Source organism: Aliarcobacter skirrowii CCUG 10374 (assembly GCF_003544835.1).
Classification (GTDB): domain Bacteria; phylum Campylobacterota; class Campylobacteria; order Campylobacterales; family Arcobacteraceae; genus Aliarcobacter; species Aliarcobacter skirrowii.
Genome location: NZ_CP032099.1, coordinates 1,152,294 through 1,382,979, shown reverse-complemented (window position 1 = coordinate 1,382,979; position 230,686 = coordinate 1,152,294). Strand labels below are relative to the sequence as shown.

The window sequence follows — 230,686 nt, the reverse complement described above, 5'->3', positions numbered from 1 at the left end:
TATAAAAGATGAACCATATCAAGAGAGTGCATTTTTCAAATCTCATTTAAGCTCTGCAAAAGGAGCTATATCTTTATCAAAAAATATCTCTGACAATATTACTTTAATAGCATCTGTAAGACTTTATGAAAAAGAGTTAGGACGAACTCCATTTTTAATAATATCAAATGCAGAGACTAGAAATGAAAAAATAAGACTTCAAAAACTTGGAGCTGATAAGGTTGTAGCAACACCTTCCTTAATGGCAAAAAGGGTAAGTGCGATTGCTATGAGTCCTGATATGGAAAATATTTTGGATGAGTTTTTATATAAAAAAGATAGCCCAATTACTATGGAAGAGATTTTCATAAAAGAGGATGCTTGGAGTATAGGAAAAGAGCTAAAAGAGCTTGATTTAAGAGAAAAGTTAAGTATATCTGTCATTGGAATAACTGAAGAGAGTGGTGCTTTTATACAACTTCCAAAAGGAAATAAAGTAATAAATAAAAACTCAAAACTACTTCTTGTTGGTTCACAAAAAGGTATTACTAGAGCAAAAAGAGTATTAAATTTAATTAATCAACCAAAGGAGTTATAAAAATGTTTACTATTTTACCGATTAAGGGTTTTATTGACCAAATAGAGGGTTTTTATTGTGATGGAATTCATATTGGTCTTAAACCAAATGGTAATAATGATTTAGGTTTTATTTATACAAAAGAGCCTTGTACAGTTGCTGCAATTTTTACTAATAATAAATTTCAAGCAGCACCTTTAAAACATTTTTTGGCTTATGAAAAAGGTTTTAAAACAAACTTTGTACTTATAAATTCAAAAAATGCAAATGCATTAACAGGTAAAAAAGGTATTGAAGATATAAATACTCTTTTCTCTCAATTAAATTTTGGTGATGATAAGTTGATTAATCCAGTTATGAGTAGCACAGGTGTTATTGGAAATAGATTACCAATTGAAAAATTGGTTAATGGTGCAAAAAAATTTAATTTAAAATCTAAAAATGGTGAAAATTTAAGCAAAGCAATTATGACAACAGATGCATACCCTAAATCTTGTTTTTATGAAGTTAAACTTGAAAGTGGAAAATCGTTTAAAATAGGTGCTGTTGCAAAAGGTGCTGGAATGATAAATCCAAATTTAGCAACAATGCTTTGTTTTATCTGCACAGATGCTGCAGCTCCTTATGAAGATATACAAGAGGCATTAAAAAGAAACTCTCACACAACATTTAATGCAATCTCTGTAGATGGTGATACATCTACAAATGATACTGTTATGGTTTTAGCAAATAGTAAGTCAAATGCTTATGATAAAGATGCTTTTAGTGAAGCTTTAAGATTGGTTATGCATGATATGGCTATGTTAATGGTTGCAGATGGTGAGGGTGCAAAAAAAGTTGCAGCTTTTGAGGTTGTAAATGCTGCAAATGATAAAGAGGCTGAAATAGCTGCAAAAGCTTTATCAAATTCACTACTAGTAAAAACAGCTCTATTTGGAGAAGATCCAAATTTTGGAAGAATAGCTTCAACAATTGGAGCTTCACAAGTAACTTGCGATGATGAAAAACTTGTAATTTCATATAATGATGTAGTTGTATTTAATAAAGGTGAAATCTGTTTTGATTCTATAATTGAAGCAAAAGCAGCAGATGTTTTAAAAAAAGATAAATATAAAATAATTTGCGACTTAGGAGTTGGTAGTGGAAAATTCACAGCTTATGGTTGTGATTTGGGCTATAAATATGTAGAGATAAACGCGGATTATAGAAGTTAATTTTAAGAACTCTTTTTATATAATCCCTTTTAAAATTTTTAACAAGGATAGAGAATGCTTCACGAACATAGAGATGCAATTGCTGAATTAAGACAAAAAGATGCTCACTTTTTAAGAGTGTTTGAAAAACACAATGAGTTAGATCATGAAATTATTAACCTTGAAAATGCTCACGCAGATCAATTTTTAATAGATACAAAGAAAAAAGAGAAGCTTAAACTTAAAGATGAAATTTACGCAATGATCGTAAAATATAAAGCTGAGAAATAGTTTCTATTTTATTTTGCTAAAAGGGAAGATAGATTGTCTATCTTCCCTTTTTTAATGATAATAAAGCAAAGCTAAGTGAAACTTAGATACAATCAAATCAATTTTTTAGTGTAAAGGCCTTAGTTTATGGAAAACCTTTTTGAAAATCAAGATATTATAGATATCAATATTGAAGATAGTGTAAAAACTTCATATTTAGACTACTCTATGAGTGTTATTATTGGTCGGGCATTACCCGATGCAAAAGATGGTTTAAAACCTGTTCATAGAAGAATACTCTATGCAATGCATGATTTAAATCTTACATCAAAAGTTGCTTATAAAAAATCAGCAAGAATTGTTGGAGATGTAATTGGTAAGTACCATCCACACGGAGATACTTCTGTTTATGATGCACTTGTAAGAATGGCTCAAAACTTCTCTATGAGAGCACCACTTGTTGATGGTCAAGGAAACTTTGGTTCTGTTGATGGCGATAGTGCAGCTGCTATGAGATATACAGAAGCTAGAATGACAAGAATTGCTGAAGAGGTTTTACGAGATTTAGATAAAGATACAGTAAATTTTGTACCAAATTATGATGATACAATGAGAGAACCAGCAGTTCTTCCTACTCGTGTTCCAACACTTTTATTAAATGGAAGCGAAGGTATTGCTGTTGGAATGGCAACAAAAATTCCACCTCACAATCTAGGTGAACTTTTAGATGCAATTTTACATTTAATTGATAATCCAACTGCTGAAGCAATAGATTTAATGGAGTTTATTCAAGGTCCAGATTTCCCAACAGGTGGAACTATATTTGGAAGACGTGGAATAATTGATGCTTATACAACAGGTCGTGGAAGAGTAAAAATTAGAGCAAAACATCATATAGAGTCAAAATCAAAAAAAGATGTTATTGTAATTGATGAGTTACCATATCAAGTAAATAAAGCTAGATTAATTGAGCAAATTGCTGATTTAGCAAAAGATAAGCAAATTGAAGGAATTTCAGAAGTTAGAGATGAGTCTGATAGAGAAGGTATTAGAGTTGTAATTGAACTTAAAAAAGATGCAATGGCTGAAATTGTATTAAATAATCTTTATAAATCAACTCCAATGGAGACAACTTTTGGAATTATTCTATTAGCTGTTTATAACAAAGAGCCAAAAGTATTTAATCTTCCAGAAATTTTAAATATTTTCCTATCACATAGAAAAACTGTAATTATTAGAAGAACAATTTTTGATTTAGAAAAAGCAAAAGCAAGAGCACATATTTTAGAAGGTCTAAAAATTGCTGTTGATAATATTGATGAAGTTGTAAGAATTATTAGAGCTAGTGCAAACGATCAAGAAGCAAAAGATAATCTATCTTCAAGATTTGGTCTAAGTGCGATTCAAGCTCAAGCAATTTTAGATATGAGACTTGGAAGATTAACAGGTCTTCAAAGAGATAAATTAGAGGCTGAATATCAAGAGCTAATGATTTTAATCGATCAATTAGAGCTTATTTTAAGAAGTGAAGATAGATTAAATGAGATTATAAAAGAAGAGCTAAATGAGATTAAAGAGAAGTTCTCAAATCCTAGACGTACTGAGATTGAAGACTCTTATGATGAGATTGATGTAGAGGATTTAATTCCAAATGAACCAATGGTAGTTACTATTACTCACAATGGTTATGTAAAAAGAGTTCCTATAAAATCTTACGAGCGACAAAAAAGAGGTGGAAAAGGTAAAGTTGCAGTTACAACTCACGATGATGACTTTATTGAAAGATTCTTTGTAAGCAATACTCACGATACACTAATGTTTGTTACAAACATGGGGCAACTTTATTGGTTAAAAGTTTATAGAATTCCAGAAGGAAGCAGAACTGCAAAAGGTAAAGCAGTTGTAAACTTAATTAACTTAAGAGCTGATGAGAAGATTATGGCAATTATTCCAACAAGTGATTTTGATGAAGCTAAATCTTTAACATTCTTTACAAAAAATGGTATTGTAAAAAGAACTAGTTTATCTGAGTTTAGTAATATTAGAAGCAATGGGGTTAGAGCTATCGTTTTAGATGATGATGATGAGATAGTAACAGCAAAAATTGCAACAGTTGATACAAAATATTTAATGGTATTTACAAGTCTTGGTCAATGTATTAGATTTGAAGTTGATAAAGCAAGAGAGCAAGGAAGAAGTACAAGAGGAGTTAGAGCTATTAAATTTAAAATAGATAGTGATATTGTTGTTGATGCTGAGATTATTGATAGTGAAGATCAAGAGATTTTAACTGTTTCTGAAAAAGGAATAGGAAAACGAACTACAGTTGAAGAGTATAGACTTACAAACAGAGCTGGAAGTGGAGTTATTGCGATGAAATTATCACCAAAAACAGGAAATGTTATAGGTGAAGTTTTAGTTGATGATACTCAAGATTTAATGCTTTTAACTTCTATTGGAAAAATGATTAGAGTTGATATGCAAACAATTAGAAAAGCTGGAAGAAATACAAGTGGTGTAATAATTGTAAATATGGATAAAGATGATAAAGTTGTATCTATTGCAAAATGTCCAAAAGAGGATGAAGAGATTGAACTTGATGAGTTTGGAAATGTAATTAGATACAATGAAGATGGTGATATTATAGATAATCAAACACAACTACAAAGTGAATCAAATAATATTTTTGGAAATGATTTAGAAGAGAAAGAGGAAGAGTAAAATGAGAAAGTTTAATGTTGCAGTTGTAGGAGCAACGGGAGCTGTTGGAGAAGAAGTATTTAGAGTTATGGAAGAGTTAAATTTTCCAGTTAATAAATTAATTCCAATAGCAAGTGCTAGAAGTGCTGGTTCAACAATTGAGTTTTTAAACAAAGAATTTACAGTTTTAGAGTTAACTGAAACTGTTTTTGAAGAACAAGAGGTTGAGATTGCGTTTTTTTGTGCAGGTGGAAGTATCTCTGAGAAATTTGCAAAATTTGCAGTAGAAGCAGGTGCTGTTGTAATTGATAATACAAGTCACTTTAGAATGGATCCAAAAGTTCCACTTGTTGTTCCAGAGGTTAATCCAGATGATATTGGTCTTTGGAGAGAGACTGGAATTATTGCAAATCCAAATTGTTCAACAATTCAAATGGTTCAGAGCTTAAAACCACTTGATGATTTATATGGTATAAAAAGAGTTGATGTATCAACTTATCAAGCAGTTTCAGGTGCTGGAAAATCTGGTATGGAAGAGTTGGTTAAACAGATGCAAGATTTCTTTGCATTTAGATTGGACGAAACAGAGATAAAAGCATTTGCACACCAAATTGCACTTAATGTAATTCCTCAAATTGATGTTGCAATGGAGAATGGATTTACTAAAGAAGAGATGAAAATGGTAAATGAGACTCAAAAAATTATGCACAAAAACTTTGAAGTTGCAGCAACATGTGTGAGAGTTCCAGTTTTAAGATCTCATAGTGAATCACTAACAGTTACATTTAAAGATGGTGTTGATGTTGATGTAAATGAAGTTAGAAATGCATTAGAGAATTTTGAAAATCTAAAAGTAATAGATGATTTACCAAATAAAAAATATCCAATGCCAATAATTTCAACAGATACAGATTTTACATATGTTGGAAGAATTAGAAAAGATGTTTATGCATCAAACATTGTTCACTACTTTAATGTTGCTGACCAAGTAAGAGTTGGAGCTGCTACAAATGCAGTTAGAATTGGTTTAAAATGGATAGAAATGGAAAGTGATATCTAAAATGTTAGAAAAATTGATTGAAAATGCCCTTTGGAAAAGTAGATTTATAGTAATTCTTGCTGTAATTTTTGGTTTTATGGGTTCTGTGATTTTATTTATTGTTGCAAGCGTTGATGTAATAAATGTAGCAAAATTTATTTTTACAACATTTATGAATGGAACTCATCCAGAGCATTTTCATGAGGATATTGTTGCTGGTATTATTGGAGCAGTTGATCTATATTTGATAGCAGTTGTTTTGTTAATATTCTCTTTTGGAATTTATGAACTATTCATTTCAAAAATAGATGCAGCTTGTACACCTGAAGATTGTAACTCTATTTTAAATATTAGCTCACTAGATCAGTTAAAAGATAAAATAGCAAAAGTTATTATTATGGTTTTAGTTGTAAATTATTTTCAAAGAGTTTTACATACAAAGTATGAAACACCACTTGAGTTACTATATTTTTCACTAGCAATAGTAGCTCTTGCAGTTGGACTTTACTTTACAGGTAAAGTTGGAAAAAAATAAAAAAGGAATTAAATTATGTCAAAAATTTTTGTAGAAGCATGTTTTAGAAGACCAACTCCTTATACTCCTGTTTGGATGATGAGACAAGCTGGAAGATATTTAAAAGAGTATATGGAAGTTAGATCAAAAGCTGGAAACTTTTTAAATCTTTGCCATAATCCAAAACTTGCAGCTGAAGTTACTATTCAGCCACTTGATATTGTGGGAGTTGATGCTGCAATTTTATTTAGTGATATTTTAGTAATTCCAAATGAGATGGGAATGCATCTTGATTTTTTACAAGGAGAAGGGCCTGTTTTTAAAGATCCAATTAAAACTGAAGCTGATTTGGATAAGTTAATTGGAGGAGAAGAAGCTGCTAATAAATTAACTTATGTTTATGAAACTATAAAACTTTTAAAACAACAACTGCCTGAAGATAAAGCACTTATTGGATTTACAGGAGCACCTTGGACCTTAGCAACTTATATGATTGAAGGACAAGGAACAAAAACTTATAATCTTTGTAAAAAAATAATGTACTCAAATCCAGAGTTTTTACATAAAATTTTAAGAAAAGTAACAGATGTTGTTAAATTTTATTTAGAAAAGCAAATAGAAGCAGGGGCAGATGTTGTTCAAATCTTTGATTCTTGGGCATCTGCAATTGAACCTGGTCGTTATGATGAGTTCTCTTGGAAATATATGGTTGAAATTGCAGAGTATATAAAAGAGAGATATCCACATATTCCAGTTATTATGTTTCCAAAAGGAGTTGCTGCATTTATTGAAAGAGGACTTGTTTATGGAAACTTTGATGTATTTGGAGTAGATTGGGGAACACCAATGGCTCTTGCTAAAGAGAAACTTGGAAGTAAATATGTACTTCAAGGAAATATGGAACCATGTAGATTGTACTCAAAAGAAGAGACTACAAAATGTGTTGAAGCAATTCAAAATGTTATGAAAGGTGAGGGGCATATATTTAACTTAGGTCATGGAATACTTCCAGATGTTCCAGTTGAAAATGCAATTCACTTTATAAAAGAGTGTCAAAGAGTTAGTAAAAAGTAGATAAACAGTATGTATTATATGTTTTTTCACAAATTTTTAAATTTGTTGAAAAAACTCTTGACATATCTTTTTATTTTTACTATAATTCCACCCCATTAACGGATAAAGAAAGATTCCGGCATAGCTCAGCGGTAGAGTAGATGACTGTTAATCATTTGGTCCCTGGTTCGATCCCAGGTGCCGGAGCCACTTCTTTTGTTTAATGTTTAATGTTTAATTTCCGGCATAGCTCAGCGGTAGAGTAGATGACTGTTAATCATTTGGTCCCTGGTTCGATCCCAGGTGCCGGAGCCATTTTTTATAATTTTTTAAAAAAATTAAGATCTTTAAAATTATGATTAGACGGTTTAAGAAGAATGTAATCTTTATAAACTGAATATGAGAAATGTTAAAAAAATATTATGAAGAAACAAGTATAAGTAAAATTATAACTTGTCTATAACTTGAGTGATAATTTTGTAATTAAGTAATTAAAAACAAAAAAGTCAGATTCAAATAAACTATAACAAATATATATTTATGAAAATAGATATAAAAAAAATTATGGAGAGTTTGATCCTGGCTCAGAGTGAACGCTGGCGGCGTGCTTAACACATGCAAGTCGAACGAGAACGGGCTATAGCTTGCTATAGTTGTCAGCTAAGTGGCGCACGGGTGAGTAATGTATAGGTAATATGCCTCTTACTAAGGGATAACAAATGGAAACGTTTGCTAATACCTTATACTCCTTTTAAACAAAAGTTTAAAAGGGAAAGATTTATTGGTAAGAGATTAGCCTGTATTGTATCAGTTAGTTGGTGGGGTAATGGCTTACCAAGACTATGACACATAACTGGTTTGAGAGGATGATCAGTCACACTGGAACTGAGACACGGTCCAGACTCCTACGGGAGGCAGCAGTGGGGAATATTGCACAATGGACGAAAGTCTGATGCAGCAACGCCGCGTGGAGGATGACACATTTCGGTGCGTAAACTCCTTTTATATAAGAAGATAATGACGGTATTATATGAATAAGCACCGGCTAACTCCGTGCCAGCAGCCGCGGTAATACGGGGGGTGCAAGCGTTACTCGGAATCACTGGGCGTAAAGAGCATGTAGGCGGATTAATAAGTTTGAAGTGAAATCCTATAGCTTAACTATAGAACTGCTTTGAAAACTGTTGATCTAGAATGTGGGAGAGGTAGATGGAATTTCTGGTGTAGGGGTAAAATCCGTAGAGATCAGAAGGAATACCGATTGCGAAGGCGATTTACTGGAACACAATTGACGCTGAGATGCGAAAGCGTGGGGAGCAAACAGGATTAGATACCCTGGTAGTCCACGCCCTAAACGATGTACACTAGTTGTTGTGAGACTAGATCTTGCAGTAATGCAGTTAACACATTAAGTGTACCGCCTGGGGAGTACGGTCGCAAGATTAAAACTCAAAGGAATAGACGGGGACCCGCACAAGCGGTGGAGCATGTGGTTTAATTCGACGATACACGAAGAACCTTACCTGGACTTGACATAGTAAGAACTTTCTAGAGATAGATTGGTGTCTGCTTGCAGAAACTTATATACAGGTGCTGCACGGCTGTCGTCAGCTCGTGTCGTGAGATGTTGGGTTAAGTCCCGCAACGAGCGCAACCCTCGTGTTTAGTTGCTAACAGTTCGGCTGAGAACTCTAAACAGACTGCCTACGCAAGTAGGAGGAAGGTGAGGACGACGTCAAGTCATCATGGCCCTTACGTCCAGGGCTACACACGTGCTACAATGGGATATACAAAGAGCGGCAATACGGTGACGTGGAGCAAATCTTATAAAATATCTCCCAGTTCGGATTGTAGTCTGCAACTCGACTACATGAAGTTGGAATCGCTAGTAATCGTAGATCAGCTATGCTACGGTGAATACGTTCCCGGGTCTTGTACTCACCGCCCGTCACACCATGGGAGTCGAACTCATTCGAAGCGGGGATGCTAAAGTAGCTACCTTCCACAGTGGATTTGGCGACTGGGGTGAAGTCGTAACAAGGTAACCGTAGGAGAACCTGCGGTTGGATCACCTCCTTTCAAAGAAATATTATTAAGATTTGGTTCTTAATATATAAATAAAGAAAAACAATATTTTTTAACAACTCATATTTGGTTTATAAAGATTATTTAACCGAAAAGTATAGGTGAATGGGCCTATAGCTCAGCTGGCTAGAGCGCTCGACTGATAATCGTGAGGTCTCAGGTTCAAGTCCTGATAGGCCCACCATTAAATAATCTTTAAAGATTGTTGGTTTGGGGAATTAGCTCAGCTGGGAGAGCGCCTGCTTTGCACGCAGGAGGTCAGCGGTTCGATCCCGCTATTCTCCACCATACTTAAGTTTTAATATAAGTTTTATAAGAGATTATAAGATTTATATTAGAGCTTTGTAAAAGAAGTTACTAAATGATATTTAAAAATATAATGTTAAAGTCTTTAAAATTTTTTCGTAAAATTAAATAGTAATGTTTAATTTTAAATAAAAAAATTTCATATCTAAAAAAGATAATTATTTGAAAAGATAATTATAAAACTATAGATAACACAACTAACTTATTATAGTATGTACTTGTATATATGTTTAATAAGATAGTAGCCAAAGAATATTATCAAATTTAAAAGTTCTAGTTAAACTAAAACTTTTAGGCAAGAAAAGAGGACCCTAAATAAAATCGTAAGATTTTTTTAGGTTCCGATTATAAGCTATTAAGGGCTAATGGTGGATGCCTTGACTGTAAGAGGCGAAGAAGGACGTATTAGGCTGCGATAAGCCTCGGGGAGCTGCCAAAGAGCTTTGATCCGAGGATTTCCGAATGGGGCAACCCAGCATATAGAGATATATGTTACCCTGCGGGGAGCGAACCTGGTGAAGTGAAACATCTCAGTAGCCAGAGGAAGAGAAATCAAATGAGATTCCCATAGTAGCGGCGAGCGAACTGGGATTAGGACAAACCCAATGCTTGCATTGGGGGTTGTAGGACCATAATATAAGATTAAAGATGATAGATGAATTAGTTGGAAAGCTAAAGCATAGAAGGTGATACTCCTGTAATTAAAATCATCAATAACTTTAATGGTATCCTGAGTAGGTCGGAACACGTGATATTTTGACTGAAGCTGGGGGGACCACCCTCCAATCCTAAATACTACTTACAGATCGATAGTGAACAAGTACCGTGAGGGAAAGGTGAAAAGAACTGCAGCGAGCAGAGTGAAATAGAACCTGAAACCATTAGCTTACAATCATTCAGAGCCCTATGATTTATCAGGGTGATGGACTGCCTTTTGCATAATGAGCCTGCGAGTTGTGGTGTCTGGCAAGGTTAAGCCAAGTGCGAAGCCGTAGCGAAAGCGAGTCTTAATAGGGCGAAATAGTCAGATGCTGCAGACCCGAAACGAAGTGATCTATCCATGAGCAGGTTGAAGCTGGTGTAAGAGCCAGTGGAGGACCGAACCCGCTGACGTTGAAAAGTCTTGGGATGACTTGTGGATAGGGGTGAAAGGCCAATCAAACTTCGTGATAGCTGGTTCTCTCCGAAATATATTTAGGTATAGCCTTGTGTTGTAGCATATAGGGGTAGAGCACTGAATGGGCTAGGGCTGCTTACCGCGGTACCAAACCCTATCAAACTATGAATACTATATGTGGAATCACAGGAGTCAGGCGGTGGGTGATAAAATCCGTCGTCGAGAGGGGAACAACCCAGACTAACAGCTAAGGTCCCTAAGTTACATCTAAGTGGAAAACGATGTGGAGTTACTGTGACAACCAGGAGGTTGGCTTAGAAGCAGCCATCCTTTAAAGAAAGCGTAACAGCTCACTGGTCTAGTGATTCTGCGCGGAAAATATAACGGGGCTAAGATGTACACCGAAGCTTTAGATTCAATTTTTAATTGAGTGGTAGGAGAGCGTTCTATTCAGCGTTGAAGGTATACCGGTAAGGAGTGCTGGAGCGGATAGAAGTGAGCATGCAGGCATGAGTAGCGATAATTAAGGTGAGAATCCTTAACGCCGAAAACCCAAGGTTTCCTACGCGATGCTCGTCATCGTAGGGTTAGTCGGGTCCTAAGTCGAGACTGAAAAGTGTAGACGATGGCAAATTGGTTAATATTCCAATACCAACATATAAGCGCGATGTGGGGACGCATAGAGTTAATCGAGGTCACGGATGGAAGTGTGGCTCGAAGGATGTAGGTTGTTAAGTAGGCAAATCCGCTTAACACTAGACCGAGATCTTACAGGCTCTTGACACTCTTCGGAGGAGATGGAGAATCGATGATACTGTCGTGCCAAGAAAAGCCACTAAGTTTATTATATGTTGCCCGTACCGTAAACCGACACAGGTGGGTGGGATGAGTATTCTAAGGCGCGTGGAAGAACCCTCTTTAAGGAACTCTGCAAAATAGCACCGTATCTTCGGTATAAGGTGTGCCTACTTTGGTATATGAACTTGCTTCAAAAAGCTAAAGAGGTTGCAACAAAGAGTCCCTCCCGACTGTTTACCAAAAACACAGCACTTTGCTAACACGTAAGTGGATGTATAAGGTGTGACGCCTGCCCGGTGCTCGAAGGTTAATTGATGATGTCAGCGCAAGCGAAGCATTTGATCGAAGCCCGAGTAAACGGCGGCCGTAACTATAACGGTCCTAAGGTAGCGAAATTCCTTGTCAGTTAAATACTGACCTGCATGAATGGCGTAACGAGATGGGAGCTGTCTCAAAGAGGGATCCAGTGAAATTGTAGTGGAGGTGAAAATTCCTCCTACCCGCGGAAAGACGGAAAGACCCCGTGCACCTTTACTACAGCTTGACACTGTAGCTTGGATATTCATGTGCAGGATAGGTGGGAGGCTATGATGACTAGACGCAAGTAGAGTCGGAGCCATCCTTGAGATACCACCCTTGAATATTTGAGTTACTAACTGCGATGAGTTATCCTCATTCAGGACAATGTCTGGTGGGTAGTTTGACTGGGGCGGTCGCCTCCTAAATAGTAACGGAGGCTTACAAAGGTTAGTTCAAAGCGGATGGAAATCGCTTGTTGAGTATAATGGCATAAACTAGCTTGACTGTGAGACCTACAAGTCGAACAGAGACGAAAGTCGGTCATAGTGATCCGGTGGTTCTGCGTGGAAGGGCCATCGCTCAAAGGATAAAAGGTACGCCGGGGATAACAGGCTGATCTCCCCCAAGAGCTCACATCGACGGGGAGGTTTGGCACCTCGATGTCGGCTCATCGCATCCTGGGGCTGTAGTCGGTCCCAAGGGTATGGCTGTTCGCCATTTAAAGCGGTACGCGAGCTGGGTTCAGAACGTCGTGAGACAGTTCGGTCCCTATCTTCCGTGGGCGTAGGAAAGTTGAAGAGATTTGTCCCTAGTACGAGAGGACCGGGATGAACCAACCACTGGTGTACCAATTGTTCTGCCAAGAGCATCGTTGGGTAGCCACGTTGGGATGTGATAAGAGCTGAAAGCATCTAAGCTCGAAGCCAACTCTAAGATGAACTTTCCCTGAAGTTCCCAGCAAGACTAGCTGGTTGATAGGCTGGATGTGTAATGGGTGTAAGCCCTTTAGCTGACCAGTACTAATAGAACGTTTGGCTTATTTTTAACAATTTTCTTTGGTTTACTATCTTATTAAGCATATCTTTTTATGTTTAATAGACAATTGTGTTTATTTTTTTAGAAAGAAAAAAAGGCGTTTACTTGAAAAAATGCAAATTTTTTTAAGAGCCAAGACTTTAGCATTATTTTTTCTTAACTCTAATTGAGTTGAGTGCAAAGAGTATTTATTATTTACTTTTTTCACTCAACTTGTTGGTGGCTAAAGAGAAGTGGAAATACCCAGTCCCATTCCGAACCTGGTAGTCAAGCACTTCATCGCCGATAATACTGCTGGGTCCCCCGGTGGAAACGTAGGTCGCTGCCAGCTCTTGAGTATTTATTCAAGCCTTTATCTATTCACTTACCTCCAAGTGTTTAGGTGAAGGCTTTTTTTATCTATCTTTATTGATTTTTATATTTATTTTAACTATTTTTTATGTTATACTCTTTTACATTTTATTAAAAGGGGGTTAATATGAAAAAACTTGTTGCTATTTTAGCTTTATTCTTTACTATTTTTTTAGGTGCAATTGATCTTCAAACTGCTTCTAAAATGGAGTTAATGAATCTTAAAGGTGTTGGTGATAAAAAAGCTGATGCTATTATTGAGTATAGAAAAAACAACACTATCTCTAATCCTGATGATCTAAAAAATGTTAAAGGATTTGGTGAAACTTTAATTAACAACATTAAAGCTCAAATTGAATCTAACAAAAAAAAAGATAAATCGAATAAGCCTTCTTATTCTAAATCCAACAACACTAACTCTATAAAAGATAAAAATACAAATAACTCTTCTAAGTGATATATCTCTTATCATCTTACAGTGTTATCTTTTTATTTTTTAGAGGAAAGGAGAGTTTTTAAAACTCTCCTTTCTTTGTCTGTCAAGTGCAATCCAAAAGTGCACCACTTGTTAATACCTATTTATTAGAAATATCTAACAAACCAGCTTCTTTTTTTTTTGTTTTAATCTATAGCTTTCACCAGTAACATTTATTAAATGAGATTTAAGATATCTTCATTATCTTTTTTCCACTCATTCCACTCTACAAAAAATTTTTTCCAAAGCTCTAATTCTTCTTTTGATTAAGGAAGAGCTTCACTAATTATTTGCAGTGATAAAATAGATGGTAATCTTACTAATGAAACTTCTGTAAAATCAATTAAAGAGATACCTATAACTGTATAATTAGATTTTTTCTAATATCTCAATTGAGATGATTTTATCACCTTGTTTTATAGCATCTAAAGTTTTAAAACTATTTTCACTATTTTCTACAATCTCTCCAAAAACTGTGTGATTTTTATCTAGATGTGGACATGGAACAAAACAGATAAAAAATTGACTTCCTCCTGTATCTCTTCCTGCATGTGCCATTGATAGGCTTCCTCTTTTGTGAACTTGTTTAGCTGCATCTACTTCACACTTAATTGCCCAAGAAGGGCCTCCTGCACCAGTTCCATCTGGACATCCACCTTGTGCCATAAAACCAGCCATTACTCTATGAAAATTTAAACCATTATAAAAACCATCATTTACCAAAGTAGCAAAATTTGCAACTGTATTTGGAGTCTCTTGATTGAAAAGTTTTATTAAAATTTCTCCATTTTTTGTAGTAAATTTAGCATAATTAAATTTTGCAAGCTCCTCTTTTGTATAGTTATACTCTTTTAGTTCTTGACCAAATCTATTTGTACTCATTAAAATCCTTTATAAATTAATTTTTTGAAATTATATCTTTTTTAGGTGACAAGTAGTTTAATTTTACTAAGTTTTGAATTGTTTCTTTGAATATTGGAACAGCTGCTTGGGAAGCATAATAAGATGATGAATCTGTTGTTGGGTTAATAACAGTTACTCCAATTGTATAAGAGTTTCCTTTATCATCATTAACAAAACCAATAAAAGATGATATATATTTTTTTATGTAAGTTCCTCCACCTGCAATTTGTGCAGTTCCAGTTTTTCCACCAATTTCTAGACCATCTATTTTTGCACCTCTTCCAGTTCCTTCTTCAACAGTTCTAATTAGTAATTTTCTCATAAAATTTGTTGTATCTTTTGATAATACTTGAACTGGCTCTTTTTTAAAAGGCTCTTTTATAACTCTATTTGCTTTTATAAGTTCATCAACAATATAAGGTGTTAACATAAAACCATCATTACTAAATACTGTAAATGCTTTTACAAGTTGCATAAATGTAGCAGTCATTCCTTGACCGTAAGATACTGTTGCTTTAAATATATTATCTCTATTCTCTTTTTCTCCAGCTGCAAATCTAATTAAAGGAGGCATTGCACCAGTTTTTTCATAAGATAGATCAATTCCTGTTTTTTGTGTAAAACCAAAACTTTTCATACCTTCATAGAACTCATAAGCTGGAATTCTTTGAGCAATTTGAATTGTAGCTATGTTTGAAGAGTATATAATTGTATCTTCTAAAGATACAATATCATCAAATCTATGGCTATCTCTTATTGTATAGTTTCCAATAGCATATTGTCTTTTTCTATTTGGTATGTTTGAACTAGGAAATGATTCATTTTTTTTAACTCTATTTTTATCAAGAGCCAAAGATATTGAAAGTGGTTTTATAACAGAACCTGGTTCAAATTGGTATTCAACAGCATTTACATTTAAAATAGGTATCTCATTTGGTTTTATATTATCTGGTATAAACCTATTTGATGAAGCCATTGATAAGATTTTCCCACTTCTATTTTCTACAATTGCAAGCATAATCTCATCACTTTGTGTTCTTATTTTATGTTTATCTAAAGTTGCTTCATTGTTTTTTTGAAGTTTTAAAGGAATATTTAGTTTTAAACTATATCCATCTATTGCATGAGTTGTAGTTGAATTTTTATCAAAATATAGATAACCTGAAATATCTCTATATCCTTGTAAAATACCATTATTTAAATCATTTAGATTTTCATTATAAAAATTTTCTAAACCTTTTATTCCTAAAGATCTAGTTTTACCATGCTCATCTTCCTCTTTTTGAACATATCCTAAAATTGGAGATAGAGTATCTTTATATCTAAAATCTCTTTTCTCACCACTTTCACTAATTTCTAATCTTCTAATAATTGAACTATTATCACCTTTTATTGGAACAAAAACTTTTAAAGAGTTAAGTTTTAAATCCAACTCTTCTAAATTTTTTGCAGCTTTTGAATCAATACTATATGATAAAACTAAATTTCCAGGTCTTTTTTTTGAATCAAGCAACTTTTTTTTTAATTCATTATAATCTAAACCACTATAAATAGAGAACAGACTTAAAAAAAGCTCCTCTTTTTTAAAATCTAAATATCTAGTATCAATTACAGCCTTATATAGCTTTTTTGATGATACTAAATTAAAACCATCTTGGCTAATAATATTTCCTCTAACTGCTAATTCATTTTTAGTTTGAGCGATTCTTGGAATTTTTCTATTATCTTTTATAGTGTTAAAAATAGAGAAAGCTACAATAAATAGTGGAATTGTGAGTAAAAAAATAAGAATACTAAATTTTTTTGATTTCTTTTTTAGTTCAGATATTTTATAAGTATTAAAATCTATATTTGAAGTCATTTTTATCCATAATATTATATAATCAAAGTATGAATTTTATCCAAAAACATATTAAAACCCCAATTAACAATCTAATTTCTAGTAATGGTCTAATAGATGCTGATTATATACTGTTTATCTTAGTATCAATTTTGATTACTATAGGAGTTCTGTTCTCTTACTCTTTATCTGCTTATACCGTAGAGATTTACTCTTACAATGAGTTTCATTTTGCACTAAGACAAGGAGTAGTTGCTATATTGGCAATATTTATAATGTGGATATTCTCAAAATTAAATCCAAATTTTTTAGTTGGATATTTTGGAATGAGTCTATTTTTTATAGGTTTTATTTTAATGTTTTTAATGCCTTTTTTGCCAGCATCTTTAGTAACAGCTTCAGGTGGTGCAAATAGATGGATTAGGCTTCCAGGATTCTCTTTATCTCCTGTTGAATTTTTCAAAGTAGGGTTTATATATTTTTTATCTTGGTCATTTTATAGAAAGGTAATTGATAAACCAAAAACCACTTTAGTAAGTGAGTTTATGCTTTTGTTTCCATATTTTATGATCTTCTTTTTGGTTGTTGTGTTTGTAGCATTTTTTCAAAAAGATTTAGGTCAAGTTGTACTTTTGGCAGCTGTTATGGGAGTTTTAATTGTTTTTGCTAATAGATCTTTGAAGTTATTGCTTATTTTAGTTTTAGCAGGATTTATTGGGTTTATAGGTTTAATAATAAGTGCTCCACATAGGGTAAATAGATTTCACTCTTGGTGGGCGATGGTTCAAGACACTTTTTTATCAATTGTTCCAGCATCTGCTGAAAAATATTTTAGAGTAGAGAATCTTCCTGAACCTTATCAAGTTATGCAATCTTTAAATGCAATTCACAATGGTGGTTTTTTTGGCAAAGGTATTGGTTTTGGCGAGATAAAAATGGGATTTTTAAGTGAAGTTCATACGGACTTTGTACTTGCTGGAATTACTGAAGAGCTTGGATATTTTGGTTTTATTTTAGTTTTAATAATATTTTTCGCGATTATTTATAGAATTTTTAAAATAGCTAAAAATGTAGATAATAAAATTTTTTATCTATTTTCAACAGGAATTGCTTTGATGTTGATATTCTCTTTTTTAATCAACTCTTTTGGAATTTCAGGATTAATTCCAATAAAAGGAATAGCAGTTCCAATGTTATCTTATGGTGGTTCATCACTTCTTGCAACATCTTTTGCAATAGGTTTGGTTTTGTCAATAAGCAGATGTGCAAAAAAAGAGAGTCTTGAGTCTAAAATAAAGGAAGATAGTTTTGAGTAAAGTTGTTGTAATAACAGGTGGAGGAACTGGAGGTCATCTAAAAATTGCTGATGTTTTTATATCTGAATTCAAAAAAAGAGGTTTTGAAGTTGTTTTTATAGGTTCAAGCTATGGACAAGATAAGTTTTGGTTTGAAAATGATGATAGATTAAAAGAGAAGATTTTTTTAAATACAAGTGGAGTTGTAAATAAAAGAGGAATATTTAAGATTTTTTCACTTTTAAATATATTTTACAAAGCTATCTTTTGTCTTAAAATTTTAAAAAAATATAGAGTACAAAAGCTTGTATCTGTTGGTGGATTTAGTGCAGCAGCAGCTTCACTTGCAACTATATTTAAAAAAGATTGCAATTTATATTTGCATGAACAAAACTCAAAAATTGGTGCTTTAAATAAAATCACTCTAAAATATACAAAAAAAGCCTACTCATCTTTTCATGATTTTTCACCAATAAAAGATTATCCAGTTGATAGCAAATTCTTTGAAAACTCAAGAGTGAGAAAAGAGATAAAAACTGTTGCATTTTTTGGTGGCTCTCAAGGAGCAGTTGCAATTAATAACTTTGCTTTAAAAGTCGCACCAAAATTAAACGAAATGGGTATAAAAATAGTTCATCAAGCTGGAAAAAATGACTTTTTAAGAGTAAAAAGTGAGTATGAGAAACTTGGAATAAATGCAGATGTTTTTGATTTTTCAAAAGATATTTTAACAAAAATGAGTGAAGCAGATTTTTGTGTAAGCCGTGCTGGTGCTTCAACACTTTTTGAACTTTGCGCAAACAATCTTCCAACTTTTTTTATACCATTTAAATATGCAGCGCAAAATCATCAATACTACAATGCAAAAGCTTTGTTTGAAAAAAACTTATGTTTTTTGCAAAGTGAAGATGAGCTAGATGAGAACTACTTTTTTGAGTGTTTAAATAGCAATATAGAGAAAATTAGCACTGGTTTAAAAGAGTTTATTAAACCAAATGCTATAGAAAAAATTGTAGATGATATTTTAAATAATTAACTCTTTGATAAATTTTAAATTGAATTTGAAAGATTAAACATACAATAAGTTTATAAATTGTAGGATATAACATACAATTTATAAGGAAATCACATGGAAAAACTTGAAATATTAGAAGTTTTAAATGATTGGAACTATTGGAATAGAGATTTACCAAAAACTATTTCAAGAGATTATTATGATAAAAAGATTAATTCCTTTATTAAAAATGATGAGATAGTAGTCTTGAAAGGAATAAGAAGATGTGGTAAATCAACACTTCTTGTAAATCAGATAAAAATTTTGTGTGATGAAGGCATAGATAAAAATGATATTTTATTTGTAAATCTTGAAGATCCAAGATTTACAAACTGTTTAAATGTTGAACTTCTTTCTAAAATAAAAGATGTATATTTGGAATATTTAAATCCAAGTAAAAAACCATATATATTTTTAGATGAGATACAAAATATCCAAGATTGGGAAAAATGGGTTAATAAAGAGTATGAATTAAAGTTATCAAATATCGTAATAACAGGCTCAAACTCATCAATGCTAAGCAAAGAGATAGCAACAAGTTTAAGCGGAAGATATTTAAGTGTTGAAGTTTTTCCACTTAGCTTTAAAGAGTTTTTATACTTTAAAGATATAAAAATATCTTCAAAACTGGATTTTGTAGATAAAAAGATAGAGCTTAATAGGGCTTTTGAAGAGTATTTAGAATTTGGCTCATTTCCAAAGATTTTAGATTATGATAAAAATAGTAAAAAAGAACTACTAAATACATACAAAGAGAGCATACTTTTAAATGATATTGTTGCAAGATATAAATTAAATAACTTTACAATTTTAGAAGAGATATCTGCATTTTTATTAAGCAATAGTGGAATTATTCAAAGTATTACAAAAATAAAGAATAGTTTTAAAATATCTTTTGATATGGCAAGAGATTATATAGAATATTTAAAAAATGCCTATATGATTTTTGAGATAAAAAAGTTTGATTACTCCTTGAGGAAACAAAATTTAAATGATAAAAAATATTATAGTGCAGATTTAGGTTTATCAAATCTTTATAGAGTTGCAAATTTAAAATTTAAAGGTTCAAATCTTGAAACTATTGTTGCTTTAGAACTTTTAAGAAGAGGATTTGAAATATATTATTATAAAACACAAAATGGTTTAGAAATCGATTTTGTAGTAGCAAAAAACAATAAAATAGAAAAACTAATTCAAGTTTCAAAATCTTTGGAAAATGATAAAACAAAAAAAAGAGAGCTTGAAGTTTTCAGCAAAACTGTAGATGAATTAAATCTTATAGATGTAAAATCTATTATTATTAGTGAAGATAAAAGTAGTAAATTTTTATATAACAAACAAGAGATTGAAGTAAAAAATATATTAGAGTGGTTAAATTTTGATTAAATTTAACTCATTTTCTGTTTTTTAATATTTTATATAGCATAGTGGTAAAAATATTAACCCTATGGTGGTAAAAATGAAAAAAAGAAGTTTAGAAAATATCTTAAATCTAGCACTTGATACTTTTCCCGTTGTTTTATTATATGGTTCAAGACAAGTTGGAAAATCTACATTAGCAATAGAAAAATTTAAAAACTATATAACTTTTGATGATGGAGAATTAAGACTTTATGCAAAAGAGAATCCAAAAGCTTTTTTAAAAAATCTTGAACTTCCAATTTGTATTGATGAAATACAAAAAGTTCCTACAATTTTGGAATATATAAAAATTCAAATTGATCCAAATAGAAAAAAATGGAAGTTTTCTATTAACTGGAAGTAGCAATGTTTTAGACCATAAAGATAGTAAGGATAGTCTTGCAGGAAGACTTTGTGAACTGAAACTTTTACCTCTTAGTTCAAAAGAAAAAAACGATAAACCAAATGAAAATATCTATTTAGCTATTGAAGTAAAGCAAAGTAGTAGTGTAAAAAAAGATGATTTTAAACATATTATAGATTTTCAAAATAGATATGAAAAAGAGTGCTTAGGTATTGTTTTTTACAATGGTGATATGATTATGGAGTTTAGAGAAAATCTTATCGCTATTCCTTTTGGATTTTTTCTTTAAAGATTTACTTTGTAAACTTCAAAGTTAAATCTTTGTAGTTTTTTAAAGTATTTTTATTTAATTTTATTAAACAAAATGAAAACAGAACAGATTATTAAATTTTAGTCTATCAATATTTATTATAAAAACCTAAGTTATCATAACAATGGTTTTATAATAAATAAATTTTTTAAAACAACAAAAGTATCAAAACTCCAAAAACAATTCTATAAATCCCAAAAGCTACAAAGGTAAATCTCTCTAAAAACTTCAAAAACAGTTTTATTACCAAATAAGCAACAACAAAAGATGTCACAAAACCAACAGCTAGATTTATAAAATTTCCATCTTGAAGTATTTGCGCGTGGTGCTTATAAACATCATAAAAAGTTGTTGCACACATAACAGGAACAGCAAGTAAAAAAGAGAATTCAGCACTTGCTTTTCTATTAAATCCTACAATCATGGCTCCAATTATACTAGCTCCTGCTCTGCTAGTACCAGGTATTAGTGCAGCTATTTGAGCAATACCAATAAATAAAGCTTGTTTGTAACTCACATCTTCAACATCTGTTATATGTTTTTTATTCTCATCATAAAACTTCTCAACTATTAAAAATATAACTCCACCAAGAATAAACATCCAAGCTACAATCTCTATAGAAAATAGCTCTTTTATTTGGTTTGAAAACAAAAATCCAACTACTCCTATAGGCAAAAATGCTAGTGCAATTTTCATCCATAAATTTATATGTTTAAATGTAAATTTAGATGGATATACAAAAACCAAAGCCATAATAGCAGCAAATTGAATAATAATCTCAAAAGCTTTATTTACACTGTTTTGTTCAATTCCCAAAAACTCACTTAAAACTATTAAGTGTCCCGTTGATGATACTGGTATAAACTCAGTAACTCCCTCTATAATTCCTAACCAAATTGCATCAAATATATTCAAATAATCCCCTTTTGTTTTGTAAGTTTTAAAAATAGTTTTAAAGCGCGTTTCTCTTTATACCCAATATCATAATCAATTTTTGTAAGATAATCCAAAATATTTTTCTTTGAAATACCACTTCTTTTTGAGTAATGCTCTAAAATATATTGAGGAATTTTGATTTTTCTTTTATCAAAATTTTTTGTAAGTTTTTTTAATCTACTCTCATATTTGTTGTAGCATAAAACTGAAAATACAAAAGGAAGATTGTATCTATTTTGCCACTGTTTAGCTAAATCTATAAACTCTTCATCTTTGTTGTCATGATAAAACTTTAAAGCCTTATCTCCAATGATTACTTCGCCATCTAGCTCTAAAACTTTTGCTAGTGCATTTGAAGTTTTTGATTGAAAATCATCTTTATTTTTTCTATTTGGTAAGATTAAAACAGAATCCACATAATCTCTTGCAACTATTCCAAAATCAAGAAATTTCTCATTTCTTGAACCAATTGAAGAGATAAAAGCACTGTGAGTTTTTCTTTTTTTAAAACTATTTGTAATTTTTGATGGATAAGATTTTTTGTACTCAATACTTGATTTAAGTTGATTTGATTTTATATTTTTTTTGATATAAATGTGAAAAGGTAATAGGTTTATAAAATCAATCTTTGAGAATATCATAGCTTTGTTGCCTTAATTGTTTTAATTTAAAGTGGCTATAATAGTACAAAAATGATTATAAAAAGGTGTTGAGATGATAAAAATTGAATTTTTAGGTCCAATAAATAAAGAGGATATGAATTTAGATATAAAAAATTTAAAAGAGTTATCAGATATTTTAAAAAATGATGAGAAAGTATCTTCTTGGCTTGAGACTTGTGCAGTTGCTATAAATGATTGTTTAGTTAGCTCAAAAGATGTTGAATTGAAAAGTGGAGATAAAGTAAGTTTACTTCCTCCTGTTTGTGGTGGTTGATTATGTTTAAACAAGATTTACAGCTTCACAAAGGAAGCTTAAATATAGAGAAAATTCATAACTCTTGGTATGAAAAATATAAAAATCTAAATTATGGTGCGTTTATAACTTTTGTTGGCATTGTAAGAGATGAAAATGGAATAGATGGTTTATCTTTTGATATTTATGAACCTATTTTAAAAAAATGGTTTGCTTCATGGCAAGAAAAAGCAAAAACTAAAGATGCAATAGTTTTTCTAGCTCACAGCCTTGGAGATGTAAAAAATCATGAAAGCTCATACATAGCTGGTGTTTGTAGCCCTCAAAGAAGAGTTGCTTTAGAGCTAATAGATGAGTTTGTAGAAGATTTTAAAAAAAATGCTCCTATTTGGAAATATGATTTAAGAGATAATAAAAGAATTTATGCAAAAGATAGAAGCCAAAAAATAGATGGTGCTGGGATTTTATCATGAGTAAAAAAACAAGAGTAGATCTACACAATCACACAACACTTTGTAACCACGCAACTGGAACTGTTGAAGAGTATGTAAAAAGAGCAATAGAACTAGGAATAAATGAGTATGGATTTGCATGTCATGCTCCTATGAATTTTGATCCAAAATATAGAATGAAACTTGAAGAGCGAAATATTTACGAAAAATGGGTAAATGAAGCAAAAGAGAAGTATAAAGATAAAATCAAAGTTTTATTAGCCTATGAAGTTGATTTTTTAAATGGCTTTATGCTTGATGAGATTTTAAATGCCAATGTTGATTATCTAATAGGTTCAGTTCACTTTTTACAAAATAAAAACGAAATGTGGGGATTTGATAATCCTGAATTTATTGGTGTTTATAAAAGTGTTGATATAGATAAAATTTGGGAAGATTACTTTGAAGCAATAGAAGCTATGGCAAAAACAAACTATTTTCAAATAGTTGGGCATTTGGATTTGATAAAAGTTTTCAAATTTTTACCAAAAAAAGATATAAGATTAATTGCAAAAGATAGTTTAAAACAGATAAAAAAATCAAATATGGTTTTAGAGATAAATCCAGCAGGACTTAGAAAACCAATAAATGAACTATATCCATCAAAACAGCTTTTAGAAGAGGCTTTTGATTTAGGAATAAACATAACATTTGGTTCAGATGCACATAGTGTTGAGCATGTTGGTTTTGGTTATGATGAAGCTGTAAAAATAGTAAAAGATATTGGCTATAAAAAGTGTGTTACTTTTTATAAAAAAGAGATGAATTTAATCGAGTTTTAGATAAAATTGCACCTTAAAATTTTATGGAGTTAAAAATGGGAAAATTTGTAAATAGTATAGAAGAGTTTTTTAGTTTTTGTAGTGAACACGAAGTTAAATTTGTAGATTTTAGATTTACTGATCTTAAAGGTACTTGGCATCACGTAACTTATAATATTAAAGCTGTAAACAAAGATTTACTAGCAAATGGAATGCCTTTTGATGGTTCATCAATCGATGCTTGGCAACCAATTCATAGATCAGATATGATTTTAAAACCAGATGTTCCAACTGCATTTTTAGACCCATTTACAGCTGATAGTACAATAATTGTTATTTGTGATGTTTATGATATTTATAAAGATAAAATGTATGAAAAATGCCCAAGATCTATTGCAAAAAAAGCAGTAGAGTATTTAGCAGAGGCAAATATTGGTGATGTTGCATATTTTGGACCTGAAAATGAGTTTTTTATATTTGAAGATGTAAAAATAAAAGATAGCGTAAATGAATCATCTTTCAAAGTAGATAGTGAAGATGGAGAATGGAATAGTGCAAGAGATTATGAGGGTGGAAATATAGGTCATAGAGCAGGTCTTAAAGGTGGATATTTCCCAGTAGCTCCTATTGATAATGGAGTTGATTTAAGAGCTGAAATGATGCAAGTTTTAGAGCAAGTTGGTCTTGAAGTTACTTTAGGACACCATGAAGTTGCTCAAGGACAACACGAAATAGGTATAGTTTATGCAGATTTAATTGAAGCTAGTGATAATGTTCAAAAACTTAAATATGTGATTAAAATGGTAGCTCATCTAAATGGAAAATCTGCTACATTTATGCCAAAACCTCTTTATGGAGACAATGGAAGTGGAATGCATGTTCATCAAAGTATTTGGAAAAATGGAAAAAATCTATTCTACAAGCAGGGTGAATATGGAAATCTAAGTGATATTGCAAGATGGTATATTGGTGGAGTATTTAAACACGCAAGAGCAGTTGCTGCTTTTACAAATCCATCTACAAACTCATACAAAAGGTTAATTCCAGGGTTTGAAGCACCATCAATTTTGACTTATTCATCTCAAAATAGAAGTGCATCTTGTAGAATTCCTTATGGAGCAGGTGAAAAATCAACAAGAGTTGAGATGAGATTTCCAGATTCAACAGCTTGTCCATATTTGGCATTTTCTGCTATGTTAATGGCGGGACTTGATGGAATTAAAAATAAATATGAACCAATTGGTCCTATGGATGATGATCTATTTGAATTATCATTAGATGAGATTAGAGAAAGAGATATTCCTCAAATGCCTCATACATTAAGAGGATCTTTAGAAGCACTTATAAGACACAATGAGTTTTTAAGACCTGTATTTACTAAAGAGATGATTGATACTTATCAACACTATAAGTTTTCAACTCAAGTTTGGCCTTATGAAGCAAGACCTACACCATTTGAATTTAAAACAATGTACTCTTGCTAATAAAAACGGATTTTTCCGTTTTTATTAATAAAACTCTAACTCCCTAAAAGCATCAAAAACATTTCTACTATTTAACTCATCAAACATTGGCATATTTTTAAACTCATCCATAGTTACAACTTCTGTAATTTCACCAGCTTCAACACCATTTTCAATAGCTTCCAAAACTCTATTCTTTAAAAGAGTAAAATATTCTTTAGTATGATTTAATGCATCTTTTCCAGTTTTGTCTCCATGCCCAGCAACTAAAGTATTCCATGATAAAGACTCAATAAAATCAATAGCTTCTAAAGTTCCAATAACAGACCCATCTCTATTTGAAGTAATTCTATCATTCATTATAATATCACCAACAAAAATAGCTTTTTGTTTTGGAAGATAAACTATTAAATCATTGTTTGTATGAGCTTTTTGTTTTAGTGCATATATTTCAAACTCTTTATTTCCAACTTTAAAAGTTGTTTTATCTTCAACAATTTTATCGGCTTTTATAACTTTTGTATTTTTCATCTCATCTTTATCTAAAATCTCAAAAATTCTAGGTTTTGAACCCTCATCATAGTTTTCATTTATTGATTTTGGAGCATAAATTGTGCTATTAAATCTCTCTTTATAAAAACTATTTCCCATCCAATGGTCATCGTGTTCATGAGTGATTATAATTGTACTAACTTCTAAATTATCTATTTTTTGCATAGCTTCGTATGCTTGTTTTGCAAAGTTATAGTTTGCACCTGTATCAATTAAAACATAACTATTTTCTGCTTTTATGTAACAAGAGTTTGCCATAAAACCACCATTTTGTTTTGATGGAACTTCAGTTTTTCCAAAAAAACACCAAGTATCATCTGCAACTTTTTTTGGCTCTAACTTATAATCAAAACCAAAACTAAATGTACAAATAAGTGCTAAAAAAGCAATCTTTTTAAACATATAAATTCCTTTATAATATAATCAAAGGTAATATTGTATTATTATTTTTATATAAGTAATTTTAATTTAGGAAAATTTATGGATAAAAAACGGCAAATGGTATTTAATTTAAACAACTTTTTATTAGCTTTTAGTGAAATTTTAAATAGTAAAAAAGTGGCTTACATAGCTTTGAATTTAGCTTTAAAATATGATTTTTCATCAGAGAAACTATCAGATTTATGCTCTTACTCTTTGATTTGTGATTTAAAAAAAGATGATATAAAAGAGTTTGGTTTTTTAAACTCTTCGCATTTAGAAGATAAAATTTTTTTAGATATTGTAAATCTATCTTCAACAATTTGTAAAAATTTTGATTTTTCAGATGATATTTTAAATCAAAAACTATCTTGCTTAGAGTTTGTAAAAAATTTGAATATAGAAGATAAATTGAAGGACTCTTTTTTTGATATTTCAAAAAAACTATCTTTTTGGCTTGATTTACAAAATGATAGTGAGATTTTAATCTTTATTTACTCAAATCTAGCAGATTTTACAAAAGCTTTAGATTTTGAAGATATTTTAAAGATGACAACAATATTTCATAAACTTCAAAATCCAAATTCACAAATTTTAAAATACTCTTTTGCTCTTGCAGATTATTTTAATTTTGAGCATAAAGATAAACAGATATTTTTAATAGCTTCAAGTTTATATAATATTGGAAAACTATATAAATATGAAAGTATAGAAGAGATCTATTCATACCATACTAAAAGAGTTTTAAATCAGATTATGGGATTTAATGATATTTGCTTACTTTGCTTTAAAGTAGAAGAAAACCTTGATGGAACTGGAGTTTTTGGTTTAGTAGCAAAAGATTTAAGCTTTAAAGATAGGTTACTTATCTGTTTAGTTAAATATAATAACTTAAAAGAGTCTAATAGTCACAAAGAGAGTATAAATATATTAAAAAAAGAGTCAAAAGATGGAAAAATTGATAAAAGTATAGTTGAAGTTTTTGAGGAAATTTTAGCTTAAAGCTTGGATTAAATCCAAGCTTTAATTATGGTTTTATTGTTGTAAGTCCAAGACTTAACCAAGATTGCATTCCACCTCTATACCATTTCATTTTCTCTTCTGGGTAACCAATAGAAATTAGCTCTTTCATGGCTTCAGGACTTTGTCCACACCAAGCAGCATTACAAAACATTAATAGAGTTTTTGCATTTGTAAAATCATATTTTCCATTTTTTATTTCAACTGCAAAAATCTCTAAAGCCTCTTTAAACTCATCTGGATATTGAGATTTTTTAGTGTAAATATATGGAACATTTACAGCTGTTGGGATTGTCTCATGATAAAACCAGTTTTCAGTTCTTGAATCAATTAATAAAAGATTATCATCTTTTTTTGCTTTTTCTATGAACTCTAAAACCTCTAATTCACCGTAAGTTTCAATATTTTTTGATGCTTTCATAGGTGCAATTTTTCCAAAATATGTTACAAAACTTCTTTTACAGTTTTGTGGAACACTATTTGATGCTTCATGCATACCACCAAAGACATCTTTTGGATCAAAAGCCACTTTTTCACACTCTTTTGGTCTATCTTCTCTTTTTATAACCACTTTTTTTCCATTAGCAAGTTTTACTTCAACACCAACTTTTTGTAAATCTACACTAAATAAAGATGTTGCAAAAACAAGACTTCCTACAAATATTTTAAACATTTACTCTCCTTAAATAAATAATAGTTTTGATTTTATCAAAAAGCTTTTGAAATCGCAAGTTATCGCTCTATTAAGCAAAAATTAGATAAAATTTATGCCATTTTAGTAACACAATTAGGATTATTTATGAGTGAAAAGTACGAACCATCAAAGATAGAAGATAGTTTTTATAAAATTTGGGAAGATAGAGGTTATTTTGAGATTGATGGAAACAGATCAATTCAAGAGCCAAATAAAAATTTTGCAATTATGATGCCACCTCCAAATGTAACGGGAAGCTTACATATTGGACATGCGCTTACATTTACATTGCAAGATATTATTACAAGATATAAAAGAATGGATGGGTATAAAACTCTTTGGCAACCAGGAACTGACCATGCTGGAATTGCAACTCAAAATGTTGTTGAAAAACAACTTTTAAAAGAGGGCACTACAAAAGAGGCTTTAGGAAGAGAAAAATTCTTAGAAAGAGTTTGGAAGTGGAAAGAGTTTAGTGGTGGAACAATAGTTCATCAAATGAGAAAACTAGGAGTAAGTCCTGCTTGGTCAAGAGAGCGATTTACTATGGATGAGGGTTTAAAAGAGGCTGTAAAAGAGGCTTTTGTTAAACTTTATGATGAGGGTATGATTACTCAAAATAACTATATGGTAAATTGGTGTACACATGATGGAGCTTTAAGTGATATTGAGGTTGAACACGAAGAGGTAAATGGTAAGTTCTATCATATGAACTATCACTTTGCAGATGGAAGTGGCTTTTTAACAGTTGCAACAACAAGACCTGAAACATACTTTGGTGATACTGCAATTATGGTTCATCCAGATGATGAGAGATACACAAATATTGTAGGACGTGAGGTAGTTTTACCTTTAACAAATAGAAAAATAAAAGTAATTACAGACTCTCATGTTGATATGAGTTTTGGAACAGGTGTTGTAAAAGTAACTCCAGCTCATGATACAAATGACTATGAAGTAGGTCTTAGACACAATTTAGAGTTTATAAAATGCTTTGATGAAAAAGGTATTTTAAATGATTATTGTGGAGAGTTTGCAAACCTTGAAAGATTAGAAGCAAGACAAATAATTGTTAAAAAACTTCAAGATGAAGGATTTATTGTAAAAATAGAGGAGCATATTCATCAAGTAGGGCATTGTTATAGATGTAAAAACATAGTTGAACCATATATTTCAAAACAGTGGTTTGTAAAAAAAGAGGTTGCTAAAAAATCAATTGAAAAAACTTATGCAGGTGAAGCAAAATTTCATCCAAGTCACTGGTTAAACTCATATAGAGCTTGGATGGATGAGTTAAGAGATTGGTGTATTTCAAGACAACTTTGGTGGGGGCATAGAATTCCAGTGTTCTATTGCGATAGCTGTAATCACCAATGGGCTACAAAAGAGGATGAGCCAAAAGCGTGTCCAAAATGTGGAAAAGAGCATATTCATCAAGACCCAGATGTTTTAGATACTTGGTTTAGTAGTGCTTTATGGGCATTTTCACCACTTGGTTGGGGAAATAATGGTCAAATGGAAAAAACATTTGGTGAAAACGATTTAAAAGATTTTTATCCAAACTCACTTTTAATTACTGGATTTGATATTATGTTCTTCTGGGTTGCTAGAATGATGATGATGGGTGAACACTTCATGGGGCAACTTCCATTTAAAGATATCTATATGCACGCATTAGTTCGAGATGAGCATGGTGCAAAAATGAGTAAATCTAAAGGAAATGTAATTGATCCTCTTGATATGGTTGAAACACATAGTGCTGATATTATTAGATTTACTTTAGCATATTTAGCAATTCAAGGAAGAGATATAAAACTTGGTGAAAAAAATCTTGAGCAGTTTAGAAACTTTACAAATAAACTTTACAATGCTTCAAACTTTTTAACACTAAATGTAGATACATTCCCTGATTTAAAAGATATTGAAATCAAAACACCACTTGGACTTTATATGCAAAGCAAACTTAGCCATGCTGTTGATGAGGTAAGAAATTCACTTGATAGTTATAAATTTAACGAAGCAGCAAGTACCCTTTATAGATTTGTTTGGATGGAGTTTTGTGATTGGGGAATTGAGTACTCAAAAGCTAGCAAAGAGTCTATTGTAGAACTAGGTAGCTTATTTAAAGAGACATTAAAAATGGTTAGTCCATTTATGCCTTTTATTTCAGACTATTTATATCACAAATTAAGTGGAACAACACTTGAAAATGGTGATTCATTAATGATTATGAACTTCCCAAAAGAGATTAAAAAAGATGAAAAAATTGAAAATATGTTCTCTATTATTGAAGAGGCGATTATAAGTATAAGAAGAGCTAAAACTCTAATTGATATGGGTAACTCTAAAATCGAAAAAGCATATCTAAAACTTGATGTTAAAATTGATGAAGATGTTGCAAAACCATTTATTGAAAAATTAGCAAAAGTTGAAAATATTGAGTTTGTAAATTCAAAAGTTGAAAACTCTATAACAGATGTTTCAAACAATCTTGAGGTTTATATTCCAACAAGTGCAATTGATATGAAACCAATTATTGAAAAACTTGAGAAACAACAAGAGAAAGCTCAAAAAGAGTTTGATAAGTTAAATAGTATGTTATCAAATGAAAGATTTGTTGCAAATGCACCTGCAAATGTAATAGAAGAGAATAAAAAAGCTCTTGATGAGGTAAAAACAAGGTTAGAAAAAATAGAAGCAGAACTTAAAAGTTTGAGTTAAACTCAAACTTTTAATACCAAATAAAAACTAAATTTGGTACAATATGTCAAATATTTAAAGGATTTCAAATGAATTTAAGTAGTGATATAAAACCAATCTCTTATCTAAAATCAAAAACAGCAGAAGTTATAAATGAAGCAAACGAAAATAAAAGAGCGATAATCATAACTCAAAATGGTGAAGCAAAAGTTGTAATTCAAGATATTAAGACTTATGAAAATATGCAAAACTCAATAAATCTATTAAAACTTATTGTTCAAAGTGAAAATGATATAGAAAATGGTGATGTTTTAAACCAAGAAGAGATATTTTCAAATTTAGAAAAAAAACTTTTTGAGTAAATTTATGAAAAAATTTGAAGTTTTATGGACAAAAAGTGCCGAATATGATTTGGAATTGATTATACAGTATTTAAAACTTGATAGTGTCTCTATTGCAAAAGAGATTTTTATTGATATAAAAAAAGAGTGTGAAAATTTGTACTATTTTCCCCAAAGAAAAAGAGTTGTACCAGAGCTTCAACAAATAGGAATTTTTAAATATAGAGAAATTATCTATAAAAGATGGAGAGTTATATTTAAAATTGAAAAAGAAAAAGTTTATATTCTTTTAGTTGCTGATAGTAGTAGAAATTTGGAAGATATTTTGTTTCAAAGATTAATGAGATAAATCTTCCAAAAAGAAGATTTATCTATCTTAAAATATTTTTTATCTCATCTTCACTAATCTTATCATCACTATATTTTACTACTAAAATATTCTCACTATTGTTTATATACCACTCAATAATATTCTCATTTTCATTTAATCTTTGACTATTTTCAAGTTTGTACTCATCTAAACTTAGATAAACATTTTTTGTTTTTGATGGATTTTTCATCAAAATTATTAATAAAGCCCATAAAACACATACAACTGCAACAATCAATGAGAAGTTTTCAAGCTCATAAGAACTAAACTTATCAAGCATAATACCACCAAAAACTCCACCAAAGAATGTTCCTAAATATCCAAAAGAGTTAAAAACTCCAAGCACACTACCTCTTTGATGAACTTTTGCAAATTTTGTTGTAAGTGATTGCATAATTGGTTCATGCATATTAAACCCAATAAAGAATATTACAACCCCAACACTAAAAACAAAAGCACTTGAACTAAAACCAATAACTAAATAAGAGATTATAAAAAACAAAATTCCTATTAATAAAACTTCTTTGTATTTACCTTTTTTCTCAGCCAAAACTGCAGCTGGTCCCATAGCAAGAAGTCCCAAAATCATAGATGGAATATATACTTGCCACAAATCTTTAATCTCCCAACTATAAACTTTTGTAAGAATAATTGGAATAACTAAAAATGCAAAAGTCATTAAAGCTTTTTGTAAAAAGTTTGTAAGGTGCATTTTGTTTATATTTGCATTTCCTAAAACATCTTTTAATTTTAGTTTTTCATTATAAGAGTGAGTTATTTTTGGAGGATTTGGTACTTTTTTCACTAATATATAAATAGCAATTAAAGATAAAACCATAGTTATATAAAATAGTGCAGGAACTCCAGCCATTCCACTAATAAGTGGGCTTAAACCCATAGCAAGAGCAAAAGATATACCAATAAATCCACCCATAATAGCCATTGCTTTTGATCTTTGCTCCTCTTTTACAACATCACTAATCATGGCAGTCACAACTGCCCCAATAGCTCCAGCTCCTTGCAAAAGTCGTCCAAGCATTAAAGTGAAAATATCAACAGCAATTGCACAAATAAAAGAACCAATAGCAAATAGTAAAAGTCCAGTTACGATTGTGCCTTTTCTTCCTAGTTTATCACTCATAATTCCAAAAGGAGTTTGAAAAATAACTTGAGTTAAGGCATAACCACCAACAACAATTCCAACTAATGTAGCATTTGCACCTTGAAGAGTAAAAGCATATACAGATATAACTGGAAGAACAATAAAAAGCCCAAAAAATCTAAGAGCAATAATAAAACTTAATGGCATAACCGATTTAAACATACATAATCCTAAATATATTATAATTAAAACCTTGATTATATACTAAGATAGCTTTTAATATGGAAGTTAATAAAAAGGATAGATAGTGAAGATAGTATTAGCAAGTGCAAATAAGGGAAAAATAGAGGAGTTTAAAAAACTTCTTCCAAAGAGTGAAGTTGTTGCATATAGTGATATTTTAGGAAAATTTGATATTCCTGAAACTGGAACTACTTTTAAAGAGAATGCAATTATAAAAGCAAGTGCTATAAATGAGAAATTAAAAGAAAAAGGTGAAAAAGATTTTGTGGTTATCTCTGATGATTCAGGAATATCACTTCCTATTTTAAATCAAGCACCTGGAGTTTATAGTGCAAGATTTGCTGGTTTAAATGCAAGTGATAAAGAGAATAATGCAAAATTAATCTCAAAATTAAATGAACTAAACTTAGAAAAAACAGCTGCTTTTTATACAGCTTGTATAGCAATAATTTATAAAGATTTCACATATACAGTTCATGGATTTATGCATGGAGTGGCAACAAATAAAGAGATGGGATCAAATGGTTTTGGGTATGATCCACTATTTATTCCAAAAAACTTTTCAAAAACTTTAGGAGAGTTGGATTTTGAAGTTAAGCAAAAATTTTCTCATAGAAGCAAAGCTTTAGATTTGGCAAAAAAAGTTTTAGATGTGATTTTATAGGTATATAGTTTTTGTAACTCTTACACCAAATTTAGAAGATGATACTACTAGAAAATATTTTTTAGTAGTATCATCATATTTTTTAATAGTTAGTAAAAAATCATTATCAACTATCTCTAAATTCAAAAAGCTGTCTAACTCATCTTCGTTTATACTTAAAAGATAGTTTTCCAAAAATATAAGATGAGATTTTGCTTGAATAAAATGTAATTTTTCATTTACAACTCTACTTTTTAGTGCATTTGCCTCTAAAATATTTTTTGCAACAAAACTAAATATTACAACAATAACTAAAGTTGAAAATAGAATATATGATTTTTTCATAACTCTTTTATATACCAAATAATATTTTCATTTTCATGAGTTTTTAAGTTTATAATAAAAAATCCACTCTCTTTTTTTATAGAAAAACTATCTAAATTTAAAAATAGTGGCTCATTTTTAAAGTATAAATTACTATTTTTAAACTCTAATTCAAATAAAGATTCTCTGTTTTTTTCCAAAAAAGCTCTTAAACTATTCAAAGATAACTCTTTTATAGCTAACTCTTGATTGTTTTTATTGAAAGTAACAACACTTTTATAAACATAAGATGAAAGAATCAATAAAGTAGAGCTTAAAATCAAAGCAATTAAAAATTCAAATAAAGCAAAACTATTTTTCATAAAAAACAACCTTTAAATCACTATGTTTATACTCATAAAGAGTTACATTTATCTCTTCAAAGCTATCATTTTTTCTTACTTCAAGAGTTTTGTTTGATTTTTTAAATTTAGATAAATCTTTTTTTTCTAAACTATTTTCAATCTCCAAAAGTGTGGAAAAATAGTTTTTATTTGATATATTAGTTGTAGTTTTAAAAAGAGCTGAAGAAATAACAGTCAAAAGCACAATAGAGATTAAAACCTCTATTAGTGCAAAACTACTTTTCAGATATCTTTTGTGATTTGTTAAACGAACCTTCAACTGCTTGTATAAAAGCATTTCTAACTCCTGCTTCTTCAAGTTTTGCATATCCAGCAGCTGTTGTTCCAGCTGGACTCATAACACTATCTTTTATAATTGCAGCGTGAGAGTGTTGTAAAAGTGAAGATGTACTAGAGAAAAGTCCTTGAACTAAATGTTGAGCCATATGTCTATCAAGACCAACTTTAACAGCACCATCACAAATTGCCTCAGCAACCAAAGCTAAAAATGCAGGTCCACTTGCACTAATAGCACTTGCTATATCAAGATGAGTTTCACTATTTACCCAAATAGCCTCTCCAATAGAGTTGAAAATATCAATTGCCATCTCTTTTATCTCAATATCTCCTGTTAATGTTGTCATTGAGTTTTGAACACTAGCTGCAATATTTGGCATAGATCTTACATAATGTTTTGCGCTTATTTGTTTTTTTAAATACTCAAGTTTAGTTCCAGCTAAAATAGATATAAAAGAGTTAGCAGTTCCATTTAGTCGAATAGAAACACTCTCCAAAGCATAAGGTTTTACACAAAATATAATATTTTTTTCACTAATATCTTCTACATCGCTTAACTCTTTGATTTCAAGTTGTGGGATTTTTTGTTTTATCTGTTGTAATTTATTAATCTCTCTTCCAATCATCTCTACTTCATACTTTTTTACAAGTCCAATAGCAAGTGATTGAGCCATAATTCCATTTCCAATTAAAGTTAGTTTCATAATCATACCTTAAAATTTTTGGCTACATTATAACCAAAAAAATGCTCTATATATAGTTTAAACCATTTTTGGCTAATATAATTGCTTTAAAATTAAGGAATTATAGATGCTAAAAGAATTAAAGATAAAAAATATCTTATTTGTTTTTTCACTAATATTTATCTTAAATGCTTGTTCATCAAAGAGCGAAAAAGAGTATAACAAGCCAGATACTTATTGGTACAATCAGCTATTAAAAGATATCTCAATGGGCGATTTAGAAGCTGCTGATGATACTTTTATATCACTTGAAAGTGAGCATAGAAATTCACTTTTAATTCAACCATCAATTCTAATTTTGGTAAATGCTCATATGCAAGAAGAGCAATATATCCTTGCAAACTTCTATTTAGATGAGTATTTAAAAAGATTTACTTTAAGTCGTGATGTTGATTATATTAGATATTTAAAGATAAAATCAAACTTCATGGGATTTAAGATGCCAAATAGAGATCAACAACTAATAGATGATACTTTAGCTTTAGTTGATGAGTTTAAATTAAGATATAAAAACTCACAATACTTGCCTTTGGTAAATAGTATAAACTCAAGACTTCTTATGGCAAGAGCTTTAATGGACAAAGAGATTTCAGAGCTTTATACAAGAAGAGATAAACCTGAGGCTTCACAGTTTTATTTAGAAAAATCAAAACAATCTTGGCACTATATAGATGATATAGAAAAGCCAAAAACACCTTTTATTAGAAGTTTATTTGAATAAAAATATAGAATATAGAAATTTTAAGGAGAGATAAAAATATGTTATCAAATTATGATAATTTCCCACAAACAGTACCTTTGGTTATAGAAGATGAGATTTTTTTATATCCATTTATGATAACACCACTTTTTTTAAGTACAGAAGATAATATAAAGGCAGTAGAACACGCTATTGAGTTTAATAAACCAATTATGATAGTTGTTTCAAAACCTTCAAAAGAGGGAACTAGGCAAGAGGATAGTTTTTATAGCATTGGAGTTGTTGGTAATGTTATGAGAAAAGTATCACTACCTGAGGGTAAAATAAAAGTATTATTTCAAGGAATATCAAAAGCAAAAGTTGTTAATTTTTCACTTGATTCAAAAATTTTTGCAACTATTGATTTAGTACAAGATAGTTTTAAAAATGATATAGAGTTAAAATCATTGGTAAATATTCTGCTTGATAGTGTAAAAAAACTTGCAAAACTAAACAATAAATTCCCAACAGATTTAATAAAAGCAATAGAAGAAAATGAAGATGCTTCAAGAGTTGCTGATTTAATCTCATCTGTTTTAAAACTAAAAAAAGAGGAAGCCTATAAAATCTACTCAAATGATAGTTTAGAGCAAAGAGTTATAGATATTATTGAGTATGTAAAAAACGAAATAGAGTCATATAAAATTCAAAAAGAGATAACTCAAAAGGTAAACTCAAAAATAGAGAAAACTCATAAAGATTACTTCTTAAAAGAGCAGATAAAAGCTATTCAAAAAGAGCTTGGAACTGACAATCAAAAAGAAGAAGAGATAAAATCTTTCAAAAAGAAACTAAAAGCAAAAAAAGAGTTTATGAGTAAAGAGGCTTATAAAGAGACAAAAAAACAAATAGATAAATTAAGTCGCCTAAATCCAGACTCTCCAGATGCTTCACTTCTTCAAACTTATGTAGAGATGGTTTTAGATATACCTTTTGGAGAGTATTCAAATAGTAAAATCTCAGTTGCAAGTGTTGAAAAACAGTTAAATAAAGACCACTACTCACTAGAAAAACCAAAACAAAGAATTGCAGAGTATTTTGCAGTAAAACAGTTATTGGAACTTAGAAATATAAAAGATTTAGAGTCAAAAGGGACAGTTTTATGTTTTGTAGGACCTCCAGGTGTTGGTAAAACTTCACTAGCAAACTCTATTTCAAAAGCCCTTGATAGACCACTTGTAAGAGTTGCTCTTGGTGGAATGGAAGATGTAAATGAGCTAAGAGGTCATAGAAGAACTTATGTAGGAGCAATGCCAGGGCGTCTTGTAAAAGGCTTAATTGATGCAAAGAAGATGAATCCAGTTATTGTTTTAGATGAGATTGATAAATTAGGAGCTAACCACAGAGGTGATCCAGCTGCTGTGATGCTTGAGATTTTAGACCCTGAACAAAATCATGAGTTTAGAGATTTGTATCTAAACTTTCCTATTGATTTATCGCAAGTAATATTTGTATCAACAGCAAATGATATAAGAAAAATCCCAGCACCACTTAGAGATAGAATGGAGTTTATAGAGTTAAACTCATACACTCCAAATGAAAAATACCATATTGCAAAAGATTATTTAATCCCTCAAGAGCTTGAAAAGCATGGACTTAAAAAAGAGGAAGTATCTTTAAGTAAGGCTACTATTGATTTGATTATCTCAAAATATACAAGAGAAGCAGGGGTGCGAAATCTGCGAAGAGTATTTTCAAAACTATTTAGAAAAGTTGTAAAACAGATTTTAAACGATCAATCAATTCAAAAAGTAACAATAGGTACAAAAGATTTAAAAGAGTATTTAGACAATCCAATTTTTGAGATTGAACCAGCTGATAAAGTAGATGTTGTAGGTGTTGCAAATGGACTTGCATGGACAGCAGTTGGTGGAGATATTTTAAAAATTGAGACAATCAAGCTAAAAGGAAAGGGTGATTTAAAAGTTACTGGAAACCTAGGTGATGTTATGAAAGAGTCTTCATTTATCTCTTATGCAGTTGTAAAACATCTAATAGACAACAACATTTTAAAAATAGATGAAAACCAAATTCCAAAAACAGCAAAAGAGAAAGAAGAGAATATAAAACTAGATTCAAGTGAGATATACAAAAGATATGATATTCATCTTCATATTCCTGAGGGTGCAACACCAAAAGATGGACCAAGTGCTGGTATAACAATGGCATTAGCAATAGCTTCAGTATTAAGTAACAAAAAAATAAAAGCAGATGTTGCAATGACAGGAGAGCTTACACTTTTAGGAAAAGTTTTACCAATTGGTGGATTAAAAGAGAAGCTAATAGCTGCTTATAAAGCAAAAATAAAAAAAGTTCTAATTCCTAAAAAGAATTATGAAAGAGATTTAGAAGATATTCCAGATGAGGTAAAACAAGCCTTAGAGATAAAAGTTGTAAATAGTATTGAAGATGTTTTAAAAGAGGCTTTGGTTTAAATGCAGTTTGTAGAGCAAAAAAAACTTACAGCCACAAATTTTTTAATAGCAATAACAATAATAGCCTATATTATTCAAACAACTATTCAAAGTGGTTCTATTTTGATGGGTTTAAATATCTATTTTCTAATAGGTGAATTTTATTGGCAACCACTATCAAGTATCTTTGCTCATGGTGGAATTGCTCATTTAGCTATGAATATGTTTGTTTTATGGCAGTTTGGAAATATGATAGAGAGATTTATTGGAAGCAAAAATTTCTTAGCTCTATATTTTATCACAGGTATTTTAACCTCTCTTTTATCATTTTTATATATTTTTTATTTAGATATTGGTGTAAATTTAGTAGGTGCAAGTGGTGCTATATGTGCAATTTTAGGCTTTTATGCATATTTTGTAAAAGATGAGAGAAAAGCTATTGTTACTTGGATTTTATTAATCTCAGTTGCACCACTACTTATTGGACTTCCAATAGCTTGGTATGCTCACTTTATAGGTCTTGCTATTGGATTTATTTATGCAATTATCTATAAAATAGTAGTTTTAAAAAGAAGATAGTGCTTAAATTAATTAAGCACTTTTAATTTTTCAATCAACTCATTAGAGATTTCAATCAACTCATTAGAGCTTTTTTGAGTAGTTTTTGCCTCTTTGTCTGTATTGCTTGTACTTGAAGATACTCTTACCATATTTTGTGATATTTGATTTAGAGTTTGACTTGTTTGCGAAGCATTTGATGCAAGCTCATTTGATATAACTTGTTGCTCTCTTACAGAACTTGAGATAGTTGAAGATATATTGCTTATATTTTCTATCTTATCATCAATTTTATGAATAGAATCCAAAGAGTTTTTAACTAAGTTTTGAATTAATCCTATAGCTTCATTTATATTTTTAGCAGCCTCATTTGATCTAGTTGCTAAATTTCGCACCTCTTGTGCAACAACTGCAAAACCTTTTCCAGCCTCTCCAGCAGTAGCAGCTTCAACAGCAGCATTTAGACTTAAAATATTTGTTTGAAATGCAATTTGAGAAATCACCTCAATAGTATCTCCAATTTTTATAGACTCTTCATTTAGTTTTAACATAGCATTTGAACTCTCTTTTGATTGCTCTTTTGCTTCAAGAACTATTTTTTCACTTTCAGATGTTGTATTTGAGATATTTGTAATTGAACTTAGCATATTCTCTATTTTATTTGAAAGCTCTAAAACAGCAGCATCAAGTTCTTCAATAGATACACTAACTTCTTGAGAGCCTTTCATACTTACATCTGCTTCTTTTACCATTGTTGTTGAAGCATTTTGTAAATCTTGTAAAGATTTTGTCAAATCTTCAATCTTTTTACCAACTTCAAACATAGAAAATTTTTTCAAACTTATATCTGTAGCATATTTTATAACCTTAAAAGGTTTTCCATCTAAATCAAAAATAGGGTTGTATGTAGCTTGTATCCAAACCTCTTTTCCATTTTTCCCAATTCTAAGATACTCAGCACTATCAAACTCGCCACTATTTAGTTTTTTCCAAAACTCTTTATACTCATTTGAATTTTTATAAGACTCTTCACAAAAAATTGAGTGATGTTTCCCAACAATCTCATCTTTTGTGTACCCAATAGTATCTAAGAAGTTTTTATTTGCATTTAAAATATTACCTTGCATATCAAACTCAATAACTGCTTGTGACTTATTTATAGCATCAACTTGACCTCTAAAGTATAAATCATTTAATCTATTTTTTGTAATATCCTGCGCAAGTAAAACAACCTCCACAACACTTTTTTGACTATTTTTAATAGGCATATAAGTAGCTTTAAAAAATACAAATTTTCCATCTCTTTTTACTCTTTTAACATCAGCACTTATAGATACTCCTCTATTTACAGCATCCCAAGCCTGTTTGTATTCAGCACTATTTACAAAGCTATCTTCACAAAATATTTTGTGATTTTCCCCTCTTATCTCTTCCAAAGAGTAGCCCATAATATTTAAGAAATTTTTATTTGCTTTTAAGATAGTTCCATTTGGTTTAAAATGCACAACAGCAAAAGCCTCATCAATTGCATCCAACTGAAATCTATCAAATTTGTTTGTTAAAAACATAAGCCTATATCCTTGTATTAAATTAATCAAAGATTTTAGCACTACAAAATTAAAATAAATTGAAGATTACTTATCTAGTCTGCCACTTAAAAATGTCAAGGATAACAATAACATCTAAATCTTCATCTATTAAATAAGGAATTGTATAACCTTTGAAAATTAAATCTCTTACAAAAATATCATTAAAATGTATAGATTGTCTTGCTTTAAAAGGCATATTAGGGATATTTTTTATTTTCTTATCAAGTTGATTTTTAAAGTTTTTAGCTCTTGATATAGAATCTTTTGAAATATATTTTAAAATTGATAAAAGATTATCATCAAAAGATATATTTTTTATAATTTTCATTTAATAGATTTAAGCCAATTATCTATTTTATCCATACCATCTTCATAAGCTACAGTTTTTAGCTCACCTTTTTTATATTTTAAAACAGCATCACTAACTCTTTTATCAGCATCTTCTTTTGATATAGAACTATAACCATCATCAACCAAATCATAAAGCAACTCTTCAAAAGCAGACTCTATATCTATCTTTTTATTTGCCAATTTTGTATATAAACTATCTGAAATATTCAATTTTATAGTGTGCATATAGACTCCTAAAAGTTCTAATTAAAAAACTATAGTATTAATTTTGTTCTAAAATATAGATTAAAAATCTAATACATATAAAAATACAAAACCAAAGGTATATAAAATAGCGATACAATAGTTGAAACAAAAACAGCCATAGACATTTTCTCAGGCTTCACATTTAAAATAGTTGCCACAGTTACAGTATTTCCAGCCAAAGGAACAATACTAAATAAAAACATAATCATATAAAAATCACTATCTAAAAAGTGAATAAAATTTTTATCCAAATATATAAAAATCAAAGTTGCAACTGGCCAAAGCACAAACTTAATAAGCAAGGTAAATGATATAAATTTTGCATCAAAAGCTTTAGTTGATTTAAAATTTTCCATTCCCATTCCAATTAGCATCATTCCTAAAATTGCATACGCTCCTTTTAAAAACTCACTATAAGAAAGTAGCATTTCAGGGATTTTTATACCATTTAAGTTTAAAAAAATTCCCAAAATAAATGCATATACAACAGGAAGTTTTAAAACCTTTTTTAAACTCTCACTAGCACTAAAATTTCCCTTAGCAGTAATATAATACCCAACAGAATTTTGATACAAAATAGAGGCCAAAATAGAGAAAATAAAAATATCAACCAATCTTGGCTCTAAAAACAAAATAGCCAAAGGTATTCCAATATTTCCAGTATTTCCTGTGCTTGTACTAAATGCTAATAAATTTGCCGTATTATCACTATATATTTTTTTAAAAATAAAAAGCAAAAAAAATGCCAAAACCGTACTAAAAACAAAAAAAGATAGTGGCAAAAACAGAACTTGCATATCAAGTTTCACACTAATTGTTGCATTTAAAACTATCAAAGGAGCCAAAATATATAGCAAAATCTTTGCAACACTCTCTTTGTCGCATTTGAGTTTATAAGTTGTTAAAAAACCCAGAAAAACACTAAAATACAAAGGTATGATTTTTCCAAGTAAAGTTAGAAATATTGACACAATAAAGCCTTAAATTTTTTTTGGAATTCTACTATTATGAAGCTTTAATTAACAAAATATCATTGACAAAACACACATTGTGTGTTAAAATTTCAAAAAAAGGAGATAAAATGACTACAACTTCAAATAAAATACGAACAAATGTATATCTTGACTCAACAACAAAAGAAAAAGCTCAAGAGATTTTTAAGCAGTATGGTTTAGGGTTAAGTGAAGCTTTTAATATATTTTTGACTCAAAGTGTTTTACAAAGAGGAATACCTTTTGAAATAAAGATTCCAAATGATGAAACTTTAGAAGCGATAAAAGATGCAAGAGCAAATAAAAATATGAAAAAAATTAGTTTAGATGATTTAAAAAAAGAGTTATAGATGCTTGAGTTAGAAGTTCACAAAACATTTACAAAAGATTTAAAAAAAGCCCAATTAAACTCAACAAACTCATCAAAACTATTTTTATATATATCACTACTTTTAAATAAAAAAGATTTACCAAAAGAGGCAAAAAATCACTCTTTATCAGGTGAATGGGAAGATACAAAAGAGTTTCATATAAGTGGAGATTTACTTGTAATTTATATTATAAATGATACTAGCTTACAACTTTTAAGAATAGGAACTCACTCCCAACTTTTTAAAAAGTTTTAAAAAAAGAGCCTTAAAGCTCTTTTTTCTAGTGTCTTGTAGTGATATTTTTAGAGTTAATCGTAGAAATCAGTTTTTTAAGATTCTCAACCTTTGCCTCTTCTTCTTTGATATTATCTTCACTATGAAGTGTAAAAATATCCATTTTTGTATCTAAATAGTTAGTTGTAAATCTTCCAGCTTTGAAATCCTCATCTCTAACAATCTCTCTGTGAAGTGGAATATTTGTAGGGAAACCTTCAATATAGAACTCATCTAAGGCTCTTTTTGCTTTTTTTACACAACCTTCCCAATCAAGCGCCCAAACAATAAGTTTTCCAACCATTGAGTCATAGTTTGCAGGAATTTTATATCCAGTGTAAAGTGCAGAGTCAAGTCTAACTCCTGGACCATTTGGAGTAAGATACTTCTCAACAGTTCCAACAGATGGCATAAATCCTTTTAGTGGATTTTCAGCATTTATTCTAAACTCTATAGAGTAACCTCTAAAGTTAATCTCCTCTTGTAAGAAAATCATCTTATCGCCCTCAGCAATTTGAATCATTCTTTGAATAATATCAACTCCTGTAATAGTCTCAGTAACAGGATGCTCAACTTGAACTCTAGTATTCATCTCAATAAAATAGATATTATCATCAGGATCAAGCAAGAACTCAACAGTTCCAACACTCTCATATCCAAGTTTGAACATAGCTTTTGTAGCAATTCTATAAAGCTCTCTTCTAGCACTATCACTTAAAAGTGGCGATGGAGCAATCTCAATAACTTTTTGATGTCTTCTTTGAATACTACAATCTCTCTCTCCTAAATGCAACACATTTCCATATTTATCAGCAATAATTTGAATCTCAATATGTCTTGGATTTTCAACATATTTTTCAATAAATGTCTCACCTCGTCCAAAATACTTTTTAGCCTCATTTGTAGCAGCTTCATAAAGCTCTTTAAACTCTTCCTCTTTTTTTACAATTCTCATTCCTCTTCCACCACCACCAAAAGCAGCTTTGATAATTACAGGAAATCCAATCTGTTTTGCTATTTTAGAAGCTTCTGCTATATCGCTTATTGGCTCATCAGTACCCTCAAGCACAGGAACTCCAACTTTTTTCATAGCAACTTTAGAAGCCATCTTATCTCCAAAAAGCTCAATATGCTCAGGCTTAGGACCAATAAAGATAATTCCATTCTCTTCACAAGCTCTTGCAAAATCTGCATTTTCACTTAAAAAACCATATCCAGGATGAATTGCATCACACTCAGATTTTTTTGCAATAGATATGATTTTGTCATAGTCTAAATATGCTTGAACTACATCTCCTAGTATTGGATAGCACTCATCAGCTTTTCTTACCCAAACACCCTCAACATCAACCTCTGAAAAAATTGCAACACTTTTTATCTCAAGCTCTTTACAAGCTCTTATAATTCGAAGAGCTATCTCTCCTCTATTTGCTATTAAAACCTTATTTATCTTTTTCATCTTTTGCCTTTTTTGAAAAATTTTCCAACATATTAGACTATTTTATTCAAAATTTCTTCTTTTTTATTGATAGAAAAATTGTTTGATATTGCTAAAAACCCTCAATAAATTAAAAAATTATTAAAAACACTCAAAATATTGTAACTATACGGTAACTTTAAGAAAACTTTAAATTTAACTCATATAAAATGGTCGCCACGGTAAACAATAAGTTAATAACTTCTTGTAAATCGACTTTAATTTCGAGATTTTAGGAGAAAAACGATGAAAAAATTCACAAAACTAAGTTTAGTTGCAGCTGTTGCAGTTGCAGGTCTATCAAGTGCAAACGCGAAACCACTTGAAGAAGCTATTAAAGATGTAGATGTATCAGGAACAGTTACATATAGATATGATAACTTTGGAAATGATAAATCAGGTGAAACTACTAATGCAAATAAATATAAAATTAACTTAAATTTATCATCAAAAGTAAATGACTATGTTAAATTTAATACAAGATTTAATGTTGCAAACAATGCAAATGATTTTGGTACTTTAGATAAAGCTAATGGTACTCCTGATATTAATGTTGGTGCGCAGGATGGTGTAAATACAGGTGTTGGATTAGCACATGCTTATTTTGGTCTTTCAGTTATTCCAAATACAACTGTTAATGTTGGTAAACAAGGTTTAGCTACTCCATGGACTGTTGCAACTGACAATGACGGTGGTGAGCAAACAGGTACAGGAATTTTCTCTGTAACTGCAGTTGATAAATTTGTTTTAGGATTAGCTTATTTCAATCAAACAAATATTAATACAACAGCTCCTGCAGGAGGTCTTTTAAGTGGTTCAGAAGATATTTATGCTGCAACTCTACAAGCTAACTATGGTATTGTAAATGCAGAAGCTTGGTATTTAAATGCTGTTGATCAATTCGATACTTATACAGCTGCAATTCACGGTAAAGCTGATTTAGCTGATAATGCAAAAGTTGGATATGAAGTAAGATATGTTGCTTTAAAATTAGATGATAAAATTGTTCCAAATGCAGAAACAGATACTCTTTTAAGAGTTGCTGTTGATGGTAAAGTTGGAATTGTAAACGCAAGACTTGCATATACAACAACAGATAAAGATGGTGGTTTAACAGCTCTTGATTCAGATGCACAAAATGCTTCTTTAGGGTGGAGATTAAACTCTTTAGGAAAAGCAGATGCTAAATATTTACAAGCAACTTTAGGTGCAGATATTTTAGATAATTTAAACTTCTCTGTTCACTATGGAAAATTAGAGTTTGATGCAGCTACTTCGTTGGCTACACAAACAGATAAAACTACTGGTACAATTAAACAAGATGAGGTTTTTGGTCAATTAACATATAAAATGTCTAAAAACTTAGATGGATATATTAGATATGGACAACAAGATCTTGATAAAACTAATGGTTCAAAAGAAAATTCTGGAAGATTACAAGTTAACTATAAATTCTAAGAATTTAAGAAATAAGGCTTAGCCTTATTCTTTTTCAAAGCTTGAGCTTTTTGCTCAAGCTTTTTTTTTGCCTTTTTACTTCTAAATTTGATATAATCTTTTTTAAAATATTTATAAAGGAAAATATATGCACACAATTAAGCTAAAAATAAATGATGATATTTATAACCATATAATGTTTTTCCTAAAAAGTCTTGATAACAATAAAATAAAGATTTTAGAAGACAAAGAACAAAAAATAGTATCAAAAGATGATATAGAAGATACAAAACTATTTTCAAACCATTCTGCAAATCTTATAGAAGATTGGCAAGACTTAAAAGAGGATGATATATGGAAATAAATAGCTTTGATATTGTACTTTGTGAGTTCTATTTTAGCAATTTAAATCAATCAAAAAAAAGACCAGTACTTGTATTTAAAGACAATTTACCTTTTGATGATTTTATAGCCATTCCAATTAGTAGCAAAATAGAAAGAATGACAGATGATGAGATATTAATAGAGTTAAAAAATTTTAAAAATGGTTCTATTCCAGTAAAATCTAAATTAATTTTAAGAAAAACTTTTGTTGTTTCAAAATCTGCTGTCATAAAAAAATATGGAACAGTAAAAGAAGATTTTTTCAAATATACAAAAAAGCAATTTTGTAAATATTTTGAGTGTTAAATTTCAAACTAAGTAACTAGAAACTTTTTGGTTGGGTGTAATAGTTGGTGTTTTTACTGCTGTTTTTGGTTGGATAGTCACAACTTATAAAACGCAAGATACAATTTTATTAATAATAGCTAGTTTATTTCTTTTAGGTTTATTAATTGCTTTTTTTAAATTAAATAAGAATATTGAAAAAAAGCTAAAAGAGATTAGAGAAGCAAAAAAATAAAAGGAGACAAGATGATAGGTTATATCGCACTTAGCATAGGTATTATTGGAATGGCTTATATAATTTATACTGCATATAAATCAGCTTCATCTGAATAATAAATTTATAAAATAAAAATTGTATAGATTTTTTAATTTATTATTTTTAGCTTTGGTTTGAAACAAAGAGTTTCAAACCTACCAAGAAATAGCAGCTCCACTAGCACCCATAATCTCTTTTGCATCTTCACTCATCATATGAGGTTCCCAAACAGGCTCAAACACTAAGTTTACTTTTGCCTCATCAACTTCATCAACAGCCATAGCCACATATCGAACCTGCTCAAGCAAACTATCAGCAACAGGACAAGCTGGACTTGTAAGAGTCATATCTATCTCACAAAACAGATAGTTTTCTCTCTCTTCAAGTTCAATATTGTAAATCAACCCAAGATTATAGATATCCACAGGAATCTCAGGGTCATAAACTTTTTTTAAATTCTCTATAATTTTCTCTTTTATCTTCTCTTTATCAAAAATTCCACTCATTTTTTATCCTTTATATAGGCTTTTATGCCTTTAGAGCATACTCTTTTATTTTTTTAATCATTCCTATAACTCCACTTTGTCTATTTGGAGTTATCACTTCACTAAGTCCTAGCTCTCTTACAATATCCATATCAACCTCTTTTAACTCTTCAATTGTAGAGTTAGAGAAAATCTCTAAAATAATATAAACTAAACCTTTAACTATTATTGCATCACTAGTGCCTTTGAAAAATAGTTTGTTCTCTTTTTTCTCACAAATCAACCAAACCTGCGATGTACAACCGTGAACTAAATTTTCAGGAGTTTTATTCTCTTCATCAAAAGTAGGAAGCTTCTTTCCTAAATCAATAATATATTCATATTTAGCCAACTCTTCATCAAAAAAATCCAAATCCTCTTTTATATTTTCAACTCTTTGTTTAATACTCATAATTTTTTAATCCTTTAACATACTTAATGCTCTTTTTAAAGCACTAATTAGTTTATCAATATCTTCAAAATCATTATAAAAAGCCAAACTAGCTCTAATAGTTCCTTTTATTTTTAGTTTTTTCATAATTGGTTGTGCACAGTGATGACCAACTCGAACAGATATTTTTAGTTTATCAAGTAAAATTGAGATATCATCGTGCATAATACCTTTGAAATTAAAACTTCTACTTCCACTACAATCTTTTAAATCGTTGTAAAAAATTATATCAGGAAGCTTTTTTAGTTCACTATTTAGATACTCTAAAAGCTCTTTTTTTCTATTTTGTATTGTTTCATAGCCAATATTTTCAATATATTTTAAAGCCTCTTTAAATGCAATTACCCCAGTTATATTTTGAGTTCCAGCTTCAAACTTATAAGGAGCGTTTAAAAAAGTGCTTCCTTTTTCAAAATCAACCGTGTTTATAGCTGCTCCACCTGTAATATAAGGCTCTACATCATCAAAAAATTTCTCTTTTATATAAATAGCTCCAACTCCTGTTGGTCCAAATGTTTTATGAGCTGATATTGCAAAGAAGTCACAATTTAGCTCTTGAACATCAATTTTAAAACTACTTAAACTTTGAGCACCATCTATTAAAACAGGTGCATTGTAAGAGTGAGCTATAGAGATAACTCTTTTTATATCATGAACTTTTCCAAAAGCATTTGTAACATGCGCAACACTTACAAAAGAGTTTGGATTTGCCTTTAAAAGCTCTTCAAAATGCTCAAAATCAAAATCCAAATTATCATTACAATTTACAACTTCAAGACCATTTCCCAAAGTTCTTCCTTGTAGATGCCATGGCACAATATTTGCATGATGTTCAAGGCTTGATATAATAATATTTTTAAACTTTTTTCCAAAAGAAGAGGCTATGAAATTTATACTTTGTGTAACTCCACTTGTAAAAATTATCTCCTCTTTTTTATTTGCATTGATAAACTTTTGTAGATACTCTCTTGTATTTTCAAACTCTGTAGTGGCTCTGTTTGCATCACCAAAACTACTTCTGTGAGTATTTGAGCAATATTTTGTGTAGTATTCAATAGTTGAGTCAATCACACTTTGTGGTTTTTGTGTTGTTGAACCATTGTCCAAATATACGCTATTTGAGTTTGCAAAATATGGAAAATCTTTTTTATACATCTTATTTTAAATACTCTTCTATTAAATTTTTAAGCTCTTCATCTTTAATACTATCTTTAATTGAACTCTCAAAAGCAACTAAAAGCATATCATAGGCTTCATCTTTGCTTATACCTCTACTTTGTAGATAGTAAAGTTGGTCTTTATTTAAAGTTCCTGTTGTAGTTCCGTGACTAGCCTCTAACTCATCTATATATATCTCTAAGTGAGGTTGAGCAAAAACAACAGCATCATCACTTAATAAAATTGAGTTACAGTTTTGAAAAGCTTTTGAATATGGTGCTTTTTCGTTTACTATTGAAGTGATTTTTACAACAGCTCTTGAGTTATCTTTTAAACTATTTTTATAGTTTATGCTACTTGTTGAGTTTTTGTTGTTGTGAATTGTTTTTACCAAAGTTGAACTGTTTGAGCTATTTTTTAACTTATTTAATCCATTTAAACTATAGTTTATATTTTGTGCATCTAAACTATTTTCATAGTTGTTTAGACAAAATCCAAGACCTATATTAAAGTTATAAATATCTAAATTTGAATCATCTTCACACTTTGCATTTGTTGAAAAAATCATTGATGAATCTTTGTTTAGATTATCGATTTTTGCATACTCTAAAGATGAATTCTCTTTTAATACAAGCTCTCTATTTGCTATGAAATTTACACTATTTTCTAGTGAAAAAATCTCAATAACAGAAGCTTTTACACCACTTTCAACTTCAATTTTAAGTGAACTTATATTTAAAGAGTCCAACTCTTTATTTGTGTGGTCTATTATTATTGGTTTTTGAGTCGATTTTGTTATTTTTAAAACTTTTTGATTATTTGAAAAACTTTTTGCAATATCAAATAAAATTGAATTATAAGAGTTCTTATCTTCACCTGAAGATAAATTTTCTAGTTCAAACTCATTTATTTTTATATTCTCAAAGTTTTTTGAGAAAAAAGTTTCAAAATCTATCTTTAAAAACTCTTCATCTTTTTTTGAAGGAAGTTTTAGATTTTTTATACTATTTATCTGCATTTTTTATTCCTAATGCTTCAAAACCTTTCTTATCTAGTTCTAAAGCTAAACTATAATCTCCAGTTTTAGCAATCTTTCCATCACTTAAAATATGTACAAAATCAGGTTTTATAAGCTCTAAAAGTCTATCATAGTGAGTAATCATAAGAATAGATTTTTTCCCATCAAGCATAGAGTTTATAACATTTGCAACAATTTTAATAGCATCAACATCAAGTCCACTATCAATCTCATCTAGCATTATTAAATCAGGACTTAGCATTAAAAGTTGAACAAGCTCGTTTCTTTTTTTCTCTCCACCACTAAATCCATCATTTAAATCTCTTTGTAATAGTTTTCTATCAATATCAAACTTATTTGTCTCTTCTTTTACAAGCTTTAAAAACTGCATTGCATCTAGCTCATCTTTTCCTTCATAAGCTCTTTTTGCATTCATAGCTGTTCTTAAAAAGTAGCTATTATTTACTCCAGGAACTTCAACAGGAGTTTGAAAACTCATAAAAATTCCCTCATTTGCTCTTTGTGAAGCATCCATCTCTAATAAATCTTTATTTTTGAATGTAACTTTACCACCTACAACTTCACAGTCATAGTGAGCTGCTAAAGTTTTAACTAAAGTTGATTTTCCAGCTCCATTTACACCCATAAGTGCATGAACCTCACCTGGTTTTATCTCAAGATTTAATCCTTTTAAAATTTCATTACTATTTATACTTACTTTTAAATCTTCAATTTTTAACAATGTATCTTTTTTACTCATAATTTAACCCACACTTCCTTCTAATGAAATACTTAATAACTCTTTTGCTTCAGCAGCAAACTCCATTGGTAACTCTTTTAAAACCTCTTTACAAAAACCATTTACAATCATAGCAATAGCATCTTCCTCATCTATTCCTCTTTGGTTTAGATAAAATAGTTGTTCATCTGAAATTTTTGATGTTGTTGCTTCATGCTCAATATTTGCACTACTATTTCTAATCTCATGATATGGATAAGTGTGAGCTTGACACTTATTTCCAATTAAAAGTGAGTCACACTCAGAGATATTTCTTGCATTTTGTGCATTTTTTCCAACTCGCACCAAACCTCTATAGATATTTACACCTTTAAGTGCTGATATTCCTTTTGAAATAATAGTTGATTTAGTATTTTTTCCTAAATGAATCATCTTTGTACCAGTATCAGCTTGTTGAGCTCTTGATGTAATTGCAACAGAGTAGAACTCCCCAACGCTATTATCTCCTTGAAGTACACAAGATGGATATTTCCAAGTTATACTTGAACCTGTTTCAACTTGAGTCCAAGATACTTTTGAGTTATCACCTTTGCATAAGGCTCTTTTTGTAACAAAGTTTAAAATTCCACCTTTACCCTCATCATCACCTGGATACCAGTTTTGAATAGTTGAATATTTTATATGACTATCTTTAAGAGCAACTAACTCAACAACTGCTGCGTGAAGTTGTCTATCATCTCTTGAAGGAGCAGAACACCCTTCGTTGTATGAAACATAGCTTCCCTCATCACAGATAATCAAAGTTCTTTCAAACTGTCCTGTATTTAAAGCATTTATTCTAAAATAAGTTGATAACTCCATTGGGCATCTTGTATTTTTTGGAATATAAACAAAACTTCCATCTGTAAAAACAGCACTATTTAAACAGGCAAAATAGTTATCAGTTACAGGAACAACGCTTGCTAAATAAGTCTTTACAAGTTCTGGAAATCTATGTGCTGCTTCACTAATTGAGCAAAATATAATTCCTAATTTTTCAAGCTCATCTTGATATGTAGTTTTTATTGAAACTGAGTCAAAAACAGCATCAACAGCAACACCTGCAAGCATTTTTTGCTCTTCAAGTGGAATTCCAAGCTTCTCATAAGTTTTTAAGATTTCAGGATCAACTTCATCTAGTGAGTTTAAAGCTTTTTTTGGTGCTGAATAATATGCATAATCTTGATAATCTATCTTTGGATAGTTTAATTTAGCCCAAGTAGGCTCTTCCATTTTTAGCCACTTCTCATAAGCTTTTAATCTAAATTCTAATAAAAACTCAGGCTCTTCTTTTTTTGCACTAATAGCTCTTATAACATCTTCATTTAAACCTTTTGCAAAAGTATCACTTTGAACTAAAGTTTCAAATCCAAGTTTATAATCACTGTTTATAATGTCATGTATTTGTTGGTTTTCACTCATGACTTCTCCGTAAAATTTATTTGATTTTAAATAGGACAGTTTTTATCCTAATTGGAATAATATCGAAATAAGTATATAATGTAAAGGCATAAATCCTAATAAAGTAAAAAAATAAGCATTTTTTTTGCTTAAAAATACGATAAAATGGCGATTTTAAATTAAGATAAATCTTATCCTAATTTAAATAAAATACAAAAAAACTTTAAATAACTAAAAATAATGGAAAATATATGAAAAATTACTCAAAAAAAATAGAAGATAGAATTAATAGTCCAAAGCATTTTGGTGAGATTACAAAAGAGGATGCAATAAAATTTGGATGCAAGTTAGTTGTTGCTGATTTTGAATCAAATGGAAGCGATGCTTTAAGAGTATATTTTGCAATTACAAAAGATAAAACAGTATTTGACGCAAAATTTAAATCATTTGCAACTGGAGTTATAGTTGCTTTAAATGATATGATGATAGAGCTTTGTATTGGAAAAACTCTTGAAAAAGTTGCAAATATGTTTAAAACAGATGTTGAGTTTGCACTAAGAGATGAACCACAAATTCCAGCAATTGATATTCAAGAGCTACACAACGGTTTTTTAAATTTTGTTGTCTTAAAAAAAGTTGTTTTAAATGCAAATATTAGAAATATTGATGATTTTAGCTCTGATTATATAGTTTGTGACTGTGCAAGAACAACTTTGGGTGAAGTTGTAAATTTAATAAAAGAGCATGATATAAAAACTATTGAAGAGTTACAAAAATATACACACGCTGGAATTTTTTGTAAATCATGTGCAAAAGAGGGTGGTCTTGAAGAAAAAGAGATATATTTAAGTGATATTTTAGAACAAACAAGAAAAAAAATTGAAGAAGATAAAACAAACGAACCTAGCTATTTGAATAAAAGTTTCATTGAAATGTCAAAAGATGAGAGAATTAAATTAATAGAAGATGTTTTAGATGATGATGTAAGACCAATGCTTATTATGGATGGTGGAAATATGGAGGTTTTAGAGTTGGTTGAATCAGCACCTCACTACGATTTATACATAAGATACTTAGGTGCTTGTAGTGGATGTAGTGCTGGAAGTATGGGAACACTTTATGCAATTGAGTCAATTTTACAAAGTAAAATAGATGAAAATATTAGAGTTTTACCTGTTTGATAACAAATTTATAATAATCTGTTACAATATAAGAAAACTTTTTTTGGGGGTCTAAATGTTTGCAATATACAACAATGGAACGGTAGGATTTAGAAGTACAAGTGACAATTTGTACAATCTTAAAACTATTGAAGAGATTGAACCAATTAGGTTTGAACCAAAAGAGGGATTAATTCAAGATTTTTCTAGTCAATTAAGCCAAGAGCAGAAAAAAGAGTTTATAAACTCTTATAAAAAAATAGCTCAATTAGATACTTTGGAACCTGTTTATAAAATAAGTGATATTATGACACAAGATGTTTTTAATGTTACAAAAGATTCAACAATAGAGGAGATATACTATTTTTTAAAAGAGAAAAAAGTATCTCAAGTTCCAGTTACAGATTTTGGTAAAAAGATTATTGGAATTGTAAATAAAAAGATAATTTTAACTCTTTTAATGAATAATTTAGATGATACAAATAGTGTTTTAAATAGAAAAATAGATGATGTATATTTGCCTGAAGTTATAACAGCAGATCCTCAATCTGATGTTAGACATGTGGTAAAAATTATGATTGATTTAAAATTAGATGCTATTCCAATAGTTGATGAGAGTGATACTTTAGTTGGGATTGTTTCAAAAACAGATATTTTAAAAGCAGTTGCAAACTTACCAAAGCTTCAGCTTTGGTCATAATAAAACTTAAATAACAGTTCCATTATCAAAAATAACTCTATCTCTACCTTGATGTTTTGCTTCATAAAGTAGACTATCAGCTTTTTCTTGAGCTTGAGCAATAGATTCATAGTTGTTTCTAAAAGTAACTCCAGCTGAGAAAGTTATGTTGATTTTATTATCTTTATAAACAAAAACTCTGTTTAAAAAAGCATTTTTAACTCTTTTTATATATCTAGTTACTTCAATTTTATCTCTAAAATTTATAAGTGCAACAAACTCTTCTCCACCAAATCTAGCAATAATATCCTCTTTTCTTGTAAGATTTTTTAGAATTTGTGCAAATGATTTTAATATCTCATCTCCACATGAGTGACCAAAAGCATCATTTATCTTTTTGAAGTGGTCAATATCAAAAAATACAATTGCAAAATTTGTCTCAAATACAAAAAACTGTTTCTCCATCTTTTTTGCTTCATTTTCATAAGCTCTTCTGTTTAAAACATTTGTTAAAAAGTCATATAAATACTCCTCTTTCGCAACTTGAAGCTCTTTTTCAAGATCATTTATTTGTGCTTGAAGAAGTTTAACTTTATCTATATTTGTCGATAAAATTCGATTGTTTTCTAAAAGTGAATTTTCAAGCTTATAAATTGTCTCTATTAATCTTTTTTGAACAGAGATTAACTCTCTTTTTGAAAAATCAGATATATCTAAAGATACTAAATCCTCTTTTATCTTTTTAATATCTTCATTTGAGCTATTACTATCATTTAAAGCTTTGTCATAGTATCTACTCATTAAAGAGGTTAATTTTATAATATCATTTGTTTTCTCTTTTAATACTCTTCTATCAGCATTTATTCGCTCTTTTGCAAACTCTTTGATTTTTAGTATTGACTCTTTTGAAGTCACATTTTTTGGGTTTTTTAAAGACTCTAAGATAAAATCTTCAATCTCCTCTTTTAGCTCAAAATTAACAGCAGGAGTTAAAAGATCATTAAATGTTGCAATAAGCAATCTTAACTCATCGCTTGTAACTCTTGAAGATAGTATTGATACAACTTTAAAAATAGATTCATCTACTAATTTTTTCTTCTCATCTTTTGTTAGACTTTTTAAACTATTTTCATATATAGCTATCTCTTCAGTGTGACCATTTAGAATTTTTGATTGATGTTTAAACTCTAAAAAGTAGTTTTCAGGAGTCACTTGAAGTTTCTTCTCTCTTAGTGCTTCTAGAGTATTTTTTGTAATCTCTTTGATATTGTTCATATAGGATGCCCTTGAATTTTCGTAAGTAAAATTATATCAGTTATGATATAATAAACCCCTAATAAAAAGTAGGATTAATCAATATGACAGAACAAAACAATCAGATATTAAAAAATACAAATGCAAAACTATTAGATGAGTTTAATGCTTCAATTATGTTTGACAAAGAGTTATACTCTCAAGATATAAAAGGTTCTATTGCACACTCTAAAATGTTGGCTTTACAAAATATTATCTCAAGTGATGAACAAAAACAGATAGAGAGTGGACTTTTACAAGTTTTAAAAGAGATTGAAAATGGTGAATTTAAATTCTCTTTAGAGTATGAAGATATTCATATGGCTGTTGAAAATAGACTTACTCAAATTATTGGAGATGCTGGTAAAAGACTTCACACAGCAAGAAGTAGAAATGATCAAGTTTGTACAGATTTTACGCTTTATGTTCAAGAAAAAACTAAGTCAATTCAGGTTCAAATTAAAGAGTTAATCTCTACATTTGTAGATGTAGCTTCAAAGCATACAACTACACTTATGCCAGGAATGACTCACTTACAACATGCACAACCTATAAATTTTGGATACCATATGATGGCATATGCAAATATGTTTAAAAGAGATTTTGAAAGATTTGCATCATCTTATGAAAGAAACAACTACTCACCACTTGGAAGTGCAGCACTTGCAGGAACTCCACACAATATTGATAGATTTAAAACAGCAGAGCTTTTAGGTTTTTATGCTCCAACACAAAATGCTATGGATAGTGTTTCAAATAGAGATTTTGCTTTAGAGTTATTGTTTAATATAAGCACAACAATGATGCATATAAGTAGAATTTCTGAAGAGTTAATTCTTTGGTCATCTTATGAGTTTAGATTTGTTCAAATGAGTGATATGTATGCAACTACAAGCTCTATTATGCCTCAAAAGAAAAATCCTGATGTACCTGAGTTATTAAGAGGAAAAACTGGAAGAGTTTATGGAAATTTAATCTCTCTTTTAACAGTTATGAAATCTCTTCCTTTGGCATACAACAAAGATACACAAGAGGATAAAGAGGGAGTTTTTGATTCAGTTGCTACTATTGAAATATCATTAAATATTTTAAATGAAGTAATTAAAACTATGAAGGTAAATGTAGATATTATGGAAAATGCTTGTAAAATAGGGCATTTAACAGCAACTGATTTGGCAGATTATTTAGTTTTAAAACAAAATATGCCTTTTAGAACAGCTTACTATATTACAAAAGAGCTTGTACAAGAAGCAAATAGATTAAACAAAGATATTAGTGAATTAAATATAAATGAGATTAGAAACAGTACAAAAGAGCTTGAAAATATTGATGAAGAGATAATTTCATATTTAAATTTAAAAAACTCTATGAATAGTAGAGACTCTTTTGGTGGAACTTCTACAAAGCAGACTAAAATTCAAATTGATAATTTTAAAGATTGGTTAAAAGATAACTAAGATAAAAAAAGCCAAAGATTAAAATCTTTGGCTTTAGAGTAAAAGATATAAAAACTATCTTAATAAGAGTCTATTTGTAAGATTATATAAAGCATTTATATCAGTTTTTCCTACAAATCCATCAATTCCAATTCTCTCCATTTTACCTCTTACAGCATCTGTTGTCATAGATGAGTTTACAACTACAGGTATATGTTCATATTTTTGATTATTTTTAATAAATGATGCAACTTGATAACCATCAGTTCCAGGCATCTCAATATCTGTTACGATTAATCCTATTTTTGAAGGATCTAAATCTTCAATTCTATCAAGTAGCTCTCCACCATTTGAGTAGATTTCATAATCAACCTCTATTTGAGAAAAGAATTTATGTAAAACCTCTCTTGCAACTGCTGAATCCTCTGCTGCAAGTATTTTTTTAGATGATTGAATTTTGCCTTCAACATATTTTTTGATATCTCTTCCACCATCATCTGTCCACTTAATATCTCTTAAAAGTTGTTCAGCATTAAAAACTGTACAAAGTTCATCTTTGTTGTTTACTTTTACATAAGTTGTATATGTAATTTTTGAGTTTGTCTCTTCTGTATGTCTTAACTCTTGAGTTGTTTTTTCAACAATATCAAGCATATCTTTAACTAAAAAACCTATTTTTTTATGATTAAACTCACAAAAAATAATTAACTTGTAATCTTTTATCTCAAGAGGTTTAAGTCCAAGCCAAGCATCAAGGTTTACTAAAGTAACAGGTTCTCCCCTAATTGTAGCTATACCTGCAATAATGTTTGTATCTTTTGGAGTATCATTTATAGCAACTTCTTCTGTTATGATAAACGCTTTAACTTTTGCTATATTTATTGCGTAAATATTATTATGACCAGTGTAAAATACTGCTAATTGCTGAACATTTCGTAAATGTCCTTGTGTCATCTGTTCAACACTACCACTAATACCGCCCATGTAGATCCTTTATTTAGAATGTTGGTTATTATATAAATTTTTTACTTTGACTATCTTTAACTAAATTTAACTTTCTTACTATTTTTTGAATAGTAACAGATGCCATCATAAGCCCAAAACTAGCTGTTACACCTTCAAAGCTTCCTTTATCGATACACAAAGGAAGCTCTGTTGAATAAATAACTTTAAACTTCTTTTTAAAACCCTGTTTTTTAAGCTCTTCTCTTACTTTTTTTATAAATTTATCATTTTTTGTCTCCCAAATAGAGCCATATGTAATTTGAAGAGGATCAATCCTTTTAGCTCCTCCACCTGTACTTATTACTTTTGTAAAATATTTTTTTATCAAATGGACTTTTGGTTTTACATCATCAATTGCATCTAAAATATAGTCATATGATGAAAAATCAAAGTTATCAATCCACTCAGGTGTTATTTTTACACAAATAGGAGTTACATTTGGATATCTCTCTTTCATAACTTCAACTTTTTTTCTTCCTATATTTCCATGGCTTCCCAATTGTCTATTTTGATTTGATGGCTCATATGTATCAAAATCAACTATAGTTATATCTGTAATACCAGTATTATATAAAGCATCAAGTGCGAAACTTCCCATTCCTCCAACACCAAAAAGTATTAATTTTGTATTTTGAAATTTATTAAAAGCCTCTTCTCCAAAAAGCATTTTTGTTCTATTATATTGCATATTTAAATCTTCTTTACAAATTTTTGGCTATTATAACACAAAAATATTTATTAAAAGAGGTTATGATATGGATAAAGAGCCAATGACGCTTGCTGGTTACAACAAAGTAACAAATGAATTGGACTATTTAAAAAGCATTGAAAGACCCCAAACTGTTGTTGCTCTTGATGAAGCTAGACAATTGGGAGATTTAAAGGAGAATGCTGAGTATCATAGTGCAAAAGAGAAACTAAAGCTAATAGATGTACAAATTGCTGAGTTAAGTAATATTATCTCAAAAGCAGTTATTGTAGATCCTTCTGTTTTACCACATGATAGAGTTAGTTTTGGATCAACAGTTACACTATTTGATGTAGTAAGTGATGAAGAGTTTACTTATACTATTGTTGGTGGAGTTGAGTCAAATGTTGAAAAAGGATTTATATCTTTTAATTCACCTTTAGCAAAACAACTTATGGGAAAAGTTGAAGGAGATGAGTTTACTGCAAAACTTCCAGGTGGAGATAAAACTTTTGAGGTTTATGCAATATTTTATAAAGAGATAGAGCTATAGTTTGAAGCTACTATTAGAAGATGAAGCTATTTTTATAGCAGATTCACACTACAATTTTAAAAATCAAGAGTTTAAGACTATTTTAGAAGATTTGATAAGTCAAAAGATAAAGGCTAATCAAATTTTTTTAATGGGAGATAATTTTGATTTTATCTCAGGGGAGTCAAGATATTTTGTAAAAAAATATCAAAATTTAATAGACAAGATAAACACTCTTTCAAAAAGTCATGAGATTTTTTATTTAGAGGGAAATCATGACTATAATTTACAAACACTTTTTCCAGATATAAAAGTTTTAAAAAGAGAAAACCAGCCTTTAATTTTAAGTTATAAAGATAAAAAAATAGCTATCTCTCATGGAGATAATTTTGTTAATTGGCACTATGATTTGTATTGTAAGGTTATTAGAAATAGTTATTTGCTTAAATTTTTAAATTTTATTGATATAAACTTTTTTATAAGCAAAAGAATTGAAAAAGCACTTGATAATAAAAATATTTGTCACACTTTAAATTATTTTGAAGAGTTAGCAAATAAAAGAGTAAAAAACTATAAAGAAGATATTATTATTGAAGGGCACTTTCATCAAGCAAAATCTTATAAAATAGGAAATCAAGAGTATATAAATATTCCATCTTTAGCTTGTCAAAAGAGTTTTACAAGGTTTAAAGATGGTAAGTTTTTAAATGAAGAATTAGAAGATTAAAAGGATATTTTATTTTGGCAAAATTTGAAGTAGTAAGTGATTATTCTCCAAGTGGTGATCAACCAAAAGCAATAGAGGCTTTAAGCTTAAGTATTGAAGCAAATAATCAGTACAACACACTTTTAGGAGTTACTGGAAGTGGAAAGACTTATACTATTGCAAAAGTAATTGAAAGAGTTCAAAAACCAACACTTATTATGACTCATAATAAAACTTTAGCAGCTCAGTTATACTCAGAGTTTAAACAGTTTTTCCCAAATAATCATGTTGAGTATTTTATCTCATATTATGACTACTATCAACCAGAAGCTTATATTCCAAGAAGTGATCTATTTATTGAAAAAGATAGCTCTATAAATGATGAGTTAGAAAGATTAAGACTAAGTGCCACAGCCTCTCTTTTGTCTTTTGATGATGTAATTGTAATAGCTTCAGTATCTGCTAACTATGGACTTGGAAATCCAAGTGAATATAAAGCAATGGTTCAAAGAGTTGAAGTTGGATTTTCATACTCTCAAAAAGAGTTTTTGTTAAAACTTATAGAGATGGGTTATAAAAGAAATGATAAGTTTTTTGATAGAGCTGATTTTAGAGTAAATGGTGATGTAATTGATATTTTTCCAGCCTATTATGAAGATGAGTTTTTAAGAGTTGAGTTTTTTGGTGATGAGGTTGAGAGTATTACTTTACATGAGTATCTAACAAATACAAAAATCAAAGATTTAAAAGAGGTGATTATTTACTCTGTTAATCCCTTTGTTGTAACACAAGAAAATCTTGCAAATGCTGTAAAACAAATAGAAGAAGAGCTTGAAGAACGACTTGATTTTTTCCAAAAAGAGCAAAAACTTGTAGAGTATCAAAGACTTAAACAAAGAGTTGAGTTTGATTTAGAGATGATTGAAGCAACTGGAATGTGCAAGGGAATTGAGAACTATGCAAGACACTTAACAGGTTTAAAACCAGGTGAAACACCTTATTCTCTTTTGGATTATTTTGCTCAAATGGATAAAGATTTTTTACTTGTTGTTGATGAATCTCATGTTTCTTTACCTCAATTTAGAGGAATGCACGCAGCTGATAGAAGTAGAAAAGAGGTTTTAGTTGAGTATGGGTTTAGACTTCCAAGTGCTTTGGATAATAGACCTTTAAAATTTGATGAGTTTATAAATAAAGCTCCTAATTATATCTTTGTAAGTGCAACACCAAATGAGCTTGAGCTAGAGCTAAGTAGCGTTGTAGCAGAGCAAATAATTCGTCCTACAGGACTTCTTGATCCAGTTATTGAGATAGTAGATAGTGAGTTTCAAGTTGAAAAACTTCATGATGAGATAAAAAAAGTAACTTCTAAAAATCAAAGAGTTTTGGTTACAGTTCTAACTAAAAAGATGGCTGAAGAGCTTGCAAGTTATTATGCTGATTTAGGAATAAAAGTAAAATATATGCATAGTGAAATTGATGCAATAGAGAGAAATCAAATAATAAGAGAGCTTAGAATTGGAACTTTTGATGTATTAATTGGAATAAATCTTTTAAGAGAGGGTCTTGATATTCCTGAAACTTCACTAGTTGCTATTTTAGATGCTGATAAAGAGGGATTTTTAAGGAGTCGTACTTCACTAATTCAAACAATTGGAAGAGCTGCTAGAAATGAAGAGGGAAGAGTAATACTTTTTGCTAAAAAGATAACAGACTCTATGCAATTTGCAATTGATGAGACAAATAGAAGAAGAAAAATTCAAGAAGAGCATAATATAAAAAATAATATAACTCCAAAATCAACAAAAAGAAAGCTTGATGAGAATCTAAAACTTGAAGAGTATGATAGTGTTGCTCTAAAAAAACAACGACTTGAAAAGATGCCAGCATCTGAGCGAAAAAAACTATTAGTTGAGCTAAATAAACAGATGAAAAAAGCTTCAAGTGAGTTGAATTTTGAAGAGGCTATTAGATTAAGAGATGAGATTGCTAAGATTAAAGATTTATAACTATATATTATAAGAAAATTTATTTTCTAGAAGATTTTATTAATTAGTTACTTGCTATAATAAGTTATTATTAGATGCTACACACTTTATAAAAAAATTTTGGAGATTAGATGATAGAAGAGAATAGGGCTACTATACTTATAGTAGATGACATGAGTACAAATTTAATGATGCTAAGCGATATTTTAAAAGATGATTATAATATCAAAATTTCAAAAACAGGCGAAAAAGCTATAGAACTTTGTAAAAATTTAGATATAGATTTAGTTTTGTTAGATATTGAGATGCCATTGATGAATGGTTATGAGGTTTGCAAAAATCTTAAAAATTATGAAAAAACAAAAAATATTCCAATAATTTTTGTGAGTGCTAAAAATAGCGAAGAAGATGAAGAATATGGGTTAAATCTAGGAGCAATTGATTATATATCAAAGCCTTTTAGTAAAGTTATAATAAAAGCTAGAGTTAAAAATCAGATAAAGCTAAAACAAAAAACTGAACTTCTTGAAAAATTATCAAATTATGATGGATTAACAAATATAAAAAATAGAAGATATTTTGATGATAGATTAACTCAAGTTTATAAAGATAGTAAAATAAAAAATACAAATTTAGCACTTATGATGATAGATATAGATTTCTTTAAACCTTATAATGATAATTATGGACATGGAAAAGGTGATGAAGCTTTAAAAATAGTTGCAAAAACTTTAGAGAATAGTATTTTAAATACCTTAGATAGACCAAATGATTTAGTAGCAAGATATGGTGGAGAAGAGTTTGTAGTTTTACTTTCAAATATAGATTTAAAAGAGCTAGAAGAGATTTCAAATAGAGTTGTAAAAGCAATAAGAGATGAAAATATAGAACATAAATTTTCAAAAGTAGCTTCTTATTTAACTATTAGTTTAGGAGCAGTTTTATATAAAAGTAGCAATGATTTAAGTATTGCTTCAATTATGAAAAGTGCTGATGAAGCTCTTTATGAAGTTAAACAAAAAAGTAGAGATAACTTTTTAATAAAAGAGATATGATGGAATTTTTTAAAAAACTTTTTTTTAAAAAAACTAAACTTCAAAGTGAAAAAATAGAGAAAATTTTAAACTCTCAAAAAAATATTTTGATTGTTACAGATGGAAAACAATTAATAACAGCAAATAAAGCATTTTTTGACTTTTTTTCTTGCAATACATTAGAAGATTTTAAAAAAGATTATAACTGTATTTGTGACCATTTTATAAAAGAGGATGGATTTTTACAAACAAAAATGGGGGAAATAACTTGGGTAGAATACATTTTAAAAAATCCAAATTTAAATCATCTTGCTAAAATTGACAATTTTAAAGAGACTCATATTTTCAAAGTTTTTGCAAAAAAAATAGATGGTGAAGAAAATTTAAAAAATATTGAAGTTGTTGTTACTTTTGAAGATATTACCCAAGAGTTAAGAGTAAATGAAAAATTAAAGCATCAAAAAGAGAAACTTGAAAATATTAATAGATTAAAACTTCAATTTCTTGCAAATATAAGTCATGAATTAAGAACACCTTTAAATGCAATTATTGGTTTTACAGAGCTTCTTTTTGATACAGATTTAGATGAAAATCAATATAAACTTTTAAAAAAAATAGATAACTCTTCAAATATTTTGGTAAATACAATACAAAGTGTTTTAACTCTTGCAAATATTGAAGATAAATCGATACAAATAGAGAAAAGTAGATTCACTTTTTTAGAATTAGAAAAAGATATAGAAGATATCTATATAAAACTTGCAATAAATAGTGATAACAAATTTGAGATAAATATAGATGACAAATTACCTTCAAGCGTAGTTAGTGACAAAGCATTAATTCTTCAAGTTATATCAAATCTTTTGTCAAATGCTTTTAAGTTTACAAAAAATGGCTCTATAAAATTGGATATTAGTTTAATTGAATTATCTAAAAATATTGCAAAAATAAGATTTAGTATATGTGATACTGGAATTGGAATATCAAAAGAGTTTCAAAATAGAATTTTTGAAGAGTTTTTTCAAACAGATATTTCAAATACAAGAGATTATTCGGGTGCTGGTTTGGGACTTTCTATTTGTCAAAATATTGCAAAAATATTAAATACAAAAATAGAGTTAAAGAGTAAACTTGGAGAGGGTAGTGAGTTTTATTTTATAATTGATATTGAAACAAATGAAGAAGATAATCAAAAAATCAGCGAGTATCCAATTTTTGAAGATATAACTATTTTAGTCGCTGAAGATAATATTACTAATCAAGAGCTTATAAAAATAATTTTAGAAAAATCAAATATAAAAGTTACTATGGCAAAAAATGGAAAAGAAGCAGTTGAACTGTTTTCTAAAAATAGATTTGATTTGATTCTTATGGATTTACAAATGCCAGTTTTAAGTGGATTTGATGCTACTAAAAAAATAAGAGAAATCGATAAACAAATACCAATAGTTGCATTAACAGCTTCAAATTTAATAGAAGATAGAGAAAAAGCAAATGAAGTTTTAATGGATGATTTTCTATTAAAACCAATAGATACAGAGATTTTATATAATGTTTTAATTAAATATATTAAAAAATTAAAAGGTGTTAAGATTGCATATAAAACTATAAAAAATGAGCCTTTGAATAATATTTTAGATTTAAATGTTTTAAAAAATAAAATATCTGATAATAAACAAATTGAGATGATTTTAAGAAAATTTTTAGAAGAGCTTGAAGATGATTTTAAAGATATTATTGAGTATCTGTTAAATTCAAATGAAAAAGCAAAAACTTTAGTTCATAGTTTAAAAGGACTTAGTGGGAATATTGGTGCTAATAGGCTTTTTGATATTTGTGTAAAAATTGATAATAAATTTAAAAAAGCTGTATCAATTGATCCAAGTGATATAAAAATATTAAAAGATGAAATTGAAAATATAAAAAATGAGTTAAATTTTTTAGGTAGTATATTTAAAGATGAATCAAATAAAGTTCTTAATAATGATAAATTTGATGAAAATAAAGCAGTTTTAATTATAAAAAGTTATATAAAAAAATTAAATGATAGCGATATGTTAAGCAAAGATGATTTGGAAATTTTATATGAGAATTTATTTAGACTAACAAATGATTCATCTATTTTAATCAGTTTAGAAAAAGAGATAGATGATTTTGAGTATGAAAAAGCTATAGAAATTTTAAAAAATGTAATAGGAAGTGTAAATTTTAACTAGGCTTAAATCCACTTTTACTTTTACAAACTTGAGGAAAATAACACTTATCGCAATCGGGTTTAACAGCTTTACAAATATATCTTCCAAATAGAACCATAGCTTGATGAAAAATATGTAAATCATCACCTTTTAGTTTTTTTACTAAATCCTCTTCGGTTTTTTCTACATTTTTTGCATCACTAAGTCCCAATCGATGAGAAACTCTAAAAACATGAGTATCAACAGCCATAAGATTTTCTTGTTTATACTCAATCATAAAAACATTTGCAGTTTTATTTCCTACACCTGCTAGTTTTATAAGCTCTTTTGTATCATGTGGAATATTTCCTTCATAGTTTTGTACAACACTTTGAGCCATTTTTATAATATTTTGTGCTTTGTTATTAAAAAAAGAGCAAGAGTTTATAAGTTTTTTTACATCATCAAGATTTGCACAACTTAAGTCAAAAACAGTTGGATACTTTTCAAACAAAGCTGGAGTTATTAAATTTACTCTTTTATCTGTACATTGAGCTGATAAAATTATTGCTATTAGTAATTCATAATCATTTCTATAATTAAGCTCTGTAACAGCATCGCTATAGTTTTCTATAAAAGCTTTTTTAATAATTTCTATATCAGCTTTAGTAGCTTTTTTCATTTTTTGATACACTCTTCTTTTATATCATCAAAATTAATAAATATAAACTCATTTTTTATTTTATGTATCTCTACACTATTCATAGTACATAGGTATTCAGAGTCATCTTTTGATATAGTATATGTAAATGTATATATAAATTTATCTTTACTTGATACTACTTTATTGTTTAAAAGTTCACTATCTAAACTTCTAATCTCAATACTTTTCTCTTTTTCATACTTCTTTTTAAACATATTAGGAAGTTGATTTTTTGAGTAGTTTTCATAAAACAGAGCAACTAAAACTGCAAAAAATGTAATAGCTAAGAATATTAAAAACTCTCTTTTTTCAAACTTATCATTTACTTTATAAATTATAACTGTAACAATAACAATAAAAAGCGCAATACCTACAATAATTTGCATAGTTTTCCTTTAAAAATTTTTAATTTAATCAAAATCAAGAGTAGTTTGAACTTGACCATTACTTCCAAATTCATTATCAATTTCAAGAGCAATTTGTCTAAAATCAACTCCATTTATCTCTTTTAAACCTTTTAATATCTCTTTCTTACCAGTTATCAGCTCTTTTGATTTTATACCATGAGAGATTGATAAGCTAGCTTCAACAAAAGCAGATAGTTTATCACACTGTTTTAGTGCTTTTCCATCTATTGCTTCATATTTATCAAGGTTGTATTTATTTATATCTTCAACTTCGCAAATTTTTCCATCTATTTTAACTTTATTTGCAAACTCCTCTTTTATTCCATCACTAATTCCTAAAATATAAGAGAACTCCTTTTGAATAGATTCTGGAATATTTGGTAAAATATCATCCTCTATTTTTGCAACTTCATACTCAGCAATAATATCTGAAAGCTCATCAACACTATATTTTACAGGACTTATAATATCTCTTGTAAGTGCTTCTGGAAGGTCGTGAAATAGTGCAGTGAAAAAGTTATTTTGAAGTCTAGTATCACAAGCTTTTTGTTTAATTGAGTAAAAGTATGAGAAAAATGCAACTGTAAGCATATGTCCTAAAACTGAAGTTTCAGGAATTCTTGGAGTTTGTGCCCACCGTTTTTGAAATCTCAATCTTCCACTTAAATCAACGATTTTTGCTAGTTTTTTATTTAAAGCAATTTTTTGAACGCCAACAAGTTCATAGTAATCTTCAATTTCAGCATCAACAGCCTTTTTAACTTCCTCTATATCACTTAAAAATTGACTTGTTTGATATACAATTGAGAACTCCCATTTTGTAGATAAATATGAAGCTGCTTTTAGAATAAATCTCTCTTTTTTGTACATAGATGGGTCATTTAAAAATGCTTCAAACTTTTGTAAAAAATTTCCACCATCAATATCTTGAAGTGAAATTTTTAGTTTTTCTACAACCCAAGAGTTAATCTCATTTGACTTTTTTTGTAAAGCTTTTCTAAAAACATCAGGTCTAATATCAGTTACAACAACTCGTCTTAAAAACTCAAAAATACCAGCTTCTATTAAGTGTGTGAAGTTTATATCTTTTTCTAATTTTGCTATAAAATATGCTATAACAAACTTGTGAGCTTGTTTATCAAGCTCTACAAGTTCAACCATTCTTGGATAGTCATTCCATCTTTGAATAGATGCACTTGAATAAATATACTCTATAATTTTTGGGTTTATCACTTTTCATCCTCATCTTTTTTATCAAAAAACATAAGTTTTTTTCCTAGAAGCATTGCTGCAACTATAGCAGTCATCATTAAATATACTTGCCAATCAGCCATTTTTGCCCCTTTTATATTTTAAATTAAACTCTACAAGAGAGTAGATTATTTATCTTTTCAACTCTTTGTGTGTGTCGTCCCTCTTCAAAAGAGTTTGAAAGCCAAGCTTTAATTATCTCTTCAATAAGTCCCTCTCCACAAACTCTCTCACCAAGGCATAAAACATTTGCATCATTGTGATTTCTAGCCATTTTTGCACTATAAATATTGTGACATAAAGCTGCTCTAATTCCATCAAATTTATTTGCAGCCATGCTCATTCCAATACCACTTCCACAAATTAAAATTCCAAAAGAGCCTCTGTCTTTTTGTACATTTTCGCAAACTAATTTAGCAAAATCAGGATAATCAACTCTATCATTTGTTTTTGGACCCAAATCAACTACATTTATCTCTTCTTTTTTTAAAAGATTTACAACAAACTCTTTTAATACAACTCCAGCATGATCACTTGCAATATAATAATTCATATTAATAAATTCCCTCTTTACTTCTCTCTTTAATCTCTCCTGTTGCCTCTTTTTGTAAAGTATCAACAGTTTTAAAAACTCTATCCCATCTAACTTTATAATCATCATCAATAGAAAAATATACAAACCAAGGTTTTCCAACTATATATTTATACGGAACACTTCCCCAAAATCTTGAGTCATTTGAGTGATCTCTATTGTCTCCCATCATAAATGTTTCATCTTCTGGAATTACTATTTTTGATTTTTCAAAGAGTTCTTTATGAGAGCTTGTATATTTTGTAACTTCAGGGTCATTATGAATTCCTTTAAACTCTTTAGAGTATGGATTTTTTACAAACAAAGTATTGTCTATATCAACTATTTCATAATCTTTAAAGTTTTGAATTACATAAGAGTTTCCCTCTTTTGGATGAAGATATAACTCTTTATCTTTTAGAAAAATAGTATCTCCACCTGTTGCAACAGCTCTTTTTACATAGTGAATATCTGGATTATGAGGATATCTAAATACTACAATATCTCCTCTTTTTGGTCTATCACCCTCTATTAAATGTCCATTTTTATTAAAATCTGGCAAAATTTTAATCTCTAGCCAAGGAATTGTAGGAGTTGGAATACCATAAGAGAATTTTTTAACAAAAAGCATATCACCTATTAAAAGTGTATTTTTCATACTTCCACTTGGAATTACAAAAGCTTGAGCAATAAAAAAAATAATTGATAATACAATTATAATTGTTCCAGTCCATGAAGATGACCAGTTATAAATTTTTCTTAACATCTATTTTGATTCTCTTTTATCTCTTAGTTTAGAAGCTTTTATTGTATTTTTAAGCAACATTGCAATTGTCATAGGTCCTACTCCACCTGGAACTGGAGTTAAAAAAGAACATTTATTTTTAAGTCCTTCAAAATCAGCATCACCAACAAGTTTACCAGTATCAAGCCTATTAATTCCTACATCAATAACAACAGCACCATCTTTAACCATATCCTCTTTAAGTAGATATGGAACACCAACAGCAATAATTACAATATCAGCTTTTGAAGTGTGAGATTTTAAATCTTTTGTTCTGCTATTACAAACTGTAACTGTTGCTTTTTTATTTATTAAAAGTGATGCCATAGGTTTTCCAACAATATCGCTACTTCCAATAACTACAACATCTTTTCCACTTACTTCAATATTATGCTCTTCAAACATTCTCATAACACCAAATGGAGTTGCGCTTAAAAATGAATCAAGATTAGAAACCATTCTTCCAACATTGTATGGATGGAAACCATCAACATCTTTTAATGGATTTATAGCTTCTAAAACAGTTGTTGTATCTATATGTTTTGGAAGTGGAAGTTGTACTAAAATACCATCAAGTTTTGGATTATTGTTCATCATATTTATAGTATCAAGTAACTCTTCTTGAGTTATGCTCTCTGGCATTTCATGTACAACTGAGTAAATTCCAGCATCTTTACAAGCCTTTGCTTTACTTGCAACATAAGTTGCGCTTGCTGCATCATTTCCTACAAGAATAACTGCAAGTCCTGGAGTTATGTTTTTCTCTTTTACAATTTGAGTAACTTCAACTTTTACCTCTTCTTTTATCTTAGCAGATAGTGCTTTTCCATCTAGTAATATCATATTTCTTACCTTATATTTTTTGAAATTTTAGATTAGATTTTACCTAAAATTGTATTAATTATCAAAAGTTAAAAAATATATAAACTATTAACCTAAAATTTATAAACTTTTTTATATAATCCCGTCCTTATATTAAATTAAAACAAAGGATCCAAAATGTTAGAGGGTATCGTAAGAGATAGTATAACAAAACCAGCTGTAAAGGCTTTAAGAAAAGAGGGATATTTAATTGCAAATATCTATGGAAAAGGTATGGAGAACATCTCTGCTGCATTTAAAAGAAATGAGTATATCAAATATTTAAAAAATAAAACTACTCTTGCTTTTGATATTAAAGTAGATGGAAAAGTTTTAAGTGTAGTTGTAAAAGAGTACCAAAAATGTCCTATTACTTCTGATTTATTACATGTTGATTTAATGGTTGCACAAAAAGGTGTAAGAAGTTCATACTCTATTCCAGTTGTTACTACAGGAACAGCTAAAGGTCTTAAAAATAAAGGTCTTTTAATGCTTCACACAAGAAGAGTTCCAGTTAAATGTATGGTTGAAAACTTACCAAACAACATAACAATTGATGTAACAAATCTTGATACTGGTGATAACGTATTATTAAGAGATTTAACACTTCCAGAGGGTGTTGATTGCTATTTAGACCCACGAGTTCCAATCGTTGGTGTAATTAAAGCTAAATAATAAGAAATTATGCACTTAATTGTTGGTCTTGGAAATATTGGTGAAAAATATCAAAATACAAGACACAATATTGGATTTTTAGTCGTAGATTTTATGACTAAAAATCTAAATACTACAAATATAAATAATCAAAATTTTCAATCAAACTTACAAAAATCGGGATATAATCTATTTTCTAAGCCAAATACTTATATGAATAACTCAGGAGTTGCCATTAGAGCAATTATGGATTATTATAAAATTGATTTAGAAAATGTGATTATTATTCATGATGATTTAGATCTTCCATTTGGTGTTGTAAGATATAAAATAGGTGGAAGTCATGGTGGACATAATGGTTTAAAATCGCTTGATTCTCATATTGGGCAAGATTATATTAGAGTAAGAGTTGGAATTGGAAAACCAAAAGATAAAGCTGAAGTTGTAAATTATGTATTAAATGATTTTTCAAAAGCAGAGCTAGAGATTTTATATAGTACAATAATTCCTCATGTAGCATCTTCAGTTGAGGCTTTAAAAGAGTTATCAATTGATGAAGTTAAATCAAAATTTAGTTTGAAGTTGGAATTATGAGTACTCTTTCAAAATATATTTTAATAAAATATTTAAAAAATTTTATAATAGTTCTTCTTTCATTAGAGGTTTTTTTTACAGGTTTAGATTTTTTACAAAATTTTAAATCTCTTCCTAGCTCTGCAAACCTACAGCTTTTGTATCTTTTTTATAATACAATTTTTACTTTAACTCTAACTCTTCCACTATCGCTAGTTTTTGCAGTTATAATTACTTTAATAACATTTGTAAAAAATAACGAATTTGTTGCATTTCACGCACTTGGAGCTTCAAAAAAGAGTATTATTGCTCCAATAATATATACAGCACTATTTTTTATATTATCATTAATAGTTCTTCAATCAACTCCTTTGGCTTACTCTTATGAGCAAAAAAGAAAAATTGTAAATAATGAATATTTTACAAATACAAAAACTGATATTTTTTTAAAATATGATGACTATTTTGTATATTTTAAAAAATTATATCCAGCAGAGCAAAAAGCTGTTGATATACATATTTACAAAATAGAGGATGAGGAGATTGTTGAGACAATAATTGCTCAAGAAGCTTATTTTTTAGATAATAGATGGTATGCAAGTGATGCTAAAATTATTTCAAAACCAAAAGAGCTTGAAGAGAGTTCTAAATTGACAATAAAAAATGTTGAGTCAGTTACAACTCTTGAGGGGTTTTTACCTAAAATATTAAATAATGTATATGAATCAAAAAGTGAATACTCTTTGCTTGATGCATTAAGTGCTTGGAATCTATTACAAAAACAAGGTATTAATACAAAAAAAGTTAGAGCTGTTATATATAATACTCTATTTGTGCCATTTTTTATAGTTCCAATTATATATTTGATATTTGCTTATACATCATTAAATAGTAGATTTTTTAATTTAGGTAATTTTATAGCAGGTGGAGTATTTAGTACACTTGTAATTTGGGGTTGTTTTTTCTTTTTATATAAAATAACAAGCTCTGGAACTTTTATGCCAGAGTTATCTTTATTGCTACCTCTATTTTTATGGGTACTCTTTTCATATATTCTTTATAAAAAAATTAGTTTAAAATAGGGTAGGTCAAATGGCAATTCATAAAAAAACATATGGAATAGTTATCTACAAAGTAGAGAAAAAAGATATTAAAATTTTGCTTTGTTTAGGTTTTTCAAGTGATGATAAATGGGGATGTTTAAAGGGTAGTAAATTTAAAGATGAGAGTGCTTTTATGTGTGCTAAAAGAGAGTTTTTTGAAGAGAGCTCAATTATGGTTGATATTGCACTATTTGAAGACTATTTTGAGCAGATAAATAGAGATAAAGATGTAGGAATTTGGCTTGTAAATGCATCAAATATTGATAATTTAGATAAATATTTTGAAAAAGATAGTTTAAAAAAAGAGTATTTATCTTGGGAAAATCAAAAAGTGAAGTTTTTCTCTCTTAAAAAACTTCCAAAAATAAAATCTTTACAAAAAGATTTAGTAAAAAATATTAAGGATTTTTTAGAAAGTAAGAGTCTATCCCATTAGCAATACCATTAGCTAATGCTTTTTGATAACTAGCTTCATATAATCTTCTACTCTCTTCAGGATGAGAAATATATCCAAGTTCTATTAAAATTGATGGCATTTGAGCACCAACCAATACCCAAAATGGACCCTCTCTAACTCCTGAATCATTTACATCTTTGTACTTACTTCTAGCAGCTTGTAAAAGTCCAGCTTGAACATCTATTGCAAATTTATGAGAAGCTGTTATTCTAGGTCTATTTAAACTCTCCAAAAACACATCTTTTGATTTTTCATTCATCTCTCTAATATCACTTTGATTTTCAAGTGCAGCTACTCTTTTTGCTCTTTCACTTCTTGCTGGACTTAAGAAAAAAGTCTCTATTCCACTTGTACTATTTGCTTTATCTTTTGGCATAGCATTTGTATGAATTGATAAGAATAGATCTGCATTCTTCTCATTTGCCAAAATTGTTCTATCCATTACTTTTATAAATTTGTCACTGCTTCTTGTAACATAAACTTTATAACCTCTTTTTTTCAAAATATCTGCTAAATAGTTTGAAACAGCAAGATTTACCACCTTTTCATATCTTTTTTTGGGACCTACAGCTCCTGCATCACTACCACCATGTCCAGCATCTATAACAATAGTTTTCTTCTTTGTTTTATTATTTGAACTTATTTTTTGAGTTACAGGTGGAGCTGTAACTATATTTGTAGGTTTAGACTCTTTTTCTATTTGTTTTATATGAGTGATTTTTAAAGTTTTGTTATCAATAAAGTTATATACTATATTTGCCTTTGAGTTATTTAAAAGCTTTAGTCTTACAAAATTTCTCTCTTGAGTTGTGATAATTTGGTTTGTATTTTCCATAGATAATTTAATTGGATTTGCATATTGATATCTACCTTGTATCTCAAAAACATCTTCAAACTTTCCATTTTGTTGGTATGATAAATATTTTAAATTTTTTTGAGAAAAGTTTTTATTAAATTTTATAAAAATAGAGTTATTTTCTGTATATATCTCTCTAATATTATTTTTATAATCAATAAAATTTGAAGTTTTATCTTGAGTAATATTTGGTTTTATAATATCTTTTTTTGTTTGAACTATCTTTTCTTGTTCAACATTTATAACAATTTTTTTACTATTAACAACACTAAAAGTTGAATCAATTTTTCTGTTATTTGACAATACTATTCTTAAAATATTTGGTTTAAATTGAGCAATTGTTACTCTCTCTTTTCCATCAATCTCAAGTTTTGTTGCAAGTGCATCTTTAAAATAGCCATTTATATCATAAACATCTCTAAAACTATTTTTCTGATTAAGTTCAAAGAAATTTATATCTTTTTTTGTAATATTTTTATTAAACTCAATAATTATTTGATTGTTTTTTGTATATACATTTTTTACAGAAAATAAAATATCACTTTTACTATCTATTTTTTGATTCTCTAATTTTGGTTTTGAATCTTTCTTTTCTCTAGAGTCAGGAATGCTATTTATATTTTTACGAAAAGTTTTATCTCTTTGAACTTTTCGTTCTAAAACTTCTAGTTTTTTCTCATCAGCTCTTACATCTTTTCCAATCTTCTTACCCAAAGATATAATCTGTTTTAAATCTTTAATCTTTTGATCATCATCTTTTCTTAAAGATGATTTCAAAAACTCAATTCTAGCCTCTCTATACTCTTGTTCAAAGTTATTTGAGTAAGAAAAATTTAAAATAAAGATTAATAGAAGTAGAGCTCTTAAAAAAATAACTACTCTCCTTTAGTTAATTTTTCCATTAACTCTTTTACAGAGATTATCTTATCAATTTTATATCCTGTTGAACCTGAGAAGAATAGTCCAGTATCAACATCACCTTTATATGCAGCTCCTAGTCTATCAGCAATACAATATCCTACAAGTCTTGCTTCATGACCTCTGTTACAAGGTGCAACACAGTTTGATATACATTGAACCTTAGGAGCTGTTTTATTTTCTATTGCAAATTGAAGATTAGTTTTAACTCCCCTTGCAGGAAGACCTACAGGAGATTTCATTAAAACAATATCCTCTTCTTTTGCTTTTAGTAAAACTTCTTTAAAATTATCATCAGCATCACATTCATGTGTTCCTATAAATCTAGTTGCCATTTGAACACCAGCACAACCTAGAGCTAAAAATTTATCTATATCTTTTTTATCCCAAATTCCACCAGCTGCAATAACAGGAATATCTCCCCACTTTTTAGCCTCTTCAATAACAGGAGGAACTATATTTTCAAGTTGATATTCCTCTTTAAAGCAATCCTCATACTTAAACCCTTGATGACCACCACTTAAAGGTCCCTCAACAATAACAGCATCTGGAAGTTTGTTGTATCTTTCCCATTTTTTACAAATAAGTTTTAAAGCTCTTGCACTTGAAACTATTGGCACAAGTGCTACATCTGGGAAGTTTTTTGTAAACTCTGGCATATTTGTAGGAATTCCAGCTCCTGTAATAATTATATTTGCACCAGCTTCACAAGCATCCTTTACAACTCTTCCATAATCATTTATTGCATATAAAATATTACAAGCAAGTGGAAGATTACCACAAATTTTTCTAGCATTATCAAAAATCTCTTTTAATGCACCCTTGCTATAAAAATTTAAAACCTCCTTTGGTTTATCTTTTCTCATAACAATATTAACATTTGAACTTAGTTTTTTATAATAACCAGTTCCAACAGCCGAAATAACACCTAAACCACCCTCAAGACTTACATGTCCAGCTAATTGATCCCAGCTAATTCCAACACCCATACCACCTTGAATTATTGGATGTTTTATCTCATATTTTCCTATTTTCACAATTAGCCTCTTTTAATTTATTATTATTTTTGCAAAACTTTTTTTGCCTTTTTGCAAAATGTATTCGCCAGATGTTAAGTTTATCTTATCATCACTTATTTTTTCTTGATTTATTGATACAGCATTTGATTTTATATCTCTTCTTGCTTGTGAAGTTGAATCAACTAACTTGCTATTAACCATAGCTTGACAGATCCAAATCTCACCTTCAAATATAAACTCTGGCATATCTGTTGGAATATCTTTTTTAGCAAAAACTCTTTCAAATTCAAGTTTTGCATCAACTCCAGCACCAACTCCATGGAATCTATCAACTATTTCAGAAGCTAAATCCTCTTTTACTTTTTTAGGGTGCATTGAACAATCTTCTACACCTTTTTTAATATCTTCAATCTCTTTTAAACTTTTGCTTGAAAGAAGTTCGAAATATCTCCACATAAGCTCATCAGAAATTGATAAAACTTTTCCAAACATATCAAAAGGCTCATCTGTAACACCAATGTAGTTACCTAATGATTTTGACATTTTTTGAACACCATCAAGACCCTCAAGAATTGGCATCATTAAAACTGCTTGTTGTTTTTTACAGTTATATGCTTTTTGCAAAGTTCTTCCCATAAGCAAATTAAACTTTTGATCTGTTCCACCAAGTTCAACATCACTATTAAGTGCAATTGAGTCATAACCTTGAAGTAGGGGATATAAAAATTCACTTACTGCAATTGGAGTATTACTTGAATATCTTTTTGAAAAATCATCACGCTCAAGCATTCTAGCAACTGTAAGATTTGAAGCTAAGTTTATAAGACCAGCAGTTCCAAGCTCTTTTAACCAAGAGCTATTAAATACAACTTGAGTTTTTGAAGCATCTAAAATTTTAAAAACCTGCTCTTTATAAGTCTCTGCATTTTGTAAAACTTGTTCACTACTTAAAACTTTTCTTGTTTCACTTTTTCCAGTTGGGTCTCCAATAGTTGCTGTAAAATCTCCAATTAGAAATTGAATAATTCCACCATATTTTTGAAAAGTTGCAAGTTTTTGTATTAAAACTGTGTGTCCTAAGTGAATATCAGGAGCTGTTGGATCAAATCCAGCTTTTACATAAAAATTTTCACCACTTTCAAAATATCTTTTTATTAACTTTTCTATCGCTTCAATATCAATAATCTCAGCAGTTCCTCTTTTAATCTCTTCTAATGCCTCTTTTATTTTACTTTCCATATTCATTTAAACCTTTATTTATTATATGCATCTTTTTTTGATGTAAACTCAATAACTTTTATATTTTTTTCAACAATTTGTCTTACTTCATCAGTATTTGAGTTATTTATTTCAAATTCAATATCACAATATTGAATATATGAGTGTTTTTGTCTTCCAAAGTTAATTCCTAAAATATAAAAATCACTTTTAGATAGATATGCTAAAACTTTTGCTAATTCACCTTTTGTATTTGGAATGCTAATTAACATTTTATATTGGTAAACAGCATTTTTTTCCCATCTACAAAATATCATTTGAGAATTTTCTTTGATTTTAGAATAAGCTTTATCACACATTTTATGGTGAACTACTGCACTATGTGAGTTTCTAAAAGCAATAATATCATCTCCAAATTTTGGGTGACAACAGTGGTCAAATGATACTGAATTTATATTAAAGTTTGAGTAAAGAAGCATATTGTCAAATTTAAACTCTTTTATTTTACTAGTTAAGATTTTAAATCTACCCATGATACCTTTCTCTTTTAATACCTTTTTCTCTACTAGTTGTTTTGCATTTTTCATAAATGCTAAGTTTGTAGGAACCTTATAGAGAGTTTTTACAGGATATAGTTTTAAAATATCATCATAATATCTTGAGAATATTGTATTTATTATATTTTTACCAGATAACTCATCAATCTCTCTTTGTTTTTGCATACATAAAATTTTAAGTTGTTTTTTTGCTCTTGAAGTTTTTACCATATCAATCCAAGAGCATCTAATAATAGGCTCATCTGCAAGTTCAATTTGAACAATATCAGTGCTTTTTAAAACAGTTAATAGTGGTTTTTTTATTTTATTTATATAGCAATGAACTGCTTTTTTACCAACATTTGTATGAACAGCAAAAGCATAATCATATGCAGTTGATCCAATAGGAAGAATAAAAACTTCGCCCTTTGGAGAGTAAACTATTATCTCATCATTAAATAGATTCTCTTTTGTTTCATTATAAAACTCTTCAATATTGTCATTTGAAAACTCTAAAGATTTTAACCAATTTAAATTTGCATTTGCTGCTGTTGATTGACTAACTTTTTCACCATTTTTATAAGCCCAATGAGCAGCAATTCCATACTCTGCAATACTATGCATATCAAAAGAACGAATCTGAATCTCATATATTTTTGAGTTGTAAAAAACTGTTGTGTGAATTGTTTGATAACCATTCTCTTTTGGTGTTGCTATATAATCTTTAAATCTTGAAACAAGCGGTTTAAACTCTAAATGAATATGACCTAAAGCTTTGTAGCAGTCAATATCACTTGGAACTAAAATTCTAATTGCAAAAAGATCAAGTACCTCTTCAATAGTTATACCTTTTCTTTGCATCTTTAAATAGATTGAGTAGTGGTGCTTTACTCTTGAATATATTTTAATTTTATCTGCTTCAAAACCATTTTTTTCTAAAAGATTTTTAGTAACAGTTATAAAGTTGTTAAATCCAAGCTGCATAGCTTGTTCATTCTCTTTTAAGAATTGATCGATTTTTTTATACTCTTGTGGATAGATATAGAAAAATGCCAAATCTTCAAGCTCATTTTTAAGTGTTGAAATTCCTAATCTATTTGCAATTGGAACATAAACAACTAAAGTCTCTTCAGCTATTCTTCTTTGTTTATGAGGAGGTAAAACACCTAAAGTTAGCATATTATGAAGTCTATCACAAAGTTTTACAATTAAAACTCTTGGGTCATCAATTGATGCTATTAACATCTTTCTAAATGTAAGTGCAGCTTGAACAATTTTTGTATCACTTGAATCTTTTGAAGTTACAAAGTTCTCTTCTCTAATATCTGCTACTTTTGTTAAACCTTTAACCATATTAGAGACATTTTTACCCCAATTTTCTTCAACAAACTCTAAAGTGTAGGGAGTATCTTCAACTACATCATGAAGAAGTGCTGTAGCAATAACATCTTCATCTTTTGAAAAACTAGCTGTTATTGTTGCAACAAGAATAGGGTGAACGGCATATGGCTCTCCACTTTTTCTAAACTGATTTTCATGGGCCTTGATTATAAAATCAATAATCTCTTTAAGTTTAGAAGAGATAGGAACTTGTTTGCCCAACTCCTCTATTGCAATATCAAGATTGTTTATTTTTTGAATGTTATTAAAAAATGGATTCATATAAAAATATTTACAATCTATTTTTTATCTATTAAACCGTCAATTCTTAGTAATCCACTTGCAATCTCATCAATTGCAATATCAGTATATTTCATTTTTTGTGTATTTTGAGTTAAAAGTGGTTTTGCACCTTTACTTAACTCATCAGCTCTTTGTCCAACAGCAATTGCTAGAATATATCTATCATTATCAACTTGTTTTAAAGCTCTTGAAATTCTCTCTTCTAATCTTTCCATTTTGTTTTCCTTTATTTAATATGTTTATAAAATCTATCTTACAACAGAACACTTGCTATAGTCACCTTGAACAATTCTTAAAAGGTTTCCTTTTTCGTTCATATTTGTAACAGCAATTGGTAGTTTATTATCTTTTGCTAAAGCAATAGCTGTATCATCCATAACTTTAATATGATCTTCCAAAGCTCTATCATAAGTTAAAATATCAAGTTTTTGTGCATCTGGATATTTCATAGGATCTTTATCATAAACTCCATTTACTTTTGTTGCTTTAATTAAAATATCAGCACCAATCTCTGTAGCTCTAAGAGTTGCTCCTGTATCTGTTGTAAAGTAAGGATTTCCAGTTCCTGCACCAAAAATAACAACTCTTCCTTTTTCAAAATGTCTCATAGCTTTTCTTACAATAAAAGGTTCAGCTATCTCTTCCATTTTAATTGCTGTTTGTAATCTTGCACTTAAACCTTTGTACTCTAAAGCTTCTTGCATAGCAACACCATTTATAACAGTTCCTAGCATTCCCATATAATCAGCACTTGTTCTTTTAATAACACCATCAGCAGCAGCTGTAACTCCACGAATTATATTTCCACCACCAATAACAATAGCAACTTCAATGCCAAATTCAACTAAACTTTTAATCTCTTCAGCAATATAATCTAAAATTTTAGTATCAATTCCATAACCTTCAGAACCAGCTAATGCTTCACCTGAAAACTTTACAAGCACTCTTTTATTCATATATTCATATCCTTCAATAATTTTCGGATTTTATCTAAAAAACAATTAACAAAAACTTAGTCTAATTTACTTTTGTTACACTTTTTACACTTACCTTTTAAAATAATATTTTCAACAATATAATTTTTTAAATTTAAATCTAAACTTTCATGAATACACTCAATATTTGAGCAATCTGTACATATAAAGTGAGAGTGTGGAGATTTTTTTATCTCAAAATATCTTTTTTTATCATTTGATTCAAATGATTCTACTATTCCATCTTCTTCAAAAATTGCTATATTTCTATAAAAAGTTGCTTTATCCATAGAGATTTTATCTTTTATTTCGTCATATGACAAAGGTTTATTTGAACTAACCAATATTTCTAAAATAGATTTTCTAGCTGTTGTTAACTTTATATTTGTAAAATCCGTTATATTTTTTAAACTAATCATAAAAAAGATTGTATCTAAAAGCTTTTTAAAATATCTTGCTACTAAGTTGCATTAAAGAGAAATAAGATTAAAATTTCAAAAAATGCAACTAAGTTGCAACGAAAAGGAAGATTATGAAAAAAATTTTAGTTCTGTTTTTAGTTTTTGCATCATTTATATATGCAAACAAACCACAACTTATGGTTAATATTTTACCACAAAAATATTTTGTAGAAAAAATAGTAAAAGATAAGTTTGATATAAATGTTATGGTAAAACCAGGAAGTTCACCTCACAATTTTGAACCAAAACCATCTCAAATGAAAGCTTTAAATTCTTCAAAAGCTTATTTTTTGGTTGGAGATCCAAGTGAATTAGCATGGATTGATAGATTTAAAGAGAATACAAAAAATACGCTTTTTGTTGATACAACAATTGGTATTGAAAAAATTGCAATGGTTGCTCATACTCATCATGAAGATGAACATGAAGATGAAGAAAATCATGATGATCATGCCCATCATGGTGAGTCAGAGCATAAAGAACATCAAGATCACGAACATGGAGCTGATGGCTTAGATCCTCACACTTGGCTAGATCCAATTAGTGTAAAAGTTCAAGCAAAAAATATTTATGAAGCTATGGTTAAGATTGATTCAAAAAATAGTGATTTTTATAAATCAAACTATGAAGCGTTTGTAAAAGAGCTTGATGATTTAGATGAAAATATAAGAGATATTTTAAAAGATTTTAAGGGTAGAGCTTTTATGGTATTTCATCCATCTTGGGGATATTTTGCACATAGATATGAAATTGAACAAATTTCAATTGAGATTGAAGGAAAAGAGCCAAAACCAAATGATCTTGTGAAATTAGTAGAAGAGGCTAAAAAACATGATATTAAAATAGTTTTTGTATCTCCTCAATTTTCACAAAAAAGTGCAAAAACAATATCAAAAAATATTGGTGCAAATGTAGTATCTATAAATCCATTAAGTGATGATTGGTACAATAATATGCTTCTAGTAGCAAATGAGATTGCAAAAAGTTATAGATGATTAGAATAGTTTTTATATTAGCAATAATTTTTCCAAGTTACTTACTCTCTTGTAGTTTGTGTGCTTTTATGCAACCAAAAACATATGTACAAACAAAAGTAGTTGTAAATGAAGATAAAATAGATTATGTTGATATAAAATGGGAGTTTGAAAAAGATTTTAGTGAAGAGCTTTTAAAAGTATATGATTTGAACTTAGATAAAAGTTTTAATGAAAAAGAGTTGAAACTAATTGAAGACTCTTTGATGCCATATTTACTTGAAAAAAGCTTTTTAACAACAATATCATATAGTAATAATAACTCAAAAAATAGTATCCCTTTTAAGGTTAAAGATTACAAAATGAGTTTTGAAAATAAGAGTAGAATACTATCTTTTGATTATAGGATTTTACTTGATTTAAAACTCTATGATAAAAATTATTTTAGCATTAGAGCCTTTGATAATGAAGAGTTTTTCTTTCTTATTTTAGAAGATAAAAATCAAAGTGTAGTATCTAATTATAAATTTAATAAAACTACAAAAATAGATAGAGTGACTTATTTAATAGAGGCTCCTAATTTACAGACTCAAAAATTTAATATTGTAGAGGCTGTAGAAGAGAGTAGCAAAGAGTCTTTAGAAGATATTTGGAAAAAAGAGCAAAATAAAGAGTTTGAAAAACCTCAAGAAGAGATTTTAAATGAGCAAAAAAAACAAAGTGATGAGTTTTTGGTTTTAGAAGATGAGGAGCAAAAAATAAGTTTTACAGATAAATTTTTTGCAAGTATTAAACAAAATCTTGTAGATATTGAAAATGGGGATAAATTAGCTTTAATATTTTTACTTTTTGCATCTTTTTTATATGGAGTTGTTCACTCAATAGGACCAGGACATGGAAAAGCTTTGGCATTTTCATACTTCTCATCACAAAAAAGTACATATTTTGAAGCTTTTATAATATCACTTTTAACTGCATTTATTCATATTTTAGGTGCATTTATTATTGTTTTAATATCTGTTTTTGTACTTCAAAGTGTTTTAAATAAATTTTTAGAGGATAGTGTTTCGTATATAACATCTTTTAGTGCGGTTGTAATTATGATTTTAGCACTATATATTTTATATAGAAAATTGACTAAAAAAAGATGCTCTTGTTCTGCTTGTAGTGGTGATTTAAGTAAAGTTAGATTTAGTATTGTTGAGGAGAATAATTTAGTAAAAATCAAAGAGATAAAACCTGTTCATAAACGAAATAAAAAACAGGATTTAATTTTTGTTTTAACAGCTGGAATAGTTCCTTGCCCTGGTACTGTTTTACTTTTTGTTTATGCTTTTTTACTTAAAACATATTTTGCTGTATTTTTAGCAAGTATAAGTATTAGCCTTGGAATGGCTGTTGTGATTTTTGCATCATCATTTTTGGGAGTTAGTTTGCACAAAATCTCTTCAAAATCTCAAAAACTAATCGATATTTTAGAGATAGTTGCACCTATTTTTATGTTTATTTTAGCTATGTTTTTGTTTTTTGCTTCAAGTAGTTTTAAAATAAGTTTATAGCTCTTTTATCATATGAGAGAATTGAGTTTTTGATACCTCTAGTGTAGTATTATCTAAAAATCCAAGTTTTGCATACAGAGCTTTTGCTTTTTTATTTTCTAAATCAACCAAAAGTGAGAGTTTTTTAAATCCTTGCTCTTTTGCTTTTTGTTGTGCAAAACTAAATAACTCTTTTGCTATTCCTCTTCCTTGAAAGCTAGGACTTACACTAACTGTATCTATATAAAACTCATCATCAAAACACTCTTTTTCAAAAGATTCTAAAAATATATTTTTTGTTTTTAAATGTTCAATCATTGGCTTATCAAGTTTTTCTACATCATTTGAGTTGTATGCTAATAAAATAGCTACATTTTTATTATCTATTTCGTAAGTGTAGATATTGTTGTAGCTAAGCCTACAAACATCCATTTGTATATAATTTTCTAAAGTTTTTAATATTTTGTGCTCTTCATTTTCGCCAGTTAAGCTATTTGAAACTTCATGAATTGCATCATAAATTAGTTTTGAAATATTTTCTATATTTTGTTTATTTGCTTTTTTTATCATAGATTAATCCTTTTTAAAAATTTGGATTTTATAATATATTTGCTAATAAGAGATTAATGCGACTATTTGAGCTACCTTTTTATTATTTAAACTATTTAAACTAACACATAATTAATAGATTTTTCTTAAAATACTCTTTTATATGGTGATGGAGATAATTATTGAAAGCAATAAAAATATTAGTTTTGGAGAGTAAAGATAGCTCTATTAGCAAAATTGTAGAGATATTAAAAAATAGTTTTCAAGTAGAAATTTGTGTGAGTAATGATGAGTTTTTGGATCATATTTATAATAATATATATGATTTATATTTAATAAATATAAATGAAAAAAATCTACCTAGAATTGAACTAATAAAGCTTTTAAATGATTATCAAGATTTTTAATAAAAGAGTTTTATTAAATAAAGTTGATGCTAAACTTGGGAGTAAAGCTATATGTTTATTGGATTATTTATTAAAATATAGAGGTCATTTTGTATCTACAAATAGTTTAGAAAAAAGTATATATCCAGTAAATAGTAGCTCAAAAAACTCATCTATAAGATTTCATATTTTTAAACTTAGAAAATTAATTGGCGAAGAGTTAATAATTTCTCATAGAAATTATGGATATAAAATAGATATTTAAAAAAGGAGACAAAAGTCCCCTTTTTTATAAACTATTTTTAAATAGAGTATAAAATCCCCAAGCAAAATATACAATACACCAAATAGATAAAATCCATAAAACAGCATTTGCCATAGTTGTAACAGCTTTATCTTTTGAAGCATCAAAATATCCACTACTTTTTCCTACTTTCCAAGCAATTGTAGCTATAAAAGTAACACCAATACCACCTAAAGATAAGAATGTTAATAAAAACATAATTATAGATGCCCACTCTATATTTAGAGTATAAGAGTAGATATCATAACCTAAATTATTCATTATGTTGTATCTTATATACTCTCTAAATCCTGAAATTAAAAGTAAAATAACAATAAAAATAGAAGTTGATATATAACTATTTTTAAGATTTTTAGCTAATAAAATCAGAGTTAAAAATGAGATACAAATCACAATAGAGAAAATATCAATTAATTTATCTATTGAATATATCCAAACAATAAATGAGATTAAAGTTGCTATAAGTCCAAGAGTTGTGATTTTTTTACCCAAATCTTTCGTATAAGTTATAAATGACTCATCAAAATTTTTATTTGATTTTAAAAAATCACTATAGTTTTGTAAAAATAATCCAAGTGTTGGAATACTTAATATCATAAAGAAGATATATCTAATAGTTTCTGGATGAAAATTTGTTCCAGAAGTATCAACAACTCCATTTGGAGCATACCACTGCATCCATTTATCAGGTTGAATTGCTTCAACAGCGAAAGTGTGCATGATTAAGCCACAAATTACTAAAAGCACAAAAGAGATAGTTCCTATTAAACCACTTATAAAACTTTGTTTTTTATTTGCATAGTAGTACCAATAAAAAATACTATAAGCTACTAATAAACAGTAAATAAATATAACAACCCAAAGTCCTGATAGAGTATTTATTGTGTACCAGTTTGGATCATAAATTACTTGCGTAAATAGAAGTGGAGCAACACCTAAAACAATCAATAATGAAACGCTAATCTTTCCTGTTTGTATTAGATGTGCAGTTAATATTTTCCAGTTATTATCACTTTTTTGTCTAAGTCCACCATATAAAGATAAGCCTAAGCTTCCCAAAGATAAAAATACAAACAGAGCGTGTAAAGCCCAAGTTAATACATATAAAGCTTGAAAAACTACAGGATAAAAAGGAACTCCTGCTGGGTCTTGAAGTAGATTTAAAATTCCTGAATCCATTATTTCTCCTTATTAATTTGTGATTCAATCCAAGTTGCCATTGCATCAAACTCTTCATCTGGAAGGCTGATTTTTGGCATATAAGGAATTGCACCAGTTGCTAGTGAATATTGCATAAATGTTTTTATCATCTCTTTATCTTGACCAGCGAAATTTTTTAATAGTGGTCTATATTTTCCAGTAGCTTCAAGTGAGTGACAATTTGAACAAGCAATCTTTGTAAGAAGTTCTCCAACTTCTAATCTATTTTCAGGTGTAATTGTTTTTAATCTATCTGGAATCCAAGGATTTACTTTTAATAATCCATGTTTTTCAATAATTTCAACCTCATTTTTGATATTTTTCCCAGGAACATCTCTTCCCATAATTTGATTACTATAAACATATTGTCCAACAACATAAGGTTTTCTAATACTCTCTCTTAATTTTTCCCCAGGCCATAATCCAAAAATAGCTATTACAAATAACATAACAATAGCAAATGGTCTATTTATAAAGTTTGGTTTTAAAACAGCAATTGCAAAATAAGTTGAAAAAGCAACTACTAAAACTACTTTTGTAGTAATAATATCTGGCATATAGATGCTTAATAATATTTTTGCATTTTCAGGAATTGTTGTCATATACCACATAAAACAAACAACAGTAATAAATCCACCAATAAAACTTGTAATTCCCATTTTTCTTATTAGTTCATTTTTTAACTCTTTATCACCTAATGATGAGGCAATAATAAGCCCAATAACCCCAGACATTAAAATCATAAATCCGATTCTCAAAAATAGGTGAGGGAAAGTTGTAAGTCCAAAAAAAGCATCACTAACAGAACCTGTTTGATAAAAAGCATCATTTCCTGGCCACATCATAAAACTAATAATTCCAATTATTAAAAACAGAGTTCCAACAGAAGCTAAAGCAAAAGCATAAGTGAGTTTTAGGTGAGTTTTTCTATCTATTTTATTTATAAAATAAACTAAAGCAAAAACCCCAACTACTTCAAACACGAAAAATACCCACTCAGTTGCCCAAACCCAAACAAAGTTGTGAATCAAAGCACTAATTCCTCTTGGACTAGCAGCAGTTGCTGTGTACCAAATCCCTGGACCTGTAATTGAACCTACCACATAAGAAAAAATAAGTAAAAACATCCCATATTTTTTCATATATTCATACAACTCAGGTCTATCTTCTTTATAGGCTTTATGTGCTAAAAAAGCAAATAATAGTGCAGCTCCAACAGATGTGTGAGATGCTAAGATATGAATTGTCCCTGTTATTCCCATAATCCACGCAGAGCCGATTTCTGGAAAATAAAAAAGTGGAAACATTCCAATTTGTTCCATTCTTTTCTCCTTTTTTAAATTTGTTTTTCTAAAAATGAAAAACTTATTGCTATATTAATGCTAGATTGTTAAGTTTGTGTTAAAAGTTTTGTAGTGGTCAATTTATTTTAGATTGTGACTTTATCAGATTTGTAGGAGACGCTGATATTTTAATATAAATTGACCATTGAATAAAATTTTATTATTTAAGTGTTAATTTTGTGTTATGAGTTTAATAACTTAGTAACCCTTCTAAACTCTCTTTTAATATCTTCTATATCTTCAATTCCAACAGAAATTCGTATTAAATTTATTGGAAGTTCAATTTTTTCTAAAAACTCTTTACCGTTTTGGCTTGTTATTAAATCATAGTGAGCCAGATATGTATAAGGCATTAAAAGTGTAAATTCAGTTCCAAGGCTTGGACCTTTTGCAAGGTTTAGAGCATTGTAAATTTTTTCAAAATCATTTTTTATATATATTGAAACTATTCCACAAATACTATTTTTATCAATCATTAAATCTTTGTAGTTTTCAAAATTCTCTTTGCTTAAACAAGAATAGACTTTTGATACATAAGGTAAAGTCTCTAAAAACTCTATTAGCTCTTTTGTATTTTGTGATATTTTTTTAACTCTTTTTTTATAATCTACAATTTCAATAGCCATTCTTTGAATATCTTTTATATATGGTAAATCGCAGTGTTTAAAAAATTCATTTTTTATATGAGATATTTTGAAATTACTATTTAAAATAATTGCACCCATTAAAACATCAGCATTTCCACAAGCAAATTTTGTTAAAGATTCAACAAAAATATCTGCGTAGGGTTTTAAATTTAGATTATATGGTGTTGCAAAAGTTGAATCTATAACTAAGACTATATTGTATCTATCGCAAAGCTCTCTTAATTTTTTTAAGTTTGGAGTTTTTACTAAAGGGTTTGTTGGAACTTCAGTTATTATTGATAAAACTCTGTTTTTATTCTCTTCTAAAAATATTTCAAGCGATTTTAAATCTGTAACATCATAAAAAACTCTGCTCTCTTCAAAATAGTGATTTACAATATTTGTAGTATCTAAATATAGCCATCCAAACTGTATTAAGATAGATTTTCCATTTCTTGCTTGAATATTTTTTAAACCTTTTAAAACACTATAAATAGCATTCATCCCAGATACGCTTAATTTAATATTCTCTTTTTTTTCACTATAAGCATTTGCTAGAGTATTTAAGATTATATCTTCACATAACTCTTTTTTTTCTAGCTCTTCTTTTTGAGTTTTTTCAATCAAACCTAGCTTAAAAAGGTAATCTTCAGCTAATCTTGAAGATAGATTGTATCCAACATATTGAATAAACTTTAAAACCTTTTTATATTGTCTTCCTTTTAAAACCTTGATAACTCCAAAAGGCTCAAAAAAATCAAATTTATTGTGAATAAAGTATTTGTTACTTACAACTTGAACTGCTTTTTGGCTACTTAAAAGTATGAGTTCATACTCATTTGAAACTTCATACTTGTTTTTTAAATATTTTGATAAAAGTTTTAAGTATGGATGAATAACAAATCTAGGGTACGCAACACTTATTTTTTCTAAAATCTGCGGTGTTTGTTCTTCATAATCAATTACATCTTGAAGTGTTGGCATAGAAGTTGATACTGCATGAATATTTTGTGGTGGTAAAGTCTCACCACAAATAATTGGTTGAAAAATAGACTCTTTTATCATTTTATAGCTTGTAATAGATCCTCTTTTAAATCTTTTAAATCTTCAAATCCAATAGAAAATCTAACCGTACTATCAGATATTCCAATTGCTTTTAACTCCTCTTTTGAAAAAGATGCATGAGATATTTTAGAAGGTATTTCAACTCTACTATCAGCACTTCCAAAAGAGCATTTTTCTCCAAATATTTTTGCATTTTCTATGAATTTTTGGGCTAATTCTACACTTTTAAAATCAGCACAAAAAACACTAGGAGTTATTTTCATCTGTTTTTTTGCTAAAGCTCTTTGTGGATGTGATTTTAAAGCAGGATGTGTAACTTTTTCTATAAAATCTTGTTTTTCTAGCCATTTTGCAAATTTTTTAGAAGCTTTTTCACTTGCTTTCATTCTAACTTTTAAACTACTAATTCCAAGTGATATTAGATGAACATCAAGAGGATTTTGATTTCTTCCTAAGGCATTTGAGTAGTAGTGAAGTTTTTCTGAGTTCTCTTTAGTTTTTGCAACAATAGCACCTGCAATTACGCTTCCGTGACCACTTATAAATTTAGTTGTAGAAAAGAGTGAAAAATCAGCCCCTAAATCAAGAGGTTTTTGACTAATAAAAGTTGCAAGTGAGTTATCAACTGCAAAAAGTGCGTTATATTTTTTTGATAAATTTGCAATCTCTTTTAAATCTATTATTTTTAAGCCTGGATTTGTAGGACTTTCACATAAAACTAAATCAATGCTATGTGTTTTTAAAATGTGTTCAAGCATATTTAAATCTGTAAAATCTGTAAAGTTTACATTAATATTGTATTTTTCTTTAAAAACTTTTAAAAGTCTAAATGTTCCACCATAACAGTCAGCTTCAACTAAAATAGATGAATTTGCTTTTAAAACAGTTTCAAAAAGAAGTGAAACAGCTGCTATTCCTGTGTGAGTACAAACAGCACCATATCCATTTTCAGCAAAAGCAAAAAAGTTTTCAAGTGTAGCTCTTGTAGGATTATCGCTTCTTGTATAATCATAAACTCTATCACCGTTTTGATCTTTTAAATCAAAAGTTGCTGTATTGTATATTGGAAAGTGTGAAGAGTTTGTTGGCTCTTTAAAAGGTGCAAAATCTTTTAAGTGGCAAAGCATAGTTTCTAGACTTTTATTCATGAAAATCCTTAAGTTGGCTAATTTTTGGCAAATTGTATCTAATATAAATTTAATCTTATTTGATACTTAAAAATATTATAAGTAAAAATTATAATAAATTACTCAACTTCTCTTACTCTTAAAAAAGATGCAAATTTTGGTTTGCCATTTTTTGTAAAACCATAATATTTAAAAGTAATATTTGAGCCGATTTTTGGTGGATTTAGCCTATCTTCTTTTTTAAATCCACCTCCTATATTAAAAATAACACCATTTTTTAATTTTACCTTTAAACTTTTAAATGAACCATCACTATTAAAATTGTGATCTATTACTAAAGCCTCATCATCGAAAAACTCTTTTACTTTTAGTGAGTTTTTTGTTCTTCCACTCTCATAAGCTAAATTTGGATTTTTTATAATCACACCTTCAGCACCATTTTTTAGAAGCTCTTGTAAAAAATTATTTAAGTGATTTTCATCTTTGCAAACCATTTGAGGAATAATTTTTATATATTTGTTTGGAGTTTGTTTTAAATAATCTTCTAAAAAATCAAGTCTAGTTTGAAAATTTCCCTTTGCATTTGGAACTTCAAAAATATTGTAAGTTATATTTTTCCAATCTTTTGACTCTTGTTGGCTTAAAACAATACTTTGAATATTTTCAAAATCACCTCTTTTTGTCCAAAGCTCTCCATCAAGCTCAAATGGTGGAAAATCTTTTGTAAACCAAGCTGGTGCAAATATTTTGTTTTTGTTTCTTGTAAATAGCTCTTTCCCATCCCAATAAGCTCTAATACCATCTAGTTTTTCACTCATAAACCAACCATTGATATCTATATTTTTTTCATAATTTGAAGGCTTTTGTAAATCAAAACAAAAAGAAAGAGTAAAAAGAAGTAACATAATAAATAAAATTCTCATAAATGCTCCTTGATATTGATTTCTTAAACTATAACATAATTTGATTTTAGCTAGAATATTTTAATTTTTTAAAAAAGGAAAAACTTGAGTAAAGAGATTTTAACAGAAGATGAAAAAAAGGTTTTATTAAGTTCTATTAGAACAGTTGAAGATTTTCCAAAACATGGTATTAGCTTTAAAGATATTACAACACTTTTAAATAATAAAGATGCATTTGAACTACTTATGAGTCATCTTGAAGATAGATATAAAAAATATAATTTAGATTTTATAGCAGCAATTGAAGCTAGAGGATTTTTATTTGGAGCAGCACTTGCTTCAAGACTTAAAATTGGATTTGTTCCAATACGAAAAAAAGGGAAACTTCCAAGTACAACTTTATGTGAAAAGTATGAGTTAGAGTATGGTTTTGATGAGGTTGAAGTTCATTTTGATGCTTTTAGGGATATAAAAAAACCAAAAGTTCTTTTAATGGATGATTTAGTTGTAAGTGGTGGAACAGCAGTGGCTGCTGCTAATTTAATTGAGAAATTAGATGCCACTTTAGTTGAAGCTTGTTTTATTTTGAATTTCTCTATCTTGCCTGGAAAAGCCAAACTTGAAGAGAAAACTAAAGTTTATGCGGTGTTAGAGATATGAGTAACTATATTCCAAAAAAAAGTATATTTGATCCAAATTCAAACGGAGAGTTTGGTGTTGGTGGTGAGTTTGGAATTTTTGGAGGACAATATGTTCCTGAAACATTGATGCCTATTTTAAAAGAGCTTGAAGCTACCTATAGTAAATATAGATTTGATAAAGAGTTTTGGGCTGAGGTAAACTACTACTTAAAAGATTATGTTGGAAGAGAAAATCCACTATATTTTGCAAAAAATATAAGTGATGAGCTTGGGGCAAAAATCTATTTAAAAAGAGAAGATTTAAATCATACAGGGGCTCATAAAGTTAATAATGTAATAGCTCAAGGATTACTAGCAAAAAAAATGGGAAAAACAAAAGTAATAGCTGAAACAGGAGCTGGGCAACATGGAGTTGCAACAGCTACAATTGCAGCTTTGCTTGGACTTGAGTGTACTGTTTTTATGGGTGCAAAAGATGTTGCAAGACAAGAGTTAAATGTATTTAGAATGAAGCTTTTAGGTGCTAAAGTTGTTGCAGTAGAAAGTGGTAGTAAAACTTTAAAAGATGCTATGAATGATGCAATTAGATATTGGGTTACAAACGCAAGAGATACTTTTTATATAATTGGAACAGTTGCAGGTCCTCATCCATACCCTATGATGGTTCGAGATTTTCAAGCAGTAATTGGTTATGAATCAAGAAAACAGATTTTAGAAAAAGAGAATAGACTTCCTGATTATGTAGTTGCTTGTATTGGTGGAGGATCAAACTCTATTGGTATGTTTTCACACTTTTTAGAAGATAAAAGTGTTACTTGTGTTGGAATTGAAGCAGGTGGTTTAGGACTTGATACAGACAAACATGGAAGTTGTTTAGCAAAAGGGACACCTGGGATTTTACACGGACAGTGTTCATACTTACTTCAAAATGAAGATGGACAAGTTTTAGAAGCTCATAGTATTAGTGCAGGACTTGATTATCCAGGAGTTGGACCAGAACATAGTTTTCACAAAGATAATAAAACAGTAACATATGACAATATTACAGATAAAGAAGCCCTTGATGCTTTTGTTTGGTTAAGTCAAAAAGAGGGAATTATTCCAGCATTTGAATCAGCTCATGCAATTGCATACTTAAAAAAAGCAAAAGATAAACTAAAAGATAAATTAGTAATTGTTTGTCTATCAGGTCGAGGAGATAAAGATATGATACAAGCAAAAAGTTTACTAGATTTTAAGTAAGGCAATAAATGAGAGAACTTTTTAGAAAAATTCAACCATACACAGGAAAAATTTTTGCAGTAAGCTTGGTACTTTTTTTATCTTTTCTTGCTTACAATTTGTACAATGCTCCTGTTGAAGGAGTTGAAGAGAAATTTATATATCTGCTTAGAAAATATGGTTATGTGATACTTTTTGTATGGAGTATGCTTGAAGGTGAGATGGGGCTTATTATGGCTGGGCTTATGGCTCATGATGGTTCTATGAATGTTCTTTTAGCTATTTTTGTAGCTGGTCTTGGTGGTTTTGCTGGAGATCAGGTATATTTTTATATTGGAAGATTTAACAAAACTAGTGTTTTAAAAAAACTAAGAGGTCAAAGAAGAAAGTTTGCTTTTGCTCATTTACTTTTAAAAAAACATGGTTGGCCAATAATTTTTACTCAAAGATATATGTATGGTATGCGAACAATAATTCCAATCTCTATAGGACTTACAAGATATGATGCAAGAAAATTTGCATTTATAAATTTAATTAGTGCTTGGTGTTGGGCTGCTATTACAATTGTTCCTATTTGGTATTTTGGAAATGAGATTATGATTGTACTTCACTGGGCAAAAGAGCACTGGTATTTAGCAATTCCACTTGCTATAATTGTTGGTGGTGGAATAATATATTATTTTAATAAAGCAACAAAAAAAATTGAAAAAAGGGTTATGGATGAAGATTAATATTTTAGAAATTTCAAAAGATAAAGAGTTTGATTTAGAGATTATCTTAGTAGATAATTTAAAAAAAATTAAAAGCAAAGAGGATAAAGAGCTTTTAGAAAAACTTGATTTTAAAGCAAAAGATGAATCAGTTGTTTTATTGGCAGAAAAAAGAAAAATCTATGTTGGTTTTGAAGATTATAGCTATGATAGTTTGGCAATTGCAATTTCAGGTGCTATAAAAAAATTTAACTCTACAAAATTTAAAAGTGCAAAACTTCTATTAAATAAAGAGTTAGAAGATAACTTTAAGGCTTTAGTTGAAGGCTCTATTTTGGGTTCATACAGTTTTAATCACTATAAAAGTGAAAAAGATGATAAAAAACAAGAGTTATATTTTGTAGTAGAAAAAAAATGTGAAAATTTAAGTGATATTTTAAAAGAGTCACAAATTATTGCAAATGCTGTAAATAAAGCTAGAGATATGGTAAACACAGCACCTGCTGATTTTACTCCAAAAAGTTTTGTAAAAGAGGCTGAAATTATTGCAAAAGAGTTTGAGCTTGAGTATGAAGTTTTGGGAGAAAAAGATTTAGAAAAACAAAAAATGATGTCTATGCATAGTGTTGGACGAGCTAGTGTTCATGAGTCTCAACTAATACATCTAAAATATAGACCAAAAAAAGCTAAAAGAAAAATTGTTCTTGTAGGAAAAGGACTTACATATGATAGTGGTGGTTTATCTTTAAAACCAGCTGATTTCATGGTAACAATGAAAGCTGATAAATCAGGTGCAGTTGCTGTTTTAAACACTATAAAAGTAATAGCAGAGCTTAAACTTAACATTGAGGTTCATGCAATTATAGGTGCTGTTGAAAATATGATTGGTGGAAATGCTTATAAACCTGATGATATATTAAGAGCTAAAAATGGAAAAACAATTGAGGTTCGAAACACAGATGCTGAAGGAAGATTGGTATTAGCTGATTGTTTATGTTATGCTCAAGATGAGATTAAAGATTTTGATTATATCTTTGATTTTGCAACTTTAACAGGTGCTTGTGTTGTAGGACTTGGTGAATATACAACAGGAATCATGGGAAATAGTGAAGAGTTAAAACAAAAAGCTCTTGAAGCCTCTTTAAATAGTGGTGAATATGCAACAAAACTTGATTTTAATAGATATTTGAAAAAATGTATTAAATCTGAAATAGCAGATGTTTGTAATATTTCAAACACTAGATATGGTGGAGCTATAACAGCTGGAATGTTTTTAGATAACTTTATTTATGAAGAGAATAAAAACAGATGGGTACATTTTGATATAGCAGGACCTGCATTTGTTGAAAAAGCTTGGGGATATAATCCTTATGGAGCAAGTGGAACAGGTGTTAGAATGGCTGTAGAGTTTATAAAAAATTTAGCTAAATAAACTAAGAGCAAAGGCTCTTAGTTTATTTGGTATTCAACAGGTATTTCAAGACTTAGATTTGATTTATTATCTAATTTTGACATCAACTCATTTGGAATTGGATCAAAAGAGCCAATTTTTTCTAAGAGATGAATTGTTGCTTTATCTAAAGTTTTATATTTAGAGTTCTCAATAATTCTTATATTTGTAATTTTTCCATCTAATAAAACATCAAAAGCAATTTTAACAACTCCTTGATGATGAAGTCTTTTTGCATTTCTTGGGTATGTTTTATATCTTTCAATAGTATTTTTTATTTTTCCTAGATATAAATCTTCAATTTCGGCAGCTTTTACTTGATTTACAGAATCAGCTGTTGTAATTTTCTCTTGAACCTCTTTTTTCTCTACAATCTTTTTAGGCTTTTCTTTTGGTTTTGTATCTTTTTTTGGTTTTTGTTTTTTAATCTCTTTTTTTACAACTTTTTTTGCTGGTTTTTCAATTATTTTTTCAACAACTTCCTCTTCAACAATCTCTTCAATAACTTTTTCTTGAATTGGAATATTGCTTAAAGAGATTTTTGTAACAGTGTGAACATCTTTTTTAATATCAACTGTTTTAGGAGTATTTGAAAAAGATATAAAAATAGGAGCTGCAATAGCAAGATATATAGTAGAACTAATAAAAAGTGATTTTATATATCTATTATTTTTCATCTTTACTTCTTTGTTACAATTGAGACATTTGAGAATTCATTTTTCTTTAACATATCCAAAACATTTACAAAGTGTTCAAACTTTGTCTCTTTGTCTGTATGAAGATGAATTGGAGTCTCTTTTTGCTTTCCTAAAAGTTCAAGCTCAATATTTTGAATTGCCATTTGAATCTCATCAAGATATAAAACTCCAGCATTATCAATAACAATTACAACTTCTTTATCACTTTTTAATTTACTAGCCGTTTGACTATTAGGTAAATTTACAGGAATAATACCTTTAGTTATAAATGTAGAAGTTAATAAAACTATTGCAAGAAGAACTAACAGTACATCAATAAAAGGAATTACATTGATTGAATCATACTTCTGTAGCTTCATAATCACTTTCCAAAACTTCAGCAAATCTACTTAAAATATTATATAAAACCATAGAAATAATTGCAACAACCAAACCAACAGCAGTTGCTTTAAGAGCTAGTGCTAAACTCTCCATAATTTTAGCAGCATCAATATCTCCACCGCCACCCATTGTCATAAATGTAAGCATAATTGCTAAAACTGTTCCTAAAAGTCCAATATATGGAGAGTTAGATGCAATAGTTCCAATAATAGTTAAATGTTTTGTCAAAGCAACATCTAATGATTTTTTTGTTTTATATGAGCTTACATCTATTTTTTTATAAAATATAACTCTTTCAATAAAGAAAAAAACAGCAACAAAACTCATAACTACTAATAGTCCTATTACACCATAATCAACCAAGTGTTTTAGTTTTTCAATATCATCAAACATAAACTATTTCCTTAAAATTTTTTGGAATCGTACCATAATATTGATAATAATTATCTTAAAGAACTCTTAAATTTAATTATTGTTAAAATATGGTTAAAATATAGTATTTATAATACCATTTTTAAAATCAACCTAAGGAAATATATTGAGAAAGCTATTTATATTTTTACTAACTTTTACCTATTTATTTGCAAATGAAGATGGCTTAAAACTACTAAAAGATGATAAAAAAGAGTATAGAAAACTTGACAAAGAGTCAATTTTAAAAAAGTATGATTACTCTAAAAATAGTTGGATTGGAACGATTAATTTAGATGCCTCAGTAAGTACAACTCACCCTTTTGATAAGTCAAAGGATGACAACTATTCAAAACAAGCATCAATTGGTTTTACACAATCACTATTTGAATCGGGTGGAATTTGGTCAAAAATAGATAATGCTAAAAGCACTTTTGATTATGATTTACTATCTTGGGAAAATGAAAATAGTGAACTATTACTATCAATTTATAGCACTCTTTTAGAGATTAAAAAACTAAAGTATCAACAATTTCAAAATAGAATAAAATATGAGAATAAAGATATAGAGCTCATTATTAAAAAAATACAATATGAAGCTGGAAAAAGTGATATTATAGAGTTAAATAATGCAGTTATGAGTAAAAACATTGCATATAGAGATGTTATAAGTGTTGAAAATAGTTTAAAGCAAAAAGAGCTAGAACTTGCTAAATATACAGATTTAAAATATGAGAACATAGAGATATTAGATTTTAAACCAATATCAAAAGAGGATTTTTTAGAAAAGAATTTTTCACTACTAAAAGAGGATGCAAGAGTTGCTATTTTAAATAGTAGTTACAAAATAGATAGATCAAAATATCTTCCAAAACTAACTTTAAATGCAAATGCTAGATACTCAAATACAAAAGATGATTTTAATAATATGTTAAGTGATACTAGAAAAGAGGATTCACAATCAACTGCATCTTTAAACTTCTCTATGCCTCTGTTTGATTACAATATGTCTTCAAAGCTTCAAGAGTCAAAAATAGAGGTTTTAAAACAGCAAACATATTTAAATGATTTAAAAAGTGATATGGAGTCTGATTTTGAACAAATTTTAACAAAAATTGACACTTACGAAAAAATATCAAAAAGTATTGATGATAATATAAAATTGTATGAGGATTTAATAAAAGCAAATAGAGTATCAAATCAAGCTGGAATGATAGCAAGTTATGATTTAGAGATTTTAGAAAATAGTAAAAAAATAAATGAGTATGATTTGTTAATAAATGATATAAATATTCTTCAAGAGTATTCAAAATTATATTTTAAAATAAGAGGCTAAAATGAGTGATTTAAAAGATGAATTAGATAAATATGCAACAAAAAGTAATAAAAAAAGATATATAGTCATAGCTTTGATATTAATCATAGTTTTAGTATTAATATTAATAAAAATTTTTAGTTCACAAAGTGATTCTTTAAAAGTAGAGTATGTAACTAAAAAGGTTGAAAAAGGAGATTTATCTGTAGTTGTAAGTGCAACTGGAAATCTAAACCCTACAAATAGTGTTGAAATAGGTATAGAGGTATCAGGAACTATAAAAGAGATATTTGTAGATTATAATGATGAGGTAAAAGTAGGGCAGGTATTAGCTGTTTTAGATACAGTAAAACTTCAATCTCAAGTAGATAGTTCAAAAGCAGCTCTTGCAATTTCAAAAGCAAATTATAAAGAGAGTGAAGTAAATTTAAGAAACAAAAAATTAACTTATGAGAGAGTTCTTAAAATGTTTGAAGATTCAAATGGAAAATATCCTTCAAAAAATGAGTTAGATGATGCGAAATTTGCCTATGAAGCAGCTCAATCTTCCCTTGAAGCTTCAAAAGCAAGAGTTATGCAAGCTGAGTTTAATTTAAAAACAGATGAACAAAATCTTGAAAAAGCATATGTAAGATCTTCAATTGATGGAATAGTATTAAATAGAGATGTAGAGATTGGTCAAACTCTAGCAGCAACTATGTCAGCTCCAAAACTTTTTACTTTGGCAAAAGATTTAAGAAGTATGGATTTAATAGTTAGCATTGATGAAGCTGATGTTGCTGATATTAAAAAAGATTTGCCAGTTACTTTTACAGTTGATGCATATGTAAATAGAACTTTTAAAGGTAAGATAAAACAGGTAAGATTAAATCCAATTAACTCAAATGGGGTTATTACATATGAGACTGTTGTTGAGGTTCATAATGAAGATTTGCTTTTAAAACCTGGAATGACAGCAACTGCAAGAATTGTTACAAAAGATAGTAAAGATAAGATATTAGTTCCAAATAGTGCATTAAGATTTAAACCAAAAATTGATGAAGCAAAAAGAGTTGCTATGATGGGACCTAATAGAAGACCTCAAGGAGCAGTTACAAAAGATTTAGGTAAAAAAGAGCTATCACCTATTTATAAATTAGAAAATGGTGAGCTAAAAAGAGTTATGGTAAAGATTTTAGATACAGATGGAAGATCTTCTGCAATTGAGTCAAAAGAGTTAAATATTGGTGATGAGGTAATAATTTCGCAAAAGAGTATTAATGGAAAATAAAGAACCAATTATTGAGTTTAAAAATATTGTAAAAAGTTATGGTAGTGGAAACAATATTACTCATGCTTTAAATGGTGTTGATTTAAAGATATACAAAGGAGAGTTTGTTGCAATTATGGGGGCTAGTGGAAGTGGTAAATCAACTTCTATGAATATGATAGGGTGTTTAGATAAACCAAGTAGTGGAGAGTATCTTTTTAATGGTATAAATGTTGAGAAGTTAAATAGAGATCAAATGGCACTTTTAAGAAGAAACTATTTGGGATTTGTTTTTCAAGGATTTAACCTTTTAGGAAGAACAACTGCTTTAGAAAATGTTGAGTTACCTTTAATTTATAGAGGAGTTACTTCTAAAAAAAGAGAAGAGTTGGCAATTGAAGCTTTAAAAAAAGTAGGTCTTGGAAGTGTTATAAAACATACTCCAGCAGAGTTAAGTGGTGGACAGCAACAGCGTGTTGCAATTGCAAGAGCAATTGTAACAAATCCTTTAGTGCTTCTTGCAGATGAACCAACTGGAAATCTTGATAGTATTAAAAGTGTTGAGATTATGGAGCTTTTAAAAAATTTAAATGAAGAGTCAAATATAACTATTGTTATGGTAACTCACGAAGAGGATATGGCTAAATATGCTAATAGAATAATATATTTTAGAGATGGAAATATAGAAGATAGTTTAAAAAAAGGTTATAAATAATGTTAGAAAATGCCTTTTTAATAGCAATAAAAGAGATTAGAAGAAATATATTAAGGTCAATTCTTACAATTTTAGGAATAGTAATAGGTGTAGCTTCTGTTATTGCTATGGTTATGATTGGAGATGGTACTACACAAAATGTAAGAGATAGTATTACAAAACTTGGAAGTAATATGCTAACACTTAGAGTTGGTCAAGAAAGAAGAGGAGTTCCAAGAGAGGATAATAGTGCAAAACCATTTAAAAACGAAGATATAGTGGCTATTAAAAATGAAGTTGCAAATATTAAAGGAGCAACAACTGAAGGCTCTTCGCGAATGAATATTGTATATGGAAATAAAAGTCACACAGCAACTGTAGTTGGAACTGATAATGACTACTTTATAATCAAAGATTGGCAACTTGAAGATGGAAGAGTTTTTGATGATAGTGAGCTTATAACTGGAAAATCATCTTGTATTATTGGAACAACTATTCAAAAACAGCTCTTTGGTGATGAAAACCCAATTGGAACAAACATAAGACTTAAAAATTTAACTTGTAATGTAATAGGAGTTTTAAGTTCAAAAGGAGCAGCTGCTTTTGGAAATGATCAAGATGAGATAGTAATAGTTCCAACAAATATGTTTCAAAGAAAGATTTTAGGTAAAAAAGATGTTTCATCAATAATAATTTCAATAACACAAGAGCAGTTTATAGAAGATGCAAAAACTGAGATTACATCTTTAATGCAAGAAAGAAGAGGTGTTAAAATAGGTGAAGCTGATAATTTTCATATAAGAGATATGAAAGATATACTTGATACTATGACAAATACTACAAAAATGCTTACATATTTGCTAGGTTCTATTGCTGCAATTAGTTTGCTTGTTGGTGGAATTGGAATTATGAATATTATGCTTGTATCTGTAACAGAGCGAACAAGAGAAATAGGTACAAGACTTGCAATTGGAGCTATGGAGAAAGAGGTTTTGATGCAGTTTTTAGTAGAGGCTGTTGTTTTATCAACTTGGGGTGGAATTATTGGAGTGTTTTTGGGATTATCAATTGGATATGGTGTTGTAAATTTACTTGATTTACCATTTATTATAAATTATCAAATTATTTTTGTAGCATTTATATTTTCAACTTTAATTGGTGTTGTTTTTGGATATTTTCCAGCAAGAAAAGCTGCAAGATTAAATCCAATTGAAGCATTAAGATATGAGTAGATTAAAAATATTGATTTTTTGATATAGTTTCAAAAATTATTTTAGGAGAGATTTTGATAAAGAGAAAATTAAAACATTTTTTTGAGATAGTTCTTCAAGGATTATTTTGGGTACTTCCAGTTGCACTTATTACTATAGTAGTTTTTTGGTTGTTTGGAAAAATAGATTTTTTGGTAAATAGTGTTTTAGATTTTGTTGGAGTTAACTCAGATTCAAATCCTATTTTTTGGTTTTTTGTTGTATGTTTTGTTTTTGTTTTTTTACTATATATTGTAGGTCAATTTATTGAGACAAGAGCTCTTAGCTATACAGAAAAATTTTTAAATAAAATCCCAGGATATTCAACAATAAAGGATATTGTAGGAATTTTCAACTCTTCAAAAAAAGGTGAAACAAAAGTTTTGGTTGTTGCTATTAGAGGTTTTGGAAATGATTCATATAATATTGGGCTTATGTACTCTCAAAAACAAAGTATTATAAAAGATTACTACACTGTAACTTTATCTCAAACTCCTATTCCAAATGGTGGATATATGTTTGAAGTTCATCAAGATAATATTTTTGTAATAGAAGAGGCGACTTTTGATCATAATTTACAATATCTTCTATCTATGGGTGTAAAAAGTTTGGCTGATATTTTAAAAATTGAGCCTAAAAATTTAGAGGATTTAAAGAGTTTAAAAGAGTGGTTAAAAAAAGATTAAAATTTAAACCTCTTTTAAAGCTTTTAATTTAAAACTAAATCTGTGAATATCACTTCTTCCAAACTCTTTTATGGCATCAACATGGGCTTTTGTACCATAACCTTTATGTTTTTTAAAGTTATATTCTGGATAGTTTTCTGAGATTGAATCCATAAATCTATCTCGGCTTACTTTTGCTAGAATTGAAGCAGCACTTACCTCTTTATATTTTGCATCTGCTTTTATCTCTTTTTGAAGATTTTCTATACCAAAATTTGTATTTCCATCCATTAAAAAAGAGCTTGCATCATTTTGTAAATTTTGCATAATCTCCCAAATAGACTCTTTTATACAAAAAGAGATTCCTAAATCATCTATTTGTTTAGCACTTTTAAAAACTATATGATATTTTGATTTTTGTTTAATTTCATCAAAGAGTTTTTCTCGTTTTTTTTCGCTTAAAACTTTTGAATCTGCAAGGTTTTGTATATCTTCTAATAAAATAACACCAGCAACAACCAAAGGACCAGCAAGTGGTCCTCGTCCTGCTTCATCAATACCACAAAACATTAATTACTGTTTTGCATGTCTTGAAGACATTCTAAACTCTCTTCTTTTTAAAGCGTCGTTATATCTTCTTTTATCATCTTCTGTTATAAGTTCAAGTTTTGGAACTGGCATTGGAACACCATTTTCATCAACTGCAACCATTGTAAAGTAGCATACATTTGTATTTTTTATTGTGTGATCCTTAATATCTTCAGAGATAACTTTTATTCCAATCTCCATAGATGTTCTTCCTGTATAGTTTACAGAAGCGTGAAATGTAACTAGTGAGCCAATTTTTATTGGATTTTTAAATAACACCATATCGACAGATAAAGTAACTGCATAATGCCCTGAATATCTAGCTGCACAAGCATAAGCAACTTGATCAAGCATTTTTAAAATCTCACCACCGTGTACATTTTTTCCAGAGAAGTTTGCTTTTTCTGGAGTCATTAACATTGTCATTGTAAGAGATTTTTCTCTTTTAGTATTTTCGTTCATTTTTTACCTCAAAAATTAAATAATTTGTATTGTATTTTAATTTAATCAAGATAATCTTAATTAAGTTTGTTTTAACCTATAAAATTAGATTATCTTGAAGAAAAGTAACAAATTCTATTTAATAATATGTCCAACAAATTTAGACATATTATTTAAAATTTTACCACCTCTTCTAAATCCTAAGCCACAAGCTTCGTAAGCATAAAAAACTCCAGCTTGATAACACTCTCCTTTAGAATCTTTTATAAAATCTACATACTCTTGGAAAATTGATTTGTGACCTTCATACTCACCACCATTTTCAATCTCAACGCTTCCATCAGAGTTGATAATCTTTACATTTGCACCTTCTCTTCCAAAAGCCTTTTTTTCAACATATTTTTTACCAACAAGTGGTTCAAAAGATGTCTCAAGAAGTAGTGGATGATTTGGATATAAATCCCATAAAATTTTCATAAATGCTTTTGATTGAAATATTAAAGTGTAAGCTGGATTAAAAATAATTGCTCTTTTCTCTTTTATAATCTCTGTTAAAATTAAAGCCAATTCACTCTCTTGTATTGCTATATCTTCCCAAGGAATTAGTTTAAACCAAAACTCAAATAACTCATCATCTTTAAATATTCCATCATCACTAAAATTAACATTTTCTATAAACTCAAAATCTGTATTAAAACCAGCTTCAGAAGCAATATGTTGAAGTAGTTTTGTAGTATTTATATCTTCACTTGAGCTTGAAATACTAGAAAATAGTATTTTCCAACCAAGTTTTGAATAATACTCATCAAATTTTTCAATATCACTATCTAAAGTGATGATTCTTTTGAAGTTCTCTTTTAAGGCATCATATAAGTTATTAAATTGACTACTCTCATCTAAACCATTTTTCTTTAGCATTGCCCACTGAATTATTGCTGTTTCAAAAAGTGAAGTTGGTGTATCTGCATTAAACTCAATTAATTTAATAGGTTTACCATCAACTCCACCTGCTAAATCAAATCTTGAATACAAATGCCAATGAACATCATTTTCCCATGACTCTTTTATAACTTCAACTAAATTAAAAGGGATATTTAACTCATGAAATAACTCATTGTCTATTACATATTGAGCACCTTCAATAAACATATCATAAAGTTCATTTGTAGCTTCATAAAAAGCTTCAGCTTCCTCTTCACTAATTACTACTAACTCATTTGCAATATATGAGCTCTCATCGCTATCTGTATGCCATGTAAAACCTATTGATTCTAAATATTTATTATCAAGAGCATCTATTTTTTCTAATCTCATTTTTAGCTTCCAAAACTTGATGAGTTTGTTGTTCTGTTTGTATTATTACCACCAAAAAATCCACTCTTTTTTTGTGAACTTGTATTTGAAGTAGCTGGTTTATTAAATGAACTTTGAGATTTACTATAAGTTTGAGGAGATTTATATTGTGCTGCTTTTTGGTTTTGGAAGTTTTGGTTATTAAATAGTTTATTACCAAGCCAAGAACCAATCATTGCTCCTGCAATTGAAGATAATAAAACTCCACCAAGTCCCATTCCACCACTACTCATCTCTGGATTTGTAAGAGGTGAAGTTCCAGCATCTATTTTTTTCTCTTCTTCTTTAACAAGCTGATCAATCTCTGCTTGAGATAAAATTCTCTCACTTCCATCAGGACTTCTTAAAACTATTGTTGTTTTAGATGCTGGAAACTCATCTGCAATTTTGTAATTTCCACTAGCATCTTGCTCAACTATAACAAATGCCCCTTGTTGTTGAGAAGCTTCTGATATAGTATTGTTTGAAGATTGACCTTGATTTGAGTTGTTATTACAAGCTGTTAAACCTAAAATTAAAAAGCTACTAAGTCCACTAACTTTTGCAATATCTTTAAATCTTTTAAAATTTTTATTCTTCATTTTATCCTCTCTTTGTTACTTTTTTAGATTTAGTTTTTTTAGGTTTCTTAACCTTTTCCTCTCTTTTTTTTGCTTCAAATTTTTTATCTTTTATAGATTTTTGTTGTTTTGATTTTACTCTTGGTTTTTTCTCTTTTGTAGCAAATCCCTCAAGTTCATATCTTTTTACACTAAGAATTAACTCTTTTTCAATATCAGCAAAAAATTTATAATCTTTTACACTTAAAAATGTAATTGCAAGTCCATCATTTCCAGCTCTTCCTGTTCTTCCAACTCTATGAGTAAAATCATCAATACTTTGAGGAAGTGCAAAGTTTATTACGCAAGGAAGATTTTCTATATCAATTCCTCGTGCTGCTATATCAGTTGCTACTAAAACTCTTAGCTCTTTTTCTTTAAATTTTCTAAGTGCTAATGCTCTTGTACTTTGTCTAACATCGCCATGAATACAAGCAGCTTTTAAACCATCAAGATTTAAGTTTTCAACTAAAGTATCGGCTTGTGATTTTTGATTTACAAAAACTAAAGCTTGTGATATATTTTTTGAACCAATAAAGTATGATAAGGCTTCAAGTTTTCTATCCTCATCAACTAAAATAGCCTCATGAGTTATATTTTTTACATTTGATCTTTGAGTAGTAACTTCAATAACAACAGGATCATTTAAAAACTGTTTTGCCAAAGTTTTTACAGTTGAATTTATTGTTGCACTAAACATAGATATTTGTCTATTTTTACCAATATAAGGCAAAATTTGCTCTAAATCTTTTAAAAATCCCATATCAAGCATTACATCTAACTCATCAATAACTACTTTTGTAACACTTGATAGATTTATTGAATTCTCTTTGATATGCTCAAGCAGTCTTCCAGCTGTTGCAACTGCTATATCAACACCATTTGATAATTTTTTTGCTTGTAAATTTTTACTCTCACCACCCAAAATTGATACAGTTTTTACATCCATATATTTTGAGTAATTTTCAATAGATTTTACAATTTGTTTTGCCAACTCTCTAGTTGGAGCTATAATTAATGCTCTTAAAACTCTATTTTTACCAAGCTCTTGATCTTTTAATATTGATTCTAAAATTGGTAAAATAAAGGCACAACTTTTACCAGTTCCACTTTGAGAAATACCAATAATATCTCTACCTTTTCTTGCTATTGGAATAGCTTTCTCTTGAATAGGCGTCAAAGATTCATAGTTTAAATCAGAAATTGCTTTTAAAATCTTTTCGTTTAAATTTAGTTTTGAAAAATTTTCTATAATTTGTCCTTTTTGAAAAATAGGTATATATTTTATCAAAAAATTTATACCATTTTGCTTTATTAAAATTATTGCATTTTGTAATATTTTTATTAATATTAAATTATTTTGGTTATAATCAGCAAATTTTTAAAAGAAAAAGGGTTTTTAAATGGGCTTTAATCTAAATGATAAGCAACTAAGAATTAGATATATAAGAGTAGCAGAGAAGTTTTTAACTAGAACAATCTCTTTATTAAAACTTGAAAATTTCAATAAAGAGATTTTTTTAAAAAGAACATTTAAAAACTATGAAGATATGTGTAAAACACCAAAAGTTGAGTTATATTCAGATTATTACTCAAGTGTAGATAACTTTATAAAAAAAACATTAGAGTTTGCAAAAAATCCAAGTGAAAGTTTTGAAGATGAGAGAGCAACTTTACTAAAAGATGCAAATTTACTTCAAAAAGAGAAAAATAAAGCTACATACAAAAAAGAGAAACATAAAAAAGATAGATTTGATGATGGAAACTAATCAAAAAAGTTATAAACTAAGTGGAGTTTTAAAAAAAGTTCTATATCAAAATGAAGAGAACAGATATATTATTGCTGTTTTAGAAAATAATCAAAAAATTTGTGGAACATATTTTGATGCAAATATAGAAAAGTTGCTTGGAGAGGAGATTGAACTTAGTGGGAATTGGATAACTCATAGTAAATATGGTGTTCAATTTGAGTTTGATACATTACAAATAAAAGATAATGAACTCTATTTTTTTCTTACAAAAATAGTAAAAGGTTTTACAAAAAAAGCAGCAAGCGAGATTTTAGAAAAATATGGTGAAGCAAAATTAATAGAGATTTTAGAGAATAATCCAAATGAACTTTTAAATTTTAAAGGTATAAAAGAGAAGAAGCTAAAGACTATTTTAGACTCATGGCATCAATTTAAACATTTAAGAGAGTTGGGAAGTTTTTTGGGTAAGTTTGGTGTATCTGCAAATTTAATTACAAAAATATACTCAACATTTAATTTAGTCGATAATTTAATAGAAAAAATAAAAGAAAACCCATATATCTTAACAAACATAAAAGGTATTGGTTTTAAAAGAGCAGATGAGATTGCAAAAGCTTTAGGAATTGATCCAAAATCACCTTTTAGAATAAAATCTTGCCTAAACTACACCTTAAAAGAGTATTGTGATAATAATGGAAACTCATCAATTGATAAATTTCATTTGTATAAACTTCTTGATGATAGTTTGAGATTTTCAAAACAAGATGAGTTATATGAGAATGTTTTAGTTGAGATGTTGGCAAAAGAGGAGATTTATAAAACAAGTGAAAATAGAGTTGCACTATCAATGTTATATTTTTCAGAGCGAAGCATCTTAGAGTTTTTTAATAGAAGAAAAGATGACAAAAATAGAAAAATTGTTGAAAATTTTGAAGAGTATTTAGATAAAAAAGAGAGCAGTTTAGGTTTTATTTTAAGTGATGAACAAAAAAAAGCTGTTGAACTTATAAATAGTGGAGAGAAGACTCTATTTTTAATAGGTTATGCAGGAACTGGAAAATCAACTTCAAGTAGGGCTATTTTGGAGCTTCTTGAAGAGATTGTCTCTTATGATGATATTATAACTATTGCACTTTCAGGAATTGCAAGTCAAAGAATAAGTGATACAACAGGATATAACTCAAGCACAATTCAAAGCCTTTTGATGAAGCACAAAGAGAAGGATTTTTTCCCATATAAAGTTATTTTATTAGATGAAGCATCAATGGTAAACTCAGTAACTTTTTATCAAATCATCTCAAAAATTAGTGATGATACAATTTTTATTATTGTCGGAGATGATGGACAGTTACCAGCTATTGGAGCTGGAAATATCTTAGCTGATAGCATAAAATATGAGTTAGCACCAATTTGTAAACTTACAAAAATTTATAGGCAAAATGAGAATCAAGCAATAGCTCTAATTGCAAATGAGATAAGAAAAGGTGAGTTACCAAACTATAAAGAGGATTTTGAAGATTTTAAATTTATTGATGTATCTATTAAAAACTATTATGGTGTTAAAAATTCACTAAATCAAAATGAATTTTTTGATTTAAGAGTTGAAAATAGTGAGTATATTTTAAATACTATTTTAAATATTGCAAGTGATTATATAGTTCAATATTATGACTATATAAAAGCAAAAAACATAAGTAAAGCTTTGACTCTTTTTCAAGTAATTACCCCTATGAAAGCTGGAATATTAGGAGTAGATAACTTAAATACTGAACTTCAAAGACTCTTTAATCATACAAAAAATAGAAGTTTAAAAATAAAAGAGATGGAGTATAAACTAACCGATAAGGTTATTCATATAAAAAATGAGAATATGAAAGCTCAAACTATGAGTATGTATAAATCAAATTCAAGTGAATATATGGAAAGAAGAGTCTATAATGGACAGTTAGGGCTTATAATAAAACTTGATTTTGATGAGCAAAAGTGTATTGTTTTATATCCAAATGATGATATGGTAGTTTTTTATGATTTTGATAATATTAGCTCACTTCTAAATTTGGCATACTGTTTAACAATACATAAAACTCAAGGAATGGAGTATGAAAATGCACTAATTCCAATGAGTTTTTCGCACTACATAATGCACAATACAAAACTTCTTTACACAGCAATTACAAGAGCAAAAGATATGTGTTTTATTGTTGGAGAGGAAGAGGCTTTTAAAAGTGCTTGTAAAAAAATAGAGATAACAAAACGAGAGAGTGTAATAAATGATTTGTTAGATAGTAAAATAGAAAATGAGCAAAACAATACACTAAGCATAACACTTTAAATAACATACAAGCAAGATTTTTGTATCATAATAGCTAAAAATTTCAATGAGGATTTATATTTATGATAACTTGGATGCAAAGACATAAAAAGTGGTTGGTTATTACTATTTGGATTAGTACTATTGCCTTTGTTGGTGCTGGATTCGTTGGTTGGGGATCATATAACTATGGTTCAAAAGGATCAGTAGTAGCAACTATTGGAAATAAAGAGATAAATTTTGAAGAGTTAAATAAAGAGTATTCAAGTTTATATGGACAATATGCACAACTATTTGGAGATTCATTTAATCAAGAGTTAGCAAAGCAATTAAGACTTGAGGATATTGCTCTATCTCAACTTTTACAAAAAAAATTACTTTTAGTTTATGGTGAAGATTTAGGTTTAATTACAACTGATGAAGAGATAGCTAAAGAGATTTTAAAATATGAAGAGTTTAAAGTTGATGGTAAATTTAGTAAAGAACAATATGTAAAAGTTTTAGCTCAAAATAGAATTACACCACAAGAGTTTGAAAATAGCCTAAAAGATACAATACTTTTTCAAAAAATTCAAGCAATTTTCTCTTTAAATGTTAGTGATAATGAGTTAGAAAATATTGGTAAGCTTCTATTTATTGAAGATGATATTGAATATAAAATTTTATCAATAGATGATATAAATCTGAAAATTGATGAGAAGATGGTAAAAGAGTATTTTGAACAAAATAGTTCAAACTACAATAGCACTCCTAGTTTTGAATTAGAGATTAAAAAGTATGATATTAAAAATAGTAATATAAAAGAAGATGAGATTTTAAAATATTATGATAGATTTAAACTTGATTATAGATTTGAAGATGGAAAACTTAAATCTTTTGAAGAGGCAAAAGATGAAGTTATTGCTGATTTAAATGAGAATGAATCAAAAAAAGAGGCTTTAAATTTATATTTAAAACTTAAAAAAGGTGAAGAGAATTTTGACTCAAAAAGAGTTTATGCAGAAGATAAGATACCTTTTTCAAGTGAAAATATAGAGAAGATTTTAGAGCAAAAAGAGGGAGATATAACAAGACCGTTTTTAGAAAAAAATAGTTTTTATATTGTAAAAGTTGTTAAAAAAATTCCTTCAAAACCACTTACTTTTGAAGAGGCAAAAACTATGGTTTATGCTGATGCTTTACTTGATAAAAAACATGAAGCTTTAGATGCAAAAATAGATAAAGAGCTAACAAACTTTAAAGGAAGTGTTGTAAAAAATATTAATCGAGCAAGCAGTTCAAAAATTAAAGGTTTAAGTCAAGATGAAGCACAAGAGTTTTTAAATAATCTTTTTGTAACAACTTCAAAAGAGTCTTCTATTAAGTTTGATGATAAAGCTGTTATGTTTAGAATAGTTGACTCAAGATTAAAAAATTATAGTGAACAAAACTCAAATTTAGTAAAACAAGAGATAGGAAGTTTGGTTGAAAACGAACTTTTAACTAATCTTTTAAAAAAATTAGAACAAAAATATGAGATTAAGACTTATATGCAAAATAAGGAGTAAAATTGAATAATACAACAGATGTTTTTTTATCTTTAAGTATTGGCTCTAGCGCAGTTGTAGCAGCTATTTCAAAACCAAAATATGATGCAGATAATAGTATAGAGATTTTAGGTTATGGAACAGCACAAAGTAGTGGGGTAAATAAAGGTTTAATAATAAATATTGATGATGCCTCAAGAAGCATAAAAGAGGCAATTTTAAAAGCAAAAGAGGCAGTTCATGAAAGTATAGGAACTACTGTTGTATCTATTTCTGGAAATTATACAACAGGAGTAAAGGGTTCAGGTGCTGTTACAATTCAAAATGGATTAATATCAGAATCTCATATTAATCAAGCTATGCAAATGGCACTTTCAAATACTACAATAAACTCTGATTATGATTTAGTTCATGTAATTCCAATATCTTTTATGGTTGATGATATAGAGGTTGATAATCCAATTCGAATGAATGGTAGTAGATTAGAGGTAAATGTATATATTGTAACTGCAAAAAGAAATGCTTTAATAAATATAAAATCAGCTCTAAAGGTTTTTGGAATAGAGGATATTAGTTTTGTTTTAGACTCTTATGCTGCATCATTATCAACTTTAGATGAACAACAAAAAAAGATTGGTGCAGTTGTTATAAATTTAGGTTCTACAACAACAGAGTTTGTATATTATAAAGGTAGTTCAATAATTTATAATGGATTTTTACCTGTTGGTTCAAAAAATATAACAAGTGATATATCTATTACTTTACAAACTCCAATAAGTTTTGCAGAGAAGTTAAAAATAGAGCATGGATCATTAATTAAAAACTATTCAGCTTTTGAAGATGGTCAATCAAGAGCATCTGTTTCTGTTCCTAGAATAAATGATGAAGAGAATAAAGAAGAGGTTGCTTTAGATTTTATTCAAGGTATTGTTCACGCAAGAGTTGAAGAGACTTTGGTTTTAGTAAGAAATGAGTTAAAAAGAAATGCTTTGCTTGATAATATTGGTTCTGGAATAGTTCTAACAGGTGGAATGAGTGAAATTCATGGAATAAAAGAGTTGGCAAAAAGAGTTTTTGAAGGAATTCCTGTTGCAATTTCATCTCCAAAAACTCTTCCAAACGCTTTTAGAGTAAGTTTTGATGAACAAAATAAAGCTTCAATTGTTGGTCTTATAATGTTTGGTTTAGGAATAAATAGAGGTTATCAGTTAGACTCTAACAAAAGATTATTAAAACCTATAAAAAAAGAGAAACCTATTGAAGCAATAAAAACAAACTATAATCAAGATTTAAATCTACAATCTGAGAGAGTTGAAAATACACTTCTTGAGCCTCTACAAAAAAAGAAAAAAAGTGGAATATTTACAAAATTAACGGAGTGGTTTTAATGGAGAATAACAATTTATTTGAGATGGATGATATTATAGTTAGAGAAAAATCACCAACAAGAGCACTATCTACAAATTTACCAAAAATTGCAGTAATTGGAGTTGGTGGTGGTGGTTGTAATATGGTAAATCACACTATTGAAGAGGGAATTCATATGGTGGATTTAATTGTTGCAAATACTGATTTAAAAGCACTTCATGTATCAAAAGCTCCAATAAAAATTGAACTTGGACCAAATTTAACTAAAGGTTTTGGTGCTGGAATGGATCCTGAGGTTGGAAGAGATGCTGCTTTGGAGAGTTATGAGGAGATTAAAACTGCTTTAGCTGGAGCTGATATTGTATTTATTGCAGCAGGACTTGGAGGAGGTACTGGAACAGGTGCTGCTCCAATTGTTGCAAAAGCAGCAAAAGAGGTTGGAGCTTTAACAGTTTCGGTTGTTACAAAACCTTTTGCTCATGAAGGTATTTTTAAAGCTGGGCTTGCAAATACAGGTTTAGATGAGCTTAAAAAAGTAAGTGACTCTTTAATTGTAATATCAAATGATAAACTAATTGAAACAGTTGATGAAAAAATAACACTAAAAAATGCTTATAAAATTGTTGATAATATTTTATATCAAGCTGTAAATGGTATGAGTCAAGTTATTTTAAATCCAGGTAGTGGAAGTGATCAAAATGCCGATTTTGCAGATGTTAAAACAATTATGAAGTACAAAGGTATTGCACTTATGGGAATTGGAAAAGCAAAGGGTGAGCATGCTGTAAGAAGAGCACTTGATAATGCTATAAACTCTCCATTGTTAGAAAAACTTCCTCTTGATGGTGCAAAAGGTGCTTTAGTTCACTTAACAATTAGCCCAGATATTGGACTTTTAGAAGTAACTGATATTTTAACAACTATTGGTTCAAGAGTTGATAAATATGCAAAGATTATTCAAGGTATAACTTATGATGATACTTTTGAACCAGATCAAGTAAAAATTACAATTATTGCAACAGGTTTTGAAACTAAAAACAAAGATGAAGATGACGAAAGTATTGATGAAACAAATGAAAATCTAAATTTTGAAGATAAGTTTGATAGTGTTGAAAGTAAACTTGATACTCCTCCAAGAATGAGAGGATATACAGTAGAGTATCATCTACATCATTAAAAAAATACTATGAGATTTAAATCTCATAGTTTATAGGTTTGTTTTTCTTCTCATCATCCCATTCAAATAAGAAACACATAGGAAGTCTATCTTTTTTATGTAGGATTTTTCCAGTTATATATCCAGATACTCCAATAGATATTATTGCCAAAAATGAACTAAATAGAAGTGTTGAAACTCCACTTAAACCTTGTCCAACAGTACATCCAATAGCCATGATTCCACCAACTCCCATAAGTGAACCACCAATAATATTATATTTTAGTTTGTTAAATGTTATTTGAGATGTGCATCCAAAACTATATTTTTTGTTAAAAAATGTAGAAAAATATGCTCCAAACATAGCACCAATTACTAAACAAACACCAATACTAAGCTCAGTGATTTCAAAAAAAGTAAAAAACTCTAAAGTTTTTGCACTTGGATAGACAAAACTAATAGCTTGAACTTGAATTGTATTCTCAAAATCTTCTAGCGCTAAATATCCTGTTAGAAACCAAGAAACTCCTACTAGAAGACCAATAATCATACCATCATATAAACTAATTGCTCTTTTTATCTTTTTTGTTAAAAATAGTAAAATTGCAAAAAGAACTATTAAAACAAAATATATATTCAGTTGAAAATTTGTTATATAACTTGAAATTGATATTAAAAATTCATTATTAATAACACTGTTTACACCTTGAGCTAAAACTCCTCTTGTACTTGCAAATGCAAAAATTGCAATAAATAAGAGAGTGATTAAAGCATTTGTATCACCTTGTGCAAATTTTACTATGCTTCTACTACTACATCCATCAGCTATCATCATTCCAGCACCAAATAAAGCTCCTCCAATAATTATTGCAAAGTAGTTTATGTTGTTTTTAAAGTATGAACTAGATGATAAATCAATATCATAAAAATATACAAAAAGTTGAGTTGAAATTATTGCAACAATCATAGCCATAACAACACTAGATGCCCTTTTTGTAGATTTTATTTGTAAATAATCTTTTATACTTCCACTAAAACAAAACTGTTTTTGTTGAGCAATAAAACCAAAAATAAAGGCAACAACAAACATACCAATAAAAATTAGTTCATAAATCTCTAAATCAAACACTATAAATCTCCCTCATCTTCTTCCATATCTTCTAAATCAAGAAGTATATTTTGGGCCTCTTGAACACTTAATTTATTCTCATTTATAAGCCTTAAAGCTTCATCATAAAACCTTTTTACATCTTTTAAATAGTTTAGCTCTTCTATTAAATCTTTACTATTTTTTTTATTAATTAATTTTTCTAAAGCATCTATTTCACTATTTAATTCAGGTAAAACACCATCGATTAAAATATTTTTTAGCTCTTCAATTTTATTCACAAAAATCCTTTTTATAATTTAAGACTATGATTATATAAAATTTTACTTATAATCTTTGATAAAATATAAAATTTTTATTAGCATTTAAAAAAAGTGTCACTTAAAAGGCTTTTTTATTTTATTTTAGCTAAACTTTAACCTTAAATTTATGGAAATTTGGAAAAATATTTTGAAAATAGAGACAAAAACGCAGAAGTTTAATGAACCTTTATATCTTGAGAGTGGAAGATTACTTGAAGAGTTTGAAATAATCTATGAGACTTATGGAACACTAAATGAAGATAGATCAAATGTAATTGTTATTTGTCATGCATTATCAGGAAGTCATCACGCAGCTGGTCGTTATGAAAATGAAGCAAAAGCTGGTTGGTGGGATAAGTTTATTGGAGATGGTAAAACAATTGATACAGAAAAATATTTTGTAATATGCTCAAATAATATTGGAAGCTCTTATGGTTCAACAAGTCCATTAAGTATTAATCCATCTACCAAAAAAGAGTATAGACTTAAATTTCCAGTTTTGACAATTTCAGATATTGTAAATGCTCAAATGAGATTATATAAACATTTAGGAATTAAAAATGCTATTGCTGTAATTGGTGGAAGTATGGGTGGAATGCAAACTTTATGTTACAGTATTGAACATCCAAACTTTGCAAAACATTACATAGCACTTGCTTGTACAGCATATACAAGACCTTGGGCAGTTGCTTTAAATAAAATAGCAATTGAAGCAATAAGACATGATCCTAGTTTTTTAAATGGAAATTATGATAAAGATGATCTAAAAGCAAGAGGATTAGTAGGGCTTGCAGTTGGAAGAATGGCTGGATTGATAGCTTATTTAAGTCCAGCTTTATTTAATAAAAAATTTGGAAGAGATTATGTAAGTACAGATGGACTTTATGAACTTTTTGGAAGATTTGAGATTGAAAGATATCTTGAACATAACTCCTATAGTTTTCCAAAGTTTTTTGATCCACTCTCATATTTATATATTTGTAAAACAATAAATATATTTGATGCTGGAAGAAACAAAGATAAACTAGAAGACTCTTTTTCAAAAATTGAGGGTAAACTTCATTTAATATCTTTTAAAGATGATATGCTATTTTTCCCAAGTGAGATGAAAGAGATAGAAGATATTATGATAAAAATTGGCAAAAAAGATCAAGTAACTTATCTTGAAGTTGACAGTTCAAGTGGTCATGACTCATTTTTAGTAGAAGTTGATAAATTTGAAGAGCATATAAAAGATATTTTAAAGGATTAAAAAGTGGAACAAAAAAAAGAAGCGTTAAATTTTGAAGAGAAAATAATAAAAGCAAAAGAGATTTTAGAACAACTTACAAAAAACGATATTACTTTAAATGATTCAATTAAACTTTATAATGAGGGTTTAAAAGAGTTAGAATTAGCACAAAAACTATTAGAAGAGGCAAAATTAGTTTTTACTGTAAAAAACAGTAACTAATCTTCTAAATAACTACTACATAAGCATTTCACATAACAAAAACTTAAGCACTTTTTGGATAAACTTGCCAAATTTTAAATCAGCGAAAGGATAAAGTATGCCAAAAAGAGAAGATATAAAAAATATTTTGTTAATTGGTTCAGGACCAATTGTTATAGGACAGGCGTGCGAGTTTGATTACTCTGGAACACAAGCGACAAAGACTCTAAAAGAGTTAGGATATAGAGTTGTTTTGGTAAACTCAAATCCAGCAACAATAATGACAGACCCAGAGTTTGCTGATAAGACTTATATTGAGCCAATCACAGAAGAGGTTGTTTTAAATATCATTAAAAAAGAGAAAATTGATGCTATTTTACCTACAATGGGGGGTCAAACAGCATTAAATGTTGCTACATCTATGTATTCAAAAGGATTACTTGAAGGTATACAATTCTTAGGAGTTCATCCAGAAGCAATTAAAAAAGGTGAAGATAGACATCTTTTTACTGAGTCTATGAAAAAAATAGGTCTTGATTTACCAAGAAGTGAAAATGCTTATAATCTTGAAGAGGCTATGAGATTAGCTAAAGAGATTGGTTTCCCTGTTATTTCAAGAGCTTCATTTACACTTGCAGGTGCTGGAAGTGGAGTTGCTTATAATATGGAAGAGTTTAAAGTTTTAGCTCAAGCTGGACTTGATGCTTCTCCTATTAATGAGATTGAGATTTTAGAATCGGTTTTAGGTTGGAAAGAGTATGAGATGGAGATTATTAGAGATACAAATGATAACTGTATAGTTGTTTGTTCTATTGAAAATCTTGATCCTATGGGAGTTCATACAGGAGATAGTATAACTATTGCACCTGCGCTTACACTTACAGATAAAGAGTATGCAAAAATGAGAGAAGCATCTTTTGCAATTCTAAGAGAAGTTGGAGTAAATAGTGGTGGATCAAATGTTCAATTCTCTATGTGTCCAAAAACAGGAAGAATGCTTGTAATTGAGATGAATCCAAGAGTTTCTAGAAGTTCTGCACTTGCATCAAAAGCAACAGGTTATCCAATAGCAAAAGTATCAACACTTTTAGCAGTTGGATTTACACTTGATGAGATTGAAAATGATATGACAGGAACACTAGCTTGTTTTGAGCCTTCAGTTGATTATATCGTTACAAAAGTTCCAAGATTTACATTTGAAAAATTCCCAAAAGCAAACTCAACTTTAACAACTTCTATGAAATCAGTAGGTGAAGTTATGGCTATTGGAAGAACATTCAATGAATCAATTCTAAAAGCTATGTGTTCACTTGAAACTGGACTTTGTGGATTTGACACTGTCTCAACAGATTTAGAGTTAATCAAAAAAGAGATTAGAAGACCAAATGATAAAAGACTTTTATATCTAATGGATGGTATGAGACAAGGTTTAACAAATGAGGATATATTTGAGTTATCAAAAATAGATCCTTGGTTCTTAGCTAAATTTAGAGAACTTTATAATTTAGAAAAAGAGATAGCAAGTTCAGATATTTTAAACAATGAAGAGCTTCTAAGAAGAGCAAAATCAAATGGGTTTAGTGATAAATTTATTGCCTCTTTAATTGGAAAAACTGAAGAAGATGTTTATCAAGCTAGAAAAAAATTTGATATAGATTTTGAATACAATGAAGTTGATACTTGCGCAGGAGAGTTTAAAGCTCTAAATCAATATCTATACTCAACAACAAATATTACAAAACTACCTAAAAAAGATGCTATAAAATCAAAAGATAAAAAAGTTATGATTATTGGTGGAGGACCAAATAGAATTGGTCAAGGAATTGAGTTTGATTATTGTTGTGTACACGCAAGTTTTGCATTAGCTGAAATGGGTGTAAAAACAATTATGTACAACTGTAATCCTGAAACTGTAAGTACAGATTATGATACATCAGATGTTTTATACTTTGAACCAATTGATTTTGAACATGTTAGAAGTGTAGTTGAAAAAGAGCAACCAGATGGTGTAATTGTTCATTTTGGTGGACAAACTCCACTTAAACTTGCACAAGCTTTAACAAAAGCTGGAGCAAAAATTATTGGAACAACAGCTGATGTAATTGATTTAGCTGAGGATAGAAAAAAATTCTCTGCATTTGTTGAAAAAATTGGTCTTTTACAACCAGAAAATGGAACAGCTGTAAAAATTGATGAAGCTATACAAATAGCTGAAAAAATTGGATATCCTGTGTTAGTTAGACCATCATTTGTTCTTGGTGGAAGAGGAATGAAAATTGTTTACTCTACGGATGAGCTAAAACAGTATATGGATGAGGCAGTTTCAGTTTCAAATGATGCTCCTGTTTTAATTGACAAATTTTTAGATAGAGCAATTGAGCTTGATGTTGATTGTATTAGTGATGGTAAAGAGGTTTATATTGGTGGAATTATGCAACATATCGAAGAAGCTGGTATTCACTCAGGTGATAGTGCTTGTTCACTTCCTCCAATCTCTATAAGTGATGATTTAATTAAACAATTAGAATCAAAAACTAAAGAGATGGCTTTAGGTCTTGGAGTTGTTGGTTTGATGAATACTCAATATGCAATTCATAAAGGACAAATCTATTTAATTGAAGTAAATCCAAGAGCGTCTAGAACAGTTCCATTTGTAAGTAAAGCAACTGGAATTCCTCTTGCAAAAGTTGCAACTAGAGTTATGTGGGGAGAGAGTTTAAGAGATGCTCTTAAAGTTTATGATAGAGAGATTGTATATGAAGATAACAAAGTTTTAAAACCAAAATTAAAAGATCATGTAGCTGTTAAAGAGTCAGTTTTTCCATTTAATAAACTAACAGGTGCTGATTTACTTCTAAGTCCTGAAATGAAATCTACAGGTGAAGTTATGGGTATTGCTGATAATTTTGCAATGGCATTTGCAAAATCTCAAAATGCTGCTAAAAACTCACTTCCAAAAAGTGGAAAAGTGTTTATTTCACTATGTGATTTAGATAAAGAGTTTGCAAGTAAAATTGCAAGTAGTTTAGTTGATAGTGGATTTACAATATGTGCAACTGGTGGAACTGAGAAGATAATCTCTGAAGCTGGAATTGCTTGTGAAAAGGTATTAAAGGTAAGTGAAGGAAGACCAAATATCACAGATTTATTGACAAATGGTGATATTGCGATGGCTATAAATACAAGTGGTGAGCAAGAGTCTTCTAAAGATGATGGAAAAGAGATTAGAAGAGCAGTTTTAAGAATGAATGTTCCATATTTTACAACAGTGGCTGCTGCAAATGCTGCAACTGATGCAATTAAAGAGTTAAAAACAAAAGATGTTTCAACTCCAAAATCTATTCAAGAGTTTTTAAACTACTAAAAATGGACTCAAGGTTATTATATCTAGTTCAAACAGATACTACAGTTGGCTTCTCATCACTTGATGATGAGAGGTTAAATGTAATAAAAAATAGAGATAAAAATCAAAAAATATTAAAAACTCTTGATAGTTTTGAGAGATTAAAAGAGTTTACAAGAGTTCCTAAGAATCATAGAAAAATGGTTAGAAATAGTTCTAAGACAACATTTATCTATCCAAATTTAAAATCTTTTAGAGTTGTTAGTTGCGAATCCTCTTTTTATGATTTTATAAAAAAATTTAAAACTTTATCATCTACTTCAGCAAATAAAACAAAGCAGAGTTTTGATTATAAATATGCAAAAGAGTATGCAGATGTTGAAGTTATAAATAAAATTGGTTTTTTTGAAACAAATGCTTCAAAAATTTATAAATTATCAAAAAGTAGATTAAAAAAGATTAGATAAAGCACATAAACTTATAGTTTTTAAGCAAACTAAAACGGAAACTAAAATATAATCAACATTCTTTTTATGACCCTGTCGTCTAGTGGCCAAGGACCTTAGGATTTCCTCCTAATGACGCGTGTTCGAATCATGCTGGGGTCGCCATTAAATAAACCTTATTATATCGGTATTGACATAAACAAACTCTAACTAAAATCGCAAAAAATATTATTTAGGTATCCTTACAGGTGTCTCTTTATATTTAATAAAATTATTTATTTCAGCTATTATCAAATATATAAATTAATTATATATACTATTTTATATCGTACTTTATAATTGAATTAGTAATTATAAATAACTAAATAAACTTTAAAATCTACTGCAACCATAAAAAAAGAGATAGCAACCATAGAATAAACACCAACAACCACAAAAAAAAGAGGAGCAACCGTCAAAAAAGATACAGCAACCACAAAAAGAGCCGTTTTTTTTCCAAATTTGTCAATTTGTAAAAAAAAGAAAGAAAATAAGAGAGGCAGGATACTGTTTATTGTCTTACTTTGTATCCTTTTTTAAAAATGATATGTTAAAATAAAGAAAAAGGCATAAAATGAAAGAAGTTGTAATTAAAATAAGATTGGAAGATTTAGAAGAAAAAGAAGAGTTATATAAAATTGCAAAAAAAGAGGGCTATAAAACATTCTCAGAATTTTTCAGAGCTAGAATGAAAAAAGATTTTTCAGAAAATTATAGAAGCCAATTAAATAACGTACAAATTAAATCAAATCCAAATGAAATTAGAAACAGTAAAATTGAAGTTAGAATTAGCTTGGAAGATAAAATATTATTTACAAAGAAAGCTTTGGAAGAGGGCTATGAAAATTTATCTTCTTTTGCAAGAGAAAGATTAAAATCTAGTTTATCTGAAGATTATAAAATTGAAATTGATGAGCTAAGTAAAATAAGATTAGATACAGCAAGAACTAGACAAGCAGTTGCAAATTTAACTTCAAATATAAATCAAACTCTTAAAGCTTATAATAGTGGAGAACACCCAAGCAAATGGATAGAAAGAGATTTGTCAAATAGAGAGAATTTAATTCCAGAAGTAAAATATCTTATAAAACAAAATAATGAGATTATTAAAACTTTAGATAAGCTACTAAAAAAGAGGAAAAATTGATTTTATAAGTAGTGGTAACAGGATAGGGTGATAAGTCCTATCCTTTTTATTAATATGCTCTAGTAATAAATACTATACATATTAAAACTATTACCACTATAAGAGAATGCAAGGTAACCCCTTTTAAAGTCGCTCCCACCCTTTAAATTGCTACACTACCCGCAAAAAAAAAGGTAAAGCTAAAAAGCTCTACCTTTACACGACTTCGTGGATTATCAGCCCACTTAAGTTATTTTTACATTCTCTTAACGGTGAAATTATACAAGAATTAAAAATAGTTGTCAATATTTTTTATTATTATATCTTTTCTACAGCTTCAAGCATTTGTGGATTTTTAAACCAAAATGGTGTTTTAGCTTTTATAGGTATATTTCTAAAACCTTGCACTAATACTATTATTTCACCAAATGGTAAAGATAATAGTTCATCAGTTCTTATAAGAGGAACTCCTTCTAAATTTTCATTTGATGAGCTTGAACCACTATTAGAACTAAAGAAATCATTATTTTTACTTTTACTTGTACCTTTTTTAATTAATCTAGTTGTGTTTCCTATGCTATCAGAAAATGATTTTGCAGTTTGAGCTTCATTTTGTGTTAAAATGATTTTATAAGCTGTTGTAGCATCTAGTTCTTCCATTCCATGCCTTTGATATATTTCAGCTATTTGTCCATTTGATTGAAAGAAAAACATAGCTAGTAAACCATAACTTCTTCCAATAGCTGGAAGTTTTAATAATATTGGGATACTTCCAAATCTTGGAAATTCATCTAGTAAAAATAATATGTTTAAATCATCTTTTTTCTTCTCTTTTTTTAGTAATGTTTTTACAAAAAAATCTAAAGTTAATCTTACTAAAGGTGCTAATCTTTCAGCATCTATTTCTTTAATTTTAAAATAAAAAGATATATTTTCTTCTCTAAATTGTTCTGGAGTAAATGAATTAAAAGAGAAAGATTTAGCAACATAATCATCTTGGAAAACAAGTAGTTTTGTTTGAAAAGTTGAAAAAAGACCAGAAAACTCTTTTTCTGCTTTTTGAATTAAAGCATTTCCTAATTCTCTTGCAAGTTGTGGTAAATCTTGATTTTCTTCCAAAATTTCAAAAATATGTTCTTTGAGATTTTGACTAGAAAGAGCAAAGCTTCTTATTCCTGGAATAGAGATTAAAGTATTGCTTTTTTGTGAAATAAATATCAAATAAATAGCTATGAAAACAAAAAGATTTTTAGATTCTAAATACCAATGGCTCATATCTGAATTTGAAACTTTGCTATTTTGAAAAATCAATTCAGCAATTTGAAGAACATGTTGATTTATTTCATTTTGATCAAAGTTTTTTATAATGCTCTTATCAAATGGATTAAAACCAGTTTTATTTTCTTTATTTGCTGGATCAAAAATAATTATTTTTGAAAAGTTACTTCTATAAGCAGCTGTTTTTTCACTAATCTCACCTTTTATATCAAGAACAAATAGTGATTGCTCATAAGCTAAAGCATTTGGAATAGTAAAACCAGCAGATTTTCCAGTTCCTGGAGGAGCAACACAAAGTGTACTTAGAGGCTCTTGACTTCTTAAAAGTCTAGTTCCTCTTTGACCCAATATTATCCCGCTTTTTGAATTTAATTTGAATTTTTTTATATCATCAAAAGTTGCATATCTTGCATATCCATATTCATTATTATGTTTATATTTAAATAAACTAACAATAAATAGTATAGGTAAAAATATAGTTGCAATAATATATACAGTTAATATCATAATAGAATCTGGATATTTTGGATGTTGTGATTTTAAAAGATATAGTATTGTTTCAAAATTTGGAATATTGTTTATACTTCCAAATTGATGATATAATCCAAAAAATAATATGGCAATCATCAAAAACATTATTGCTATGATTGATAATAATATTTTCATATTAGTTTAACTCCTTTAAAGTTGCTTTATATGTAACTCTATCTATTCTTTTTAGATGAACAATAATATCAAGAGCATTTAAGATATATTTCTCTATAGCTCTTTCATTTCCTCCAGCTCCAGCTAATGAAATATTCATAATTAGTGCTTCAATTGATTTATCTACACTATCTGCATGAAGTGTAGCCATACTTCCTCCATGTCCAGTATTTAAAACTCTTAGAAAAGGTAAAGTGTTGTCAATATCTAACTCACCTAAAATAATTCTATCAGGTCTTAATCTAACTGCACTATTTATTAGATGAGCATAAGTTGTTTTTGCTATATCTGTTCCCATTTTACTTTTTAATAACCTTGTTACATTTGGTTGTGGAAGTTCAAGCTCTTTAGCATCTTCAATAGTTAAAATTCTTTCTTCATGTGGTACTAATGATAATATAGAGTTTAAAAAAGTAGTTTTACCACTAGAAGTTCCTCCAGCAATTAAGATATTTTTTTTAGTTAATATTGCATTTTTTAAAATACTTATCTCTTTTTCATCAAACCAAGTTTCAAGAGCATATATATTTGCACTAGCACATCTTATAGCCATAGCAAAATTTGTATCTACAACACTTTTACCCATAATTTGAGTTCTATAGTTGTATATAGGCAAAGTACAAGATAATATGGGATGATATTCACCAAATTTTTGGTTTACAGTTGTTGCTAATTGTTGAGCGAAACCTTCTAAATATTCAAGAGTTAAAGAGTTGTCTTGAATATATTTAAATCCATTTTTTGTTTCTAATATTATTTCTCCTGGCTTGTTGATGATTACTTCAACAAGCCCTTTTGTATTTAAATATTTTTCTAGTGGTTCTAGAGTTCTTTGCATTAAAATATGAGTTTTCATCACGGCACTGCTCTATATCTTGTTGAGTTTGTAATTGTTAGTTTTGTACCATCAATTCTTAAATATTCAGAAATATTTGTAATAGTTTCTAAATTAGTTTGGTAACCATAAGATGAAGTATAACCTGAACCATTCCAACCCGCGTTATAACAACCTAACCCATAAGCACCCATTCCAGTAGGTATAAGATAATGGCTGCTATCATCACCACCCCATTCATAACCACAGCCACTTCTATTGCTAGTTTGATGTATATGTGAAATAGCTTGTTTTAAACTTCTGTCAATGGCATTTCCATTGTAATAGTATGTACCATTAGACAATGTTACATTAGGACTTGTTGCAGAAAATTTACTTCCAATTTTTTCTCCAACGAAAAGTACAGAATAAGCAACAGGTTCGCTATAAAAAAAGTCTTCTCCATTTGGATAAATTTTTTTATTTAAAACCGTATCAATAAATGATATTCTTAATTTTCTAACTGAATGTTTTAATTCATCATTGTGTTCCCAATTTCCAGCTTCTTTAATGTGTGGAAAATTTTTATTATCTCTTACGGCGTTTGTTAGATATTTTCTATCGTGAGTAACTGGGTCTATATAATAATCTCTTACAAGTCTATAAGATTGTCCGTGATTAAAATCGTGTTCATAACCTACAAACTCTTGCTCAACTTTAATTTCATCACTAATTGGACGGCATTCGCTAATATATTCAATAGTGTCATCATATAAATTGATTGCATTTCTCTCAAAAACAATTACTTTTCCAACAGAATTAACTATATCACAAGTTGCTCTTGTGTTGTAGTGATTATAAACAATATTACTATCTCTACATTCACTTACATATTGTCTATCTCCATCTTTCATAAAATAAAATCTTTCTTGTTCATAAGATTTTTTATTTTGAAAATCGTGTCTTTTTTTACACCCTTCATAAGTAGATTTTAGCTCTTGTCTTTCATCTTCATATTTACATCCTTCAACTTCAATCACTTTATCATCTAGCCTAGTTAGGGTTCTATAGTTTTCATATACTTCTTTATTTACATAATCAATTTTATTTTTACAAGCTTGATCATATTCTTTAAATAAAAGTAGCTCAAAAGTATTTTCACTATTTCCACACTCATTTAACCATTTTTTTTGACCGTTTTGAGTGTAAAATGCTCTATGTTGCTCTATACCAATTTTTCTTTTTCTATCAATAACATTAGAACAAGTTTCATTTGTCCATTTGATACTTTCTGTTTTATTTGTTTTTTGACAAGCTCCAATATATTTTCTACCAGTTTCTTGATTTACATAAGGTATTGTTGCAATAGTTACATAACCTTTTTCAAAATCAACAAAAGGTTGACATTGCTCTTCATCATAATAGATTTTTTGCATATCTTTGAAAGGACGACAAAGTCCATTTTCACTAGCAGTTTCTTGATAAGTTCCACCAGTCCAGTCAATAATAGGTTGGCAACCTAAATCACCTTTAAATTGCTCTATAGGAGCAGTTTTATTACTGTTTACACACTGTGTTACATATACAGGTTCACTGTTGTAGTGAAAAAAATATCTTTTCTGTAAGTTTGCTGTTTCATTATCAAGATTTGCTTTCCATTCGCAACCATTATGAGTTTCAACCAAATTGGCAGTTTTATCAGTTTTTTGACAAGGAGTAACTAAAATTTCTACTCCCATAGGCATAGCATAAGTTCTAGTACTTATTCTTGCAATATTTTTATCAAAATCTAATTCTTGAGGGCAACCTTGAGCAGTTGTATATATGCTACTTGACATATTTGTAGGTACACAAGAACCATCAATATATTCAGTAACTGTATATATTCCATTTTCTATTATTGGTGGACATTTACTATATCTTGTTGAACTATCATTATTAGAACCACCACTTGAACCACCCCCACTATTAGAACCACCATTGTTTCCACTATCTGGAATAACTACAGGTGGAGTTGTATTACCTCCTCCACTTGAACCACTTCCAGAGCTACCGCTTCCACCACTTGAACCACCTCCAGAGCTTCCACCACCCCATCCACTAGATGAGTTTCCACTAGAGCTAGAGTCATTTGATTCAGAGCTATTAGCAGAATTATTACCAAAACCACCATCAGCTAAGTTTTCTTCATTACCACTTGTTAAATCTTTAACTGTATCACTAAAAGAGCTATCATTATCCATATTTCTAATTGCATTTGTAAGCTCTTCAGTGTTTCCAACAGCTTTTACAACAGTACCTCCAGCAATAGAAGTTGCTCTTGATGATACTTTTGTTAAAAATGGAGGTACATTTGCACTTTTTTGACCATCTCTTACAGTTGACCATACTATAGTTGTTCTAGTTTCACCATTACTTAGTTTTTCATAGTTAATATTTCCTTGAAAAATTGCTCTTCTAAATTCAGAACTAGCATTATTTCCTAAAGAAGCAAAATTAGCTCTAGCAACTTTTGATTTATTAATAGAAACACTATCAATTAATCTAAGTTGTATAATATTATTGTTTGCATTTGCAAAAACAAAAACTAAAAAAATTAGTACAATAATTTTTTTCATTTTCTATCTCCTTTTTCGTTGTAATATGGACTTGGCAAGACCGTACCACTTGAATTCATAGGAAAATATATGTCATGAACTGGATTTATAAAAATTCTAGTTCCAGCTCTCATTGTTATTCTAGGTTTTACATTTAATTGCTCCTTTAAAATTTGTCCAGAAACTTCAGCAATACCATTTGTATAAGTAGTTGCAGTGTAAGCTTGATTTGGATCACTTGATTGTTTACTAATTGCATACCCAACAGCTGCATTAATAGTTGATAGTAAAATTGATAGACCATATCTTTCTGAAAGCCTTCTATCAATCTCTCCATAACCACCACTTCTTCCCATTGTATCAGCCAATTGTGAATCTTTTAAATTAATATTTACTCCTTCAGGAGTAATTATTCTATCCCATGTAGCTATTAATCTCTCATCTCCTATTCTTTGAAGAGGTAAATATCTCCCAACTGCTTTTGAACCTTTTGGAATTAAAATATCTCTACCATGGAATCCGTAAATATCATCTTCAATTTGTGCTGTTAATTTACCTTCAATATCAGAAACAAGTTCATTTATTAAAAGAGCTGGTATCATTCTATCAGCTGTAATAACTCTATTTAGATATACACTCTCACTAGCTTTATCTGTATCAATTTTATAGTGACCTTCCATTCGTGTAAATCCATAACCTTTTTCATTTTGTGTTAAAGCCATAGTTTTACCACTTTTAAACCTTTGCTTATTGATTTTATCAATTAGTTCTTTGTTTGGATTAGAGATAATTTGATTTTGAACAAATACATCTCTTGGAGGAGGTGGTGGAGGAGGTGGAGCTTTTTTCACCACCTTTTTAACTGGCTTAGGTTTTTCAACTTTAGGAGGAGGTGGAGGCTCTTCTATTTGACTAAAAAAAGATGGATCTATTTCACTATAAACATTTAAATCATCTTCTATTACTTTATTAAAAAAAGCTAATTTGATTATAAATGCAATTATTGCAATAGAAGCTAAAACAACTATTGCAATTAAGATTAATTTCTTTTTATCTAAAGAGTTTTTATTGAAATTTCTAATTTTAGATTTCATTTTAATCTTCTCTTTTTATACAGTGATGAGCTGTTCCACTTCTTAAAGTCCATCTTTTAGATAATGTTTCAGCAATTATAAAATCTCCTTCTATTCTAGAATTAACTGGAGTATCATAATCATCAACTACTCTATATACAACTGGTAGATTTTTAATTTTTCCATTTTGTGATTTAAAATAGAAATATGTGAATTTACCATCATCAAAAACTGTATCAGGCTTTATATCATCACTTCCATTTAATGAGATATATCCAAAATTTGCATTTTGCATTTCTACTTTATTACTTAAAAAATGAGATAACTCTTTTTTATTTTCACTAGATATTTCTAAACTTTCAAAATCAGTTTTAAGTGGTTTAGGAGATGGTATTTTCCCATCTTTGCTTATATAGATTGTAAATATTGGTAAAAATGGACTATCGTGATTGTCAGCTCTTAGGTAGAACTTATAAATTTTTCCACTAGCACCAACAACAATTAAATTTGTATCAGCTCCAGCTGTTTGAGGTCGAACTGTAAATAAATTTTCAGTTTGATAGTTTTTTACAATAATTGGTTTATATTTAAAAACTAAACTATCTCCTAAAGAGTAGCTAATTATTTTTTCACCAGGTGGTAAAACAAACATTGTTTCAACTGCTGTTCTAAGTCGAACTTTATAAGTATTCTCATCTTCATATTTATAAACAGCTACATTTTCGTGCATATTTGATGTGTTAAAAGCTTTTTGAACACTATTTAAAGATGATGGAAACATATCTTGATTTGTATTGTTATCACTTAATGATGTTTCATCTCTAAATGCATATGCAGATTGTATAAGTAATAGTGCAATCATTAAAATTTTTTTCATTTTTTACTTCCTTTGTGCTATAGAATATTCTTCAACTATTAATCCAAGTGGATTAAAATCTTTATCTTCGTAATTTACATCTCTAGTTTTAAAACTCATTTTTAGAGTTGCAACCCAATAACCTTTTGACTGTTTTTGAGAAGTTGTACCAGCCCCATATGTATCATTTGTTTCAAATTCAACTTGTCGTATATTATGACTTAGTTCACTAACTCTTAAAATTTTTATAGCTCTTTTAAAATCATTTTTTGCATAAGGTGATTTTGAATGAGTAAAAATTGCAATCATATCATTCCAAGTTTTTTCATTTGATACAGACTTTATATATTCATATCGAATTTGTTCATCTACTTTATTCCATGTTTCTCTATCAACAACATATTTTTTAACAAAGTAATTAATCAATAAACTATCTGATTGAATATTTTGGTTTGGTTCTATGACTCTTACGAAATTAGAAGTTCCATCTACAAATTCAACAACCTTTACTTTTGTATCTTTTAATGGAAATAGTGAAATAATCACTATTCCTAAAATTAATACAATACCTAATAAGGCAACTATTACTCGCTGTAGAAGAACATTATTAACCATTGCTGCTTTATATGCAACAGGACTTATAAGTTCAATTTCTTTATCCGCCATAGTAATCTTCTTTCTCAGTATCTAATGAATGATTGTTTTTTTGTATAGGAGCTTCTCTACAAGGACTTTTTAAAAGACCATTGCTATCTTTTCCAACACAACCATTTACCACTAAAGCAAGTAATATATAAAACATAATTTTTCTCATTTTTTCTCCTTATTTTTTATTAAACATTTTTAATTGATCTGTAAAAAAACTCTCATCTTCACAGATAAAATTCCAATTTAGTTTTTCAGCTATATAAAAAGAGCAGATAACAAATTCTCTTAGAGTTAAATTTTGAATATCTTTTTGAATATCCTTGAAATACTCTTTTGTTATGTAGCTTAAAGATATTTTCATATGACTGTTTTCACTATCTTTATCTAACTCATTTAATATCTCCTTAGTAAGTTTTGCTTCAATATATGCTTTATGAGCAATTTGATTAATTTTTTTAGCATTTTGTTTGTATTTAAGAGGTATTTTTATTGTATGAGATTTAATAGGATTTTCATTAAGCATATTTAAACTCCTCTTGATTTAGAAAATGCGTTTTTTACATTGATTGCAGTTTCAGCAGCTTTTGCACCTACATTTTTAACTTCATTGTATGTAGAAGATATTGCTTTAGGTGTGTTATATGCTCCTTTTGCTGTTGCCCATCCTTTAGAAACTCCAAATTTACTTACAGCATAAGTACTAGCACCAATTCCAGCAACAGTTGTAAAAAAACCACCAATTCCAGAAGGTTGTCCACCAGTTAAAGCTGCTGCAAATTCAGGTGCTTTCAAATGAAAAAAGATAGCTAATGCTCCAATAAAGTAAGCATTTGCAACAGCAATATTCCAAACACCATTTTTTTCTATATCCATAGCAATTAAATCATTAACTACTGCACTTAAAAATTTTAAGCTTATAGCCATAACAATAGCTGTAAAGATTGGTATTAGAGTATAGTTCATAATAGCTCTTAGCCATGCCCAAAAAATAAATCTAGTTTGTGGCATGATTGCAAAAAATAATGGAATTCCACCAATTACAAAAAATACATATATTGCAAATGTAGAGAATATTATAAGAACCGCAAAAACTAGATACAAAATTCCATATGTTAATTTTAATCCTATAGTGCATGTAGCTAAAGCCCATCCTCTAGCACTAAAAAAACCAGCTTCTTCTTCAAGTTTTTCAAGTTTTCCAAAAAGTAATTCAAAAGTTTTATCCATACTATTAAAAACTTGAGATGGTAAACTACCATCCATAGTTAAAAAAAAGCCTTGTAGTTTAAATGTTTGATTTAAAATAGTGTCCATTATCCAACTTTTATAAACTCCATAACTAAAAACAATTCCAATTATAAAAGTTGCAAGAAGAACTGTAATAAACAGCTCTTTTCCTTTTTCACTTCTTCCAGTTAGAAGTATCCACGAAACAATGATTATATATATAGTTAAAATAACTACAGCTAATGGTTTAAATGCTTCTATAAAGGCTTGATATTTATCATCCATAAAAGCATTTAAAGTTGTTACTATTTGTCCATAAAATTGCTGAAACATCTTAATACCCAAACAAGTAATGTATGTCATATTCATTTGAAATTTTGTTGACATTATCAATTTTAGTTTTTTGATCTTCTAGATATTTCTCTTTTCTTGTTTCATCTTCATCATTTAAAGCATTAATTCTTTTTTGGAAATCTTTATGATTAACTCCATGATATTTTTCTAGTGACATAGCAAAGGCTAAATCATTTTGAAGAGCTATAGATTGTTGTTGCATTATAATCATGTTATATAGAAGCATATTTGTAACTTTTTGCATCTCTATCATAGATGGTTCACTGTCATTAAAAACAGTTTTCATAATGTCATTTACTACTTTATTTGTATGAGATAAGCTCTCCTCTAAAAATTCATATCCAGCTACTATTTTGTAGTGGGCCATTTGTTGAGTGTCGTTTTTTAAACTTTTTCTAAGTTGTTCATCATTTAAATGAAAAAATTTAGCAACATCCATTGTTCCAGTTGTTTCAAAAAATCCATCAATCATTTTTGCCATATCTTCATAAAAGAAACCTCCATCGCCAGAATTTGTAGTAATAGAGTCTTTTTTATATGAACCAATTTGTTTAAAAGTTTCACCAACTTTACCACCAGCTTCACCAAGTTTTTGACCAGCGTTCATAAGTCCCATAAAAGCATCTGTAAATTGCTCTTTAACTGTGTATATCTGTCTTTTTACATCATCAGTAGCTGTTTTAATCCCACCTAGAGTTTCAACTTGTTTTGTCATAAGCTCAACTTGTTTTTGAAATTCTTTTATTTGATCGATGTAGTGTGTATAAGAGATAGGATCTGTCACAACTTGTGCTGCACCAAAAAGATTTGGAATTAGATAAAAGCTAATAATTATAACCGTAGTAAATTTTTTTGCTCTCATTTTAAAAACTCCTTTATCCAATTATTTGGATTACTTTTAATTAAATTTTCTAATCTAATTTTTTCAGTATTAGAAGAGTTAAAGCATTTAAGATGCTCCTCTAAAGTAATTAAATCAACATTTAAAATAACACTCTCACCACCGTTTCGTTTAAAAAGTATTTTTCTATTTTCTCCAGAATTTTTAATCCAATTTATTTCATTATCATTAAGTTGAAAATCTTTTGATAATGTATCTCTATCAGCCAAAGGATCTGGATAAAAGATAAAGTTTGCAAAACTTCCTAAAATAGATTTTCCAATACTATGATTTGTAAGTGCTTGTGGTGTTTGAGAAGCTCCAATAAAAACTCCATCAAGTTTTCTATGCTCTAGTACAGTTTCCTTTACTCTTTTTGCAAAGATATCGCTCTCTAGTAGGTTAGGTAGCTCATCTGCAAATATAAGATGAGGTTTTGGTTCTTCGCCATCTTTTGGTAGAGCTAGTAGTTTTATTCTATAGAAAATATAGTTTAGAATTATTCCTAATAGCTTTGGTTCAGAAATTAAAGTATCCATATCAAAAGTAGTAATTCTACTTGCTTCAAAATCCAAACTATCTTTTTTTGCATTTAGATAATTTCCCCATTTTCCTTTTTTTGTAAATGGAAGTAATAATTTATCCAAAGCAACTTCTTTATCACTCATTGGAGCAAAAGCAGTTATTCCAGAGTCTAAATTCCTTTCACTCTCTTTAGTAAGTCTAGAGTAGATTAAATCTATTGCAGTATCTATATTGTGATTGTTCTCTTCAAGTTCAGCCATATCAGAGATTAAACTACTTAAAAATGTTTTATTCTCTCTTGTACCTGGAAGAGAGAAAGGATTTAAAAATCCATTATCATCTGAAAAAGTTGTATATGTTCCACCATGCGTAAGAGTGAAGATTTTTTGACCTTGAAGTCTATCAAAAGAGATTATTCTTAATTTTTCAAATCTTAAAGCTTGAGACATTAAGAAATTAATCAAAGTAGTTTTACCACTATTTGATGCTCCAAAAATAAGTGTATGACCTAAGGCTTTATCATTTTCTGAATTATGAAAACAAAATCTGTAGATTGTATTTGAACTTGTAAGAAATTGAGTAACATAATTGTTACCCCAAGAACATCTCTCCAGTCCTTCTCCAACTGTAGAAAAATTTGCCAAATCAGAAATATTTTCACTTGTTAAATATCTTTTTCTAACCATTAAATGCTCTAATCCAGCAGTCAAACTCCAAAATAGAGGCTCTATATTTGTTTTTTCTCTTATTGTTCTAAAACCATAAAAGTCAACAAGAGTTGATATCTCTTCAATATTCGCTTCTAATTCTATTAAACTTTTAGCTTTAACTTGTATTGCAAAACCAGTAAAAGCTAAAGATACTTCTTTATTTTGAATTCTTTGAATAATTTCATTAAATTCAATTTCATTATCTTCACTATATCTTAACCAGCTTTGTGCAGTTCTATGTTTATCATCTAAAATAAAAAGAGCTTTTTCACTTGTTAAGTTTTGAAACTGACAATATAATGAAAATTCAAATTGAAATTTCATAAGCTCATCAATCATTTTTTGAGTTGTATTGTCTTCGTAAGATTTAATTCCAATCCAAGCTGAAAATATCCGTTTATTTCCATCAAAAGAGTGATAATTTTTTTCTCTATCAAAAACTAAATCACAACCACCAAGTAAATTTCCAAAAATATCAGAATATTTTTGATGAACTTCTTTTCCATTTAAATAACTTGATATGAATGATATTAAAGAATCACCTTGTAATCTAATAGCCCTATATTCTCTTAATCTATTTTTTATATCTCTACTAGTCTCTTCTAGTATAGATTTTGCTCTAAAGCCTTTGTCTTCTTTGTTGCTATGTAAAAGAGCAAGTTCATTTATCATGCTTGAATTTGTAGTTGTAAGTACAAGATAATGTCTATTTTTAAATGAATGTTGAAATTTTTTATTCCATTTTTCATTTATCTCTTTAGCAACTTTTACATCGCTAAAAGCATAGCTATCTTCAATTGTTTCTCTAATTCTTTTACTATGAATTGTTGCAATTACATTACTAGGAAGATGTTTAAAAGCTTCATTTCTAATACTATGTAGTTGAATAATTTGATTATCATCAAGACCTGTATAATCTTTTCCTAAAATCTCATAAACAACAGCCAAATGACCACTTTTTAATATAAGTGTGTCTTTGTCACCGTTTGGTAACACACCAACAATTTGTAACATATCTTCGATTTTTTGTTCTTTTGGTAAGGGTTTCCACCATTTAAGCAACATATTTTTGACTCTCTTTCAAATGTTTTAATTTTGAAATTAGTATTAATATATAATCTGGATCTTGAATAGAGATAATCTTCATCACAATCCAAAAAATTCCTAAAAACAAAATAGTTATTAAAATTCCAAAAAGAGGATTAAATAAAATCCCCATCAAAGGAAGCAGTGGAGTAACTCCTATAATTAAAACTAGTAGGGCAATTCTAGGAATCCCACCAACACTTTGTGGCTTTACCACTGTTGGATAAAGTACATGTTTCATTTTAAGACAATAGCCAATTCGCCAAAGCTGGAGCTGCTCCAAAAACTATTCCACCAGCAATAATTTTTAGTGCAGTAAATTTGCTAAATGTTCCCATAATAGCACCAATAGAAGCTATCATTACAACTATAGTAATAATTACAATTCCAAGTGTATTTAATCCATTTTGAAGTTCAGTTGCTTTTGAGTTAACTGAACTAAACAAAGCACTATTCGCATATAAATCTGGTGCTATATATAAAAATAAAAATGCAAAAATAAAAAAATATTTATTCATTGTTTTCTCCTTCATCTATAGACTCTTTTTTGTCTAAATATGTAACATCTTCAACAATAATTGAATGTTTGTTTTTATTAGTACCATCTTGAGCAACCCAAGATTGAAAATCCAATTTTCCAACAATTGCAATACGGCTACCTTTATGTAAGTATCTGTTTGCATTTTCTGCTGTTTTTCCAAAAAATGAAATATCTATAAAAATGGTTTTTTCTTTTTCAGTTCCTCTAAATTCATTTATAGCTAATGAACTATTGGCAATTGCCAAACCATCTTTTGAGTATTTCAACTCTAAATCTCTTGTAAGATTTCCTATTAAAATAATTTTGTTCAATTTTTTCTCCTTATATTTGATTTAGTCTTTTTATTGACAAAAAATTCTGCAATTGATCTTTTAGGAAATAAAATTTTATTTCCTAACTCTAAATAATCTAAACCTATATTTTTTTGAATAAGAGAGTGTAAATGACTTCTGCTTATTCCTAAAATTTTAGAAGTTTCTGCAACACTAAGATTTAGTTTATCTCCAAAGCCTAGCTTGTTAATTTCTTCTATGTAATAATTTATATCTTCTTGTATTGGCAATACTTCCTCCTTGTTTTAGTTTATTTATTATGAGGTGGAGACTGGTACATTCATAACTTCTCCTTTATCTTTGATTTTGTGTTTTTCCATAAATGCTAAAGCTCTACTTTGATACTCTTCTAACCACTCTTTAGAAGCTTTTGTATATTGTTTGATTGGTAAGTAATATTTGATTTGTTTATCTGTAACTAAGAAATTATAGATTTGTCCATGTTCTGAAATATATGTGCTAAAGAATAAATCATCTTTTTTCTCAAGCTCTCTAAATGTAAGTATCTGTTTTTTGTATGGAATTGTTTTTTCTTGCTCTTCAATACTAAAGTGAAGTTGAGCTTCTATCTCTTCTTTTTCTTTATTTTTAAGAGCTTCATAATGTTCTTTAGCACCTACAAATTCACCTTTTTTCATAAGATTTATAATTGATTTTTGGTAGCTCTCTTTATTTGCTATTTTCCCATTGAAAATTTGAGATTGAACTTTGTCGCTATTCATAATATGATTTGCAACTTTTTCGACATCTTCACCTGGTATCTCTTCATTTATATTTTCAGCATTTATCATGCTAGAAAGTTGTTGTAATCTTTTTGCAAGACTCTCTTTGCTTATATTTCCTTCTTTTTGAAGTCGCACTAACTCTTCTAGTTGATTTAGTGCTAAATCATTTTGCTCTTCTTCAGTTTGTAACTCTTTTTCATTAAAGAACTCATCATGCTCTTTAAGGTATTGCTCTTTTTTCCACTCTAAATCTAAAATATGATCTGTAGTTTGTTTTCCAGCTTTACCAGTTGTAATAGTTCTTAAAATACCTTTTTCTATTAAAGCTCTTTTAGTAGCTTTAACTGTATTTATTGCATATTTAAGAAGTTTTTCTTTGAATTTCTTTTTCTCTTCTTCTGTTTCCAAAGCTTCATATTTTTCAAGTGTTTTACCCTTTTCAATCAAATCATAACCACAATAAAATGCAATTGTTCGATTTGATGGAAAAGAGTTTTTACTTCTATCTCTCATATCTGCATAAGTTAAAATAGCCGAAACAACTTTGATTTCATTATTTGTTAAATATCTAAAAAACCAAGGTTCTATTTGAACTGGGCGTGTTTTTGGCTTAACTATTTTTAGACTCATTATGCAATAACTCTTACTTTTTCTCTAAATAAATAGTTTGATACTTCTTCTGGATCATAAACTATAATTTTTCTTCCAGTTTCAGAACCACCAGATAGTTGTATAAAAGGAATTTGTCTAGCTCTTCTTTTCTCATCTATCATTCTTTCAGTTAGACCTGTAAGTTTTGAGAGAGTTTTTTTATCGCAAGTGATGGGTTTCATCTTATCAGCCATCAGAAAAAACTGTAAAATTAAGTTAATAGGATTTTCATCTTCTTTTAGCTTTTTTAGTTGTTCTATAAACTCTTTAGTTAGGTTGCTTGTTGAGTATCTTATAATGATTTGATTAATTAAACTTTGCTCAACATTTAAATCTTTTAGCATACTTTTTAAACTATAATTTGTAAAATCACCATTTACAGTATATTTCTCAAAAAGTTTCATTTTATTTCTCTTTTCCTTCATTAGTTGAAGATAGTGTTTTTATAAAATTTAGGACTTTTTCTAAGTCATATCTATATGCTCTTCCTATTTTTGTAAAAGGCATTTGTTTGTCTTTTCTTAATTTATCTACATCATAAGCAGAGATATTTAGCCTCACAGCTAACTCTTCTTTAGTTAGTAATTTTTCATTCATATTAAAGTCCTTTATCAAGATTTGTAAGGTGTTGGATTTTTTGTAGAGCTACAATAAAGCTGTTTAGATTGTTTTGTGATATTTTCATGCTATCTGAAATACCATCTGTAAATTTTCTTATAGTTCCATCTTCGGCTTTGCTATACATTTTAAAGTCAATTCCATTTGTGAAGCAATCACTAATCACAATATAATCAAAATCATTGAGTTGAATTTTTATCTCTACAGCCATTTCAAGCTCTTTTTTCTAAGTCTATAAATATTTTAAAATGTTGCTCAAGTTTTTTTGCGCAATATTTAACTTGAAAGCTCAATCTGCTAAGTTGTGATTTTAGTTCTAAAACTTCGTTTAGTGATAAGTTGTGAAACTCTTTGTAAATATCTTTTTCAAGGTTTAAAAAATCTTTTCGATTTCTTTTGAATCTCTCTAAAAGATACTTTTTTTGGCTATTGTAAGTTTTGCTTTTGTTCATAATAGTTTTCCTAAACATTTATATGAAGTTCAATTGAAAATTTATTGTTGAAGTATCATTAAGTTTACTTTTTTTATTTGATATGCTATAATTACATCGATTTGAACAAAAAAAAGCATTAAAATTTCTCTTGTGAGATGACTACTCACTAGTTAAGAAGTATGAAAGGTAGAGCTTAACGGCTTTACCTTTTTTTTTGCTGGGTGGTTAGCAAGAGTGAACTCTAGGGAATTGGGAATTCTTAATGAAAGGAGTTTTTAATGCAGTTCAAATTGATAGTATTACTTTTAATACTCTTGGTATTCGCTACAAAGTGTTACTAAGATATTAATAAAAGGGGGAATTAGTCACTCCCCTGATACTATCTCTCTTACTATTTAAATACTTCAACAATAAATTTTCAAAGAACTTTTTGTATCTACTAAATAAACTTACAAATAAAAAAGAATCCAAAATATCCTTTTTTTATAGATATTTTGGTATCCTTAAAGATTAAAATGTAAATAAATGTAAGTTTATCTAATAATTGGATAATTATAATCTAATTTTTAGAACTTGTCAATATATTTATCTATTTATTAGATAATTAGGATAAAAATGAAGATAATTATTAGAGATTTAATTGATAGGCTAAAAGATAGTCTTGACATAAAGAATGATTCAGATGTAGCAAAAATGCTTAACATGGCACAAAATACACTTAGTGGTTTAATTAAAAGAAATAGCTTACAATTTGAAACATTTGAAATAGTGCATCAAATAATATTAGAAAATCAATTATCTACTAATTGGATATTATTTGGAATTAAAGAAGATAATTTATCTAACAAATCGATAATTAACTATGAAAAAGAATTAACTGATAATATTAAAAAATTGACACCGAAAAGACAAGAATACTACTATTATAAAATCAAAGCTGATTTAATAGAGGATGAATTAGCTAAATAAAAATTAATTTATTAGGGGGAAATCTTTAGTGGCTAAGAATAAATATTCAAATAGTGGAGTTGAAGGCTCTAGTGGATATGAATTTCAGAAACATTGTGCTTTATATATTTTATTAGAACAGTATAATGATATAAAAGATTCTAAATATTTTATATGTTTAGAGCATTATGAAGATTTTTTATTTGTTTATATGAATAAAGATGAAATAATTAATAAAATTGAAACCTATCAAGCAAAAAAATCAACTAAAAAATGGACTATAAGAAATAAAGATTTTGAAGAAATAATTATAAAAATACTTAATGTAGGAATGGATTTGAGAACAGATGATATTGAAAAATGTGATTCATATTTTCATAATTTACATTTTATTTCAAATCGAGAAATAGATATTTTAAAAGAAGTAGCTAATGAAAGAAGAAAATTAATAAGTTATTCTGAATTAAAAGAAGAAGCCAAAAAAAAGATTAAAAGTTTTATTGAAAATAAACACATAGAAGAGTTAGAGTGTTTAAAATTTAAATATATTCCATTAAGTACTGATGCTAATGGACAAAAAAATCAATTAGTTGGTAAATTTATAGAAGTTTTTAATGATAAAGTAATATCACCACAATCAGCAGTAGAAACTATTTTAAGTTTATTTAGAAAGATAGAGTTAACTTTCAATCAAAATAATAATGTATCAATAAATGATAAAAGCAAGAGAATAGATAATAATCAAATAAATGAAGTTTTAAATATAATTAACACAAAGCAAAAAGCATTTAATTTATGGAGAAGTAAAAAAGATGACATAGTAAGTGCAATGAATATTCCATATAATGAGCAAGAAGAATTTTCACGTTCTTTTAACAATAGTTTTGATTTATTCAAAGATTTAAAACAAGTTGAACATATTAAAATATATAAATTTGTCGAAAATGAGGTACCAAATCTACATTTTTTTCATGATTATGAAGGATTAAAAATTCTTTTAGATAATTTTATTGATAAGGAAAATACTACATTAACACCTGTTCAATTGAAAGCAACAATATATGCAGCTTTTGTTGAACTATTTGTAAAGGAATAATATGAAAAAAATACTAAGATTTGATAGTCTAATTATAATTAATGAAAGAAATAGAAAATACTCTTATTTTAAATTTGAAGATGGTTTAAATGTAATTCATGGAAAAAATACCTCTGGTAAAAGTACATTAATTCAAAGCCTTCTTTATTCTATTGGAATAAATGATGTGAGTAATAATTTATCAGATATTTTAAATAATAAATTAATCTTTAGGTTAGATTGTACTATTAATGGTAGTAAATATATTTTTATTAGAGATGAAAATAATTTTTATGTAAAACATGATAAAAAAATCGAAAAGTTTTATGGAATTAATTCGGATTTATCTGTAGAACATATTAAACTTAAAGAATTTATTAATAACCTTTTTAATTTTAAGTTAAAACTTGAAGGAAATGGAGTTTTTAATGCGGCTCCTATTGAAGTTATGTATTTACCTTATTATGTTTCTCAAGATATGGGCTGGATTAGCCTTAGAAGTTCTTTCAAAAATTTGCAATATTATAAAAATTTTAAATTCGATTATCTTGATTATTACTTGGGAATAGATAATCCAGAAAATAGAGAAGAAAAACGAAAATTAGAAGAAGATAAAATTTCTTATAAAAAAGAGTTGGATTTTTATGAAAATTTTGAACTTAAAAACAATTCATTTAAAGTATCAAAGTTTGCAGATGAAGAATTTATGGAACAGGCAAAAAAGTATCTTGAAGAATATACAAAAGGACAAAATGATTTAAAAAAATTTCAAGATAAAGTTCTAGAATTATCAAATGCTTTAAGTTATTATAAAACTAGAAAGCAAATTCTTACTAAAGTTAAAAATAATCAATTAAAACAAAATCCAGAAGATGGTAAGTGTCCTGTTTGTGAAAATAAACTTAATCCAAAACTAGAAAACATATATAATTATCATCAAGATATAAATGACACATTTTCTCAAATAGAAGAAGCAGATGAAAAAATCAAAGATATTCAAAGTCAAATAGATTCAATGTATAAAAAAATAGAAAATACAAAATTAGAATTGAGTAGGAAATATCAAGTAGTACAAGAATATCAGAAAGAAGAAGTTAGCTTTAAAAATTGGATAACAAATAAATCAAATTTAGAAATATTAAAAAATATTGATTTAAAAAAACAACAAGCAAAAAATAGCCTTAATGAAATTTTAATAAAACTAAAAAACTATAAAACAGATAATGATTTAAGAAATAGTAGGTTAGATAAAGATAAAGAGTTTGAAAACTTATTTAGAAGATATTTAAATATATTAGAAGTTAAAAATAAACATTTATTTGAATCTTCAAAATTCTTAACTTTATATAATTCTTATCAATTCCCTACACAAGGAGTTGAAAATCATAAGGTATATTTAGCATATAACTTTGCCTTTAATAAATTTATTGAAAAAAACTCCTATGTACATAGATTGCCATTTTTACTTGATGCAATTTTTAATGAAGATATAGAAGATGATAATAGAAAATTAATTATTAAGTTTATACAAGAATACTCTCCAAAAGACACCCAAACATTTATTACAGTAGCTGATTCGGAAAAGCAAAAGTGGACAATTTCTGATAATATAGATAATGCTAATTTTATAAATATTGGGGAAAATAAGAGAGAAAGAGCTTTGTTAGAAAATGATGATTTTAAAGTTATAGAAGAATTGTATTTAGAAATACAAAATATTGTAACTAAAGTGTAGAATAAATAAAGGAAATGCATGAAAATAAAAATTAAGAATTTTAGAAGCTTTAAAGATATGGATTATATTGATATAAAACCTATAACTATACTTATTGGTAGGAATAGTTCAGGGAAAAGTTCTTTTTTAAGAACATTTCCAATGTTAAAACAGAGTTTTGAAGAAAAAACTAGAAGTCCAATTTTACTTTACGGTAATTATATAGATTTTGGAACATATGAAGATATAAAACCAAATTTTAATAAAGGAGATAATAATGATAATTATGAATTAGGGTTTGTATTTGATAAGAATATTTTTGATGAAGTTAAAAAATATTCTTATAGAGCAGATTATAGCAATAGAAATAATTTTATATATAAAAAAAATGAACTTTTTGATATAAAGCTTAATATTGTTTTTGAACAAGATAAAAAAGATTTATTGTCTATAAAGCAGATGCAATATGGACTTGGAAATAATAATATAATTTTAGAAATTAATCATTCTGAAAATAAATTAGGTAAATTAATTATTAATAATGAAGAAATCATTAATATAAAAGATAATATTAAATTTTTTGATAGAGATGATTTTGTATTTGATTTTTATAAATATAATAATGAACATAGAATCGGATTTGAAAAAATTATTACAGAAAAAATTAGAGATTTTATAATAAAAATAACTAATAAATATAATATTCATAATAGAGATATTTTAAAGAAAAAATCAAATTTTGAAGAAATGATATCAAAATTTCTTGGAGACATTAATCCTGAAGAACTTAGGCAAATTATTGAAAAAATTGATAAAGAAAAATTAGGTGAATTAATTGATTCGGAAAAGAAAAATACATTAGAAAATATAATATCAAAAGTACAATCTATAAAAATTATTGATGATGAAGAAATTTTAAGAATATTAAATGAAGAAGTTTTTAAAGTATCAAAAATAACTTTTATAAAAGATACAAAAGATTTCCATGAATTAAAGAATTTAATAGTTTTATATAATTTTATAGATAAATTTATTTTACCTATTTCAATTTATTTTAAACAAACATTTTTAAATGTTAAGTATATAGCTCCATTAAGAGCAACAGCAGAAAGATATTATAGGATACAACATTTATCAGTAAAAGAGGTTGATCAAAATGGGACTAATCTACCATCTTTTTTAGATAGTTTAAGTGAAAAACAAATAAAAGAATTTCAAGATTGGACAAAAAAGAATTTTGATTTTTTTGTGACTATTTCTAAACTAGGAGGACATTATTCTATCAAAGTGTCTCTTGTTGATGGAATAGAAATAAATTTATCTGATATGGGATTTGGATATTCACAAATTTTACCAGTTCTTACCCAATTATGGTATTCATCTACAAGGCATGACATTAATAGAAGAATAGGATTGAATAATATACAAAAAATTATTGTAATTGAACAACCAGAATTACATTTACACCCAGAATTCCAGGGAAAATTTACAAATATGTTAGCTCAAGTTTTAAAATATTCAAAAAAGAATAATATAGATTTAAGAATTATTATTGAAACACATAGTGATGTTATAATAAATACTTTAGGAGATTTAATTATAGAAGAAGATATAAATCATGATCAAATAAATATAGTAATTTTTGATAAAAAATCCGAAGAACAACCAACTAACATAAGACTAGCAAATTATAATGAAGAAGGAAATCTTGTAAATTGGCCTTTAGGTTTCTTTCAACCTTCTTTATGAGATATAAGAATGGTTTTAAATATAACTGATAAATTAATTGATAGTAGAAGTCATATTAATGATTTTTATAAATTTTTTGACAACATAATGATTGCATACAATGAATCTAAACATATTATTTGTATAGCACCTAAGAAAGTAAATGAATTACTAAATGATGATGATATTTCAGAACATACTAAAAAATTATTGTTACATTACAAATATCATGCTAAACCAAATAATTTAATAAATATTAAATTATTTTTTAATTTAATAATAAATATTGTTGAAAATGAAGAGAAACTTTATATAGAAGATGGAATCGAATATAGAAATATTTTATATTGTAAATTTTTAGATACATCTTCAATTCAAAAAACAATTCTTTTAGGAGAAAATAGTGATGATATACCTATTTATGAAATATTTGTAAAATATTATCAATCAAAAAATAATTTAAATTCATTTAAAATCATCTACACTAAAAGAGGAGGAGGAGGTAATACTATAAATCAAGAGTACGAAAATATTTATACAGAAGGAGATAGTTTTTGTTTATGTTTGTTAGATAGTGATAAAAGGTATCCTTCTCAAACTAAATATGGAGATACAGCACAAGCAGTTGTTGACATAGATAAAAAGTATAAAAAACAAAATAATTTAAATTATAAAATAGGATATTATATATTACAAGTATTAGAATTAGAAAATTGTTTACCTAGAGATTTTTATTTAGAAAAATATTCTGATAAAACTCATATATTTTTTAAAATTGATCAAATTATGCAAAAAAACACTTCTTTTAGAAAATACTTTGATTTTAAGGATGGAATAAGTTGTAAAGCAAGATTTGATGAAACAAATAATCAAATAATTTGTAAACCATATTTAAAAGATTACTTTTGTCCTATTATTGAAAAAGAAAAATTTTATAAAGAAGGAATTTTATTAGAAGGTTTTTCTAAAAAAATACTAAAAGATTTTATTAGTTTTGATAGTAACAAACTTATAAATTTTATAGATAATGATAGTTTCATTAGTGATTATTGTAATGATTTAGGTAAATATATCTCATCTCATGTTTTAGTACCTCAAACTTTAAGAGCAATATAAAATAAATACAAGGAGAAAATATGGAAAACTTAAATGAAAAAGAGATTATACAAAACAATAGAAAGAAGCATAATCTTAAGAAAATTGACACAAAAGAGATAAGAAATAGTGTATTGATAAATAACACTTATTATGCTTTTAAAAATAGTTTTTTATTAGGATTTAATCCTATATATAATCTTGTCTATCTTGGGATAGTTGTTGCAATATATTTTACAGAATATAATCTATTATTTGGTGCTTTGATTATAGGATATTTAATATATCTATATTTATTCGTAACTTCAATAGGAAAAAGAAGTAGAAAAGCTTATAATGAATACTTAGAAGATAAGATGCTAAATATATATAATAAAGAGTTAGCAATATTAAATTTCGTTCCTGAAAATGTAGATTATCAATCAATAAGATTGATAGAAGTTTCTGGAGTAAATTATGAAAATGCAAAGTATAATTTAATCAAAGTTGCTTTTAGTTTGAAAGCAGATGGAATAATAAGTTTATCATCAAGCTCAAGCTCAACTTCTCATGTAGTTGGTGTTAAAGATTCAAAAGTTGAAACAGTTCATAAGTCTGTTGTATATATGCAGGGTATGGCTATAAAGTTAAATTAGTGAGAAACTTATTATGGAATCAATAATTGAATATTTGAAAGTTATAGTACCTATTATAATTATCTTAGCTGTTATTTTAAAAATTATCTCTTGGAATAATAAATATCTTATGACTCACATAAATTTTGGGAAATATAAAGGTAAAAAATGGAGTGAAGTACCAAATGATTATCTTCTTTGGATTATAAATAATCATTCAAATAATGAATATAGAAAAAGAGCAAAAGAAGAAATTGAAAAGAATGGAGAGCTAAAAGTTGTTGAAAAAAATCAATCAAATGAATCTATTGGTAAAATATATGACCAAGATGGAAATATTTCAACTGATGAAGAGATGAATGAACAACTAAGACAAGCAATAAGAGAATATCATAATAATGTATCATCAGATGATTCTCATCAAAAACATTTAGAAAAAATAAAACAAAGTAAAAATACAACTATAATTGAACCAGAAGGAATATATTTTAAAGGTGAATTTATTGCTAATGAAGAAGTAGAAGAAATGGAAAAAAAGAGAAAAAATTAATTTAGTAGGGGGGATTTTGGAAGAAGAAGATTTTTTTTTAGAAGACACTATTGATGCTATTCCAAATGATGGTTATTTAGTCGTTGAGTATAATAATACTGTCTTATGCAGTGTACATGTTCATTCTCCAGATGAAGAAATACTTCTAAATCCTGAAAATGCTTACAGTAGTACAGAAGGATTTGAAAGTTTTCTAGATTTAGATGGCAATAAATATTATATATCAGTTTATCCAGGATTTAATAAAGTAAGATATGAGATAGCATATGATGAAGACATTAATAATATAATAAATATAGACAAAGCAAAAGAATTTTTTAAAAGTATAACCGTAAGATTTATAAATTATAAAGATTATATTACACAATTAAAATTTTTTACAATTAAAACAAGCAAAGAAAAATGGATAAAAGAATTAGTAAATTTTTTTGAACATAAAAATACAGATGATATTTTTCAGATTGAAGGCTTAACTCAATTATCTAATGATGTGGAAAAAGATAATTTAATATTTATAGTTGCTGGTGGAGATAAAGGAAAAATAAAATTTGATTATGTTCAAGGTTTATATGGGGTAGCTAAAGTTGTAAAAGTACCATATAATAAAATAAATAAGTCATATACAATAGATGTTCAATTTATTTATTTCTTTAATAAAGTATTAACAAGAAAAATATTTTCTAAATATGAAAATTTGTTTGATGTACCAAATGTTGGTCCTAGTACAAAAGGTGAACAAAATCAAGCTATAAGTGGAATTACAATTGAACAAGCAAAATCTATTATGTTAGCTTCAGCAGAAATAACAAAAATATCTAACAATATATTATTTAGCTTATTTCCTTGGGTAAAAGATGAGTATCAATCAATAGCTACGGAAAATTATAAATCACTTATTGATACTTTACCACCTGCACTAAATGTAATTAGTATTGCTAAAGTATTTGCTAAATATTTAATAAATTATAATTCTAAGCATACAACAACTCTTATTGGAATATTTGGTATGTGGGGAAGAGGAAAAACATATTTCTTTGATAAAGTTAAAGAGTATATTTTAAATACAAATAATGAAGAAAAAAAGTTCTATTTTTGTAAATTTCAACCTTGGAAATATCAGAGACAAGAAGCTACATGGGCATATTTATATCAAAAAATATTAGAAAGTTATTTAGAAAAAGATATAAAATATTTAGATAATAGTTTCATAAAAAAAATACTTAATTATCAAGGTAAATTGGCAGAAAAATCTAAAAGAATACAATGGTTATATAAAATAATTACTTCTATCAATATAGAACGAAACTATAAAATTTTAGCATTAAATATTAAAAGGTTAGGTGCTACTAAACTAGTATTTTCTTCTATGTTTATATTAATGGCTGCGATATGGATTTTTTTTATACCTTTTGATCAAAAGTTAAACTTTCTTAGTTGGTTAATAGGTTCTATCGGTATAGTGGGTATGATTTATATGTATAAATCATACTCATTTTATATGATATCTCGTCATACAGCAAAGAATATTATGGATATGTATGGAAAAACTAATGATTATTCAAATTATTTGGGTTTTCAAAGTGAGATAGAAAAAGAACTAAGTTTATTACTTCAAGCATATATAGATGAAAAAAAAGAAAAATTAGTTTTGTTTATTGATGATTTAGATAGATGTAATGAAAATATACTAATAGATATTATTGATGGTCTTAAACTAGTTCTTGATAATGAAGAAATTAATTCAAGATTATTAGTAGTAACAGCAGTAGATGAAAGAATATTAGAAAAAGCTATAGAACATAAATATTTAAATAAAAAATTACCTACTAATATTGGAACTAGAGAATATATAGAAAAATTCTTTTTAATGGGGATAAAACTAAATCAACTTAATAATAGTGATATTGATGAATTAGTTGATATTTATACAGATAAATTAAATTATAAATTAGATGAAGATGATGAATCAATACCTGAAATAGAAGAACCTTTAATTGAAAATGATTTAAATATTGATGCAGAAATATCAGGAGATATTATTGGCGAAATTGGCTCTGATGGAGTTCCTCCTGTAATTATCCAATCAAACGATGGAAATGTAAGACCTTTATTTGTTAATAATCAATTAAATATAGAATCTTTAGTATTAAAAGGTGAAGAAGTACAATATATCAAAGAAATATTAAAAAAAGTAGGGTTATTAACACCAAGAAAAATAAATATGTTTATTCATAGATATTTGATTTTTAAATCTTTAATTTTGGAGATTTTAGATGATAGTAAATATGAAAAGTTTCATCCTAAAATGCTTGTTGAATTTGTTGTAATGAGTCAAAATGAAGATAAATTAAATAAGTTTAAAGAACATTATAAAAATAATATGGATTTTGAAATATTTATACCATTAGATGAATTTTCAACTGAAAAAATAAATAGAGAGCATTACATTATTTTAATTAAATTTGCAGAAATGGTATCTCCATTTTAAAAGGATGATTTTGTTTTATAATATTGAAGATGAAGAATTAAAAGCTAAATATATAGAATATTTGAAACTAACAGGCTCTTTATCAAGACTATTTTCAGATAGTTTAGCACCTTATTTGTACTATCGTGCTGCTGAAAATATATTTTGCTTAGGATTTGAAGCAGAAAATTTATCTAGATCTGATATTTCAATAGATGCAAAGAAAAAAAATATTGGATTTGGATTAAAAACTTTTCTTCATGGAAATGGAAAAACATTTCAAAAAGTTGCAGAATTTAATGCGATTAGAAATGAATATGCAAATAAATCAGATAGGGAAATAATAGATTTTATTTCTCAAGCTAGAAATAAAAGATTAGATATCTGTTTAGAAGGATATGGAGTTGATAGTTTAATATATCATTGTTTAACTAGAAGTGATAATTTAATATCTATATATGAATTTCCTATGGACAAAGTTCAAATAGATGGCATTAAAAAGATTGTTAGAAATAAAAATACAATTCAATTTGAAGATGGGATAAATGAGTACTCTTTTAATCTTTCAAAAAGCACTCTATATAAAAGATTTATTTGTAAAGATAGCTTAGAAGATATAAAAGTAGATATTTTAGAAAATCCATTTGAAGTATTAGCAAATTTAAGTGTTTCACAATCATCTATTTTAAAAGAAGTAAGTACTTATCCTTTTATCTATTTACCTTTATATGCTCCAAGTTCAAAAGATTTAGAACCAGGAGTTGCAAGTGGTGTAAATCAATGGAATGCAGGTGGACGAGATAGAAACCAAGATGAATTATATATTCCAGTTCCTGCATGGATACATAAAAAGTTTGAAGGATTTTTCCCTGATAACAATTATGATAAATTTGAATTAGAATTACCAGATGGACAAATATTAAATGCAAAAATGTGTCAATCTGGACAAAAAGGTCTTATGTCAAATCCAAATAAAGCTTTAGGTAAATGGGTTTTAAGAGATGTACTTAAAGTACCAGTTGGAACTTTAGTAGATAGAAAATATCTTGATATGATAGGGATAGATTCAGTTATAGTATTTAAAATATCAGATACTAAATATAAGATAGATTTTGCTTCTACAGGTAAATTTGAAGAATTTAAGGATACCCATGAAAATTGAAAATAATGAGTTTACAGTAACTAATAAAAAAGCTTATAAAGAAATTAGAACTTTTAAAGAAAATACAGTACAAAAAGTATTTGATTTTGCCTATGAGATGAGTTATGGACAAGGTGAACATAGAGTTCATAGAAGTGGTGGTGAACTTAAAAGAAAAAATGGACAAATTTTTACAAATACATTTCAAGGAAAACTCGCTGAACTAGCAATTTATAATGAGTTTTTTAGTCTAAATAAAGAAGCTTTCTTTCAACTATCTCAACCAGATTTTAATGTTTATGGATTGGGGAAGTGGGATGATTTTGATTTGTCTTTAGGTGAAACAATTTTTTCAATTAAATCAACAAAGTTTTATGGAAATCTTCTTCTGCTAGAAACTAAAGATTGGGATACAAATGCTCAATATATACCTAATTTAAAAAAAACAGAAACAAGCCATTATGATTATATTATCCTAGTTAGGATTGCTGAAGATATTGAATCAGTTATGAAACAAAATGGATTGTTATATAGTAATGAAGTTGATAAAGAAAGATTGTTTAATATTATAAATGAGTACAAATGGAGCTATGATATACCAGGGTATATTACACATAATGATTTTGTAAATATAATCAAAAATGAACAAATAATTCCTAAGGGAGCAATATTAAATGGTAAAACTACTATGGATGCAGAAAATTACTATGAAGAAACAGGAAAATTAAAAGATTTTTTTGAGTTAGTAAAAAGCTTAAATAAACTTTTTTAACTCTACATCATACTCTTTAATACAATTGTTTGGATTGTATTGAGGAGTTTCACCTTTTAGTAAGCTTGTAATTCTTTGTGCAAATGGATAAATACCTACTGGAGGAACAGCATTTCCTATTTGTCTTCTAACTTCTGTTGTACTTCCTTGAAAATTATAATCATCTGGAAAACTTTGTAATCTAGCTCTTTCCCTATTTGTTAAAGGACGATTTTCTTTAAAATGATATCCCCATGTTCCACCACCACCAGATGCAATAACAGTATATGCCGGTTCATCTTCATGTAATCTTCTATAAATATTTGACATTAAACCTTTTACAGCATATGGAGTATTTTCTACAGCTTTAAAGTTTTTTCCTTGAGGAATAAGTTTTAATCTTTCTACTACCTTTTCACTTACTTTTAAATGTTGAGTATGGACACAATTTTTAGGTAAATTTTTAAAAGCTTCTTTTGAAGTAATATGATTATTTTTATGTGTAAATTCAGGTGGAATAAATTCAGTTTTTATATCATTTCTAATACCAATAAAAAGTACTCTTTCTCTTAGTTGTGGAACACCAAAATCTGCGAAGTTTACTAAAAATATTTTTAATTTATATCCATCTAATTCAAATCTTTTTTTAATAATTTTTACTGCTTCACCTTTATTTGCTGATAATATTCCTTTTACATTTTCAGCGATAAAAACTTTTGGTTGTAATCGCTCTACATATTTTGCAAAGCTTTCATAAAGTTGTCCATCTTTGTCATTTTTTATTCCTTCTTGTTTTCCAACAACAGAGAATGTAACGCAAGGAAAACCTCCTAAAAAAATATCATATTCATTAGGTTTATACTTTAGAATTTCTTTCTCTATATTTTCAGTAATATCTTTATGTAGTAATTTTGTATTTTTAAAATATTTTTTATTTTTATCTAATGAATTAATAGCATCTTTATTATATTCAAGTGCATACTCTGTAGTAAATGGTAATTTTGGAAAATATTTACCTAAAAAATCAAAATCTCCATGAAATCCTATGTCTAAACCACCAGCACCTGTAAATGTAGAAAATATTTTAAAATCCAATTATTATACCTTTTTCATATTTTTGTGAATTTTACTATTCCCAAGCTGCGATTTTGCTGAATTGAAATAAAAAATAATATACATATTTTATATTTCTTAATTTGTTTTTTAAGCTAAATAAAAACAATAACTATAAATACATAAAATAACTACAAATAAAGACAATAAAGACACTTTTTAAGCCTTTTTTATGGCTTTTTCTTTTATTTACATTCTTATTCAAATCATATAAACTTATAGAGCTTGGCAAGGCTTTCTTAAAATAGCTTGATATTAATTTGTCAAGCTATTTTACTTTATAAAGATTCCAAAAATGATTGAAGAAATTGATAAGCACAGGTGGAGAGCAAAAGAAGAAAAAGATCTACCTACTCTAAGATATAACAATTACAATTATGTAAAAGCCTTAATCTCAAAAAATCCACAATCTGTTGTTAAAATTATTGGATATAGAGAAGGTGCAAAAGAAACAAGAAATACTTTAGAATATATTGCAAGAGCTGGAAAAGAGAATGAATTAGAGCTAGAAGATGAAAATGGTTTAAAAATAAAAGGCAAAGATGCTATTGCTGGACTTGTAAATGAGTGGGCAGAAGATTTTGATGAGATAAATGAAGATTCAAAAAGAAAAAATAGAGATAGCACTCATATGATGTTATCAGCAGACATAGAACCAAATGAAAAAAACAAAGAGATATTAGAAAATGTAGCTAGAGAGTTTTTAAGAAGAGAATTCTTTGATAAAGGTTTTAGCTATACATTTGTAGCTCATATAGATACGCAACATCCTCACATTCATGTAGTAATAAAAAATAGACCTATAATGATGGAAATTAAAAAAGGAGTTTGGAAAAATAGAAAACTAGAATTGAATCCAAACGATTTAGAACATCTTAGAGAACAATTTGCAATAGAGATGCAAAAAAATGGTTTAGAGCAAGTTGTAACACTAAGAAAAGATGATCCAAATAAACATCTTGAAGATATTAGAAAAAGACTTTTTGGAGATAAAGATAAAAACTATAAAGGAATAAAAGAAAAAATAGAGTGGTATCAAGCAAAACTTCAAGAAAAAGATTGGAAGTTTGAAGATAAAAATATAAGACAATATTCTGCTTATTTGCAGATGGAACTTATGAGAGTAAAAGAGCAAATTAAAAAATCTAGAATATCTATATCTGAAAAAACAAAATTAAATATTGAACATAGAGAGCTTATGAAAGCTCTAGATTTAGCAAGAAAAAATCAAGAAGCAGAGCAACTTAAACAGATGGTTCAAAATTTTAAAGATAAGACTCTTGATAAAGTAGAACAGTATCAAAAAAGAAATTTGACTTTAGTTGAACTTTTAGAAAGAAATATAGAATCATATCAATCTGTAAAAAAAGAAGCTGGTTTAAAAATTGAAGAGAAACTAATAAAAATTAAAGAAAAACTTGAGAGTGATTTTCCATCTTTGAGTGTAAAAGATGCAGAGTTTTTAGGAATAGACACATCAAATCTTATAACCTTTACTAAAAAAATATCACATAAAGAAAAAGTATTAGTTAGCGATATAAAAGCTTCTAAAGATATTTATGAAGAAGTTGATAAAAGCTATGAAATAGAAATGGTAGATTTAAAATCATTGGATTTAAAAAATATAAATTTAAACCAGGATAATAGTAAATTAAAAGATGAAATAATTCTTAGACAAAAAGCAAATAAGATATCGAAAACTTTAATAAATATTACAAAACAATTAGATAAACAAAAAAAGAATATATCAGAAAACCAATACAATTTTTTACAAAAAAGAATTACTAAAATTCAAGAAAAACTTATTTCAGATTTTCCATCATTAAGTGTAAAAAATGCTAAATATTTAGGAATAGATACAACAAATCTTATAACATATGAAAAAGAGATTAAATATAAAGAGAAAATTTTAGCTAGTGATTTAAGTACAAAAAAAGAGTTTGTAGTAGAAGAGATAGAAAAAAGCTCTATAGTTGAAAATATTGACCTATTAAATATAAATTTAAAAGATATTGAATTTAAAGAAAATGGTATTAATGAATATTTAAATAAATCAAAAAAAGCATTAGCTATTTCAAAAGGTATTGATAGCTTAATTCAAGCTGTAGATATTGAGCTTACAAATAATCATATTTCAGCTACACATTGCTATAAACAACAAGAAAAGCTATTAAATATCAAAAAAAGATTGGAGAGTGATTTCCCATCTTTAAGTATAAAAGATGCACAATTTTTAGGAATAAATACTTCAAATCTTCCAAAACTTGAAAAGTTTGAACTAAAAAAAGAAGATGGATCTATATTTGTAATTGAAAATATTGATTTAGAAAAGTTAGATTTAGAAAAATTATCTAAAAATATAGATATTGATTATAAACAAGAGATAATAAAATTAAAAAGTTTAGATATTCAAAATCTTAAAGATGATAAATATTTTGATAAATATTCAACAGCTTCACAAAAAGCTATAGAAAATAAAGATCTAAATAGCTTTGATGAATTACAAAACTTATATAAAGTTGATAGCTCTATTACAGTAAAAGCTTATGGAGAAATTTTAAATATTTCACCAAGAGAGGTAAATATTTCTCTTTGGGAAAAATTAGGAGAGAATAGAGAAAGCTATGATTTAGAATCTCTTAAATTGATTATTGAAGTTCAAAATAAAGACTATCAAAAAGAGTTTGTAAATATTTATATAGATAAATTAAAAACAGAGTATGCTTTACAAAAAGAGATGCCAGAAAATGAACATGAACTTGAATCATATTTTAAGTCTCTTGATAATTTTGAGAAGCTTTGCGATGAATTTAAAATAGAATTTAATGAAAATAAAGAAAAATTAGAGAACTTCAATAATATTAAACATCTATTAGATACGGGACAATTTGTAAGTGCAAATAAATTATTAAACTCTTTAGATGAGTTTGATAGATTGGCTTTAAAATCATATTATGAAAATGCTATAGATATACATTCACAAAACTTTGATGAAATGGATATTATAAAAAACAAAATTGATTTTGAAATAGAGCTTAGAGATAAAGAATATATTATATCTTCTGAATTTGGTGAAGAGTTACCAATATCAAATACAAAAAAAATAGATATAGAGACAGTTAAATTTGAACATCCATTTGATAAAGTGGAAATTGATTTTGAAGTAGAAGATAAAAAAGATATTGAAATTGCACCAGGTGAAATATTTGATTTTAATAAAGCTATAACAATTGAGAAAAACGCAGAAAAATTTAGACAAAAAATAAATGAAAAAGAGAAATTAACACAAGATGATAAAATACTACAAAAATTAGAAGAGATTAAAAGGTATATAAATAAAACAAATCCAAATCTATCTATAAATGATGCAAAGTTTTTAGGAGTAGATACAAATAATTTAGAAAAATATACAAAAGAGATTTCATATAAAGTTTTTGATTTTTCTAGCTCTCAAGATATGAAAAAAGAGTTTGAAGAATTTACAAAATCATTTCCAGATTTTTCAAAAAATATATTAACTGAAGCCATAAATAAACAAGAGATTAGCTTTGAAAAGCTAGAACTAATAGGAATAAAACCTACACAATTTAAAAATATATCAAAAGATGATTTTACAAATAAAAAAATAGATTTAAAAAACAATATAGAGCTGCTAAAAGAATTTAATGAATTATTAAAAAAATTTCCAGAACTTGCAAAAAATGAATTAACTAAATCATTTGAAAAAGGTAATATTACAACTGGAAGATTATCAAAATATGGAATGATTCCAGAGAAATTTAAAAATTTTAAAGATACGCAAATAAGTGATAAAACTGTAAAAATTGATTTTGTAGATTTTGAGAAGAATAATATCTATAAAAAAGATTTTAAACTTATCATACCTGGTGAACAAGAAATCAATATAACTAATAATATTAAAAATATAAAAGCTTTTACACTTGAAAAAAGTGATTTTTTTAAAGAAAAAGATTTAAATCTTATAAAAGAGGATGACTTAAATCTATATAACTTAAAACATTTAAAAGCTTTAGAAAATAGTGAGATAGGATATTTTACAGTTAAATCTACAAGTAGTAAGATGCTACAAGCTCAAGCTGGATTAACAAGTTTATTATCTCAAGCAAATGCTATTGAAAAATCTTTTGATGAAGTTGATAAAAGTAAAGTATCTATTATTGAAAAGATTGATCATAAAAAAATATTAAAAAATCTAAAAAAAGATTTTATAGAAAACATAGCAAAACTATCAAAAGATGCAGAAGTTATACTTGATAATTCTTTATTGATTCAAAAAAACAAAGATGTTGAATTTGAAAATAAATATATCAATGAAGGTTTAAAAAACTTTAGTGATAATCCCAAAAAACTTGATGATGCCTATGTAAAGGAGTGTAAAAAACAAAACAATTTTAATATTGACTATGAAGAATTTAAAAAAGTATTTTTAAAAAATGAATTAAAAGAAGATAAAAAAAGTTTAAATACTACATTGGAAAACTACAAATATACATTAGAAAAAAGCTTAAAAGTGATTAATAAAGAACTTGGAATATTTGATAGAGCAAAAAGCTCTGTTGTGATAAAAGAGCAGCTTAAAAAGATTGATAAAGTTCTATCTAAAGGAATAGAATTGACATAGAGTTTTAATAAATTTTGTTTTTCTAAAATAAATTGGATTTGGATATAATTTTTTGTGAGGTTTTGCCAAAGGCTGCAACCTCTGGCAAAAATTCTACCTCTCGAAAAGAGGTGAGATATTTGTCTCGAATTATTTTCATTGTAATTATACTATTTTTTATAATAATAATCAAGGCTTACTAAGCCTTGCCCCTTTTGGGGTTACTTTGAATTAATTCCTCCTTTGGCAGTTAAAAAATACCACTATATGTTTGTAAAGCAAGTAACTCTAAAAGGATTGATTACCCTTAAACTCTTTAGCTTCTTGCATAGCTTTTAGAGTATCTTTATTGATTAAATCTTTTTGTATTTTATGAATTTTTGATTTGATTTTACCTTTTCCTTTAAAAAAAGGGTTAATCCATATTAATTCACTATTATAATTTCTCCAGTGTCCTCTAACAATGAAAGTACAGTTAAATCCTCTTATTTCTTTTTTAATTTTAAGTAAATTTAACTGTTTAATCTCTTCTATTTTATCTTCATTATTATGAAACCTTATTATATATTGAAAAATTGAAAAACAATTTAATATAGTTTCATAAGATACATTATCAATGTTTTGTCTTACTAATATATCACCAATTCTTTCTTTAGAGGATATATCAAGCAAAACATCTTTTAAAAAACTTTTGCTTGAAAAAGTTAATATGTTATTGATTTCATGAAAATAAATTTCAATAAAGTTATTATCTTCATTTATTAATTTAATTATTCCTTCTTTGAATGGTAATTTAATATCATCTATTAAAAAATTAGAAAATATCACTCTTAAGTTTTCTAAATTAAATATTTCATTATAAGCTTCAATAATTATTGGGATTTCTTTATTTTCTTTAATAATAAATGGTTTTTCTCCATTACTTATCCAATTTTCTAAAATAACTCTCAAGTCATTACGATATTCATCTTTATAAAATTCTTGTAAAGATATTTTTAATATATTTTCTATTTTAATATATTCAAAGTTTAGACCAAACCAGTTATTTTTTTCTAGCCCATTAATAAATTTAATATAATCTAAGTCCATTAAACAAGCATAGTAATATTTATCAACTTTTAACATTTGTAAACTTTTTGCAAGGTTATCAAGTTGTTCTGAAATATATTTTAACTTATTATTTTTAATTTTTTTTTCATCAATTAAAATTTTTATTCCATATTTTATTTTTGATAATTTCATTCTAATCTTCCTATTCTGCTTAATAATTGGACTATTTTAAAATTACCCAACCATCATCAGAAAGCTTTAAAACAATTTTTTTATTTTTTGTTGTATCTATTTTATACCAATTTGGTAAGTTTTCAAGTTTTAATTCATAATCAACTTCAGTAACTTTTTGTCCCACAAAATCAACTGGTTCAGTAAATCCAATAATTTGTTTAACCTTAGGCTCACCAAAACAAAATTGTTCATTTTTATAATGCTCTTTTCCAAGTTCTGTTAAATCATATGTATTGATTTCAACTTTTATGTCTTGCCCCATAAAAGCACCTTTATGCATTTTTACTTCAGTTTCTTCTGTAATTAAGCCTAAATCTACATATTTTTGTAAATGTTTTTTTCTTAGACCAGTATTATCTACAAAAGGAAAATTATTCCCTAAATATGAACAAGAAAAAATATCCTTATTTTCAGATAAATACTTATTAATAACTGGTTCAAAATTCTCTTTAGTAGCTGCTTTTGGATCACTACAACCTAATAAAATTAATGCTAAAATAGTTGCACTAAGTATTTGTTTTTTCATTTTTGCTCCTCTATGTATTTATTTAATATCTCTTACAATTCATCAAAATTAGGAATATCAGCTCTTAAAAGCTTCCTAAAATAATCTTGTCTTACAGAAAAACCAATCTCTTTTATCTTTTCATCTATTGCAGCTAACTGACCTTGTGAAAGATAAATATTAACTGGAGTATTTAACTTCTTTGTAAACTTTTTTGGTCTTCCTTTAGAACTAGATTCTTCTAGCTCTTTTGTTTCAATAGATATATTTAAATCATCTATTTTAACTGGTTCAATATTTCTCTTTGCCAATTTAACTCCTTTATATTAATTAATATTTAATTATACTATATAATATTATTAAATACTAACTTAATCTATATTTTTTTTAAAAAATAGATATACAAAAAAGCAGCTAATACAAAAATTTAAAAATATTATAGTAGATATAGCAATATATTCATTTTTCATATTTGCTCATTTCTAAAATTACAAATCAGTTCTTCCAGGAACTTATCTATATTAATATATTTAATCTCTTGCTCAAACTTATTTTTCAACTCTTTTTGTTTTGCAGCTTCATCAACTAATCTTCTCATTAAATTTGTTTTTGGAAGATATAAAAGAGGAAATCTAATAAATCCATTTACTTCAATATGCTCATTAAACTCTTTTATCTTCTCTTCTTTTATATTTTTATCTGTTATAAATGCACCATTTAAAACAAATATTATCTTAGCTTTAATATTACTCTTTAATATTAGATGAGCTGTTCTCATACTCTCACTAATACTCTCATAATCATCAAAAGATGGAATGATATAAAAATCACTTTTTAGATCAAGTAATCTCTCATCAAAATAACCACCCAAATCACAAATCAAGTAATCAGATTTTGTCGTAATTGTTTGCTCAGTCTTACTATCTCTTAAAATTAAACTATTTTCTTCTCTTTGTATAGTTTTATTTTCTGGAATATTAATAGTTGAGATAGCATTATATGCTTCGCTATCTCTTTTTTTATCAAAATTCAAAATAGTTGAATTTAACTTCTCTGCTAAAAGTCTTGCAATAGAACTTTTACCACCACTTCTTAAATTTGCTAGTGTAATTAGTTTCATTTTAGCTCCTTAATCTATTTTTAGAACTTCAATTTTATTTATTGTTCTATTTGAAAATTTCTTAAAACATTTTGCTCTTGCTTCATCAATTTCATTCGCTTCAATTGTAGTAATTGAAATGATATGTGAATACGGCAATTTAAAGCTAACTCTAAATGTAAATTTTTTAAAATCCATTTATTTCTCCTTTTAATTTTTAATCAATTTTTGGCTATAGTTTGCTCTTAAGAATTCTGTAAATTCTTTCATAGTTCTAACATTGTTCGCCATCGCCAAATTTTGAACTTGTTGGAACTCTTCTAAACTTTCAAATACATATTTCCCAAATTTCATATTTACTCCTTTTAATATTATTTAGTATTAATTAGCATTTATTAATATTAATTAATACTTGTTAAAATATTACTTTATTTAATATTAATTAATACTTAAAAACATTTATAAACATTAATTAATATTTTCAATATACTCAAAATCACTTCCACACAAATTACAAGTAATATCTAAATTCTTTTTACCCCAAACACTACAACCACATTCGCAACAATATTTACTTTTATTTTTACTCTCTTCCAGGGCAACTTCTTCAATATGTAAAGTATCCTTTACGATATCTCCAATAGTTGTATATAAAGATGTTAATATCTCTTCTTCATTGTTCGTATCAATCATCTCTTTTATATCTTCTTCATCAAGCTCTTCATCATTTATTATAAAAGTAGATTTATTTGAATATCTATCAAACCACTTTAAAAATAGTCCTTGTTTAAAAATATCAATACATACTTTTTCAAATATTCCATTTTTTAGAGGATAATCATTCATCTTTTGACCAGTTTTTTTTCCACCAGGAACTCCAGTTGAACTAGGAACTAATCCTAAGCTTTCCATTTTGTCAGCCCACTCTTTATTGTGATAACTTCTTTGTGAAGGAGTACCAAATTCATATTGCCAAAGATGAACCATTTCATGAACAATTGTTTGAAATATTTCTATAAAGTTAGAGCTTGAGAAATATGAAGGATTTAATGCTAATTCGTGATTTTGTTTACCTTTACTATTAATCCATCTATTTGGACTAAAATATCCCATTACTCTTTTTTGCCTTGTGATAGTAATAATACAATTTGGAAGCTCATTTGAAAAAAGTTCTTTATTAAAAATATTATATATCTCTTGAAAGTATTCATAATATTCTAAAGTTGTAGATTTATCTTTTTGCATATCTATAACTATCTTTTAATATTTTTGAAGCAAAGTAATTACATTCTTTTCTTAGTAAATTCTCAGTGTGGCAATTGATAAAAGAAAAATTTACTTTATGATTTATTACAAAATAAATTGAAGGTACAGAATATATCTCTTGCATAAGTTCTGTTTTGTAAGTTTTTTCATATTCTTCCACCGAAATAAATTTTGTTTGAAATTTGTCTTTAAATTCTTCAAAAACTTTATAAAAATAAAGTTGTTTTTTTTCTGCTTTAAAATTATCAATTCCAACTTCTTTAGCAATTTCTTTTATTTTAGCTATTCCAATATTGTAATTAATATTGTATTCCTCTAGTCCCACTACTAATACATAGTTATTTGGATTTTCTTTAGATTTATTTTTCTTCATATATTCCCTTTATATCGTACTATATAAACGGAATATTAGAAGAATTTGGAAATTAAAAAAAGAAGTATAAAAATTTTATATTGGGTGGTATAAAAAATTTATACTAGTCAAAATAAATAAATTATACTAGGTGGTATAAAAAATTTATACTGGGTGAAATAAATAAAAAATATGGGGAGGTATAAAAAATTTATACCACTTAGCAGTCGAAAGCATTATATGAAGATAGCTAGAAAAATCTTTTTGCTACAAATACAGAGTTACAATTACAAAGTTTCATATAAAAGTAACAGCTACATTTTAATTTTAAAATAAATATGATTTTATAATATTAAATTGTATTATTTTAGTTATTATAAATAATAGAAATAAATAATGAGAATAAATGAAATGTATAATATGTAGAATAGATGAAAATGAATTTAAAAATGGCAATAAGTTTTCAGATGAACATGTAATACCAGATTCTATAGGTGGGTATTATCACATTTTTTCTGTTTGCAAAGAATGTAATTCAGGATTAGGTAATAATGTAGATAACAAGTTAGTAAATCATTATTTAGCTGATTTATTAAGATATGAATTAAAAATAAGAGGTAAAAAGGGTAATATACCAAATCCATTTGAAGGTACTCATATACTAATGGATCATGAGGATACAAAGGTTAGAATAAATCTAAATTCTGAAGGTAAACTGAATACATATCTAATTCCAAAGGTATGTACAGAAGATATTTCAAATGGAACAAATATTAAAATACAACTAGATTATGCAGATAAGAATAAACTAAAAAAAATACTATCTGATATTAAAAAAAGAAAAAATATTGGGTTTGATATTGATAAAATATTAGCTGAACAAACAAATGAAATTATAAGTTTTCAACCTTTAATTAAAATGGAAAGAACTTTTAATACTATAGACTTTAAAATTGCTTTACTAAAAATTGCTTATGAGTTTGCAGTAGATACAATTAAAGATTATTTTAGTGATGAAATAGCTGTAGAAATATCAAGAAATTTATACAATATATGCAAAGGACATAAAATTGACTATGAAAAAATTGATAAATTTTTTATAGGAGATGGTATCTTAAGTAAAGATTTGATGAAAATGTTTGAAGACATAGTGGATTTAAATAAGGAAAGACATATTTTAGTATTAAATTGTATTCCTAATATAGGAATGGTTTGTATTGTATCATTATATAAACTTTTTACAATAGCTGTTAAATTAACTGATAGGTTTTATTTTCATAATAACATATTTTTTTTATTTAATAATTTAAATAAAAAAAATTATGAAAAACTAGATATATTTCAATTATTTAAAAGTATTTCAGGAAAAGAAGAAGTTAAATTTTTATATCATTTTAAAAATAAATTGGAATATGATAAATGTTGTAAATTAGGAAAAATAAATGAAGAACTTTTTTGTATTAATAAACAAATTGTATTTTTTGATATGAATTATATTATTAAATATAAAGATATTGAAGAAATATTTTTTAAATATGCAAAAGATATAGTATTTAATTACTATAAAAATACATTAACAATGGAATTATTTTTAAAAGAAGAAATATATGTAAAGTTTTTATCAAATAATTTATATGTTAAATTAGAAGCGATTAATCTATATAAAGAAATTATACGCAAATATTAAATTTTTAACTTCTAGTAAGGTTGGCACGATAATAAATAATCAATATTTTCAGAATTTATCTTAAAATTTTTTTTGAAATTATTTATTTCCTGGATTGTTGCTTCCGTTTGAATAATTTCAATGGCATATTTTTCTAGTTCTGTAAATGCATTATATTCTTTATTAAATAAGCTTAGAAGTTTTTCAACTGTAAAATGTAATTTTTTATCACCAATAGAACTATTAATAGTAGATAACAACATTGGATTATATTTATTAATACTCATATATTAAATTCCTTAAATATTTATTATAATTGATACTATTATATCAATTGATATGTAAAAATGAAAATATATTATACTAATTGCTATTATTTTATCATTTATAGTTAATAGAATTTTACTTCAAAGTATCAAAAACTTTTTTCAATCCTTGAGCTGCTACTTTTTGTTGAACTTTTGCATATCTACGAGTAGGGCGAGTAGAACTATGTCCTAAAATAGCAGCAACTACTTCCATACTATTATCTGTTTCATTTAATGATATTTCACCAATTAAATGTCTTAAATCATGTATTCTTATAGGTTTTGTAATTTCAGCAGCTTCCAATATTCTTTTCCAAGCCCATCTTAGATTTTTAACTTTATCTCCAGTTACTAAAGATTTAAAAACATAACCAGTTTTATCTTCTTTATTTGATAAAATTTCATACAGTTCATCTGTAATCTCATAACTCATATTTTTTTTAGCTTTGTTAATCTCAAATCCAATGTAATAAACTCTTTTCTCTAAATCAATCATATCCCAAGTTAAACTAAGAACTTCATCTTTTCTTCTACCATGAAGTAAAAATGTAAATATCTCTTTGTATAATGGTTCTTTAAAATCTATAATAGCTCTAAATAATCTTTTTGATTCATCTATGTTTAATGGATAATCTCTTAAATTGTCATATTTTGGTTTATCTACTAATAAAACTGGATTATTAGTTATATATTTATTTTTCATGGCATATTTAAAAATAGCAGATAGGTCAGCTAATAAATTATCAACAGTTTTTGGAGCTTTTGATTTTAATAAAGTATTAGCTAAATTTTGAATCTGAAAAGCTTGTATATTATTAATATATAAATTATCAAACACAGGTTTAAAATGAGTTTTATAATTGCTTTGTTTTGTTAAAATTGTTCTACTAGATACTGATTTAGAATTTTCTAAATGTTCTATATATATTTTAAATAGCTCTTTAAAAGTTAAATCTTTTTTTATATAGTTGTTATTTAAAATATCATTTTTTAACTCTTCTTTTTTTAAAAATGCAATTTTTGCATTTGTTTTAAATTCATCATTCTCATAGCCAATAATTTTTCTATACTTCTTGCTATTGATTGTAAAAGTAGCAACAAATACTTTACCTTTAATACTATCTTGATAAAATCTTATTCCTGGATAAATTGTTTTTGTAGTTTTTGGTATTGCCAATGGTGTCCTTTTAGGTGTCAAATATTAGTGTAAATATTTGTAAATATATAGAGTGAATACTAATATATAAAAACTTAAAACTCTTATAAATAGGACTATGTATTTAAAATTGTAAATAAATGAATATATAAGACATAAAGATTTCCTCCTAATGACGCGTGTTCGAATCATGCTGGGGTCGCCATCATAAAACTTTTAAACAATATTAATTATATTTCACAAAATAAGATTACATAAAATCTATAATAAAGTAAATTAAAGTATAATAATCGTAAATTAATTTTGATAAAACGGTTAAGGGGTAAAAGTTTTATACTTTATTAAAATTTATTATATTTATTCTCCTTAAAAGACAAAATTTCATAAATAATTAAATTGGAAAAATTATGATTTTTTTTGATATTGAGGCTGATATAAATAGTAAAAAAATACGAGAAATGGGTCTTGTGTTTAAAGATTTAGAATTAAAAACTTCATCACTTAAAGAAGTTATTGATTTTTTATCTGCTACAAAATCAAATTTTATAGCTGGACACAACTTTATAGATTATGATTTACAACTATTAAAAAATACAACATTAAATAATTTAGAAAATTTTTATAATATTATAGATACTTTACCACTATCTTTGTTGTTTTTTAGTGAAAAAACATTACATAGCTTACCTAAAGATTATAAGAGTGAAGATAATTTTGAAAATAATCCAGTAGAAGATTCTAAAATCACTACTATACTATTTAATAAAATATTAGAGAGATTTCATACACTTCCAAATAATACAAAAAATATATTTTTTTCTCTTTTGCATGATAATTTATATTTCAAAGGTTTTTTTGAGTATATACAAATTGATAATAGTTTAGACCTTATAGATTCAGATAGATTATTCTTATTAATAAGAGAAGAACATTCTAAAACGATTGTTGATTTTGAATACTTAAAAGAGTTACTTACTAATAATAAATTTGAGTTAGCTTACATTATTGCTTTAATTACACCATATATTGAGATAAAATCTCATCCACCAAAAATTTTATTTTCATATCCAAATATTGTTGAGATACAAAAAAAATTATGTTATTCAAGCAAAAACTCTATAAATAGACTTTTGGATTACTCAAAAGAGATATTTGGAATATCTAGTTTTAGAGAATTTCCTAGATTAAATGCAAATTTATTAGATAGTCAATCAGTTTCACAAAAACAGATTATTGAAGCTTCTTTAAATAATGAATCATTCTTGGCAATTTTGCCAACAGGTGGAGGTAAAACATTTTGTTTTTGGCTTCCAGCTGTTATAAAGTCTGGTGCATATAAAAGTTTAACAGTTGTAATTTCTCCTTTGCAAGCTTTGATTGAAGATCATATAAAATCTTTTCAGCAAAAAGTTGCAAACTATAAAGCTGTGGCAATAAGTGGTTTTATGAGTCCTTTGGAAAGAAATGAAGCAGTTGAAAAAGTTATTAATGGTGAAGCAGATATTTTGTATATTGCTCCAGAGTCATTAAGATCAAATACTATATTTAAAATTCTAAAAAATAGATTAATAGAGAGATTTGTAATAGATGAAGCACACTGTTTATCTACTTGGGGAAATGATTTTAGACAAGATTATTACTATATATGTGAATTTATAAAGGATTTATTAAAAGAGAAGCCTTATCAAAAAAATATTCCAATATCTTGTTTTACTGCAACTGCAAAACCTAGTGTAATAAAAGATATTGAAGATTATTTCTACACTGGATTAAATATTGAACTATCAAAATATTTAGCTGTTCCAGAGAGAAAAAATCTTCAATATAAATCAATTTCTACAAATAGTGAGAATAAATATAATGAGTTACTTAATTTAATCAAATCACATAATGGTTCAACTTTGGTATATATTCCTACATCTACTTCAAAATGTGATGATACTGCAAAAAAATTAGCAATTGATACAGGTAAAGTTGTAAAATCATTTCACTCTAAAATAGATTCTCAAGAAAAAATGAAAATTTTAAAAGAGTACATAGATAATGAAATAGATGTGATTGTAGCAACAACAGCTTTTGGTATGGGTGTAGATAAGCCAAATATTACAAATGTAATTCATTATGAAATTTCAGATAGTCTTGAAAACTATTCACAAGAGGCTGGAAGAGGTGCAAGAGATGAAAAATTAAATGCAACTTGTCCAATACTATTTGATGAAAATGATTTAGATAAACACTTTTCTACATTAACTAGAACTAAATTAACTGCAAGTGAAATAAACTCAATTTTTATGGTAATAAAAAAATCAAAAGGTGAAGTTTTATATAAAACTTCATTTGAATTAGCTAAAGAAGCTGGTTGGGATGTTGAAGATAATAAAGAGGACTATAGAACAAAAGTAAAAACAGTTTTACTTGAGTTAGAAAGAGAAGGTTATATAAATAGAGGAAGAAATAAAACAAGTTTTTTTGCAGATTCTATTGCTTCAAAGAGTATGGAAAAATTACATGATAAGCTAGAGAAGTCAAATTATAGTGAAGATGATAAACAGAAGCTAATTTTAGTTATGCAAAATATATTGGGTAGAGGAAAACCTGAGGCTGTTCAAGTTGATGAACTTGCATATCTTTTAGGTTATGATAAAACAACATTAATAGTAGCAATTAATCGATTAAAAGAGTTTGGATTATTGGGTGAGAGTAAAGATTTAAGTTTAGAGATATTTAAAAATAGTTTACAGATATTTAAAAATATAAAAGAGATAGAGTTACTAATATTTCAACATTTAGACTCTTTATTTAGTAATAGAGTATTAATTAGAGATTTAAATGAGCTTTTATTTGTAAATAATAAAATAGATAATAATAGTACACCTCTAATTAAATCTATTATTAAAACTTGGGTAGATAAATCACATTTTATATTTAAAAGATTAAATAGAGAGCAAGATCTATGGCATTTTGAATTTTTAAACAAAGAAGGTATATATTTGAAAATAAATAAGTATCATAAAATTTCAGATGATATTTTAAAATATTTTTATAAAAGTATAGAGTTTGAAAAAAATAAAAATGAGATATTTTTCTCTTTACAAGAGTTAAAAGATGTTTTAAATAATCAATATAAAATTGAAGAGATAGATAAAACACTTTTATATCTTCATCATTTAGAAGTAATAAAGCTTTTAAGAGGAAGATTTATAAACTACTCTCCAATGGAGATAAAAAAAGAGCAAAAAACTCAAACAAAAAGAAAATATACAATTAATGAGTATAAAAATAGATTAGATTTATACTATCAAACAAAAATAGAGTCTATTCATATTATGGGTGAATATGCAAAAAGATTAAAAGATGATAGCTATAAAGCAAAACAATTTTTAACAGACTATTTTACTCTCTCTTATGAACTTTTTAAAGATAAATATAAGTTATTAAAAGAGAAGATATCTAAACCAATAACACAAAAAAGATATAATAAAATTTTTGAACAGATGCAGAGTAATCAAAAACTTATTATCCAAGATACGACTACAAAAGCAATGATGATTTTAGCTGGTCCAGGAAGTGGTAAGACAAAAGTATTAGTGCATAAAATAGCCTCTTTAATTTTAACAGAAGATATAAAACCAGAACAGTTTATGATGTTAACATTTTCTAAAACAGCTAAGTTGGAGTTTAAATCAAGATTATATGAACTTATGGGAATGTTATCTTATGAAGTAGAGATACAGACATTTCACTCTTATGCTTTAAAATTGATAGCTAGAGTTGTAAATGGAAGCGAAGAGATATTAAAAGAGTCAATCAAAGAGGCTACTAAAAGTATAAATGAAGGAAAAATATTACTTCCTCATATTGCTGTATTAGTATTAGATGAATATCAAGATATAAATGAAGAGAGTTTTGAATTTATAAAGGCTATTTATAAATCAAATGATGATATGAAAGTAATAGCAGTTGGAGATGATGATCAATGTATAATGGAGTTTAATGGTTCAAAAGTAGAGTTTATAGATAAATTTAAAGAAGAATTTAGAGATATAGAAGATGATACATCATATAAACAGTATGAACTTTTATGTAATTTTAGAAGTAAACAAAATATAGTTAAATATACAAATAGTTTTTCAACACAAATATCAAATAGATATAAAATTAATCAATTATATGCTCATAGTAAAGATAAAGGCTTAGTTAATCTATTTAGATTTAAAACTACTAATTTAGAACTTCCTTTGTTAAATATGATTAAATTAGAAGATAAAAATCAAACTATTGCAGTATTAGCCAAAACAAATGAAGATGTAATTAATATTTATTCTCTTTTTCAAGAGAATAATATAGAAGCAAGATATATAATAGATAGAGATAAATTTAAACTAAAAAATATTGAAGAAATTGTGTTTTTTGATGAGGTACTACAAACATTTTTAGAAGATAAATTTAGTTTTAAAGAGCTTCATTTTGAAAAAAGTTTAAATATATTAAAACAGAGGTTTAGCAACTCTAATAATTTAGGATTAGTTTTTCAGATTGTTGATAGATTTTTAAACGATTTTGCAGAAGATTATAATATTGGTTCATGGATAGCATATTTAGAAGAGTTAAAACTAGAGGATTTTTTAAAATTTAAAAGAAATATTATAGTATCCACAATTCATAAATCAAAAGGCTTAGAGTTTGATAAGGTATATTTAATAGCAAATGGTTTTAAAAATATTGATTTAGATAAAAGGGTTTTATATGTAGGAATGACCAGAGCAAAAAGTGAATTAAATATATTAAAAACAGAAAAAACAAGAGATGAAGTAAAAGATTTTGTAAATTATATTTATGATGATAAAGAGTATATAAATAGTAGTAAAAGATTTACTCATATTATGTCACTATCTGATATAAAACTTGGGTATGATTTTACAAAATATTCTAAAGTAGACAATCTGTTTGCACAAGTAGAATTAGAGATTGGTAAAAAAAATAGTGAATATTGTTTAACGTACAATAATAAAATTATTGCAGTTTTTTCAAAAAAATTTAATAAACTCATATCTGAAAAATTTGATAATGGGTATAAACTAAAATCTTGTTTACTTGAGTATATGGTGCTTTGGTATGATAAAGAGAATAAAAAGAGAGTTAAACACCCTCTTTGTAAAATAGTTTTAGAAAGAAGTTTTTAAGTTATAGGCTAATCTCTAGCCTCAATAACTCTTTTTAATAAATCATCTTTAAAAAATAAGTTTGCTAACTTTTTTGAATGAATTCCATCACTTAAAGTAATCTCAATTTTATCTTTTTCTATCTCTTTTGCAAATTTTATTAATCTTTTAACTTTGTTTCCATACTCATCAATTGTATAAATTTTTCTTCCAATAAATAGCTCATTTAAAGTTGGTTCTTTAAAAACTCCTACTAATTTTTTATTTTCATATAGATATTTCCATATTTTAATCTCTTGTTCATAAGTTAAAAAGTAGTTTGTATAATCTGAAAAGACTCTATTTCCTTTTATATAAAATTTAGTTTCAGGGAAAAATCCAGTTACGCAGTTGCACAAAAACATATCTTGTTGTTTCTCTTTAATTTTTGCAATACAAAAATATTTAAACTTTTTAAGTTTGTCTAAATATAGAAGTTCTTCGCTACTTTGATTTTGTAAAATTGCAAAAATAGAGAAAAGTTCAGCAAAATCTTCTTGGTTACTTGCTAGTGTTTCTAAAGTTAAAATAGCCAAAGATGAGCTACTTTCTAAACTATCTTTTGAGAGTTTATAAGTTTTTAAAATAGCTTTTTTCAAATCAATTATTGCTAATCTATTTTTCTCTATATTTATAAGATAGAGTTTTTGATTTGTTTTTCTCTCTTGAATAAATATATTTTTATCATCAATTTGAAAAGATTCATATTTTGCACTAATTTGTTTTTTAAAATCTACAATTTTCTCTTCAATAAATTTATAAACAAAACTATTATTATTTAAAAACTCTACTAATTCAAACTCAATATTAAAATCCAGCTCTTCACTATTTGAGTATATTTTATTTACGCTATCAAACTTTAATCCAAGGCTTAAAAGATAGTTTTTGTGCCTATATAACTCTTTTTGATCCTCTATTAAAATCTTTTTTAAAATCATCTTTTATCCTTATTTTTATTTGATAAATCATATATAAATGCAAAAATTTCAGCAACAGCTTTGTACATAGAAGCTGGAATCTCTTTGTCTATATCAATTTGACTTAAAAGTTCAACCAAATCCTCATCTTTTTTTATAGGAATATTGTTCTCTTGCGCAACTTTTATTATATTTTTTGCACCTTCACCCTTTGCTTTTGCTGTAACTTTTGGAGCACTATTTACCCCTTGTTCATACTCTAAGGCAACGGCTTTTTTAATTTTTTGATTATCTTGCAATTTTATGCCTTTATATCAATACTATTTGAAAATATACTCTCTTCATAAAAATTTTGATACTTTTGCTCTAAATTATCCTCTTTTTTATCATCTTTCATATCAAGAAGTTTTACATTTACAGCTATTAACTCTACACTATTCAAAGCTTTTTTTAGTGTTTGTAAATTCTCTTTAATAGCAACTTTAAAATACTCTCTTTGTGCATAAATTGTCAAATCAAGCTTATTTTTATCATATAAAAATAGCATCAAATCAACTTTTCCAAAATCTTTTAGATTTAGATTAATCTGACAAAAAAACTTCTCTTTCTCTTTTTGTTTCATCTGAATAAAACCATCTTCAAGCATATCCCAAAAAAATGGAATAAAAACAAAATTTGAGTTTGAAGCTAAGCTTCCAAGCTGATTTAGTTCAACTTGAGCTAAAAGATTGTTTATAATTTTTAAATTCTCAATAGATTTTGCATCGCTTTTAGTTGTTAAAACCTCTTGAAGCTTTAGTAAATTTGCTTTAAAATCATCATCAAAATTATACTTTGAACTATTTAAAAGTTTGTTTTCCAAAAAAACACCACTATTTTTTATCTGCTCTTTTAAATTTAGATCATCTATGTTTTGAAAGTTTTTTAGAAAATTTTCCAAAGGTGTTTTTAAATTTGATAAGCTCTCATCACTTTGTAGATTTTGTAAAAGTGTAGAGATATTTGAAGATAGAGTTCCAAGCTCTTTTGAAAAATTTAAATTTTTTAATAAATTTTCTAAATTCATTTCAGATTTAGAACCATCTTTTAGTGCCAAAAATAGCTCTTTTATAATTTTTAAAACATCAGCACCACTATTTTGATTTGTTAAAATAGATTTTAGCTCACTGTCTAAACTACTATCTAAAATCTTATTTAGCAGTGCTTGGTTGTTTGATAAAAGTATATTTAAGTTTGATTGATTTGAAATTAACATCTTTGATTATAACACAAACTATAAGCCTTTTAAACCTTTTCTCATTGCTTCAACTAATGATTCATTTGCCTTAGTTTTTGTAAATAGTTCAAAAGCCAAAACCCCTTGAAACAGTAGCATATCCTCACCATCTTTAATAACATTTCCTAAACTTTTGGCTAAATTTAAAAAAGGTGTCTCTTTTCCATAGATACAATCAACTGCATAAGAGCTTGATTTTAAAACATCTTCTAAAATCTCTTTAGGAGCTGGAAGCAAATCATCTTTTAAACCTGCACTTGTTGAGTTTACAACTAAGTCAAATTTTTCAATTTTAAAATCATCAAAAGAGTAGGCTTTTATACTATTGTTTTTAAAAAAATCTAGTTTATTTGCACTTCTATTTAAAACTGTAACATCGTAGTTTTTATCTTGTAAAGCCAGAGATATTGCTTTAGAAGTTCCACCAGCTCCTAAAAGTAAAACTTTTTTAACATCTTTAAACTCCTCTATAGATTTTAAAAATCCAGGTGCATCAGTATTGTATGCTAAAACTTTACTATCTTCTAAAATATAAGTATTTGCAGCCTCTATTTTTTTTGCTATTCCAATAACTTCATCTGCCATTTTGTATGCAAACTCTTTATGAGGAACAGTTATATTTGCTCCACTAAAACCATTTTTTATAAACTCCTCTTTTATTTTTTGTCCATCTTCAAGCAAAAACTTCTCATAGTTTGCATCAAAATTTAAGTGCTTAAAACCAGTATTTTGCATTTGAGGCGATTTAGAGTGAATAACAGGATTTCCAAATATACAAAATTTTTTCATTAGTTTACCTTTTTAGCGTAGAAATTAAATAGTGGAAAATCTCCATAATCTCTTTTGAAAACAAAAACTCTCTCATAAATAAAATTAGAAAAACCAAGCTTTGAACATATAGTTTCTAACTCTTCTTTTGAAAATCCAAAGTGATAAACACCTTCGTTATTATATTTTTTATGAAAAGTTCCATCCTCTTTCTCTAAATCATTTATACAAAGAGTTCCACCATTTCTTAAAGCTTTAGATGCTTTTTCAAAAAATATATCTAAATTTTTTATATGGTGAAGTGACATTGAAGTTACTATTAAATCAAAACTATTTTCTTCAATAGAGTCGTTTTCTATGTCGTGTTTAAATGCTTTTATATTATCCAAGGCTCTCTCTTTTGCTTTATTATTAAACTCTTCTACCATTCCAATTGAATTATCAAATCCAATAACTTTATTTGAGTTATTTTTTAAAGCAAAGGATACAAGACCAGTTCCACAACCATACTCTAAAATATTTTTTACATTTTTTAAATCTACATTTTTTCTAATATTTTCTATACAAGCTTCTGTTCTATCAAGTGTTGTTTGCTTTTTATCCCAATCTTTAGCTCTATCATCAAATTTGCTCAAATCTTATCCTTAAACTAATTTTAGGCAAGATTATAACTAAAAGTGAATTAAGAGAGCAAAATGAGCATAAGATATTTTTTTAGTAATAAAAGTGATGGAAACTTAGCATTTCATGTTGATGATGATATAAAAAATGTAGAAAAAAATAGAGAAAATTTAGCAAAAAAATACTCATATAAAAATGAAAATTTAGTATATATGAATCAAATACATAGTGATAATATTGTAATTGTAGATGAAAAAAGTCCAAAATTAATTGATAGTTGTGATGCAATTATTACAAATAAAAAAAATCTTCCACTTATGGTAATGGTTGCAGATTGTATTCCAATAATAGTTTTTGATGAAAAAAAAGGTGTAATTGCAGCTATTCATGCAGGAAGAAACTCAACATTTATGCAAATAGCAAAAAAAACAGCCAAACTTTTTATTGAAAAATTTAACTCAAACCAAAAAGATATTAAAGCAATTTTAGGTCCATCTATTCAAAAGTGTTGTTATGAAGTAAGTGCTGAGATGGCAAAAATTGTTGAAAAATCTTTTGGAGAGGAGTTTGTAAATGAAAGAAATATAGATTTACAAGGAATAAACAAAGCTCAACTAAACTCTTTAGGAGTTGAAGATATAAAAGTATCAGATATTTGTACAAAGTGTGGTGGCTTTGACTATTTTTCATATAGAGAAGATAAAAAATGTGGAAGATTTGCTGCTGTTATAATGATTGAATAAACGGCACTATTAAGCTATTTTTTGATACTATCCTTGCTTATTAAAAACCAATTAGGGGAGAAATATGAGTTTTAAAGTTACAAAAGAGTTGGCTCTTGATTATCATAAAAATGATAAAGCTGGAAAAATTGGTGTTTACACAACAAAGAGCTTTAAGAATAGAGATGATTTAAGTCTTGCATATACTCCTGGAGTTGCTTATGCTTGTGAAGAGATAAAAAGTAATCCTCAAGATGCTTTTTTATATACAACAAAAAGAAATCTTGTAGCTGTTATTTCAAATGGAACTGCTGTTTTAGGACTTGGAAATATAGGAGCACTTGCATCAAAACCTGTTATGGAAGGAAAGGCTGTATTGTTTAAAGAGTTTGCAAAAGTTGACTCTTTTGATATTGAAGTAGATGAAGATGATATTGATAGATTTTGTGATGTTGTAAAAGCAATTAGTCCAACTTTTGGTGGAATTAATCTTGAAGATATAAAAGCACCTGAGTGTTTTGCTATTGAAGAGAGACTCATTGAAGAGCTTGATATTCCTGTTATGCATGATGATCAACACGGAACGGCAATTATTACAAGTGCAGCACTTTTAAATGCTTGTGAAATTTTAAATAAAAGAGTTGAAGATTTAAAAGTAGTAGTTGTTGGAGCAGGTGCTGCTGCAATTGCTTGTTCAAAAATGTATAAAGAGCTTGGAATTACAAATTTAATTATGTGTGATTCAAAAGGTGTTTTAAATGAGACAAGAGATGATTTAAATCAATATAAAAAAGAGTTTATAAGCGATTATGAGACTATGGAAGATGCTTTTAGAGATGCTGATATGGTTTTAGGGTTGTCAAGACCAAAAACTTTTACTCTAAAACATATAGAGCTTATGTGTGATGAACCAATTGTATTTACTCTTGCAAATCCAACTCCTGAACTATTTCCAGATGATGTAAAAAGTGTAAAACCAAAAGCAATAACTGCAACTGGAAGATCTGATTTTGCAAATCAAGTAAATAATGTATTAGGATTTCCATTTATCTTTAGAGGTGCTTTGGATGTTCAAGCTATGAAGATTACAATGAGTATGAAAATAGCTGCAGCAAAAGCTATATCAAATTTAGCAAAAGAGCCAATAATAGATGAAGTAAGAGCTATTTTTGGAGATTTGAGTTTTGGAAAAGATTATATTATTCCAACTCCTTTTGATAAAAGATTACTTATTGAAGTATCATCAGCTGTTGCTCTTGAAGCCTTTAATTTAGGAATTACAAGAGTTAAAAAATTTGATGTAGAAAGCTATAAAAAAGAGCTTGAAAATTTAAAATAGTATGGAAAATATGGAACAATATATATTAAAAATTGCAACAAATGATGCAAAAGGACTTATTTATAATATCTCAAAAGTTCTTTTTGCAAATAATTTAAATATTGATACAAATGCTGAATATGTAGATCCCCAAACAAAAAATTTCTTTATGAGAAGTTTAATATCTGGTAATGTATCTTCAAATATTTTATTAAAAGAGTTAAAAGAGGTTTTACCGCAAGGTTCTCAAATAACTTTAAATAAAAGAACAAAAAAAGATGTTGTATTACTAGCTACAAAAGAGGCTCATGTTTTAGGTGATTTACTTATAAAATATATATCAAATGAGTTAAATGCAAATATAAAAGCTGTAATTGCAAATCATGAAGATTTAAGAAATTTAGTTGAGAAGTTTGATATTCCATTTTTCTGTATTAGTGCAGATAATCTATCAAAAGAGCAGCACGAAGAGCTTTTAAAAGCAAAAATAGATGAGTTTAATCCAGAACTTATAGTTTTAGCAAAATATATGAGAATTTTAACACCAAATTTTGTTGAAAAGTACAAAGGTAAAGTTTTAAATATCCACCACTCATTTTTACCAGCATTTATAGGTGCAAATCCATATAAACAAGCCTTTGATAGAGGAGTTAAAATTATTGGTGCAACAGCTCACTTTGTAACAAATGATTTAGATGAGGGACCAATTATTTATCAAGATGTTGTAAGAGTAGATCACACTTACTCTTGGGAAGATATGAGAAATGCTGGAAGAGATGTTGAAAAAGTAGTACTTTCAAATGCCTTTGAACTTCTTTTAGAGGATAGAGTTTTTGTATTTAAAAATAAAACGGTGATTTTATAATGTTCAATATTGTACTTCATGAGCCAAGAATTCCTGGAAATGTTGGAACTATTGGAAGATTAGCCTTTGCTTTAAATTGTAAACTACATCTAATAAAACCTTATGGGTTTAAAGATATTACAGAAAAAGAGCTAAGACGAGCAGGGCTTGATTATTGGTTTGATTTGGATGTTTTTGAGTATGAAAATATTGATGATTTTTGGCAAAAAAACCCTCTCTCATCAAGACACTTTTTAGCAACAACAAAGACAAAGAGATTATACTTTGAGGAAAAATTTGAAGTAGGGGATTATTTCTATTTTGGAAGAGAGGATGCTGGACTTCCAGAAGAGATATTAAAAAAAGCAGAAAATAGTTTGGTTACAATTCCAATGACAAATAGGGCAAGAAGCTTAAATCTTGCAAATAGTGTATCAATAATAACTTATGAAGCTCTAAGACAAAATTACAACTTTTTTGAGATAAGTTAAATATGATGAAGCAAAATAGTGTTTATAAAGATAGTTTAATTCTAGGATTTGCAATATTTTCTATGTACTTTGGAGCTGGAAATGTTATTTTTCCTCCATACTTAGGATTAATTAGTGCAAGTGATTGGAAAATATCATTTTTTGCATACTTTTTAGCTGATATTGGATTTGCTACTATTGCTATGTTTGCTTTATTAAAAGCAGGTGGAAATGTTGATAATCTTACTTCAAAACTTGGAAAAATAAATGGTAAGATTTTAATGGCAATAGTAATATTGTGCATAGGACCATTGATTGCACTACCAAGAACAGGAGCTGTTACTTATGAGATGCTTATAATTCCATATTTTGGAGATAGTAGTCTAAATTCGATAATAACTTCAATTTTTTATTTTGGGCTTATTCTGTTTTTTACATTAAAACCAAGTAGTATGATAGAGATTTTGGGGAAGGTTTTATCTCCATTGCTATTTATATCTTTGCTTATTCTTATTATAAAAGGGGTAATTACACCTTTAGGAGATATTGTAGAAAATGATAAAAATGATACTATATTTTTTGATGGATTGATTTTAGGTTATCAAACACTTGATATGTTGGCAGCTTTAGCTTTTGGAATTATTGTTGTTAAGCTTTTAAAATCAAAAGGTTATAGTGATAATAAAACAACATTTAAAGTTGTTTCAAATGCTTCAATCTTGGCTGCTTTTGGAATTATGCTTGTATATTTTGGTTTAGCATATTTAGGAGCAACTACAAGCTCTTTATATGGATCTGATATTGAAAAAGTAAAACTACTTAATTTAATCATATATAATCTTTTTGGAAGCAATGCATCAATTGTTTTAGCATTTGTTGTATTTTTAGCTTGTTTTACAACAGGAGCTGCACTTGTTAGTGTTACTGCTGAGTATTTTTCAAAAATAAGTAATGGTAAGTTTAGCTATAAACAGTTGGTTGTTTTAACATCTTTATTTGCAATATTTATTACAAATTTTGGTTTAGAAAATATTATAAATTTTGCTGCACCAATTTTATTTATAGTATATCCAGCAGTTATTGTTTTGGTTTTTTTAACTTTTTTTGATAAATATATTACAAATCAAAATATATATAAATTTACAAGCTTTGCAACTATTTTTTACTCTATTTTTGAACTTATTTCAAACTCATATTTTAAATTTGAGTTTATGCAAGAAATACCATTTTATAATGAAGGATTAGCTTGGATTATTCCAGCAACTATATTTTTATTTGTAGGATATTTTGTGAAAGATAAAAAGCGAAACTCTTAAGATAGAGTTTCACTCTTTTTTGATGATTTAGATATTAAAGATTCACTCTTTTTAATAAGAATATTAATAGCTTTTAGTTTCTTCTCAAGCTCTATACTCTTTTTTAAATCATAATCTTTAAGTTCACTTATTTCAAGTTTTATCTTCTCTTTTCTTAATTGTAGATTTTCAAGAATCTCACTTATTTTCTCTTCATGAGAGTTTTTTAATATATCTTTTTTAAGATACTTTTTTACCTTATCTACAACTTTACTTAGTTTCATTTTTCACCTCACTAATTTTTTTGATAAGTTCACTATTTAAAAATAAAATACTAGCAACTTCAACAAGTTTTTTCTGAATAGCATAACCAGTTGCACTATCATTCATATATGAAGTTGCCATTGTTGATTTGATTTTATCTTCTCTAATTAGTGCATCAATCTCTTCGCTACTTGCTAAATCATTTTGTGCTAATTCAGATTTTATAAACTCAAATTGAGTTAGTTGCTCTGCATCATCTTCCAAAGATTTAAGAGTATCAATATCTATTAAAATCTCTGCAAGCTCTTTTCTTAAGATATTATACTCCTCTTTAATAAAGCTATTTCTACTTTTTAAATAGAAGTTTACATTTTTTTGAATATCTCTTGTATCTTTTAAAACTTCAACAATTAAAGAAGCAGCTCTTTTGAGCTCTCCAGCCTCTTTTTGTTGAAAATCAAACATATTTGTTTGAGCAAGTGATGAGTATTTTATAATTTCACTATATAAAGATTTTAAATTTGTTTGATAAATTTCATCGATATTTGTATCAATTACTGTAAACTCTTTGTTTAGTTGAACTGCTAAAGTCTCTTTATTAAGTCCAGTCGTATGAAGACTAAGTGCGTGAAGCATTGCTTTTTGACAATTTTCATAAAGATTTATTATCTCTTTTTTTATAGATACTAAAGCAGCATCTGGACTTTCTAAAACAATAGGAGTTAAGAATTTTGGTTTTGAAGCAGATGAAACTTTTTGAGGAAGAATTCTCTCTAAAAATCTTGCTATAGAAGGTATAAAAGGAGATAAAACTAAAATACCAACTAAACTAAATAGAGTGTGAAATAGTGCAAGTTTCATTCCATAGTTGTTATCACTAATTCCAAAATATGGAGCAATTAAATCAACAAAATCTTTAAATTGGTAGATAAAAATAGTAATAATAGAAGCTGTTACAAAGTTAAAAATAACATGCGAACCAGCTACTCTTTTTGCATCTTGAGTGGAAGTAAAAGATGCTACAACTGCTGTTAAAACTGTACCAAGATTTGCTCCAATTGCCAAAGATAAAGCATTTATATATGAAATACTATCTGCATTTAAAGCTGTAATAACAATTGCCAAAGTTGCTGCACTTGATTGAATAACAATTGTTACAAAAAGACCTATTAAAATATATAATAAAATCCCAGCATAACCATCCATTGCATAGCTTGCTAAATCAATTTGATCTTTAATTACATCAAATCCATCTTTCATATATGCAATTCCTAAGAAGATAAAACCAAGTCCTAAAAGAACATTTCCAGTTCCTTTAAATGAGTTTGTTTTAAAAAATCTTAAAATTACACCAAATACAAGCATAGGAAATGCATAAGCTGAGATTTTAACATCAACTCCCAAACTTGAAACTATCCAAGCTGTTGTTGTACTTCCAAGGTTTGAACCAAATATTACTCCAATTCCTTGAACTAAAGTAATTAATTCAGCTCCCACAAAAGATATTGTAAGAAGTGTTGTTATTGTTGAACTTTGAACTATAGAAGTTGCCACAAGACCAGTTGCAATTGCATAAAAACTATTATAAGTAAACTTTTGTAGAAGTCTTTCTAAAAGACCTCCTGATAGTTGTTTGAAACCATCTTGCATAAAGAACATACCAATAATAAAAATGGCAATTCCACTTAAAAGTACAGTAAAGTTTTCATAAGTGATTACTACATAACCAAGAAGTAAAAACCCTAAACTCATAGAGATATTTTTTACCAATCAAGCCCCCCTGAAGAATATTTAAAAATAAAGCGGATTGTAGCCAAAAATTAATTAATAAGCAGTTTTTTGATACTATTTAAACTAAAATTAAAAGAGTGGATAAAGATGAGTTCAGTTGATATTTCAATATATATTTTTTTAATATTTTTTATGATTTTTATAATTAAAAAATATAATGTTTTCTCTATCTTATCTTATGGTGGAAAAATTAATAAAAATTTTGAAGAGTGTTATATTATAAGCTATCCTAAAAAAGCAGAACTACACAACAAAGGTGATATTTTTGAGATTGATTTGGATGAGTTTTTTAGATTAAATCCAAAACTAAAAGGGAAAATACCTGTTGAGAAAAGAAGTGGATTAAAAAGTGCCGATGAGTACGATATAAAACAAGAGATAAAAGATAGAAAACAGATACAAAATAAGTATAAAAAACTTGCAAGACAAAAAACTAAAGATAAGAAAAGATAGTTATGTATAATATTTTGATTTTGGAAGATGACTCTTTATTTGCATCTAGTATTGAGGATTTTTTAAATTGTGAAAATTTTGAAGTTGATATTGCAAAAGATTCAGAAGAGGTATTTTCATATACATACTCAAAAAATTATGACCTATATTTGTTTGATATAAATGTTCCAAAACTAAATGGACTTGAAACTTTAAAGATGTTAAGACAAAGCAATGACAACACCCCTTGTATTTTTTTAACTTCATATAAAGATAAAGATACTTTAAAAAGTGGTTTTATATCTGGATGTGATGATTATATAAAAAAACCTGTTGATTTAGATGAGTTAAATTTAAGATTAAGAGCTATTTTAAGAAGAGAAAACAAAGGTTTTTCAAAAGTTATTTTAGAAGATAATCTATATTTTAATCAAGAGGATAAAAGAGTCTATAAAGATAATGAAGATTTAAATCTTCCTTCAAAAGTTTTAGAACTACTTGAGCTTTTTATTGAAAATAGAAACAAAATTGTTACAAAAGAGATGATTTTTTCAAGACTTTATAGCAAAGAGCAGACTCACAGTGAAGGTGCTGTAAGAGTCTATATAAATCAGATTAAAAATATTTTTGAAACAAAAGATGATGTGATAAAAAATATAAAAGGTGTTGGATATAAATTTGAACTTTAAAAGACTCTTTTTTCATCTATCAAATTTTGTATTGATATTTTTTTTACTTCTTTTAATACTATTTTTAAACTCTTTTTTAACTGTTAGGTTTGATTTTTTACAAAATAGTATTGTTTTTATCATTTTTTTATCACTTTTAGGTTCAATTTTATTTTTAATATTTTCAAAAAAGATTTTAAAATCACTTTTAACAAGTGATGAGAGTTTGAAAAATAGTATAAAAAATACTCTTCATGAGTTAAATATTCCAACTTCAACTATTAAAATAAATACTCAATTACTAAAAAAAAGTATAAGCGATGAAAAAACGCTTCAAAGAGTAGAGAGAATTGAAAAAGCAAATGAGAGTTTGTTTGAACTTTACAAAAATATGGAGTATGAGTTTCAAAAAGTTCTTGAAAATATAGATAAAGAGGAGTTTTATCTGCTTGAATCTATAAATAAAACCTTAGATAAATTTGAAGATATAAAAAAAGATACAAAGATAGATTTAAACTTAAAAGATATTAGTTTATATAGCGATTATAAGGGTTTTTTAATAGTTTTAGATAATCTTATATCAAATGCAATTAAATATAATGATAAAAAGAATCCATATATAAAAATTGAATTAAATGAAAATATTTTATCTATTTTTAACAAAGGTGAAAAAATTGATGCAAAAAATCTGATGCTAGTTTTTGATAGATTTTTTCAAGAAGACTCTTCAAATATTGGTCATGGAATTGGACTTGCAGTTGTAAAAGAGTATTGTGATAGAAATAGAGTTGCTATAAATATAAACAATATTGAAGATGGTGTAAAAATAAGTTTAAATCTTAAAAACATAGTTAAACAAGCCTAAAATTGGCTTGTTTAAAATATTAGAAGCTATATTTTAAATTTATATAACCATATCTTCCTGGGTCATTAAATAAAATTTGATCTCCTCCAACAGTTACATATCTAATATCTTGATAAGTATTTGTTGAGTTATAAACTTTGTCAAATAGATTATCAACTCCTAAAGTTAATTCAAAGTTTTTAAATAACTCTTGAGAATATTTTAAATTCATAAGTGCATATCCAGCAATTTCCTGCTCTTTTGCGCTTGAATCATAACTATCCCATCTATCAACAGCAATTACTTCAGCTTTAAATTTTGCTTTTTTATACTCATAGTTTAAAGCAAAATTTGCTTTAAGTGGTGGAATTTCTGCTAAATCTTTATCTATATAGTTACCATCTTTTTTCCCTTTTAAATATGCAAGTGCAAAATCAAGTGATAAATCATCTGTAAAATAGTAATATCCACTTAAATCTGCTCCATAAATTTTTGCATCTATATTTTCAAATTTTGAACTATTATAGATATAATCTTTTAACTCAGAGTAAAATACTCTTGGTTTAATATTAAAGTTTCCAATAGTTTTCTCAAATCCTAAATCTACCTCATAGTTTTTTGTTTGTTCTAAGTTTGGATTTGATGAAGTTGTTTGTTGATATAACTCTCTTGCATCTGGAACTCTAGAAGATTTTCCAATACCTGCAAAAACCTTATTTTTCTCATCAAAATTATATGCTGTAAACAGATATCCATTTATTCCTATATATTTTTTATCATCTACATTTGGTCTTTGAGTCTCTATATCTGTGTAGTCATATCTTAAACCAGCTTCAATATCTAAATTTCCAATAGATTTTTCAACCTTTGTAAAAATTGCTTTATTTGTAGTATCTGTATCATACATCCTATTCATTGTAGCATTTGGAGTAACTACACCTGTAGCTATATTTGTAGAGTGCATTTGACCTCTCCAGTTTCTAACACTTGTATCAAGACCAAGAGTAATTAAACTATCACTAATTTCTAAAGAGTTTTTAACTGTTGCTCCCCAAACTGAAGTTTTTAAGTGGTTTGTCATATATGAAGTTCCATTTCCATTTCTTAATTTTCCACTCATAGGGTGATCTACTTTTGAGTAGTAATAGTCTAAATTTAACTCTTTAGAAAATTTTCCTAACTCTCTTATTGTATATCCAAAAGTATATATATCGCTATCATCATAATCTGCATCCATAGGTCCAGCTGGATACAAAATACCATCACTTCTATTTGCACTATATGAAACTTTTAAATCTTGATTATCTGTTATATTAAATTGTAGTTTTGACAAAAAACTATCTTTTTCAAATGCATCTATATCATCACTTTTATATTGAGTTGCAAGAGGAACTCCTCTTTTTCTTTGTTGTTCTAAAAAGTTATCACCATTTCCATCTTTATATGGATCACTTTTTTCAGTTGAAGCTGAGATTAAAGCTTTAACTTTATCATTTCCACCTTCAATTGTTGCACTTGCTTTTTTATAGTTAAAACTTCCAGCATTTAAGTTCAATTCACCATGAAATCCCTCTTTTGGATCTTTTGTTTCAACTTTTACAAGACCACTTAAAGTTCCAAAATTCTCAACATCATAAGGTCCTTCAATAATCTTTACACTTTTAATATTATTTGTAACTACATGAGAAGTTGGTGGATCCATTCTATTTGGACAAGCACCATATATTTTAGCACCATCAATTAAGATATTAATATTATCTTTTTTTTGCCCTCTTAATATAATATCATTTGCAATACCATTTCTTCTTACAATTGATATATTTGCAGAGTTTTTCATTAAAGCTTCAGCTAAATCAGCACTTTTTAACTCTTCACTATTTATATTTTTTATAAGTTTTGAGTTTGATTTTTCAACAATATTTACCTGCTCTAATTTAACAGCTTCATTAGCACTTAAAATTGCAGCTAAACCAAAAGATAAAGTAATAATCTTTTTCATAAATTTTCCCTTTTTGAAATAAATTTTGTGAAGTATTGCAAAGAGGTGTTAATTTTATATTAATTAATGAGTAAATTTTATAAATTTCTCTAAATAGTTCTATTTATACATAATATAGTAAAATTTCACCATGTTTATTCACCTTGATTTAGATTGCTACTTTGTCTCTGCTCATAGAACTATTGATAAAACTTTGCTAAACATTCCAGTTGCTGTTGGAGGAAAGAGTAATGTTGATATTTTTTCAAATAAAAAGGTTCATAGAAAAGTTGCAACAAACCGTGCTAGTTTTTCAAGTAAAATTTTAGATAGTTCAAGTGTTGAAGATAGAGACTATTTTGTAGATGAAAATGGAAAAATTAGAGGAATTATAACAACTGCATCTTATGAAGCAAGAGCTTATGGAGTAAAAACTGCCATGAGTGTAAATGAGGCATTAAGATTTTGTCCAAAATTAAAAATGATAAAACCAAATTTTGAGTTATATGATAATTTATCAAATAATTTAAAAAATCTTTTAGAGCTTGAAATACCACTGATTGAACAATTTTCAATAGATGAGTTTTTTGGAGATTTAAGTGGATATATAGAAGAAGATGAGGCTTTTTATTTTGCCAAAAAATTAAAAGAAAAAATTGAAAAAGAGTTGGAACTTCCAGTCTCTATTGGAGTTGCACCAACAAAATATCTATCAAAACTTATGACAGATTTTGCAAAACCAAATGGAGTTAAAGTTTTAAAACAAAACGATATAGAGAGTTTCACAAAAGATATTGAAATATCAAAATTTACAGGTATTGGAAAATCTTTTGTTGAAAAACTATCTGGCTATAACATTAAAACTTTAGGAGATATTAGAAAAAACAGAACTCTTTTTTACTCTTGGGGTAAAGTTGGAGTTGATACATACAATAGAGTTTGTGGAATTAGAGATAATAGTTTAACAATAAATAAAGAGAGAAAATCTCTTGGAATTGGAAGAAGTTTTGATCCAATTTTAAGTAGAGATGAACTTAAAAGAAGAGTTATGATTTTAAGCAGGTATCTTAGTTTTATTGTAAATAAAGAGGGTTATAATCCTTTGTCATATCAGTTGCAAATAAGATATGAGTACAATACAAAATCAAAATCACAATTAAATACAAATACAATTTTTAATGAATTTGATTTTAAAAACTATATGCAAGATCTATTTTTAAAAGCAGATATACATAGAAATTATAGAGTTGTACAACTTTATATAACTGTATTTAATTTTGCAAAACAAAATAGTCATACATATAATCTTTTTGAGTATGAAGATGATTTAAAAAAAGAGAAATTAACTAATAAACTGCAGATTTTAAGAGAGAAATTTGGAGTTGATATTGTAAAAAATGGTTCAGAGATAATCTAAAATAGATTCTTTTTTCGATACAATCACAAAAAAATTTTAAGGAATAAGTTTGAAACAAAAACCTATAATTTCATATTTTTATGGTCTTTTTGCAGTTTGGTTTGTAGCTTCTGTATTATTGTATTTGTATGGTGGTTTTTTTGCACTTTATCAAGGTACTATTTTATCAGTTTTGGAGCTTAGTCTATCTTTTGATAATGCAGTTGTAAATGCAACAATTTTAGCAACAATGGCAGTTGTTTGGAGAAAAAGATTTCTTATTTGGGGTATGATTATTGCTGTTTTTGGTGTTAGATTTGTATTTCCTATTTTAATTGTATATTTCTCAACTTCAATGGGACTTCTTGACTCTTTTAATTTAGCAATTAATAATCCAAGTGAGTATGAAAAAATAATTCAAAGCTCTCATCATATAATTATGTCTTTTGGTGGAATGTTCCTTTTAATGCTATTTTTAAAGTTTATTTTTGATGAGAATAAAGATGTTCATTGGATTAAATATATTGAAAATATTGCTGTTAAGTTATCAAAAGTAGGTGATATTAAAGCTTTGTTTGTTATGTTTTTAATGTTAGCAATTACCTATATAGCTCCAAATGAAGTTGTTATGGGAGATAAGTTGGTAACTATAAATAAATTAGAGATTTTAGTTCCAATGATTGTAGGTGTTATTGCTTTTTATTTGCTTGAACTTTTAAAGGGTTTTATAGAGTTAAAAAGTGGAAATCATAAAAATAGTGACACTAAAGTTACAGAGTTAAGTGGTGGATTTATATCATTTATGTATCTAGAGATGATAGATATGAGCTTTTCACTTGATGGTGTTTTAGGGGCTTTTGCTATTACTCAAAATGTTGTAATTATTATGCTTGGACTTGGAGTTGGAGCGATGGCTGTAAGAAGCCTTACAATTTATATGGTAGAAAAAGAGGTTGTTGCTAAATATATCTATTTAGAACATGGAGCTATGTGGTCAATTGGACTTCTATCTTTATCTATGTTGATACAGATTTTTTATCATCTACCACCAATGCTAATTACAACTTTTGCAATAGTTCCAATATCTTTAGCATTTATACACTCAATTTATAAAAATAAACAGTTTATTTTAGACAATGAAAATAGTACTAGCGACAAATAGAGTCGCTAGTTAAAATAACTCTATCATCTTAGATACTTCATCAACTGCAAACACTTTTATACCAAGATCTTGTTTTATTTTTTGAGCAACAACAGCTTTTTTAATTCCTTGAGCACTTGCCTCTTTTAGTCTTATATCCAAAGAGTAAACATCTTTTATCTCACCTGTTAAACTAACCTCTCCAATAAATACAGACTCTTTTGAAATAGGTCGATTTCTAAATGAGCTAATAATTGAAGCAATTACAGCTAAATCAGCGCTGCTCTCTTTTATTTTTATTCCACCACTAATATTTACAAAAACATCATAGTTGTTTAGTGGTAAATCTAGTTTTTTCTCTAAAAGTGCCAAAAGCATAGTAAGTCTATTTGCATCAAATCCTGTTGCACTTCTTTTTGGATTTGGATAAGTACTCTCTGTTACAAGTGCTTGAACTTCAAGAATAATTGCACGACTTCCCTCCATAGAGACTGTTAAGCTTGAACCACTTTGGCTCTTATTTTTATCAAAAAATTTACTAGCAATATCTTTAGCACTTATAAGTCCCTCAGCAGTCATTTCAAAAATTCCAATTTCACTTGTACTTCCAAATCTATTTTTAAAACCTCGAAGCATCCTAAGCTCTCTGCTAGCTTCTCCTTCAAAATATAAAACAGTATCAACCATATGCTCTAAAACCCTAGGTCCTGCAATACTTCCATCTTTTGTGATATGTCCAATTATAAACATAGCAATATTTGACTCTTTTGCTTTTCTCATAAGCTCAAAAGTAATCTCTCGAACCTGTGAAACACTTCCAGGGCTTGAGTTTAAAAGGCTTGAATATATTGTTTGAATAGAGTCAATTATGCATACTTCATAGTTTTCTCTTAGTAACTCATCCATAATCTCTTCAAGTTTTATTTCGCTAAGTAAAAATAGATTTTCACTATTTGCATCAAGTCTATTTGCTCTTAATTTTATCTGTCCAGCACTCTCTTCTCCTGATACATATAAAACTTTTTTACCACTTTTGGCAATACTTCCAGCTACTTTTAATAAAAGTGTTGATTTTCCAACTCCTGGACTTCCACCAATAAGTGTTAAACTTCCAGGAACAACTCCTCCTCCTAAAACCAAATCAAACTCATAGTTAAAAGATGAAAATCTTTCTACATCATCTTGTTTTATATCTGTAATTGGTCTTGCTTTTGAAGCTTCACTGCTTACTTTAATAGTCTGCTTTAAGACCTCTTGTTGATCTGCATTGAGTTCTAAAAAACTATCCCATGAGTCACAATTTGGACATTTTCCAAGCCATTTGCTAGATTGTTCACCACAATGTTGACACTCAAATAGTGTATTTTTTTTCTTTGCCATAAAAAACCTTTTAAAATTTGAGTGATTCTATCGAAAATATTTTAAAAAAAGTAAAAATATTGCAAAGTGTAATCTTATTCTTAGTACAATTTATAAATTTTTTTAAGGTTTAATATGATTTTATATCTTCATGGTTTTTCAAGTTCAGGTTTTGGGAAAAAAGCTTTAGAGTTTAAAGAGTATTTTAAAGATGATTTAATACATCCTTCACTTCCTACTATTCCAAAATTAGCAATTAATAATTTAGAGCAAATAATTGAGATTTTTTTAAAATTAAATCAAAATGTTCATTTAATTGGTTCATCTTTGGGTGGGTATTATGCACTATATTTAGCAAATAAGTATAGTTTAAAAGCTGTTTTAATAAATCCAGCAATAAAACCTCTAAATACTTTAAGTCGCTATGAAGGTGCAAACTATATAAAAAACTATTTTGATGATTCAAAGTTTGAATTTACTAAAGAGCATATAAACTCTTTAAAAGATTATGAAGTTAAAGAGCTTAAAAATCCTAAAAATATATTTACTCTTTTGCAAAGTGGTGATGAAGTTTTGGATTATAAAATTGCAGAAAATATTTTAAAAAATACAAGTTTGATAGTAGAAGAGGGTGGTAATCACTCTTTTGAAAATATAGATAAATATTTTCAAAAGATAGAGAGTTTTTTAGAGTAAAATCTTATTAAAAGTTGATTTTCATTCTATAGTATCTTGGAAAAATTCCTTTTATACTCTCATCAATTTCAAGAGGAAAAACATTTTGTATCTGCTCTTTTATCATGTCGTAGTTATAGATACTACCATCTACAAAGATTAACTCCTCATATCCACCATTTTTTAAGATAGTTACTCTAATATTTACATGCTTACCTTTTTCTAAAGCAGAAGAGGGGATATTCTTTTTGATATTTTCATAAACTTTACTTCTAAAGTTATTAAATAGTTCACCTGATTTTTTTACATCAATACTATTTTCATCTCTTTTGTAGTTTTTAGGAACTTTTTTTTGTTCTTCATTTTCTGTTATATTAAAAGATATCTCATTCTCTTTGCTCTTTTGTTCTTGAGTGTTTTCACTTAACTTTGTTTCTTCAACAACTTCAGCTTTTTCTTCTGATATTTGAGTTATATTCTTCTCTTCTAAAGAGTTAATATCATTAGTATTAGATTCTTCTTGATTTAACTCTTCTTCGCTTAAACTCTCTTTTTCTAACTTTTCTAAATTCTCTTTAGCTGATATATCTTCATTTCTAATTGATAATATTTTTTCTCTTGAGTAGTTTAGGTAGTTGTTATTTGAATTTAACTCTTCAATATTATGTATATTTTGAATATTTCTTAGCTCAATTTTTTCTTGACTTTGAATATCTGTAAATAAAGACTCTTTTATCTCTTCATATAGATTTTTAAAAAATCTATTCTCTTTTGAAACGGCAGTTGTAACAGGCTCTTTTGTTTCATTGTTATCTTTAAAAACAAAAAAATAGATTGCATAAATAACTACTAAAATTAAAGATACTAGTAGTAAATCTTCAAAAAACCCCTTAACTCTTTTTTGTTTTTTCATAACTTTCCCCCTTATTCTTCTTTTAAATATATCTCATCAAGTAAACTATCAACAAATGAATCAGGACTAAATTCAATTAAATCATCCTCTTTCTCTCCAATTCCTATATAAAAAATTGGAAGTTCTAGTTGATTTGATATTGAAAAAAGTGCTCCACCTTTTGCTGTTCCATCAAGTTTTGTAACAATAATCCCATCAACTTTTACCATCTCATTAAAAGCTTTTGCTTGAGCTATTGCACTGTTTCCTTGTGTTCCATCAAGAATCATGATTTTTAAAAATGGTTTATTATTCAAAGCTTTTTCACAAATTCTAACTATTTTTTTCAACTCATTGTTTAGATTTGTTTGAGTTTGAAGTCTTCCTGCTGTATCAATTATTACATTATCAATATCTCTTGAGATTGCTGAATTTATTGTATCAAATGCAACAGCACTTGAATCGTGACCTTGTTTTGTTTTGATTATTGGAATATCAAGTCTGTTTGCCCAAGAGCTTAATTGCTCAATTGCAGCTGCTCTAAATGTATCTCCAGCTCCTAAAATAACACTTTGCCCACTTTTTTTAAGCCTATTAGCAAGTTTAGCAATAGTTGTAGTTTTACCAGCTCCATTAACTCCAATTATAAGTCTTACAAAAGGTTTTTCAAATTTTGTAAAATCAACATCAACACTATGCTCAAAAAGCATTACAAGTCTATGTCTTAACTCTCTTCTTGAAATCATTGAAGGAAGTCCATTCATAGCCTTTTCAATAATCTCATACTCAACATCAGCTTCTATTAAAAGCTCTTCAATATCTTCAAAACTAATCTTCTCTTTTTTTTGTGGAACAATAGTTTTTATAGATGAAAAAGTTTTATCTAAAGCTTTAGATAAAAAGTTTTTATTTTCAGCTTCAGTGGAACTATTTTTATCTTTTTTTAAAAATCCAAACATCTTATCTCTCTAATAATTTTTTAATTTTAATATCTAACATCTCTGTTGGAGATATCCCTGTAATTGTCTCAAATATATTACCCTCTTTATCCAAAATAAAAAGTTTTGGAATTGCTTTTATTCCACCTAACTCTTTTGCTAGTTCAATTCCATTTGAAGAGTTTGTAATAGGATGGTTTATATCATACTTTGTAATAAATTGAAGAATCTCTTCATCTGATTTTAAATCTTCAAGCAAAACTCCAACTATAATTATATCATTTTGAAATATATCTTGTAGTTTTACTAAATTTGAAAATTGAGCCTTACAAGCTGGGCACCATGTAGTAAAGAAGTTTAAAAGAACTATCTTATTGTCACTATTTTCTAATAAAATTTTATTATCTTTTAGAGTTATATTAATTGTAGAGTTATCTGTAGTTTTTAAAGAGTATTTTTTAAACTCTTCAACTTTTTTTATCTCCTCTTTTGGTTTATTCTCGCATGCTGTAAAAAATATTGATATAAAAATTATAAAAATAGATAAAATTTTAAACTTCATTTCAATTCCTTTAGGTAAAATTGTTAATTAGGTAGTGATTTTACCTAAGAGAGGCTTAAATGATAACAAATCAAAAGAGCAGTTTTAGAAAGTTGTGTTTAAAAAGATTAAAATCTATTGCGCAAAGTTCAAGGTACTCAAAAAGTAAATTAGTTGTTAATAATTTAAAAAAAATTATCAAAAAATATAATGCAAACAATATAATGCTCTATTTGCCTTTAGATTTAGAGGTAGATATTAAGCCTTTAATTCAAGAGCTAAGAATGAATAGAAAAAATATTTATGTACCTTATATGTTTGAAGATAGCTTTAAAATTGTAAAGTATAGGTTACCTTTAAATAAAAAAAGCTTCAACATAAAAGAGCCAAACAATTCATTTATAAAACCACCAAAAATAGATTTGGCAGTTGTTCCAATAGTTGGTGTTGATAAACTTAATAAAAGAATCGGTTTTGGAAAAGGGATGTATGATAGATTTTTTGATAGATTAGATTATAAACCTACAATAATATTTACTCAATTAGTACTTTGTAAAAGTGAAGAGATTTTAAGTGATAATTACGATATAAAAGCAGATTATATAATTACGGGATAGGTTAAAATGGAGAGTATAATATTAGCAATAGTTGTAGCTTTTTTAAGTTCTGCAATTACTGTTTTTGTTGTTAGAAAAATACATAAAGCAAAGTTTGAAGTATTTATTGAACAAGCAAAAGCAAAAGCAAGAATAATTGAGCATGAAGCTGAAGTTGCACTAAAAGACGCTCAGCTAAAAGCAAAGTTTGAGTGTGATAGAGAGTTTAAAAATGCTAGAAAAGAGTATGAGAATATGCTCTTTAAAATAGAGAAAAAAGAGAAAGATTTAAATGAGCATTTAGAGAGTGAATTAAAAGCTATAAAAAGAGAAAAAGAGCAGATTGAAGAGAATAATAGAAAAATTAGAACTCTAAAAGATGGTTTAGAAGAGCAAAAAAAGGCTTATGAACAAAAAACTTTAGAAGCTATGAAGATCTTAGAAAATGGTTCTGGTCTTACAAAAAGTGAAGCAAAAGAGTTGATGTTAAAAAAAGTTGAAGAGGATTCACGAGCTACAATATCTTCAATATTTAGAAAAAAATATAAACTTGCTGAGCAAAACTCAAAACAGGAGATTAATAATATTTTGTCTCAAGCAGTTACTAGATATGCAGGAGAGTTTGCAGCAGAGAGACTTATAAATAATATTCCTTTAAATGATGAAGAGACAAAAGGAAAGATTATTGGAAAAGAGGGTAGAAATATAAAAGCATTAGAGATGCTTTTAGGTGTTGATATTATTATAGATGATACTCCAAATACAATTACGGTTTCATCTTTTAATCTATACAGACGTGCCATTGCTACAAGAACAATTCAAGAGCTACTTGAAGATGGAAGAATTCAACCAGCAAGAATTGAAGAAATTTACAAAAAAGTAAAAGCTGAATTTGATAAAAATATTCAAAAAGAGGGTGAAGATGTTGTTATGGAACTTGGAATTAAATCTATGCATCCTGAACTTATCAAACTTGTTGGAAGATTAAGATATAGAGCAAGTTATGGACAAAATGCACTTGCACATACACTAGAAGTTGCTCATTTAGCAGGTCTTATTGCTGCACAAATGGGTGGAGATGCAATACTTGCAAGAAGAGCTGGACTTATGCATGATATTGGAAAAGCTTTAACTCATGAAGCTCCTGGAAGTCATGTTGATTTAGGTGCTGATATTTGTAAAAGATATGGAGAGTGTGAAACTGTGATAAATGCAATTTATGCTCATCATGGTCATGAAGAGCCAATAAATGTTGAAAGTGCAGCTGTTTGTGCAGCTGATGCTTTAAGTGCTGCAAGACCAGGGGCAAGAAGAGAAGTTTTAGAGAGCTTCTTAAAACGAGTTGAAGAGATTGAAAATATAACTACAAGTAAAATTGGTGTTACAAATGCTTATGCTATTAATGCTGGACGAGAAGTGCGAGTTATAGTAAATGCAAATCTTGTAAATGATGATGAGGCAGTTTTATTGGCAACTGAGATAGCAAAAGAGATTGAAGAGAAAGTTCAATATCCAGGTGAGATAAAAATAAATGTAATAAGAGAGTTAAGAGCTGAAAGTTACGCTAGATAATCTATAAAAGGCAAAAATATGAAAGAAGCAAAACCAACAACAAAAATTATAGCAGGTGCTTACAAAGGAAAAATTTTAGATTTACCATCTCTTGATGTTACAAGAAGTTCAAAAGCTGTTTTAAAAGAGTCAGTTTTCAATGTTTTGCAATTTGATATTATTGATAAAATATTTATAGAGTCATTCGCTGGAAGTGGTTCTATTGGTCTTGAAGCTATTAGTAGAGGTGCAAAAAGAGCTTATTTTATAGAACTTGATAAAAACTCTTACTCAATTTTATTAAAAAATTGTAAAAAAGTTGATATTGAAAAGTGTCAAACAATCCAAGGAAATGCCTTTGTTCAAACACCTTTAATTTTAGACTTTTTAAAAAATTCTAAAGATGAGATAGTTTTATATGTTGATCCACCTTTTGACTATAGAGATGGAATGAATGATATTTATGATAAATCTTTTAGAATGATTGAAAATATAGAGTCAGATAATATTTTTAAAATCATAATTGAGCATGAGTCAAAACTTGAAGTTCCAAAGATTCTAGGAAAATTTAGTTTAGAAAAAACTAGAAAATTTGGCAAAAGTTCACTATCTTATTATAGTTATACTATTTGATGTTTAGATTTGCCTTTATTTTGTTGGTAACTGTTAGTTTGGCAATGTTTATTTTGCCAATTTTTTATACAGTTTCACCTTATGAGTTAAATCCACAAAAGATTCTTTTAGCTCCTAGCTTTGAACATATAATGGGAACAGATAGATTAGGAAGAGATGTTTTTGCTAGGGTTTTGCAAGGTGGTCAAACTTCACTGATTATTGGATTTTTAGCTGCTAGTTTTTCATCTTTTTTAGGACTTATTGTTGGAATAACTGCAGGTTATTTTAAAGGAAATGTTGATAAAGCAGTTACAATTATAATTGATCTATTTTTAACTTTTCCAACATTCTTTTTGCTTTTAGCATTAGTTTCATATATTGAAGCAAACACTCTTATTTTAATTGTTGTTATTTCAATAACGGGTTGGATGGGTATGTCAAGAATGATAAGAAGTGAGAGTTTTGCACTATCAAATAAACCATTTATAAAGATTCTAAAAGTATCAAGTGTGAGTAAAACAAAAATTATCTTAAAATATTTTGCTCCACTTTTAGCGCCTATTTTTTTAATCTCTTTTTCATTTGGAGTTGCTGGTTCAATTTTAGCAGAATCAGGGCTTTCTTTTTTGGGACTTGGAATTAATCCACCACAAATGAGCTGGGGAAGTTTGTTAAGTGATGGAAAAACTGTAATAGATATTGCTTGGTGGGTTAGTTTTTTCCCTGGATTTATGATATTTATTATAACTTTTTGTCTAATTCAAATAAGTGATTATCTACAAAATATGGCAAATAAAAAAGAGATTGCAAAATAATTTTGATAATTTTATAAAGGGGAAAAATGCTTCATAAAGATAATATCAAAGTTGAAGATAAAAATATTGATAATTCAATGATAATTATATGTGATGAATGCTCAGAAGAGAATAAAATTTTATTATCAAAAGATATAAAATGTAAAAAGTGTGAAAAAAGTTTTGTAGGAAATAAATATAAATCTTATATTATTTCTGGGTTAACAACACTTTTAATAGGTTCAGGAATAGGAGCAGTTGCTGATAGTTATTTAAATATTCAAAGACCCTCTGTAAAAACAGAATATAAAATGATGAGTTGGTGTACATTTTACTATGGTAAGACTGAAATAGTTAGAGATAATTGTGCTTGTGCAGTTGAGTCTATGGCAGGAATTGTTGATGCTCAAAAAGCTAGATTATATGGTGAATCTTGGCTTATTGATATTTTAAAGGATAAATATAAAAGTTGTAAAAATTAGTCAAACCAATGTTTTGGATATTCATCAGGAAGTAATTCCTGATAACAATAATCTTCATTTAAACTTTTATGATATTTAAGTAACTCTTTAAAAGTTTTTTCTTGAAAAGTATTGTTATATAATCTCTCTTTCCATCTTTTTAACTTTCTCTCTAAATTTTTTGTTGGATTATCTTTTGTATTATTTTCTTCAGAAAATGGATTATTTTTTAAATAATATTTAGAAAATCCATAAAAGGTATTTATGTCAAGTTTTTCTGAATATTTTATATCATTTTCAAATTTTTCAAATAAATTTATAAATTCTTTAGAGATTCTAGATTTTGTCTCCATTTTTGTCCCCAATTGATATGTAATAATTTCTTTACTGATGGAGAAATGCTATCAGAATTTATTTTAGGAGAATATTATGTCAAATAATAATCACAAATCAAATCAAGCAAATTCAAACAAAGGTACAAGTGGTACAAACAGTGCAAATGCAAAAGTGCATGGAAATAGAGGTGCTCAAATGAACCCGAACAACCCTAGCAACACTAAAGGTTCAAAAGGTAAATAATGGCTTCTTTATCTAATGTAACAGGTAGGGAATTAATCAAGTTTGTCAAATCTATAGGTTATAGATTTGACAGGCAAAAAGGTAATCATAGAATTTTTGTTCACGAAAATATGAAATCTATTACCATTCCTGTTTATAAAAAGAAACTGGTTAAATTAGGATTGTTAGGTGGAATATTAAGAGATATTGGTATTTCAAAATATGAGTTTATAAACTCAATTAATTTATTATAAAAGGAAAAATTATGTCAAGACCAGTAAATGCACCGAGTACAACAGGTAAGCCATCAGGAAAAGGTAGAGGAAATAATCCACCTTCTAAATAATTTTTAATAAATAACTATTAAAAATACTAAATTTTAACAAGCAATTTATCAAGCCAAGATGTACTTAAAACTCTTTTTGCAAAACCTAATATATATGTAGCTTTTGTTACATAGTATCTTGGTTTTGGATTAGGAGAGTTTAAAATTTTTAAAACAACTTTTGCAACGCTTATTGGTGGAAGTGTAAAAGCTCCTTTATCATCACTACTTTCAAGTCTTGCTTTTAGTTCACTCTTATAAGAGTTTTTCCAGAAACTACTTTTTATATCAATTTTTTCTTTAAAATTTTTTAAAGAGTTTTCTCTAAATTTTGAAGTAACGGGTCCAGTATTTATTGTGCTTATATAAATATTACTATTTAAAGTCTCTAATCTTAAAGTATCACATAATCCTTCAATTGCATATTTACTAGCATTATAAGCTCCTCTAAATCTTAAAGAGATAATTCCCAAAACTGAGCTGTGTTGAATAATTTTTCCATATCCTTGAGTTCTAAATATCTTCATAGCTTGAGTTGTAAGCTCATGAAGTCCAAAAAAGTTTGTATCAAAAAGCTCTTTTAAATCATCAGTTTTTATATCTTCAATAGCCCCTGGAATTGCAAAACCAGCATTATTAAAAACAGAATCAAGTTTTTTATCCTCTTTTAAAATTTCATTTAAAGCAAAACTTATTTCATCTTTTTTTGTAACATCAATCTTAAAAGTTTTAAAACCTAAATTTTTTAAAATCTCTACATCTTTTTCATCTCTTGCACTTGCATAAACTTTTATATTGTTGTTTTTTAAAAATAGTGCAGTTTCAAGTCCAATACCACTTGAACAACCTGTAATTAGTATATTTTTCATAAGATTCCTAATAAAATTTTGGCTATTATACCCAAAACTGATTTTGGAATTAAAATGACACAAAAAGATAAAGAGCTAAAAGAACTTTTGGATATTGAAGTTAATGCTAGAAATAATATTTTTGAAGTAAGCTATGAAAAGCCAGATCCATTAATTGTTGCAAAAAGACAAAAATGTCACTATTCTATTTTGCTTTGTGCTTTGTTTGCTTATGGAAATGCAAGATTAATAGTTAAATTTTTAGATAGTTTAGATTTTTCACTATTAGATAAAAGTGATGAAATTATAGAAAAAGAGTTAAAAAATCACTACTATAGATTTCAAAATAGCTCTGATGTAATAGCTGTATTTAAAACTTTTAAAAGATTAAAAGATAAAACTAATTTAGAAGAGTTATTTTATAAAGCTTATAAAAATGAAAATAGTGTTTTAGAGGGTATTGATTTTGTTATAAAAAATATTAAAGAACAGTCAAACTACTCATCTGCTGGATTTGATTTTTTAGTTGGAAATAGTTTTAAAAGAGATAAAAATGGAAATATAAAAGAGTCAAATTCTCCATATAAAAGATGGAATATGTATCTTAGATGGATGGTAAGAGATGATAATATAGATCTTGGGCTTTGGAAAAATGTAGATAAAAAAGATTTGATTTTACCTTTAGATACTCATACTTTTAAAGTTTCACAAAAATTAGGACTTCTAAAAAACAAGACATATAATCTAAAATCAGCTTTAGAAATAACAAAAAAATTAAAAGAGTTTGAAGCAAATGATCCTATAAAATATGATTTCGCAATTTATAGATTAGGTCAAGAGAAGATTTTTTAGTGGTACCAGTGGTCGGACTCGAACCGACACGCCTTACGGCAAAAGATTTTGAATCTTCCAAGTCTACCATTCCATCACACTGGCATAGTTTTAAAATTAAAAAAGAGTTTATCTAAAATAGATAAACTCTTTTACACTATAAAATAAGCGAACTTATTTTGCAACTGCTTCTTTTAAAGCTTTTCCAACTTTAAATTTAGCAACAGTTGTTGCAGGTACATTTACAGTTTTGTCTGTTCCTGGAACTTTTGCAACTCTAGCAGCTCTTGCAGCTGTAGCAAATGTTCCAAATCCTATAAAGCTTACAGAATCTTTTTTAACTAAAGCTTCTGTTATAGTTTCTAAAACTGCATCAACTGCACCTTTTGCATCTTTTTTAGATAATCCCGCTTTTGCAGCAACTGCATCAATAAATTCAGCTTTGTTCATAGGGTAACTCCTCATATAAATTAAAATTTTAAAACTTTATTCTATTTAAACTTTAAGTTTCCTAAAATTATTATCAATTCGATGTTTTTATATAAAAAATTACTTAAAGCTACTTTTGATACTCAAAAGTCTGCAAGAATTCTCTAGTATAGCTACCTTTTTAACAAGTTCATGAATATTTCTATCATAAATATAAACCCCAATCCCTTTTATAACTAAAAGATTATGTTCTGTTTTTTTTATCTCTTTTGTTATTTCAAGTGCACTTCTTTTGCTCCATGTTTTTAAATCTCCAGGATTGTATATCCCAAGTTCTCCAAAAACCATTTTCCCAATATAATCTTCAAAAACAATATTATCATGAACCAATGTATAAGCAGTTGTATAAATAGGAGTTGCAAATGCAATATATTTTGCTTCATGAATATTTGTATAAATTGTTGAGTGAGTATATGAATCAAGACTTGCTATATTCCACCTATAGTCAACTTTATTCATATTTAAAGTACAAAATGATTTTTCATCAAGGTTATCAAACACTGCATCTTTCGAATTTATTACAAAGTGATCAAAATCTAATTTTGCAGATATTGCTCCTTGATATATCCCAAAAAAGTTTTTTGTAAACATTGATAGTGATAATTCTGATAGAAGTTTTATAGTATCTTGATTTAACATCTTATGCCTTAAATTATTTTTTGGTATCATACACCATTTTTAATAAAAGGATTAAATTGCAAGAAATTCCACATATTCCAGTTTTGTATAATGAGGTCTTGGATGCTTTTAAAACTATAAATGATGGATTTATAATAGATTGTACAACAGGCTATGCAGGACATAGTAGTGGATTATTAAAGCAAAACGACAATATTAAATTGATTTGTAATGATCAAGATATAGAGGCTTTAGAATTTTCAAAAATAAGATTAAAAGAGTTTGAAAAAAGAGTTGAGTTTAGTTTTTCAAATTTTGAAAATGTAATATCAAATTTTAAAGAGTATCCAATAAAAGGTGTTTTAGCAGATATTGGTGTATCTTCTTTACAGTTAGATAAGCTTGAAAGAGGCTTCTCTTTTAACTCTGAAAATCTTGATATGAGGATGAATCAATCTCAAAGTTTAGATGCTTCAACTGTTGTAAATAGTTATTCACAACTACAATTGGAAAATATATTAAGAGAATATGGAGAGATTAAAGAGTATAAAAAAATTGCTAATTTGATTGTTTCAAATAGACCATATTATAGTTCAAAAGAGCTTTCTGAATTTTTTTATAAAAAACTTCCAAAAGGAAAAATTCATCCAGCAACACTTATTTTTCAGGCAATAAGAATTGAGGTAAATGATGAGATTGGTGTTTTAACAAGACTTTTTGACTCTATTGAAAAAGCAAAATTTAAAAATTGTATAGTTGCTATCATATCTTTTCATTCACTAGAAGATAGAGTTGTTAAAAATTACTTTAAAAAATGGAGTCAAAGTTGTATTTGTCCAGCAGCAGTATTTAGATGCGAATGTGGAAATAATAACTCTTTAGGAAAAGTAATAACTAAAAAACCAATTGTTGCAAGCTTTGAAGAGATAAAACAAAATCCTAGAAGTAGAAGTGCAAAATTAAGGATATTTAAATTTGATTAGTTTAAATAGTAAAAACTCTTTAAAAATAGCATATTTGATATTTTTTTTATCAATACTAATATTTTTTCCAAGAATTTATGTAAAAAATAATATCTACTATACAAGCAAGGATATAAATAGACTTTATGCACATTATGTAGCATTAAAAGAGGAGAATAGCTTTTTAAGTATGCAACTAGAAGAGTTAAAATTTAAAAATCAAGTTCTTGATTCAATGATTGTAAATCCTCTATTTGACGAAGAGTAACTAAAAAATAGTTACTCCTAAAACTCTACTTAAAACACTGTTTTCACTATCATACTCTTCTAGCTCTTTTCCAATTTCAAGAGTAGATATTACAGTTTTTCCAACTATTTGTCTCTTTTCATTATTATCTTTATCTTTTAGTTTTATACTCCAAATATTGTGAACTAAAAGTGGTTCTTTATCTAAATTTCCAATATAAAGCATTATATGCCCTTGAAGATATACTAAAGTTGAGAATGGTTTTGCACTATTTTTTATAAATCTTTTTTTCTCTTCGTTTGATTTATCACTCAAATCAATATACTCTCCAAATGAAGTTTGAGCCTTTGAGTTTCTTGCAATTAATTTTCCAAAAATAGAAAAGTAGTCTTGAGTGAAACTAGAGCAATCCCTGTTTGCAAAAAGTCCACCCCAACCATAAGGCTCATTTAAAAACTCTTTTAATACTATTACTCTATTTTCTAAATTAAATTCAAGTGGAAAAGAGCTAATATAATCATCTTTTATATCTATAAAATCGATTCTTGCATTCATAAATCTATCTTTTGTTGCTATTAAATATCTATTCTCTTTTTTAGGAAAAATTGTGCTAGCTTTTATATATTCAATAAAATTTGGATTGTAAATTGCAAAATCTTCTTTTATAGTAATAAAATAGTTTTCATTTTTAAACTCATTTATAAATTTATCATCAACAAAAGCAATATCATCTATTTTAACCCAACCATAAACAAATCCTGATTCAATAAAAGCCCAAGCTCTGTCTTTTGAAAGATGAGAAATCATTAATGGAGAGTTTATTTTTAGAAGTGAATTTTGATTATAATCAAATGGAAAACCTTCTCCTAGAGTTTCTGGATTTTTAAATATAGGTGATATTGTAGGAAAAACTCTTATATTTGTATTTTTTATTGTTATTGCTTTTTTATTTAGAGTATTAAACTCTTCAAAATTTGAATTAATCTTCTCTTTTTCTAGCCATTCTGAGTCTATTTTAGAGAAGTTTTCTAAATATCTTGTAACATCTTTGATTGAAAATCCCCATAAAGCATCCTCTTTAGAGATACTTATATTGTCTTGTTCCCAAACTAAAAAATATTTTTTTAAAAACTCTTTGCTCTCTTTTTCTTGATCAATTGCACTATTTTTTGCTTTTTTTGATAGTGATAAAAGTTCAATATCCTCAAGCTCAAAAATTGTTTGAGTCACTTTTTTATCACTAAAAATATAGAATAGAATAGATGCTAAAGCAATAAAAACTAATAAAATTTTCACTCTTTTACTAAAAAAACTTTTAATCATAAAACTACCTTTTTTATTTTATTTTACCATTTATAAAGTTATTTCAATATAATAGAGCTTTTAAAAAGAGGTGGGTTTTGTATAAGTTATCTATAAATAAAGATTTATTTGAAAAAATATATTTAAAAAAAGAGAAAACAGTAGTTAAACCAGCAACAACTTACTGGAAAAAAGAGTTGTTTAATCCAAAAATAATTGATGATGCAATTTTTTATGAAATAAAAGATATAAAAAAATTGTTATTACAAAACAGTTTAGGTGAAGATAAGCCACAAATTGTAATTGAGTGTAATAAGCTAGAGTATAAAAAAGATGATAATGTTTTTTTATTTCATTTAGGAAAGATTTTGGAGCAAAAAAATATAGAAAATATTGAAGATGACAAAGATATTATTATAAAAAACTTGTTAAAAGAGAGAGAAGATTTAAAAAAATTATTAGAAGAGTTAAAATATATAGGATTAAAAAATAGCTAGATAACTAGCTATTTTTATTATTTTATAATTATGTCTGCAATCTCTTTCATTGTAGCTTCAGACATATCTTTTACTTGACCAACCATTAAAACTTTTTGAGTTCCACCATAAGTTCCATTTTGATAACCTTTTAAAGCAGCTATAAAATCCTCTTTTGTCATATCTTTAATGATTTTAGATTTTCCACCTGGAGCTACTTTTTCTCCATTTGCACCATGACATACTGCACATTTTGCATAAGGATTTGCAAGCGCAAATGTTGCTGCTAGAATTGTTGAAACTATAACTATTTTTTTCATTTTTTCCCTTTTTTATGAAGTAATAAATTATAGATTAAAGAAAATTAAAATTTGTTGATTTTTGTCAAGAAATATTTAAAAAAGAGATTAAGAGTAAAATAATTCAAGAGAAAACTCTCTTGAATTAAAAAATTATCCAATAATTTTGTTTAAAGTTGCAGAAGGTCTCATAACTTTTGAAGTTAATTCATCATCAAATAGGTAGTAACCACCTGTATTTGCTGGTTTTCCTTGAACTTCAGTAAGCTCTTTTAAAATTTGAGCTTCATTTTCATTCATTGCTTTTGCAATTGGAGTAAATTCAGCTTTTAATTCAGCATCATCATTCTGTTTTGCTAACTCATCTGCCCAGTACATTGCAAGATAGAAATGACTTCCTCTATTATCAATGCTTCCAATTTTTCTAGCTGGTGATTTATCATTTATTAGGAAAGTTCCAGTAGCTTTATCTAAAGTTTTTGCTAAAACAGCTGCTTTTTTATTATTTTGAGTATTTGCTAAATGATCAAATGAAGCTGCAAGTGCCATAAACTCACCTAAACTATCCCATCTTAAATAGTTCTCTTCTTGAAGTTGTTGAACATGTTTAGGAGCAGATCCACCAGCTCCTGTTTCAAACAGTCCTCCACCATTCATAAGTGGAACAATTGATAACATTTTAGCACTTGTTCCAAGCTCTAAAATTGGGAATAGATCTGTATTATAATCTCTAAATACATTTCCAGTAACAGAAATTGTATCAAGACCTTTTCTCATTCTATCAAGTGAGTATTGCATAGCATCATCAGGAGATTTAATAGATATTTCAAGACCAGTTAAATCATAATCTTTTAAGTATTTTTCAACTTTTTCAATCATTTTAGCATCATGACCTCTATTTTTATCTAACCAGAATACTGCAGGAGTATTTGATAATCTTGCTCTATTAACTGCTAGTTTTACCCAATCTTTAATTGGTTCATCTTTAGTTTGGCACATTCTAAAGATATCACCATTATCAACATCAAAACTAAATACAGTCTCACCAGCTTTATTTGTTACAACTATTTTACCATCAGCTTTTGCTTGGAAAGTTTTATCGTGACTTCCATACTCTTCAGCTTTTTTAGCCATTAATCCAACATTTGGAACTGAACCCATAGTTTTTGGATCAAGTGAACCATTTTTCTTACAATCATCAATAATAATTTGATATGTTGTAGCATAACATCTATCAGGAATCATAGCTAAAGTATCTTCTTCTTTATCCTCTTTATTCCACATTTTTCCACCACCTCTAATCATAGCAGGCATAGATGCATCAATAATAACATCAGATGGAACATGTAAATTTGTGATACCTTTTGCAGAGTTTACCATAGCAAGTCTTGGTTGAGAAGCATACACTGCATCAATATCAGCTAAAATTTGAGCTCTAGTAGCATCATCAACTTGGTCAAGTTTTGAGTATAAATCACCTAAACCGTTGTTAAAGTTTACGCCAATTTTTTCAAAAGTTGCGCTATGTTTTGCAATTAAATCTTTGAAATATACTTTTACAGCAAATCCAAACATAATTGGATCAGAAACTTTCATCATTGTAGCTTTTAAGTGAAGTGATAATAAAACATCTCTTTTTTTAGCTTCATCAATTCCTTTTTGATAGAACTCTTGTAAAGATTTTGCAGAAAGTTTAGTTGCATCAACAACTTCTCCTTTTTCAAGTGGTAAAGATGCTTTTAAAACAGTCTCTTTTCCATCTTTTCCAACAAAAGAAATTTTAAAGTTATCTTCTTTGTCTAGGATTGTTGAAACTTCAGTTCCATAAAAATCATCAGCATTCATATGAGCAACATCAGTTTTAGAATCTTTTGCCCAAACACCCATTTTGTGTGGATTATTTTTTGCATAGTTTTTAACAGCACTTGGAGCTCTTCTATCTGAGTTTCCTTCTCTTAATACTGGATTTACAGCACTTCCTAATATTTTTGAGTATCTTGCAGTTACCTCTTCACTTGAGTCATAATCTGGAATGTTATAACCTTTTGATTGAAGTTCAGCAATAGCTGCTTTTAATTGAGGGATTGATGCAGAGATATTTGGTAGTTTAATAATATTTGCATCTGGATTTTGAGTCATATCACCAAGCTCAGCTAAAGCATCACCAATTTTTTGCTCAGGTTTTAAGTTTTCAGGGAAAGCTGCGATAATTCTTCCAGCTAGTGAAATATCTTTTTGAACCATTTGTATACCAGAACTTTTTGTAAAAGCTTGTACGATTGGTAAAAAAGAGTATGTTGCTAAAGCTGGTGCTTCATCAACTTTTGTGTAAATAATTTGTGCCATTTTTCCATCCTAATTTTTAAAATATATTTTGGGATTGTACTCTTTGTTTGGTTTAAAACTATTGAAATTGAATATTTAAGAAGATGCAAATATTTGATTGTTTCAAATATTCACATATTAATTTATATTATTAAAGAGATCTTTTATAGATGGAACTTTTTGTTTAGTTATATCATTTTTCATAATATCACTAGCCTCTTTATCTATATCTGTAGGATTTTCATTTATTTTTGAATAATTTTTTATAACTCCAATATTTGAATTTATGTTACTTTTATGGTCACTATATGTTGATGAAAATTTATGTAAACCAGTTGTCTTGTCTCTTACAAAATATAAATAGTTGCTTTTTACAGGAAATATTGCAGCTTTGATTGCATCTAAACTTACAGCACAAACTGGATTTTTAGGAATACCTCTATTTTTATAAGTATTATATGAACTATTATCCTCTTTTATTCTCATGGCAGTTACAATAGAGTTTGAATACTCACCATAATTTAAAGTTCCATCCATTTGAAGTGGCATTTTTCTTTTTAATCTATTATAAATTACACTTGAAACTATAGGCATTTCATTAATAGTTGCAGCCTCTTTTTGAATAATTGATGCTAAAGTTACATATTTATACCACTGCTCTTTATCATAAGTTCCAAAAATTTTATTTGAATACTCTTCATATTTTTGATTGGTATGTAATAGAAGATATAAAATAATCTCCTCTTCACTCATTCCTATTGGTAGAGAGTAAGTTTCTGCTAATATATTTCCATCTAACCTAAATGCGTATTTATTATATGTTTCATACAATTTTTTTTCATCTAGATTAAATTCACTAGCAATTTTTTTTATAAAAAAGTAATAAGTATCTCCAGGTATTAAAGTAATAGATTTTAAAGCAGCTTTAGATTTTAAAAGTTTGATTAAAAAATCCATTTTTGTAAGTTCATTAACTTTTAGGTCAATCCAGCCACTTTGAACATAACCAAAACGACTTAATATTATCTCATCTATCTTATTTAGTTCGTAAGAATTTTTATTTAAGTATGATATAATTGACTTTGTACTGCCTTGTGGAATATATAAAACCTTCGATGTAACTACTGGCATAGTAAGATAATAAAGTATCATAATAAAAGCAATAAGGATAATATTTACAGTGTTTATGAGTCTTAAAAAAGCATTAGTTCTACTTTTAATTTTTCCAATATTTTTAACATTTATGCTTTTATCTTCAGGTATATTTATCAACTCATTCTCACTTTTTGGTATTAAGATTTCGCAATTTTATATTAAGTTAGATAAAAAGCTTATATTAAAAGTTGATAATATTGAATATAAGTATATTTCAAGTAAAGCAGAAGACTCTTTTGAAGCTTCAAAAAAAGATTTAACAATTCTTCCAAAAATTATAACTCTGTTTAAAGAGATAGATATAAAAAACTTATCTATAAATAATAATAATTTTTCAATACTCTTTAAAAATAATAATCTTCACTTAGAGAATAAATTTTTATCTGTTTTAGTAAAAATAAGTGGTACAAAAAGTAAGATTTTTTTAGATCTTGAGAATCTATACTTAAAAGATTATCAAGTTAATTTTCAAGGTAGAGCAAATCTTGACTATTTTGAAAAAGAGTTAAACTATAATGGTTTTATATATTTCAAAGATATGGTTTTAGAATCAAATCTTGGAATTAAAGATGGACTTATGAAATTCTTTATAAATAGTAAGGAGTTTAGTAATTTACACTTTCTAAGAAAATATTTAGATTTACCTGAAGTTGCTAACTCTTGGTTGTATGACAATATAGATGGAAAATTTAAATTAGACTCATTTTATGGAGAGTATGATTTAAATAATCAAAATATGATTCTTGGCTCTTTGGAAGGTTTGCTTACAATAACTGATGCAAATATTAAGTTTCATAAAGATTTAGATGCTATTAAAGCAAAAAGATTAGATGCAAAATTTGAAGATGGTTTTTTAAAGATCTCATTAGTTGATGCTTTTTACAAGAGTAAAGAGCTGAAAAATAGTTTTGTTCAAATAAACAATATTGAAGATAGTAAAAAAGGTGAAGTATTAATAAATATTGAGACAAAAACTTCTTTAGATATGGAAATTTTAGATATTTTAAGTGCTTATCATATAAATTTACCACTTATTCAAAAAAGTGGAAAAACAGATGCAAAACTACTTTTAACTATTCCATATAGTAGTGAAAAACAAATAGGAGTTAATGGTAATTTTGATCTTACCCCTTCAACTATTGCTATTGGAACTTTTGAGTTTAAAACTAATAACTCAAAAGTTATTTTAGATAATAATAAATTGTATATTAAAGATTCAAGATTTATCTATAAAGATATTGTTGATGCAAAAACAGATTTAATTTTTGACTTAAAAAATTTAAAAGCTGTTGGTAAAGTTGATATTAGAAAAATATATTTGGCTGTAAAAGATGATTCAATTATTGATTTAAAATCAAAAAAAAGTGATATTTCAATGGATTTTAAAGATAAAATAGAGATATCTTTGAAAGAGCTTGGTGTAGATATAAATTATGATGAAAAATTAAATATCAAAATTGATGATTTATCAAAATTTTACAACTATTCAACTATTTTAAAATCAAATTCTATAAAAGATGGAAATATTTTAATAAATATTTTCGATGAAAATAGAATACATTTTGAGGCAAATATTAGTGGACTGGAACTTCCTTTAAAAAAAGATGGTAAAAAAGTTGATTCATTGGAAGTTTATGCAGATATTATAAATAATAGTGTAAAAATCTCTTCAATAGATGAGAGCCTAAAATTAAATATTGATAAGTATATATCTATTTATTTAGACAGTTATGAAGTAGTAGTTGAAAATAGATCTTCAAAAGGTAAAAAAGATGGAATAAAAAATATTAAAGTAGATTTAAAAAACTCAACTCTTGATATATTTTCACAAAAATTTTATATAAAAAATGGAGAAGTTAAGATTGAAGATGATGAATCCATATTATTTAATGCATTAGTTGCAACTCCAAAACTTCCTATTATTTTACACAAAAATAAAAAAGAGGTAGATTATTTTGATATAAAAGGTAGATATAAAGATGATGTTGTTGATATTTCAACTATAAATGATGATTTACTTCTTAATATTGATAAAAATAACTATACAATTTTTACAAAAGAGTATGAAATTTTTTACAATACGCCAAATAAAGATAAAAGTATTGAAGAAGATAGCGATAGTAAACTTGGAATTAAGTTATTTGTAAGTGGCGAAGATACAACTTTCATTTTAAATAATAAAAATAGAGTTATAGCTACAAAATATGAGTTAAATGTTGATGATAATAGAAAATTTATATATCTAGAAAATCAAGATATGAAATTTACATATAGTGAGGATAAAGAGGGTTATTTGGATATCTTTTTATATGATGCAAATAGTAGCTTTATAAATGCACTTTCAGATAAAAAAATTTTACAAAATGGTAGTATTGATATGTTTGCAAGTGGAACAATGCAAGATTTAAAAGGTGAACTTTTTGTTAAAGATAGTTTAATAAAAGATCTATCTTTGATAAATAACATTCTATTTTTTGTACAAACTTCTCCTGCTTTAATAAACCCTTTATTTGCTATACCATCAGCTTTAAATATAAATAATATTGGAAATTATAGTATTCAAAAGGGTAGAGTAGAGTTTTCTTATAGTAATAAAACAAATATTTTAGATTTGAAGAATATTAATGTTATTGGAAATGGAATGGATTTTGAAGGTAATGCTAAAATATTTTTAGATAATCACACTATAGATTCATCGTTAAATCTTATATTTATGAAAACATACTCAAATGTTGTAAATGTTTTGCCTATTGTAAACTATATACTTCTTGGAGATAATAAAAGAGTTGAGAGTAAAATACATTTAAGTGGCGATTTAAGTGATCCAAAAATAGACTCAAACTTTTTAAAAGATAGTGTAAATGCTCCTGTTAATATTTTTAAAAGAGTTATTAATTCACCATTTGATATATTTAATAGTTTAATGAAAAAAGATGAAGAGAAAAAAGAAGATGAGTAGAGATTAATCTCTACTCATTTCTTAAAACATCAATAACATCGATTTTTGTAGCACGACTAGCTGGATAGTAAGATGATAAAAATACAATAATCATTGCACCAATTATAATTGAAAAGAAGTCAGATATTGCTAAATCTAAAGGTAATTTTGCACTTCCATAAACATCTGCTGGAAGTGATACAATATCAAAAGTATCTAATAAAAAATAACCTATAAATCCTAAGATAATTCCTAAAATAATTCCACCAAATCCAATAGTAATTCCAAGCTTTAAAAATATTGATTTTATCTCTTTAGAACTAGCCCCCATTGATAAAAGTAGGGCTATCTCTTTTCTTCTACTCATAACAGTCATAAGAAGTGAAGAGATTATATTTAGTGAAGCTATTAGAATAATTAGCATTAAAACAATAAACAAAGCTCTTTTTTCCATCTTCATAGCTGCAAAAAAGTTACCATTTTGTTGCCACCAACCTACAACTCCAACATCTACATCTTCTAAAAAAGTTCTTAATTTTTCAATATCACTAAATGCATTTTCTGAGTGTATGTGAATTCCATCATAAATATTTTCATCTTTTTGTAAAATAGTTTGTAAAGCTTCAATTGATGTGTACATATATGCTTTATCATAAGCGCTTAAGCCTGAGCTAAATGATGATATATATTCAAATCTTTTCATTTTTGGCATTAAAGAGAAACCAGCTGGATTTAAATCTGTAAAATATAAAGTTGCTTTAGCAGATTCAAAAAGATATAGTTTATCGCTTATTCCAACACCTGTTATAATATCAAACTTATTTGGAACCAAATCTTTTAAGGCATCTTTGTATATTGGGTTTATCTCTTTTTCTAAGTTTGGAACAACTCCAAAAACAACTCCACCACTCATATTATCACCATTTTGAATAATGGCTTGAGTTGATATAAATGGTGAAAATTTCAAATCTTTAAACTCTTTTTGTAAAGATTGTAAAAGCTCTTTATCTACAGCATTTGAAGTTTTTTCATATATTGTAAGTGGATAGTTCATTGTAAATAGTTTATTTTCAAACTCTTTTGCAGTTCCATTCATAATGGCCATTGATAAAATTAAAACCATAACACCAACAGCAACACCAATAAATGCTAAAATTGCACTTATTGATATAAATGGATTTTTTTTATCAAATTTTAGATATTTTTTTACAATAAAATTTATAAGTTTTTTATTCAAACTAGTTTCCTACTACCAAACCTCTTTTAGGTCCACTTTTCCCACAACACTGTTTATATTTTAAACCACTTCCACAAGGACAAGGTTCATTTCTTGCAATTTTTTTCTCACTACTTTTTACAGCATCTTGAGCAACATTTGTAGTTGTGTGTTCATTTGATTTTTCCATGTTAGCTTTGATTTTTTCTAAAGCTTCTTGCTCTTTTTTTGCATCCTCTTTACTTTGAAGTTGAATTGTAAATAGTATTTTTATAATCTCAATTTTAATATTAGAAACAAGCTCAACAAATAGATTGTAAGACTCTTTTTTATACTCAACTAATGGATCTTTTTGGTTATAACCTCTTAGTCCAATACCAGTTTTTAAAGTATCCATAGAGTATAGATGCTCTCTCCAAGCATTGTCTAAAATTTGAAGATATAGTATTCTTTCAATTTCACTTCTTTGTTTTTGTGTTGTAACACTCATTTTTTCTTCATAAACTTCTTTTAAAACTTGAGCCAATCTATTTTTTAAACTCTCATAATCTTCACTTTTAATATTTTCAACTGTTAATATTAAATGAAGTTCCTCTTTTATTTTTGCAATAATTTGTTCATAGTTAAAATCCTCTTCACTTTGAGATGCAAAAACATTTGATTCAGCTAGAAGATACTCTACATAATCATAACTATTCTCTTCGATTTTTGAAGATATATCATAATCCTCTTTTAAAAGATCATTTCTAAAGTTATATATAACTTTTCTTTGTTCATTTGCAACATCATCATACTCTAAAAGATGTTTTCTACTTTCAAAGTGCATAGATTCAACTTTCTTTTGGGCATTTTCAACAGCTCTTGTAACCATTCTTGACTCAATATACTCACCCTCTTGAATACCAAGTCTCTCCATGATAGTTCTAATTTTATCACTTCCAAATATTCTTAAAAGATTATCCTCTAAAGATAGATAAAATTGTGATTCTCCAACATCTCCTTGTCTTCCACTTCTTCCTCTTAATTGATTGTCAATTCTTCTACTTTCATGTCTTTCGGTTCCAATAATTGCTAATCCACCAAGTTCTAAAATTTCAGGTGTAAGTTTGATATCAACTCCTCGTCCAGCCATATTAGTAGCAATTGTTACAGCACCTTTTTGACCAGCATCAGCAATAATTTTTCCCTCTTTTTCATGTTGTTTTGCATTTAAAACAGTGTGAGGAATTTTTTTATCTGATAAAATTTTATGAAGTTTTTCACTCTTTTCAATACTTGCAGTTCCCACAAGAACAGGTTGTCCCTTTTCGTGATAATATTTTATTTTTTCGCAAACAGCATTAAATTTTTCTCTCTCTGTTTTATAGATTAAATCACTTTTATCAACTCTTTTAATTGGAACATTAGTTGGAATTGATACAACATCAAGATTATAAATTTGTGCAAACTCTGTTGCTTCTGTTTGGGCAGTTCCTGTCATACCAGAGAGTTTTTTATACATTCTAAAGTAGTTTTGGTATGTTGTATCTGCTAAAGTTTGACTCTCATCTTGAATAGCCACTTTCTCTTTTGCCTCAAGTGCTTGATGAAGACCCTCACTAAATCTTCTTCCCTCGCTAAGTCTTCCTGTAAACTCATCAACAATAATAATTTGATCATCTTTTACAACATAATCAACATCTTTTACAAAAAGATAGTTTGCTTTTAGTGCTTGATCAAGTGAGTGTGAAAGCATTGCGTTCTCTATTGAGTATAAGTTATCAACTCCAAAAAGTTCTTCAGCTCTTATATGACCAGCTTCAGTTAAACTAACTGTTCTATTTTTTTCATCAACAATAAAATCACCTGTAGTAATAGCTTTTTCTGTAGGATTTGTAGGTTCTGTTATAGTTCCACGCTCTAATTTTAAAGCTATCTCATTTGCTTTTATATAGTTTGAGTTTTTATGATTTGTTGGACCACTTATAATTAGTGGAGTTCTAGCCTCATCAATCAATATAGAGTCAACTTCATCTACAATTACGAAGTTGTGACCTCTTTGAACTTTTTCATTTAAGTCATAAACCATATTATCTCTTAGATAATCAAATCCAAAAGAGCTATTTGTTCCATAAGTAATATCACAAGCGTATTGCTCTTTTCTTGTAAAATCATCTTTTATGCTATCAATTATAGCTCCAACACTAAATCCTAAAAACTCATATAAAGGTTTTAATTCATTAGCATCTCTTTGTGCTAGATAATCATTTACTGTTACAACATGAACACCTTTTCCTTCCATTGCGTTTAAACAAACAGCAATTGCTCCAACAAGAGTTTTTCCCTCTCCTGTTTTCATCTCAGCAATATCACCTTTATGTAAAACCATAGCACCAATTAATTGAACATCATAAGGTCTCATTTTTAAAACTCTATGACTAGCCTCTCTAACAATTGCGAAAGTATCATTTAAAATATCATCTAAAGATTTTTCCTCATTTTGTACAAGTTTTTTTAGATTGTTAAACTCATTTTTTAACTCATCATCACTCATTTTTTTGTACTTATCTTCTAAAAGAGTAATTTCGTTTGCTCTTTTTCTATATTTTTTTACTACTCTATCATTTCTTGTACCAAAAACTTTTGAAAAAACATTTAGCATATAATTTAGTTCCTTTTCGTTATAATGAAGCTAGATTATATATAAAAAAAGGTTAAAAAATGTTTTATAGAGTTACTTTATTGCTATTATTATCAACAATCTTTCTACAAGCATCAATAAAAGAGTTTCAAAACTTAAAAACTCTTCAATCAAAATTCATACAAACTATTACTTCAAGTAGTAATACAAAAATTGATTATAAAGGTGAGTTATTTATAAAAAATAGTGGAAAAATTTTATGGAGCTATCAAGAACCAGTTAGAAAAGATGTATTTGTAAATGGTAGTGAAGTTATAATAAATGAACCTGATTTAGAGCAAGCTATTATTACAAAGCTAGATAAAGAGATAGATATGTTAAAGATGTTAAATGAGGCTAAAAAAATAGATGAAAATATATATAGTTCTAAAATAGATAATACAGAGTATAAAATAGTTTTAAAAAATGGAAAAATAGATAAGATTTTGTATAAAGATGAGATTGAAAACAGTGTTGAAATAAAGTTTATTAATACTATTTTAGATGGTCAAATTTCTGATAGTAAATTTATATTTAACATTCCTTTAGGGTATGATTTAATTAGAAAATAGGTATAATTATCTCTTAGGTAGATTAGACAATAGCTTGAATTCAAGAGGAAAGTCCGTGCTACAGTGAAGCAAGGTTCCATCTAACGGATGGCTAGAGTAATCTAAGGGATAGTGCAACAGAGAGAAGACAGCCAATTTATTGGTGATGGTGAAAGGGTAGGGTAAGAGCCTACCAGTGTTTTGAGCAATCTTAACAGCTATGTAAACCCAACTTGTAGCAAGAAGACCTGGTATAAGCTTCACATTTTTGGTCTTCGCAGGAAAGCTAAAGTGATTTGGCTTCTAGATAAATTATTGTCAAATACATAACACGGCTTACAAATCTACCTATTAAAAATTATATTTTTATATTATATTTTGAGAGTAAAACAAGCAGATTTTAATCTACTTGCTTCTATTATCAGCCTCTTTAGCATATTTATAACCTAAATCATAAGCTTTATTATTCATATCATGTAGTTTTGCAGGAACTTTTGAAAGCATAGCCTCTCTTAAAACCTCTTTTGGAATTGTTTCGTTTGTAAAATAGTTTGCAATTGCTAATGCTAAAATTGATTGAGTAATAACATTTCCAACTTCATCTTTTGCAATTGTAATAATTGGAATTTCAATAATATTCCATCTTTTTCTATCTTCATCACTTGGTTTTACTAAGTTTGGTTCAATTACAATTGTTGCACCATCCTTAACACCTTTTTTAAACTGATTAAAAGATATTTGTGCAACTGAAAGCATAAAATCAATTTCACCATCATTTGCATATGGATAAATAATCTCTTCATCTTGCAAAGTAATATCAACAACAGTTGGACCACCTCTTACTTGTGATGTATAAGTTGCAGTTTTTAATCCATATCCGCCGTTATTTATTTTAGCAGTTGCAAAAATTTCACCAGCAAGTAAAACTCCTTGCCCACCAACCCCTGTAAATCTCATTAAAGTTCGATTTTGTGACATTTTAGCTCCTTACAACTCAACCATAGTTTTATTTTTGTGAGCCTCTTGAACTTTTTTATAAGCTTCACAATACTCTATTGCATTCTCATCTTGTTTTAAAACTCCAGTTGGGAATTTTCCAATTTTTTGATCATCTTCAAGCATTTCAAATTTAGTTTTTGCAATACTTATTTCATCTATCCACTCTAAGTTTGCAGTTGCACTTGCCATTTTATTTTTTCTTCCTAAATTTACATGGCAGTTTGAAAATACCTCTACAAATGAGAAACCTTTGTGTTCAAGTGCTTTTACTAAACTTTTTTCTAATTTTTTAGGATCAATCATTGTCTCTCTTGCTACAAAAGATGCTCCTGCTGCTTCAACTAACTTACAAGCATCAAAAGTTGGATCAATATTACCTCTTTCCATTGTTGCTGTCCACATTCCTTTTGGGGTAGTTGGACTTGTTTGAGAGTTTGTAAGACCATAAATAAAGTTATTTATTAAAATATAAGTTAAATCTATATTTCTTCTAGCTGCATGAATTGTATGATTTCCACCAATTGCAAGACCATCACCGTCTCCACCAACAACAATTACTTTTTTATCTGGATTTACCATTTTAATTCCAGTTGCATAAGGAAGAGTTCTTCCGTGAGTTGTATGAACTGTATTACAGTTTATGTATGAGCTAAATCTTCCAGAACATCCAATTCCAGAAACTACACAAACATCATCCATATTCCATCCAAGTTTATCAATTGCTCTTATTAAAGCTTTTAATATAACTCCATCTCCACATCCCCAACACCAAAGCGTTGGCATTTTATCTGTTCTTAAATATTCATCATAGTTAAAAGCCATATTACATTCCTTTTACTTTTTCTATTATTTCAATAGGTGATAGAGGTCTTCCATTTGCTTTTAAAAGTGTATCAAAATCTCTTCTTCCACTAACTCTTTGCACCTCTTGAGTATATTGTCCCATATTAAGCTCTGCAACTAATACTTTTTCAAATCTGTTTACAAGTTCATTTAATCTTTTTTCAGGACTTGGCCAAACTGTTCTTGGTCTAAACATTCCAGCTTTTATTCCCTCTTTTCTTAATCTGTTTACAGCCTCTTTAGCACCAAGTGAAACAGAACCATAAGCAATGATTAAAATTTCTGCATCATCTAACATATACTCTTCATTTGATTCTAACTCATCTGTATGATTTTCAACTTTTTTAAACAGTCTATTCATTAAAGCATCACAAACAACAGCATCTTCTGTTGGATGACCTGTTGGTCCGTGATGAAGCCCTGTAAAGTGATATCTATATCCTTCAAACATTGGATTTAAAACAGCTGGTTCATCATCTTTTACACCATAAGGAAGATAATCTTTTTTATCTCCATCAAATCTTTTTCTATAAACTCTATTTTTTTCTATTTCTTGTAAATCAGGAATTATAGCCTTACCAGCCATATGTCCAATTGTCTCATCAAGTAAAACAAAAACAGGTTGCATAAATCTATCTGCTAGATTAAAAGCACGTACTACTTCTGTGTAACACTCGCTTAAATTTCCAGGCATTAATGTAATAGATTTTACATCTCCATGAGTTGGATTTTTTGCTTGTAAAAGGTCACCTTGAGAAACTCTTGTAGGAAGACCAGTCGAAGGTCCACCTCTCATTACATTTATAACTACAAGTGGAACTTCTGCAATATATCCAAGTCCTAAATTTTCAGCTTTTAGAGAAATTCCAGGACCTGAAGTTGCAGTTAAACTTCTTTTTCCACTCATAGCTGCACCTAGAGCTGTACAAATTCCAGAAATCTCATCTTCCATTTGCATACAAACTCCGCCATTTGCAGGTAGTTTAGAAGATAAAACATGCATTACTTCACTTGAAGGAGTAATAGGATAACCACCAAAAAATTCACACTTTGAATCAATAGCTGCTAGTGCTGCTAACTCATTTCCAGTTGATATTAACTCTCTTGCCATAATTAAACCTTTTTATCTTCATCTAATAATTTATAATTATTTTTTATAATTCTCTCTTGTCTCTGCTTTGATTCTGGAGTCAATTTTGAGAATTTAAACTCTTTTTTATCTGCTACAAAAATAGCAAAATCAGGACAAGATAATTCACAGTCGCTACAACCAATACAAGATTCAGGATTTACAACAGTAGCCATAGCACCAAGTGTTGAGTGAATCTCTTGTCTCATTGCAAGAACTCCAGCTGGACAAACAGAAACACATCTATCGCAAGCCTTACATCTACTTTCATCAACCCAAACAGGGGTATTTAAAGGAGCTTCAAAATTTGACATATTTTTCCTTTATAAAATATAATAAAAATTTATAAACTTTATAATTTTTACAAGAATAATACCAAAGTCAAGCTTATTTTATTAAAAGTAAATATATAAAAAGTTTGGATATAATTGAAACTTTAAAAAATAAGGATTAGTTTTTGTTACTCTATCAACCTATAAATGGTTATTGCTATAATAGTGATACACATTTTTTATTTAACTTCATATGTAAAAATTTAGAAAAATATAAAAATATAAGTGGAGAGCTTTTAGATATTGGAAGTGGAAGTGGAATATTAGGACTACTTGTAGCAAAAAAATTTTCAAAACTTAGACTAAATCAAGTTGAAATTCAAGAGATTTTTCAGTTTTTTTCAAATAAAAATAGCTCTACAAATAAAATTGATTCAAATATGTTTTGTGGATCTTTTTTTGATATTGATTTTCCTATAAAGTTTGATTATTTAGTTTCAAATCCACCATTTTATCACTCAGATGTTATAAAAAGTGAAAATGAAAATCTAAAAATAGCAAGATATAACTCATCAATGCCACTAAAAAATTTTATAGAAAAATCATCAAAAATATTAAAACCAAATGGAAAACTATTTTTTTGTTATGATGCTAAACAGTTATCACAGATTATTATTTATTTAAATGAGTATAGATTAAATATTGAGTCAATACAGTTTGTTTATCCAAAAAAAGATAGTGATGCTAATTTGGTTTTAATATTTGCAAAAAAAGATTCAAAATCACTGCTTAAAGTTTTACCTGCTTTAATAGTTTTTAAAAAAGATTCAACATTTAAAAATGAGATTAAAAAAATATATAAAAATATAAATACTCATAGTATAAAGGCTAGTATTGAGTAATTTGCTAAAAAAAGATGGATATAGTTTTTCATTTAATCCAAAAGCTTGTGAGAGTTGTGGTGGAAAGTGTTGCACAGGAGATAGTGGTTATATTTGGATAAATATTGTTGAAATAGAGCGACTTAGTAAACATTTGAATCTTACTATTGATGAGTTTAGTAAAAAGTATTTATTTAAAGTAGGGTATAAATATAGTTTAAAAGAGATAGAATTAGAACCAAAGGTTTATTCTTGTTGTTTTTTTGATAACACTAATAAAATGTGTAGCATATATGAATTTAGACCAAATCAGTGTAGAACATTTCCTTTTTGGGACTATTTTAAAACAAATAAAGAGGAGCTTAAAAAAGAGTGTATAGGTATATTAGATTTATAACTGTTATTGCTATTCTATTTTTTTTAGGCTCTTGCACAAAAGATATTTTTAGTATTGAAAATAGAGATAAAAATATTAAAAATGAGGATAACTTTTCCAAAGAGAATATTGATAAAAATTATAAAAAAATAGATATAAAAAAATATTATTTAGAAGATTTTTTTATATTAAGTGCTTATGATTTAGAGGCACAAAATAGTTATGAAGAGGCTAGAGAGATATATTTAAATCTTTTTTTTAAGACTAATAATTCAATATATTTAGTAAACTATTTAAGAGTTTCATTGCTTATGAATGATTATAAATCTATTGTTGAAAATAGTCAAAAATACTATTTTGATAATATAAAAGATGAAGAAGAGATTTTAAGGCTCTATAGTTTTGCACTTTTAAATCAAAAAGATTTTGAAAATGCTTTAAAATATGGTTTAATTTTAGTTAAAAAATATAAAAACTCAAATAATTATGAGCTTTTAGGAAATATATATCTAGTAAAAGAGGATTTTAAAAACTCTTATGAATCATATTTAAAAGCAAATAAATATTCAAATAGTGCTAGTTCTATTCATGCTCTAAGTGGAATAGAGTTTTTTAAGTTTAATCAAAAAGATAAAGCAATTAATAGATTGCAAATAGCAATTAAAGATAAAAACTATAACTATCTTTTAGTGTTACAAGCACTTCTATTTTTTGATACATTAAAAGATGATGAGAAGGTTAATAATCTACTAAAAGATAGCTATAAATTTTATTTAGAAAATAATCTATTTTATGAAAAACAAGAGCTTATAAATCTTATTTTCGAACGATTTAAAACTGAAGATAAAATTATAGATTATTTAGTAACAAACGGTATTGAAGATGATTTTTTATTAAATCTATATATATCAAAAGGTGATAAAAAGAATGGTTTGAAATTAGCCTCAAAACTATATGATATAAATCAAATAGATGATTTTTTGGCATATCAAGCTATGTTTAGATATGAAATTGCTTTAGAAGATAATAATTTAAATAATAAAGAGCTAGAAGATATTATATTTATGCTTGAAGAGGTTGTTGAAACTTCTTCAAGAGCACTATATCAAAACTATTTAGCATATATTTTAATTGACAATGATAAAGATTATTTAAAAGGTATAGCTCTTGTAAAAGATGCTTTATCTCAAGATCCTGAAAATTATGCTTATATTGATACTTTAGCTTGGGGTGAGTATAAAATTAAAAATTGTAAAAAAGCTCTTGAGTTAATAAAGATCGTAATTGAAAAAGTTGGTCTTGAGGATAAAGAGGTAAAACTACATTATGAAAAAATTAAGGAGTGTACAAAGAATGATATTAGATAAAATAAATCAACAAACTTTAGAGGATGCAAGAAAAAGAGAGAAAGATATCTCTTTTGAGGAACTTGAAAATATTATTAAAGATGGTAAGTTTCCTACAAAAGATGTAAAAAAGTTTTTAAAATCAACAAAAGATGAACCTATTAGAATAATTGCTGAAGTTAAAAAAGCAAGTCCAAGCAAAGGTGTTATAAAAGATGATTTCAATCATTTGACTATAGCAAAAGAGTATAATGAATTTGGTGCAAATGCAATATCCGTATTAACAGAACCACACTTTTTCCTAGGTAATTTAGAGTATTTAAAAGAGATAAAAAAAGTTACAAATATTCCACTTTTAAGAAAAGATTTTATTCTTACAAAATATCAAATAGCAGAAGCTTTAATATATGGAGCTGATTTTATTTTATTAATTGCAAAATCTTTAGAACAAAAAGAGTTAAATGATTTGTATAATTATGCAAGAAGTTTAGATTTAGAAGTTTTAGTAGAGATTCATGATAAAGAGGATTTGAAGAAGGCTTTAAATAGTGAAGCTAACATAATTGGAATAAATCATAGAAATTTAAAAACATTTGAGATGGATATGAATTTATGTGATGAGTTAATACCAATTATTCCAAAAGAAAAAATTATAGTTGCAGAATCAGGTGTATCAAACAAAGATGTTATAAAAAGGCTTCATGGTATTGGTGCTGATGCGTTTTTAATAGGTGAGCATTTTATGAGAGTATCTAGTATAAAAGATGAGTTAGTTGAGTTTAAAAACTCTTTAAAATAAGTTAATTAATAAAACTCAAGCTATATTTAGCTTGAGAATATTAACTATTTTTTATCTTTTTCAATAGTAGCTTCAGTTGCTACACTTGAATCTTTTTTATCAAAGATATTCTTAGACTTTGATTCGTCTTTTAAACTATTTTCTTCTTTATCGCTCTTTTTAATAAGGCTATTACCTTCAAAAATACCTTTAGCTTCAATAATGAACTCTTCAGACTCTACAGTTCCTTTTACTTTACCTTCAGGTTTAATATCTACTTTAGTAGCATTAATCATACCTTCTGCTAAACCTTGAACTACAACTCTATGAGCATTTATTTCACCTTTTACTTGACCATTTACACCAATATTTATCTCTTTTTGAGAGTAGATATTTCCTTCAAAAAAACCATCAATGTATAGATTACAAGATAGTCTTATATCACCCGTTATTTTAGTTCCTGAAGTGATAATTGTAGTTGAGGAGTCGGCTCCTGAACTCGTAAGTTGCTTATCGCTGTTATTAAAGAATGCCATGATATATCAGTTTCCTTTTCAAAAATTTCTGTATAGTTTTTTATATCCCATTTCGCAAATGTTACAGGATCTAAAGTCTTTGTTAAAAAACGAACCTCATAATGTAAATGAGGACCACTGCTTCGCCCTGTATTTCCAGAGTAAGCTATCAAATCCCCTTTTTTAACAAAGTCGCCAGATTTTACCACATTCTTGTTTAAATGTGAGTAATAAGTTTGAAATCCATAAATATGTTGAAGAACTATTAAATTACCATTAAATTTATCATAAGATGATTTTTTAACAACTCCATCGGCAGTTGCATAAACAGGTGTTCCCATAGAGGCTCTTAAATCAACACCCATATGAAATAATTTTTTATCTAAAATTGGATGTTGTCTATATCCATAAGGACTTGTAACCCCTTTATATTCAATTGGATAACCATTTGGAACTAGTTGTAAAATAGTTGCTCTTTGTTCAGAATCTAGTTTTGCTATATCAACTCTTTTTTTCAAAGAGCTCTCTTCTTCTGTAGTTGAAAGACCTATTAAGTTCTCTATTTTTGATAAGTAACTAGCAGCTTCTGATATCTCTTCATTTTTTTCAAGTAGTTCAGATTGAGTTTGACTTACAAGAGAGCTTAACTCTTCATTTACTTTTTGTGTTTCTACTAACTCATACTCTAAATTAATCTTCTCTTTATCTATTTTGTTTAAAGAGTAATTTAGAAAAAAAGTTGTTATTAAAGATATTAAAAATATTGATACCAATGAAATTAATGTATAAAAAAGAGGTTTTTGTGGCACTCTTAGTTGATGAATACCTCTTTCATAATTAATGGTTATAGTAAAATACTCTTTTTTAGGTTTCTCCATGTTTTCTCCTACAATTAAGTGACAATTTTAGCTAAATGAAATAAAATTTATCTTAAGTAAAATACTATGCTAAAAGTTTTTTCACCATCTCATTTATTCTTTTTCCATCCGCAACACCAGCAAACTTTTTAGAAGCAGCTCCCATAACTTTACCCATATCTTTTAAGCTAGTTGCTCCAACTTCACTTATTATCTCTTTCATTCCATTTTCAAGTTCAACATCACTTAATTGTTTAGGAAGATAAAGCATAAAAACATCAACTTGTTCTTGCTCTTTTTGAACTAAATCATCTCTTGAAGCAGCGCTATATTGAGAAATTGCCTCTTCTCTTTGTTTTATTCCTCTTTGAATTAGTTTTATAACTTCAGCATCATCTAAAACTCTTCTTTCATCAACTTCAACTTGTTTAATCATTGTATTTATGGCTCGTATAGAGTCTCTTTTTACAACCTCTTTATCTCTCATTGCTTGTTTTAAATCTTCATTTAATTTCTCTTTTAAACTCACTTTTGCTCCTTTTAGATTTTAAAATTTATTGAATTATACTTTTTTAAGAATTAAAACTCTCAACTAGCTCTTCAAGAGTTAAAAATCTCTCAACTTTCTCTTCATAAATAGCTTTTTTCTCTTCAAGCTCTTTTGAAAGTGTTACAATTCCAATTTTTTCATAACATTTTGGGTCTGCTAAACAGCTGTTTAACTCTTCTATTTTAGCTTCAAGCTCTTCAAGCTCATTTGGTAAACTATCATACTCTCTTTGATCTTTATATGATAATTTTGTCTGTTTTTTAGGTTCATTTACAACTTTTACAGATGTTTTCTCTTTTTGTATTTCAACTTCTAAATTATCCAGCTCTTTTAACTCTTTTTCTATTTGTAAATATTCACTATATGGTTGGAAACTCTCCATAATATGACCATTTCCAGTAAATACAAAAAGTTTTTTAGCAATCTTATCCACAAAATATCTATCATGCGATACAAATATTAAAGCACCTTGAAAGTTTTGTAAGTACTCTTCTAAAATATTAATTGTTGGAATATCTAAGTCATTTGTAGGTTCATCCAAAATCATACAATCAACTCTTTTTGTAAATAAAAGTGCAAGTGCAACTCTGTTTTTCTCTCCACCACTTAAAACACCAACTTTTTTATCTAAATACTCTTTTGGAAAAAGAAAGTTTTTTAAGTATCCAAAAACATGCATATTTCTTCCATCATCTAAAACAACTCTATCTCCACCATTTGGACAAAATATTTCCATAATAGTTTTATCATCATCAAGAATCTCTCGTTGTTGATCAAAGTATGCTATTTGAAAATCCCCTTTTTTAAAACTTCCTTTATCAATTTTCATTTTTTCCATAAAAATTTTAAGAAGTGTTGATTTTCCACTTCCATTTGGACCAACAATTGCAATAGTATCTTTTTGTAAAATTCTTGTTGTAAAATCTTTGATTAGCTCTTTGTCACCCAATGTTTTATAAATATTATCAAGCTCATAAAGCATTTTTTTCTTATTTTGTTGTTTCTCTTCACTATTAAAAGATTTTTGCTCTCTTTGAAGCTCTATGCTCATCTTTTTTATTGCTGCTGGATTTGTTTTTGCTTTTTGTTTTAAATCAAAATATTCAGCTTTTCTTCTTTCATTTCTTTTTCTTCTAGCTGTTACTCCGTGTTGCATCCAGTGAGCTTCTTGTTTTACAAGTCTAAGTAAGTTTTCATGCTCTTTTTGCATATTTGATAAAATTTGCGCTTTTTGTTCTAAGTATGAAGAGTATCCACCATTGAATCTTCTTAGTTCTCCACCTTCAACTTCAATAACATTTGTAGCAATATTATCAATAAAATATCTATCATGAGATATAAAAAGTAGGGTAAAGTTGTTTTTTAAAAGTAACTCTTCTAAAAACTCAACCATATAAACATCAAGGTGGTTTGTAGGCTCATCTAAAAGTAAAATATCTGGTTTTTTTAAAATCAAACCAGCTAAACTAACACGACGCTGCTCTCCACCACTTAGTAAATTTACATCTTTAAACTCATACTGTTTTAATTGGAATTCAACTAAAACTCTCTCAATCATATTGTCTAAATCCCAAGCATTATGAAACTCTAAAAAAGATGCTAAATCACTCTGTCTTCTTAATAGGTTTTCATCTTCATAATTTGTCATAAGCTCATTTGTGATTTTTTCATACTCTAATTTTGCACTTTTAAGTTCAACTAATTGATTTTCAATAGCATCTCTTACACTCAAATTTGCTTTGAATTTTGGTTGTTGGTCTAGCATCTCTATTTTTACAGATCTATCAATGGACATTTCACCACTATCAGGTTCAACTAATCTCATAATAATTTTAAACAAAGTTGATTTTCCTTGTCCATTTTGACCAATAACAGCAACTCTTTGTCCTGATTGAAGGGTAAAGTTTGCATCTTTTAAAATAACTTTTGTGTCATACTGTTTTGAAATGTTTTGTAAGTCTATTAGTGCCATATAAAGAGTGTTTTTCCTAAAAAAATAAAAAAGAGTCTATCTAAAAACTCTTTAGAGCTAAATAAGTTAATAAGATTTTAGTTTTAGCACATCTTCTATATTTGTATATTCAAACTCTTGAAAATCAATGGTTTTTTCTAAAATAGCGTTTACAGCCATTCTATCAGCAAGTTCATTTCCCTCAACTCCACTATGACCCTTTACATGATTTAACTCTATACTGTTTTTAATATCTTCATATAAAAAGTGAGCCTCTTTTATAAGTTCAAGATTTTTTATCTCGCCACCTTTTTTGCTCCAGCCATTTTTTTTCCAAGAGTATGCCCAAGTTTTTATACAATCAATTGAGTATTTAGAATCTGAAAAAATTGTAATTTTTTCTTCACCAATATTTTGTGAAGCTATTTGAAGTGCTTTTAATAAAGCATTTAGTTCAGCTATATTGTTTGTTCCATTTTCAACAAATGCTCCATATAGTAAAACTGGTTTTTTATTGTTTTTATAAATTGCCAATCCACTTCCAGCAAATCCAGGATTTCCAGAACAAGCTCCATCACAATAAATTGTTAAATTGAGATTTTGATTTGTTTTTTCATTTTTATAAATTGTTGTTTTTATCTTGTTATATTCTAAAATTTTATGATAATTTTCAACTATTTGATTTTGTGCTTCAAGTGATTTAATCCCTTTTAAAAGCATAAGTAAATTGAAATCATTTTTTGAAATCTCTTTTGAGAATATAATATCTTTATAATCTATATTATCATTTGATATTTGTAAAATATCAAGTTGTGTCTGATTTAAATTATCATTAAAAGTAATTAGTTTTAAAATTTCGTTATCTATTGTCATTTTTTCTCATTTTATGGAATATAGCTCTCTTTGTTATTTATAAATTTTGTTGTATAAAACAGCTCTTTTAGGAATAGAATCAAAGATATAACCAAAGAACACATTGCTAAAATGAATAAAATAGCTATAAAAATAGTATATTCAAAATGAAAAAATGAGCTTAAAAATATTGTAATAATTACAAGTGCAATCAAAAGTCCAGTTGTTGTTCCAAAAAATATAGCTAAATTTGTGTTATTCATCCTCATTGTTAAAAAATCTCTTCTAGCTTTAATCATATTTTTTAAATCATTGCTCATATTATTTAAAGATTTTTGTTCTTGTTCAAATTTATCAAGTTTATCGACTTTATCTATAATTCTAATAAGTCTTGTAGAAAATAGATTCAAAATTCCAGCAACACCTGCAAGCAAAAAAACAGGTGCAACTGATAGTTGAATCATACTTGTAATTGAGTCTATTTCAACTGATGTTATCACTATTTTGCTTCATCAATAATTTTTAAAAGCTCATTTTGAGCCTCTAAAGCAATTTCTATAAAGTCTGGATTTACATCATCTATTAATTGAGTAAAAGAGTTTAAAGATATATTTGTTTCACCATCTTTTGTATAAACAGCAATTTTACAAGGCAGGATACAAGCTATTGTAATATCACCATTTAAAAACTTTTCTGCATAGCTTGGATTACAAATATCAACTACTTGACAATCCTCATTTAGCTCTTTTCCTTTTGAATTTAGTGTGGCTTTAATATTGTGTACATGTTGAACTCCAAAACTATATTTTGGTGCTATTTGTTTTAAACTCTCTACAACTTCATCTACACTTTTATTTGAAACTTCTATATATTGCATATTTTAACCTTTTAAATTTTTGTAAAAGTATAACTAATAAAGAGTTATAAATTGATATTTAGATAATATTTTTTTTATGATTAATGAAAATAAAAAAGAGAAGATAGAGATTTATTTTGATAAAGAGTGCCCATTTTGTAACTCTTATGTAAACTACTTAAAACTAAAAGATGGTTATCTTTTAGTTTTAAAAAATGCTAGAGAGCATAAAGATGAATTAGATTTTACAAAATTAGATATAAACAAGGGATTTATAGTTGTTTATAAAGATAACTTTTATCAAGCAGATATGGCATTAAAATTTATAAATAGTATTGTAAAAAAAGATACTTTTATAGGGAAAATGCACTTTTTATTTAAGTATGACAACTTTTTTAGTAGATTTTTGTATAAATTTTTATTAATAATCAGAAAGCTTTTTCTGTATAGTCTAAAAATAAAATCTAATATTTAGAAGTTTTAACAGTAAATTAACAAAGCTTCGAAATAATCTCATAAATTTTTATAAAGGATAGAATTTATGAGATTAAAATACTCAATATTTGCATGTCTTCTTTTGCATTCAAATATAGTTGCCCAAGATAGAATATCTTTAGATACAGTTTCTGTAACAGCTACAAAATATGAAAAAGCTACAAAATATATTAGCGAAAGTATTGCTGTTGTTGATGAAAAAACAATAGAGGATAAAAATATCTTAAATGTTCAAGATGCACTACAAACAATTCCTGGAGTAATAGCAGAATCAACTTCAAATAGCCCTAGTCCAAAATTAATTATTAGAGGTGCAGGTCTAAAAGCTAGATTTGGTGTAAGAGAGATAATGGTTATGAAAGATGGAATTCCTATGACAGATCCAGATTCATTTACAAGATTTGATTTTATAGATATGCAAGATGTTTCAAATATCGAGGTTCAAAAAGGACCTGGTTCAATAAATGCAATTAATTCAACTGGTGGAGTAATTCAGCTTATTACAAAATCAGTATTTGAAGAGGATAAAAATCGTATAAAATTTGGTGTTGGAAATGAGAATCAGAGAAATGTAAATATTAAACTAAGAGAAAAACTTGATGAGAACAATTTTGTATCATTAACTCTTAGTAAAAGAAAAACTGATAACTCATGGAGAGATAATAATGAGTTTGATACTACTCAAGCAACTTTAAAATATGGATATATATTTAAAGATTACTCATCAATAGAGAATGAGATATCTTATACAGAATCAAATTTAAATCTTCCAGCATCTATGAATCAAACTGAGTTTGATGAGTTTAAAAGAAGCAAAGAGCAACATAATACCTCATACACTTGGCAAAATAGTGCTAGAGACTCTAAAATATTCTCATTTAGTAGTAAATATGAGAAAGAGATAGGAGATTTGCTATTAAAACCAAGATTGTATTTTAACTCTTGGGAGCATTTTCATCCAGTTACAGGATTGATTAATGATAGTGATGATAATAAAGTTTTTGGAACAGATTTAGAATTTAATATATCACATAATCTATTTAAACAAGATGCAATGTTTGTTGGTGGATTAACTTTAAAAATGGATAGAACAAAAGATGCTAAGAAGTATGAGTATAGAGATTATTCTACAGGTTTTGGTGGAAGAATTAGTAAAATATTATCAAATGAGAAGGGTAGTTTAGCAAATATTGAAGACTCTAAAACTACTTTATATGGTATATATTTAATGGAGAGTTTTAAAATAAATGATGATTTAGGTTTTGATATTAGCACAAGAGTTGATAAATTAAAATTTGATATAGAAGGTAATGAAATATCTAAGTATGATTATTCAACAGGTAAATATATATCTGGACAAGGAGAGTATAATATTGATAACTCTTTTACACTTTTATCATCAAAACTAGGATCTAGTTATGCAATAAGTGATTTTACAAATGTTTATGCTTCAGTTGCATTTGCTAATCAAGCCCCAACAACAAGTGAGCTAGATGAGACAAGTGATTTAAAAAAATCATCTAGTACAAATTATGAAGTTGGAGTAAAAACAAGAACAAACAATCTATCTTATGATTTAGCTTTATATCAAAACTATGTAGATGATGAGATTATACAGATAAAAGATGCAAGTGGTAATTCTATATATGATAATGCAGGGAAAACTAATAAAAAAGGCTTAGAGTTTAATCTGTCTTATGATTTAACATCAACTTTAGAAGTTGGTGGATCTTATTCTTATAGTAAATTTAAATTTGATAAATTTAATGAGAAAGTAGGGGCTAATTTAGTTTCAAGAGATGGAAACTATCTACCATCAATTCCAAAAAATCAATATGCGCTATATTTAGCTTATAATCAAAATGGTTTTAAAACAAGAGTTACAACAAGAACTTTTGGAAGTTACTACATGGATAATGCAAATACACAAAAGTATGAAGGGTATAAATTTATTACAGATTTAATGATTGGGTATGAGTTTAAAGCTCACAATATTCAATTAAATGTAAATAACTTATTTGACAAATATTACGCCTCTGAAGCTTCTAAAGACACAGGTTCAAGAGTTTCATATAAAGCAGCTAGTCCTAGAATGACAATGCTTACATATAGTTATAAATTTTAAGGAAGGTAGATATGATAAAGTTTATAAAAAGAGATAAAAATGATATATTTGGAATGCCAATTCTAAAGATTATATTTAAAAATAAAATTTTTCACAGAACAGTCCAAGTATCTGTACTTTTTTTATTTATTTATGCCATTTATTTTGGATTTATACATCCTACAAAAGAGAATAATATATTTACAACAGCACTTTTTTGGGGATTGTTTTGGCCATTTTTTATGGTTACAACTTTAGCTACTTTTGGAAGAATATTTTGTGGAGTTTGTCCACATGGTTTTATTGGAAAATATATCACAAAAATTGGTTTGAAAAAGAAAATACCAAATAAGTTGGCAAATCCATTTATTGGATTATTACTACTATTTTTTGCTTGGTGGTTTGTATATTATATGTTTCCACAATTTTTTAAAACACCATATGCAACTGCAATCTTATTTTTTGTTATGACAATTATTGCATCTATTTTTTATTATCTTTATGATGAAATGGCATATTGTAAATATATTTGCCCAATTGGAATTGTTACAAAAGTATATTCAAAAGTTGGTTTTACAAAATTACAGACTTATAAACAAGAGTGTCAAAACTGTAGAACTTTTGATTGTGCAAAAGTTTGTAGTTATAATTTAAAACCATTTACATTTGAGAAAAAAAACTCTATGGAAGATTGTACTTTATGTATGGATTGTGCAAGAGAGTGTGAAAGTGTAGCTTTTAAATTCAATAAACCATCAAATACACTTTTTAATAAATTTAAGACTTCAAAAGCTGAGGTTTGGGCTTTAATTTTATTAACTGCAGCTATTAGTATTACAATGAGTTTTCACCACTCTTTAGGAAGAAGTGCAATAGTTGAAGAGTTTTTCTGGGTTAAAACAGCTAGATATTTCGAAACTATAATTTATTTTGGTTCAATTGATACTATTGGACTTTTTGCTTTTGTTTATGCGGTATTAATTTCAATATTTTTAAGTGTTGTAGGAATATTTATAGCTTCAAAAATTATGAGAGTTGAATTTTCAAATACTTTTTATACTTTAGGGTACGCTTTTGCACCACTATTTATAATTGGTGGATTATCTCATATTGGAGAGTTTTTCTTTTATTCTTATGCTTCAAATATTGTAAATGGATTTAATCAAGCTTTTAGTTTAGGATTTGAGACTATGAAACCACTTGCTAGTAGAAAAGATGAGTGGGTACATATTTTCAATATTTTTACTCATATAGGATATATTTGGGCATTTATTATTATGATAAATAGATTAAAATTAATAGAGACTAAAAGATATTTAAAAATAGTAGCTTTTCCATTTGCATCTGCACTTATAATTTTTTATATGAGTCTAAACTTTTATAAGGTTTACATATTCGATACTTATGGGAAAATTAATTCACACAACCATATGAATCATAAAAAATAATCAAAAAATAGGAGTATTTAAAATTTTTAAATACTCCTCTCTACTTATCTCATAAGCTCCAAGTGAGGCTAAATGTGGGTTATAAACTTGACAATCTATAAGTTTTATATCATTTTTTAAAGCCCACTGGCAAAGATGATAAAAGGCAACTTTTGAAGCATCATTTACAAGTGAAAACATACTCTCTCCACAAAAAACATTGTTTATAAGAATTCCATACAATCCACCAACAAGCTTTTTGTCTAAATAAACTTCAATAGAGTTTGCAAAATCTAAATTATGCATTAAAGTATAGGCTTTTATAAAATTCTCATCAATCCAAGTATCGTTTTCATGTTTTCTTTTTATATCTGAACAATTTTTTATAACTTCAATAAAGTTTGTATTTGATTTTACTTCAAAACCTCTATTAAAGATAGATTTTTTAAGGCTTTTAGATATTTTCATTTCGTTTGGTTTTAAAACCATTCTTTTTTGTGGGCAAAACCAGTGAATATAGCCTAAATCATCAATAAACCAAGGGAAAAGTCCATTTGAATATGCATTTATTAATCTTTGAGGATGAAAATTTCCTCCAATAGCAACTAAATCATCTTTCATATCTTTTAATGTTGGAAAATTATAATCCTCATCATCAAGTAGCCAAATTTTATTTTTTTTATCAAGTAATTCCATTTGTAAATTTTAGTCAAAATTATGTTAATATCCCGCATTTAAAGGAAGAAAAATGAAGAGAATTGAAGCATATTTATCAAGTTTAGGTTATTGTAGTAGAAGTGAAGCTAGAAAATTTATGAAATTAAATGAGGTTTTTATTTTAGATAAACGAGTTTTTAATCCAAGTATTAAAGCAGAGCATAAAGATATATTTGTAAATGGTGAAAAACTTGATAGCCAAAAGCTTACAATTTTAATGAATAAACCAAGTGGAGTTATTTGCTCTCACAATGATGCTGGAAAATTAATATATTCTCTTCTTCCACAAAGATGGCAAAATAGAAATTCAAAAATATCAACTATTGGAAGACTTGATATGGATACAACAGGAGCTATTATTTTAACAGATGATGGAGAGTTAAATCATAAACTAACAAGCCCTAAAAAAGATGTAAAAAAAGTTTATGAAGTAACTTTACAAAATCCACTAAAAGGTGATGAACAAGAGCTTTTTGAAAGTGGAACTATTATTTTAAATGGTGAAGAAAAAGCTTTAAAACCAGCATTTTTAAAAATTATTAATCCAAATTTAGTTCATTTAGAAATAGTTGAGGGTAAATACCATCAAGTAAAAAGAATGTTTGCTTATACAGGAAACAGAGTTATAAAGCTTCATAGATTAGAGTTTGCTGGTTTTAGGGTTGAAGATTTAAAAGAGGGTGAGTTTAAGATTATAGATTTATAATCTAAACTTCTTTTCAATCTCTCTTCTTAACTCATCTATATTTGAAATTGCATCTTCATTGTGATTTGAAAATCCCCAATTTACTAAAACACCATCAACTCCAGCATTAAATGCAGCTATTGTATCTTTTGTAGAGTCTCCAAAAAGTTGAGCATTCTCTTTTTTTATACTATTTAAATCTAAAATTCTATTTATCATATCTGGCTTTGGTTTAGGAGCTGATACATCGTTGTATCCCAAAATTGAGTTGAAGTATCTATCAATTTCAAGATGACCTAACATTTTTCTTGCATAATCTGAGTTTGCATTTGTTGCAACACTAAATTTAAACTCACCTTTTAAATCATCAAGTAACTCTTTAACTCCATCATACAAATGTAAATCTACAAGACAATTTTTACTATAAAAATCTTCAAAAAGCTCTGTAACTTTTGGAGTAAATGTTTTGCTATTATAAAAAAATTCTGCACTATTTATATTTATATCATTTACATTTTCTAAAATAAAGTTTTTATCCATAGGTTCAAGTCCTAGATGACTTCTTACATAGTTTATACAATTTGCAATAGAAGAACCACTATTTACAAGTGTTCCATCCATATCAAAAATTATCATTTTCATAAAATTTTATCCTTTTAAATAAATTTTGTATTATATAGTTTTAAAGTTAGTAATAATTTAATATTAAATAGGACAGATTTTATCTTATTTTAATATTTCTTTGTTTATAATTTCACTCATAGGGTATCTGTATTAGATCCTCCTACAAAATTGATACAATTTTTTGGTATCCTATACTTTTTTTGAAATGAATTTAATTTTATATGGCTTTACAGTTTTTCCCCTCTGTAAAGCCTTTTTTTATGCCAAAAAATATATAATAAAAGTTTTAATTTGCTAAAACACGGGAGCTTAATGGAAACAATTAGTATAATATCTATAATAAGTATTGCTTTTATTGGCTCTTTTGGGCACTGCATTGGAATGTGTGGTGGAATTGTTTTAGCATACTCAAGCGTAAAAATAAATAGCAACGATAGCAAAAAAAGACAAGCACTTATGCATCTTTTATATAATTTTGGAAGAGTAACTACTTATACATTTTTAGGTTTTATATTTGGATATTTAGGTTCTGTGCTATCTTTTTCTACAACTTCAAAAGGATTTTTGTTTTTTTTAACTGGATTATTAATGATACTTATTGGTTTTTCACTAATGGGAAAAATAAAATTTTTAACAATTTTAGAGCAAACTTTTTCAAAATCTCCTTTTTATCAAAAATTATTTAAAAAAGTTTTAGGAAGTAATTCAAAACTTAGTTTTTATTTAATTGGAGTTTTAAACGGCTTTTTACCTTGTGGTTTTGTATATATGTTTGCAATAATGGCAGCAAGTACAGGAAGTGCTTTTTATGGTGCAATGGTAATGTTTATTTTTGGAGTAACTACAATATTTGCACTATTTTTTGTAGGTTTTTTTGCTGGATTGTTTAAACAATCAAGCTTTAGAGATATATCTATGAAAATTGCATCAATTTTAGTTATTTTATTTGGACTATATACAGCTTACAACGGTTTTGCTCTTTTAAAAAATAAAACTATAAATATAGAACATAACCATCATATGAATACAAAATAGTAAAAATATTTAAATTTTAAGAAAGGAGAGAAGATGAGAAGAGCAAAAAAATATTTTAGCTTTTTTGGTATTTTAATATCAACATGTTTTGAAAAATTGCATATTTTTTATTCAAAGCTAACTGAATACTTAAGAAAACTACCAAATATACAGATGAAGCTTTTAAATATAAAGCTAAAACCAATCAAAACAGATTTAATAAATAATAATTAGAAAAAAGGTACAAAATGAAAAAAACAAATATAAGCTTAGTTGCAAGCTTTTTAATAGCAACAAATTTATACTCACAAACAACTACTTTAGAGACAATCACAGTTACAAGTGCTACAAAATCAGAGCAAAAATTAAAAGATGTTACAGCCAATGTTGATGTTATAACTGCTCAAGAAATTGAAGATAGAAAATTTAAAACAGTTGTTGAAGCTTTAAATTCTCTTTCAGGAGTTAGTATTTCAAGTAGTGGTGGGATGGGAACATTAAGTTCTGTATATTTAAGAGGAATGAATAGTGGAAATACATTAGTTTTAATCGATGGAATAAGATATAATAATCCATATGATGGTTCTGTTGATTTTGCACATTTAATGATAAATGATATTGAAAGAATAGAAGTAATAAAAGGGGCTCAAAGTAGTATTTGGGGAGCAGATGCTAGTGCTGGGGTTATAAATATTATTACAAAAAGTGCAAAAGATGGAACACATGCAAATATAAATCTTGAAGCTGGAAGATATGACTCAAAAATTGCTAGGGTAAATATTTCACACAAAAATGATAATTTTGATGCAAAATTAAGTGCAACTAGAGTTGATACAGATGGTTTTTCAGCTATTTCACCAAAGAGTAGTGAAGCAAAAAATTATGAAGATGATGGATATGAAAATACAACAGTAAATTTAAATTTAGGTTATAACTTAGATGAAAACAATCGAGTATATTTAGTTTATGAAACTATAGATGCAAAAGTAAAATTTGATGAAATGCTTTCAGATGCTTTTGGGAATCCAGATATAATTGCTTCTGCTGATTCTTTTGCTAAAACAAAAACTAGAAATAGTATTGCTAGTTTGAATTATGAAAATAAAAATAGCTTTGCAACTACAAATATATATACGAACTATTCAAGATTTAAAAACGAAACAAAAACAGAAGTTGGTTTCAATGATTCAAAGAATAAAACTGATATAAAAGAGTATGGTATTAATTCAACTATTCCTTATTGGAATAACTCTTCATCTTTAACTATCGGAGTAGATTCTAAATATTATGAAGATAAAGAAGATTTAAATAAGAAAAACAATAGTAAAAGCATTTTTATAACAAATACAAATAAGTTTTTCGATGATAAAACTATTATTACTGAAGCTTTAAGATATGATAGATATAGTGATTTCGACAATAAAGCAACAGGAAAGATAGGAATAAAACAGTATATTGTTGAAGATTTAAACCTTAGTGCAAACTATGGAACAGGGTATAATGTACCTACATTTATACAGCTATATAAAACAGCTTGGGGTGGAAATCCAGACTTAAATCCTGAAAAAACAAAATCTTATGATATAGGATTTGAGTACAAAGGTTTTTCTATTACTTACTTTAATACAAAAGTTAATAATTTAATGGTATCAAATGCAAGTACATCTTGGAAATATGAAAATATTGAAGGAGATAGTAAATTTAAGGGAACTGAAATAGCTTATAAAAATGAAGTTTATGAAGATATATTCTTAAATTTAAACTATACAAATCTTAGTGCAAAAAAAACAAATGGAGATAAACTTGAAAATCGTCCGACAAATAAGTTTGGTTTTGGAGTTGATTATTATGGTTTAAAAGATTTCCACTTTAATGTAAATGGTGAATATATTGGAAGTAGAGAAAGTGTAAATTTTGATTATAATAAACCAAATGTAAAAACAGGAAACTATACAATCTGGAATGCAGTTATTGATTATCAAGCAAATAAAAACTTCTCTACATATCTTAAACTTGATAATATTTTCAACAAAGATTATCAAATAGTTGATGGATATGCTACAAGTCAAAGAGCAGCATTTGTTGGATTAAAGGCTAGTTTCTAAGATGAAAAAACTACTATATTTTCTAATTTTTTTTAATATCTCTTTTTTAAATATTTTAAGTGCAAATGAAAAAATTATTACTCTAAGTCCTGCTGTAAATGAGATAGCTTTTGCTTTAGGTTTAGGCAATAATATTATTGCAAATACGCAGTTTTGTGATTATCCAGAAATATCTAAAAGTATTGAAAAAGTTGGAGGATATGGTAGTGTTAGCTTGGAAAAAGTTGTAAACTTAAATCCAAGCATTATAATAAATCAAAATTA

235 protein-coding genes, 6 tRNA genes, 3 rRNA genes and 1 other RNA gene (2 of these 245 only partly in view) are annotated in these 230,686 nt (G+C 27.6%); 124 read left to right on the top strand and 121 right to left on the bottom strand.

Annotation, left to right across the window (positions count from 1 at the left end; genetic code table 11):
- The 15 genes from ASKIR_RS07240 to ASKIR_RS07170 form a co-directional block, all read left to right on the top strand.
- On the top strand, positions 1-577 hold the 3' portion of the coding sequence (locus tag ASKIR_RS07240; protein ID WP_066350182.1) for a potassium channel family protein. It extends 551 nt beyond the left edge of the window; 577 of the gene's 1,128 nt are visible here — the last part of the coding sequence; its start codon lies off the left edge, out of view; it ends in the stop codon at positions 575-577.
- 2 nt (positions 578-579) lie between these two features.
- On the top strand, positions 580-1,770 hold the full coding sequence (argJ, locus tag ASKIR_RS07235) for a bifunctional glutamate N-acetyltransferase/amino-acid acetyltransferase ArgJ (protein WP_066159549.1): 1,191 nt from the start codon (positions 580-582) through the stop codon (positions 1,768-1,770).
- A gap of 54 nt (positions 1,771-1,824) precedes the next feature.
- Positions 1,825-2,040: an HP1242/YdcH family protein gene (locus ASKIR_RS07230; protein ID WP_066159552.1), complete on the top strand. Its 216-nt coding sequence runs from the start codon at positions 1,825-1,827 to the stop codon at positions 2,038-2,040.
- Between the two features lie 126 nt (positions 2,041-2,166).
- A complete protein-coding gene (gene gyrA / locus ASKIR_RS07225) occupies positions 2,167-4,740 on the top strand; it encodes a DNA gyrase subunit A (RefSeq protein ID WP_066350184.1) in 2,574 nt (857 codons plus the stop codon).
- Position 4,741: 1 nt separating this feature from the next.
- Positions 4,742-5,779 (top strand): aspartate-semialdehyde dehydrogenase, encoded by a 1,038-nt coding sequence (locus tag ASKIR_RS07220; RefSeq protein ID WP_066159559.1) that lies wholly within the window; start codon positions 4,742-4,744, stop codon positions 5,777-5,779.
- 1 nt (position 5,780) lies between these two features.
- Complete coding sequence (locus ASKIR_RS07215; protein ID WP_066350185.1) at positions 5,781-6,293, top strand: YqhA family protein; 513 nt, start codon at positions 5,781-5,783, stop codon at positions 6,291-6,293.
- 15 nt (positions 6,294-6,308) lie between these two features.
- The gene (gene hemE, locus ASKIR_RS07210; protein WP_066350186.1) at positions 6,309-7,346 is read left to right on the top strand and encodes a uroporphyrinogen decarboxylase; all 1,038 of its coding nucleotides are present in this window, start codon (positions 6,309-6,311) and stop codon (positions 7,344-7,346) included.
- Between the two features lie 114 nt (positions 7,347-7,460).
- Positions 7,461-7,535: transfer RNA gene (locus ASKIR_RS07205), tRNA-Asn, on the top strand.
- A 30-nt stretch (positions 7,536-7,565) separates the two neighbouring features.
- Positions 7,566-7,640: transfer RNA gene (locus ASKIR_RS07200), tRNA-Asn, on the top strand.
- A 246-nt stretch (positions 7,641-7,886) separates the two neighbouring features.
- Positions 7,887-9,404, top strand: a 16S ribosomal RNA gene (locus ASKIR_RS07195).
- Positions 9,405-9,517: 113 nt separating this feature from the next.
- Positions 9,518-9,594, top strand: a tRNA-Ile gene (locus ASKIR_RS07190).
- A 28-nt stretch (positions 9,595-9,622) separates the two neighbouring features.
- Positions 9,623-9,698 (top strand) — tRNA-Ala (locus ASKIR_RS07185).
- A 363-nt stretch (positions 9,699-10,061) separates the two neighbouring features.
- Positions 10,062-12,975: ribosomal RNA gene (locus ASKIR_RS07180) — 23S ribosomal RNA — on the top strand.
- 206 nt (positions 12,976-13,181) lie between these two features.
- Positions 13,182-13,297 (top strand): 5S ribosomal RNA (rrf, locus tag ASKIR_RS07175).
- Together the 16S, 23S and 5S rRNA genes with 4 tRNA genes alongside form the textbook arrangement of a ribosomal RNA operon.
- 147 nt (positions 13,298-13,444) lie before the next feature.
- On the top strand, positions 13,445-13,774 hold the full coding sequence (locus ASKIR_RS07170; protein WP_082949051.1) for a ComEA family DNA-binding protein: 330 nt from the start codon (positions 13,445-13,447) through the stop codon (positions 13,772-13,774).
- Between the two features lie 387 nt (positions 13,775-14,161).
- Here the strand turns inward: ASKIR_RS07170 and ASKIR_RS07165 are convergent, their stop codons facing one another.
- Both ASKIR_RS07165 and ASKIR_RS07160 read right to left on the bottom strand, forming a co-directional pair.
- On the bottom strand, positions 14,162-14,674 hold the full coding sequence (locus tag ASKIR_RS07165) for a peptidylprolyl isomerase (RefSeq protein WP_115588222.1): 513 nt from the start codon (positions 14,672-14,674) through the stop codon (positions 14,162-14,164).
- Positions 14,675-14,690: 16 nt separating this feature from the next.
- Positions 14,691-16,556, bottom strand: a complete 1,866-nt coding sequence (locus ASKIR_RS07160; RefSeq protein ID WP_115588223.1) for a peptidoglycan D,D-transpeptidase FtsI family protein — start codon at positions 16,554-16,556, stop codon at positions 14,691-14,693.
- Positions 16,557-16,585: 29 nt separating this feature from the next.
- Here ASKIR_RS07160 and ASKIR_RS07155 point away from each other — a divergent pair, with 29 nt between their 5' ends.
- The 5 genes from ASKIR_RS07155 to ASKIR_RS07135 all read left to right on the top strand — a co-directional run bounded on the left by ASKIR_RS07155 (position 16,586) and on the right by ASKIR_RS07135 (position 20,938).
- On the top strand, positions 16,586-17,851 hold the full coding sequence (locus ASKIR_RS07155; protein WP_115588224.1) for an FtsW/RodA/SpoVE family cell cycle protein: 1,266 nt from the start codon (positions 16,586-16,588) through the stop codon (positions 17,849-17,851).
- Entirely contained in the window at positions 17,844-18,866 is a 1,023-nt protein-coding gene (locus ASKIR_RS07150; protein WP_066349919.1) for a UDP-N-acetylglucosamine--N-acetylmuramyl-(pentapeptide) pyrophosphoryl-undecaprenol N-acetylglucosamine transferase, read from the top strand. The genes ASKIR_RS07155 and ASKIR_RS07150 overlap by 8 nt, the downstream gene beginning before the upstream one ends.
- A 93-nt stretch (positions 18,867-18,959) precedes the next feature.
- Complete coding sequence (locus ASKIR_RS07145) at positions 18,960-20,270, top strand: ATP-binding protein (RefSeq protein ID WP_115588225.1); 1,311 nt, start codon at positions 18,960-18,962, stop codon at positions 20,268-20,270.
- Between the two features lie 73 nt (positions 20,271-20,343).
- The gene (locus tag ASKIR_RS07140) at positions 20,344-20,649 is read left to right on the top strand and encodes an AAA family ATPase (protein WP_164966870.1); all 306 of its coding nucleotides are present in this window, start codon (positions 20,344-20,346) and stop codon (positions 20,647-20,649) included.
- Complete coding sequence (locus ASKIR_RS07135; RefSeq protein ID WP_115588227.1) at positions 20,603-20,938, top strand: hypothetical protein; 336 nt, start codon at positions 20,603-20,605, stop codon at positions 20,936-20,938. The genes ASKIR_RS07140 and ASKIR_RS07135 overlap by 47 nt, the downstream gene beginning before the upstream one ends.
- 169 nt (positions 20,939-21,107) lie before the next feature.
- On the opposite strand, the gene ASKIR_RS07130 is transcribed toward ASKIR_RS07135, so the two are convergent.
- Both ASKIR_RS07130 and ASKIR_RS07125 read right to left on the bottom strand, forming a co-directional pair.
- The gene (locus ASKIR_RS07130) at positions 21,108-21,875 is read right to left on the bottom strand and encodes an undecaprenyl-diphosphate phosphatase (RefSeq protein ID WP_115588228.1); all 768 of its coding nucleotides are present in this window, start codon (positions 21,873-21,875) and stop codon (positions 21,108-21,110) included.
- Positions 21,872-22,537, bottom strand: a complete 666-nt coding sequence (locus ASKIR_RS07125) for an MqnA/MqnD/SBP family protein (protein WP_066158903.1) — start codon at positions 22,535-22,537, stop codon at positions 21,872-21,874. The genes ASKIR_RS07130 and ASKIR_RS07125 overlap by 4 nt, the downstream gene beginning before the upstream one ends.
- A 73-nt stretch (positions 22,538-22,610) precedes the next feature.
- Between ASKIR_RS07125 and ASKIR_RS07120 the strand changes: the two genes are divergently transcribed.
- The 4 genes from ASKIR_RS07120 to glnA are packed head-to-tail and all read left to right on the top strand — an operon-like array spanning position 22,611 to position 25,547.
- Positions 22,611-22,832, top strand: a complete 222-nt coding sequence (locus ASKIR_RS07120) for a MoaD/ThiS family protein (protein ID WP_066350035.1) — start codon at positions 22,611-22,613, stop codon at positions 22,830-22,832.
- A gap of 2 nt (positions 22,833-22,834) precedes the next feature.
- Positions 22,835-23,284 (top strand): molybdopterin synthase catalytic subunit, encoded by a 450-nt coding sequence (locus ASKIR_RS07115; protein WP_115588229.1) that lies wholly within the window; start codon positions 22,835-22,837, stop codon positions 23,282-23,284.
- Complete coding sequence (hisJ, locus tag ASKIR_RS07110) at positions 23,281-24,084, top strand: histidinol-phosphatase HisJ (protein ID WP_115588230.1); 804 nt, start codon at positions 23,281-23,283, stop codon at positions 24,082-24,084. The genes ASKIR_RS07115 and hisJ overlap by 4 nt, the downstream gene beginning before the upstream one ends.
- A gap of 35 nt (positions 24,085-24,119) precedes the next feature.
- Entirely contained in the window at positions 24,120-25,547 is a 1,428-nt protein-coding gene (glnA, locus tag ASKIR_RS07105; protein ID WP_115588231.1) for a type I glutamate--ammonia ligase, read from the top strand.
- Between the two features lie 24 nt (positions 25,548-25,571).
- Here the strand turns inward: glnA and ASKIR_RS07100 are convergent, their stop codons facing one another.
- Positions 25,572-26,480, bottom strand: a complete 909-nt coding sequence (locus tag ASKIR_RS07100) for an MBL fold metallo-hydrolase (protein ID WP_115588232.1) — start codon at positions 26,478-26,480, stop codon at positions 25,572-25,574.
- 78 nt (positions 26,481-26,558) lie between these two features.
- Here ASKIR_RS07100 and ASKIR_RS07095 point away from each other — a divergent pair, with 78 nt between their 5' ends.
- The gene (locus tag ASKIR_RS07095) at positions 26,559-27,500 is read left to right on the top strand and encodes an HD domain-containing phosphohydrolase (RefSeq protein WP_115588233.1); all 942 of its coding nucleotides are present in this window, start codon (positions 26,559-26,561) and stop codon (positions 27,498-27,500) included.
- 25 nt (positions 27,501-27,525) lie between these two features.
- Here ASKIR_RS07095 and ASKIR_RS07090 read toward each other — a convergent pair whose 3' ends face one another.
- A complete protein-coding gene (locus ASKIR_RS07090; RefSeq protein ID WP_066350031.1) occupies positions 27,526-28,191 on the bottom strand; it encodes a rhodanese-like domain-containing protein in 666 nt (221 codons plus the stop codon).
- A gap of 126 nt (positions 28,192-28,317) precedes the next feature.
- Here ASKIR_RS07090 and ASKIR_RS07085 point away from each other — a divergent pair, with 126 nt between their 5' ends.
- The 3 genes from ASKIR_RS07085 to ASKIR_RS07075 all read left to right on the top strand — a co-directional run bounded on the left by ASKIR_RS07085 (position 28,318) and on the right by ASKIR_RS07075 (position 31,602).
- The gene (locus tag ASKIR_RS07085) at positions 28,318-30,933 is read left to right on the top strand and encodes a valine--tRNA ligase (RefSeq protein ID WP_115588234.1); all 2,616 of its coding nucleotides are present in this window, start codon (positions 28,318-28,320) and stop codon (positions 30,931-30,933) included.
- A gap of 68 nt (positions 30,934-31,001) precedes the next feature.
- Complete coding sequence (locus tag ASKIR_RS07080; RefSeq protein WP_066158708.1) at positions 31,002-31,274, top strand: type II toxin-antitoxin system Phd/YefM family antitoxin; 273 nt, start codon at positions 31,002-31,004, stop codon at positions 31,272-31,274.
- A gap of 4 nt (positions 31,275-31,278) precedes the next feature.
- Positions 31,279-31,602, top strand: a complete 324-nt coding sequence (locus ASKIR_RS07075; RefSeq protein WP_115588235.1) for a type II toxin-antitoxin system RelE/ParE family toxin — start codon at positions 31,279-31,281, stop codon at positions 31,600-31,602.
- Between the two features lie 22 nt (positions 31,603-31,624).
- Here ASKIR_RS07075 and ASKIR_RS07070 read toward each other — a convergent pair whose 3' ends face one another.
- A complete protein-coding gene (locus tag ASKIR_RS07070; RefSeq protein WP_066406948.1) occupies positions 31,625-32,947 on the bottom strand; it encodes an MFS transporter in 1,323 nt (440 codons plus the stop codon).
- An 85-nt stretch (positions 32,948-33,032) separates the two neighbouring features.
- On the opposite strand from ASKIR_RS07070, the gene rdgB reads away from it, so the two are divergent.
- Positions 33,033-33,632, top strand: a complete 600-nt coding sequence (gene rdgB / locus ASKIR_RS07065; RefSeq protein WP_066350025.1) for an RdgB/HAM1 family non-canonical purine NTP pyrophosphatase — start codon at positions 33,033-33,035, stop codon at positions 33,630-33,632.
- Here rdgB and ASKIR_RS07060 read toward each other — a convergent pair.
- The 4 genes from ASKIR_RS07060 to ASKIR_RS07045 are packed head-to-tail and all read right to left on the bottom strand — an operon-like array spanning position 33,627 to position 35,319.
- Complete coding sequence (locus ASKIR_RS07060; RefSeq protein ID WP_066350024.1) at positions 33,627-33,956, bottom strand: hypothetical protein; 330 nt, start codon at positions 33,954-33,956, stop codon at positions 33,627-33,629. The genes rdgB and ASKIR_RS07060 overlap by 6 nt on opposite strands.
- A complete protein-coding gene (locus ASKIR_RS07055) occupies positions 33,953-34,297 on the bottom strand; it encodes a hypothetical protein (RefSeq protein ID WP_066350023.1) in 345 nt (114 codons plus the stop codon). Before ASKIR_RS07055 ends, ASKIR_RS07060 begins: the two co-directional genes overlap by 4 nt.
- Entirely contained in the window at positions 34,287-34,616 is a 330-nt protein-coding gene (locus tag ASKIR_RS07050; RefSeq protein ID WP_128994503.1) for a hypothetical protein, read from the bottom strand. Before ASKIR_RS07050 ends, ASKIR_RS07055 begins: the two co-directional genes overlap by 11 nt.
- Complete coding sequence (locus ASKIR_RS07045; RefSeq protein ID WP_066350021.1) at positions 34,555-35,319, bottom strand: pyrroline-5-carboxylate reductase; 765 nt, start codon at positions 35,317-35,319, stop codon at positions 34,555-34,557. The genes ASKIR_RS07050 and ASKIR_RS07045 overlap by 62 nt, the downstream gene beginning before the upstream one ends.
- Before the next feature lie 106 nt (positions 35,320-35,425).
- Between ASKIR_RS07045 and ASKIR_RS07040 the strand changes: the two genes are divergently transcribed.
- Genes ASKIR_RS07040 through ASKIR_RS07030 form a run of 3 tightly spaced genes read left to right on the top strand, consistent with a single transcriptional unit; the run spans position 35,426 to position 39,090 of the window.
- Positions 35,426-36,079 carry an outer membrane protein assembly factor BamD gene (locus ASKIR_RS07040; RefSeq protein ID WP_066158731.1) on the top strand — a complete coding sequence of 218 codons (654 nt, stop codon included), beginning with the start codon at positions 35,426-35,428 and terminating at the stop codon, positions 36,077-36,079.
- Positions 36,080-36,117: 38 nt separating this feature from the next.
- Complete coding sequence (gene lon, locus ASKIR_RS07035) at positions 36,118-38,532, top strand: endopeptidase La (protein WP_066350020.1); 2,415 nt, start codon at positions 36,118-36,120, stop codon at positions 38,530-38,532.
- Entirely contained in the window at positions 38,533-39,090 is a 558-nt protein-coding gene (locus tag ASKIR_RS07030) for a rhomboid family intramembrane serine protease (RefSeq protein ID WP_066158736.1), read from the top strand.
- Between the two features lie 8 nt (positions 39,091-39,098).
- On the opposite strand, the gene ASKIR_RS07025 is transcribed toward ASKIR_RS07030, so the two are convergent.
- The 4 genes from ASKIR_RS07025 to ASKIR_RS07010 all read right to left on the bottom strand — a co-directional run bounded on the left by ASKIR_RS07025 (position 39,099) and on the right by ASKIR_RS07010 (position 42,226).
- Entirely contained in the window at positions 39,099-40,637 is a 1,539-nt protein-coding gene (locus ASKIR_RS07025; protein ID WP_115588237.1) for a methyl-accepting chemotaxis protein, read from the bottom strand.
- Between the two features lie 70 nt (positions 40,638-40,707).
- Positions 40,708-40,986 (bottom strand): type II toxin-antitoxin system RelE/ParE family toxin, encoded by a 279-nt coding sequence (locus ASKIR_RS07020; RefSeq protein WP_066351850.1) that lies wholly within the window; start codon positions 40,984-40,986, stop codon positions 40,708-40,710.
- Complete coding sequence (locus tag ASKIR_RS07015) at positions 40,983-41,234, bottom strand: hypothetical protein (RefSeq protein ID WP_066351848.1); 252 nt, start codon at positions 41,232-41,234, stop codon at positions 40,983-40,985. Before ASKIR_RS07015 ends, ASKIR_RS07020 begins: the two co-directional genes overlap by 4 nt.
- A 68-nt stretch (positions 41,235-41,302) precedes the next feature.
- Positions 41,303-42,226: an AEC family transporter gene (locus ASKIR_RS07010; protein ID WP_066161302.1), complete on the bottom strand. Its 924-nt coding sequence runs from the start codon at positions 42,224-42,226 to the stop codon at positions 41,303-41,305.
- Positions 42,227-42,336: 110 nt separating this feature from the next.
- On the opposite strand from ASKIR_RS07010, the gene ASKIR_RS07005 reads away from it, so the two are divergent.
- Together ASKIR_RS07005 and ASKIR_RS07000 are read left to right on the top strand one after the other, a co-directional pair.
- Positions 42,337-42,597, top strand: a complete 261-nt coding sequence (locus ASKIR_RS07005) for a type II toxin-antitoxin system RelB/DinJ family antitoxin (RefSeq protein WP_066161303.1) — start codon at positions 42,337-42,339, stop codon at positions 42,595-42,597.
- The gene (locus tag ASKIR_RS07000; RefSeq protein WP_066161304.1) at positions 42,598-42,873 is read left to right on the top strand and encodes a type II toxin-antitoxin system RelE/ParE family toxin; all 276 of its coding nucleotides are present in this window, start codon (positions 42,598-42,600) and stop codon (positions 42,871-42,873) included. It abuts the gene before it with no gap.
- Positions 42,874-42,898: 25 nt separating this feature from the next.
- On the opposite strand, the gene ASKIR_RS06995 is transcribed toward ASKIR_RS07000, so the two are convergent.
- Complete coding sequence (locus ASKIR_RS06995) at positions 42,899-44,350, bottom strand: acetyl-CoA carboxylase biotin carboxylase subunit (RefSeq protein WP_066161305.1); 1,452 nt, start codon at positions 44,348-44,350, stop codon at positions 42,899-42,901.
- A 264-nt stretch (positions 44,351-44,614) separates the two neighbouring features.
- Here ASKIR_RS06995 and ASKIR_RS06990 point away from each other — a divergent pair, with 264 nt between their 5' ends.
- The 4 genes from ASKIR_RS06990 (at position 44,615) to ASKIR_RS10295 (ending at position 46,709) form a co-directional block, all read left to right on the top strand.
- On the top strand, positions 44,615-45,826 hold the full coding sequence (locus tag ASKIR_RS06990) for a major outer membrane protein (protein ID WP_115588238.1): 1,212 nt from the start codon (positions 44,615-44,617) through the stop codon (positions 45,824-45,826).
- A gap of 127 nt (positions 45,827-45,953) precedes the next feature.
- Positions 45,954-46,169: a hypothetical protein gene (locus tag ASKIR_RS06985; RefSeq protein ID WP_066351839.1), complete on the top strand. Its 216-nt coding sequence runs from the start codon at positions 45,954-45,956 to the stop codon at positions 46,167-46,169.
- A complete protein-coding gene (locus ASKIR_RS06980) occupies positions 46,160-46,495 on the top strand; it encodes a type II toxin-antitoxin system PemK/MazF family toxin (RefSeq protein WP_066351837.1) in 336 nt (111 codons plus the stop codon). The genes ASKIR_RS06985 and ASKIR_RS06980 overlap by 10 nt, the downstream gene beginning before the upstream one ends.
- Before the next feature lie 31 nt (positions 46,496-46,526).
- The gene (locus ASKIR_RS10295; protein WP_115588239.1) at positions 46,527-46,709 is read left to right on the top strand and encodes a hypothetical protein; all 183 of its coding nucleotides are present in this window, start codon (positions 46,527-46,529) and stop codon (positions 46,707-46,709) included.
- Between the two features lie 176 nt (positions 46,710-46,885).
- Here the strand turns inward: ASKIR_RS10295 and ASKIR_RS06970 are convergent, their stop codons facing one another.
- From ASKIR_RS06970 to sufB, 6 genes are read right to left on the bottom strand one after another with little or no spacing between them, the layout of a single operon-like run.
- Positions 46,886-47,236: a metal-sulfur cluster assembly factor gene (locus ASKIR_RS06970; RefSeq protein ID WP_115588240.1), complete on the bottom strand. Its 351-nt coding sequence runs from the start codon at positions 47,234-47,236 to the stop codon at positions 46,886-46,888.
- 22 nt (positions 47,237-47,258) lie between these two features.
- Positions 47,259-47,666 carry a SufE family protein gene (locus ASKIR_RS06965; protein ID WP_228137763.1) on the bottom strand — a complete coding sequence of 136 codons (408 nt, stop codon included), beginning with the start codon at positions 47,664-47,666 and terminating at the stop codon, positions 47,259-47,261.
- A 6-nt stretch (positions 47,667-47,672) separates the two neighbouring features.
- Entirely contained in the window at positions 47,673-48,860 is a 1,188-nt protein-coding gene (locus ASKIR_RS06960; protein ID WP_115588241.1) for an aminotransferase class V-fold PLP-dependent enzyme, read from the bottom strand.
- Position 48,861: 1 nt separating this feature from the next.
- Positions 48,862-49,881 (bottom strand): SufD family Fe-S cluster assembly protein, encoded by a 1,020-nt coding sequence (locus ASKIR_RS06955; protein WP_115588242.1) that lies wholly within the window; start codon positions 49,879-49,881, stop codon positions 48,862-48,864.
- A complete protein-coding gene (sufC, locus tag ASKIR_RS06950; RefSeq protein ID WP_115588243.1) occupies positions 49,868-50,641 on the bottom strand; it encodes a Fe-S cluster assembly ATPase SufC in 774 nt (257 codons plus the stop codon). The genes ASKIR_RS06955 and sufC overlap by 14 nt, the downstream gene beginning before the upstream one ends.
- 3 nt (positions 50,642-50,644) lie before the next feature.
- Positions 50,645-52,081, bottom strand: coding sequence for a Fe-S cluster assembly protein SufB (gene sufB / locus ASKIR_RS06945; protein ID WP_066355105.1), 1,437 nt, complete (start codon positions 52,079-52,081; stop codon positions 50,645-50,647).
- Between the two features lie 230 nt (positions 52,082-52,311).
- Here sufB and ASKIR_RS06940 point away from each other — a divergent pair, with 230 nt between their 5' ends.
- On the top strand, positions 52,312-53,241 hold the full coding sequence (locus tag ASKIR_RS06940; protein WP_066408725.1) for a NifU family protein: 930 nt from the start codon (positions 52,312-52,314) through the stop codon (positions 53,239-53,241).
- Between the two features lie 55 nt (positions 53,242-53,296).
- Positions 53,297-53,920 carry a CBS domain-containing protein gene (locus ASKIR_RS06935; RefSeq protein WP_066161316.1) on the top strand — a complete coding sequence of 208 codons (624 nt, stop codon included), beginning with the start codon at positions 53,297-53,299 and terminating at the stop codon, positions 53,918-53,920.
- A gap of 6 nt (positions 53,921-53,926) precedes the next feature.
- Here ASKIR_RS06935 and ASKIR_RS06930 read toward each other — a convergent pair whose 3' ends face one another.
- Positions 53,927-55,174 (bottom strand): GGDEF domain-containing protein, encoded by a 1,248-nt coding sequence (locus ASKIR_RS06930; RefSeq protein WP_066351819.1) that lies wholly within the window; start codon positions 55,172-55,174, stop codon positions 53,927-53,929.
- An 83-nt stretch (positions 55,175-55,257) separates the two neighbouring features.
- Here ASKIR_RS06930 and argH point away from each other — a divergent pair, with 83 nt between their 5' ends.
- Positions 55,258-56,649 (top strand): argininosuccinate lyase, encoded by a 1,392-nt coding sequence (gene argH / locus ASKIR_RS06925; RefSeq protein WP_066355100.1) that lies wholly within the window; start codon positions 55,258-55,260, stop codon positions 56,647-56,649.
- A 54-nt stretch (positions 56,650-56,703) separates the two neighbouring features.
- Here the strand turns inward: argH and ASKIR_RS06920 are convergent, their stop codons facing one another.
- A complete protein-coding gene (locus ASKIR_RS06920; protein WP_115588244.1) occupies positions 56,704-57,612 on the bottom strand; it encodes a chemotaxis protein CheV in 909 nt (302 codons plus the stop codon).
- Between the two features lie 28 nt (positions 57,613-57,640).
- A complete protein-coding gene (locus tag ASKIR_RS06915) occupies positions 57,641-58,321 on the bottom strand; it encodes a tRNA threonylcarbamoyladenosine dehydratase (RefSeq protein ID WP_066161320.1) in 681 nt (226 codons plus the stop codon).
- Between the two features lie 67 nt (positions 58,322-58,388).
- Between ASKIR_RS06915 and greA the strand changes: the two genes are divergently transcribed.
- The 5 genes from greA to ASKIR_RS06890 all read left to right on the top strand — a co-directional run bounded on the left by greA (position 58,389) and on the right by ASKIR_RS06890 (position 64,797).
- On the top strand, positions 58,389-58,874 hold the full coding sequence (greA, locus tag ASKIR_RS06910) for a transcription elongation factor GreA (protein ID WP_066355099.1): 486 nt from the start codon (positions 58,389-58,391) through the stop codon (positions 58,872-58,874).
- Position 58,875: 1 nt separating this feature from the next.
- Positions 58,876-59,580: a UDP-2,3-diacylglucosamine diphosphatase gene (locus ASKIR_RS06905; protein ID WP_115588245.1), complete on the top strand. Its 705-nt coding sequence runs from the start codon at positions 58,876-58,878 to the stop codon at positions 59,578-59,580.
- 14 nt (positions 59,581-59,594) lie between these two features.
- The gene (gene uvrB / locus ASKIR_RS06900; protein WP_066355091.1) at positions 59,595-61,568 is read left to right on the top strand and encodes an excinuclease ABC subunit UvrB; all 1,974 of its coding nucleotides are present in this window, start codon (positions 59,595-59,597) and stop codon (positions 61,566-61,568) included.
- Between the two features lie 110 nt (positions 61,569-61,678).
- Positions 61,679-62,602 carry a GGDEF domain-containing response regulator gene (locus ASKIR_RS06895; protein ID WP_115588246.1) on the top strand — a complete coding sequence of 308 codons (924 nt, stop codon included), beginning with the start codon at positions 61,679-61,681 and terminating at the stop codon, positions 62,600-62,602.
- Positions 62,602-64,797: a response regulator gene (locus ASKIR_RS06890; protein ID WP_164966869.1), complete on the top strand. Its 2,196-nt coding sequence runs from the start codon at positions 62,602-62,604 to the stop codon at positions 64,795-64,797. The genes ASKIR_RS06895 and ASKIR_RS06890 overlap by 1 nt, the downstream gene beginning before the upstream one ends.
- Here ASKIR_RS06890 and nth read toward each other — a convergent pair.
- From nth to folD, 6 genes are all read right to left on the bottom strand, one after another.
- Positions 64,790-65,437, bottom strand: a complete 648-nt coding sequence (nth, locus tag ASKIR_RS06885; protein WP_066161326.1) for an endonuclease III — start codon at positions 65,435-65,437, stop codon at positions 64,790-64,792. The genes ASKIR_RS06890 and nth overlap by 8 nt on opposite strands.
- Positions 65,434-65,844: a hypothetical protein gene (locus tag ASKIR_RS06880; protein WP_066351798.1), complete on the bottom strand. Its 411-nt coding sequence runs from the start codon at positions 65,842-65,844 to the stop codon at positions 65,434-65,436. Before ASKIR_RS06880 ends, nth begins: the two co-directional genes overlap by 4 nt.
- A 24-nt stretch (positions 65,845-65,868) precedes the next feature.
- Positions 65,869-67,098 (bottom strand): HD domain-containing protein, encoded by a 1,230-nt coding sequence (locus tag ASKIR_RS06875; protein WP_066351795.1) that lies wholly within the window; start codon positions 67,096-67,098, stop codon positions 65,869-65,871.
- Positions 67,099-67,222: 124 nt separating this feature from the next.
- The gene (rpiB, locus tag ASKIR_RS06870) at positions 67,223-67,669 is read right to left on the bottom strand and encodes a ribose 5-phosphate isomerase B (protein ID WP_066161329.1); all 447 of its coding nucleotides are present in this window, start codon (positions 67,667-67,669) and stop codon (positions 67,223-67,225) included.
- Between the two features lies 1 nt (position 67,670).
- Positions 67,671-68,453, bottom strand: coding sequence for a signal peptidase I (lepB, locus tag ASKIR_RS06865; RefSeq protein WP_066351789.1), 783 nt, complete (start codon positions 68,451-68,453; stop codon positions 67,671-67,673).
- Positions 68,454-69,314: a bifunctional methylenetetrahydrofolate dehydrogenase/methenyltetrahydrofolate cyclohydrolase FolD gene (gene folD, locus ASKIR_RS06860; RefSeq protein ID WP_066351787.1), complete on the bottom strand. Its 861-nt coding sequence runs from the start codon at positions 69,312-69,314 to the stop codon at positions 68,454-68,456.
- A 156-nt stretch (positions 69,315-69,470) separates the two neighbouring features.
- Here folD and ASKIR_RS06855 point away from each other — a divergent pair, with 156 nt between their 5' ends.
- The 4 genes from ASKIR_RS06855 to ASKIR_RS06840 are packed head-to-tail and all read left to right on the top strand — an operon-like array spanning position 69,471 to position 72,098.
- The gene (locus ASKIR_RS06855; RefSeq protein ID WP_066161332.1) at positions 69,471-70,007 is read left to right on the top strand and encodes a 50S ribosomal protein L25/general stress protein Ctc; all 537 of its coding nucleotides are present in this window, start codon (positions 69,471-69,473) and stop codon (positions 70,005-70,007) included.
- 9 nt (positions 70,008-70,016) lie between these two features.
- On the top strand, positions 70,017-70,580 hold the full coding sequence (gene pth / locus ASKIR_RS06850; RefSeq protein WP_066161333.1) for an aminoacyl-tRNA hydrolase: 564 nt from the start codon (positions 70,017-70,019) through the stop codon (positions 70,578-70,580).
- Positions 70,577-71,641, top strand: coding sequence for an LptF/LptG family permease (locus ASKIR_RS06845; protein ID WP_066351785.1), 1,065 nt, complete (start codon positions 70,577-70,579; stop codon positions 71,639-71,641). The genes pth and ASKIR_RS06845 overlap by 4 nt, the downstream gene beginning before the upstream one ends.
- 10 nt (positions 71,642-71,651) lie before the next feature.
- Entirely contained in the window at positions 71,652-72,098 is a 447-nt protein-coding gene (locus ASKIR_RS06840; protein ID WP_066161335.1) for an NUDIX hydrolase, read from the top strand.
- Here ASKIR_RS06840 and ASKIR_RS06835 read toward each other — a convergent pair.
- The 7 genes from ASKIR_RS06835 to ASKIR_RS06805 all read right to left on the bottom strand — a co-directional run bounded on the left by ASKIR_RS06835 (position 72,061) and on the right by ASKIR_RS06805 (position 79,742).
- Complete coding sequence (locus ASKIR_RS06835) at positions 72,061-73,752, bottom strand: N-acetylmuramoyl-L-alanine amidase family protein (protein ID WP_066351783.1); 1,692 nt, start codon at positions 73,750-73,752, stop codon at positions 72,061-72,063. The two genes, ASKIR_RS06840 and ASKIR_RS06835, sit on opposite strands and share 38 nt — an antisense overlap.
- Before the next feature lie 98 nt (positions 73,753-73,850).
- A complete protein-coding gene (locus tag ASKIR_RS06830; protein ID WP_066161337.1) occupies positions 73,851-74,930 on the bottom strand; it encodes a nitronate monooxygenase in 1,080 nt (359 codons plus the stop codon).
- 12 nt (positions 74,931-74,942) lie between these two features.
- Positions 74,943-76,151 (bottom strand): tyrosine--tRNA ligase, encoded by a 1,209-nt coding sequence (gene tyrS, locus ASKIR_RS06825; RefSeq protein WP_066351868.1) that lies wholly within the window; start codon positions 76,149-76,151, stop codon positions 74,943-74,945.
- A 14-nt stretch (positions 76,152-76,165) separates the two neighbouring features.
- On the bottom strand, positions 76,166-78,328 hold the full coding sequence (locus ASKIR_RS06820) for a RelA/SpoT family protein (RefSeq protein ID WP_066161339.1): 2,163 nt from the start codon (positions 78,326-78,328) through the stop codon (positions 76,166-76,168).
- A gap of 17 nt (positions 78,329-78,345) precedes the next feature.
- Positions 78,346-78,564 (bottom strand): DNA-directed RNA polymerase subunit omega, encoded by a 219-nt coding sequence (locus ASKIR_RS06815; protein WP_066161340.1) that lies wholly within the window; start codon positions 78,562-78,564, stop codon positions 78,346-78,348.
- Between the two features lie 33 nt (positions 78,565-78,597).
- A complete protein-coding gene (gene pyrH, locus ASKIR_RS06810; RefSeq protein WP_066161341.1) occupies positions 78,598-79,305 on the bottom strand; it encodes a UMP kinase in 708 nt (235 codons plus the stop codon).
- A 56-nt stretch (positions 79,306-79,361) separates the two neighbouring features.
- A complete protein-coding gene (locus ASKIR_RS06805; protein ID WP_066161342.1) occupies positions 79,362-79,742 on the bottom strand; it encodes a Fur family transcriptional regulator in 381 nt (126 codons plus the stop codon).
- Between the two features lie 113 nt (positions 79,743-79,855).
- On the opposite strand from ASKIR_RS06805, the gene ASKIR_RS06800 reads away from it, so the two are divergent.
- Positions 79,856-80,779 (top strand): metal ABC transporter solute-binding protein, Zn/Mn family, encoded by a 924-nt coding sequence (locus tag ASKIR_RS06800; RefSeq protein ID WP_066351781.1) that lies wholly within the window; start codon positions 79,856-79,858, stop codon positions 80,777-80,779.
- Positions 80,776-82,317, top strand: a complete 1,542-nt coding sequence (locus ASKIR_RS06795) for a nickel/cobalt transporter (protein WP_115588248.1) — start codon at positions 80,776-80,778, stop codon at positions 82,315-82,317. Before ASKIR_RS06800 ends, ASKIR_RS06795 begins: the two co-directional genes overlap by 4 nt.
- On the opposite strand, the gene ASKIR_RS06790 is transcribed toward ASKIR_RS06795, so the two are convergent.
- Positions 82,312-82,866: a GNAT family N-acetyltransferase gene (locus tag ASKIR_RS06790; RefSeq protein ID WP_115588249.1), complete on the bottom strand. Its 555-nt coding sequence runs from the start codon at positions 82,864-82,866 to the stop codon at positions 82,312-82,314. The genes ASKIR_RS06795 and ASKIR_RS06790 overlap by 6 nt on opposite strands.
- Before the next feature lie 161 nt (positions 82,867-83,027).
- Between ASKIR_RS06790 and ASKIR_RS10290 the strand changes: the two genes are divergently transcribed.
- Positions 83,028-83,252, top strand: a complete 225-nt coding sequence (locus ASKIR_RS10290) for a hypothetical protein (protein WP_066351767.1) — start codon at positions 83,028-83,030, stop codon at positions 83,250-83,252.
- Positions 83,233-83,496 carry a helix-turn-helix domain-containing protein gene (locus tag ASKIR_RS10285; RefSeq protein ID WP_066351766.1) on the top strand — a complete coding sequence of 88 codons (264 nt, stop codon included), beginning with the start codon at positions 83,233-83,235 and terminating at the stop codon, positions 83,494-83,496. The genes ASKIR_RS10290 and ASKIR_RS10285 overlap by 20 nt, the downstream gene beginning before the upstream one ends.
- A 24-nt stretch (positions 83,497-83,520) precedes the next feature.
- Here ASKIR_RS10285 and ASKIR_RS06780 read toward each other — a convergent pair whose 3' ends face one another.
- From ASKIR_RS06780 to ASKIR_RS06760, 5 genes are all read right to left on the bottom strand, one after another.
- A complete protein-coding gene (locus ASKIR_RS06780) occupies positions 83,521-84,714 on the bottom strand; it encodes a hypothetical protein (protein WP_066351765.1) in 1,194 nt (397 codons plus the stop codon).
- Positions 84,714-86,057 (bottom strand): c-type cytochrome, encoded by a 1,344-nt coding sequence (locus tag ASKIR_RS06775; protein WP_066351763.1) that lies wholly within the window; start codon positions 86,055-86,057, stop codon positions 84,714-84,716. Before ASKIR_RS06775 ends, ASKIR_RS06780 begins: the two co-directional genes overlap by 1 nt.
- A 203-nt stretch (positions 86,058-86,260) precedes the next feature.
- On the bottom strand, positions 86,261-87,769 hold the full coding sequence (locus ASKIR_RS06770; RefSeq protein ID WP_228254664.1) for an aminotransferase class I/II-fold pyridoxal phosphate-dependent enzyme: 1,509 nt from the start codon (positions 87,767-87,769) through the stop codon (positions 86,261-86,263).
- Complete coding sequence (locus tag ASKIR_RS06765; RefSeq protein ID WP_115588250.1) at positions 87,766-88,917, bottom strand: trans-sulfuration enzyme family protein; 1,152 nt, start codon at positions 88,915-88,917, stop codon at positions 87,766-87,768. Before ASKIR_RS06765 ends, ASKIR_RS06770 begins: the two co-directional genes overlap by 4 nt.
- Positions 88,918-89,015: 98 nt before the next feature.
- On the bottom strand, positions 89,016-89,819 hold the full coding sequence (locus ASKIR_RS06760) for a DNA ligase (protein ID WP_115588251.1): 804 nt from the start codon (positions 89,817-89,819) through the stop codon (positions 89,016-89,018).
- 84 nt (positions 89,820-89,903) lie between these two features.
- Here ASKIR_RS06760 and ASKIR_RS06755 point away from each other — a divergent pair, with 84 nt between their 5' ends.
- The 4 genes from ASKIR_RS06755 to ASKIR_RS06740 are packed head-to-tail and all read left to right on the top strand — an operon-like array spanning position 89,904 to position 93,802.
- The gene (locus ASKIR_RS06755) at positions 89,904-90,458 is read left to right on the top strand and encodes an adenine phosphoribosyltransferase (RefSeq protein WP_082946395.1); all 555 of its coding nucleotides are present in this window, start codon (positions 89,904-89,906) and stop codon (positions 90,456-90,458) included.
- The gene (gene trpB, locus ASKIR_RS06750; RefSeq protein WP_115588252.1) at positions 90,455-91,681 is read left to right on the top strand and encodes a tryptophan synthase subunit beta; all 1,227 of its coding nucleotides are present in this window, start codon (positions 90,455-90,457) and stop codon (positions 91,679-91,681) included. Before ASKIR_RS06755 ends, trpB begins: the two co-directional genes overlap by 4 nt.
- Positions 91,682-91,689: 8 nt before the next feature.
- Positions 91,690-92,391, top strand: coding sequence for a DedA family protein (locus ASKIR_RS06745; protein WP_066356086.1), 702 nt, complete (start codon positions 91,690-91,692; stop codon positions 92,389-92,391).
- Positions 92,381-93,802, top strand: coding sequence for a leucyl aminopeptidase (locus ASKIR_RS06740; RefSeq protein ID WP_109066257.1), 1,422 nt, complete (start codon positions 92,381-92,383; stop codon positions 93,800-93,802). The genes ASKIR_RS06745 and ASKIR_RS06740 overlap by 11 nt, the downstream gene beginning before the upstream one ends.
- A gap of 17 nt (positions 93,803-93,819) precedes the next feature.
- Here the strand turns inward: ASKIR_RS06740 and ASKIR_RS06735 are convergent, their stop codons facing one another.
- From ASKIR_RS06735 to exbB, 3 genes are read right to left on the bottom strand one after another with little or no spacing between them, the layout of a single operon-like run.
- A complete protein-coding gene (locus tag ASKIR_RS06735; protein WP_115588253.1) occupies positions 93,820-94,497 on the bottom strand; it encodes an energy transducer TonB in 678 nt (225 codons plus the stop codon).
- A gap of 2 nt (positions 94,498-94,499) precedes the next feature.
- Complete coding sequence (gene exbD / locus ASKIR_RS06730) at positions 94,500-94,877, bottom strand: TonB system transport protein ExbD (protein ID WP_066161352.1); 378 nt, start codon at positions 94,875-94,877, stop codon at positions 94,500-94,502.
- Positions 94,858-95,292 carry a TonB-system energizer ExbB gene (exbB, locus tag ASKIR_RS06725; protein ID WP_066351751.1) on the bottom strand — a complete coding sequence of 145 codons (435 nt, stop codon included), beginning with the start codon at positions 95,290-95,292 and terminating at the stop codon, positions 94,858-94,860. Before exbB ends, exbD begins: the two co-directional genes overlap by 20 nt.
- Positions 95,293-95,437: 145 nt before the next feature.
- Here exbB and ASKIR_RS06720 point away from each other — a divergent pair, with 145 nt between their 5' ends.
- From ASKIR_RS06720 to ASKIR_RS06700, 5 genes are read left to right on the top strand one after another with little or no spacing between them, the layout of a single operon-like run.
- Positions 95,438-96,646 carry a TolC family protein gene (locus ASKIR_RS06720; RefSeq protein ID WP_115588254.1) on the top strand — a complete coding sequence of 403 codons (1,209 nt, stop codon included), beginning with the start codon at positions 95,438-95,440 and terminating at the stop codon, positions 96,644-96,646.
- A 1-nt stretch (position 96,647) separates the two neighbouring features.
- The gene (locus ASKIR_RS06715; RefSeq protein ID WP_066351746.1) at positions 96,648-97,895 is read left to right on the top strand and encodes an efflux RND transporter periplasmic adaptor subunit; all 1,248 of its coding nucleotides are present in this window, start codon (positions 96,648-96,650) and stop codon (positions 97,893-97,895) included.
- Positions 97,885-98,589, top strand: a complete 705-nt coding sequence (locus ASKIR_RS06710) for an ABC transporter ATP-binding protein (protein WP_066161355.1) — start codon at positions 97,885-97,887, stop codon at positions 98,587-98,589. Before ASKIR_RS06715 ends, ASKIR_RS06710 begins: the two co-directional genes overlap by 11 nt.
- Complete coding sequence (locus ASKIR_RS06705; RefSeq protein ID WP_066161356.1) at positions 98,589-99,800, top strand: ABC transporter permease; 1,212 nt, start codon at positions 98,589-98,591, stop codon at positions 99,798-99,800. The genes ASKIR_RS06710 and ASKIR_RS06705 overlap by 1 nt, the downstream gene beginning before the upstream one ends.
- A gap of 53 nt (positions 99,801-99,853) precedes the next feature.
- Complete coding sequence (locus tag ASKIR_RS06700; protein ID WP_228254663.1) at positions 99,854-100,504, top strand: DUF502 domain-containing protein; 651 nt, start codon at positions 99,854-99,856, stop codon at positions 100,502-100,504.
- A 3-nt stretch (positions 100,505-100,507) separates the two neighbouring features.
- Here ASKIR_RS06700 and ASKIR_RS06695 read toward each other — a convergent pair whose 3' ends face one another.
- From ASKIR_RS06695 to ASKIR_RS06675, 5 genes are all read right to left on the bottom strand, one after another.
- Positions 100,508-101,053, bottom strand: coding sequence for a ribonuclease HII (locus tag ASKIR_RS06695; protein ID WP_115588256.1), 546 nt, complete (start codon positions 101,051-101,053; stop codon positions 100,508-100,510).
- Between the two features lie 3 nt (positions 101,054-101,056).
- Positions 101,057-101,533: an acyl-CoA thioesterase gene (locus tag ASKIR_RS06690; protein WP_066161359.1), complete on the bottom strand. Its 477-nt coding sequence runs from the start codon at positions 101,531-101,533 to the stop codon at positions 101,057-101,059.
- 114 nt (positions 101,534-101,647) lie between these two features.
- Entirely contained in the window at positions 101,648-102,826 is a 1,179-nt protein-coding gene (locus ASKIR_RS06685; RefSeq protein ID WP_115588257.1) for a glutathionylspermidine synthase family protein, read from the bottom strand.
- A gap of 2 nt (positions 102,827-102,828) precedes the next feature.
- Entirely contained in the window at positions 102,829-103,446 is a 618-nt protein-coding gene (locus ASKIR_RS06680) for a UPF0323 family lipoprotein (protein ID WP_066161361.1), read from the bottom strand.
- 1 nt (position 103,447) lies between these two features.
- Positions 103,448-104,755, bottom strand: a complete 1,308-nt coding sequence (locus ASKIR_RS06675; RefSeq protein WP_228137901.1) for a DEAD/DEAH box helicase — start codon at positions 104,753-104,755, stop codon at positions 103,448-103,450.
- A 112-nt stretch (positions 104,756-104,867) separates the two neighbouring features.
- On the opposite strand from ASKIR_RS06675, the gene ASKIR_RS06670 reads away from it, so the two are divergent.
- From ASKIR_RS06670 to ftsZ, 5 genes are all read left to right on the top strand, one after another.
- Positions 104,868-105,233, top strand: coding sequence for a hypothetical protein (locus tag ASKIR_RS06670; protein ID WP_066351738.1), 366 nt, complete (start codon positions 104,868-104,870; stop codon positions 105,231-105,233).
- The gene (locus ASKIR_RS06665; protein WP_115588381.1) at positions 105,223-107,547 is read left to right on the top strand and encodes an AAA family ATPase; all 2,325 of its coding nucleotides are present in this window, start codon (positions 105,223-105,225) and stop codon (positions 107,545-107,547) included. Before ASKIR_RS06670 ends, ASKIR_RS06665 begins: the two co-directional genes overlap by 11 nt.
- 62 nt (positions 107,548-107,609) lie before the next feature.
- The gene (locus tag ASKIR_RS06660; protein ID WP_115588258.1) at positions 107,610-109,073 is read left to right on the top strand and encodes a peptidylprolyl isomerase; all 1,464 of its coding nucleotides are present in this window, start codon (positions 107,610-107,612) and stop codon (positions 109,071-109,073) included.
- A gap of 2 nt (positions 109,074-109,075) precedes the next feature.
- The gene (gene ftsA, locus ASKIR_RS06655; protein WP_066408797.1) at positions 109,076-110,440 is read left to right on the top strand and encodes a cell division protein FtsA; all 1,365 of its coding nucleotides are present in this window, start codon (positions 109,076-109,078) and stop codon (positions 110,438-110,440) included.
- 23 nt (positions 110,441-110,463) lie between these two features.
- The gene (ftsZ, locus tag ASKIR_RS06650; protein WP_206193189.1) at positions 110,464-111,597 is read left to right on the top strand and encodes a cell division protein FtsZ; all 1,134 of its coding nucleotides are present in this window, start codon (positions 110,464-110,466) and stop codon (positions 111,595-111,597) included.
- Between the two features lie 16 nt (positions 111,598-111,613).
- On the opposite strand, the gene ASKIR_RS06645 is transcribed toward ftsZ, so the two are convergent.
- A complete protein-coding gene (locus ASKIR_RS06645) occupies positions 111,614-112,705 on the bottom strand; it encodes a YeeE/YedE family protein (RefSeq protein ID WP_066351733.1) in 1,092 nt (363 codons plus the stop codon).
- On the bottom strand, positions 112,705-112,965 hold the full coding sequence (locus ASKIR_RS06640) for a hypothetical protein (protein ID WP_066161367.1): 261 nt from the start codon (positions 112,963-112,965) through the stop codon (positions 112,705-112,707). The genes ASKIR_RS06645 and ASKIR_RS06640 overlap by 1 nt, the downstream gene beginning before the upstream one ends.
- 169 nt (positions 112,966-113,134) lie before the next feature.
- On the opposite strand from ASKIR_RS06640, the gene metX reads away from it, so the two are divergent.
- The 6 genes from metX (at position 113,135) to ASKIR_RS06615 (ending at position 119,393) form a co-directional block, all read left to right on the top strand.
- Positions 113,135-114,238, top strand: coding sequence for a homoserine O-acetyltransferase MetX (metX, locus tag ASKIR_RS06635; protein WP_082946394.1), 1,104 nt, complete (start codon positions 113,135-113,137; stop codon positions 114,236-114,238).
- Between the two features lie 3 nt (positions 114,239-114,241).
- Positions 114,242-114,439 carry an exodeoxyribonuclease VII small subunit gene (gene xseB, locus ASKIR_RS06630; RefSeq protein WP_066351730.1) on the top strand — a complete coding sequence of 66 codons (198 nt, stop codon included), beginning with the start codon at positions 114,242-114,244 and terminating at the stop codon, positions 114,437-114,439.
- Between the two features lie 97 nt (positions 114,440-114,536).
- Positions 114,537-117,782, top strand: coding sequence for a carbamoyl-phosphate synthase large subunit (gene carB, locus ASKIR_RS06625; protein ID WP_066351729.1), 3,246 nt, complete (start codon positions 114,537-114,539; stop codon positions 117,780-117,782).
- A 2-nt stretch (positions 117,783-117,784) separates the two neighbouring features.
- The gene (locus ASKIR_RS06620; RefSeq protein WP_066351728.1) at positions 117,785-118,228 is read left to right on the top strand and encodes a Sua5 YciO YrdC YwlC family protein; all 444 of its coding nucleotides are present in this window, start codon (positions 117,785-117,787) and stop codon (positions 118,226-118,228) included.
- 68 nt (positions 118,229-118,296) lie between these two features.
- Positions 118,297-118,372: transfer RNA gene (locus ASKIR_RS10215), tRNA-Glu, on the top strand.
- Positions 118,373-118,820: 448 nt separating this feature from the next.
- Positions 118,821-119,393 carry a hypothetical protein gene (locus ASKIR_RS06615; RefSeq protein WP_115588260.1) on the top strand — a complete coding sequence of 191 codons (573 nt, stop codon included), beginning with the start codon at positions 118,821-118,823 and terminating at the stop codon, positions 119,391-119,393.
- Between the two features lie 297 nt (positions 119,394-119,690).
- Here ASKIR_RS06615 and ASKIR_RS06610 read toward each other — a convergent pair whose 3' ends face one another.
- Genes ASKIR_RS06610 through ASKIR_RS06520 form a run of 20 tightly spaced genes read right to left on the bottom strand, consistent with a single transcriptional unit; the run spans position 119,691 to position 135,444 of the window.
- Positions 119,691-121,316: a type IV secretory system conjugative DNA transfer family protein gene (locus ASKIR_RS06610; protein WP_115588261.1), complete on the bottom strand. Its 1,626-nt coding sequence runs from the start codon at positions 121,314-121,316 to the stop codon at positions 119,691-119,693.
- 1 nt (position 121,317) lies between these two features.
- Entirely contained in the window at positions 121,318-122,211 is an 894-nt protein-coding gene (locus ASKIR_RS06605; RefSeq protein WP_115588262.1) for an ATPase, T2SS/T4P/T4SS family, read from the bottom strand.
- The gene (locus ASKIR_RS06600; protein WP_115588263.1) at positions 122,211-124,787 is read right to left on the bottom strand and encodes a hypothetical protein; all 2,577 of its coding nucleotides are present in this window, start codon (positions 124,785-124,787) and stop codon (positions 122,211-122,213) included. The genes ASKIR_RS06605 and ASKIR_RS06600 overlap by 1 nt, the downstream gene beginning before the upstream one ends.
- Complete coding sequence (locus tag ASKIR_RS06595; protein ID WP_115588264.1) at positions 124,784-125,860, bottom strand: TrbI/VirB10 family protein; 1,077 nt, start codon at positions 125,858-125,860, stop codon at positions 124,784-124,786. Before ASKIR_RS06595 ends, ASKIR_RS06600 begins: the two co-directional genes overlap by 4 nt.
- A 1-nt stretch (position 125,861) precedes the next feature.
- On the bottom strand, positions 125,862-126,716 hold the full coding sequence (locus ASKIR_RS06590) for a TrbG/VirB9 family P-type conjugative transfer protein (RefSeq protein ID WP_115588265.1): 855 nt from the start codon (positions 126,714-126,716) through the stop codon (positions 125,862-125,864).
- A 3-nt stretch (positions 126,717-126,719) separates the two neighbouring features.
- On the bottom strand, positions 126,720-127,361 hold the full coding sequence (locus ASKIR_RS06585; protein ID WP_066351715.1) for a VirB8 family type IV secretion system protein: 642 nt from the start codon (positions 127,359-127,361) through the stop codon (positions 126,720-126,722).
- Complete coding sequence (locus ASKIR_RS10280) at positions 127,351-127,509, bottom strand: hypothetical protein (RefSeq protein WP_164966868.1); 159 nt, start codon at positions 127,507-127,509, stop codon at positions 127,351-127,353. Before ASKIR_RS10280 ends, ASKIR_RS06585 begins: the two co-directional genes overlap by 11 nt.
- 9 nt (positions 127,510-127,518) lie before the next feature.
- Complete coding sequence (locus tag ASKIR_RS06580) at positions 127,519-127,866, bottom strand: hypothetical protein (RefSeq protein ID WP_115588266.1); 348 nt, start codon at positions 127,864-127,866, stop codon at positions 127,519-127,521.
- Positions 127,867-127,868: 2 nt separating this feature from the next.
- Complete coding sequence (locus ASKIR_RS06575; RefSeq protein WP_164966867.1) at positions 127,869-128,903, bottom strand: TrbL/VirB6 family protein; 1,035 nt, start codon at positions 128,901-128,903, stop codon at positions 127,869-127,871.
- A gap of 1 nt (position 128,904) precedes the next feature.
- Positions 128,905-129,786: a hypothetical protein gene (locus ASKIR_RS06570; protein ID WP_115588268.1), complete on the bottom strand. Its 882-nt coding sequence runs from the start codon at positions 129,784-129,786 to the stop codon at positions 128,905-128,907.
- Positions 129,783-132,104 carry a VirB4 family type IV secretion/conjugal transfer ATPase gene (locus ASKIR_RS06565; RefSeq protein WP_115588269.1) on the bottom strand — a complete coding sequence of 774 codons (2,322 nt, stop codon included), beginning with the start codon at positions 132,102-132,104 and terminating at the stop codon, positions 129,783-129,785. The genes ASKIR_RS06570 and ASKIR_RS06565 overlap by 4 nt, the downstream gene beginning before the upstream one ends.
- Positions 132,094-132,366, bottom strand: a complete 273-nt coding sequence (locus ASKIR_RS06560; protein WP_115588270.1) for a hypothetical protein — start codon at positions 132,364-132,366, stop codon at positions 132,094-132,096. The genes ASKIR_RS06565 and ASKIR_RS06560 overlap by 11 nt, the downstream gene beginning before the upstream one ends.
- 1 nt (position 132,367) lies before the next feature.
- Positions 132,368-132,643, bottom strand: a complete 276-nt coding sequence (locus ASKIR_RS06555; RefSeq protein ID WP_164966866.1) for a TrbC/VirB2 family protein — start codon at positions 132,641-132,643, stop codon at positions 132,368-132,370.
- Positions 132,636-132,977, bottom strand: a complete 342-nt coding sequence (gene ssb, locus ASKIR_RS06550; protein ID WP_164966588.1) for a single-stranded DNA-binding protein — start codon at positions 132,975-132,977, stop codon at positions 132,636-132,638. The genes ASKIR_RS06555 and ssb overlap by 8 nt, the downstream gene beginning before the upstream one ends.
- On the bottom strand, positions 132,974-133,228 hold the full coding sequence (locus ASKIR_RS06545; protein ID WP_109065738.1) for a helix-turn-helix domain-containing protein: 255 nt from the start codon (positions 133,226-133,228) through the stop codon (positions 132,974-132,976). Before ASKIR_RS06545 ends, ssb begins: the two co-directional genes overlap by 4 nt.
- A 27-nt stretch (positions 133,229-133,255) precedes the next feature.
- A complete protein-coding gene (locus ASKIR_RS06540; protein ID WP_115588272.1) occupies positions 133,256-134,353 on the bottom strand; it encodes a hypothetical protein in 1,098 nt (365 codons plus the stop codon).
- On the bottom strand, positions 134,353-134,778 hold the full coding sequence (locus ASKIR_RS06535; protein ID WP_115588273.1) for a hypothetical protein: 426 nt from the start codon (positions 134,776-134,778) through the stop codon (positions 134,353-134,355). Before ASKIR_RS06535 ends, ASKIR_RS06540 begins: the two co-directional genes overlap by 1 nt.
- Before the next feature lies 1 nt (position 134,779).
- Positions 134,780-134,971, bottom strand: a complete 192-nt coding sequence (locus ASKIR_RS06530) for a helix-turn-helix domain-containing protein (protein WP_066247005.1) — start codon at positions 134,969-134,971, stop codon at positions 134,780-134,782.
- 1 nt (position 134,972) lies between these two features.
- Positions 134,973-135,203, bottom strand: a complete 231-nt coding sequence (locus tag ASKIR_RS06525; protein WP_115588274.1) for a hypothetical protein — start codon at positions 135,201-135,203, stop codon at positions 134,973-134,975.
- Between the two features lies 1 nt (position 135,204).
- Positions 135,205-135,444, bottom strand: a complete 240-nt coding sequence (locus ASKIR_RS06520) for a hypothetical protein (RefSeq protein ID WP_115588275.1) — start codon at positions 135,442-135,444, stop codon at positions 135,205-135,207.
- A 597-nt stretch (positions 135,445-136,041) separates the two neighbouring features.
- Here ASKIR_RS06520 and ASKIR_RS06515 point away from each other — a divergent pair.
- Genes ASKIR_RS06515 through ASKIR_RS06470 form a run of 10 tightly spaced genes read left to right on the top strand, consistent with a single transcriptional unit; the run spans position 136,042 to position 147,530 of the window.
- The gene (locus ASKIR_RS06515; protein ID WP_115588276.1) at positions 136,042-136,395 is read left to right on the top strand and encodes a helix-turn-helix domain-containing protein; all 354 of its coding nucleotides are present in this window, start codon (positions 136,042-136,044) and stop codon (positions 136,393-136,395) included.
- 28 nt (positions 136,396-136,423) lie between these two features.
- The gene (locus tag ASKIR_RS06510) at positions 136,424-137,470 is read left to right on the top strand and encodes a dsDNA nuclease domain-containing protein (RefSeq protein WP_164966865.1); all 1,047 of its coding nucleotides are present in this window, start codon (positions 136,424-136,426) and stop codon (positions 137,468-137,470) included.
- Between the two features lies 1 nt (position 137,471).
- Positions 137,472-139,184 (top strand): hypothetical protein, encoded by a 1,713-nt coding sequence (locus tag ASKIR_RS06505; RefSeq protein WP_115588278.1) that lies wholly within the window; start codon positions 137,472-137,474, stop codon positions 139,182-139,184.
- An 18-nt stretch (positions 139,185-139,202) separates the two neighbouring features.
- Complete coding sequence (locus tag ASKIR_RS06500) at positions 139,203-140,912, top strand: AAA family ATPase (protein WP_115588279.1); 1,710 nt, start codon at positions 139,203-139,205, stop codon at positions 140,910-140,912.
- A 9-nt stretch (positions 140,913-140,921) separates the two neighbouring features.
- Positions 140,922-142,007 carry a hypothetical protein gene (locus tag ASKIR_RS06495; protein ID WP_115588280.1) on the top strand — a complete coding sequence of 362 codons (1,086 nt, stop codon included), beginning with the start codon at positions 140,922-140,924 and terminating at the stop codon, positions 142,005-142,007.
- Between the two features lie 20 nt (positions 142,008-142,027).
- Positions 142,028-142,621, top strand: a complete 594-nt coding sequence (locus ASKIR_RS06490; RefSeq protein ID WP_115588281.1) for a hypothetical protein — start codon at positions 142,028-142,030, stop codon at positions 142,619-142,621.
- Positions 142,622-142,634: 13 nt separating this feature from the next.
- On the top strand, positions 142,635-143,150 hold the full coding sequence (locus tag ASKIR_RS06485; RefSeq protein WP_115588282.1) for a DUF3820 family protein: 516 nt from the start codon (positions 142,635-142,637) through the stop codon (positions 143,148-143,150).
- A 16-nt stretch (positions 143,151-143,166) separates the two neighbouring features.
- Positions 143,167-145,638, top strand: coding sequence for a P-loop NTPase fold protein (locus ASKIR_RS06480; protein ID WP_115588283.1), 2,472 nt, complete (start codon positions 143,167-143,169; stop codon positions 145,636-145,638).
- Positions 145,639-145,648: 10 nt separating this feature from the next.
- On the top strand, positions 145,649-146,779 hold the full coding sequence (locus tag ASKIR_RS06475; RefSeq protein WP_206731236.1) for a phospholipase D-like domain-containing protein: 1,131 nt from the start codon (positions 145,649-145,651) through the stop codon (positions 146,777-146,779).
- Positions 146,769-147,530 carry a hypothetical protein gene (locus ASKIR_RS06470; protein WP_115588285.1) on the top strand — a complete coding sequence of 254 codons (762 nt, stop codon included), beginning with the start codon at positions 146,769-146,771 and terminating at the stop codon, positions 147,528-147,530. The genes ASKIR_RS06475 and ASKIR_RS06470 overlap by 11 nt, the downstream gene beginning before the upstream one ends.
- Here ASKIR_RS06470 and ASKIR_RS06465 read toward each other — a convergent pair.
- Entirely contained in the window at positions 147,513-148,604 is a 1,092-nt protein-coding gene (locus ASKIR_RS06465) for a DNA cytosine methyltransferase (RefSeq protein WP_115588286.1), read from the bottom strand. The two genes, ASKIR_RS06470 and ASKIR_RS06465, sit on opposite strands and share 18 nt — an antisense overlap.
- Before the next feature lie 313 nt (positions 148,605-148,917).
- Here ASKIR_RS06465 and ASKIR_RS06460 point away from each other — a divergent pair, with 313 nt between their 5' ends.
- Positions 148,918-153,264 carry a relaxase/mobilization nuclease domain-containing protein gene (locus ASKIR_RS06460; RefSeq protein ID WP_115588287.1) on the top strand — a complete coding sequence of 1,449 codons (4,347 nt, stop codon included), beginning with the start codon at positions 148,918-148,920 and terminating at the stop codon, positions 153,262-153,264.
- Between the two features lie 267 nt (positions 153,265-153,531).
- On the opposite strand, the gene ASKIR_RS06455 is transcribed toward ASKIR_RS06460, so the two are convergent.
- From ASKIR_RS06455 to ASKIR_RS06430, 8 genes are all read right to left on the bottom strand, one after another.
- Positions 153,532-154,368, bottom strand: a complete 837-nt coding sequence (locus ASKIR_RS06455) for a hypothetical protein (protein ID WP_133296267.1) — start codon at positions 154,366-154,368, stop codon at positions 153,532-153,534.
- Positions 154,369-154,516: 148 nt separating this feature from the next.
- A complete protein-coding gene (locus ASKIR_RS06450) occupies positions 154,517-155,053 on the bottom strand; it encodes a hypothetical protein (RefSeq protein ID WP_115588289.1) in 537 nt (178 codons plus the stop codon).
- Positions 155,054-155,085: 32 nt separating this feature from the next.
- Positions 155,086-155,343 carry a hypothetical protein gene (locus ASKIR_RS06445; RefSeq protein WP_066351669.1) on the bottom strand — a complete coding sequence of 86 codons (258 nt, stop codon included), beginning with the start codon at positions 155,341-155,343 and terminating at the stop codon, positions 155,086-155,088.
- 155 nt (positions 155,344-155,498) lie between these two features.
- Positions 155,499-156,152, bottom strand: a complete 654-nt coding sequence (locus tag ASKIR_RS06440) for a hypothetical protein (RefSeq protein WP_115588290.1) — start codon at positions 156,150-156,152, stop codon at positions 155,499-155,501.
- A 9-nt stretch (positions 156,153-156,161) separates the two neighbouring features.
- Entirely contained in the window at positions 156,162-156,329 is a 168-nt protein-coding gene (locus ASKIR_RS10275; protein ID WP_165844109.1) for a hypothetical protein, read from the bottom strand.
- 12 nt (positions 156,330-156,341) lie between these two features.
- The gene (locus ASKIR_RS10270) at positions 156,342-156,485 is read right to left on the bottom strand and encodes a hypothetical protein (RefSeq protein ID WP_164966863.1); all 144 of its coding nucleotides are present in this window, start codon (positions 156,483-156,485) and stop codon (positions 156,342-156,344) included.
- A 114-nt stretch (positions 156,486-156,599) separates the two neighbouring features.
- Complete coding sequence (locus tag ASKIR_RS06435) at positions 156,600-157,376, bottom strand: SprT-like domain-containing protein (protein ID WP_115588291.1); 777 nt, start codon at positions 157,374-157,376, stop codon at positions 156,600-156,602.
- The gene (locus ASKIR_RS06430; protein WP_115588292.1) at positions 157,363-157,770 is read right to left on the bottom strand and encodes a hypothetical protein; all 408 of its coding nucleotides are present in this window, start codon (positions 157,768-157,770) and stop codon (positions 157,363-157,365) included. Before ASKIR_RS06430 ends, ASKIR_RS06435 begins: the two co-directional genes overlap by 14 nt.
- 385 nt (positions 157,771-158,155) lie before the next feature.
- Between ASKIR_RS06430 and ASKIR_RS06425 the strand changes: the two genes are divergently transcribed.
- Positions 158,156-159,436 (top strand): HNH endonuclease, encoded by a 1,281-nt coding sequence (locus ASKIR_RS06425; protein ID WP_115588293.1) that lies wholly within the window; start codon positions 158,156-158,158, stop codon positions 159,434-159,436.
- An 11-nt stretch (positions 159,437-159,447) separates the two neighbouring features.
- Here the strand turns inward: ASKIR_RS06425 and ASKIR_RS06420 are convergent, their stop codons facing one another.
- Positions 159,448-159,702, bottom strand: a complete 255-nt coding sequence (locus ASKIR_RS06420; RefSeq protein ID WP_115588294.1) for a hypothetical protein — start codon at positions 159,700-159,702, stop codon at positions 159,448-159,450.
- Between the two features lie 115 nt (positions 159,703-159,817).
- Positions 159,818-160,900: a tyrosine-type recombinase/integrase gene (locus tag ASKIR_RS06415; protein WP_164966862.1), complete on the bottom strand. Its 1,083-nt coding sequence runs from the start codon at positions 160,898-160,900 to the stop codon at positions 159,818-159,820.
- Between the two features lie 386 nt (positions 160,901-161,286).
- Between ASKIR_RS06415 and ASKIR_RS06410 the strand changes: the two genes are divergently transcribed.
- Complete coding sequence (locus ASKIR_RS06410; protein ID WP_066351661.1) at positions 161,287-166,062, top strand: RecQ family ATP-dependent DNA helicase; 4,776 nt, start codon at positions 161,287-161,289, stop codon at positions 166,060-166,062.
- Positions 166,063-166,070: 8 nt separating this feature from the next.
- Here the strand turns inward: ASKIR_RS06410 and ASKIR_RS06405 are convergent, their stop codons facing one another.
- Genes ASKIR_RS06405 through ASKIR_RS06385 form a run of 5 tightly spaced genes read right to left on the bottom strand, consistent with a single transcriptional unit; the run spans position 166,071 to position 169,676 of the window.
- A complete protein-coding gene (locus ASKIR_RS06405) occupies positions 166,071-167,018 on the bottom strand; it encodes a hypothetical protein (RefSeq protein WP_066351659.1) in 948 nt (315 codons plus the stop codon).
- Positions 167,015-167,296, bottom strand: a complete 282-nt coding sequence (locus ASKIR_RS06400; protein ID WP_228137767.1) for an EscU/YscU/HrcU family type III secretion system export apparatus switch protein — start codon at positions 167,294-167,296, stop codon at positions 167,015-167,017. Before ASKIR_RS06400 ends, ASKIR_RS06405 begins: the two co-directional genes overlap by 4 nt.
- 2 nt (positions 167,297-167,298) lie before the next feature.
- Positions 167,299-168,252, bottom strand: a complete 954-nt coding sequence (gene fliK, locus ASKIR_RS06395) for a flagellar hook-length control protein FliK (protein ID WP_066351656.1) — start codon at positions 168,250-168,252, stop codon at positions 167,299-167,301.
- Positions 168,253-168,270: 18 nt separating this feature from the next.
- Positions 168,271-169,062, bottom strand: a complete 792-nt coding sequence (locus ASKIR_RS06390; RefSeq protein WP_066351649.1) for a shikimate dehydrogenase — start codon at positions 169,060-169,062, stop codon at positions 168,271-168,273.
- Complete coding sequence (locus tag ASKIR_RS06385; RefSeq protein WP_066351646.1) at positions 169,062-169,676, bottom strand: class I SAM-dependent DNA methyltransferase; 615 nt, start codon at positions 169,674-169,676, stop codon at positions 169,062-169,064. The genes ASKIR_RS06390 and ASKIR_RS06385 overlap by 1 nt, the downstream gene beginning before the upstream one ends.
- Positions 169,677-169,736: 60 nt before the next feature.
- Between ASKIR_RS06385 and pgeF the strand changes: the two genes are divergently transcribed.
- The 5 genes from pgeF (at position 169,737) to brnQ (ending at position 174,332) form a co-directional block, all read left to right on the top strand.
- Entirely contained in the window at positions 169,737-170,405 is a 669-nt protein-coding gene (pgeF, locus tag ASKIR_RS06380) for a peptidoglycan editing factor PgeF (protein ID WP_066351644.1), read from the top strand.
- A 64-nt stretch (positions 170,406-170,469) separates the two neighbouring features.
- A complete protein-coding gene (locus tag ASKIR_RS06375) occupies positions 170,470-171,723 on the top strand; it encodes a malic enzyme-like NAD(P)-binding protein (RefSeq protein WP_066351642.1) in 1,254 nt (417 codons plus the stop codon).
- 10 nt (positions 171,724-171,733) lie between these two features.
- Entirely contained in the window at positions 171,734-172,567 is an 834-nt protein-coding gene (purU, locus tag ASKIR_RS06370) for a formyltetrahydrofolate deformylase (protein ID WP_066351858.1), read from the top strand.
- A complete protein-coding gene (locus tag ASKIR_RS06365; RefSeq protein WP_066161379.1) occupies positions 172,567-173,037 on the top strand; it encodes a tRNA (cytidine(34)-2'-O)-methyltransferase in 471 nt (156 codons plus the stop codon). Before purU ends, ASKIR_RS06365 begins: the two co-directional genes overlap by 1 nt.
- 2 nt (positions 173,038-173,039) lie before the next feature.
- Positions 173,040-174,332: a branched-chain amino acid transport system II carrier protein gene (gene brnQ, locus ASKIR_RS06360; protein ID WP_066351640.1), complete on the top strand. Its 1,293-nt coding sequence runs from the start codon at positions 173,040-173,042 to the stop codon at positions 174,330-174,332.
- On the opposite strand, the gene ASKIR_RS06355 is transcribed toward brnQ, so the two are convergent.
- Positions 174,329-174,595 (bottom strand): hypothetical protein, encoded by a 267-nt coding sequence (locus ASKIR_RS06355; RefSeq protein ID WP_066351638.1) that lies wholly within the window; start codon positions 174,593-174,595, stop codon positions 174,329-174,331. The genes brnQ and ASKIR_RS06355 overlap by 4 nt on opposite strands.
- Entirely contained in the window at positions 174,582-176,345 is a 1,764-nt protein-coding gene (locus ASKIR_RS06350; protein ID WP_066351636.1) for a Na/Pi cotransporter family protein, read from the bottom strand. Before ASKIR_RS06350 ends, ASKIR_RS06355 begins: the two co-directional genes overlap by 14 nt.
- A 69-nt stretch (positions 176,346-176,414) precedes the next feature.
- Here ASKIR_RS06350 and ASKIR_RS06345 point away from each other — a divergent pair, with 69 nt between their 5' ends.
- Genes ASKIR_RS06345 through ASKIR_RS06335 form a run of 3 tightly spaced genes read left to right on the top strand, consistent with a single transcriptional unit; the run spans position 176,415 to position 178,331 of the window.
- Positions 176,415-176,819, top strand: a complete 405-nt coding sequence (locus tag ASKIR_RS06345) for a hypothetical protein (RefSeq protein WP_167540776.1) — start codon at positions 176,415-176,417, stop codon at positions 176,817-176,819.
- A 2-nt stretch (positions 176,820-176,821) separates the two neighbouring features.
- Positions 176,822-177,487: a response regulator transcription factor gene (locus tag ASKIR_RS06340; RefSeq protein ID WP_066351633.1), complete on the top strand. Its 666-nt coding sequence runs from the start codon at positions 176,822-176,824 to the stop codon at positions 177,485-177,487.
- Positions 177,477-178,331, top strand: coding sequence for a sensor histidine kinase (locus ASKIR_RS06335; RefSeq protein ID WP_066408832.1), 855 nt, complete (start codon positions 177,477-177,479; stop codon positions 178,329-178,331). Before ASKIR_RS06340 ends, ASKIR_RS06335 begins: the two co-directional genes overlap by 11 nt.
- Positions 178,332-178,350: 19 nt before the next feature.
- On the opposite strand, the gene ASKIR_RS06330 is transcribed toward ASKIR_RS06335, so the two are convergent.
- Positions 178,351-180,309, bottom strand: coding sequence for a TonB-dependent receptor plug domain-containing protein (locus tag ASKIR_RS06330; RefSeq protein ID WP_115588296.1), 1,959 nt, complete (start codon positions 180,307-180,309; stop codon positions 178,351-178,353).
- Between the two features lie 130 nt (positions 180,310-180,439).
- Here ASKIR_RS06330 and ASKIR_RS06325 point away from each other — a divergent pair, with 130 nt between their 5' ends.
- Both ASKIR_RS06325 and ASKIR_RS06320 read left to right on the top strand, forming a co-directional pair.
- Positions 180,440-181,705 carry a Y-family DNA polymerase gene (locus tag ASKIR_RS06325; RefSeq protein WP_115588297.1) on the top strand — a complete coding sequence of 422 codons (1,266 nt, stop codon included), beginning with the start codon at positions 180,440-180,442 and terminating at the stop codon, positions 181,703-181,705.
- Between the two features lie 49 nt (positions 181,706-181,754).
- Positions 181,755-182,846 carry a DUF475 domain-containing protein gene (locus ASKIR_RS06320; protein ID WP_066351625.1) on the top strand — a complete coding sequence of 364 codons (1,092 nt, stop codon included), beginning with the start codon at positions 181,755-181,757 and terminating at the stop codon, positions 182,844-182,846.
- A 9-nt stretch (positions 182,847-182,855) separates the two neighbouring features.
- Here the strand turns inward: ASKIR_RS06320 and radA are convergent, their stop codons facing one another.
- Positions 182,856-184,205 carry a DNA repair protein RadA gene (gene radA / locus ASKIR_RS06315; protein WP_066161388.1) on the bottom strand — a complete coding sequence of 450 codons (1,350 nt, stop codon included), beginning with the start codon at positions 184,203-184,205 and terminating at the stop codon, positions 182,856-182,858.
- A 114-nt stretch (positions 184,206-184,319) separates the two neighbouring features.
- Between radA and ASKIR_RS06310 the strand changes: the two genes are divergently transcribed.
- The gene (locus tag ASKIR_RS06310; protein WP_066351623.1) at positions 184,320-184,880 is read left to right on the top strand and encodes a YqiA/YcfP family alpha/beta fold hydrolase; all 561 of its coding nucleotides are present in this window, start codon (positions 184,320-184,322) and stop codon (positions 184,878-184,880) included.
- Positions 184,881-184,887: 7 nt separating this feature from the next.
- On the opposite strand, the gene ASKIR_RS06305 is transcribed toward ASKIR_RS06310, so the two are convergent.
- From ASKIR_RS06305 to ASKIR_RS06295, 3 genes are read right to left on the bottom strand one after another with little or no spacing between them, the layout of a single operon-like run.
- Positions 184,888-185,772, bottom strand: coding sequence for a hypothetical protein (locus tag ASKIR_RS06305; RefSeq protein WP_066161390.1), 885 nt, complete (start codon positions 185,770-185,772; stop codon positions 184,888-184,890).
- Between the two features lie 11 nt (positions 185,773-185,783).
- On the bottom strand, positions 185,784-186,710 hold the full coding sequence (gene ftsY, locus ASKIR_RS06300) for a signal recognition particle-docking protein FtsY (protein ID WP_066161391.1): 927 nt from the start codon (positions 186,708-186,710) through the stop codon (positions 185,784-185,786).
- Between the two features lies 1 nt (position 186,711).
- A complete protein-coding gene (locus ASKIR_RS06295; RefSeq protein ID WP_066351621.1) occupies positions 186,712-187,251 on the bottom strand; it encodes a TlpA family protein disulfide reductase in 540 nt (179 codons plus the stop codon).
- Positions 187,252-187,310: 59 nt separating this feature from the next.
- Here ASKIR_RS06295 and ASKIR_RS06290 point away from each other — a divergent pair, with 59 nt between their 5' ends.
- Genes ASKIR_RS06290 through ASKIR_RS06270 form a run of 5 tightly spaced genes read left to right on the top strand, consistent with a single transcriptional unit; the run spans position 187,311 to position 191,268 of the window.
- The gene (locus ASKIR_RS06290) at positions 187,311-187,847 is read left to right on the top strand and encodes a 5-formyltetrahydrofolate cyclo-ligase (protein WP_066161393.1); all 537 of its coding nucleotides are present in this window, start codon (positions 187,311-187,313) and stop codon (positions 187,845-187,847) included.
- Positions 187,848-187,853: 6 nt separating this feature from the next.
- A complete protein-coding gene (rny, locus tag ASKIR_RS06285) occupies positions 187,854-189,398 on the top strand; it encodes a ribonuclease Y (RefSeq protein ID WP_066161394.1) in 1,545 nt (514 codons plus the stop codon).
- 18 nt (positions 189,399-189,416) lie between these two features.
- Positions 189,417-190,010, top strand: a complete 594-nt coding sequence (gene rsmD / locus ASKIR_RS06280; RefSeq protein ID WP_066161395.1) for a 16S rRNA (guanine(966)-N(2))-methyltransferase RsmD — start codon at positions 189,417-189,419, stop codon at positions 190,008-190,010.
- Positions 190,010-190,807 carry an ABC transporter permease gene (locus ASKIR_RS06275; RefSeq protein WP_066351618.1) on the top strand — a complete coding sequence of 266 codons (798 nt, stop codon included), beginning with the start codon at positions 190,010-190,012 and terminating at the stop codon, positions 190,805-190,807. The genes rsmD and ASKIR_RS06275 overlap by 1 nt, the downstream gene beginning before the upstream one ends.
- Positions 190,808-190,833: 26 nt before the next feature.
- Positions 190,834-191,268, top strand: a complete 435-nt coding sequence (locus ASKIR_RS06270; protein ID WP_066351616.1) for a hypothetical protein — start codon at positions 190,834-190,836, stop codon at positions 191,266-191,268.
- Here the strand turns inward: ASKIR_RS06270 and ASKIR_RS06265 are convergent.
- Positions 191,265-191,600 (bottom strand): hypothetical protein, encoded by a 336-nt coding sequence (locus ASKIR_RS06265; protein ID WP_066351614.1) that lies wholly within the window; start codon positions 191,598-191,600, stop codon positions 191,265-191,267. The genes ASKIR_RS06270 and ASKIR_RS06265 overlap by 4 nt on opposite strands.
- A 76-nt stretch (positions 191,601-191,676) precedes the next feature.
- On the opposite strand from ASKIR_RS06265, the gene ASKIR_RS06260 reads away from it, so the two are divergent.
- Positions 191,677-191,826: an alpha-amylase gene (locus ASKIR_RS06260; RefSeq protein ID WP_066351613.1), complete on the top strand. Its 150-nt coding sequence runs from the start codon at positions 191,677-191,679 to the stop codon at positions 191,824-191,826.
- Positions 191,826-192,059 (top strand): type II toxin-antitoxin system HicA family toxin, encoded by a 234-nt coding sequence (locus tag ASKIR_RS06255; protein WP_066351612.1) that lies wholly within the window; start codon positions 191,826-191,828, stop codon positions 192,057-192,059. The genes ASKIR_RS06260 and ASKIR_RS06255 overlap by 1 nt, the downstream gene beginning before the upstream one ends.
- A 118-nt stretch (positions 192,060-192,177) precedes the next feature.
- Here ASKIR_RS06255 and ASKIR_RS06250 read toward each other — a convergent pair whose 3' ends face one another.
- Positions 192,178-192,999 carry an SDR family NAD(P)-dependent oxidoreductase gene (locus tag ASKIR_RS06250; RefSeq protein WP_066351610.1) on the bottom strand — a complete coding sequence of 274 codons (822 nt, stop codon included), beginning with the start codon at positions 192,997-192,999 and terminating at the stop codon, positions 192,178-192,180.
- Between the two features lie 54 nt (positions 193,000-193,053).
- Here ASKIR_RS06250 and ASKIR_RS06245 point away from each other — a divergent pair, with 54 nt between their 5' ends.
- Positions 193,054-193,830, top strand: coding sequence for a TIGR02757 family protein (locus ASKIR_RS06245; RefSeq protein WP_066351607.1), 777 nt, complete (start codon positions 193,054-193,056; stop codon positions 193,828-193,830).
- Here the strand turns inward: ASKIR_RS06245 and ASKIR_RS06240 are convergent.
- The 3 genes from ASKIR_RS06240 to ASKIR_RS06230 all read right to left on the bottom strand — a co-directional run bounded on the left by ASKIR_RS06240 (position 193,831) and on the right by ASKIR_RS06230 (position 194,937).
- A tRNA-Leu gene (locus tag ASKIR_RS06240) sits at positions 193,831-193,914 on the bottom strand.
- Between the two features lie 69 nt (positions 193,915-193,983).
- On the bottom strand, positions 193,984-194,259 hold the full coding sequence (locus ASKIR_RS06235) for an HU family DNA-binding protein (RefSeq protein WP_115588298.1): 276 nt from the start codon (positions 194,257-194,259) through the stop codon (positions 193,984-193,986).
- Positions 194,260-194,358: 99 nt separating this feature from the next.
- A complete protein-coding gene (locus ASKIR_RS06230; protein ID WP_066161519.1) occupies positions 194,359-194,937 on the bottom strand; it encodes a class II aldolase and adducin N-terminal domain-containing protein in 579 nt (192 codons plus the stop codon).
- 56 nt (positions 194,938-194,993) lie between these two features.
- On the opposite strand from ASKIR_RS06230, the gene rsmH reads away from it, so the two are divergent.
- The gene (gene rsmH / locus ASKIR_RS06225; RefSeq protein ID WP_066350912.1) at positions 194,994-195,899 is read left to right on the top strand and encodes a 16S rRNA (cytosine(1402)-N(4))-methyltransferase RsmH; all 906 of its coding nucleotides are present in this window, start codon (positions 194,994-194,996) and stop codon (positions 195,897-195,899) included.
- The gene (locus tag ASKIR_RS06220) at positions 195,892-196,146 is read left to right on the top strand and encodes a hypothetical protein (RefSeq protein WP_066161517.1); all 255 of its coding nucleotides are present in this window, start codon (positions 195,892-195,894) and stop codon (positions 196,144-196,146) included. The genes rsmH and ASKIR_RS06220 overlap by 8 nt, the downstream gene beginning before the upstream one ends.
- Here ASKIR_RS06220 and ASKIR_RS06215 read toward each other — a convergent pair whose 3' ends face one another.
- On the bottom strand, positions 196,147-197,448 hold the full coding sequence (locus tag ASKIR_RS06215; protein WP_066350910.1) for a C40 family peptidase: 1,302 nt from the start codon (positions 197,446-197,448) through the stop codon (positions 196,147-196,149).
- Between the two features lie 77 nt (positions 197,449-197,525).
- On the opposite strand from ASKIR_RS06215, the gene ASKIR_RS06210 reads away from it, so the two are divergent.
- Positions 197,526-197,924, top strand: coding sequence for a hypothetical protein (locus ASKIR_RS06210; protein WP_066161515.1), 399 nt, complete (start codon positions 197,526-197,528; stop codon positions 197,922-197,924).
- A gap of 17 nt (positions 197,925-197,941) precedes the next feature.
- Here the strand turns inward: ASKIR_RS06210 and ASKIR_RS06205 are convergent, their stop codons facing one another.
- From ASKIR_RS06205 to mltG, 3 genes are all read right to left on the bottom strand, one after another.
- Entirely contained in the window at positions 197,942-198,223 is a 282-nt protein-coding gene (locus ASKIR_RS06205; protein WP_066350908.1) for a c-type cytochrome, read from the bottom strand.
- Between the two features lie 132 nt (positions 198,224-198,355).
- Entirely contained in the window at positions 198,356-200,548 is a 2,193-nt protein-coding gene (locus tag ASKIR_RS06200) for an NADP-dependent isocitrate dehydrogenase (protein WP_066350904.1), read from the bottom strand.
- A gap of 117 nt (positions 200,549-200,665) precedes the next feature.
- Positions 200,666-201,679, bottom strand: a complete 1,014-nt coding sequence (gene mltG / locus ASKIR_RS06195; RefSeq protein ID WP_115588382.1) for an endolytic transglycosylase MltG — start codon at positions 201,677-201,679, stop codon at positions 200,666-200,668.
- A 34-nt stretch (positions 201,680-201,713) separates the two neighbouring features.
- On the opposite strand from mltG, the gene ASKIR_RS06190 reads away from it, so the two are divergent.
- Complete coding sequence (locus ASKIR_RS06190; protein ID WP_082946377.1) at positions 201,714-204,641, top strand: YhdP family protein; 2,928 nt, start codon at positions 201,714-201,716, stop codon at positions 204,639-204,641.
- 10 nt (positions 204,642-204,651) lie between these two features.
- Here the strand turns inward: ASKIR_RS06190 and ASKIR_RS06185 are convergent, their stop codons facing one another.
- Both ASKIR_RS06185 and secA read right to left on the bottom strand, forming a co-directional pair.
- Positions 204,652-205,857 carry an ABC transporter permease gene (locus ASKIR_RS06185; protein WP_115588299.1) on the bottom strand — a complete coding sequence of 402 codons (1,206 nt, stop codon included), beginning with the start codon at positions 205,855-205,857 and terminating at the stop codon, positions 204,652-204,654.
- Between the two features lies 1 nt (position 205,858).
- Entirely contained in the window at positions 205,859-208,477 is a 2,619-nt protein-coding gene (gene secA, locus ASKIR_RS06180; RefSeq protein WP_066350900.1) for a preprotein translocase subunit SecA, read from the bottom strand.
- A gap of 59 nt (positions 208,478-208,536) precedes the next feature.
- Between secA and lolA the strand changes: the two genes are divergently transcribed.
- Together lolA and rnpB are read left to right on the top strand one after the other, a co-directional pair.
- Positions 208,537-209,067, top strand: a complete 531-nt coding sequence (gene lolA / locus ASKIR_RS06175; protein ID WP_066350898.1) for a LolA-like outer membrane lipoprotein chaperone — start codon at positions 208,537-208,539, stop codon at positions 209,065-209,067.
- 14 nt (positions 209,068-209,081) lie between these two features.
- Positions 209,082-209,401: RNase P RNA component class A (gene rnpB, locus ASKIR_RS06170), an RNA gene on the top strand.
- A 50-nt stretch (positions 209,402-209,451) separates the two neighbouring features.
- Here the strand turns inward: rnpB and ASKIR_RS06165 are convergent.
- From ASKIR_RS06165 to ASKIR_RS06150, 4 genes are read right to left on the bottom strand one after another with little or no spacing between them, the layout of a single operon-like run.
- Complete coding sequence (locus ASKIR_RS06165; RefSeq protein WP_066161508.1) at positions 209,452-210,024, bottom strand: 2-oxoacid:acceptor oxidoreductase family protein; 573 nt, start codon at positions 210,022-210,024, stop codon at positions 209,452-209,454.
- 9 nt (positions 210,025-210,033) lie between these two features.
- Positions 210,034-210,867 (bottom strand): 2-oxoglutarate ferredoxin oxidoreductase subunit beta, encoded by an 834-nt coding sequence (locus ASKIR_RS06160; protein WP_066350897.1) that lies wholly within the window; start codon positions 210,865-210,867, stop codon positions 210,034-210,036.
- A gap of 1 nt (position 210,868) precedes the next feature.
- Complete coding sequence (locus ASKIR_RS06155) at positions 210,869-211,999, bottom strand: 2-oxoglutarate synthase subunit alpha (RefSeq protein ID WP_066350896.1); 1,131 nt, start codon at positions 211,997-211,999, stop codon at positions 210,869-210,871.
- A gap of 2 nt (positions 212,000-212,001) precedes the next feature.
- Positions 212,002-212,331, bottom strand: coding sequence for a 4Fe-4S binding protein (locus ASKIR_RS06150; RefSeq protein ID WP_066161505.1), 330 nt, complete (start codon positions 212,329-212,331; stop codon positions 212,002-212,004).
- A gap of 143 nt (positions 212,332-212,474) precedes the next feature.
- Between ASKIR_RS06150 and ASKIR_RS06145 the strand changes: the two genes are divergently transcribed.
- From ASKIR_RS06145 to trpC, 4 genes are read left to right on the top strand one after another with little or no spacing between them, the layout of a single operon-like run.
- Positions 212,475-213,191: a tRNA1(Val) (adenine(37)-N6)-methyltransferase gene (locus ASKIR_RS06145; RefSeq protein ID WP_066350894.1), complete on the top strand. Its 717-nt coding sequence runs from the start codon at positions 212,475-212,477 to the stop codon at positions 213,189-213,191.
- Positions 213,184-213,567 (top strand): YkgJ family cysteine cluster protein, encoded by a 384-nt coding sequence (locus tag ASKIR_RS06140; protein ID WP_066350892.1) that lies wholly within the window; start codon positions 213,184-213,186, stop codon positions 213,565-213,567. Before ASKIR_RS06145 ends, ASKIR_RS06140 begins: the two co-directional genes overlap by 8 nt.
- Positions 213,543-214,913 (top strand): tetratricopeptide repeat protein, encoded by a 1,371-nt coding sequence (locus ASKIR_RS06135; RefSeq protein ID WP_066350890.1) that lies wholly within the window; start codon positions 213,543-213,545, stop codon positions 214,911-214,913. The genes ASKIR_RS06140 and ASKIR_RS06135 overlap by 25 nt, the downstream gene beginning before the upstream one ends.
- Positions 214,900-215,691, top strand: a complete 792-nt coding sequence (gene trpC, locus ASKIR_RS06130) for an indole-3-glycerol phosphate synthase TrpC (protein ID WP_066350883.1) — start codon at positions 214,900-214,902, stop codon at positions 215,689-215,691. Before ASKIR_RS06135 ends, trpC begins: the two co-directional genes overlap by 14 nt.
- A 44-nt stretch (positions 215,692-215,735) precedes the next feature.
- Here the strand turns inward: trpC and ASKIR_RS06125 are convergent, their stop codons facing one another.
- From ASKIR_RS06125 to ASKIR_RS06095, 7 genes are all read right to left on the bottom strand, one after another.
- The gene (locus ASKIR_RS06125) at positions 215,736-216,206 is read right to left on the bottom strand and encodes a bactofilin family protein (RefSeq protein WP_082946376.1); all 471 of its coding nucleotides are present in this window, start codon (positions 216,204-216,206) and stop codon (positions 215,736-215,738) included.
- Positions 216,119-217,063, bottom strand: coding sequence for a M23 family metallopeptidase (locus tag ASKIR_RS06120; protein ID WP_066161500.1), 945 nt, complete (start codon positions 217,061-217,063; stop codon positions 216,119-216,121). Before ASKIR_RS06120 ends, ASKIR_RS06125 begins: the two co-directional genes overlap by 88 nt.
- A gap of 64 nt (positions 217,064-217,127) precedes the next feature.
- Positions 217,128-217,571 carry a GatB/YqeY domain-containing protein gene (locus ASKIR_RS06115; protein WP_066161499.1) on the bottom strand — a complete coding sequence of 148 codons (444 nt, stop codon included), beginning with the start codon at positions 217,569-217,571 and terminating at the stop codon, positions 217,128-217,130.
- 43 nt (positions 217,572-217,614) lie between these two features.
- On the bottom strand, positions 217,615-219,564 hold the full coding sequence (gene abc-f, locus ASKIR_RS06110) for a ribosomal protection-like ABC-F family protein (RefSeq protein WP_115588301.1): 1,950 nt from the start codon (positions 219,562-219,564) through the stop codon (positions 217,615-217,617).
- Between the two features lie 66 nt (positions 219,565-219,630).
- Positions 219,631-220,416 carry a ribonuclease H family protein gene (locus tag ASKIR_RS06105; RefSeq protein ID WP_066350878.1) on the bottom strand — a complete coding sequence of 262 codons (786 nt, stop codon included), beginning with the start codon at positions 220,414-220,416 and terminating at the stop codon, positions 219,631-219,633.
- Between the two features lie 11 nt (positions 220,417-220,427).
- Positions 220,428-220,895, bottom strand: a complete 468-nt coding sequence (locus tag ASKIR_RS06100) for a DUF2721 domain-containing protein (protein ID WP_066350875.1) — start codon at positions 220,893-220,895, stop codon at positions 220,428-220,430.
- The gene (locus tag ASKIR_RS06095) at positions 220,895-221,272 is read right to left on the bottom strand and encodes a DUF302 domain-containing protein (protein WP_066350874.1); all 378 of its coding nucleotides are present in this window, start codon (positions 221,270-221,272) and stop codon (positions 220,895-220,897) included. Before ASKIR_RS06095 ends, ASKIR_RS06100 begins: the two co-directional genes overlap by 1 nt.
- Positions 221,273-221,348: 76 nt before the next feature.
- On the opposite strand from ASKIR_RS06095, the gene ASKIR_RS06090 reads away from it, so the two are divergent.
- The 3 genes from ASKIR_RS06090 to ASKIR_RS06080 all read left to right on the top strand — a co-directional run bounded on the left by ASKIR_RS06090 (position 221,349) and on the right by ASKIR_RS06080 (position 225,298).
- Positions 221,349-221,726 (top strand): thiol-disulfide oxidoreductase DCC family protein, encoded by a 378-nt coding sequence (locus tag ASKIR_RS06090; protein WP_066350872.1) that lies wholly within the window; start codon positions 221,349-221,351, stop codon positions 221,724-221,726.
- Positions 221,727-221,792: 66 nt separating this feature from the next.
- Positions 221,793-223,871, top strand: coding sequence for a TonB-dependent receptor (locus tag ASKIR_RS06085; protein WP_066350870.1), 2,079 nt, complete (start codon positions 221,793-221,795; stop codon positions 223,869-223,871).
- An 11-nt stretch (positions 223,872-223,882) separates the two neighbouring features.
- Positions 223,883-225,298, top strand: a complete 1,416-nt coding sequence (locus ASKIR_RS06080; protein ID WP_066350867.1) for a 4Fe-4S binding protein — start codon at positions 223,883-223,885, stop codon at positions 225,296-225,298.
- Here the strand turns inward: ASKIR_RS06080 and aat are convergent, their stop codons facing one another.
- The gene (gene aat, locus ASKIR_RS06075) at positions 225,299-225,973 is read right to left on the bottom strand and encodes a leucyl/phenylalanyl-tRNA--protein transferase (protein ID WP_066350866.1); all 675 of its coding nucleotides are present in this window, start codon (positions 225,971-225,973) and stop codon (positions 225,299-225,301) included. It lies immediately after the preceding gene.
- Positions 225,974-226,025: 52 nt separating this feature from the next.
- On the opposite strand from aat, the gene ASKIR_RS06070 reads away from it, so the two are divergent.
- Entirely contained in the window at positions 226,026-226,700 is a 675-nt protein-coding gene (locus tag ASKIR_RS06070) for a pseudouridine synthase (protein WP_066350863.1), read from the top strand.
- Here ASKIR_RS06070 and ASKIR_RS06065 read toward each other — a convergent pair.
- On the bottom strand, positions 226,695-227,321 hold the full coding sequence (locus ASKIR_RS06065; protein ID WP_066350859.1) for an HAD family hydrolase: 627 nt from the start codon (positions 227,319-227,321) through the stop codon (positions 226,695-226,697). The genes ASKIR_RS06070 and ASKIR_RS06065 overlap by 6 nt on opposite strands.
- A 294-nt stretch (positions 227,322-227,615) precedes the next feature.
- On the opposite strand from ASKIR_RS06065, the gene ASKIR_RS06060 reads away from it, so the two are divergent.
- The 4 genes in view from ASKIR_RS06060 to ASKIR_RS06045 are tightly spaced (at most 33 nt apart) and all read left to right on the top strand, a layout consistent with a single transcriptional unit that may run on beyond the window.
- Positions 227,616-228,338 carry a sulfite exporter TauE/SafE family protein gene (locus tag ASKIR_RS06060; protein WP_066350857.1) on the top strand — a complete coding sequence of 241 codons (723 nt, stop codon included), beginning with the start codon at positions 227,616-227,618 and terminating at the stop codon, positions 228,336-228,338.
- Positions 228,339-228,371: 33 nt separating this feature from the next.
- On the top strand, positions 228,372-228,551 hold the full coding sequence (locus ASKIR_RS06055) for a hypothetical protein (protein ID WP_066161489.1): 180 nt from the start codon (positions 228,372-228,374) through the stop codon (positions 228,549-228,551).
- A gap of 14 nt (positions 228,552-228,565) precedes the next feature.
- Positions 228,566-230,422 (top strand): TonB-dependent receptor plug domain-containing protein, encoded by a 1,857-nt coding sequence (locus ASKIR_RS06050; protein WP_115588302.1) that lies wholly within the window; start codon positions 228,566-228,568, stop codon positions 230,420-230,422.
- A 1-nt stretch (position 230,423) separates the two neighbouring features.
- Positions 230,424-230,686 carry the start of an ABC transporter substrate-binding protein gene (locus ASKIR_RS06045; RefSeq protein WP_066350853.1) on the top strand. Its footprint extends 583 nt past the window's final position, so 263 of the gene's 846 nt are visible here — the first part of the coding sequence; the start codon lies at positions 230,424-230,426; its stop codon lies beyond the right edge, outside the window.

Excerpts from the sequence above, each read along its gene's own strand:
- ASKIR_RS06420 (WP_115588294.1), bottom strand. The coding sequence starts at position 159,702 with ATGAGTATTAATAAATATAATCCAATGTTGTTATCTACTATTAATAGT.
- ASKIR_RS06245 (WP_066351607.1), top strand. The coding sequence starts at position 193,054 with ATGACACAAAAAGATAAAGAGCTAAAAGAACTTTTGGATATTGAAGTT.
- ASKIR_RS06085 (WP_066350870.1), top strand. The coding sequence starts at position 221,793 with ATGAGATTAAAATACTCAATATTTGCATGTCTTCTTTTGCATTCAAAT.
- ASKIR_RS06690 (WP_066161359.1), bottom strand. The coding sequence starts at position 101,533 with ATGAACGAAAATACTAAAAGAGAAAAATCTCTTACAATGACAATGTTA.
- ASKIR_RS06355 (WP_066351638.1), bottom strand. The coding sequence starts at position 174,595 with ATGAAACTAAGTAAAGTTGTAGATAAGGTAAAAAAGTATCTTAAAAAA.
- fliK (WP_066351656.1), bottom strand. The coding sequence starts at position 168,252 with ATGTTAATTTCAAATCAATCAAACTTAAATATACTTTTATCAAACAAC.
- ASKIR_RS06685 (WP_115588257.1), bottom strand. The coding sequence starts at position 102,826 with ATGAGATTAGAAAAAATAGATGCTCTTGATAATAAATATTTAGAATCA.
- ASKIR_RS07085 (WP_115588234.1), top strand. The coding sequence starts at position 28,318 with ATGAGTGAAAAGTACGAACCATCAAAGATAGAAGATAGTTTTTATAAA.
- ASKIR_RS06205 (WP_066350908.1), bottom strand. The coding sequence starts at position 198,223 with ATGAAAAAAATAGTTATAGTTTCAACAATTCTAGCAGCAACATTTGCG.
- ASKIR_RS06585 (WP_066351715.1), bottom strand. The coding sequence starts at position 127,361 with ATGGCGGATAAAGAAATTGAACTTATAAGTCCTGTTGCATATAAAGCA.
- ASKIR_RS06405 (WP_066351659.1), bottom strand. The coding sequence starts at position 167,018 with ATGATTTTAAAAAAGATTTTAATAGAGGATCAAAAAGAGTTATATAGG.
- ASKIR_RS06955 (WP_115588242.1), bottom strand. The coding sequence starts at position 49,881 with ATGCAGATAAATAGTATAAAAAATCTAAAACTTCCTTCAAAAAAAGAT.
- ASKIR_RS06880 (WP_066351798.1), bottom strand. The coding sequence starts at position 65,844 with ATGCAAATTATTGTAGGTATTGCGCTTTTTATTGTTATTGTTACAGTT.
- hisJ (WP_115588230.1), top strand. The coding sequence starts at position 23,281 with ATGAGTAAAAAAACAAGAGTAGATCTACACAATCACACAACACTTTGT.
- ASKIR_RS07125 (WP_066158903.1), bottom strand. The coding sequence starts at position 22,537 with ATGATATTCTCAAAGATTGATTTTATAAACCTATTACCTTTTCACATT.
- ASKIR_RS07020 (WP_066351850.1), bottom strand. The coding sequence starts at position 40,986 with ATGAAAATTATAAAAAATATATCTTTTGATGATAATCTTTTATCAATT.
- ASKIR_RS06455 (WP_133296267.1), bottom strand. The coding sequence starts at position 154,368 with ATGTTAAAAGTTGATAAATATTACTATGCTTGTTTAATGGACTTAGAT.
- ASKIR_RS06155 (WP_066350896.1), bottom strand. The coding sequence starts at position 211,999 with ATGGCAAGAGAGTTAATATCAACTGGAAATGAGTTAGCAGCACTAGCA.
- ASKIR_RS07170 (WP_082949051.1), top strand. The coding sequence starts at position 13,445 with ATGAAAAAACTTGTTGCTATTTTAGCTTTATTCTTTACTATTTTTTTA.
- ASKIR_RS07000 (WP_066161304.1), top strand. The coding sequence starts at position 42,598 with ATGCTTGAGTTAGAAGTTCACAAAACATTTACAAAAGATTTAAAAAAA.
- ASKIR_RS06710 (WP_066161355.1), top strand. The coding sequence starts at position 97,885 with ATGGAAAATAAAGAACCAATTATTGAGTTTAAAAATATTGTAAAAAGT.
- greA (WP_066355099.1), top strand. The coding sequence starts at position 58,389 with ATGGATAAAGAGCCAATGACGCTTGCTGGTTACAACAAAGTAACAAAT.
- ASKIR_RS06620 (WP_066351728.1), top strand. The coding sequence starts at position 117,785 with ATGGACTCAAGGTTATTATATCTAGTTCAAACAGATACTACAGTTGGC.
- ASKIR_RS07060 (WP_066350024.1), bottom strand. The coding sequence starts at position 33,956 with ATGAAAAAATCATATATTCTATTTTCAACTTTAGTTATTGTTGTAATA.
- ASKIR_RS06940 (WP_066408725.1), top strand. The coding sequence starts at position 52,312 with ATGAAAAATTACTCAAAAAAAATAGAAGATAGAATTAATAGTCCAAAG.
- ASKIR_RS06295 (WP_066351621.1), bottom strand. The coding sequence starts at position 187,251 with ATGAAGTTTAAAATTTTATCTATTTTTATAATTTTTATATCAATATTT.
- ASKIR_RS06970 (WP_115588240.1), bottom strand. The coding sequence starts at position 47,236 with ATGAGTGGAATTTTTGATAAAGAGAAGATAAAAGAGAAAATTATAGAG.
- ASKIR_RS06895 (WP_115588246.1), top strand. The coding sequence starts at position 61,679 with ATGATAGAAGAGAATAGGGCTACTATACTTATAGTAGATGACATGAGT.
- ASKIR_RS06390 (WP_066351649.1), bottom strand. The coding sequence starts at position 169,062 with ATGAAAAAATTTTGTATATTTGGAAATCCTGTTATTCACTCTAAATCG.
- ASKIR_RS06660 (WP_115588258.1), top strand. The coding sequence starts at position 107,610 with ATGATAACTTGGATGCAAAGACATAAAAAGTGGTTGGTTATTACTATT.
- ASKIR_RS06215 (WP_066350910.1), bottom strand. The coding sequence starts at position 197,448 with ATGATTAAAAGTTTTTTTAGTAAAAGAGTGAAAATTTTATTAGTTTTT.
- ASKIR_RS06800 (WP_066351781.1), top strand. The coding sequence starts at position 79,856 with ATGAAAAAAATTTTAGTTCTGTTTTTAGTTTTTGCATCATTTATATAT.
- ASKIR_RS06460 (WP_115588287.1), top strand. The coding sequence starts at position 148,918 with ATGATTGAAGAAATTGATAAGCACAGGTGGAGAGCAAAAGAAGAAAAA.
- ASKIR_RS06665 (WP_115588381.1), top strand. The coding sequence starts at position 105,223 with ATGGAAACTAATCAAAAAAGTTATAAACTAAGTGGAGTTTTAAAAAAA.
- ASKIR_RS06120 (WP_066161500.1), bottom strand. The coding sequence starts at position 217,063 with ATGGAGAAACCTAAAAAAGAGTATTTTACTATAACCATTAATTATGAA.
- ASKIR_RS06260 (WP_066351613.1), top strand. The coding sequence starts at position 191,677 with ATGTCAAATAATAATCACAAATCAAATCAAGCAAATTCAAACAAAGGT.
- ASKIR_RS07220 (WP_066159559.1), top strand. The coding sequence starts at position 4,742 with ATGAGAAAGTTTAATGTTGCAGTTGTAGGAGCAACGGGAGCTGTTGGA.
- ASKIR_RS06540 (WP_115588272.1), bottom strand. The coding sequence starts at position 134,353 with ATGAGTCTAAAAATAGTTAAGCCAAAAACACGCCCAGTTCAAATAGAA.
- ASKIR_RS06920 (WP_115588244.1), bottom strand. The coding sequence starts at position 57,612 with ATGGGCGGTATTAGTGGTAGTGTTGAACAGATGACACAAGGACATTTA.
- ASKIR_RS06230 (WP_066161519.1), bottom strand. The coding sequence starts at position 194,937 with ATGTTAAATCAAGATACTATAAAACTTCTATCAGAATTATCACTATCA.
- ASKIR_RS06570 (WP_115588268.1), bottom strand. The coding sequence starts at position 129,786 with ATGAGAGCAAAAAAATTTACTACGGTTATAATTATTAGCTTTTATCTA.
- ASKIR_RS07080 (WP_066158708.1), top strand. The coding sequence starts at position 31,002 with ATGAATTTAAGTAGTGATATAAAACCAATCTCTTATCTAAAATCAAAA.
- abc-f (WP_115588301.1), bottom strand. The coding sequence starts at position 219,564 with ATGGCACTAATAGACTTACAAAACATTTCAAAACAGTATGACACAAAA.
- ASKIR_RS06435 (WP_115588291.1), bottom strand. The coding sequence starts at position 157,376 with ATGCAAAAAGATAAATCTACAACTTTAGAATATTATGAATACTTTCAA.
- ASKIR_RS06565 (WP_115588269.1), bottom strand. The coding sequence starts at position 132,104 with ATGTTGCTTAAATGGTGGAAACCCTTACCAAAAGAACAAAAAATCGAA.
- ASKIR_RS06270 (WP_066351616.1), top strand. The coding sequence starts at position 190,834 with ATGCTTCATAAAGATAATATCAAAGTTGAAGATAAAAATATTGATAAT.
- ASKIR_RS06470 (WP_115588285.1), top strand. The coding sequence starts at position 146,769 with ATGAAAATTGAAAATAATGAGTTTACAGTAACTAATAAAAAAGCTTAT.
- radA (WP_066161388.1), bottom strand. The coding sequence starts at position 184,205 with ATGGCAAAGAAAAAAAATACACTATTTGAGTGTCAACATTGTGGTGAA.
- ASKIR_RS06980 (WP_066351837.1), top strand. The coding sequence starts at position 46,160 with ATGGAAATAAATAGCTTTGATATTGTACTTTGTGAGTTCTATTTTAGC.
- ASKIR_RS07140 (WP_164966870.1), top strand. The coding sequence starts at position 20,344 with ATGAAAAAAAGAAGTTTAGAAAATATCTTAAATCTAGCACTTGATACT.
- ASKIR_RS07115 (WP_115588229.1), top strand. The coding sequence starts at position 22,835 with ATGTTTAAACAAGATTTACAGCTTCACAAAGGAAGCTTAAATATAGAG.
- ASKIR_RS06760 (WP_115588251.1), bottom strand. The coding sequence starts at position 89,819 with ATGAGAATTTTATTTATTATGTTACTTCTTTTTACTCTTTCTTTTTGT.
- ASKIR_RS06695 (WP_115588256.1), bottom strand. The coding sequence starts at position 101,053 with ATGTTTTGTGGTATTGATGAAGCAGGACGAGGACCACTTGCTGGTCCT.
- ASKIR_RS06705 (WP_066161356.1), top strand. The coding sequence starts at position 98,589 with ATGTTAGAAAATGCCTTTTTAATAGCAATAAAAGAGATTAGAAGAAAT.
- ASKIR_RS06365 (WP_066161379.1), top strand. The coding sequence starts at position 172,567 with ATGTTCAATATTGTACTTCATGAGCCAAGAATTCCTGGAAATGTTGGA.
- ASKIR_RS10285 (WP_066351766.1), top strand. The coding sequence starts at position 83,233 with ATGATTATCAAGATTTTTAATAAAAGAGTTTTATTAAATAAAGTTGAT.
- ASKIR_RS06305 (WP_066161390.1), bottom strand. The coding sequence starts at position 185,772 with ATGAAAAAACAAAAAAGAGTTAAGGGGTTTTTTGAAGATTTACTACTA.
- ASKIR_RS06745 (WP_066356086.1), top strand. The coding sequence starts at position 91,690 with ATGAGAGAACTTTTTAGAAAAATTCAACCATACACAGGAAAAATTTTT.
- ASKIR_RS06575 (WP_164966867.1), bottom strand. The coding sequence starts at position 128,903 with ATGTTTCAGCAATTTTATGGACAAATAGTAACAACTTTAAATGCTTTT.
- ASKIR_RS06715 (WP_066351746.1), top strand. The coding sequence starts at position 96,648 with ATGAGTGATTTAAAAGATGAATTAGATAAATATGCAACAAAAAGTAAT.
- ASKIR_RS06375 (WP_066351642.1), top strand. The coding sequence starts at position 170,470 with ATGAGTTTTAAAGTTACAAAAGAGTTGGCTCTTGATTATCATAAAAAT.
- ASKIR_RS07230 (WP_066159552.1), top strand. The coding sequence starts at position 1,825 with ATGCTTCACGAACATAGAGATGCAATTGCTGAATTAAGACAAAAAGAT.
- ASKIR_RS07015 (WP_066351848.1), bottom strand. The coding sequence starts at position 41,234 with ATGCACACTATAAAATTGAATATTTCAGATAGTTTATATACAAAATTG.
- ftsZ (WP_206193189.1), top strand. The coding sequence starts at position 110,464 with ATGGATGATATTATAGTTAGAGAAAAATCACCAACAAGAGCACTATCT.
- ASKIR_RS07100 (WP_115588232.1), bottom strand. The coding sequence starts at position 26,480 with ATGTTTAAAAAGATTGCTTTTTTAGCACTTATTTGTACATTTAGTTTT.
- ASKIR_RS06325 (WP_115588297.1), top strand. The coding sequence starts at position 180,440 with ATGTTTATTCACCTTGATTTAGATTGCTACTTTGTCTCTGCTCATAGA.
- ASKIR_RS07005 (WP_066161303.1), top strand. The coding sequence starts at position 42,337 with ATGACTACAACTTCAAATAAAATACGAACAAATGTATATCTTGACTCA.
- ASKIR_RS06670 (WP_066351738.1), top strand. The coding sequence starts at position 104,868 with ATGGGCTTTAATCTAAATGATAAGCAACTAAGAATTAGATATATAAGA.
- nth (WP_066161326.1), bottom strand. The coding sequence starts at position 65,437 with ATGAAAAAAGCTACTAAAGCTGATATAGAAATTATTAAAAAAGCTTTT.
- pgeF (WP_066351644.1), top strand. The coding sequence starts at position 169,737 with ATGAGCATAAGATATTTTTTTAGTAATAAAAGTGATGGAAACTTAGCA.
- aat (WP_066350866.1), bottom strand. The coding sequence starts at position 225,973 with ATGGAATTACTTGATAAAAAAAATAAAATTTGGCTACTTGATGATGAG.
- ASKIR_RS07090 (WP_066350031.1), bottom strand. The coding sequence starts at position 28,191 with ATGTTTAAAATATTTGTAGGAAGTCTTGTTTTTGCAACATCTTTATTT.
- lon (WP_066350020.1), top strand. The coding sequence starts at position 36,118 with ATGTTATCAAATTATGATAATTTCCCACAAACAGTACCTTTGGTTATA.
- ASKIR_RS06605 (WP_115588262.1), bottom strand. The coding sequence starts at position 122,211 with ATGAAAACTCATATTTTAATGCAAAGAACTCTAGAACCACTAGAAAAA.
- ASKIR_RS07025 (WP_115588237.1), bottom strand. The coding sequence starts at position 40,637 with ATGTTTTTAACAAACAAATTTGATAGATTTCAGTTGGATGCAATTGAT.
- ASKIR_RS06560 (WP_115588270.1), bottom strand. The coding sequence starts at position 132,366 with ATGAAACATGTACTTTATCCAACAGTGGTAAAGCCACAAAGTGTTGGT.
- ASKIR_RS06840 (WP_066161335.1), top strand. The coding sequence starts at position 71,652 with ATGGCAATTCATAAAAAAACATATGGAATAGTTATCTACAAAGTAGAG.
- ASKIR_RS06520 (WP_115588275.1), bottom strand. The coding sequence starts at position 135,444 with ATGAACAAAAGCAAAACTTACAATAGCCAAAAAAAGTATCTTTTAGAG.
- ASKIR_RS06340 (WP_066351633.1), top strand. The coding sequence starts at position 176,822 with ATGTATAATATTTTGATTTTGGAAGATGACTCTTTATTTGCATCTAGT.
- ASKIR_RS06050 (WP_115588302.1), top strand. The coding sequence starts at position 228,566 with ATGAAAAAAACAAATATAAGCTTAGTTGCAAGCTTTTTAATAGCAACA.
- ASKIR_RS06330 (WP_115588296.1), bottom strand. The coding sequence starts at position 180,309 with ATGAAAAAGATTATTACTTTATCTTTTGGTTTAGCTGCAATTTTAAGT.
- ASKIR_RS06930 (WP_066351819.1), bottom strand. The coding sequence starts at position 55,174 with ATGAACAATATCAAAGAGATTACAAAAAATACTCTAGAAGCACTAAGA.
- mltG (WP_115588382.1), bottom strand. The coding sequence starts at position 201,679 with ATGATACTTTATTATCTTACTATGCCAGTAGTTACATCGAAGGTTTTA.
- ASKIR_RS06805 (WP_066161342.1), bottom strand. The coding sequence starts at position 79,742 with ATGATTAGTTTAAAAAATATAACGGATTTTACAAATATAAAGTTAACA.
- ASKIR_RS06125 (WP_082946376.1), bottom strand. The coding sequence starts at position 216,206 with ATGGCATTCTTTAATAACAGCGATAAGCAACTTACGAGTTCAGGAGCC.
- secA (WP_066350900.1), bottom strand. The coding sequence starts at position 208,477 with ATGCTAAATGTTTTTTCAAAAGTTTTTGGTACAAGAAATGATAGAGTA.
- ASKIR_RS06780 (WP_066351765.1), bottom strand. The coding sequence starts at position 84,714 with ATGGATTCAGGAATTTTAAATCTACTTCAAGACCCAGCAGGAGTTCCT.
- ASKIR_RS06815 (WP_066161340.1), bottom strand. The coding sequence starts at position 78,564 with ATGGAAAGATTAGAAGAGAGAATTTCAAGAGCTTTAAAACAAGTTGAT.
- glnA (WP_115588231.1), top strand. The coding sequence starts at position 24,120 with ATGGGAAAATTTGTAAATAGTATAGAAGAGTTTTTTAGTTTTTGTAGT.
- ASKIR_RS06765 (WP_115588250.1), bottom strand. The coding sequence starts at position 88,917 with ATGAATAAAAGTCTAGAAACTATGCTTTGCCACTTAAAAGATTTTGCA.
- ASKIR_RS06795 (WP_115588248.1), top strand. The coding sequence starts at position 80,776 with ATGATTAGAATAGTTTTTATATTAGCAATAATTTTTCCAAGTTACTTA.
- ASKIR_RS06290 (WP_066161393.1), top strand. The coding sequence starts at position 187,311 with ATGATAACAAATCAAAAGAGCAGTTTTAGAAAGTTGTGTTTAAAAAGA.
- ASKIR_RS07075 (WP_115588235.1), top strand. The coding sequence starts at position 31,279 with ATGAAAAAATTTGAAGTTTTATGGACAAAAAGTGCCGAATATGATTTG.
- purU (WP_066351858.1), top strand. The coding sequence starts at position 171,734 with ATGGAACAATATATATTAAAAATTGCAACAAATGATGCAAAAGGACTT.
- ASKIR_RS06440 (WP_115588290.1), bottom strand. The coding sequence starts at position 156,152 with ATGAAACTAATTACACTAGCAAATTTAAGAAGTGGTGGTAAAAGTTCT.
- ASKIR_RS07120 (WP_066350035.1), top strand. The coding sequence starts at position 22,611 with ATGATAAAAATTGAATTTTTAGGTCCAATAAATAAAGAGGATATGAAT.
- ASKIR_RS06090 (WP_066350872.1), top strand. The coding sequence starts at position 221,349 with ATGATTAATGAAAATAAAAAAGAGAAGATAGAGATTTATTTTGATAAA.
- ASKIR_RS06160 (WP_066350897.1), bottom strand. The coding sequence starts at position 210,867 with ATGGCTTTTAACTATGATGAATATTTAAGAACAGATAAAATGCCAACG.
- ASKIR_RS06915 (WP_066161320.1), bottom strand. The coding sequence starts at position 58,321 with ATGCAATATAATAGAACAAAAATGCTTTTTGGAGAAGAGGCTTTTAAT.
- ASKIR_RS06500 (WP_115588279.1), top strand. The coding sequence starts at position 139,203 with ATGAAAATAAAAATTAAGAATTTTAGAAGCTTTAAAGATATGGATTAT.
- ASKIR_RS06250 (WP_066351610.1), bottom strand. The coding sequence starts at position 192,999 with ATGAAAAATATACTAATTACAGGTTGTTCAAGTGGTATTGGACTTGAA.
- pyrH (WP_066161341.1), bottom strand. The coding sequence starts at position 79,305 with ATGAATAAAAGAGTGCTTGTAAAGTTTTCAGGTGAAGCATTAGCTGGT.
- ASKIR_RS06310 (WP_066351623.1), top strand. The coding sequence starts at position 184,320 with ATGATTTTATATCTTCATGGTTTTTCAAGTTCAGGTTTTGGGAAAAAA.
- ASKIR_RS07155 (WP_115588224.1), top strand. The coding sequence starts at position 16,586 with ATGAATTTTATCCAAAAACATATTAAAACCCCAATTAACAATCTAATT.
- ASKIR_RS07050 (WP_128994503.1), bottom strand. The coding sequence starts at position 34,616 with ATGCTTTTATACAAGCAGTTGAAGGTTCGTTTAACAAATCACAAAAGA.
- ASKIR_RS07145 (WP_115588225.1), top strand. The coding sequence starts at position 18,960 with ATGGAAAAACTTGAAATATTAGAAGTTTTAAATGATTGGAACTATTGG.
- ASKIR_RS06680 (WP_066161361.1), bottom strand. The coding sequence starts at position 103,446 with ATGAAGAATAAAAATTTTAAAAGATTTAAAGATATTGCAAAAGTTAGT.
- ASKIR_RS06530 (WP_066247005.1), bottom strand. The coding sequence starts at position 134,971 with ATGAATGAAAAATTACTAACTAAAGAAGAGTTAGCTGTGAGGCTAAAT.
- ASKIR_RS06495 (WP_115588280.1), top strand. The coding sequence starts at position 140,922 with ATGGTTTTAAATATAACTGATAAATTAATTGATAGTAGAAGTCATATT.
- ASKIR_RS06890 (WP_164966869.1), top strand. The coding sequence starts at position 62,602 with ATGGAATTTTTTAAAAAACTTTTTTTTAAAAAAACTAAACTTCAAAGT.
- ASKIR_RS10275 (WP_165844109.1), bottom strand. The coding sequence starts at position 156,329 with ATGGATTTTAAAAAATTTACATTTAGAGTTAGCTTTAAATTGCCGTAT.
- argJ (WP_066159549.1), top strand. The coding sequence starts at position 580 with ATGTTTACTATTTTACCGATTAAGGGTTTTATTGACCAAATAGAGGGT.
- ASKIR_RS06055 (WP_066161489.1), top strand. The coding sequence starts at position 228,372 with ATGAGAAGAGCAAAAAAATATTTTAGCTTTTTTGGTATTTTAATATCA.
- rpiB (WP_066161329.1), bottom strand. The coding sequence starts at position 67,669 with ATGAATTATTATATTGCAAGTGATCATGCTGGAGTTGTATTAAAAGAG.
- ASKIR_RS06425 (WP_115588293.1), top strand. The coding sequence starts at position 158,156 with ATGAAATGTATAATATGTAGAATAGATGAAAATGAATTTAAAAATGGC.
- ASKIR_RS06525 (WP_115588274.1), bottom strand. The coding sequence starts at position 135,203 with ATGGCTGTAGAGATAAAAATTCAACTCAATGATTTTGATTATATTGTG.
- ASKIR_RS06450 (WP_115588289.1), bottom strand. The coding sequence starts at position 155,053 with ATGAAAAAACAAATACTTAGTGCAACTATTTTAGCATTAATTTTATTA.
- ASKIR_RS06735 (WP_115588253.1), bottom strand. The coding sequence starts at position 94,497 with ATGAAAAATAATAGATATATAAAATCACTTTTTATTAGTTCTACTATA.
- ASKIR_RS06505 (WP_115588278.1), top strand. The coding sequence starts at position 137,472 with ATGAAAAAAATACTAAGATTTGATAGTCTAATTATAATTAATGAAAGA.
- ASKIR_RS06490 (WP_115588281.1), top strand. The coding sequence starts at position 142,028 with ATGGAAAACTTAAATGAAAAAGAGATTATACAAAACAATAGAAAGAAG.
- ASKIR_RS06995 (WP_066161305.1), bottom strand. The coding sequence starts at position 44,350 with ATGAAAAAGATAAATAAGGTTTTAATAGCAAATAGAGGAGAGATAGCT.
- exbD (WP_066161352.1), bottom strand. The coding sequence starts at position 94,877 with ATGAAGCTACAGAAGTATGATTCAATCAATGTAATTCCTTTTATTGAT.
- ASKIR_RS06985 (WP_066351839.1), top strand. The coding sequence starts at position 45,954 with ATGCACACAATTAAGCTAAAAATAAATGATGATATTTATAACCATATA.
- ASKIR_RS06615 (WP_115588260.1), top strand. The coding sequence starts at position 118,821 with ATGAAAGAAGTTGTAATTAAAATAAGATTGGAAGATTTAGAAGAAAAA.
- ASKIR_RS06555 (WP_164966866.1), bottom strand. The coding sequence starts at position 132,643 with ATGAATAAATATTTTTTTATTTTTGCATTTTTATTTTTATATATAGCA.
- lolA (WP_066350898.1), top strand. The coding sequence starts at position 208,537 with ATGTTTTATAGAGTTACTTTATTGCTATTATTATCAACAATCTTTCTA.
- ASKIR_RS06515 (WP_115588276.1), top strand. The coding sequence starts at position 136,042 with ATGAAGATAATTATTAGAGATTTAATTGATAGGCTAAAAGATAGTCTT.
- ASKIR_RS06600 (WP_115588263.1), bottom strand. The coding sequence starts at position 124,787 with ATGAAAAAAATTATTGTACTAATTTTTTTAGTTTTTGTTTTTGCAAAT.
- brnQ (WP_066351640.1), top strand. The coding sequence starts at position 173,040 with ATGATGAAGCAAAATAGTGTTTATAAAGATAGTTTAATTCTAGGATTT.
- ASKIR_RS06080 (WP_066350867.1), top strand. The coding sequence starts at position 223,883 with ATGATAAAGTTTATAAAAAGAGATAAAAATGATATATTTGGAATGCCA.
- ASKIR_RS06235 (WP_115588298.1), bottom strand. The coding sequence starts at position 194,259 with ATGAACAAAGCTGAATTTATTGATGCAGTTGCTGCAAAAGCGGGATTA.
- ASKIR_RS06960 (WP_115588241.1), bottom strand. The coding sequence starts at position 48,860 with ATGTATAAAAAAGATTTTCCATATTTTGCAAACTCAAATAGCGTATAT.
- rny (WP_066161394.1), top strand. The coding sequence starts at position 187,854 with ATGGAGAGTATAATATTAGCAATAGTTGTAGCTTTTTTAAGTTCTGCA.
- ASKIR_RS06820 (WP_066161339.1), bottom strand. The coding sequence starts at position 78,328 with ATGAATCCATTTTTTAATAACATTCAAAAAATAAACAATCTTGATATT.
- trpC (WP_066350883.1), top strand. The coding sequence starts at position 214,900 with ATGATATTAGATAAAATAAATCAACAAACTTTAGAGGATGCAAGAAAA.
- ASKIR_RS06060 (WP_066350857.1), top strand. The coding sequence starts at position 227,616 with ATGGAAACAATTAGTATAATATCTATAATAAGTATTGCTTTTATTGGC.
- argH (WP_066355100.1), top strand. The coding sequence starts at position 55,258 with ATGACAGAACAAAACAATCAGATATTAAAAAATACAAATGCAAAACTA.
- ASKIR_RS06590 (WP_115588265.1), bottom strand. The coding sequence starts at position 126,716 with ATGAAAAAAATTTTAATGATTGCACTATTACTTATACAATCTGCATAT.
- folD (WP_066351787.1), bottom strand. The coding sequence starts at position 69,314 with ATGATATTACTAGATGGAAAAGCACTATCTGCTAAGATAAAAGAAGAG.
- ASKIR_RS06965 (WP_228137763.1), bottom strand. The coding sequence starts at position 47,666 with ATGAGTATTAAACAAAGAGTTGAAAATATAAAAGAGGATTTGGATTTT.
- lepB (WP_066351789.1), bottom strand. The coding sequence starts at position 68,453 with ATGTTAAGAAAAATTTATAACTGGTCATCTTCATGGACTGGAACAATT.
- ASKIR_RS06790 (WP_115588249.1), bottom strand. The coding sequence starts at position 82,866 with ATGATAAAAAAAGCAAATAAACAAAATATAGAAAATATTTCAAAACTA.
- ASKIR_RS07055 (WP_066350023.1), bottom strand. The coding sequence starts at position 34,297 with ATGAAAAATAGTTTTGCTTTATTTGAATTTTTAATTGCTTTGATTTTA.
- ASKIR_RS10270 (WP_164966863.1), bottom strand. The coding sequence starts at position 156,485 with ATGAAATTTGGGAAATATGTATTTGAAAGTTTAGAAGAGTTCCAACAA.
- ASKIR_RS06070 (WP_066350863.1), top strand. The coding sequence starts at position 226,026 with ATGAAGAGAATTGAAGCATATTTATCAAGTTTAGGTTATTGTAGTAGA.
- rsmD (WP_066161395.1), top strand. The coding sequence starts at position 189,417 with ATGAAAGAAGCAAAACCAACAACAAAAATTATAGCAGGTGCTTACAAA.
- carB (WP_066351729.1), top strand. The coding sequence starts at position 114,537 with ATGCCAAAAAGAGAAGATATAAAAAATATTTTGTTAATTGGTTCAGGA.
- ASKIR_RS06485 (WP_115588282.1), top strand. The coding sequence starts at position 142,635 with ATGGAATCAATAATTGAATATTTGAAAGTTATAGTACCTATTATAATT.
- ASKIR_RS06595 (WP_115588264.1), bottom strand. The coding sequence starts at position 125,860 with ATGAAATCTAAAATTAGAAATTTCAATAAAAACTCTTTAGATAAAAAG.
- trpB (WP_115588252.1), top strand. The coding sequence starts at position 90,455 with ATGAGTAACTATATTCCAAAAAAAAGTATATTTGATCCAAATTCAAAC.
- ASKIR_RS06990 (WP_115588238.1), top strand. The coding sequence starts at position 44,615 with ATGAAAAAATTCACAAAACTAAGTTTAGTTGCAGCTGTTGCAGTTGCA.
- pth (WP_066161333.1), top strand. The coding sequence starts at position 70,017 with ATGCACTTAATTGTTGGTCTTGGAAATATTGGTGAAAAATATCAAAAT.
- ASKIR_RS07160 (WP_115588223.1), bottom strand. The coding sequence starts at position 16,556 with ATGACTTCAAATATAGATTTTAATACTTATAAAATATCTGAACTAAAA.
- ASKIR_RS06265 (WP_066351614.1), bottom strand. The coding sequence starts at position 191,600 with ATGGAGACAAAATCTAGAATCTCTAAAGAATTTATAAATTTATTTGAA.
- exbB (WP_066351751.1), bottom strand. The coding sequence starts at position 95,292 with ATGTTTGATGATATTGAAAAACTAAAACACTTGGTTGATTATGGTGTA.
- sufC (WP_115588243.1), bottom strand. The coding sequence starts at position 50,641 with ATGAGTAAAAAAGATACATTGTTAAAAATTGAAGATTTAAAAGTAAGT.
- hemE (WP_066350186.1), top strand. The coding sequence starts at position 6,309 with ATGTCAAAAATTTTTGTAGAAGCATGTTTTAGAAGACCAACTCCTTAT.
- ASKIR_RS06610 (WP_115588261.1), bottom strand. The coding sequence starts at position 121,316 with ATGAAAATATTATTATCAATCATAGCAATAATGTTTTTGATGATTGCC.
- ASKIR_RS06275 (WP_066351618.1), top strand. The coding sequence starts at position 190,010 with ATGTTTAGATTTGCCTTTATTTTGTTGGTAACTGTTAGTTTGGCAATG.
- ASKIR_RS06580 (WP_115588266.1), bottom strand. The coding sequence starts at position 127,866 with ATGCTTAATGAAAATCCTATTAAATCTCATACAATAAAAATACCTCTT.
- ASKIR_RS06935 (WP_066161316.1), top strand. The coding sequence starts at position 53,297 with ATGTTTGCAATATACAACAATGGAACGGTAGGATTTAGAAGTACAAGT.
- ASKIR_RS06770 (WP_228254664.1), bottom strand. The coding sequence starts at position 87,769 with ATGATAAAAGAGTCTATTTTTCAACCAATTATTTGTGGTGAGACTTTA.
- ASKIR_RS06255 (WP_066351612.1), top strand. The coding sequence starts at position 191,826 with ATGGCTTCTTTATCTAATGTAACAGGTAGGGAATTAATCAAGTTTGTC.
- ASKIR_RS06430 (WP_115588292.1), bottom strand. The coding sequence starts at position 157,770 with ATGAAGAAAAATAAATCTAAAGAAAATCCAAATAACTATGTATTAGTA.
- gyrA (WP_066350184.1), top strand. The coding sequence starts at position 2,167 with ATGGAAAACCTTTTTGAAAATCAAGATATTATAGATATCAATATTGAA.
- ASKIR_RS06740 (WP_109066257.1), top strand. The coding sequence starts at position 92,381 with ATGAAGATTAATATTTTAGAAATTTCAAAAGATAAAGAGTTTGATTTA.
- ASKIR_RS07095 (WP_115588233.1), top strand. The coding sequence starts at position 26,559 with ATGGATAAAAAACGGCAAATGGTATTTAATTTAAACAACTTTTTATTA.
- ASKIR_RS10280 (WP_164966868.1), bottom strand. The coding sequence starts at position 127,509 with ATGAGAAAAATTATGTTTTATATATTACTTGCTTTAGTGGTAAATGGT.
- ASKIR_RS07165 (WP_115588222.1), bottom strand. The coding sequence starts at position 14,674 with ATGAGTACAAATAGATTTGGTCAAGAACTAAAAGAGTATAACTATACA.
- ftsY (WP_066161391.1), bottom strand. The coding sequence starts at position 186,710 with ATGTTTGGATTTTTAAAAAAAGATAAAAATAGTTCCACTGAAGCTGAA.
- tyrS (WP_066351868.1), bottom strand. The coding sequence starts at position 76,151 with ATGGAAAGTAAAATAAAAGAGGCATTAGAAGAGATTAAAAGAGGAACT.
- ASKIR_RS06410 (WP_066351661.1), top strand. The coding sequence starts at position 161,287 with ATGATTTTTTTTGATATTGAGGCTGATATAAATAGTAAAAAAATACGA.
- ASKIR_RS06200 (WP_066350904.1), bottom strand. The coding sequence starts at position 200,548 with ATGGCACAAATTATTTACACAAAAGTTGATGAAGCACCAGCTTTAGCA.
- ASKIR_RS06535 (WP_115588273.1), bottom strand. The coding sequence starts at position 134,778 with ATGAAACTTTTTGAGAAATATACTGTAAATGGTGATTTTACAAATTAT.
- ASKIR_RS07040 (WP_066158731.1), top strand. The coding sequence starts at position 35,426 with ATGCTAAAAGAATTAAAGATAAAAAATATCTTATTTGTTTTTTCACTA.
- ASKIR_RS07045 (WP_066350021.1), bottom strand. The coding sequence starts at position 35,319 with ATGAAACTAACTTTAATTGGAAATGGAATTATGGCTCAATCACTTGCT.
- ASKIR_RS06190 (WP_082946377.1), top strand. The coding sequence starts at position 201,714 with ATGAGTCTTAAAAAAGCATTAGTTCTACTTTTAATTTTTCCAATATTT.
- ASKIR_RS06105 (WP_066350878.1), bottom strand. The coding sequence starts at position 220,416 with ATGACAATAGATAACGAAATTTTAAAACTAATTACTTTTAATGATAAT.
- ASKIR_RS07030 (WP_066158736.1), top strand. The coding sequence starts at position 38,533 with ATGCAGTTTGTAGAGCAAAAAAAACTTACAGCCACAAATTTTTTAATA.
- ASKIR_RS06095 (WP_066350874.1), bottom strand. The coding sequence starts at position 221,272 with ATGCAATATATAGAAGTTTCAAATAAAAGTGTAGATGAAGTTGTAGAG.
- ASKIR_RS06065 (WP_066350859.1), bottom strand. The coding sequence starts at position 227,321 with ATGAAAATGATAATTTTTGATATGGATGGAACACTTGTAAATAGTGGT.
- ASKIR_RS06775 (WP_066351763.1), bottom strand. The coding sequence starts at position 86,057 with ATGGAACAAATTGGAATGTTTCCACTTTTTTATTTTCCAGAAATCGGC.
- ASKIR_RS07215 (WP_066350185.1), top strand. The coding sequence starts at position 5,781 with ATGTTAGAAAAATTGATTGAAAATGCCCTTTGGAAAAGTAGATTTATA.
- ASKIR_RS06855 (WP_066161332.1), top strand. The coding sequence starts at position 69,471 with ATGTTAGAGGGTATCGTAAGAGATAGTATAACAAAACCAGCTGTAAAG.
- ASKIR_RS06165 (WP_066161508.1), bottom strand. The coding sequence starts at position 210,024 with ATGTCACAAAATCGAACTTTAATGAGATTTACAGGGGTTGGTGGGCAA.
- ASKIR_RS06845 (WP_066351785.1), top strand. The coding sequence starts at position 70,577 with ATGAGTACTCTTTCAAAATATATTTTAATAAAATATTTAAAAAATTTT.
- sufB (WP_066355105.1), bottom strand. The coding sequence starts at position 52,081 with ATGAGTGAAAACCAACAAATACATGACATTATAAACAGTGATTATAAA.
- ASKIR_RS06150 (WP_066161505.1), bottom strand. The coding sequence starts at position 212,331 with ATGTCAAATTTTGAAGCTCCTTTAAATACCCCTGTTTGGGTTGATGAA.
- ASKIR_RS07070 (WP_066406948.1), bottom strand. The coding sequence starts at position 32,947 with ATGTTTAAATCGGTTATGCCATTAAGTTTTATTATTGCTCTTAGATTT.